Source organism: Thermodesulfobacterium geofontis OPF15 (assembly GCF_000215975.1).
Taxonomy (GTDB): Bacteria; Desulfobacterota; Thermodesulfobacteria; order Thermodesulfobacteriales; family Thermodesulfobacteriaceae; genus Thermodesulfobacterium; species Thermodesulfobacterium geofontis.
On record NC_015682.1, the window covers coordinates 515,373 to 742,661 of the forward strand.

Here is a 227,289-nt window from a genome sequence, read left to right on the forward strand (position 1 = left end):
CTTAACCATCATGAAGTAAAAAAACCTCTTACTTTATCTCCTAAGGGAATTTCCTTTTTTCTCCAAAGTGGAGTAATACCAACACCTTACACTATTTATGAAGAAGTCTTTAATCTTAGTATAGGAGATTATGTTGTCATTTATTCCCAAAATGGAAGGTTTGAGCTTGAATTTTTTCATGAATTTCCATATCCCAGCTTTAAAAGGATAAAAGGAAAAAAAGCTGACCTTGAGTTTATTCTTTTTTTACTTGTAGAATCCATTTTTAAAAAAATTGATCCAGTTAAAGAAATTTTTCTTTTTCAAAGTGTAGGCAAAGATAGTAATACTATTTTATTAGCCCTTGCTGAAGCTGGACTAAAAAATCAGACTACTGCATTAACTTTAGCTCTTCCAGGTTCAAAGAAAGATGAAAGCGAGCTTGCAAGTGAAATTGCTAAAAAACTTGGATTTAAACATGTAAAACTATATTTGCCAGAAAGAATCACTTCTATAGAAATTGATATACTTGAAAAATATTTTTCTTCTATACCTTTTCCTTGTGCTGATGGAAATCTTTTAGCCTATCCTATGTATCAGTTACAAATAAATTTTTCGGGAAGTAACCTTCTTGATGGAAGCGGAAATGACTATTATTTTGGTCATGTTCCAAGACCAATAGAATATAAAAGGCAAAAAATTTATCCAAAATTTAAATTTTTAAGACCTTTAGGTGAGGCCCTACCATCAGGGAATACAATCCACAAGTTAGCCCGATCTCGTTGTGAAATGGTAGGTTTCATTGGAATTACTTTAGTAGATCTTTTGAAATTCTATCCTCAAGCAGAACCAGTTTATCCCTATTGGTTCTCTGAGGATGAAAAGAGAAAAAATTGGGACTATTTTGACTTGAAAGCTGATGTCTGGGTAACTCATGCGGAATTTGGAAATGTTATAAGGAAAGTAAGCAATTTTACTGACACTTTTGGAGTAAATTTAGTTTTGCCTTGGGCTGATGAGGTATTAGCAGAGTATATAGGGTCTCTTGATGAAGCTGAAGTTTTAGACAGAAAAAATTTTAAGAATAAACTTCCTTTGAGAAAGCTTCTTCTTGAAAGATTAGAGATTGATAGCGATAAAATTGGCAAATTTTCTTATGGTTTCCCGATCCTTTCTTTTTTTGAAATGATGAAAGATAAAGTAAAGGAAGAAGTTTTAAATTGTAAGCTTTGGGAAAGAAAAGGGATAGAAAGATTCTGGAAAGTTTTAGAGGAAAGAGCTAAAAAAGATAAGATTTGGCAAAAGATATATGGAAGGCTTTATTTCTTATCAGCTTTTATTAATCATAGTAAATATTTAAGCTCAAAAGAATTTTGAAAATATTTCAATTGTTCTCTTTTCAAAGACCTCAGGCGAGAAGGCGGTAAGAAAACGTTTTTTAGCATTTTTTCCAAAAAGCTCAAGCTCATCCTTTGGCAAATGATAAATTTTTTTCAAAGCTTCAGCTATAGCCTTAACATCACCCTTTGGCACAAGATAACCAATCGGCTCTTTTGTTGCAAAAATGTCAGGCACTCCTTCGGCATCAGTTGCAATTATTGGGAGCCCTACAGCAAGTCCTTCAAGAACTGCAAGAGGCATCCCTTCTTTAATAGAAGTATGAACTAATACATCAAAAGCCCGAAGATAAAGAGGGACCATTTCTTGCTTTACTTTTCCAACAAAAATTATTTTTTCCTCTAAGGATAGCTCTTTAACCAAAGCTTCACAATCTTTTCTTACAGGACCATCTCCTACAAATACAACCATTGCCATAGGTGTTTCTTTATGTATCGAATGAAAAGCCTTTATAAGATCAATTTGTCTTTTTTCAGGACGGAATTTTGCTACCATTCCAAAAATAAAGGCTTGCTCTGGAAGATTAAGCATTTTTCTTGCTTCATCTTTGTTTAGATTTTCAGGAAAGGTGCTCAAATCAAAGGAAGTATATAATAGCTCAACTTCTTCAGGCTTAACAAGATGTGTAGCTAATAATTCATCCTTTAAAGCCAAACTATTTACTAAAATACAATCTATTTTATTTTTAAAAAATCTAAAAAATAGCCTTCTTCCTGGATGTTTTAAAGTTCCACTTACCACAATGTGATAGATAATTTTTAGCTCAGGGTAAAACAGTTTTGTCAATATGGAATAACGTAAGAATCTCCAACGATGAGTAAGAACAGCTTTTATTTTTTCTTTTTTAACAAAATTTATAAAATATTTTAGAAACTTAAAAGAAAATTTACGTAAAACTTCATTTCTTTTAAAGGGCAAGGGATGAAAACGAGCTAAATCTTGTAAAGTATGAGCATCTTTGAGGTATTCTTCAAAAATTAAAGCATAGGGAGTAAAATCATGTTTTTTTAAAATTTTAAATTGTAGATAATGTCTTCTATTGCCAATTCCATCAAGAAGAAAGGCTATTTTTTTCATTTAAACCCCAGATTAGTCCACTTGTTATCCAGAAAGGAGTAAATCCCGTTCCTTCATCTGTTCCGAAAAAGAAAGAAATTATTAAAAAAGCAAATAAATAACCTAAAAGAAAGCCATGGATTGACTTTTTAGGGTTAAAATGCCACAATTTGTATATCTTAAAGATATTATAAAAACAAAGCAGAAGGAAAGTTATCAAAGTATGGAGTCCGGCTTGGAGCCAAATATTAAGGAAAAGGTTATGAGGGTTCCCATGTCTCAAGGCAAGTTCATTAGTTTGAGGAAGAGATAGCTTTTGTGTCTTCCAACCAATCCCAGTCCCAGAAAAAGGATTTTTAGAGGCTTTTTTAAAGTATATTTGCCACATATAAATTCGTTCTCCCAAAGAGCCAGCTTCTGCATATCTACCTTGAAACAAAAGGTGGATTTTATCACTACGGATGAGTATATTTCTTCCTTCCGGTATTGTAAGAAGTATTCCAATAATTAAACTTAACCCCAAACCTATAGATAACCCTATAATTTTTATAACTCGATGTTTAGATAACACACCTAAAATTAAAGTAGAAAGAATTATAGATAAAAGAGATGCCCTTCTTCCAAGAAGTATTTGCATAAAAAGAGCTAATAAACTTGTGAATAGAAAAAAACATTTAAACTTATTTTTATTTTCATCGAAATACAAACTTAAAAATAAAAAAAAGATAAATACAAAGGCTGAAGGAGTATTAACAATTCCTTTCAGTAAACTTATATCATTGGCGATGAACACTGTACTCGGGCATTGGTTATTTGTTAAGCAAAGCTTAATTCCAGAATATAAGTGATGCAAACTTACAACTAAACAAGTCAGGGCTGGTGGAAGATAAAAGAGAGGAGATTTATAAAATTCGGGTTCTTCCTTTAACTTTAAGGCTAAAAAGAGGGCTAAAGTTATGTGAAATAAATAGTTTTTTAAAAAATCTTCAAAGGTTCTTATTATATTAGGAGGCATAAAAGCAAAGGGAAGAAGAAAGAAAAGAAAAATTGTATTCAGGATAAGAATCCCTTTAGGTAAATTTAAAAGGGCTTTTGGTGCACGCACTAAGTTTATTAAAAAAAGAAGAGTTACTAAACTAAAACCAATCCAAAGAAAAGCTTTAGAATGGGCAAAGAAAATGGTAATCCAGATAGCTAACCAGCTAATAAAGAAAAGCTTATTCATAGAATATCAAAATTATTCTAAAATAAACCTTTGTCAACAGTTTAAAGTTATAAAAATTCCGGTTAAAATCTCAAAATAAGCTTTAATAATAAAATAACAGAAAAATGAACCAGATAGTTATAATTAGACCAAAGATTGGGTTTGGAATCGGTGGAGCAGAGGCTCATGCAGGAATGGTTGCAGTAAAACTTTTAGAAAGGGGTTTTAGAGTAGGAGTAGTTGCTCATACTGTATCTTTTCCAGAAGAAATTCTAAAAAAACTTGAAATTTATAAAGTTAGATGGAAGGGCTTTGGTTCTATTCCAAAGCATCTTTTTTTTATTTATCAAGTAAGAAAAATTCTCTCTAAGCTTTATAATTACCGACTTATAAGCTTTTTTCGTTATCCCTATCCTTCTGACCTTTTTATACTTTGCGATCCAATAGTTGCCTTTTTACAGAAACAGAAGACCTCAATTTTTAAGAACTTTAGCCTGCGTTATAAAATACTTTTGAACCTTGAAAAAAAAGCTCTTTCTAATGCCAAAAAAGTAATCTCCCTTTTTTCCTTAGGGAAAAATCTTATTAAAGAGTTTTATCCAGAGGTATATGACAAAACTTTGGTTTGTTATAGAGGGATAGATTTTAAAAAGTTTAATCCATCTTTAAAGACTCTCAAGATGACTTTTAGGAAAGAAAAGGGTTTTTCTGAAAGGGATTTTTTAATTCTTTTTGTAGGTTATGATATAAAAAGGAAAGGACTAAACCTTTTACTTAAAATTTTGCCAGAGCTTCCAGAAAGGGTTAAACTTTTGGTTGTAGGGGTAGAAGGAAGATCAAATCAAAGGGTAGTTTATTTAGGTAAGATAAAAGAAGTAGAAAAATACTATGCTATGGCTGACCTTTTTGTGCTTCCAACTATGTATGACCCAGGAGCCCTTGCAACTTTAGAAGCCTTAGCTACAGGAACCCCTGTTATCACTACCCCTTATGATGGAACAAGCGAGTTTATAAAAGAAGGGATAAACGGGTTTGTAGTAGAAAGAAACGAATCCGAACTTAAATCTGCGATTTTAAAAACTATGGATCTTACTTTTAACCCTTTTAAAATTTATGAGTCTATAAAAAATTTAACCTGGGATAATTATGTGGACTGCCTTATTTCCCAATTGGAAGTTCTCTAAATTTTATTATTTTACCTCAGATGCTGAAAAAATATTGAAAAAACTTGAGACCGAACCTTTTGAAATAAAATGTATTAAAAAGAGCCCATCCCATAAAAATTTCATTTTAAAGTTTTTTTCAGAAAATTCTCCCTCCCTCTTTTTAAAAGCTTTTATACCAAGACCCTTTAAAAAAAATAGAATAAAAAATTATCTTGAGACTTTTAAAACTTTAAAAAATTTAAATGTTTCTTTGCTTGAACCAGTTTTTCTTTTTTGGAAAAACCCTCAAATAGCTTTTTTAAAAAAAGAGCCCTTTTATGGAGGCATTGTTTTTCCTTATATTGAAAAAGGATTTCTAAAAAGAGAAAATCTATTTTTAGATGATAAAAAGGAAAATATAAATTATAAGCTTATAAAAAACTTAATTTTCTTTCTCTTTAAACTTCATGAAAAGGGAATTTTTCTCAAAGATACCAAATTTAATAATTTTTTTTGTGATTCTGAAGAAAATTTTAAGATTTTTGATCTTGATGGGATAAAATTTTACAAAAAACCGCTTTCTAAATTAGAACGTTTAAGAGATCTTTCAACCTTAGCTATGAGCCTTGAATGGGAAAAAATAGCTAATGCAAGAGCTTTGGTTTTTGATATCTATAAAGAACTTTTTCAAGAGCTTAGAGAAAAAGATTTTGAAAAATTTAGCCAATTTGTAGATAAAAAAAGAAAAAAAAGAGAAAAAGCTTTAAGCTTAAGAAGAAACTAAAAAATAACTTTTGGTCCTTATTTTTAAAGGATAAATTTTATAGTTTTTCAGAATTTCTTCAGGAATATTTTTTTCCATAAATAGAATAAAGCTATTTTTTGGAAGATTTGAACAATTTTTAAGGTAATAAATGTGAGGAATTAATTTATACTTGTATTTTAGATAATACAAAAGATGATGTGGAATTGTTTGACAAAGATAAAGTTCTTTTTTATTACCTATAATATTGGCAATTTCAAAAGCTCCATTTCTAAAATGATTTATCTCTTCTTTGTGTAAGGGATAATAAAAACTAACATAAAGTGTTTTTAATAAGAAAACTATACTTAAAAGAAAATAAAAAAGATATTTAGGAGAAGAAGGGGTTTTTAATAAAACAATTAAATTAATTAAGAAAAATAGAAAATAAAATGCATAGAAAATCGTTTCAGGTCTGTATTTAGAAAAAGAAAGATAAATAAAGCAAGCTACCAAAAGAATTAAATTGACAATAGAAATTATTTTTAAAAATAGGGCTTTTAAATTTTCTGGAAGAAGATTTTGCCTTATGTAGTAATATATAGGGAGGGTGCTTAAAAAAATTAGTCCAGATGCTGAGGGTAAAATATAGCGAAGCCTTGCTCCAGGGAATAAAAAATGAAAGATATAAGATAAAAAGAAGAAAAAGAAAGAAAAGATAGCTAAGTTATAAAAAAGAGGGTTAGATTTAATAAAGGATATAAAGTTTTTATTTTTAAAAAAAATTAAGAACAAAAGCCAAGGTGAATACCCCAAAAAGGCAAAAATAGTATAGGCTTTAAAATGCTGTGAGAAACTCATTTCCTGACCTTTAGCTAAGGATAGATATTGGTAAATCCAAGCGACTATAAAAGGCTTAAATCCTATTTTAAGACTTACTAATATTGCCCAGATAGAAAATATTCCTAAATAAGTAAAAATTCCCAATATATGGGGGATACTTAAAAGTTCTTTTAATCTCTTTTTAAAAAGAAAATAAGAAAAAAGTGTTAAATAAAAAAATACAAGAGCTTGAAAAGTTTTAGTTAAGATACTTAGTCCTAAAAATATACCAGAAACTATATATGCAGTTTTTCTTTTATTTTTAACTTCATAAAGATAGAACCAACTATAAACTGCTATGGTTATTAGCATAGTATAAAAGCCGTCAATTTCTGCTCTTATAGCTTTGTCTATAACTTCAGGGGTAGCAAGAAATATTAGACCTGGTATAAGTATTTCTATAAGAGAAGGATTAGGGAAGTTTTTTTCATAATCTGTTAAAAAGTTTTTCCAAATAAAAACTAAAAATAAGGAAGTTAAAATCAAACAAAGAGAAGAAAAAAATCTTGCACTAACCTCTGAATAACTTTTGGTTATAAAAAAGAAACCAGCTAAAGCCCAATTAAAAAGAGGTGGTTTATTAAAATAGGGTTCGTCAAAGAGTTCTGGTATTAAAAATTCTTTATTTTCAAGCATTTGAAGTGCTATAAGAACTCTTCTTCCCTCTTCTCCTTGAAATTCTTTTTCTCCAAGAAAGGGAAGATAAAGAGCAAATCCAAAAAGAAATAAAATTGAGATTATAAGGAGTGTTTTCTTCATTAAATTTTATTTATTTTCTTTATTTATTTTCGAAGTAGTAAATTTAATATTATAGTTAAAAGAATGCTTAAGAGAATGGAGGTTGCTAAAGGAAAATAAAAAGTAAAATTTCCTTTTTTAATGTAGATATCTCCTGGGAGCTTTCCTAAATAGGGTATCTTAGGAATAAAGGTGAGTAGAAGTCCTAAACAAATAATTATAATACCTAAGAGTATTAAAAATTTTCCTAAACCAGAAAGTTCATTCATGGTAAAATAAAATTTATTAAAAAATGTAAAAATTGCAACGCTCAAAAGATGTATTAAAATTTTAAAAGGATGAGCAAAAAGATAGCTTATAGATTTTCGAAGCTTCAAGAATAAATCTCAATGATCATTTCTTTTTTTCCTGGATTTAAAGGAGATTATAACTTTTTTCAATTTGAACCCTTAGATGAAAAATTTTTTAGTTTACTTTCTCAAGCCAGAGCAGTTATTTTCCCTCCTACTATTTCTCCTGAAATTTATTTTTGGGTAAAAAATTTAGGTATACCTGTTTTCCCAGAATATACTTTTAGATTTTTTTATCCAGGTAAAATTGGACAAATTATGCTTTTAAAACTTTTAAATTTACCCCATCCTGAAACCATTGTAATACCAAGACTTTGTGGATTAGAGGAAAATCCTTATAAAAGATTCCCTAAAATAAAATTTCCCTGTGTAATAAAAGGAAACTACGGAGATGAAGGAAAAGAAGTTTTTTTGGTAAATAATGAAGAAGAATTTAGGGAAATTTTACAAATAATTAAAGGTTGGGAAAGAGAAAATAGGTTTGGTTTCCTTATACAGGAATATATCCCTTGTGACTTTGATGCAAGAGCTATTGTTATAGGAAAAAAAATTTTTATATTTTTTAGAAAAGGAGGATTTAAAAAAAATATAGTTCAAGAAGGTAAAATTATACCTTGCCCCAAAAGGGGCTTAAAAGAAAAAGTTTTAGATCTTACTCATAAAATTATAAAAAATACTTATTTTAATCTTGTAGCTATAGATTTTCTTTTTAAAGAAGAAAATCCCTTGGTAAGTGAATTTAACTTTGTTTTTGGAAGAAGGGCAATAGGAGAAAAAAAATATGAATTTTATCTAAAAAAAGCCATAAAAGATTTCTTAAAAAATATAAAGTAAAATGAGAAAATTCCATTTAAAGACACTTGGTTGTAAAGTAAATCAGGTAGAAAGTGCCTATATTATAGAAAAATTAATTGAAGAAGGTTTTAGTTTTTCTCAAGAAGAGGAAGCAGAGATTTTAATTTTAAATAGTTGTATTGTAACTTCAAAAGCAGAGGCAGAAACTCGTAAAATTATAAAAAAATGGTTAAAATTAAAGCCCCAATTTATTATTCTTACAGGATGTTATGCTCAAAAATTTTCAGATAAAATTTTTACTTTTCTTAAAAATAATATTAATACAAAAATTTTGATTTTAGGACAGAAAGAAAAGTTTAGAGTGGTAGAAATTTTAAAGGAACTCTTAGATAAAGAAAGAAAAGATGTTATATCACCTCTTATTTTGGTTGAAGATATTTCTAAAGAAAAAACTTGTGATCCCATAATTATTAAAGATTTTTTTGGTCATTCAAGGGCATTTATAAAGATTCAAGATGGATGTGATAATTTTTGTAGTTATTGTATTGTTCCTTATGTAAGAGGTCAACCAAGAAGTGTTCCCTTAGAATATATTTTAAAACAAACTGAGATTTTTGTAAAAAGAGGATACAGAGAAATAGTATTAACTGGGATTAATCTTAGTAAATGGGGAATAGAGTTTAATCCACCAAAAAATTTAACTTATCTTTTAGTGAAAATGGAGGAGTTTTTAAATTCCTTTAACAAAGAATTTATCTTGAGACTTTCCTCAATAGAAGTAAATGAAGTTGGAAAAGATTTCTTTGATTATGTTAGAAATAGTAAATTTATAGCTCCTCATTTTCATTTTCCTTTACAGAGTGGATCTAATAAAATTTTAAAACTTATGAATAGAAAATATTTAAGAGAAGAATATTTAGAAGTTTTAGAGAGGCTTTATGAGCTTTTTCCTCATGCTACTTTTGGTGCAGATGTAATTATAGGTTTTCCTGGGGAAGATGAAAAAGATTTTAGAGACACCTATGAATTTATTGAGAGATCACCTTTGAATTGGCTTCATATCTTTCCTTTTTCTCTAAGACCAGGAACCTTTGCAGAAAAGTTAAATTCTAAAATACCTCAGCAAGAAATAGAAAATAGGAAAAAGATACTAAAAAACTTAATAGAAGGGAAAAGAGAAAAATTTTTAGAAAAAGAGATTGGTAAAGAAAGAAAAGCAGTTATTGAGTTTTTTGACAAGAATAAAAATATGTGGAAAGCTCTTTCAGAAAATTATATTACTACTTATGTAGATTTAAGTAAATTAAATGGAGGAAAAGAGAATTTGCAAGGAAAAATTGTAAAAATAAAATTTTCTGAAAAAGAAAAAAACTATTTAATAGGAGATTTTTTAAAACCCCTGTAAAAAACAAGTCCATAGTGCAATCCCGAAGTAATAGTTAAAAAAATAACAACCTGTGTAATTATAGAAATATAAAAATCTTTTAAAGGTCTTATAAATAGATGCCAAAAATAGAAAAATAAGAATAAAAGTTGAAATATTGTGCAAGCCTTTCCTAAATAAGTTGGATTAAAGTTTACCTGATCAGAATACCTTAGAAGTAAAAATAAGGCTCCTATTAATATGACTATATCTCTTGTTATGATAATTAAAACAAGGGTTAGAGAGATATTTTTATTTAAATAGAGTAATACAAAGAGCATATTTATGAAAACTTTATCTGCCAAGGGATCAAGAATTTTTCCAAGATCTGTTCTTTGTTTAAAAACTCTTGCAATATTTCCATCTAAGGTGTCGCTTAAAATAGCAGTTCCAATTAAAAAAATTAATATTTTAGTATCTGCTCTTTTTATCCAAAGAAAAGGGAAAATCAATCCTAAGAACAATCTATATAAACTTAAGATATTTGGAATACTAAAAAAATCTTTCTTCTTGATTTGCATAAATTGTAATTATAACTTAAAATTTATTTTTATGATAATTCTTCATATTTGTTGTGGACCCTGCAGTATTTATCCTATTTCTTATTTTAAGGAAAGAGGGATTGAGTTTAAAGGCTATTTTTATAATCCAAACATACATCCTTACAAAGAATTTCGTCAAAGAATAAAAGCTTTAGAAGAAATCCAGAAAATTTTTGATTTTGAAGTTATATGGGATAAAGAATATGGTTTACGAAAATTTATAAAAGAAACTTTTATGCTTTGGGATAAACCTGGTAAAAGATGTGAAAGATGCTATATTATGAGGCTTACTTCAACAGTTAAAAAAGCTCTTGAATTAAAGGCTGAGGCTTTTACTACCACTATGCTTTATAGTATTCATCAGAATCACCAGCTTTTAAAAGAAATTGCAGAAGATTTAAGTTATCGTTATAAGATACCCTTTTTTTATGAAGATTTTAGAATTGGTTATCAAAAAGGGAAAGAGACTGTTAAAAATCTTAATATTTATATACAAGGCTATTGCGGATGTATATTTAGTGAAGAAGAAAGGTATTCTAAAAAAAGGAAAAAAGAATTAATTAAAGAATTAAAAAAATCAGAAACTTAATGATATTTTTTCATTTCATCTATTATAAAAGAAAGAGCAAGGAAGGCTTCTTGTCTATGTTTAGCAAATATTGCAATTGAGGCAACCAATTCTCCTACTTTCAAAAAGCCAGTTGCATGATAAATAATTGTCTCAATAAGATCAAAATTTTTAATTGCCTCCTCTCTAATTTCCTTTAATTTTTCTATTACTAATTCTTTTATATCAAGTCCCTTAGCTGGAACCTTTTTTCCTTCTTTTAGGTCATATTCTCTAACAAATCCATTAAATTCTAAAATACAGCCAAATTTTCCTTTTAATTTTTCACAAAGAATTTCTTTTTCTTTTAGATAGGTTTTATAATCTTTAAAAATCATTTTAAATTTAAAAATCAGCTTTTATAACAAAAGCACCTTTATCTTCAGCACTTTTTTGAATTTCTTCTTTTATTTCTACCGCAACTATGGTAGGGATTACTTCACTTTTTAAAACATAAGCAAGTATTCCTGCTCTTTCTATGGCTCTTTCTATATCATCCTCTTGAAGGCTATAAGAAACTTCAATTGCTAAATATACTTCTTTTTTCACTTTTTTTATTTCACCCTTTATTAATAGATCAAGCTGTAATGCAGAAACTTTTTGATCTTCAGTAATTATTTTTTCTTCTTCAGCAGTTTCAAGGAGGGGGATTATTTCTTCAAAAGGAATTAATTTGCTTTTTCTCAAAATTCTACCAAAATATGCATAATATCGTTCTCTGATTGTTCTTTCAAATTCTTTTCCTTTAAATCTACCGAATTCCCCCTTAAGATAAGCAACATCCTGTTTTAAAACAGCGACATCCTGTTTTAATATAGCAACGTCTTGTTTTAATATTTCTACATCCTTTTCAATTTTATCAACCTTTTTTTCAAGTTTTTCCATTCTAACAAGCATTTCCTCAAATTTTTTAGGTAGCTCTATCAATTCAGTGGTTAAAATAATTTTTCTTAACTCTTCCAGCCATTCAGGATGTTCTCTTAAAGCTCTTATAATATCTGCAAAAGTCAGTACAGGTTGTTTTTCCATTTCTTTTTCTTTATTTAGAGATTGCATAATTTAATTAGTTTTGCTTTTTTAAAATTAAAATTTTTCAATAAAAATAAATATAAAAGATACAAAAAAGAATGCAATAGATAACGAGATAAATATTTCTAAAAATGCTTATTTTTTGATCTTGGGATATGAAAGATATAGGGGATTTGAATTTCTAAAAATGAGCCGGCGGAGGGGCTTGAACCCTCAACCTTGGGATTACAAATCCCACGCTCTGCCTATTGAGCTACGCCGGCAATATATACGCTCCTCGGAGGAGGCGGGATTCGAACCCGCGGCACGGGTTTTTAGCCCGTGCACTCGCTTAGCAGGCGAGCGCCTTCGACCTCTCGGCCACTCCTCCATTTTTTTCTGGTTCCGGGGCGTGGATTCGAACCACGATTCTGGGAGCCAAAGTCCCATGTCCTGCCAGTTAGACGACCCCGGAACTATTTATATCATAAAAAATATAACATTTCTTTCTTTTTTGTAAAGAGCTATTTAAATTACTTATTGGTCAATCTCATCACAGAATAAATCAAGCCTAAAATTTTTAATTTGTCTCTTGACAAAATATATTTTGATTTTTATTTTGAAAATAAATCTCAAATTTAGAGGGAATAAATTATGGTTTTAATATCAGAAATAGTAAAAGATTTTAAAAAATTTATAAGGAAAAAAGGATTAAAATATACCTCTGAAAGAGAGGAAATACTTAAGGAAATTTTAGAATCCAAAAATCATTTTGATGCTGATGAGCTTTATATGAAGTTAAGAAAAAAGGGTAGTAAAGTTTCAAAAGCCTCAGTTTATAGAACCCTTCCTCTCCTTGTTGAAGCAGGTTATATTCAGGAAGTTTATAGACAAGATGCAAGATCTTATTATGAACTTACTTTAGATAAGCTCCCCCATATTCATTTTATATGTGTTAAATGTAAAAATGTAGATGAAATATTAGATAATTATTTAGCTGAACTTATTCAAAAAGAAGCTAAAAATAAAAATTATACACCATTAACCTATCATTTAGAAATATTTGGTATTTGTGCAAATTGCAAAAAAGGGGTATAATTTCAAAATGTTATTAATTGAAGCAAGATGTGGAGATAAAGTAAAGATTAAAGAAATTCTTGGCGATGAGGCGGTGCTAAAAAAAATAGAGGCTATGGGATTAAGAAAAGGGGATATTTTTGAAGTTATTCAGAGATGGGGAAGAAATTTATTAATAAAAAATGGAAACAATAGATTGGTGATAAGTTCAGACATAGCTAAAAATATAGAAGTAGAATTAATAGAAACCTCTCCCCCTCCTTGTGAATTTAAACCCTGTAAAGGAAAAAAATGGAGATGGAGATGGGGTTGGTTTAAATGAAAAGAAAATTTAGTAGAATTCCCATTTCTAATACTGTAGAATTTTTTTGGCAAAATAAAAGCTATGAAGGAGTTTTAAAAGATTTGAGTTATGGAGGATTATATATTGAAAGCAAAATAATTCCCTCTATAGATGAAGAAATACCTATTGTTTTATTTTTAGAAGGGACACACCCTTCAATTAAACTCTTTTTTAAAGGAAAGGTTGTAAGAACAAATAAAGAAGGCTTTGCGGTTAAATATACCTATATTTCTCCTGAGAGTTTTGAACATTTTAAAAATTTTGTAAATTATAATTATCCCTCCTTAGAAATAGCAGAAAAAGAGGTTTATAGATTCTTAGGAGAAGCACATCCTTTATTTAAAGGTTTTATAAATCTTAATATTTTAGCTTTGAAAAATGAAATTTTAAAATTTATTTTAGAAAGAGCTTTTTTATATAGTCCAGATAAACCCTTTATTCTTTCAAGTGGCAAAGAAAGTCCTTATTATCTTGATTGTAGAAAGATTACTCTTTATTCTTTGACTTTTGGTTTGGTAGGTGCACTTTTTTGGCAAAAAATTAAATATTTAGGAGTTGATGGAGTTGCAGGAATGAGTATAGGTGCAGATCCAATTGTATGTTCTATTCTTGCTAAAGCAAACGAAGAAGATATTTCCTTAGAAGGGATTTTTGTGAGAAAGGAACCTAAAAAATATGGAACTCAAAAACAGATTGAAGGAAATATAAGAGGGGGAATGGATATTGTTCTGGTAGAAGATGTGGTAACCACAGGTAGCTCAGTTCTTAAAGCAGCTGAAATACTTGAAAAAGAAAAACTTCACATTATTAAAATTTTTGCTTTGGTTGATAGAGAAGAAGGAGGAAAAGAAAATATAGAAGCTAAGGGATATGAATTTGAAGCTTTTTTCACTCTTAGCGAGATCTTAAAAAGACATCAGGAATTATCAAATAAAAATGCTTAAAAAGGAGAAAAGAGTATGAAAAAAATGGTATGGATTTTAAGTTTTTTTATAATTATTTTAGGAATTTATGCTTGCAAAAAACCTTCTGAAAAAATAGAAGTAAAAAAATTTCTTAACGGAGCTGGAGCAAGCTTTCCATATCCGCTTTATGCAAATTGGGCAAACGAATATTATAAACTTACAGGAATTAAAATTAATTATCAATCCATAGGTTCTGGAGGAGGTATCAGGCAGATTATAGAAAAAACAGTTGATTTTGGAGCAAGTGATATGCCTCTTAAACCAGAAGAAGTAGAAAATAAAAAACTTTTACAATTTCCAACTGTAATAGGTGCTGTGGTACCTGTAGTAAATCTACCTGAATTAAAAAATTTATATCTAATACTTGATGGTGAAACGCTTTGTGAAATATATTTAGGAAAAATTACCAAATGGAATGATTCAAAGATTAAAGCTTTAAATCCCGGGGTAGAGCTTCCAGATAAATCTATAACACCTGTATATAGAGCTGATGCATCAGGAACAACAGCTATTTTTACAAAGTATTTAACAGAGGTATGTAAATCTTGGAAAGATAAAGTAGGGTATGGAACAGCTGTAAACTGGCCTGTTGGTATAGGTGCTAAAGGTAATGAAGGGGTGGCAAATTATGTTAAAAGAACTCCTTATACTATTGGATATGTAGAAATTGTTTATGCTTTTCAAAATAAACTTTCTTACGTAAAACTTAAAAACCTCTCTGGTAATGTAGTTGAACCAAGGGAGGAGAATATTAGAGAAGCAGCTCTTTATGGAAATTTTGATCCTTCTAAACATTTCTATACCTGGCTTACAAACACTCCAGGAAAATCTGCTTGGCCTATTGTAGGAGCAACTTATATTCTTCTTTCACAAGATAAAGAAGAAACTAATAAAGAGGTGGTAAAATTTTTTGATTGGGCATTTAAAGAAGGAGACAAAATTGCTAAAGATTTAACTTATACACCTCTTCCAGAAGAAATAAAAGAAAAAATCCGAAATTATTGGAAAAAATACAAAATATTTTAAAAAATATTCAATTAAATCAAGAATTTTTCAGCTTGAAAAAATATTATAAATTATTAGAATTAAACCAAGATTTTATGGAAACCTATCTTTTTCATCCTTTAGAATTATAGTGATAAAAAGAAATTATTATTTAGAAATAATAATAAAGAACTTTTTAGGTTTCTGGGCTATCTTCTCAGGGTTTCTTTTCCCTTTTACAGTTTTTCTAATTTTATTTCATGAATCCCTTTTAGCTATTAAAACTTTCGGAATAGTTAAATTTTTAACTACCACTACTTGGGACCCTGTTTCTGAAACTTTTGGTGGGCTTACTATGATAACAGGCACTTTAATAAGTACTTTTATAGCTGTTATTATAGCAGCTCCCATAGCTATAGGAATAGCTATTTTTATAACTGAACTTGCCCCTTCATTTCTAAAAGGAATAGTTACAAGTGCTATACAGCTTTTAGCAGCTATTCCAAGTATAATCTATGGAATGTGGGGATTTTTGGTATTAGCAAGTTTTATGAGAACTTATATAGAGCCTACTTTACAAAAATTATTTTCTTCCCTTCCTTTATTAGGGAAACTATTTTCTGGTCCCCCAACCGGCATTGATGTTCTTACAACTTCTTTAGTTTTATCCATAATGATAATTCCTTTTATGGCTTCAGTGGTAAAAGATTCCTTTGATTTGGTTCCTTCCGTGATGAAAGAATCAGCTTATAGCTTAGGAGCCACTAAATGGGAAGTTATTAAAGATGTGGTTATTCCATATACTGCCTCTGGTATTACAGGAGGACTTATTCTTTCAACAGGCAGAGCTTTAGGAGAAACAATGGCAGTAACTTTTTTAGCAGGAAATGTAACCCAAATTCCTACTTCTTTGTTTTCACCATTTACAACTATTACAGTAGCTTTAGCTAATCAGTTTACTGAAGCAGATACTCCTCTTTATCTTTCCGCACTTTTTTATTTATCTTTTATCCTTTTTATTCTTTCTTTTGTAATTCTTAGTTTAGCTAAACTTATGGTACTAAGATTAGAAAAAAAATGGAAATAAAAGTTTTTCAAAGAAAATTAATAAATTATATAATGTTACTAATTTCTTTTTTGGCTGCTCTTTATGGGTTATTTTGGCTTTTTTGGATTTTGGGAACTTTGTTTATAAATGGGTTTAAATATCTTACTTTAGAGCTTTTTTTACAGAACCCCAATCCTCCAGGAATTGAAGGAGGAGGGCTTAAACATGCTTTTGTTGGTCATTTTATTATAACCTTCTTAGCTACTATAATAGGTGTTCCTATAGGAATATGTGCAGGTATTTATTATGCAGAATATGGTAAAAATTCTAAAATTTTTATGGCATTAAAAAATATTACTGATATAATGGTGAGCACTCCTTCTATTATTATGGGTGCAGTAATGTATGCTTTAATGGTAATTCCTTTTAAGCATTTTAACGCTCTTTCTGGAATTTTTGCCTTAGCACTTCTCATGATTCCTGTAATTGCTGTTACAACTTATGAAATGTTAAACTTAATTCCTGATACCTTAAGAGAGGCTGCTTATGCACTTGGAGCTTATAAATGGCAAATTATTAAAGATGTTACTATGAGATCTGCCAAAGTGGGTATTTTAACAGGTGTCCTTTTAGGAGTGGCAAGAATTTCTGGGGAGACAGCTCCTCTTCTTTTTACAGCATTTAATAATGCCTATCTTTCATTTAACCTTTTTAAACCTATGGCAACCTTAACAGTGACTATTTTTAATTATATAATGGGGCCTTATGATTATTGGCATAAACAAGCTTGGGCTGCAGCATTATTTTTAACCCTTTTTGTATTAGTGCTTTCATTACTTGCAAAAGCTCTCATTCATTTTGGAACATTGGTACCTTTTAGATGGAAAACTAAAAGATAGATTTTAAAAAATGGAAAAAAATGTTGAAATAGAGGTTAAAAATTTAAATTTTTATTATGGGGAAACATTAGTTCTTAAAAATATCAACCTTACTATTTATAAAAATAAAGTTACAGCTTTAATAGGACCATCTGGTTGTGGTAAAACCACTTTTTTAAGGTGCTTAAATAGAATGCATGATTTATATATAGGGAATAGATATGAAGGAGAAATAATTTTTGAAGGGAAAAATATTTTAGATAAAAATGTGGATTTAATTACTCTTAGATCTAAGATAGGAATGGTATTTCAGAAGCCTACTCCCTTTCCTATGAGTATATTTGATAATGTAGCTTATGGATTAAGACTTAAAGGTATTAAAGGTTCTGAATTAAAAGAAAGGGTTGAGAAAGCTCTTATAGATGCTGCTTTATGGGATGAGGTAAAAGATAAACTTAGAGAGAGTGCTTTTTCTCTTTCCGGAGGACAGCAACAAAGGCTTTGTATTGCAAGAGCTATTGCGGTAGAACCTAAAGTTTTATTATTTGATGAACCAACCTCTGCCCTTGATCCAATATCTACATCTAAAATAGAAGATTTAATTGTGAAGCTAAAATCTAAAATAACTATAGTAATAGTTACTCACAATATGCAACAAGCAGCAAGGATTTCTGACTACACGGCTTTTATGTATTTGGGAGAGCTAATAGAAGTGGGACCAACTGAAAAAATTTTTACTACTCCAGAAAAAAAACTTACAGAAGATTATATTACAGGAAGATTTGGTTAAAGAGAACATTTATGTTTGTTCCAGAAGGATTTTTATTTTCGGGAATATCTTGTGGTATAAAAAAAGAAGATAAACTTGATTTAGGATTAATTTATTCTCCTGAAGAACTTACTGCTTGGGGTGTATTTACTACTAATACAGTAAAAGCTATTCCTGTTTTATTAGGAAAACGGCTTATTAGAGAAAAAAAGATTCATGGAATTCTGGCTAATAGCGGTGTTGCAAATGCCTGCACAGGGGAAGAAGGTTTTAAAAGAGCTTTAACAATTCTTAAAGAAGTGGCTAAATACTTAAAAATTCCCTATAAAAGTTTACTTCCAGCCTCAACCGGAGTAATAGGAGAACAATTACCTTTAGAAAAGATTTTACCAAATATTCCTACTCTTATTTCTAATCTTTCAGTACAAAATTACATTCAATTTGCTAAAGCTATCATGACTACTGATACTTTTCCTAAAATAGTATCAAAAAAAACCGAGGATGGAATAGTTATATTTGGGGTAGCCAAAGGTGCTGGGATGATAGCTCCTAATATGGCAACTATGCTTGCTTTCATTTTAACAGATGCTGAAGTATCTAAGGATTATTTAAAAAAAAGTCTTCCTAAAATGGTAGAACAAAGTTTTAACAGAATTACAGTTGATGGAGATACCAGTACTAATGACACAGTTTATATGTTATGTAGTAATTTAAAAAAAATTAAAAACTGGGAAAAGTTTGAAAGCCTTTGTTTAGAAGTTGCTAAGGAACTTGCTTACCTTATAATAAAAGATGGAGAAGGGACAAGTAAAGTTATCAAAATCTTAATAAAAGGAGCTAAAACTAAAAATGAAGCAAAAATTCTTGCAACATCTGTTGCTAATTCTCCATTAGTAAAAACTGCTTTTTACGGAGGAGATCCTAATTGGGGGAGAATATTTTCAGCTCTTGGTAAAAGTGGAATAAAATTCAATCCTCAGGAAATAGAGATTTATTTAAATGGGATTCCTTGGGTTGCTAATTTTAAAAGCATAAATAATGAAGCTAAAATTAAGGAAGAAATGAGAAAACCTGAAATAGAACTTTGTATAAGACTTAAACAAGGGAAAATGAGCTACGAAATGTTAACTACAGATTTAACTGAGGAATATATCAGAATAAATGCACATTATAGAACATGAAGATACTTCTTACAAATGATGACGGAATCTATTCAGAAGGTCTCTGTGCATTATACGAAACTTTAGTTCTTGATCACGAAGTTTATATAGTTGCTCCTGAAAGTGAAAGGAGTGCAGTTGGTCATGCTATAACTATAGAACAACCTTTAAGGGTTAGAAAAGTTAAAAGGGGGAAATATTTTTGGGGATATGCAATAAATGGTACTCCTGCTGATTGCGTAAAACTTGCTCTTTATGAACTTATAGGACCAGTAGATTTGGTTATTTCTGGTATTAATAAAGGAGCAAATGTAGGAATTAATCTTTTATATTCAGGAACTGTTTCAGCAGCAACAGAAGCTAAAATACTTGGATATTCTTCTATTGCTGTTTCTATAGATGCTTATGAAGATGTAGACTATTGTTTTGCAGCAAATTTTATAAGCACCTTTATAAATTATGCTTTTGATTTGCCACTTGATTTACCTTTTTGTTTAAATATTAATATTCCTCATATAAATCCTTATAAAATTAAAGGAATTAAATTTGTTAGACAATCAATTGCTAAATTAAAAGAAATTTTTGATAAGAGACTTGATCTTCATGATAAAATTTATTATTGGCAAGGAGCAGAAGAATATACAGAAAAAGATCCAGATACAGATGTAATAGCATTAAAAGAAGGCTATATTACTATCACACCTATTAAATTTGACCTAACAAATTATTCTTCTCTAAATAAGCTTAAACAAATAGATGATAAAATTTTAAAAAATCTTGTTGTATAAATTTTATTTCTATAAATTTTCACGTTTGAAAATTTCGTTTTTTGTTTTATAATAAATATTAAAGAAAATATAATGGAGGTGATTGTAAATGAGAAAAAGAGGTAGAATAGTAACTATTGAAGATGTAAAATTCGTATACGAAAACTATGCTAATATGAGTGCTACTGAAATTGCAGAAAAATTAGGAATAAGTAAATTTCAAGTAAATAAAATTGTAAATGAATTAAGAAAAAGAGGGGTTGAAATTCCTAAAAAGATTGGGAAAAAAATTAATGTATATGATAAATTTGTAGAGGAACTTAAAAAAGCTGGAAAGATTTAATGTAAAATTTCGTCAATTAATTTACAATCTTTTTCAATTTGAATTTTTAAATTTTCTATAGAAGGGAATTTTTTTTCATCTCTTATACGTTTTATTATTTCAATTTTTAATGTTTTTCCATAAATATTTCTATTAAAATTGAAAATGTGTACTTCAATAGAAATTTCCTTTTCTCCAAAGGTGGGTCTTTTACCTATATTTAAAGCACCTTTTAATTTTTCTCCATTTAAAAGTACCCAAACTGCATATACTCCTGAGGGAGGAAGAAGTTTTAAAGGAGAAACTTCTAAATTTGCAGTAGGATAACCTATTTCTTTTCCTCTACCTTTACCTTTGATTACTTTTCCCATAATTAAATAGGGTCTTCCTAAAAGTTCATTAGCAGATTCAATATTTCCTTTTTCTATAAGATTTCTAATTGCAGAGCTCGAAATTATGACGCCATTTAGCATTACAGGGGGGATAGCTTTTACTATAAAATTATATTTTTTGGCTACTTTATTTAAATAATCTACATCACCTTTCCTAAATTTTCCAAATCTAAAATTAAATCCTACAATTATTCCTTTGGCTTTTATTTTGTCAACTATATATTCCTGAACAAACAAGTCATGAGAAAGTTCTGAAAGAGTTTTAGTGAAAGGGATTAGAACTAAGTTTTCTATCTCTAAAAGAGAAAGTAAGTAAAGCTTTTCTTCTAAGGTAGTTAAAAGCTTTAAATTTGATTCCGGAAAAAGAACCGTACGTGGATGAGGATCAAAAGAAACTACAACAGGCTTAACGTTTAAAAGGTTAGCCAATTTTTTGGTTTCTTCAAAGAGAGCTTTGTGTGCTAAATGAATTCCATCAAAACTTCCTATGGTAATTACTGTTTCAAAAGGAAGTGGGAAATCCTTAGGGGTATAAATTTTCAATCTTTCCCTCCAAAAGATTGAGAAAACTATCAAATAGATAAATTGAATCGTGTGGCCCAGGAGCATTTTCTGGATGGTATTGTACAGACATAGCTTTTAAATCTGGTACAAATATTCCCTCAAGAGTTTGATCATTTAAATTTATATGAGTTATTAAAGCAGATTTAGGGAGTTCCTCTTTTTTTACACAAAATCCGTGGTTTTGTGAGGTAATTTCTACCCTTTTATTGAAAAGATTTAACACAGGATGATTTATTCCTCTATGACCAAATTTAAGCTTATAAGTTGTTGCTCCAAGAGCTTGTCCCAAAATTTGGTGTCCTAAACATATTCCAAAAATAGGTTTCTTACCGAGAAGTTCTTTTATATTTCTCACTATAGTTTTTAAAGGTGCAGGATCACCCGGTCCGTTTGAAATAAAAATTCCATCAGGGTTATGAGAAAGTATTTCTTTAGGTTCAGTGTAGGCAGGAAATACAAGACATTCACAATCTCTTTCAGTAAAAAGCCTAAGTTGGTTGTATTTTAAACCGCAATCAATAACAGCTATTTTATATTTAGCTTCACCTTTAAAAGTTTTATAATTTTCTTTTCCTCTTTTTCCAAAATAATAAGGCTCTTTACAAGTTACATACTGCACAAGATCCCTACCCACATAATCAGGACTTTCTTTAACTTTTTCTAAGAATTTTTTAGGATCAAGAGTTTCAGTTGTTATACCACCTTTCATAGCTCCATAAAGTCTTATATGGCGTGTTAAAGCTCTTGTATCAATTCCTTCAATTCCAAGAATATTATTTTCTGAGAGCCAATCTCCTAACGATTTTTCAGCCCTCCAATTGCTATAAAAAGGCTGATATTCTCTTACAATAAAACCTGCTACTTGAATCCTTTCACTTTCCATATCCTCTTGATTTACTCCGTAATTTCCAATAAGTGGATAAGTCATAGTAACAATTTGTCCATAATAGGAGGGATCGGTAAGTATTTCTTGATATCCTGTCATTCCGGTATTAAAGACAATCTCTCCAAAAGACTCGCCTCTTATAGTGAAAGAATATCCCCAAAAATGGGTTCCATCTTCTAACATAACGAGTGCTTTATATTTTTTCATGGCTTTAATTATCTTTTAATTTTTGTTTTGATTCCCAAAGTAGATATTCTCTAATAAAATCATCAATTTCTCCATCTAAGATTTCTTCAACTTTATAAGATTCGTATTGAGTTCTGTGATCTTTAACTACTTTATAAGGATGTAAAGTATAAGTTCTAATCTGATTTCCCCAGCTTATTTCTTTTTTTTCTCCTATTAAACTTTCTTTTTTACTTTCAAGTTTTTGCTTTTCCAATTGATAAAGCCTTGATCTTAAAATTTTTAAAGCAGTCATTTTATTTAAATATTGGCTTCTTTCATTTTGACAGGTTACAGTGATTCCTGTAGGTATATGGGTAATTCTTACTGCAGTTTCAGTCTTATTAACATGTTGTCCACCATGTCCACTTGCCCTCATAGTTTCAATTTTTAAATCTTCAGGTCTTATTTCCACCTCAATATCTTCTTCAATTTGAGGAATCACAGTAACTGAGGCAAAGGAGGTATGTCTTTTAGAATTTGCATTAAAGGGTGATATTCTTATAAGTCTATGAATTCCCTTTTCACCCTTTAAATATCCATAAGCTTTTTCTCCCTCAATTAATAAAACTGCATTTTTTATTCCTGCTTCTTCTCCAGGTAATATATCAACAATTTTTACTTTATATCCTTTTTTTTCAGCCCACTTTACATACATTCTAAGAAGGATAGAAGCCCAATCTTGTGCATCTGTTCCTCCAGTTCCTGCATGAATGCTTAAAATTGCGGAAGAAGAATCATATTCTCCTGAAAGTAAAAGTTTAGTTTCCTCAGTTTTAAAAGTTTTTTCAAAGGAGGTTAGTTCCTCTAAAAGAGTATTTAATATATCAAAACTTTTTTCTTCTTTATAAAGAGAATACCATTCGAGAATTTCCTTAAATTTTCTCTCAAGATTTTCAAGGATAGATATTTTCTCGAAAATTTGAGCTCTCTCTTGAAGAAGTTTTTTTATTTTTTGAGAATCCCAATCTTTGTTATTTTGGAGTTCTTCTTCGATTTTGATTAATTTTGTCTCTAATTTTTGGGGTTCAAAGACACCCCCTTAAATCTTCCAATTTATCCTCAAAATTTTTGATCAATTTTTCTAAATCTACATTTTTATAAATTTGAGCCAAATTATGCATAGCAAATAAAATATAAACCAATTTTTAAGAAAATAAAGTCTTTTATAAAAGTTTTAAGATCTCTTTAAGCTGAGAAATATGCAGATTAACAATTTTTTTTCCATCAAACATAAAATAACTAAAATCTTTTTGAATAAGAAGATTTATTGTTTTTTCAATTTCTTGAGGATTTATTTTAAATTCTTCAGGGAAGGGGAAAAGATTATTTAAACTCCAAAGGCTTAAAAATTTTACTGCTAAATCAGGGGAGCTAACAAGACATTTATATACATGAAAATGTGCATTTTTTTCTAAAAGATCATCTTTATATTTTTGAGCAAGCCTTCCTATCCCCCATATAACTCCTCTTTGAGCAGGGGGAAACTCTAAGTAATTATCTGCTTTATGTTTCCCTGTATCTTCTGTTTCCCAAATATAGGAAATAAAAATAGAGAGATATTCATTTTTTAAAATTTCATGATTATATAATGCTTCAGCAAAACCTTCAGGAACACCCCAAGCCATACTTCCTGATTCTTCATTAAGCATCCAAATTAGCCTACGGATTATTATCCTTGCCCTCTCAAGATCTTTATTTGCTATTTGAGAAACTATATATCCAAATCCTATTATAGCTTTCCAACGAATTTCTTCTTTCGGATGTAAAAAAGCTCCTATAAGGAAACTCACAATTTTAGTAGGAGGAAATTTATTAAGAGAATTCAATAAATTTTTAAGATCCTCTTTTTCAAGAATATCCCAAACTTCTCTTTTTAAATAGATAGACACTTCTTTAGGAAGAACTTTTAATTTTTTGGGCAATAATTTTCCCAAGTTCTTCGCACTGCTTTAGGGTATCTTTGTCAGGTGCAAATTTTACTTTTATTCCTTCATGAACAATTTCAGCCTTTATTTCATTTAAGATATCATTTAATAGCTTAACTGATTCTCCACTCCATCCATAGGAACCAAAAGCAGCTCCAATTTTGTTTCTTGGTCTAAGTCCTTTCATATAATGGACAAAGCTTGCTACAGTGGGCATAAGCCCATTATTTAATGTAGGAGAGCCTAAAACTAATCCTTTAGCAAGCATTACTTCAGTCATTACATCAGTTATATCTGAAACAGAAAGTTTAAAAAGTCTTGCTTCTACACCTTCTTTTATTATACCATCCATGATTGCATAGGCCATTTTTTCTGTACTTTTCCACATAGTATCATAGATAATTACCGCTCTTTTTTCTGCAATATAATTGCTCCAATTTTCATAAAGCTGAATAATCTCATTTATATGTTTCCTCCATACAACTCCATGATCTGGGCATATTAATTCTATTTCAAGCCCCAGCTCTTTTATTGTTTTTAAAAGATTTTGAACACGTGGAGAATAAGGGAGTACAATATTGGCATAATATTTGGCAGATTCCTCTATCAAAGTGCAATAGTCAACTTCATCGTCAAATCTATTAGAAGTTGCATAATGAGCTCCAAAGGCATCTTGAGAGACCAAAATTTTTTCTTCAGGGATATAGCTTATCATACTGTCTGGCCAATGAATCATAGGAGTTTCTATGAATCTTATGGTTTTTTCTCCAATTTTAATTTCTTTTCCAGTAGAAACTTCTTCAAAGGGAAAATCATTTTTATGTAAATATTTTTTTAGTCCATCTTTCCCCCTTTGGGTTATAAAAATCTTTTCAGGTTTTATAATTTCTACTATTTTTAAGAATCCCCCAGCATGATCTGGTTCTATATGATTTACAATTAAATAATCAATCTTTTTTGGGTTAATAATACTTTTAATTCTTGATAATAATTCTTCTTCAAATCCATGTTTTACAGTGTCAAAAAGGGTAATTTTTTTATCTATTAATAAATAGGAATTGTAAGTAGTTCCTTTAAAGGTAGAATATCCGTGAAAATTTCTTACATTCCAATCAATAGCACCAACCCAATAAAAGCCTTCTTTGATCTTTACTGCCTCCATAGAACTCCTCCTTTTAAAAGTCTATTTTTTTCCCATCCCAGCATGTCCATACATATCTTCGAGAATAATAAGACCTTTTTCTTTAGCTAACTCTAAAGTACCCATCTTTTGTACACAAGCCTTGCAAACTCCAGTTAAAAGTCCTTTTTCTAAAGGCTTTAAAAAAAACACATTGGATATTCTTTTCTTTTAATCTTCAAGGACAAAATCGTTTTTTGCTGCTCCACAAATAGGGCAAGTCCAATTGTTAGGTAATTTTTCAAAGGGTGTTCCTGGAGGAATCTCTTGATTAGGATCTCCTACTTCAGGATCATATACATATCCACAAACACTACATTTGTATTTTTTCATAAAAAATCTCCTGACTAAAATTTTTATTTCAAGACAGGTTCAAAATCTTCTTTTGGTGCTCCACAAGATGGGCAAACCCAATCATCTGGTAAGCTTTCAAAGGGTGTTCCTGGAGGGATGTTATTTTCGGGATCCCCCTCATTAGGATCATAAATATAACCACATACTGTACATCTATACTTAATCATAGCTACCTCCTTTTAGGGGATTCTATAAGATTTTAAAAAATATCAAGAATTAATCTTCAGGGTAATATACATTCTTAGGATTCCCACATCTTGGGCATCTCCAGCTATCAGGAAGTTTTTCAAAAGGTGTTCCAGGAGGAATTCCACCTTTAGGATCTCCTACTTCAGGATCATATACATTTCCACATACACTACATTTGTATTTTTTCATCTTTCAAACCTCCTATTTTATAAAAACTATTTAGATGGTTCACAAACTTTAGAAGATTCCCATAATCCATGTAAATTACAATATTCCTTTGCAAGAACTCTATTTGCTTCTACTTGAAAAGTAGCTTCTGGAGCATCTCCAGGTTTTAGAAATTTAATATAAACTTTATCCTCATCTGCATGAAGTTCTATCCATTCAATATAATGTTCCTCTGTCATAGGATGAGGTGTACTTCCTACTTTTACTTTGTATGTGTTACCTACCTTTTCAATTACAGGGACATGCTTCTCAACTGCTGCATCAATAGATCCAGCTACCATAAGCTGCATAGGCTCTCCACAACAAACTAATTGTCCTATGCCACTATGCATAACTAAAACAATATTTCCACATACATTACATTTATAAATCCCCAATTTTTCAGCCATCTTAAACCTCCTAATTAAAATTTTTTTTAAATTTAAACTAATACAAAATTAAAATTTGTCAATATAAGTTTGTGAATTATAATTTTTGGTAGATATCTTTGAGTTCCTTTAAAAGTACTTCTATTAATTTTTTAAGATCCCCTTCCAAAGAAACTTTATGAATTGAAGCTTTTAAAGATTCTTTTTTTAAGATTTTTCTTATTCCTTCAAGAGAATAACCCTCATCAAGAAGTTCTTTTACTTTTAAAAGAAGATTAACTTGATTTCTTTTATAAAACTTTCTATTGGCAATACGATAAGGTTTTAATTGAGGAATTTTCTTTTCCCAATAAAGAAGAATATGTGGTTTAACTTTTAAGAGTTTTGTAACTTCGCTAAAACTTATATAGAGACCTTCTTCTTCCTTATTGTTTTTCATTACGTAAATCGATTTTAAATTGGGGAGCTACACGAAATACTATTTTTTTAAAAGGTTTTATTTCTACTTCTTTTTTATTTTTTAAGTTTCTTCCTTTTCTTTTTTTAGTTTCATAAGGGATAAAATTCCCAAATCTTACAATTTTAGTTTCTTCACCCAATTCTAAAGTTTTTTTAATCTCTTCTAAAAGTTCATCAATTAGGGTTTTTAAAACTCTTTTTGAAAGGCCTACTTTTTGGTGTAATTTATTTATTATTATTTTTTTATTGATAGTTGCCATTTATCTTGGTTTAGCAGAAAATTTTTCAAATATAATTTTAGCTATTTTGTCTTGAATTTGATTAACTTCCTCATCTTTTAGAGTTCTATCTTCAGCTCTATACCAGAATCTTATGGTTATACTTTTTTCTCCCTCCGGAATAGGAGGACCCTCATAAATTTTAATACAATTAACCCCCTCTAAATAAGGAATTGATAAAGTTTTCACAAAATCTAAAATATCTCCAACTTTTATTTCTCTTTTAAGAACACAAGTTATATCTCTAAAAGTAGAAGGATATTTAGGTGGTTTTTTCACTATTACTTTCTTTTCTATGCTTTCAATTTTTTCAAATAAAATTTCTAAATTAATTTCAGAGATAAATAAAGGAGGTTTTAGATCGAAATCTTTTAGTATCAGATTTTTTACTTCTCCAGCAAATCCAATCTTTTCGTTATTTAAATAAAGATCAAAGGAGGCTCCCTTTTTAAGAAAGGGTTCTGAAGAATGGGGTTTAAAATCTATATTTATTCTTAAAATTTCAAAAATAGATTCTAAATACCCTTTTAGATCATAAATATCGAATTTTCTTAAATTTTCATACCAGACTTCTTTATTTGCGTTCCCCATAAGCAAAATTCCAAGATAAAGAGGTTCCTCTGCTAATTCTCTTTCAGTTGGGAAAAAGACCTTTCCAATTTCAAATATTTTTAAAGAATTTACTTCTCTAAAAAAATTAAAACATGCAGTTTCAATAAGCCCAGGAACTAAAGAAGTTCTCATAACTGATTGAGAAGAAGATAAAGGATTAGCAAGTTCTATAAATTTTAATCTCTTATCCTCTTTTTCAAGATTTAGTTTTTCTAAAGATTTTGGATCTATAAAGCTATAAGTAATAACCTCAGAAAATCCAAAAGATCTTAAGATATTTTTAAGGTTTTTTTCAAATTCTAATTTTTGAGAAGGACTTTTACAATAAAGAATACTTTTAGGAAAGGTGGAAGGAATTTTTTCATAACCATAAATTCTTGCAATTTCCTCTATAAGATCTTCAGGTATTTTTAAATCTTGACGATAGGAAGGGGGAATTACTTGGAATCCATAATCAGTTTTTTGCACATCACCTACTTTACTTAAAATTTTTTCTATTTCTGAAGAATCAATTTGAAAACCCAAATATTTGATAATTTTTTGATTAGAAAGTGATATTCTTGGAGGAATAAATGGTTTGGGATATATATCAACTATTTCAGAATAAATTTCAGGATCAGCCCACTTTAAAATAAGTTCACTTGCTCTAAGTAATCCCAAAATAACTCCTTCTGGATCTATGTTTCTTTCAAATCTATAAGAACTTTCAGTAATTAATTTATGTTTTTGAGAGGATAATCTTATTCTTTTTGGATTAAACCAAGCAGACTCTAAAAATATATTTTCTGTATTTTCAGAAATTCCAGAATTTTCTCCCCCCATAATTCCTGCAAAAGCTAAGGGTTTTTTAATATCGGCAATTACCAGGTCTTTCTCTTTAAGTTCTCTTTCAATTCCATCTAACATAAAAAGTTTCTCTCCAGAATAGGCGCTCCTTATAAGAATGGTTTTATCTTCTATTTTATCCCAGTCAAAGGCATGAAGAGGTTGTCCCAATTCCAAAAGTACATAATTTGTAATATCTACTATATTATTAATAGGTCTAAGGCCACAAAGCCAAAGCCTTTTTTGGATATAAAAGGGACTTTCCTTTATTTTTACTTTCCCTACAAATCTACCTGCATATCTAAAACATCCATCATTATCTAAAATCTCGATTTTACCTTTAAATTTTTCTCCCCTTTTTAAATTTTCATCTAAATTTGGAAATTTTAATTCCCAGGAAGTTAGTAAATTTAATTCACGAGCAACACCAAATATTGAAAGAAGATCTCCTCTATTGGGAGTTATAGCAAGGTCAAGAACGACTTCAGAGATCCCTAAAATTTTATATATAGATTCACCAAGAGGAGAATTTTCAGGAAGAATAAGAAGTTTTTCTTTTTCTTCCCCAATACCAGCTTCATATGGAGACAAAAACATTCCATAGGATTTGTAATTTTTAATGGATTTTATTTCTACTTTTTCAAAACCAAAGGTGAAACTTTCAGGTTTAGCTAATCCAACTATTAAATTAGGTTTTACCTGATCTTTAGCAGTAGTTAAAATTATGAAAAAATCTTTCCCATCTGTTACTTTACAAACAACTAAATCCTTAAGATCTTCTGGTTCATAAACTTCTAAAATTTTTACTGCTATTAGTTCTCCCAAATTTTTATAAGGATTTTCTATATTTTCTACTTCCACTCCTCCCATAGTAAGAATTTCTGCAATTTCTTCAGGACTTCCTTTTAATTCAATGAATTCTGAAAGCCAGCTTATAGGAACTTTCATTGAGATTTCCTGATTTACTTAAAACTTTGTAAAAAAAATAAATGGTTTTCAAAAAACATTCTTATATCATCTATTCCATATTTTATCATAGCAATTCTTTCTATACCTAATCCAAAAGCAAAACCTTGCCAAAGTTCTGTATCATAATTGACTGCCTTAAAAACTTCTGGATGAACCATTCCAGCTCCAAGTATTTCTAACCATCCAGCCTCTCCACATACTTTACATCCTTTTCCCTTACAGATTACACATTCAATATCCATTTCCAAACTGGGCTCGGTAAAGGGGAAATAACTTGGTCTAAATCTTACCTTGGTTTTTTCTCCAAAAATTTCTCTTGCAAAATAAGTTAAAATGCCTTTAAGATCAGAAAAACTAACATCTTTATCCACCATTAATCCTTCTATTTGATGAAACATGGGAGAATGTCTAATATCTGCATCACAGCGATATACTTTTCCAGGAGCGACTATTCTTAAAGGAGGTTTTCTTTCAAGCATAGCTCTAATTTGCATAGGAGAAGTGTGTGTTCTTAGTAAGGCTCCATTTTTAAGATAAAAGGTTGCTTGCATATCTCTTGCAGGATGCCACTCTGGAATATTTAAAGCAGTAAAATTATAATATTCTGTTTCTATCTCAGGTCCTGTTACTATTTCAAAACCAAGTCTTGAAAATATTTCACAAAGTTCATCAATTACTTGTGTAAGAGGATGAAGAGTTCCTATGAAAGGAGATCTTCCAGGTAAGGTGAGATCTAAACCAAGGTCTTTATCTTCCTCTCTAAATAAAATTTCTCTTTCTTTTTCTTTTAATTTTTCTTCTAATAGATCTTTTAACTCATTAAGTTCTTTTCCTAAATATTTTTTTTCTTCTAAAGGAAGTTCCTTTAAAAGTTTAAGGAAAGAGGTAATTTTACCTTTTTTGCCTAAATATTTAATTCGAAAGTTTTCTAATTGAGAAAAATCTTCTATTTTTTCAAAGTTTTCCCAAATTTCCTTTTTAAGTTTTTCAATCTCGGAAGAATTCATTTTAGAAATTAATAAAAGTTATTGCCATTGAGCTTTAGCAATTTCTACCAATTTAGAAAATATTTCTGGCTCATTTATAGCTAAATTGGCTAAAACTTTTCTATCAAGCTCTATACCTGCCTTTTTTAGTCCTCCCATAAATTTACTATAATTTAATCCATTTAATCTTGCTGCTGCATTAATTCTAATTTGCCAAAGTCTTCTAAAATCTCTCTTTTTCTGTCTTCTGTCTCTATAAGCGTATACTAAAGCTCTTTCAACTGTTTCTTTAGCTCTTCTAAAAACATTTTTTCTTTGTCCCCAATATCCTTTAGCTAATTTTATTAATTTTTTATGTCTTCTTCTTGTTTTAAAACCACCTTTTGCTCTTGGCATAAAAAACCCCCTTTAAAGAATAAGGATCTCTAAAACTTATAGGGAATACATCTTTTTATATGAGAGTAATATCCAGAAAAGAGTTCTTTTTCTTGTTTAAGGTGTCTTTTTCTTTTTTTACTTTTCTTTCTCAATAAATGACTTCTTCCAGATTTTCTATGCATTATTTTTCCTGTAGCTGTAACCTTAAACCTTTTTGCTGCAGATCGATTAGTTTTCATTTTTTGTTTACCCACTTTCTCCTTCTCCTCCTAAATTTTTATAGTTCCTTAACTTTACACCAAATTTTATTTGTTTCAACACCTCTTCAGAAATTTTAAAACTCTCCTTTTCTGAGGGGAAAACTCTATTTTTACAATCATTTATAAAATTTTTTAAAGCCTTTTTAAAGTTTTCATATCCTTCAAAATAGGTTTTAACAAACTTGGGACGTATTTTAGGATAAAGTCCAACTACATCATGGAAAACAAGTATTTGTCCATCTGTATAAGGACCTGCACCGATTCCTATAGTTGGAACATTTACCTTTTGAGTTATTAATTTAGCAAGTTCTGCTGGAACACATTCAATAATTATAGCAAAGACTCCCACTTCTTCTAATATTTCTGCATCTCTTAATAGTTTTTGTGCACTTTCTATGGTTTTCCCCTGAACCTTTAATCCTCCAAGCTCCATGCTTCTTTGAGGAGTAAGTCCGATATGTCCTAAAACAGGAATTCCAGCTCTAACAATTGCTGAAACAATTTCAGCAACCTCTTCTCCTCCTTCAACTTTTACTCCATGACATCTTCCTTCCTTTACAAATCTTCCAGCATTTAAAATGGCTTTCTCCTTAGATATTTGATAGGATAAAAAGGGCATATCTCCTATGCGAAGAATGTTTGGTGCCCCTTTACTTACTGCTTTACAAAAAAGAAGCATTTCTTCCATACCTATTGAATAGGTATCCTCTTCACCAAGAATTACCATAGATGCTGAATCTCCTATCAAAACAAAATCGAATCCAGATTCTTCAGCAAGTTTTGCAGAAACATAATCATATGCAGTAATAGCAACAATAGGTTCTTTTCCTTTTTTTTCTATTAAACTATATGGACTTAACTTGAAAAGAGACACTCTATTCCCTCTTTATAAGGAAGATTAAATTTTTCTTTAAGATAAAGATATCCCTTCTGAGTAAGTATTCTACCTCTTTTTGTGCGGGCAATTAATCCCATTCTTATTAAAGCTGGTTCATAAATAGTTTCAAATTCTTCTGGGGTAATATCTGCTGAAAGTGCAAGAGCCGTAACTCCTACGGGTCCACCTTTAAATTCTTTATAAAGGGTTAAAAGACATCTTCTATCTTCGGGAGTTAGTCCCCATTCATCAATATCAAGAAGTTTTAAAAAATCTTCAAAAACTTGAGAAGATACCTTTAATAATTTTTGGTCTTTAGTTTTAGAATTTAGTAAAACAAATTCTCTTAATCTTCTTACCAGATTTAAAGCTTGTCTTGGTATACCTTTTGAAGCTTTTGCAAGTTTGAAAGCCAAATCTTTTTCTATTTCAAGTCCCCAGGACTTACTCACTTTTACAATAATATCTCTTAATTCTTCATCTTTATAATAATTTAATTTAAAAATTAGCTGAAATCTGTCTCTAAGGGGAGCTAAACAAAGATTGGGTTTATTTGTAGCTCCAATTAAAGTAAATTTTGGAAGATTAAGTCTTATAGTTTTTCCAGCATTACCTTTGCCTATTACTATATCTAAAGCAAAATCTTCCATTGCGGTATAAAGAATTTCTTGGCAGGGTTTTGGCATTCTATGAATTTCATCAATAAAAAGGATGTTCCCCTCTTTTAAATTGGTAAGAACTGCAGCTAAGGTTCCGGTTTTATCAAGAACAGGACCTGAGGTAATCTTTAAATCTCGTTTTAATTCATAAGCTATAATTCTTGCTAAGGTTGTTTTCCCAAGTCCTGGAGCACCAATAAAAAAAGTATGAGGGAAGATATCATTTCTTTTTTTTACTGAAGAAATATAAACTGAAAGCTCATCTTTTATTCTTTTTTGTCCTATAAATTCATCAAGACTATGAGGGCGAAAATAAATCATTAAAAAATATTATATAAGAATTCCAAGAATATACAAGAAAATTAAAAAGCTACAGCTCTTTTTTAAGCTCTTTTAAATAAATTTCTTTTGCTTTTTCAAGTAAAGAAAGTAATTTTGTAAAAAGTTCATCTCTCTCAGCTATTAAAGTTCTAACCCTTTCTTTATCTCTACTATTATGGGCAATTATAATATCTCTACAGAGCAAGTGAAATCTTCTGTGGATTTCTTCAAATTCGGAAAAAACAGCCACACCTCTAAATTTTTCTCCCTCACCTTCGTAAAGCCATTTTCCTATACTGCAGGCTTTGTAATTCCCAAGAAGTTCAGGATCTAAGGTATCAAGCCCCATTAAATGACCATTAACTCTAATTATTAATCTTTCATGGTCTGATTTAAAGAGATCAAAAAGAGCTTCTTTTAATTTTTCTGTTTTTACTAAGGATGCAGTGTGTCTTAAATCTGATGAAACACTTACTAAACTATAAATAGTTTTTGTTAGTTCTTCAATTAAATGTGTGACTTCAGCAGTTAATTTAGCTGTTTCTTCTACAGTTTTACTTATTTCTTCACTTGCTATAGATTGCTCTTCTGTTGCTGTAGCAACTTGAGCTATAGCATCTTTTACTTTTTGAGAAGATTCTACAATATTATCAAGAGCATCCTTTACTTTGGTTAAAGAAGAAACTCCTTTTTCAACCTCCTTAGCAGTAATTTCCATAGTTTCAAAGGCTTTATTAGATTCTGTCTGAATAGCTTTTACTTTCTCTGCAATTTCATCAGTTGCTTTAGCTGTTCTTTCTGCAAGTTTTCTTATTTCTTCAGCAACAACTGCAAAACCTCTCCCATGTTCTCCAGCACGTGCTGCCTCAATTGTAGCATTAAGGGCAAGTAAATTTGTTTGATCAGCAATATCTTTAATAAGTTGAACTATATAACCTATTTCTTCTGCGCTTTTATTAAGTTCTTCAATTACATTTTTTAAAGCCGTAGTTTCTTCATTTGCTTTTATAATAATATTTGTTGCTTCTTCAGAAATACCCTTTCCTTCTAAGGCAGCATTTATATTTTGAACTGCAAGGTCTGAAACTTGTGAAGCATTTTTTGCAATATCAGCAATGGTTGCACTCATCTCTTCAACAGCAGAAGCAACTTGTGATGCTTGAGTACTCTGAATTTTTGAATTTTCTAAAGTTTTATTAAGAATTTTGAAACTTTCATCAATTGAATCAGCTAATTTTTGAGAATAAATTAGGGATTTTTCGTTAAGAGAAATAAAAGCTTGTAAAAGTTTATGCATACTTCTTGCAAGTCTTCCCACAATATCAACTCTATCTTGAAATTCAATTTTTATAGTAAGATCACCCTCTGCCATTTTTTCAAGAAGACGTCCCAATTTATCAAGAGGTTTATGAGTCACTATATATGCAATGTAAAGGATTACAGGAGTAGCAATTATCCCCAGAAGTCCTAAAATTGTAAATAATAATTGTATTTTTTTTGAAGCCATAAAAACATTTTTAAAAGGTAATTCTATAACCACTCCCCCAAGAAGATCTCCCTCTTTCACATTGTGACAAGAAAGACACATTTTTTCAGCTTTTAAAAGATAAAGGGTTTTTAAGGAACCATTAGTTTTATAAATTTTTCCTTCTTCTTTGCTCAAAATAATTTTATCAATAAAGGTTTTTTCTTCTTGAGAAGGATAAAATTCAGGGCTTTCACTACCAAATTGATTATCTACTTTTTCAGTTCTAAATATTTTTACATTTTTTAAAGCTTTTAAATAGTAATTTCTGAGCTCTCTATAATTAGGATTTGCCATATCTTTTAATAAGGAAGCTTTAATAGAGGAATAATAATTTGGAAAAGTTTCGGTTTTAGCCTGATAAAGAGTAATCCAATGTAAAAAAAATCCTGTAACAATAACTGTCATTATTACACCTAAAGCAGTAACTACAGTTAAGGGTATAATTAATTTCCAACGAATTCTTATTTTTTTATCTAAATTACTAAAGAATCCCATAAGGATTTCCTCCTTTTAAAAACTTTAATATTAAAAATCGGCAAATTTTAAATTAATTTAAAAAATTATCTTTAAAATTTAAAATAAGTCAAGGATTGATTTTTATTTTTTCTTAAGCAAAAAAAGAAGCCAATCTTTCATATTTTGTATGTTTTTATTTAGATACCATCTTCCCATTTCAAATACTCCATAATCTGCTCCCCCCATAGCAGAGGCAAACCTTACAGAATTTGCATAAAATAACCATTGCTCAACCCACATTTTTTCTATAGCTTCATCAAAAATACAAGAAGCATTTGCTACCCCTTTTTTCCAAGCTTCAAGTAAAATTTTTGTAGCTTCGAGAGTTTGTTCATTAGTTGTTTTTATGGTGTTATGGAACTTTACAAAGTGGGCTTCTACCCAAGAGCTTGTATGACAAGTCATACAGATGCTTTTCATTTTATTTTCCCTTTTTTCCATCTCCTTTTCATCTATAAGAAATTCCTTTACAAATTCACCTGTTAATTCAGTGGGGAGAGGAAGTCCAGCTTTATTTTTAATTTTTGTTGTATCAGAATCTTTTGGATGGGGATGGGCATATATTAGTCCGAATATTCTCCAGGAAAGTCTATCATTCATTTGATGAGTTCTTTCTACAATTACATTATTATTGCTATCAACCAATAAACTTACATGGCAGACTGCACAGGTAGGAGCTTTAAAATCTTCTCCCACTTTCCAAGGAGTATTGTTAAAGTTCATTTCGGCACCTTTAGAGGAGTATATATTTCCGTGTTTGCTCACCATATAAACTTTATAAGCAGGAACATCAGGTCCTTTATGGCACTGAGAACAGGTATAAGGTTTTCGAGCAATTTCCATAGAAAAGGAATGTCTTGGGTGACAAGATGTGCATGCTCCCTTTGAATCATCAGGGTTTATTCTCCCCACTCCATTATTTGCCCATCCCAAAAGAATAGGAAATTTCATTTCTCCCATTTGTGTATTTCTTATTTCCTCACCTTTTACTTCCACCTTTGTTCCATGGCATGCTAAACAGGCATCATTTTCAGAAAGAATATTTGGATTAGGCTCTAAGGAAGATTTAACAAGTTTATAATACAAAGGATTATCCTTTAAATTGGTGTAAGCTTTTGACATAAGGTTTTTATCATATTCCTCAACTTCTTTAGAATGACAAACTGCGCAATCCTTAGGAGAGACTACAATATGGACTTTAAATCCATTGTGATCAAAAGTATCTTTATGAGATTCAGGATTTAAGGTATGACATTCGGCACATCCAATTACTATGTCTCTATTTTTAAAAGAAGGAGAGGAATTTACTTTACGAGAAAGGGAATCTTTACTTAAAGCTTCTTTTAAGGTAATTTTAGAATGGACTCCTACCTTCCAGTCTTTAACTATACCAGGGGTTACCATTTCATGACAGGAAATACAAATTTGAGACTCTGAACTTATAGAAGACTGGGCAAAAGAGATGTTATAAAATAAAAAAAGAAAACCCAAAATTTTTATAATAACATACATAGAGCACCTCCTAAATAAATTTATCTTCATCTATTAATGCATCTTTAATCGACTTATAATAGGTTAATCCTCTATAAAAAACTTTTGATTTTATGGGAAATTCAACTTTTTCTGTAAATTTGTCCAAGGTTTTAAAAAACTTATATATTCTTTTTAAATCTTTTAAAGTGATATTTTTATGGTAAATTGCCTCCCAATCAGCCTCCTCAAAACTTTTATAAAATTTTAACATATTTATTTATTAAACCCTTTATTTTTGAGTTCTTTTAACTTTTTAAGATAAAAAAGATCTACTTTATCTTTTTCTCTAAAAAGAGAAGCATTCTCTTTCATTTTTATTAAAAGGTCAATAGAGGCAACAGGTACTCTTAAATTTTCTTCAAGATTAATCCACTCAATTGCGTTTTCAACGGTTTCCCAATTTATAGCTTCTCCAAATTTTGTAATTAGATCCACATAAAATCCTTGAGGTGTACCATATCTAATAACTGAATAAGTATAAAAATCAGAGGGTTTTAATTTTTCTAATTCTTGATCTTTGAAAATTTTTTTTAAACTTTCTATTATTTTTTTTAAGTTCTCAGATTCTGGTTTAATAAAAAGATCTACATCTAAGGTCCTTCTAACAATACCATATAAATTAAGGGCAATTCCTCCAACTATACAATAACTAACTTTTTTGTTGTTAAATTCTTCAAAAATTTGTTTTAATATTTCCCAAAAATTTGAAATTTCATCCATATTAATTATTTAAGGATAACTTATTTTGGAAATTATTTCAATGGAAATTAAGGAGAAAGGGAAAGTTTGAAAGTTTAAAATTGGGCCGTGGAGGACTCGAACCTCCAACCTATGGATTAAGAGTCCATTGCTCTACCACTTGAGCTAACGGCCCGTTGTTATACTTAAAATAAAAATTAATATATTCTTAAGATTTGTCAAGAAGTTAAGAGGCATTTCTTAGGTATTGAAGTAATGAGAATTTGTTTTAAATTTAAAAGGGGGTAGGGTTTAAGAGGTGGTTGCTCTGGAAGATCTTTGAAAAGAGATCTTCCAGGGAGGAAAGTCCGGGCTCCGCAGGGGAGGACGCCGGGTAACACCCGGAGGGAGTAATCCCTGGAAAGGGCCACAGAAAAGAGACCGCCAGCGGCTAAGAGAGGTTTTTATCTCTCTTAGTGCGGGCAAGGGTGAAAAGGTGGGGTAAGAGCCCACCGCACAGGATGGTAACATCCTGTGGCACGGCAACCCCCGTCCGGAGCAAGGCCAAACAGAGCCTAAGGGTGCCCCGCCCAAAAGGCTCAGGTAGGCCGCTTGAGGAGAAGGGTAACCTTCTCCCTAGAGAAATAACCACCGCCTGGGAGAGTATCCCAGGTAACAGAACCCGGCTTACTTAAACCCTACCCCCTCTTCTTTTAAAAATGTTTAAACATATAGAATTTGTCAAAAGCATATACGATCTCAAAGATCTTCCTCCTCCTAAATTTCCAGAAATTGCTTTTCTTGGAAGATCCAATGTAGGCAAATCATCTCTTATAAACGCAATTCTTAATAGAAAAAATGTAGCCCGCGTTTCTTCAACCCCTGGATTTACTAAAGCTATCAACTTTTTTAGAATAGATTATCAATTTTATCTGGTTGATCTTCCTGGCTATGGCTTTGCTAAAGCACCTGCAGAATTACAAAAAAAATGGAAATATTTAGTTGAAGGATATCTTACAGCTCCAAGAGATTTTCGTTTGCTTATTTTAATTTTTGATATAAGAAGGACTCCTGATAAACTTGATATTAACTTAGTTGAATTTGTAAAATATATTAAAAAACCCTTCTGTATTGTGTTAAATAAAATTGATATACTTTCTAAAAATGAAATTGATAAACAAGTTAAAAATTATAAAGAAGCTTTAAGATTAAATCCCGATTTTCCAATGTTTTTAGTATCTTGTAAAGAAAAAGAAAATATAGAACCTTTAAGAAAATTCATTTTATCAAAAATAAAATCCCATTAAATTTTTATACTCATCCCATCATAACAGGCTCTTATTTTTAAACCCAACTCATTACTAAGTTCTTGGGCTACTTTATAAGGATTAGCTTTAAGCATAGTCATACCAAAATGAGTAAGAATTACCTCTTCAGGTCTCACATTACTTAATATTTTTTTTACATCAGAAACGCTTAAATGTAAAACCCCTTCTTTTGGAGTATACCTTACAGTATAAATTACAAGAATATTTGCAGAAGCAAATTCCTCTTCTAATTTTTCAAAATAGGCTGTATCAGTTATGAAACCAACAATTTTTCCCTCTGGAAGATAAAAAAGTAATCCATAATTTTCTGCTGTATGTTTAAGAAGACAGGTGGTTTTAAATTTAAAAGGAGAGTTTTCATAAAAAGTATTAGGTTTTAAAATTTCTATCTTTTTAAGATAAGGCTGGAGATAAGAAAGTAAAAGTCCTTCTTTTAAAGCACTTTCTGTTAAAAATAGAGTTCCTCTTTTTTTAAACCCCCCTTCAGTAATAGCATCAACTATAATATTTAAATCTGCTGAGTGATCTAAATGTTGATGAGAAACTACAATGGTTTCAATTTTTTCAATAGGGATTTTCTTTTTAGCAAGATAAACTAAGGTTCCTGGGCCAGGGTCAAGAAGTAGATAAGAATTATTAACATTTATAATAGTTCCAGCAGAGGCTCTTAATTGTTTGGCAACTACATAACGGGCACCAGCTGTTCCTAAAAATATAATTTTACTCACAAAATTAATCTTATTGAATTTTTAATAAATTTTCAAGTTTATATTACGATAAAAATAATTTTTATAGGATATCTTGACAAAAAATTTTATTGTATTATATTTATTTCAAAATAAAAATTTTTATAGGAGGTGCATTATGGAAGAGGTAAAAGAAATAATTAGTATGCCAAGAATTGGAGATCAGGCACCAGCCTTTGAAGCAATGACTACAATGGGTCCTATTAAATTTCCTGATGATTTTAAAGGTCAATGGGTGGTGTTCTTTTCTCATCCAGCAGATTTTACCCCTGTTTGTTCTACTGAGTTTTTAGCTTTTGCTCAAATGAATAATGAGTTTGCTAAAAGAAATGTCCAACTTTTAGGTTTAAGTATAGATAGTGTTTTTTCCCATATTGCTTGGGTAATGAATCTTAAAGAAAAAACCGGAATTGAAATCCCATTTCCTATTGTAGCAGATGTTGATGGAAGAGTAGCTAAACTTTATGGTATGCTACATCCAGGAGAAAGTTCAACTGCTACTGTAAGAGCGGTTTTTATTGTAGACCCTAATGGAAAGATAAGGGCGATTATTTATTATCCTCTTTCTGCAGGAAGAAATATGAGGGAGATCTTAAGATTAATAGATGCTTTACAAACAGCAGATAAACATGGTGTAGCAACTCCTGCTAATTGGGTACCTGAACCTCAAGTTTGGGAGTTTACTGAAGAAAATACTAAGGTGATAGTGCCACCTCCTACTACTTATGAAGAAGCTGTAAATAGATTCCAGCAGGGATATGAATGCATTGATTGGTATTTCTGTAAGAAAAAACTGAGCTAAAAAGGAGAAAAAAGATGTCTGCTGGATGTGTAAGCCCTGATGGAAAACTTAGTGAAAGAGCGATTGAGCTTCTTAGACTCTTAAATGAGAAAGGAAAGCTTTCTGCTTCTAAAATAGCAGAACTTACTAAAAGACCTCTTTTTCAGGTGAGAAGCTCTTTAAGAGAGCTCACTGAAGCTGGGTTTATCGCTTACGAAGGAGAGGAATACAGGCTTACAGAAAAAGGACTTTCTGCTCTTTCTTCAACCTAAAACATTTATAAAATTTAGGAGGGTGGCAGAACAATTTTTGCCACCCTTTTTTCTTTTAAAAATCAATTTCTTTATTTTAAAGAATTTGTAAGTGTCCTTATCTTTTGAAGTCTTTTCTGATATAATAAGGACAAGATTTAATAAAAAATTAAAAATCTTAATAAAAAATCTAATGAAATTTGATTTTATTGGTTGTGGCTCATTAAATTGGGATATGTTTTTTGAAGTAGAAGATCTTTCTGAAATTCAATTTGAAGATTTGAAGATTCTTCCAGGAAGGGAAGCCGTTTTAGAAAGAAGTCAATTTTTAAAATTTTTAAAATTTTTAGAAAAAGAAGGTATATTTCTTTTTGAATGCGGAGGAGGATCAGGAGCAAATACAATTTATGCCTTATCTTTATGGGGATTTAATAACGCCTTTTTAGGAGCAACTGGAAAGGATGAATTTGGTAAAAAAATAATTGAAGAATTAGAGAATGTGAATTTAAATACAGATTTTATTATAAAAAAGGGGGAGACAAGTTTAGCCATTATTTTACTTGATAAAAGAAAAGATAGATTTATAGCTGTTAGTCCAGGAAATAACGAAGAATTTCTTCAGGAAATAAGAATTAATTTATCTCAATTTGAGAGCATTTTTCATTTTTCCTCTTTTGCCAGTAGAAGCGGTCAAGAATTTCAGAGAAGAATTTTATCCCATTTAAAATTAAAGATTTCTTTTGATCCAGGAGAAGTTTATGCTAATTTAGGTAAAGAATTTTTATTTTTTTGGTTAAAAAATACAGAGATTTTATTTATCACTGATTATGAATTAGAGAAAATAGGTTTATCTCTTGAAGAATTATTAAGATTAGGAATTAATAAGATATTTTTAAAAAAAGGGAAGGAGGGCGCAGAATTTTATTCTAAGGAGAAAAATTTAAAAATTTCAGCTTATAAAGTAGAAAAAATAGTTGATAATACAGGAGCAGGAGATTATTTTAATGCTGGAGTTTTAGCTGGTATTAAACTTGGTTTTTCAGAAGAGGATATGTTAAAATTGGGTATTTATTCAGCAGGTATTAGTCTTAGAGATTTTGGGAGAAAGGGTTGTTTAACTAAAAGGGAGTTTCAAAAATATGTGGATTTGTTAAAATAGTTTTCAAAATGAAACTTAAAGAGAAGATCCCTAAAAATATTGATAAACTTTTAAAAGACCTTTCTCAAGGTTCTCTTTTTGGAGAAATTTATCTTGAGTCTACTGAAATTTTCAAATTGGTTTTAGAACCAGATAGAATAGATGAAATTAATTGGGGGAAAGAAGAGGGTATAGCTTTTAGAAAAATAGACGAAAAATTTAAAATTAATTTTGCCTATGCTTCTAATTTAGAAAATATAGCAGTTTTAGAAGATCTGGTAAAAACTGGTTTAAAAGAGGAATCTTTAAGACATGAGAAGGAAAAACTTTTCATTTCTGAATCTCGCAAACTTAAAAATTATGAACTATATCTTAGAGAAAGATTAGAGTTTTTAGAGGAATTAAAGAAAAAAGTTAAAAAGGTAGGAAATATTAAGCATTATAAAATTGGATTAAGTGAAATAAAAAAAGAGATCCTTATTTTAAACTCTGAAGGAAAATTTATAGAAGATGAAAGATTTTATTCTAAACTTGTTGCTATAGTTATTGCTGAAAAAGATGGGGTTTTAGAGAGAGGATATGAGGTTTTTGGAGGAGCTCTTCCTTTTGAAAAAATTAAGGAATTACCAGAAGTATTAGAGATACCTGAAAAAGCATCTGATCTTGCTTTAATTATGCTTTCTGCTAAAAAAGCTCCTGCAGGGGTTATGCCTGTTGTTCTTTCAGGAACAGCTGGTGGGACTATGATTCATGAGGCAGTAGGACACGGGCTTGAAGCAGATCATGCTGAGGAGGGATTATCTATTTATTCAGGTAAATTAGGAGAAAAAGTTGCAAGCGAACTTATTACCGTTATTGATGACGCAACTTTACCTTTTCTTTACGGATTTTATAAATTTGATGATGAGGGAACACCTGCACAAAAAGTAGTTTTGATTGAAAAAGGGATTTTGAAGAATTTTCTTTATGATAAATACTTTTCTCTAAAATACGGGAAAAAATCTAATGGTCACGGAAGAAGGCAAGATTATAGACATGTTCCTATACCAAGAATGGCAAATACTTATATAGAAAAAGGCTCCCATAGACCTGAAGAAATAATAAAAAGTATAGAAAAGGGGCTTTTAGTAAGAAAGATGGGAGGAGGAGAAGTAAATCCATTAACAGGAGATTTTGTTTTTGAAGTTAGAGAAGGTTATTATATAGAAAAAGGAGAAATTGCTTATCCTGTCAAAGGAGCAACTTTGGTGGGAAATGGTCCTAAGGTATTAGAAATAATTGATATGGTGGGAGATGATTTGAAATTTATTCCTGGAACCTGTGGCAAAGATGGGCAGGGAGTTCCTGTAGCAGATGGTCAACCTACACTTAGAATTCCTGAACTTATCGTAGGCGGAATCATCGATTAAGGAGGAAAAGGATGTGTGGAGTTTTTGGAATATACGGAGTTGAAGAAGCAGCCAATTACACTTATTTTGGGCTATATGCTCTTCAACATAGAGGACAAGAAAGTGCAGGTATTGTGGTTTATGATGGAAAAAAGGTAAAAGAATGGAAAGGGTTAGGTTTAGTGAGTGAAGTTTTTAATGAAGAAATATTAAAAAATCTATCAGGCTATATATCCATAGGACATGTAAGATATTCAACCACCGGTTCTACTATTCTTCAAAATGTTCAGCCCTTTTGTGTTAATTTTGCTAAAAAAACTTTAGCTATTGCACATAATGGAAATCTTGTTAATGCCTATCAAATTAGATGTGAACTTGAAGAAGATGGGCATATTTTTCAAACTACCATGGATAGTGAAGTAATTGTACATCTTATAGTTAAAAATCTAAAAAAAGGACTTGTTAATGCTATTATAGAAACAATGAAAAGAATTAGAGGGGCTTACTCTATTTTACTTCTTTATGAAGATACTCTTGTTGCTTTTAGAGATCCTTGGGGTTTTAGACCTTTATCTTTTGGTATGTTTAATGGAGGATATGTTATTGCTTCTGAAACTTGTGCTTTCGATTTGATAGGAGTTCAATATTTAAGAGATATAGAGCCAGGAGAGATACTTATTATAGATAAAGAGGGACCAAAATCTTATAAAGCCTTTAAAAAAGAAAAATTCAATTTAAGTCATTGTGTTTTTGAATTTATATATTTTGCAAGACCGGACAGTTATATATTTAATAAAAATGTATATTTAATAAGAAAAAATCTTGGAAAAAATCTTTATAAAGAATGCCCTCTTCAGGCAGATTTTGTAATGCCTTTTCCAGATTCGGGTAATTATGCAGCTATAGGTTATTCTCAAGCAAGTGGGTTACCAATAGAATTTGCTATGATAAGGAATCATTATATAGGAAGGACCTTTATTCAACCTTCAGAAAAAATTAGAAATATTTCTGTAAAAATGAAATTAAATCCTGTCAAAGATATTTTAAGGGGGAAAGAGGTAATTGTAATTGATGATTCCTTAGTTAGAGGGACTACTTCTCGTAATAGACTTAAAAGTATAAAAGAAGCAGGAGCAAAAAAAATTCATTTTTTACTCTCCTGTCCACCTCTTAGATTCCCATGCTTTTTTGGTATTGATTTCCCATCTTCTGCAGAATTAATTGCACATAAGCATTCTGTAGAAGAAATTAGAAAATTTTTAGATATTGATACTCTTTATTATTTAAGTATTGAAGGACTTTTATCAGCAGTTGAAGAACTAAGGGACAAGGTATGTTTAGCTTGTTTTACAGGAGAATATCCTATAGAAGTAGATTTTAGTTTTAGAAAAGATATTGCTGAAATTTAGTATTATGAAAGCTTATCAAAATCTACAAGAATTTATAGAAATTTTAGAAAAGGAAAAGGAACTTTTAAGAATAAACATTGAAGTTTCTCCTGAACTTGAAATTACAGAAATTACAGATAGAGTTTGCAAATTAAATGGTCCTGCCCTTTTTTTTGAGAAAGTAAAGAACTATAAAATTCCTGTAGTAACTAATCTTTTTGGAAGTTTTAAAAGAGTTTGTCTTGCTTTTGGAGTAAAGGAAATTGAAGAACTTGCTTCGACCTTAATTGATTTTATAGAAATAAAAAGAATGGAAGGGTTTTTTGAAAAATTAAAAATTATTCCTAAGCTTTGGCAAGCTAAAAATTTTTTTCCAAAGTTAGTTGATAAGGCACCTTGTCAAGAAATAGTTTGGATAAAAGATGAAGTTGATTTATTTAAACTTCCAATTTTAAAATGCTGGCCAAAAGATGGAGGTCGCTTTATTACACTTCCTTGTGTTATTACTAAGGATCCAGAAACAGGTATACGAAATGTGGGAATGTATAGAATGCAAGTTTTTAGTAAAAATGAAACCGGTATGCATTGGCAAATTCATAAAGTAGGAGCAAAACATTATCAGAAAGCAGAAAAGCTTGGGCAAAAATTACCTGTTGTAGTTGCTATAGGACCAGATCCTGCAGTAATTTATTCTGCAACCGCTCCTCTTCCTGAAGATATAGATGAACTCCTTTTGGCAGGTTTTTTAAGAGGAAAACCTGTTGAGCTTGTTAAATGTTTAACAATCCCTTTAGAAGTTCCTGCAGAATCTCAAATTGTTTTGGAAGGTTATGTGGAACCCTATAAGAGAAAATTGGAAGGTCCTTTTGGAGATCATACAGGATATTATACTCCTCCAGATTATTATCCAGTTTTTAGGATAACTTGTATCACCATGAGAAAGGATGCTATATATCCTGCAACTATTGTAGGTAAGCCTCCTATGGAAGATTGTTACCTTGGTAAAGTGACTGAAAGGCTATTTTTACCTTTTATTAAAAAGATTTTGCCAGAAATTATAGATATTAATCTTCCTTGGGAGGGAGTTTTTCATAATTTAGCTTTTGTTTCCATAGATAAACGATATCCAGGGCATGCTTTTAAAGTAGCTTCAGCTCTTTGGGGACTTGGACAAATGATGTTTACTAAAATAATAGTTGTTTTTGATAAAGAGGTTAATGTACAGGATTTAAGAGAAGCCCTATTTTATATGGCTGGAAATGTAGATCCAGAAAGGGATATAATGATAGTAAGGGGTCCTGTTGATGCTCTTGATCATGCAAGTTCTCAACCTTATTTTGGTTCTAAAATATGTATTGATGCTACAAAAAAATGGAAAGAAGAAGGATATACTCGAGAATGGCCAGAAGAAATAGTTATGACAAAAGAAATTAAAGAAAAGATCGATAAAATTTGGAGAAAACTTGGAATTGAAGAATTTTTAAAAAAGAGGTAAGGGTCTATGAAAATAGCTATAATGAGTGATAGCCATGATTCTATTCCTAATTTACAAAAAGCTGTTGAGATCTCTATAAAAGAAAAATGTGAAAAAATTTTTCATTGTGGAGATTTAATTTCACCTTTTATGGTTCCTATTCTTGGGAAGTTTAATAAAGAAATACATTTAATTTTAGGAAATAACCCAGGAGATATTTTTCTTTTAATGCAAAAAATTTTAGAATATCCTAATATAAAACTTCACGGAGAGAATGCATTTTTAGAAATAGAAGATTATAAAATTGCTATGGTTCATTATCCTAAGATAGCTTATGCTTTAGCAAAAACTGAGGAATATGATTTTATTTTTTGTGGGCATACTCATAAATATGAAATAAAGGAAATAGGTAAAACTTTAGTTATAAATCCTGGAGAAATTTTAGGAAAAGAAGGAACACCAAGCTTTGTTATTCTTGATTTAAAAACAAGAAAATATGAAAAAATAACTCTTTAAGGAGAAAGAGAGCTATGCGTTGGAGTAAATTTTTTATTCCTACTTTAAGAGAGGACCCTTCTGAAGCTGAAGTAATAAGTCATAAACTTTTATTGAGAGCAGGCATGATAAGAAAACTTGCTTCTGGTATTTATAACTTTTTACCTTTAGGATTTAGAGCTTTGAAAAAGATAGAGAATATTGTGAGATGTGAAATGAATAAAGCTGGAGCTTTGGAAATTCTTATGCCTCTTGTTCAACCAGCAGAACTTTGGAAGGAAACCGGGCGTTGGGATGCCTATGGAAAAGAACTCTTGAGATTTAAAGATAGAAAGGAACACGATTTTTGTTTAGGACCAACTCATGAAGAAGTAGTAACTGAAATAGTAAGAAGGGATGTAAAATCTTATAAAGAGCTTCCCCTTATTCTTTATCAAATAGCAGTAAAATTTAGAGATGAAATTCGTCCGAGATTTGGTATTATGAGAGCAAGAGAATTTATAATGAAAGATGCCTATTCATTTGATGCAGACTGGGATGGATTAGAAAGGAGTTACCAATTAATGTATGAAACTTATGAAAAGATTTTTACTAATTGTGGTTTAAAGTTTAAGGCAGTTGAAGCTCATACAGGGGCTATAGGAGGAGATGTTTCTCATGAATTTATGGTACTTGCTGAAACAGGAGAAGACATTATAGCCTTTTGTGAAAAATGTGGATATGCTTCCAATATAGAACTTACTCCTGCTATTTCTGGAGAAAAATATCCTTTAGAACCTGAAAAACCATTAGAAAAAGTTTATACTCCAGGAGTTAGAACTGCTCAAGAAGTGGCGGATTTTTTAGGCCTTCCTGTTTCTAAAATAACTAAAACTCTAATTTATATTGTTGAAGAAAAAAACGCTGTTGCAGTGTGTTTAAGAGGAGATCATGAAGTAAATGAGGTAAAACTTGAAAAATTATTTTCTGGGAAACCTTTTAGAATGGCGAATGAAGAAGAGGTTAGAAAAATTGTAGGAGCAAGCCCTGGATTTATTGGACCTAAAGATTTGAAAATAAAGGTAATTGCTGATAAAGCCTTAGAAGGATACCCTAATTTTGTAATAGGAGCAAATGAAGATGAATACCATTACTTAAATGCAAACTTAGGATCAACTTTCAAACCTGATATAATAGCAGATATAAGGAAAGCTACCTTAGGAGACCTCTGTCCAAAATGTAAAGAACCTTTAAGCTTTACAAGAGGTATAGAAGTAGGACATATTTTTAAATTGGGAACAAAATATAGTGAACCTATGAAAGCTATGTTTTTAGATAAAGACGGAAAAATGAAGCCTTTTATAATGGGATGTTATGGTATTGGTGTAAGTAGAATACTTGCTGCAACTATTGAACAAAACCATGATGAAGATGGTATAATTTTCCCTTGGCAGATTGCACCTTTCCAAATCGCTATAGTATATTTAAAAGAAGATTTTAAAGAAAATGCAGAAAAAATTTATAAAAATTTGTCTCAAAATTGGGATGTAATTTTGGATGATAGAGAAGAAAGGCCAGGAGTTAAATTTAAAGATATGGATCTTATAGGAATTCCTCTTCAAATTATTTTAGGAAAAAACTACGAAAAGAATAAAGAACTTGAGGTTAAAATAAGAAAAACAGGAGAAAGAAAATATATTAAAATTGAAGAATTAGAAAATTTTGTAAGAAACTTTGAAAATGAAAAAAATTAAAATTTCAGAACTTACAAAAAGAATAAATGGTATCTTAATAGGAGAAGATTTTGAGGTAGAGGGAATTAATGCCATTCCTTTAGCTGAGGAAAGAGATTTAATTTTTGTAGATTCTCTAAAAAGGGTAGATGAAGCCCAAAAGTCAAAAGCTAAGGCAGTATTGTGTCCTGAAGGATTTGCTAAGTATTTTCCTCAAAAAACAGTTATAGAAGTAAAAAATGTGAGAGTTGCTTTTGCAAAGCTTACTGAAATTTTTAAAAGAGAAATAGAACCTAAATGGGGTATAAGTAGTTATGCTTTTATAGAAGAGGAAGTAAAAATAGAGGAACCATGTGCAATATATCCCTTAGTATATATTCAAAAAGGAGCAAAAATAGAAAAAAATGTAGTAATTTATCCTGGAGTTTTTATAGGAGCTTTCTCAGAAATCGGAGAAAATACAATCATTTATCCTAATGTAGTAATCTATCCTTATACTAAAATCGGTAAAAATTGTATAATTCATGCAGGAGTAGTAATAGGTGCAGATGGTTTTGGTTTTGCTCAAGAAGAAATGGAAGAAGGATATAAAAACATAAAAATTTATCATTTTGGAGGGGTTGAGATAGAGGATGATGTGGAAATAGGTGCTAATACAACCATTGATAAAGCAGTTTTTGGGAAAACAATTATAGGAAGGGGAACAAAAATTGATAATTTAGTGCAAGTTGGACATAATGTTAGGGTAGGGAAAGAAAATATTCTTGTTTCTCATACAGCAATTGGAGGTAGTGCAGTTTTGGAAGATTATGTAATGCTTGGAGGGCAAGTTGGAGTAGCGCCTTATAGTAAGATTAGGAAAGGTGCAAAAGTAGCAGGTAAATCAGGTGTAACAGGAGAAATTCCTCCTGGAGAAGAAGTAGCAGGAATTCCTGCAATAAAAGCAGATATTTGGAAAAAAGCAGTAATCATTTTTGCAAAACTTCCTGAAATTTATAAAGAATTAAAAAAATTTATAAAACCCCAATCTTAAATAAAATCTCTTACCGCAGTAGCAACTGCTATTGCTCCTTGGGTATTTACTATTCTTATATAATCTGGATCAAAATTATCAGAAAATTTAATAAGTTTTTTCAAGTCAATTATTTGGGTATTAATTTTTAAAAACTCACTAAAGATTTCACTTATATTGGGGATGTTTGCACCTCCGCCGACCAAGAATATATTTTCAATGGTTAGGTTAAATTTTCCTGTTACAAATTTGATAGTAGTTTCTAATTCTTCAAGAACTTCTTTAATATAATTTTTATAAATTTTTTTAACCTCAGGGTAATTGTTTCTTTCTGGATTTACTATTAAAGCTTCTGCAGTATCCATATCTACTTTTAAGTTTTTAATTATGTCTTTTCTTAGATTTTTAATTCCTAAATTAAAAAGTTCCCTACTATATACAGGGGCTTCTTTCCCACAAAAAAGCAATCCAATTTTACTATCTCCCCAGTCTACAATAACTTTAGCTTTTTCTCCGTAAATTGTTTCTATGAGATTATGTAAGTTTATAAAGCTTGCATCAATATTATTAGCTTGGTATTCCAAAGCTTTTATAAGGTTTTCATATTGGTTAACTATTTCTTTTTTAGCTACAAGATAAAAAATTTGATAAAAATCTTTTTGGGGAATTATATAGTAGCTATAATAAACATCTTCAATCTTATAAGGAATTTCATCACTTATTTTATTTTTTATTTCTTCTTCACTCGGAATATGTGGACTTTTGAAAGAATCAAAAATTACAAGGTCATAAGGAAGTGAAAGATTAACTATTTTGGTGTTATTTTTAAAAACATCTAAAATATTTTTAATGTTGGAAAGTAAATATTGGAAATCGTTAATAATTCCATTTATAATAACATTTTTATAAGTTCTTCCCCGAATAAAATTAGTTAAAATAAGTTCATTTTTAATAATTTTAACCTCAGCTATTTTAATTGAATAACTTCCTAAATCAAAGGCTAATATTCCCTTTTTTTCTGATCCACTTATATCTATAATACTTTTAAATTTAGAAAAAAGTTTGTTTATCATATGGTTTCCTCTTTATTTTAAATACTTTTAATTTTTGCAAAATTTATGTTAGATTTATCTATTACATTTTCAAAAGAGGAGCTAATAGTTTTTTTATAAAAACTTTCCAAATTTTTTAGAAATTCAGCCTCCATATCTAAAAGCCATTTTTTTAAATCATTTTTAGCAAGTTTTAGATAAGAATTAATTTGTTTTTTCCAGATATTTTTAAGCCTTCTATTTTTGTCTTTCAATTTTTTAATTATATATATAGGTCCAACTAAGGAAGAAATTGCTGGAATAGCTTTTAAGGGTACTGTTTCAGGTATAGCCATAGTTGCAATAATTCCTCCAGCACTCACAGCAATCCCTGGTGCTGCAGTAATAGTTTTATCCAATAAGCCTTCATCTTCTTTTATTTTAACGGGTTGAGGTTTGAAACTTCCATTTTCTGAAAAAGCCTTAGTTCTAATTTTGTCTCTAAGATTTTCTTTAAAAAATTCATATTGCTGATCAAGATGCATACTTTTAATTTTTTCTAATACCTCCTTCATAAGATAATTTAAAAGGGTATCAAGCAAGATTTCAGCTTTTTCTTTTAAAAGTTTACGAGGATAATACTTTGCAAATTCTTTTAAAAAATAGATATCAAGATCTCTGTCTAAAATAAAAAATACTTCGCTTTTAATAAGTTCAATTTCTTTAGAAATATCTTCTTCTAATTTCTTTTCTATTTGTTTAAGAGTTTTAGGTTCTATCATCATGATAACCTTTTTATGAATTCTTCTATTATTTTTACCTCTTTTTCAATTAAGGCAATCTTTTTTTCAAGCATAAGAATTTCATAATCAATTCTCTCAATTGTTTTTAATTCATTTTTAAGATTTTCCAAATAGGTCCTTTTTTCTTCTAATAATTTACCTATACTTTTTTTATAAAAATCAAAGGCTCTGTAAAATTGATCTCTTAGCTTTTCAATTACATCAACAAAGGATTCTATAAGGTTATTCTTTAAAGTTTTAAAAAATGCTTCTTCATCTATGAACTCTCTTATTCCTACTACCACCTTTTTTGTTCTACTTGATTTTAACCATTTCCAGGGTTTTAAAAAATTCCAATTTTCTACAATACTTTCTACAACTTCTTTTGTAATTTCTTCTCTCTTAGCTACTGCTTTTCTACAGCTTTCTTCTATAGCAGAAAAATCAATTTTTGGGATTTGGATGTTATATTCTTCTCTAAATTGTTCACCTATTTGTTCAAGTTTTTCTTTAAAAAATTTGCTTATATTTTTAATATTTTCTTGAACAATTATATTAAGATCATTTTCTGCATCCCTATAATATTTTCTTAATTCTTCTATATTAGTTGATTTTATAAACTTATCGTAATAATTTAATTTTAGCTGATCAAGAGAATTTTCTATAGGAGAATGGACTCCTATAAAAATGGTTGCTGCTTCTTCTAAAACAAAATAACAATATGTTTCAAGTTTTTTAAGACCTTTCTGTCTTTTTTCAATTTCAGCTAAAAATTCTTCTCTATCCCTTTTTTGACTTTCTAATAAACGAATAGTTTCTTGATGAATATTAATTTGTTCTTTATATCCTTCTCTAAGTAATTCTAAAATATTTATTAATTCTGAAAAAGGAGCAGAAAGTAAAAAATTTTCAAGAACTGGTATCAAATTTTCAAATCCTGAATATTTAATAAATGCCTCTTTATTATCTAAACCTTCTTCCTCAGCAAGATCCTTAAAATAAACAATCCACTTTCTTTTTTGCCTTTGTTCTTTTTTTATTTCTTCAAGAGTTTTTCCTTTTTCTAAATCTTCATAGATTAGTTTTAATATACTGTCAACTGCAAAAATTCTATCAGGAGAAATGAGAGAACTATAAATACGTTTAGCCTCTTCTAAAAGTCTATCTTTTTCTTCAAAAAATACTGCAGAGTGAGTTAATATTAAGAATAAGTTTTCTTTACTTTTATTGGTTATTACCGAGGAGATAAATCTTTTAAAAGATTCTGATTCTATAGGTTTAATGGGATGAATAAACAAAATAGCATTAGCTCTATCTAAGAAAGAAAAGGAAATATCATGAACTCCTCCTACAGCATTAACCCCAGGCATATCAACTAACCTTATTTCATCAAATTCCCAAGGGAAGGGATAACCTAATTCTATTTTTATAGGGATATTATCTCGAGATCTTGAGAAGGCATAATTTTCCAATTTATATTTTAATTCTTTAAGATTTTCCATTCCTGATTTTTCTTCCAAATACTTTATAAACTCATTATCTATTATGTTTAGTTCGCCATTTTCAAGAATATAAAGATCAATTAAATTAACAGGAATATCTCTATATTCTTCAGGAATAGCTGCTATTTCTTTTAATTTTTCTTTTAAAACCTCTTTTGGGCTATCTTCAAGAATTTCTATCTTTCCAGAAGCATAAGTTACTTTTAAATAAGGTCTTTTAGAATAAAAAATTTCAATTAATGCATTAGTAGCTTGTAAAACATCAGTAGGAAGGATTTCTTCTTTTATTAAACTGTTAATGAAGGTAGATTTTCCTGCTTTTACTTCACCTGCAACAGCTATAAGAAATTGATTATTTTTAAGATTTTCTATTCTGTTTTCTAAACTTTTTATATCAATTCCGTCATTTAATTCACCTCTTAGATTTTTGTAATTTTCGAAAAGCTCAAAAATTTGTTGTTTATAAATTTTATAATCACTAAGTTTAAAATTAGATTTCTTAATATTTTGTTCCAAAAACATTTTAAATTTTTATTTAGAATAGTATTCTAAATATTTATCTCTTAAATCTTCTAAGTATAATTTCAATCTCCTACTTATAGTTTTTAGCTGTTGAAATAGTTTTTCTACTTTTAAAGAATCTTCCATATTATAAGCAATTATTAATTCCTTTCCTATATTATGAAGGGTTTTGTAAGTTTCTTCAAACTCTCTAAAATCAAAATCTTTAACCAATTGTTTAAATTTTTCACCTTCTTCACTATAGTACCATTTACCAATGGGAAAAGCTTGATAATCACCCCATCTTTCTGGATCAAGCCTATCAATTCCTTTAATATGAGCCTGCAAGCGGAGTATATAACGATCAACATCCTTTTCGAAAAGATCAAAGAGGATTTCTTCCATTTTTCTTGTTTTAACAGTAGTTGCTATAGTTTTCATATAAGAAGAAATAAGTAAAGTTTCATAAGTGCTTTCGCTTATTTTATCCATTAATTGGCTAATTTCTGAAGATACTTGGTTTATTTCTTCAAAAGCTTTGTTAATTGTTTCAGAGGTTTTTACTCCCTTCTCAATATTTGTAGCTATATCTAAGGCTAAATTATTTATTTTATCACCTAAATTAAAAGTTACAATCAAAATTTCTTTTAATTGAGGATCATTAGTAATTTCTTGTCCTTTTTCAACCTTGCTTTTTATCTCTTTAGCAATATTATTAATATTACTTGTAAGTCTTGAAATTTCACCTATAGTTAATCCAAAATCATCTACTACAATAGAGGTCTGTGCCACTTTCAAATTTTGAAATTTTATTTTTTCATTTACACTATCTACTAATTTAAATATTTCGTCAACTTGTTCAACTAATTTAGTAGAATAATCAAGAGTTTTAGAAGAAAAGTTTCTCATATATTCTAAAACTTTGTCCATGCTTTTTGCAATTTTTCCTACAAGGTCTTCCCTATCTTTTATTTTTTCTTCAACAGATAAAGTTAAATCTCCTTCTGCCATTTTATTTAACATATCCGTTATTTTTTCTAAAGGTTTGTGAGCTATATACATATAAGTGAAGTATACTAAAACAGAAGCAGTAATAATTCCTCCTAAGCCTAAAAAGATATAAAGAAGAATAATAAGTTTAAGTTCTTTTATTATATAATCTATAGGTAAAGTAATACTAACAGCCCCTATAACTTCATTTTCAGAGACATTATAATGGCATCTTAAACATTCAGCTTGTGCTTTTACTGGGTAAATTCCTTTTAATTTTTCTTTTTCCAAATCAACAAAAATCTTTTCCACACCTTCTGAAAGAACCTTTGCTTCCTCTTTGTCCATGGCATAATACTCAGGGCTTTCTTTTCCAAAGAGTTCATCTATTTTTGGAGTTCTTATTATTCTTATATCTTTTTGCTTTTTTAAGAATTCTTCTCTTATAATTTTATAATTACCAATTGGATTTCCTTCCATTTTTTCAATTAGAGCTCCATGTTTTATTAGGGTATCGTTAATAAGGTTAAATTGATTTTTCAGAATTATATTTTTAGCATGATTAATTCCTACATAATAGGCCATAAAAGAAGTAACTACAATGGTTAGAACAATTAAAATAATAAAGCATATAACAATTATAGGAACTATTTTTTGATGAAGTTCTAAGGTTTTGTTTAATTTTCTAAACCAGCTTCTTAATCCCATTTTTTAAAAACCCTCCTTTCTATTTTTTAATTTTAGTCTCTAAAAAGGGACCATATTTTTTATCCATAGTAAGTATATGATTTAACCACCAATTTTTTAAAAATTTAAGAATCTCCAAAAAATTAATTTCTTCTTGTGGATTTTGTAAAAATTTTTTAATCTCTTCTTTAAATTTCTTATGCTCCTCTTTATGTATATGTGCTTCTGGATATTCATATTTTTCCATTAGTTCTTCTTCTAAAGCAAAATGCTTTTCAAAGTAGTTTATTAAAGAATCGAAAGCTTCTTTTAAAGCTTTTTTGTCAACATTTAGTCTTATAGCATCATAAATAGCATTAAACATATTAATAAGTTTTTTATGTTGTATATCACATTCAGGTATTCCTGTAGCAAAACTTTCGTCCCATTTAAAAAAACTCATTAGCACTCACCTATACAAAAATATTATTCATAACATTATAATTATGTCAAGAGAATTCCTTTTAATTCTATTCGGAAAAATGTAAGTTTTAATAAAATTTTAAAATTTATATTGGATTGACAATTTTTTAAGATGGTATAATTTTTAAAAAAGTTTTTAAATTGCCCCCATCGTCTAGTGGACTAGGATACTGGCCTCTCACGCCAGAGACACGGGTTCGAATCCCGTTGGGGGCGCTACTTAGCTATTAAATTAAATGTATCGTCTTTTAAAGAAAGATAAAATTTTAATTATATTTCTGTTAACTTTTATATACTTTAATTTATATGGAAAAGATTTTATTAAACTTTCTCCCCCTTGTTATAAAGGTAATGTAACATTAGAAGAAACTTTAAAAGAAAGAAGATCAGTTAGAGAATTTTCTTCTTATCCACTTAATTTACAGGAAATTTCTCAGCTTTTATGAGCTATGCAAGGTATTACTAATTCTTCTTTATATTATTCCAATAGGGAAAAAGAAATAAATATAATTGCAGGAGGTAGCTTATGAAAAGAAAATTTATTTTCACGATTTTTATTAGCTTTTTTGTTAGCGTTATTTTAGGATATTCTCAAGAAAGAATTAAGATTGCCAACGAAGAATGGATACTTTTAAACATTGGTCCAAAAGAGGAAAAGCTTTTTTATTCTCCAAGTAGTATTAAAAAGCTTACAAAAGATAAAATAAGAGTAAATATTTTATATTATCCTTCTTCAGAAATAGTTAATAGATGTAAGAATTACTGGATACAGTGGTTTTTAAGTGGCGAATATAGAGAAGTTTTATGGGAAGGGCTTCCAGAAGAAGATAACAAAAAATGTGAAACCTTAAAATACGGTATTTATGAATATGAGATAGATTGTGCAAAAAGAAAATATAGAGATAAAAATTGGACATGGTATAATAAAGAAAATGAAATATTATATTCTCGCGGGTCTGTAGGGGTATCTTTTCTTTCAATTCCTGAAGATTTAATCAAGGATAAAATTTTTGAAGGAGTTTGTAAAGATTAAAATGTAAAGATTAAAAGACATTTTGATAGATAATTCTTAGATGGAAGTTGATTTTCTCCTTATTAATCCTTGGATTTACGATTTTTCTGCCTATGATTTTTGGCTTAGACCTTATGGACTACTTCTTTTAGGTGGTAAGCTTAGAAAACTTGGTTATTCCATATATTACTTAGATCTTCTTGACCCCTTTTATCCAGAACTTCCTAAGAAACCAAAAAGAAAAGATTTTGGAACTGGGCACTTTTATAAAGAAGCTATCCCTAAACCTGTTTATTTTAATGATGTTCCACGAAAATTTTATAGATATGGATTACCTTTTCCTTTATTTAAAAATTTATTTAAAAAAATAATTAGTTCCTTAAGGTTTAAAGCAGTCCTTTTAACCTGTACTATGACTTATTGGTATCCTGGATTATTTGTGATACTTGATTATATAACCCGAAATTATCCTGAGATACCTATTTATATAGGAGGGATCTATGTAAAACTTTGTTTTGAGCACTTAAAATATGAAATAGAAAAATTTTATAAGGATTTTCCTATTTATATTTTTAAGGGTTCCGCTGAGGAATTTTTAGAAACTATAAAGAAAAGCTTCCCACCTTCTAAGGAACCCTATTTAAATGATTACCCTATATTTGATATGCAAACTTCTATTCCTTATGTAATAATTCTAACAAGCTATGGATGTCCTTTTAATTGTCCCTATTGTGCGTCAAAAAAACTTTATCCTCAATTTAAACAAAAAAACCCAGAGGAGGTATTTGAAGAAATACTTTTTTGGCATAAAAATTATGGGGTTGTTGATTTTGCCTTTTATGATGATGCTCTTTTGTTAAATTTTGATTCTCATTTAGCTCTAATTTTAGAAAAAATTCTTTTTTACGGGTTAAGTTTACGTTTTCATACTCCAAATGCTATCCATGCAAGATTCATTAATGAGGATGTAGCAAAGTTACTTAAAAAAGCAGGATTTAAAACTATAAGAATAGGACTTGAGAGGACAGAAAATAGATTTGACAATAAAGTTAGTATTGAAGAATTTTTGCAAGCCATTTCTTATTTAAAATCTGCAGGTTTTAAAGAAAGAGAACTTGGAGCATATATTCTTTATGGAATACCAGGTGAAAATTTTGAAGAGGTAAAAAACTCTCTTTTATTTTTAGAAAAATATAGAGTCTCTCCCCATTTAGCTGAATTTTCTCCTATACCTGGAACACCCTTTTTTGAAATAGCTAAGCAATATTCTCGTTATCCACTTGAAGAAGACCCTATTTTTCATAATAATACTATATTTCCTGCCTTAAAAAGACCAAATTGGGAAGAAATAGAAAAACTTAAAGCTTTAGCAAGAAAAATTCGTCAATCAATTTGTAACTAATTTTAGCCAAAGAAAACTCCATTCATTTTCTTTTTGATGTTTTATAAGAGAATATCCCATATTTTGGTAAATATTTATTATATTCACTGCATCTGTATTTAAAAAACCACTGAGAAATACATGAGAACCTGTTTGAGAACAGCTTTTAATAATTGGGGCTAAATTTTTAATTTCTCTATAACCAATATTGGCAAGAATTAAATGAAATTTTTCTTGAGGAATCTCTTTTTGAATAATAATCTTGTCTTCAACTTTATTTAAAATTGCATTTTCCTTAGATGCCTCTATAGCAAGCTCATCTATATCTATAGCAAAAATAGTAGAATTCTTGAAAAGTTTTGCGCAGGCAATACTTAAAATACCAGTTCCACATCCAATATCAATTATTTTGAGGTTTGAATCCTTTATTCTTTCTTTAAAAATTTCTATGTTTTCGAGCATCATTTTAGTTGTGGGGTGATGTCCTGTACCAAAAGCTTGGCCTGCTTCAATTATAACTACCATTTCATAAGGATTGGGTTCATATTTTTCCCAAGGAGGAATAATTACTAAAGACTTTCCTATTTTAAGAGGTTTAAAATGGGCTTTCCAAATTTCTTCCCAATTTTCTTCTTTTAATAGTTTGTACTCTACATTAATCTCTGAATTTTTTTCTAAAAATTCCTCAAGAAGAGCTAATTCAGGACTTTTTTCATTTAGATAAAGGATAAAATAAACTCTAAATTTCTTTTCAATAGTTTCCCAGCCTTTTTGAATATGTTCATATAGAAAGTCTTCTACCTTTTCTTTTTTAGTATAAGGGACCTTTAAAATTACTTGATAAATCTTGCTTTTCATATTTAGGTGCTTTTCTTTTTAGGATACTAAAATATAATTTGTTTTTAAATTTTTGAAATGTTTAACAAAAAACTATTTTATATAGGATTTATTTATTTTTTCTCTGGGCTTCCTTTTGGTTTTTTTTATACTTTTATTCCTGTATTCTTTAGAAGTGAAGGAATAGATTTAAAAACTATAGGACTTTTTTCTATAGCAGGATTACCTTGGAGTTTAAGACTTCTTTTTGCTCCCTTCATAGATAGATATTTTTACAAAAGTTTTTGGATGGGACTTTCTCTTATAGGAATTTCTATAAGCATTTTTGCACTTTCTTTTTTTACTCCTGCTACAGTGGGCTTTTTTATATTTTTATTTTTTCTTACTTTCTTTTCCACACTTTTTGATACAGCTTCTGACGGATTTGTTGTAGAATGGATTCCTTCAGAGATTCTGGGCAAAGCTAACGGAATTCGTATTTCAGCCTATAGAATATCTCTCATAATTTTTGGAGGAGGAATTGTAGCCATAAGTCATTATTTGGGATTCAAAATTATTTTTTACATATTAAGTTTAATAACCTTTTTAAGTGGTATTTTTTTAATCTTTAATTCCTTTTTAAAAGTCTCTTCTAAAAAAGTCTCAATATCTTTTACTTCTCAGTTTATAGAACCTTTAAAAGAAATATTAAAAAGAGATAGGGTCTTTTTGCTTCTTTTTTTTGTCCTCACCTATAAAATAGGGGATGCTTTGCTTGGTGCTATGGTTTATCCATTTTGGGTAGACAGAGGTTTTAACAGACTTGAAATTGGGCTTATTTCCGGAACTTTGGGAAGTGTTTTTACTATTTTAGGGTCTCTTTTAGGTGGTTACTTAACAAGTCTTTGGTCTATTAAAAATTCTCTCCTTATTTTAGGCTTTTTCCAGTCCTTTTCTAATCTTGGGTATACTATCGCTTCTTTACCTTATTTACCAAAGGAAACTGTTTATTTTGCTTCTTTTTTCGAAAGCTTTAGTGGGGGGCTTGGAACTGCTGCTTTTCTTACGTTTCTTACTAATCTTTGTAAAAGAGAATTTTCTTCCACCCAATATGCAGTTTTTTCAACTTTATTTAATTTATCCCTTACTTTTTCAAGAACTTTCTCAGGATATGGAGTAAGTTATTTAGGATATACCTATTTTTTTCTTATAACTTTTTTTATCTCTTTACCACCACTTTTTCTTATTTTCTGGATAATAAAAGATAATTAAAATCATTTTACCAGCTCTAAAATTTTCTTAAACTCAGGGGTTCCTGCTCTTTTTAAGATTTGAAAAACAAGGGTTTCTGTGGTAGTTAAAATTCCACCAGCAGATTTGATTAAATCAAGTCCCGTTTCCCAATCAAGCTTTCTTCTACTACAGACTGCATCTTTTGGAACAAAAACTATATAATCTCTTTTAATTAAATCTGCAGCAGTTTGCCATACACATACATGGGTTTCTATTCCAGTTAAAATTACTTTTTTTCTGTCTTTATATTCATTAAGTTTTTTTTCAAAAACTGGTTCTAAAAGGGAATTAAAAGTAATTTTTTCAATAGGCTCGTATGAAGGAAGTGCCTTTTTAATCACTTCTACAGTTTGTCCTAATCCTTTGGGATACTGTTCTGTAAGAATAATAGGAATATTGAAAATTTTAGCTGTTTCAATCAAAATCAAATTATTTTTAATTACCCCCTTTACCACATCTTCATCCATTGCCTTTATAAGCTTTTCTTGAATATCAGTTATTATAATTAAAGTTTCTTCAGCATTAATTAAAAATTTTTCAAGCATTTTTAATCTCCTGCAAAGGTTTCTTCTTTTAATTTAGGGGAAAATTTTTTTAAGGCTTTTTTTACCAAGGTATCTAATGTATCAGTTTCTTCAAAAACTTCATATAAAACCTTTTCTACCTCTTTGCTTTGAAAACCCAAACTCATGAGACAGCTTTTTGCTTCCTCAAGAATAATTTCTTTTTCCGGAGGAATTATTATACCCTTTTGAGAGGGTTTTAAAAAAAGCCCTTTTAATTCTAAATAAAGTTTTTCTGCTCTTTTAGGACCAATTCCGGGAACTTTTGAAAGTTCACTTATTTTTTTATTAAGAATTATATCTCTTAAAATTTCGGGAGAAAATACAGAAAGAAGATTTAAAGCTAATTTAGGCCCCATTTTAGAAAGGGTGGTTAATTTTATAAATAATTCTCTTTCCTCTTTAGTAATAAATCCATATATCTCTATATATTCATTCTTCCTTAATATAGGTACTACAAAAAAGAGGGCTTCTCTTTCTAAAAAGTTCTCTTTAACAAGGCTTACAAGATTTAAAGGGATAAAAATTTCCCAAAAAATAAACTGATTACTTTGTAAGACCAGTTTATTAGGTGGATTTATTTCTTTAACAATACCTTTAAGTTGATAAAGCATTTTGGCTATTTATCTCCAGGGCTAAAATTAAAGCAATTGCTAAGGCATCAATTTTATGAGGATCTGGATTTAAATCAAATTGGTACTTTATTAAGCCTTCTTTAAAAAAGAGATTTAAAATATGAAAAATTTCTTCTTTTTCAGCTTTTCCATATTGGGTTAAAAATTTTTTAATTTCTAAGGGATTAAGGAATTTTACAGGAATATTATAAAGTCCTGCTATAAGTAAAGCAATTGCTTGAGCTTGAGAAAGTCTACTTCCTGCTTTAGAATAGGTTTTAGTAAAAGTTTCTTCTATTCCTATTATATCTGGTTTAGAATCTTTTATAAAATCTTTTAAATTATTGAAAAGATAAGCGAGCTTTTCTGTTACATTTTTACATTTTTTGGTATTTAAGGTTTGCCAATCTTTTAGTTCATAATAATCATTTTTGATTTCAAGAAGTGCATAGGCTAAATTATTAATACCAGGATCTATTCCTAAAATTTTCATTTATTTAAGGCTTCCATAATTCTTTCAGGAATATCAAAATTAGCATAAACTTGCTGAACATCATCTAAATCATCAAGGGCTTCCATAAGCTTAAGAAGGTTATTTGCTGTAGCTTCATCTTCAACAGGAACTATGGTTTTTGGAACCATAGTAACTTTAGCAGAAATTATCTCAATTCCAGCATCTTCTAAAGCTTTTTTAATTTCTTCAAATTGAGAGGGATCTGTAATAACTTCTATTTCACTTTCATATTCTTTTGTATCTTCAGCTCCTTTTTCTATAGCAATTTCTAATACTTTTTCTTCTTCTTTTTTTGGAACAACTATAAGTCCTTTTTGTTCAAATAAATAGGATACTGCTCCTGGTTCAGCAAGGTTTCCTCCGTATTTATTAAAAAGGTGTCTTAATTCAGAAACGGTCCGTTTTCTATTATCAGTTATAGCACTAATAAGTATTGCTACTCCCCCTGGTCCATATCCTTCAAAAAATGCTTCTTCATATTGGGTTCCTTCTTCTAAACCGAGGGCTTTTTTGATAGCCCTTTCTATATTTTCCTTAGGCATATTAGCAGCTCTTGCTGCTTGAATAGCAGCTCTTAGACGAGGATTAAGTTCGGGGTCTCCGCTTCCACCAGTTTTTACTGCTACAATAATTTCTCTTATTAGTTTAGTAAAAAGTTGTCCTCTTTTAGCATCTTGAGCTGCTTTTTTTCTTTTAATTTGTGCCCAATGAGAATGTCCTGCCATGAGACTACTCCTTAGCTAAGGTATTTAGGGCTTTTAAATTAAGTATAACAAGTCTTGTAAAAAATTCAAACTTTATTAGAATATTATTTAAAAATAAAGCCGAGGTGGCGGAACTGGAAGACGCGGCGGACTCAAAATCCGCTGGAGGTTAACTCCGTGCGGGTTCGACTCCCGCCCTCGGCATTTTTTAAATCTTAATTACAAATTTTTTAGTTTTTTTATTCCAATAGATAAAAAGAAACCATATAAAAAGAATACTCATGATAAATATGAAACTTCCTAAATAGGTTAAATATTCTGGTAAATAAACCCTTTCTCCAAGATAACCCTTTTCCCAAATATTTATTTTATCTAAGTAACATCTTAATCCCCAATTACTTAAACCAAAAAAGATAATTACTACAAGTAATTTAATCTGTCCTTCCCCAAGTTTCCATAAACTACTTAAAGCACAGCTATCAGCTAAGATCATTCCTAAACCAAATAGAATGCCTCCAATAAAAGAACCCAATACAAAAGTAGGAAGAATATAAAAATAGGGATCTTGAATTTTTAATAATTTAAAAGAAAAAATTCCCGCAGTAGTTAAAAATAAACTTAAAATAAAGCTAATACTTATCAAAGTTTCTCCAGAAATAAAAGGTTCTCGAAGAGCCTTTGCCATACATAATTTACTTCTTTGAATAACAACCCCTGCTATAGTAGAAAATAAAAGAACTTTCCCTAAAATTAAATTTCTTTCGTTTTCCTTTAAAAATAGAGAGAATATTTTCCCAAAGATAATAAATAGGGCAACCATTCCTATAATAGGTCCTAATTTTTTAATATGAATATTAATTCCCCCTTTTGAAGGAAATTTTTCTGTTTCCCAGATTAGATATTTTAAACCTAACAGAGTCCCTGTAATTAATCCCGCAAACATAGTAAGTCCACTTGCTGAAAGATTAGCAGTAGCTATATAAAATCCTCCTATATTATCTCCAAGTGCAAAAGAAGAGCCAATTCCCATTAGAATTCCTGCTAAAAGAGCTTTAAAAATTTCAAACTTTGGAGGTATTTTAATTCCAAATTCCTGAGAAAAGCAAGAAGAAATAAAGGCACCTCCTAAGATTCCCCAAACAATAAAGCCGGAGTAAGAAGTCCAATTTCCAAAATTTCTTAATCCTTCAGAAATTTCTAAAGGGATTCCATAAAATTGTAAAAGAAGTGCAAAAAAACCGAGAAAAATCCCTCCTATGATAGGATTCCACTTTGATAAAAAATTCATCTTCCCCTCCTATTTTTTAATTGTTCGGGCTTAATAAAATTGAAAATTTTTTAAAACTTGGTATATTGCTGAAAAATCTTTATCTTTTAATCCCATCTTAACTCCAAGTTTGTAAATTTCTTTTACTAAAGCTCCTTCTAAAGATATACCTGAAAACTTTTGATAAAGCTCACTTGCATAATTAAGGTCTTTTATTAAATTTTCTAAAGAAAAATGAGGGGTAAAATTTTCTCTTAAAAGCGCCTCTTTTTTAACTTTTAAAACATAAGAATTTCCTGCTCCGTTTTCTAAAACCTCTAAAAGCTCCTCTTTAGAAAATCCTATTTTTTCTCCCAAAACCAAAGCAGAAGCTAAAGCTTCCATAAAAAGAGCTAATAAAAAGTTGTTAATTAACTTAGCTTGGGTAGCTTTTCCAGGAGTTTGAAAATAAATTAGCTTTTGAGCTAAAATTTCTAAAAGGGGCTTTACTTTTTCAAAAGGCTCTTTTTCTCCACTTACAAGTATGGTAAGTTGTCCTTTTTCTGCAGGAATAATACTTCCTAAAACAGGACATTCTAAATAAAACCCACCCCAGTCTTTAACAAACTGATGAAACTCTAAAACCTTAGAAAACTGATTAGTAGAGGTATCAATTATAATTCTATTTTTAAGAAAGGAACTCCCCTTTTTTAAAACCTCTTCTACAGCCTGACTGTCTTTAATACATAGAAAAATTATCTTTTCATTTTTAAAAAGTTCTTCTAAAGTCTCTACATAAGGTAATCCTAAGGTTTTTGCCTTTTCTATGGAACGGTTCCAGAGATTAACTTTTATCCCTTGAGAAGAAAGTCTTTTTACCATAGCGCTTCCTAAAAGACCAAGTCCTACAAATCCTACTTTCATTTATGATGCCTCCTATTATTTTTAAGTTAAAGTTAATATTATATTATAAGCAAATCGAAGGTTCAACACAAAATTAAGCCTTTTTATTCTTTATGCCATTTAGGTAAGCAGAAGAAAAAACTATTAATTAAAGCTCTCAGAAGAACTTATGAAACTGAAATTAATTAAATCAAAACTAAACAGGAAATTTGGCTATGCAAACTTTATACCCCAAATAGGACACTATTATTATTTTCTTCTATCTATGAAATAACTACTTCCTTCTATAGATTTAGCTACCTTTTTTACTTCTGCTGCTCTTGCCGAAATTTCTCCTATGTGCTTGAATTTGCCTTTCCAGATAGGTACAATAGCTATAGAAATTGAGGGAAGAGGGATTCGAGAAACCTCCCCAGTTCTGTTAACAGAAATAAAATAACCTCTTTCCAGATCCTTTCTATCTAAAAAAGAAGGGACAAGTAAGTTAAAACGTTTTATAATTTCCTTAGAAACTGTTTCAGCTTTTTCTAAAGGTACAATAAATACAAAGTCATCTCCTCCTATGTGACCAACAAAATAATCTTCTTTAGAAAGTTCGGAAAGGGTATTAACAATTATTCTTGCTAAATTTTTAATCATTTCATCTCCCTGGAAAAAACCATAAATATCATTATAAGTTTTGAAGTTATCTAAATCTACATATGCTATTGCATAAGGTTTTGGACTTTCCATAAGTCTTTCTATCGTCTTTGTAATAGAGAGATTTCCAGGAAGACCAGTTAAAGGATTATTATCTGAAATCCTGTTAAGTTTTTCAAAGGCATATTCAATTCTAAGATAAGTCTCCCTTACATCATTATTACTTAAAATAATAAAATCATCTGTCCAGGAAGCAAGGGAAAGTAGAAGTTCAAATTCCATTTTATCAAGAATTAAAATTAGAGGAATATTTATTAAATTAAAATTTTTTCTTATTTCTATAATTTCTTTTAATCCCTCTTTATTTTTAGGGTAATAGTATAAAACTAAAGATGGAGGATTAAAAAAAAAGGCATTTAAGAATTTTTTAAAATCATAAAAAGATTTTAAGGAGTATTTGTCTTTTAAATAGGCTTTAAGTGAATTTTTCCAATCTCTTAGAAATTTATTTTTTTTTAAAAAAGCGTATATAGTTTTTTTTTGAGAAGCCATACCTAAGTATTCAATTCCATTTCTCTTTTTAGTTCTTCGGTAAAAAATTTTAATTCATAAAGTCTTGGTTCTAATTTAAAAAAGATATCTTTTATTTCAAAGAGATTTAGTTTTAAAGTTTTTAAAGCCTTTTCTTGCAAAGGTGGTACTTTTCTATATAAAGAACTACCATATCCTCTTACATGTATTAAAATATCTGAGAGATGAACTACAGCTGCCTCTTTTTTAAATTCCTTTGCTTTTTCAAATTCATGATGAGCATCTACTGCTTCAACGAGTCTATCAGGTAAATTCCAGGTTTTCATAATAAAGCTTCCCATCTCTGCATGATCAATTCCGAGAATTTCTTTTTCAGCTTGGAGAGGGTCTTTACCATTTTTTGTTAGTTCTAATATTTTTTCATATTCTTCTTTAAAACTTACTTTTTGTATAATTCTCCCCAAATCATGAAGAAGCCCGGCTGTAGCAACTTCTTGTGGTTCTTTTAATCCCACTTTTTCTGCTAAAATTCTTGAACAAGCAGCAACTCCAATGGAGTGTTCCCAAAGTCCTACGTCTTCTTTATAAATAATCTCAAAAATAGAAGAAGTTAGGATTAAAACTTTAACTACATTTATTCCAAGAAGCATAAGGGCATTCTGGACTGTACTTACCTTTTTAGGGAAACCATAAAAAGCAGAGTTTGCTAATCTTAAAATTTTAGAGGTAATAACTTGATCCTTTTCTATTAAGTTTGCAATTTGGTGAATAGAAGTTTTTTCATCTTCAATCATTAAATTAAGTCTTTGAACAATAGGAGGAAGGGTAGGAAGCCCTTCTAATTTTTTAAGTTTTTTCTTAACAGATTTTCTTTTTTCTAAGGGATCTAAATTCATTTAATTTTCAGTTTGAGTACTTTCGGTACTCTCTAATTTTTTGTCCTTCTCTTCTAAAAATTCTCTAAAAATTCTCTTTATCTCAAGAAGATTTTCATCAGTTATCCCCTCAAATCTTTCTTCTAATTCTTTTAACTCTTCTTCTAAGGTTTTTTCCCAGGGTAGTTTAACAGGATTACCCTCTACGGTGATAAAACTTACTCCAAATTCTTCAAATTTTCTAATATGTTCTTCTGTTAATTCTACTCCCTTTCCACAAAGAACCCTTCCATTTGCGTCAATTACCTCTTCATAGGTTTTCATACCAGGTCTTATATAGGATAAGGGTAATCTTTGCATATTTAGTCCTCTAAATGACTTTATTTAAACTATACTCTATAATTCCTTCGGCTCCAAGTTCTAAAAGTTTAGGAACAAGTTCTCTTACCTCTTTTTCTGAAATAACAATTTCTAAAGCATACCATTTTTTTTGATAAAGAGGTGAGATAGTAGGAGAGGTTATACTTGGCAAGATTTGAATTATTTTTTCCAAACTTTCTTCAGGCACATTCATTTTTAATCCTACCTTTTTATGAGCATTAAGAGCTCCTTTTAGAAGGGTTGCAATTTGTAATATTTTTTTTCTTTTCCATTCATTTTGCCAAGCTTTTTCATTAGCAATAAGTTGTGGATAAGTAATTAATAGTTCGTGAATTATTTTTAAACCGTGAGCTTTTATAGTAGTTCCTGTTTCAGTAATTTCAACAATTGCATCTGCTAATCCTTGAATTACTTTTGCTTCAGTTGCTCCCCAGGAATAGCTTACTTCTACAGGAATTCCTTTTTCTTCAAAAAACTTTTTAGTAAAATTAACAAGTTCGGTGCTTATTTTTTTATTTCTAAGATCTTCAAGCTTTTCAATCTTAGAATCTTCTTTCACTGCTAAAACCCATTTAGCAGGTTTTTTACTTGATTTAGAATAGATTAAGTCCTCAACTATTACTACTTTAGAACCATTTTCTAAAATCCAGTCTTTTCCAGTTATTCCTGCATCAAGAATTCCAGCTTCTACATATTTACTCATTTCTTGAGGTCTACAGATAACCATTTCTAGCTCAGGATCATCAACTTCAGGAAAATAGTTTCTATGATGAACATCTATTGTCCAACCAGCCTTTTCAAAAAGTTCAATAGTTGCTTTTTCTAAGCTTCCTTTGGGAATTCCAAATTTAAGCTTTTCCATATACCTCCTCCGGATGATATAATTTTTTTTCAACTATTTTTAGTTTACCATTTTCAAGTTTTCTATAAAAACAACTCATATAACCTTCATGACAAACAGGTCCTTTTGGTTCTACTTTAAAAAGTAGAGTATCTTCATCACAATCAACATAGATCTCTTTTAAAACTAAATAATGACCTGAAGTTTCACCTTTTAACCATAGTTTATCCCTTGTTCTACTATAGAAATGAACAAGTCCAGTTTCTAAAGTCTTTTCCCAAGCTAATTTATTAAGGAAACCAAGCATTAATATTTTACCTGTTTGATAATCTTGTATTATGGCGGGAACGAGTCCATTTCCTTTTTCAAAATTTGGGCTATAAGTCATCTTAAAGCCTCCAAAAACTCTCTTAATTTTTTTTCTGGGTCAAGACTTTTTACTAAAGAAGTGCCTATTAAAACTCCTTTAAATCCCATCTCTTTTATTTTTTTTATTTCTTCAGTTTTATTATAACCACTTTCTGCAATTACTGGTATATGTTTAGGAATAAGAGGAAAAATTTTTAAACTTTGTTCTATATTTACTTTAAGGGTTGAAAGATTTCTATTATTTATTCCTATGATTTCAGCTCCAGCTTTAAGAGCTTTTTCTAAATCTTCTTCATCATGGATTTCTACAAGGCTTGAAAGATTTAATTTTTTTGTGTATTTAATCAGTTCTGAAAGCTCATCTTCCTTAAGAATTGAGCTTATTAACAATACTATATCAGCTCCAAAAGCTTTTGCCTCTTCAATTTGTATAGGATCAAATATAAAATCTTTTCTTAAAAGAGGAAGTTTAGTTTCGGTCCGGATACTAGCTAAATATTCTAAGGAACCTTTAAAAAATTTCTCTTCAGTAATTACAGAGATAGCCTTTGCCCCTCCTTTTTCATAAGCCTTTGCTAATATTAAAGGATTGAAGTCTTCTCTAAAAGAATTATTTAAGGGACTAGCTCTTTTAATTTCTGCTATTATAACAAAATTTTCTTTTAAAAGATAATTCTTAAAGTTAATAGGAGTTCTATTCCAAAAGGGTTTAAAATAAAGCCCCATTTGTTTTCTTTTTAAGACTTCATAATATTTCTCAATAAGGATTTGATTTAAAATTTGGTTAATTTTTATATTTTCCATAATATCTAAATTTTAAACTGTAGAAAAATTTTTAAAAGATGTTAATATTTTTCTAAATTTTAAAAAATTTGTTTAATAAATTTGTTTAATCTTTCCTTGGATGGAGGGAGTATTATGAAGAGAACTTATCAGCCCAGTAGAATTAAAATGAAAAGAAGGCACGGATTTAGAGCAAGAATGAAAACTCGTTCCGGAAGAAGAATTTTAAGAAATAGAAGAAGAAAAGGGCGTTGGCGTCTTACTGTTTAATCCTGGTTTAAGTTTCTGTGAAGAAAGAAGGACTATCTTCTAAAGAAAGGCTTAGAAAAGATGAGGAATTTCAGGCAGTTTTTAGAGAAGGTAAAAAGGTTTGGATAGATGCAATTTTATTAATTATATATAAGCCTAATGATTTTAATTATAGGAGACTTGGAATAATAGTTTCTAAAAAGATTAAAAAAGCCACCCAGAGAAACAGAGTAAAAAGATTGATTAGAGAATTTTTTAGAAGAAATAAAGATTTGTTTCCAGAAAATTGTGATATAATAATAATTCCGCACCCTAATTTATTAAATTTTAAATATAGAGATTTTGTGGGAGTTGTAAAAGAAAAACTTCTTTCTTTGAGAAAGATTGAGACCTCTTCCCATGATAAAAAGATTGATAATTAAGTTTATCTTAGTTTATCAAAGAATCATTTCTCCTATCCTTTCCACTTATTTTGGTATTAATTGTAGATTTTATCCTTCTTGTAGTGAATATACAAAATCCGCTATTGAAAGATTCGGTTTGTTAAAAGGGAGTTATTTAGGATTGAAGAGGTTTTTAAGGTGTCATCCCTTTTCTACAGGTGGATATGATCCTCTTAATCCGGAATCTTCAAAAAAGGAGGAAATTATTTAATGGAAAAAAGGGCGCTTTTAGCTATTGTTATTTCTTTTGCTATAATTTTTATTTTTAATTATCTTTATATGAAATTTGTACCCTCTCCTCAAGTTCCAAAAATCTCTCAAAATCAGACTACTAATAATACCATTACTAATAATACTCAAGTCAAAAAGGAAAAAGAAGAAACTTTATCCTTAATTCCTCAAGTTTTTTCAGAAAATCTAAAAATCTATACTCTAAATTCTCCTAAATATGAAGTCTCAATTACCTCTTTAGGAGCAAGGTTTAATAAATTTCAATTAAAAGAATATCCAAAAGAAAAAAACAAAAAGGAGCTTGTTAATCTTATTTCCTCACCTTCTGGAAATCTTCCTTTAGAAATTTATTTTGCTTCTGCTCCTGAGGTAGCTGTAATAAACTATAGGGGACCTGAAAATCTTAGTTATTCTCTTGAAAATTCAACCTCCCAAACTCTCAATTTTTTAAGCTATTATAAAAATATAATTTTAGAAAAAACTTTTACCTTTAAAAGAGATTCCTATTTTATTGATCTTTCTTTTAAAATTTTAAATAAAGGAAATGAAACTATTAGAGATAGAATTCTTGTGAGAGGTGTTTTTTCTCCCTTTGCAGATGGTAAAGCCTATGTTTTTAAAGGTCCTTTTTATTATACAGATCACTTAAATGAAGTAAAAGTAAAAAAGGATTTAGAAGAATATACAGGGAATCTCAAATATTTGGGATATGAAGATACCTATTTTATGGTAGCCCTTATTCCTAAAGATACAGGGAATGGAAATTTTACAGTTACTTTTAGGAACATAGATAAAAATGCACAAGAATTTATTCTCTGGCTTCCTCCTTTTGAGTTAAAACCTAATGAAGAAATAAATTATAGCTTTAAGCTTTATATGGGACCTAAAAAAATAGAAGAAATGGAAAAGGAATATCCACTCTTAGGTAAAGCTCTTTATTTTGGGATTTTTGATTTTATAGCTAAACCATTACTTTATATTTTAAAACTGAGCCATAAATGGACTGGTAACTTTGGTTGGGATATTATTTTTGTTACCATTTTATTAAGAATTATTTTCTTTCCTCTTAACCATATAAGTTATAAAAGTATGAAAAGATTGCAAGAAATTCAGCCAATTATTCAGAAACTGAGAGAAAAATATAAAGATGATCCCCAAACTTTAAATAAAGAGCTTATGAATGTTTATAAAACCTATAAAATAAATCCCTTTTCAGGTTGCCTTCCTATTCTAATTCAAATACCCATATTTATAGCTTTCTATAAAGTATTGCTTATGGCAATTGAATTGAGGCATGCACCTTTTATGTTGTGGATTGATGATCTCAGTGCACCTGAAAGACTCTATTTAGGAAATCTTCATATACCCTATTTGGGAGGAATACCTTTACTTACCCTTTTAATGGGGGCATCCATGTTTGTTCAACAAAAGCTTTCCCCCGCAACTACAGATCCTTTACAAAATAAGATAATGCTTTTTATGCCCCTATTTTTTATAGTACTCTTTATAAATTTCCCTTCTGGATTAGTTTTATATTGGTTTGTAAATAATATTTTGTCAATTATACAGCAGATTTTTACACTTAAACTTCTTAAAAAATAATTTTAGGATGGGGGGAGATTATGGAAAAAGAACTGGAAGGAAAGAGCTTAGATCAATTAATTGAAGTTGCTTGCCAAGAATTAGGCTGTATTCCTGAGGATCTCGAATTGGAAATTCTTGAATTTTCTTCCTCTTCAGGTCTTTTAGGTATCCCAGGAAAGAAAATAAGGATTAAAGCAAGAATTAAAACAGATAAAGTCCTTTCAGAAAGAGCAAATCGTGCCCTTATGTTTCTTAAGGAATTACTTAATTATGCAGACTTTAAAATAGATGTAAAAGCTAATATCTTAAAGGATAAAATGCAAGTAGAAATTCTTTTGTCAGGAGAGGATATTAAGTATTTAATTCAAAATGGTGCGGAACCTTTAACAGCACTTGAGTTTTTAACTAATAAAGTAGTAGCAAGGGCTTTAGGAGTGGGTCCAAAAATTGTTCTTAAATTGGAGGGTATTGATATTGAAAAAGAAAAAAAACTTGTAAATGCAGTAAGAAGAGCTATTGAAAAAATTAAAACTAATAAAGAACCTCAAATTATAAAAATAAGTTCTCAAAGAGAACAAAGAATTGTAGTGAATATTGTCAAGCAGGAAGAAAATATAGATTACAAAATAGAGGGGGAAGGGAAACAAAAGAAGGTTATATTAAATTGGAAAGAATAGTTGAGGCCTAAACTTTATACAGAAGATACTATCGCTGCTATTGCTACACCTCCTGGTAAGGGTGCTATTGGTGTAATTAAAATAAGTGGAGATCTATCTCTTTCTATTTTAAAAAAAATCTTTCGTCCTTTCAGACCAAGAAGTGAATTCGAGTCACATAAGCTTTATTATGGATTCATTGTTGATCCGAGGGATGAAAAAGTTATAGATGAAGTCCTTGTAGTATATATGAAAAAGCCAAAAACTTATACTCGTGAAGATGTAGTAGAAATATACGCTCATAGTGGATATTACATACTTAGAAAAATTTTAGAGCTAGTACTTATGGCAGGAGCAAGACCTGCTGAACCCGGGGAATTTACTCTTAGAGCTTATTTGAACGGAAGAATAGATCTTTCTCAAGCAGAAGCTATTCAAGAACTTGTTTCAGCAAAAACTGAAACAGCTCTAAATTTAGCTCTTAATACTCTTTTGGGAAAGCTTTCCAATAAAATAAATGCCCTAAAAAATGACCTTTTAGAAATACTTGTTTTGGTTGAAAGTGCTATAGATTTTCCTGAAGAGGATATTGAAATAATGGAGCCAGAAAAACTTTCTCAAAAAATAAAAGAAAAAATTTTACCTGTTATTGAAGAACTTATTAAAAACTATGAAGAAGGGAAGATTTATAAAGAGGGAATTAGTTTAGTAATAGCTGGGAAGCCAAATGTTGGAAAATCATCCCTTATGAATGCCCTTTTAAAAGAAGAAAGAGCTATTGTAACTCCTATTCCAGGTACTACCAGAGATTTTTTAGAAGAAGAAGCAACTATTGAGGGACTTCCTGTAAAACTTATAGATACAGCAGGACTTAGAGAAACGGAAGACATAGTAGAAAAAATAGGAGTTGAAAGAGCAAAGAAAAAATTTAAAGAGGCAGATCTTATATTATTTTTAGTTGATGTAAGTGAACACCCCTCTTCCGAAGATTATAAAATATATCAAGAAGTAAAAAACTTTTCTCATTTAGTAATTTTAAATAAAATAGATATTCAGCCTAATCATATAAAGGAATGGAAAGAGGTATTACTAAAATGGGGAATTGATGAAGTTTTAGAAATTTCAGTAAAGGAAAATATAAATCTTGATAAACTTTGCAAGAAAATTTTTGAAAAAATAACTTCTGAAAAGGGGGCTCATGTTCCAGAGGTTGTTCCCAATCTTAGACAAAAAATAGCACTTGAAAATGCAAAAGAATATCTTTTAAATGCTTTAAGAGAACTTGAAAAGAAAGATCCTTTACCTGAACTCATTGCTATCGAAATAAGATCAGCGATTTCAAGTCTTTCTGAAATAATAGGAGAAGTAACTACAGAAGATCTTTTAACTCAAATTTTCTCAACTTTTTGTATCGGAAAATAAAAATGCGAGTTGCTATAGATACAGGAGGCACCTTTACTGATCTTATTTATTTAGAAAGGGGCTTTTTAAAATCTAAAAAAGTTTTTTCCACTCCTAAGGATCCCTCTCAAGCCATATTAGAAGCCCTTAAACAGATTAACAAAGAGAACCTTGAGGCTCTTGTTCATGGAAGCACAGTAGGAACAAATGCATTTTTAGAAAGAAAGGGAGCTAAGACAGCTTTTATTACTACTTATGGTTTTGAAGATCTTCTTTTTATTGGACGTCAGGCAAGACCAAAATTATATGATTTTTTTGTTGAAAAACCAAGACCCTTTATCTTTAAAGAAAATTGTTATGGTCTTAAGGAAAGAATTGATGCTAAGGGGGAAATTATAAAAAACCTTAAAAATTCGGAGATTAAAAAAGTTTTAAAAAAACTTAAAGAAAATCAAATAGAATCTGTTGCTGTTTGTTTTATTAATAGCTATCTTAATCCTTCTCATGAATTGAAATTGAAAGAAGAATTATCTTTACTTGGGGTTCCTATAAGTATATCCTATGAAATACTCCCAGAATTCAGAGAATTTGAAAGAGCTTCAACTACAGCTATTAATGCCTATCTTTTGCCTGTAATAGGAAAATATTTAAAAAATCTCCAAAAAAGACTTCCTCAAGTAAAACTTTATATTCAGCAATCAAACGGTGGATGGATGACAGTAAATGAAGCTGAAAAATTAGCTGCTTATACTATTCTTTCTGGTCCTGCAGGGGGTGTAAATGGTGCATTTATTCTTGCAAAAACTTTTGGCAAATCAAAAGTTATTACCTTTGATATGGGAGGAACTTCAACAGATGTAGCTTTAATTAACGAAAGAATTCCTTTTACTAAAGAATATAATTTAGATGGATTTCCTTTGAGTATCCCTATAATAGATATTCACACTGTAGGAGCAGGTGGTGGTTCTATTGCTTATATGGATGTAGAAGGGGTTTTAAAAGTTGGTCCAGAAAGTGCTGGGTCTGATCCAGGTCCAGCTTGTTATGGAAAGAGTCTAATACCTACAGTTACAGATGCTAATCTTGTCTTAGGAAGGCTTTTGCCAGATACCTTTTTAGGAGGAAGATTTAAATTACAAAAAGAAAGAGCCTTAAAAGCTATATCCTCTCTTTCTCAAAAATTGGGACTTACTATAGAAGAGACTGCTCTTGGTATAATTAAAGTAGCTAACATTATTATGAGTAAGGCTTTAAGGAGGGTTTCTGTAGAAAGGGGGTATGATCCTCAGGAATTTACATTAATTTGCTATGGAGGAGCAGGCGGACTTCATGCTTGTGCCCTTTCTAAGGAACTTAAAATAAAAGAAATTATAATACCTAAATTTGCCAGCACCTTTTCAGCCTTTGGGCTTTTATTTTCGCCACCTCTAAAAGATTTTTCTCAAACCATCTGGATTAATGCAAAAGAAAGAAAAAAACTTTTAAAAGAAATTGAAAGACTTAAAAATTTAGCTTATTCCTATATGAAATCTCTTGGTTTTGAACCTGACACGCTTTATTATGAGATTTTTCTTGATATGCGTTATAAAGGGCAGGGTTTTGAATTGACCATTCCTTATTCAGAAGATTATATAGATGACTTCGAGAGGGAGCACGAAAAACAATTTGGATACAAAGCAAGCCAGTTTCCTATAGGAATAGTAACTTTAAGAATTAGAGTTAAAGGTAATTTTATTGAAGATAATTGGAAGGTAGAAAAAGGGGAAGAAATATATCCTCTTTTTCAAACTAAAGTTTTTACAGATAAAGGATGGATTGAAGTTCCTATAATAAATTGGAATTCTTTGAAAATAGGTGAAACCTTTAAAGGTCCTGCCCTTATAGTGGAAGATTTTACTACTCTTTGGGTAGAAGAAAATTTTCAAGTAAAAGTGGAAGATAATTACACCTTAAGAATAGTTAGAGTGTAGTTATGAAGGCTATCGAATTAGAAATTTTTAATCATCTACTTTCAGCAATTGCTGAAGAAATGGGAATAGTTTTAAGAAAATCATCCTTTTCGCCAAATATAAGAGAAAGATGTGATTTTTCTTGTGCCATATTTGATGAAAAAGGAGAACTCGTTTCCCAAGCCTCACATATTCCTGTTCATCTTGGTGCTATGCCAGAAACAATGAAAAGTATTTTACCTTTATTTAACTGGAACTCAGGAGATATAGTAATTACAAATGATCCCTTTTGTGGAGGTACTCATCTTCCAGATATTACTCTTATTAAACCTATATTTCACAAAAATAAATTAACCTTTTTTCTTATAGTAAGGGCTCATCATGCAGATATAGGGGGAAAATATGCAGGTTCCATGGCAGTTACTACTCATATTGAAGAAGAGGGAATTTTAATAAAACCTACTTATTTAATAAGAGAGGGAAAGTTTGAAAAAGAATTTTGGGAAAATTTTATAACTAAACTTCGTAATCCTCGCGAAAGAGAAGGGGACTTGAAAGCTCAAATTGCCTCTCTTTTAAGAGGAGAAATGCGTTTAAATGAAATGGTTAAAAAATATGGACTTTTAAAATTAAAAGAAGTTATAGAAGAGCTTAAAAATTATTCTCAAAGGGCTATGGAAAGGCTTATTGAAAAAGCTCCTTCAGGAGAATATACCTTTATAGATTATCTTGATGATGACGGTTTTGAAAATAGGGATATTCCTATAAAAGTTAAAATAATCTTTAAAGGAAAAAAAGCATTAGTAGATTTTAGTGAAAGTGCTTCTCAGGTAAAAGGATGTGTTAATGCACCAAAAGCAGTAACTTACTCAGCAGTTTATTATGTCTTTCTTTCTTTATTAAATACCATTGGAGAATACCCTATAAATCACGGATGTTTCAAGCCAATAGAAATTATTACAAAACCAGCAACTATTGTTTCAGCAACTTATCCTTCTGCTGTAGCAGGTGGAAATGTAGAGACTTCTCAAAGGATAGTAGATGTTCTTTTAGGTGCTCTTTCTAAAGCTTTTCCAGAACTAATTCCTGCTGCTTCTTGTGGAACAATGAATAATATAGCTATGGGAAATGAAAAAATTGCCTATTATGAAACTATTGGAGGAGGCATGGGAGCAAGACCGGGAAAGGATGGTTTAAGTGGAGTTCATACTCATATGACTAATACACTTAATACACCTGTTGAGGCTTTAGAACATGATTATCCTTTAAGGATAGAACGTTATGCAATAAGAAAAAATTCAGGAGGAAGAGGTAAATATAAAGGAGGAGATGGACTTATAAGAGAATATTTCTTTTTAGCTCCATTTACTGTAACCATTCTTTCTGAAAGGAGAAAACATAATCCTTACGGTCTTTTTGGAGGTAGAAAAGGCAAAAAAGGAAGGAATATACTTTTAAAAGGGGGAAAAGAAAGGATCAATCTTCCAGGAAAAGTTAACCTTTTTGTAAAAAGGGGAGATAAAATAATTATTGAAACTCCAGGAGGTGGAGGTTGGGGGAAGGAGGAATAGTTTTAAGTATAGCTGGATTTGATCCTACTGGTGGGGCGGGTGTTCTTCTTGATACCAAAATTTTTAGTCTTTTTGGATTAAAAGGAGCAGGAATTTCAACTACTTTAACTTTACAAAACACCTCTGAATTTCAAGGTTGGGAAGGAGTAAATCCAGAATATTTAAAAAGATCTTTAGAACTTATTTTCTCTGATCTACCTATAAAAGGAATAAAAATAGGAATGATAGGAACTTCTGAAAATGCAGAAATAATAGGAGAATTCTTAAAAAGGGAAAGAAATAAAATATCTTGGGTAGTTTTAGATCCTGTTTTAAAAGCAACTTTAAATTATGATCTATTTTCTTCTTCTGATTTTATAAAAATTTTAAAATCTAAAATTTTTCCTTTTGTAGATATTGTTACTCCAAATATTTATGAAGCAGAAGTTTTGGCGGAAAAAAGCATAAAGAAAAAAACTCATCTTTCTGAAATAGCTGAGAGATTAATTAATTTGGGAGTAAAAGCAGTTATTATTAAAGGATGGCAAAGTTCTTCTTTTATTTGGGATTTCTTTTTTGATAAAAATAAAAAAGTTTTTTTAAAGAAAAAGAAATTATCTGGGAATTTTCACGGGACAGGGTGTGCCTTTTCTTCAGCTTTACTTTCTTATTTAATGTATGGATTTGATCCTGAAACCGCTTTTAAAAAAGCTAAAAATTGGTTATATTTAAAGCTTAAAAAAGCAGAAAAAGAGAAAATAGGGGGAAAATTATGGCTATTTCTTTAGAGGAAGTTTATAAAATTGCTCATCTTTGTAGACTTGAGTTTAATGAGGAAGAGGCAAAAGTTATGGCTGAAGAACTCTCAAGAATTTTAGATTACTTTAAAAAACTTCAAACCTTGGATACAGAAAAAGTAAATCCAACCTTTCATACTTTAAGAATAAAAACTCCTTTTAGAGAGGATGAAATTAAAGAATTTCCTTATATAGAAGATATTTTAAAAAATGCACCTCAGCTTTTTGAAAGAATGATAGTTGTTCCTAAGGTAGTGAAAGCACCATAAAAATTAGGAGAAAAAGATGGCAACCATCGATCTTAAAGATTTAACTATTCTTTCTGCTTTAAAGCTTCTTAAAGAAAAAAAAATAAGTAGCAAAGAGCTTGTGGAAGAAAATTTAAAACAAATAAAGAAAATAGACCCTTTGGTAAAGGCTTATCTTTATGTAGATGAAGAAGGGGCGTTAAAGGAAGCTTCTAAAGCAGACGAACTTATTCAAAAAGGAGAAGAAAAAAAACTTCTTGGGATACCTATTTCTATAAAAGATAATATCTGCATTAAAGGGCTTCCTACTACTTGTGCATCTAAAATCTTACAAAATTTTATTTCTCCCTATGATGCAACAGTTATTGAAAAACTTAAAGCTGAAGGAGCAATATTTATAGGAAAAACAAATTTAGATGAATTTGCCATGGGTTCATCAACTGAGAATTCTGCTTTTTTCCCTACCCATAATCCTTGGGATTTAGAAAGAGTTCCTGGTGGTTCATCTGGTGGTTCAGCTGCAGCAGTTGCAAGTAGAATGGGACTTGGGTCTCTTGGATCAGATACAGGTGGATCTATAAGACAACCTGCAGCATTTTGTGGAGTTGTAGGAATGAAACCTACCTATGGATTAGTATCTCGTTTTGGATTAGTAGCTTTTGCTTCTTCCCTTGATCAAATAGGTCCTTTTGGTTTAACAGTAGAAGATACAGCTTATTTATTACAAATTATAGCAGGATATGATCCAAAAGATTCTACCTCAGCTCCTATTGATGTTCCTGATTTTTTGAAGTCTATTAAAGAAAATGAAAAAACTTCTTATAAAATAGGTCTTCCTAAGGAATATTTTGAAGGTGAGATAGATGCAGAAATGACCAAAATAATTTTAGAAATCATAGAAAGACTTAAAAGTAAACACCATATAAAAGAAATAAATCTTCCTCATACAGAATATGCAGTTGCCACTTACTACATTATTGCTCCTTCTGAAGCCTTTTCAAATTTAGCTCGTTATGATGGAGTAAAATATGGATTTAGGGCTGAAGCAAAAAGTTTAATTGAAATGTATAAAAAAAGTAGAGCTCTTGGTTTTGGTAAGGAGGTTAAAAGAAGGATAATGCTTGGTGCTTATTCTCTTTCTGCAGGTTATTATGATGCTTTTTATTTAAAAGCTTCTAAAGTTAGAACCTTAATTTTACAGGATTTCTTGGAAGCTTTTAAGGAAGTAGATTTGATTTTAGCTCCTGTAACTCCTACTCCACCTTTTAAAATAGGAGAAAAAATTTCTGATCCTTTACAGATGTATCTTTCAGATATCTTTACTATCCCTGTTAATTTAGCAGGACTACCCGGAATAAGTGTTCCGGTAGGTCTTACTTCTAATAATCTTCCTGTTGCTATACAAGTAATTGGACCCCATTTTAAGGATGAACATGTCTTAAGTCTTGCTTATCAAATAGAAAAGGAAGTTAATATGAAATTTATTCCACCAATTTTAAAAAATTAAAATGAAAAAGAAAGCCTTAGGTAAAGGACTTTCTGAACTTATTCCAGAAATTGAGGAAAGTCCTATAAAATACATCCCTATAGATAATATTCTTTATTCTCCTTTTCAACCAAGGATACAATTTAAAGAAGATGAAGATTTTGAAGAGCTTGTAAAATCAATAAAAGAAAGAGGTATTTTACAGCCCATTCTTGTTAGAAAAAAGGGTGAAGATCTTTACGAATGTGTAGCTGGAGAAAGAAGGCTTAAAGCTGCAAAAAAGGCAGGTTTAAAAGAAGTCCCTGCAGTCATTAAAAATTTTACTGATGAAGAAGTTCTTTTAATTGCACTTATTGAAAATTTACAGAGAAAGAATCTTAATCCTTTAGAAGAAGCACTGGGATATAAAAATCTTATAGAAAAATTTGGATATACTCAAGAAGAAATAGCAGAAAAAGTAGGTAAAGATAGGGCAACAGTTGCCAATCTTTTAAGGCTTCTGAAGCTTCCGTCTATTATTCAAGAGGATCTTTTAGAAGAAAGACTTACAGTAGGCCATGCAAAAGCTCTTTTGGCTCTTGATGAAGAGGAAAAACAAATTTATGTGAGAAATCTTATACTTAAAAAGGGACTTTCTGTAAGAGAAACAGAAAAGCTTGTAGGAAGATTACAAAAAGGAGAAATTTCTCAAAAGAAAAAAGAGCTTGATCCAGATTTAGTGTCTCTTTCAGAGGAACTAAGTAAAATTGTAGGAATCCCTGTTCAAGTAGTAACGAAAAAGAAAAAGACTTATTTTATTTTTGAATTTAATGAACTTGAAAAAGCCGAAAATTTTATAGAAAAGCTGAAAAAAGTTTTTACCGTTTAAAATTCTACTTGTTTTTAGATTTTTAGTTCTTATTTTTTAAAAAAAGTCCAAATTTAATTAATCAAATTTTCCTACAATAAAAATTTTACAAAAAATAATAAGGAGGAGTTTATGCGTATAGCTCAAGTTGCTCCACTTTATGAAAGTGTTCCTCCTAAACTTTATGGAGGAACTGAGAGAGTAGTTTCTTATTTAACAGAAGAACTTGTTAATATGGGATATGAAGTTATTCTTTTTGCTAGTGGAGATTCCCAAACTAAAGCTCGCTTAGTTCCTATTTGTCCACGTGCTCTAAGGCTTGATAAAAATTGTAGAGATTCTTTAATTTGGCATCTTTATATGTTAGAAGAAGTTTTTAAGAATGCTAAACTTTTTGATATAATTCATTTTCATATTGAATACTTACATTTACCTTTAGCTGCTCGATATAATATTTCTTTTATTACTACCCTTCATGGCAGACTTGATCTTCCAGAATATGTTCCTTTTTTTAAAAAATTTAGAGATTTACCTTTTATTTCTATTTCTTATTCACAAAGAAAAGGACTTCCCTGGTTAAATTGGCAAGCAAATGTTTATCATGGTCTTCCAAAGGACCTATATAAATTTTATCCTGAAAAAGGTAAATATTTAGCTTTCCTTGGAAGAATTTCACCTGAAAAAAGACCTGATAGAGCTATTGAAATTGCAGAAAAATTTGGTATGGAATTAAAAATTGCAGCCAAAGTTGATAAAGCTGATGAGGTCTATTTTAAGGAAGTAATTAAACCTATGCTTAAAAATCCTTGGGTAGAATTTATTGGAGAAATTGGAGAAAAAGAAAAAAATGAATTTTTAGGTAATGCTTATGCTTTGGTATTTCCTATAGATTGGCCAGAACCTTTTGGATTAGTTATGATAGAATCTCTTGCTTGTGGAACTCCAGTTGTTGCTTGGAATTGTGGATCTGTACCAGAAATTATAAAAGATGGCAAAACAGGTTTCATTGTAGATAGCATAGATTCAGCAATTTATGCCCTTGATAAGGTAGCTTATCTTAATAGATATGATTGTAGAAGGGAATTTGAAGAAAGATTTACAGCAAGAAGAATGGCTGAAGAATATCTCCATATTTACCAAAAAATTGCTAAAAAAGAAATTTTACTTAAAGCTGTATAATTCCTAAATGAAAGAAAATTCTTTTATAGAAAGTTTTATAGAAAGCTATACCTTAAAACATGAAGAAAGTTTTGCAATTTTTGATCATTACGGAAATATAGATATTAGTAAAAATAATGAGGAAGGGGTCTATTATGAGGGTACTCGATTTCTCTCTTACTGGAAATTCTATCTCTTTGATAAAAATCCAATTCTTTTAAGTTCGGCAGTTAAAGAGGATAATTCCCTTTTAACGGTAGATTTAACAAATCCAGATATCATAAAAAATGGGGAAATTATAATTCCTAAAGGTAATATTCACATTTTAAGATCTAAGTTTTTATATGAAAATTGTTGCTATGAAAAAATTCATCTTAAAAATTTTTTTCTTCTCCCTGTAGAATTGGAATTAAATTTTTATTTCAATAATGATTTTGCAGATATATTTGAAGTTAGAGGTTATAAAAGAAAAAGAAAAGGAAAGTTTTTTCCTGTAGAAGTAAAAAAAGATAAAATAAAGTTTATTTATGAAGGACTTGATAATATTATAAGAGAAACAATCGTTTCCTTTAATCCTCCTCCTGAAAATATATTTTCTACTAAAGCGACTTATAAAGTTAAATTAAATCCAAAAGAGAGTTTTACTTTTTATTTAACTGTTAAATGTTTAATAGAAAAACAAAATTTAACAAAATGTTCTTATAAAAAGGCGTTTTATTATATAAAAAGACGTGTAAAGGATTGGGAAAATAAAAGTTGTAAGATTTATACATCTAACGAACAATTTAATCAATGGCTTAAAAGATCGTGGGCTGATATAGTAATGCTTACTACTTCTACAGAATATGGGGTTTATCCTTATGCAGGTATTCCATGGTTTAATACTGTTTTCGGAAGAGATGGTATTATTACAGCTTTAGAGTGTTTATGGATAAATCCTTCTATTGCTAAAGGAACTCTGGCATTTTTAGCTCATCATCAAGCTAAGGAGTTTAATCCTGAACAAGATGCAGAACCAGGTAAAATTATTCATGAAATAAGAAAAGGAGAAATGGCAAGAACTGGGGAAATTCCTTATTCTAAGTATTATGGAAGCGTTGATGCAACCCCTCTTTTTGTGATCTTAGCCAGTAAATATTTTGAAAGGACAGGGGATATAGATTTTATCAAAAGTATTTGGAAAAATATAGTATTAGCAATTTCTTGGATAGATAATTACGGAGATGTGGATGGAGATGGATTTGTAGAATATTTTCCTTCTAAAAAGGGGTTAACTAATAAAGGATGGAAAGACTCTGAAGATAGTATTTTTTATGAGGATGGTACATTAGTTAAGCCACCTGTAGCTTTGGTTGAAGTTCAAGGATATGTTTATAAAGCAAAAAGAGAAGCTTCTAAATTAGCAAGGATCCTTGGAGAAAAAGAGTTAGCTTCAAAATGGGAAAAATCTGCAGAAAAAATAAAAGAGCTAATTGAAGAAAAATTTTGGTGTGATGAAATGAATTGTTATGTTTTGGCTTTAGATGGAGATAAAAAACAATGTAAAGTAAGAGCAAGTAATGCAGGGCATTTACTTTTTACTAAGGCTATCACTCCTTCCAAAGCTCGTATACTTGCTTCTTTGTTTTTTGAAAAACACTTCTTTTCTGGATGGGGGATAAGAACTTTATCTTCCTTAGAGGTTCGTTATAATCCTTTATCTTATCATAATGGTTCCGTTTGGCCCCATGATAATGCACTTATTGCTTTTGGTCTTTCTTTATATGGATTTAAGGAAGAGGCTATGAAAATATTGAAAGCTCTTTTTGAAGCCAGCACTTTTTTTAGACTTCACAGAATTCCAGAACTCTTTTGTGGATTTGAAAGAAGACCTAATGAAGGACCAACTTATTATCCAGTTGCTTGTCATCCACAAGCTTGGTCTGCTGGAGCTGTATTTTTAATTCTTCAAGGATGTCTTGGGCTTTCTTTTGAGAAAAATGAAATAATTTTTAAACACCCCATGCTTCCACAATTTCTCGAAGAATTATGGATAAAAGATCTTGCGGTAAAAAATGGTAAAGTAGATCTTTATCTTAAAAGATACGGAAATGATGTAGTTGTAAATATAATTAAAAAAGAAGGAGAAGTGAAAATTTTTGTTGAAAAATAAAAATTAAGCCCTTACATAACAATAACCTTCATTTTGCCATTCAACAAGTGATACAATTCCTGCTGGAACGGTTTTTCCATTTTGTGGAATTTTTTCAAAAGGAATATTAAAAGCTTTTAAAGCATTTTCACAAAAGTAAACTTCACCTCCTAAACTTATTAATTCTTGATAAAGAGGTAAAAATTTTTCAAATTCATTTAACACAGTAATACCTTCAAAATTAATTAAAATTCTTACGGAATAATTATGCTTATCTTTTATTGCTAGAATAAAATTTTTAGCCATTTTTAAGCCAGCTTCAAATCTTTTGGAATCTGGAATATGTATAAGAAGTTTTAGATTCATAAAAATAGTTTGCATTATTTTAGTAATTAAATCCAAATTATAAAATTTAATTATAAATTTTCAAACTCCCTTTTGAGAGTTCGAGATAAAAGGCGATTTAAGGATGTTTTTGGGTTTTCATTTTCATATAATACTCGATAAACTTCTTCACAGATGGGAAGTTCAATTTCAAATTTTTTAGCAAGTTCTCTAACTACTTTTGCTGTTTTAACTCCTTCTGCAACCTGTCTTAAATCTGTTAAAATTTTTTCAAGTTTTTCTCCCTTTCCAAGTTTATAACCTACTTGATAATTTCTTGAAAGTGCTCCTGTACAAGTTAAAACAAGATCACCAACTCCTGCAAGACCATAAAAGGTATAAAGTTTTCCTCCAAGTTTAGATCCTAAGCGAACTATTTCTATAAGTCCTCTGGCAATAAGACTTGCTCTGGCATTAAGTCCCAGCTCTAGTCCATCACTAATTCCTGAGGCAATAGCTATAACATTTTTTAAAGCACCTGCTATTTCTACTCCTAAAGGATCATCACTTCTGTAGACTCTAAAATAGGGCATAGCTAAAAGTTCTTGCATTTTTTTTGTTTCTTCCTCCTTTTCTCCTGCTAGTACAACAGCAGTAGGTAACTTCAAAGCTACTTCTTTAGCAAAAGAAGGACCTCCTAAAACAAAAATTTTACAATCCTTAGGCAAGGTTTCTTTTAAGATATTAAAAGGTGTTTTTTTTGTTTCCCAATCTATACCTTTTATACCAGAGATATGATAAGTGATTTTATTTACATAGGTTTTTAAATTTTCCAAATTTTCTTTTAAAGCAAAAGAGGGAATAGTCCAAAGAATTATTTGAGAATCTTTAAAGGCTTTTTTGGGTTCCAATTCAGCTTTTACTTTTTCAGATAGTTTAATTCCAGGCAGATAAAATGGGTTTTCTTTTTCTTTATTTATAGCTTCATAAACTGCTTCTCTTCTTACTAAAAGTGAGACTTCGAATTTTTTTTCTCCTAAGATTTTAGCAAGAGCTGTTCCCCAACTTCCCCCACCTACTATAGTAATTTTCATTTCAAATAACCCCTCTAATTTATCTCACTTCGTAAGTGCGAAAGGTTGTTTAGGGTATTAAGTATTTTTGCATATTTTTAGGTACCCACCATTTTTCTATATTATATCCAATTCCTATAGGGGAGACCTTAATTCCTTTAAATCTTTTATGAATAGCTTCTAAACTCATAGGAATGTATAAAAAAGTGTATGGTTGATCTTCTGCTAAAATTTCTTGTATTTGATAATAAATTTTTTTCCTTTTTTCTCTATCTAAGGTATATCTTCCCTCTTCTAAAAGTTTATCAAGTTTGGGATTGCAATAATTTATAAAATTTAGTCCCGGAGGTTTTGTTTTGGAGCAATGAAAAATATCATAAAGATCAGGATCAGGACCAGTTGCCCATCCTAAAATTACTGCAGAAAATCTTCTTGTGTCTATAAACTGGTGAATAAGAGTGGTCCATTCCATCACTCTTATATTTACCTTGATTCCTATCTGAGAGAGTTGTCTTTGAATAATTTGAGCTGCAAGGAGTCTTGAAAGATTTCCTTGATTTATAAGAATAGTAAATTCAAAAGGATTACCTTCTTTTTCTAAAATTCCATCTTTTCCTTTAGTAAAACCAGCTGATTTTAATAATTCAAGGGCTTTTTGTGGATTGTGAGGACAAGAATTTTCAATATTTTTATTATAAAACCAGGTATCAGGTTTATAAGGTCCGTATGCAGGTATTCCCTGACCTAAAAGAGCACCTTTTACAATTTCCTCTCTGTTTATTGCATAACAAAGCGCTTTTCTTACTCTTTTATCTTTAAAAAACGGGTGATTTAGATTATAACCAATATAAGTAAAAGAAAAGGAAGAATATTTATAAATGTTAAATTGGCTTTTTAATTCACTTTCTCTTTGGAGTTTTAAATACTGTAAGGGAGTAAGGGAAATCCAATCAATACCACCTGATTTTAATTCCATAAAGAGTGTTGAGGGATCAGGAATTATTCTATAAATCAAATAATTTAAATAGGGTCTTCCTTCGTAATAAAGAGGATTATATTTTAAAAGTATTTCCTGTTGTGTTTTCCATCTTTCTAATTTAAAAGGACCATTACCAATAGGATTTCTTCCAAAAACATTCTTTAAATAATCTAAACTCTTTCCCTCAAGGATATGCTTAGGTAAAACAACTAAATTCCCCCAAGAAGGTAAAGCTAAAGCAAAGGGTCTTTTATAAGTTACTTTAAAAGTATAGGGATCAATAATTTTAAAATCTTGAACTTCTAAAAAATCACTTGCATAAGGAGAGGGAATTTTAGATGAGGTAATAAGTTTAAAGCCAAAATAAACATCCTCTGCAGTTACCTCAACTCCATCTGCCCATTTAACCCCCCTTTTTAAATAAAAAGTTATGGTTTTTTGATCAGGAGATATTTCAAATTTTTCAGCAAGGTCTCCTATTATTCTAAGATCTGGTGTATATTTTACTACACCTAAAAAAATGCGTCCTGCTACTTCATGACTCATTACATCAGTTGCTATCATTGGAATAAGAATACTTGCATCAGCTATAGAGCCTATAATTAAAGCATCTCCATAATCGGGAACGTCTTTCGATAAATTGGATGTATTTTCAATGGCAAAAGAAGAGAAAAGAAAAAAAGTAGACAAGATAATTATAAAAAAAACTTTAAATTTCATTGGAGTTTCTTTTCTATTTAAATTTTTTTGAAAAAACAGCCAATCCTCTTGCAAAAACAAGGAAAAATATACCTAATGACCATAAGAAAATATCAATACCAGAAAATTTTCCTTCAAAAAGAAAAATCATAAATTCTCTTATAAGAAAAGCTATTATAGCTTCGATAAGGATTTCCATATGCACTTGATGGTGTTCAAAATATTCTACAAAGGCTCTTATAAGTTCCAAAATAACTATAAGAGATAGAATATTTATTACTAGCTCTTTAATTCCTAATCTTATAGTTCTTTCAGTAATGATATATCCTAATTCTGAAATAGTTCTAATAATTATTACTGCAGTTACAAATAATAGGATTATAACAACAAGATTATAAGAAATTCTTATAATATTAGAATAAATTTTTAAGAACAAGTTCTGCCAATCAATCATTTTTTTCTCCTAAGGGAATTGTTTTTAAAGGTGTATATTTGGGACCAGATGGGAAAAGATCGCTTTTAAAGATTATGAGCTCTTTTACCAAAAAGGACTTTCCTTTTAATTTTTCTGAAGCCTTTTTAATTTCTTCAAAAAATTTTTTCAGAGCTACAGGATCTGTTTTTTCTTTAACTCGAAGTAAAGTTACATGAGGATGGAATTCCTCTCTTTCTTCTTTTAATTTTAAAGGTTTAAAAGCTTTTTTCAATAAATTATCAAGCTTAAAAAGATTATTAGAAGCTGAATTTATCCCAATCCATATTACTCTGGGTGTGCCTTTTAAAGGAAAATAGGAAGCGAGATCAAGTTCAAGTTCGAAGGGTTCTAATTTTTTGCAGACATCTTTACACTTTTCATAAATCTTTTCTACTAAATTTTCTGAGATATTTCCAAAAAAACGAAGAGTAAGATGTAAATTTTCTTCTTCCACCCATTTTAATTTTAAACCTTCACAATTGAGAACTTTGCTCAAATTAAAAAGTTCTTTCTTTAATTCCTGTGGCAAATCTATAGCTAAAAAAACTCTCACCATAAAGAAGATACCTCCTCAAAATATCAAGGGATGTATAACTTGCCAAAAGCTGGATCTGGTTTCTATCTCCTGATAGGCTAAATCTAAAAGCCTTTATTTTGTTTTTATAAGAAAAGCCTATATAAACTGTGCCTACAGGATTTTCAGGTGTTCCTCCAGTTGGGCCAGCAAAACCTGTTATACTTAAAGCATAATCTACTTTTGTTTTTTTTCTTACTCCTTCTGCCATTTCCATAGCAACTTCATAACTTACTACATCAAATTTTTCTATGGTTTCCTTTTTAACTCCCAAGAGTTCTATTTTGCTTTCAGGACTATAAGTAACAAATCCTCTATCAAAATAAAGAGAACTTCCAGAAACCGAAGTAATTATTGAAGCAAGCATACCCCCTGTACAAGATTCAGCAGTAGCAAGTTTTTCCTCTCGGGTTTTTAAAAGTTCTCCAATTACTTGAGGTAAACTTTTATCCTTTTCGCTTACCAAATAAGGTAAAAAGGTTTCTTTTAATTTATTTATAAAAACTTCTAAATCTTTTTCTTCCTTTCCTTGCAAAATTAATTTAAGTTCCGGGAATATTGGATAATAGCCTATTTTGATAGGAGAAAGAATATCTTCTGGGAGGCTACTTATAACCTGATTAAGATCGGTTTCATTAAGATCAAAAAATCTAAGGGTTTTGATAATTCTTTTAGTTCTTTCAGGAAATAATTCTAAAAGTTTTGGTATAACTTCTGTTTGAAGAAGATTTTCAAACTGATAGGGAACACCTGGTAGGAAAAAAAGGGATTTATTTTTTATTTTTAAAAGATATCCTGCAGAAGAAAAATTTTTTGATAAAGGAATTGCACCTTCTGGAATTAAAGCCATCTTTTTTGCTATTTCTTGGGATTTCCTATATTCCTTAGCTGAATAAATAGCAGAAAGAAAGTCTTTATTTTCTTTTAATTCTAAATTAAAAGCCTTTGCTACAGCTAAATTAGTTAAATCGTCATCTGTAGGTCCAAGGCCACCACAGATTATCAGAAACTCATATTTTTCAATAAGATTTTTTAGATATTCAGAAATGATTTCAATTTTATCTGGCAAAGTAACAATTTCGCCAATTTCAAATCCATAGGAAGTTAATATTCTTCCTGCAAAAACACTATTAGTATTCTCAATAGCACCGCAGATAAGCTCATCTCCAATAAAAATCAAAGCCCCAATCATTCTAAAATAAATCTTATATTAGACTTAGATATTTGGCAATATATATAAGAAGGGTTACCAAAAAATTGGTTAAAATTCCTGCTATTATATCGTCAATCATGATTCCCCATCCATAAGGTAGAGTTTCAAATTTCTTTAAGGGATAGGGTTTTTTAATATCTACAATTCTAAAAATAATAAAAGCAAGCATAAACTCGATTAAGGTATTTTTACCTAATACACCTATCCACATTCCTGCAATCTCGTCTATTACTACAAAATCAGGATCTTTAGCTTTTAAAGATTTAGAAACCCAATCAGAACTTATTATTCCAATAATAATAATTCCTAAAATTAGAGATAACTGATAAATTAAAGAAAGATTTTTTAAAAACCAAAAAATGATTAAACCTTCTAAGGAACCAAAAGTTCCTGGACAAGGAGGTAAAAATCCTATTAGAGCTCCTGAAGAAATAAAGACCCAGAAAAAATTTTTATCAAATTGGTTAAAAGGGAGGATTTTGTAATTCTTTTTCAAATTCATTATAATTTTCCAAATCTATAAGATTTCTCAATTTCCATAAATAAAGTTTTATTTTTAATTTTTTTTCTTCAGATTTTGTATTTCTGAGAGCTTCTTCTGCTATTTCTTCCATTTTTTTATATCTTTTTAAAGCTGAACTTCTTAAACTATCTTTATAAGCCTTAACCTTTTCTAAGAGTTCCTTTGCCATGGAATTAACTTTTTTCAATTCCTTTTCTGCAGTTTTATAGTATTTGCCTTGATAGAGTTCTTTTGCCTTTTCCCAAGCATTTAAAACTTTTTCATATTCATCTTTGAAAAGTTCATTAGCTTTATAAATTTTGAGTTCATTTATTAGGTTTTCTGTTTCATTATAGAGTTCCTTTGGAGCTGGATAAAGAGTGATGTATCTTTTAATATAGGGGATATTGCTTAATAGAACTTTTATTTTTTCAATTGTTCTTTCCTTGAATTCATAAGAATAAGATTTTAAGGGAGAACAGGAATTTAAAAAAATTAAAATCAAAAAAAGAGAAACCAATTTTTTAAATTTGTTAATTCTCATAAAGTTTCTTTGATTAAATTTTCCAAAGCAGATTTTATATTTTCAAATTTAAAATTAAAGCCAGCGGATAAAAGGTTTTTAGGGTAAGCTTTAATGCTTGAGGTTATAGCATTTGCAACCTCTCCAAAGAAAAGTTTCATCACAAAGATAGGAACTCTAAAGAAAGTGGGTCTTTTTAGTATATTTCCCAAAGTTTTAGTAAATTCTTTATTAGTTACAGGATTTGGAGAAACAAAATTGTATATTCCTTCTTTTTCGTTTTTGATAAGAAATAAAATAGCAGACACAAGATCATCTATATGTATCCAAGAAAACCACTGGTTACCTTTTCCAAGAGTTCCTCCAAGTCCCCATTTAAATATAGGTAAAATTTTAGAAAGCATTCCTCCTTTCCCAAGGACAATACCAAATCTGGTAATAATTACCTTTCCCCTTTTTTCTTTAGCCTTTAAAGCACTTTTTTCCCATTCTATACAGACTTTTGCCAAAAAATCATCTCCAGGTGAGCTATCCTCTGTAACTAAAGTTTCACCCTTATCTCCATAATATCCAATAGCTCCTGCATTAATAAGGAAAGCCCCATTTTTTAAAGAAGAAACTATATTTTCTGTAGATTTTACCCTACTTTCTAAAATTAGTTTTTTATAATTTTCGTTCCATCTGGAAAATATATTTTGTCCAGCAAGATTAATTACTATATCAGCGGTATTTAATTGAGTTTGCCAATCTCCTTCTTTTGTTGGATCTCCAAAAACAACTTTACAAGGAGAAGGAATTTTTTTAGCTTTTTCTTTATTTCTTGCTAATACATAAATTTCAAAATCTTCTTTTAAAAGCTTAGAAATAAGATGACTCCCTATAAAACCTGTTCCACCTATAACAAAAATCTTTTTCATAATAGGTCTTTTTTTAAATTATTTCTTTTTCACCACTTGCCATTTGAGAAAGAAGAGATAAACTTTCAAGAGAACCTATTCCAATTATTATATCTCCAGCCTCTATTATAGTACTTGCAGAGGGATTAAATTCTATTTTTCCATCAGCTCTTTTAATACCAACTACTATAGCTTTTAATTTTTCACCAATTTTTGCATCTTTTAAGGTTTTCCCTACTAATTTAGAATCTCTTGAAACAAAAATTTCTTCAATTTGGATATCTTTAAATTCTGAACCTGTAGCAAACTCTAAAAAATCTACTACATTTGGTCTAAGAACAGATTGAGCGATTCTTAACCCCCCTATATGATAAGGACATATAGCTTTATTTGCACCAGCCATTTTTAATTTAATTCTTGCTTCTTCATCTGTGGCGCGGGCAACTATAAATATTTCTGGATTTAAAAATCTTGCACTTACAACTACATAAAGATTTTCTGCATCTGAGGGTAAAAGAGAAATTATCCCCTTTGCTCTTTTAATCCCTGCTGATTTAAGAATTTCATCTTTGGTGGCATCACCTATGATATAAAGAAGATCCTCTTCATCTTTTAAATTTTCCTCAAATTTTTCAATTACTACAAAATCTACGTTATTAGCTTTAAATTCTTTGCAAAGTATTTTTCCCATTCTTCCATATCCACATACAATGTAATGGTTGTTTAAAGCGGAAATTTCTTTTTTCATTTTCTTTTTTTTAAACACCTCCCTTATTTCACCTTCTATCAATATTTTTGCACCAGTAGTCATAGCATAGGCAAAAACACCAAAGCCACTAAAAATAAGTATTATAGTAAAAAATTTTCCAACATCACTTAGTTCTTTTACCTCTTTAAAACCTACAGTAGCTACAGTAATTATGGTCATATAAAGGGCATTCAAAAAATTAAGCCCCTCAATTACCATATATCCAACTGTTCCAAAGGTTATTACTCCTAAAATTAAGCTTGAAATAATTATGAGCTTTTTTTTGATTTCAAGCTCATCCATGATTTTAATAATATTAGATTTTTAATAAAAAATCAAGAAAAAAATAGCTTATTTCGTGTATTTAATTAGAGATTTATTATGGCTATTGTAGGTTCAAAGCATTTGTTTATAACTGCTGAACTTACACCACCAAGAACAAGGTCTTTAATTGCTGAACGCCCCTTTCTTCCCATGATTACAAGATTATAATTACCTTCCTTTATTTCTCTAACAATCTCCTCTTTTGGGAAACCAATAGAAATTTTTGTTTCGATTAAATCCTGAGGGACTTCCTCTTCTAAAAATTTCATTTTAGCTTTATTAAGAATTTCTTTGGCTTCCTCTTCGGGATTTATTCCTTCTTTTACTCTTTCAAGATAAAGGGAAAGATTAATAACTCTTAAAATGGTTATTTTATCTATGTTTTTAACAAACTTTGCTATACATACTGCATGCTCCACTGCTTTCATTGAATATTCTGAACCATCTACAGGAACTAAAATTTTAGAGGCAGGATTTTTTTCAGGAATCTTTTCTCCTACAATATAAATATTGTGATTTATTAATCCATGCAAAACTTTATTTGATACACTTCCAAGGAAAAACCCTTTTAGCTCTGAAACCCCTCTTCTTCCAAGCATTACTGTTTGAAAATTTTCTTTTTCCACAATTTCAATTATTTTACTTCCTGGGTCTCCTTCTTCAATTCTTTTTTCTATTAAGCCGGTAAATCCAGAATTTTTTAATATTTTTTCATAATCTAATAAAGAGGGCATTATATCTTCTTTAATGTGTTTTTCTTTTATTCTTTTAAAAATTTCTGTTTCTTTTATAAGCTCTGTCCTTAAATCAATATTTTTCATGTGTTCACTTAAATATCCACCTGCCATTACATGGAGAAGGGTAACCTTTGAAGTTTTAATATCTTTAAGTAAGGCTCCAGCAAATTTAACTGCTCTTAAGGAGTTTTGGCTTCCATCAACGGGTAATAAAACTTTATCAAAAGGGCATTTAATCATTTTTTTTCCTCCGTTATTTTAATAAAAAATCAAGAGCCATATATTACAAATTATAATAGTAATTAACATATAGATAAAAGCATACTTTATAAATCCCAAAAAGCTTATTTTATATCCTAAGGACTCTGCAATTCCTATAGTTACTACATTAGCAGAAGCACCGATCATGGTTCCATTTCCTCCCAAACAGGCTCCTAAAGCAAGTGCCCACCAAAGAACATTACTTTCAGCACCAGGAATTACCTTGGTAAGATAGGCAACTATTGGTAACATTGTAGCTGTAAAGGGGATATTATCTACAAAGGCACTCATTATAGCTGAAACCCATAAGATTAAACATACCGCAATAGTTAAATTTCCAGCTGAAAGCTTATAAACCCAATCTGCAATAACTGCAAGTAAACCCACTTCTTCCAAAGCACCAACGAGCATAAAAAGAAAAATAAAGAATAAAAGGGTTGTCCATTCTATGTCTTTTTCTATTAATTCAAGTAAATTTACTTTTTTGGTTAAAATTGAGTAGGTAAAAAGAAGTCCTGCTCCAAACAAGGCAGGAATACTTACTTCCATATGCCAGATTCCATGCGTTACGAAAAAGGCAATAACAATTACCATAACAAAAAGCCCGTATGTAAGAAGGCTTCTATCTTTTATTTTATATTCCTCTTTTAAATAGTTAATAAAGGAATCTATATCCTCAACTTTTCCTTTCTCGTATTCCTTTGCATAAAAAAACTTATTGTACACAACTAAAACTATCATGCAGATAATGATAACAGGGGTTAGGGCATAGACAAACTGCATAAAGGTAAGACCTGCATATGAGCCAATCATTATGTTTGGCGGATCACCGATAAGGGTTGCAGTTCCACCAGCATTTGATGCCATAATACCAGGAATAAGTAAACTTAAGGGATTTATCTTTAAAGCTATAGCAATTTCTATTAAAACAGGTGTATAAAGAAGCATAATGGTTACATTATCAAGGAATGCAGAGGTAAAGGCTATAAAGAGGCAAGAAATGATTACAAGAGCCATAACGTTTCCCTTTGCAATTTTATAAGACATATAGGCACACCACTGAAAAATTCCTGTATGTTTAAGTATTCCAACTATTATCATCATTCCTAAGAGAAGAAAGATTACGTTCATATCAATGGCTTCAATTGCTCTTTCAAAGGAAATGATATGAAACTCAGGGTTAAAGTTCCCAAGAGTATAGGTTAAAATGAGCATTGTTGCAGCACCTATCATGGCTGCAACTGTTCTATGAAGAATTTCAAAAGATATAAGGGTATAGGTGATAAGAAAAACTAAGGTGGCAATCCAGAAAGCAGATCCAAATTTTCTTTCAATCATTATGTCTTTTTTTAAATAAAATTGATTTTCTTTAACCGCAAAATCCTCTTTTTTTAGGTCAACAAGGGTTTTTTTATAGGAGTTTTTTACGATTTCAAGTTGAATTTTAGTATTTTCAATTACACCTTTGGGAAGGTGAAATTCAATCTGAAAGGTTCCATGAGAAGAGGTAAGCACTTTATCAACCTCTTTATGCTCTACTATCAATTTATGAGGTTTCCTATCAATGAGTATTCTTAATTCTGCTTCTTTTACAGGTTCTTTATGAGGATCAAGGATTCTTCCTGAAATATAAAATATATCCAAATCTTTTTGAGGTTTTTCTGCAAAGGCAAGGATATTTAAAATAGGTATATTTGAAAGAAAAGCCAAAAAAAATAAAATTATAAATAGCCTTTTCATTAGTCCTCCGTAAGTAGAAATTTCTCAATATTTATCTAATTTTAAATTTTTATAAGTTTTTTGAAAGGTTCCATTTAGCGTATAAAATAAATAAATAATGAGAAAGCCTTTAATATCCGTTATTATTCCTACTTATAATAGAGCATATATTTTGCCTAAAGCTATAGAAAGTGTTTTAAATCAAACCTTTAAAGATTTAGAAATTATAGTAGTTGATGATGGTTCAACAGATTCTACACCTTATTTAATCACTAAATATCCGGTTAAGTATGTAAGAAAGCCTAATCAAGGAGTAGCAAAAGCAAGAAATACAGGAATATTAAAATCTAAAGGAGATTTTATTGCTTTTCTGGATAGCGATGATGTTTTTGTTGAAACTAAGCTGGAAAAACAAATTAAATTTTTAGAAAAATATCCAGAATATAAAATTGTTCAAACAGAAGAAATTTGGTATAAAGGAGAAAGGAAAATAAATCCCAAAAAAATTCATCAAAAAGCAGAGGGATGGTTTTTTGATAGAGCTATAAAACTTTGTGTAGTTTCTATTTCTACTGTTTTAATTAAAAAAGAAATATTTAATGAGATAGGTCTTTTTGATGAAAATTTCCCAGTTTGTGAAGATTATGAATTCTGGTTAAGAGTAGCTTTAAAAATGCCAGTTGGGCTTATTAAAGAATATTTAGTTATAAAAAGCGGAGGTAGACCTGATCAATTATCAGCTAAAAAGGGGCTTGATTATTATAGAACTCTTGCGCTTATTAAGCTCTTTAAGAACTATCAAAAGGATTTAAAATTAGAACAAAAGATAATGCTTTATGCTGAAGCAAAAAGGAAGTTTGAAATCTTTTATAAAGGTGCATTAAAACACGGAAATTTAGAAAAAGCTTATACTCTTAAAAGGATTTTTGAAGAAACCTTCGGTGATTCTATAATAAGTCCATATAAATATTTAAGAGAATGATGAAAGATATAAATAACTCTATTCAAGAGTGGATTTCCAAAATTTTAAGACCTCTTGAATTTGTTTCCAAAAATAATTTTGCAAATTTACCTAAAACTAAGGGTCTTGAAAAAGCTTTAATAAATCTCATAAATAATGCTCCTTCTGATATAAATCATATTAAAGAAAAACTTTTAGAATTTTCTTTAGGTTTAGAGGAAAGTTCTTTAGAAGAAAAAAAAGAAAGAATAGCTAAAATGCTTAAACTACTTAAATCTTTAAATTTTTCTCAAGAAAAAAAAGAGGTAGCTAATTCTGAAGTATCTGAAAAACCAGATTTTTTTACTTGGGGAATCTCAAGAAAAGAAATATCTCTTGAAACCTATTTAAGGTATAAAGAAATTCTTAAACAGCCTGTTCAATTTTTAAAAGGAATAGGTCCAAGCATTGCTAAAAAACTTGCCAAAAAAGGTATTCATACTTTAGAAGATCTTCTTTATTTTCTTCCAAAAGATTATGAAGACAGAAGAAAAGTTATTCCTATAGGAGATCTTAGAGAAGGACAAAGAGCTGTAGTTTTTGGAGAAATTCTTAAAAGTGGAACATCTCAACTTTATAAAAGAAAAATATTTTATGCTCAAATTACTGATGGGACAGGCTTTTTAACCCTAAAATGGTTTAATTTTAATGAAAGGGTTTGGAGAAAACTTTTAGCACCTGGAAAAAATATTTTTGCTATTGGAGAAGTTTCTCGTTTTGGAAAGGAATTGGAAATAATACATCCAGAGCTTATAGAAGAGGGTGATGAGGATAAGTTATCTGTAGAAATAGGACATATTGTACCTGTTTATTCTTCTATAGAAGGAGTATCAGAAAAATATTTTAGAAAGATCATAAAAAGTGCTATAGAAGAATATGGAGATTATTTAGAAAGTTCTATTCCTTTAGAAATATTGAAAAGAAGGGGTTTTGTACCTTTAAATGTAGCCATTAAAAATTTACATTTTCCAGAGCCAAAAGAAGATATACTTTTATTAAAAAGAGGAGAAAGTATTTACCACAAAAGTCTTTCCTTTGATGAGTTTTTCTTTTTAGAATTAGCTTTAGGTCTAAGAAAGGGAAGAATAAAAAAAGAAAGAGGTATAAAATTTAACACAGAAAGTAAGTTAGTTGAAGAGTTTATAAAAAAATTACCCTTTGAATTAACTGATGCTCAAAAAAGAGTAATAGAAGAAATAAAAAATGATATGGCAAAAGAAGTTCCTATGAATAGACTTTTACAAGGAGATGTTGGGTGTGGTAAAACTGTAGTTGCCTTTATTTCTGCTTTAATTGCTATAGATAATGGTTATCAAGTAGCTTTTATGACACCAACTGAAATTTTAGCAGAACAACATTATTACAATTTTCGTCAATATGCTCAATTAATGGGAATTTCAACAGCTTTACTTACAGGAGGAATTCCACCTACCAAAAAAAGAGAAATTTATCACGGTCTTTCTACAGGTTATATAAATTTTGTAATAGGAACTCATGCTCTTTTTCAAGAAAAAGTAGAAATTAAAAAACTGGGACTTGTTATTATTGATGAACAGCATCGTTTCGGAGTTTTACAAAGGGCTGCTCTTAGAGAAAAGGCAAAAGGATTAATTCCAGATACTTTAATTATGACAGCAACTCCTATTCCAAGGACTCTTGCCCTTACCATATATGGAGATCTTGATTTATCTATTATTGATGAAATGCCCAAAGGAAGAAAACCAATTATTACTGAACTTTATCATGAATATAACAAAAACAGAGCTTATCAAAAGGCTAAAGAAATTCTAAAAGAGGGGCATCAAGCTTATGTGATACTTCCTCTTATTGAAGAGTCTGAAAAAGTGGATTTAAAGGCAGTGACTACTTATGGAGAATTTCTTCAAAAAGAAATTTTTAAAGACTTTAAAGTAGGAATATTACATGGAAAAATGAGTTCATACGAAAAGGAAAAAATAATGCATGACTTTAAAAGAAAAGAAATTGATGTTCTTGTGTCTACTACAGTTGTTGAAGTAGGAGTAGATGTTCCTAATGCAACAGTTATGATTATTGAACATGCAGAAAGATTTGGGCTTTCTCAGCTTCATCAATTAAGAGGAAGGGTGGGAAGAAGTGATGTACAGTCTTACTGTTTTTTAATAGCCTACAAAATTTCTACGGATAGTCCTGCCTATCAAAGACTTCAAATTTTATGCGAAACTAATGATGGATTTAGAATTGCAGAAGAAGATTTAAAATTAAGAGGACCTGGAGAATTTCTTGGAACAAAACAATCGGGCTATTTAGAATTTAGAGGAGCTGATATAGTAAAAGATTATCCAATACTTCTTCAAGCAAGAGAAGAAGCATTTAAACTTATAGAAAAAGATCCGGAACTTAAAAATTATCTTATTTTAAAAGAAGAACTTATGAGAAGATGGGAAGAAAGACTAAAACTTTCTGAAATAGCCTAAATTGCAGGAGGTAATGAAATGGATGAAAACTTTAGGGTCGGAATTATTGGTGGAAAAGGGAAAATGGGAAATTTTTTTAAAAATTTTTTTGAAAAAAAAGGTTATCCTGTAGAGGTTTCAGATGTTAATACAACACTTACAAATATTGAGCTTGTCAAAAGAAATAAAATTATTTTAATATCAGTTCCCATAGAAATTTTTCCTGAGGTAGTAAAGGAGATCTCCTCATTTGTTAGAGAAACCCATTGGGTAATTGATATTTGTTCTCTTAAAAATGAACCTGTTAAAGTAATGAAAAAATTTTTAAAAAAAGGAGAAATTTTAGCTACCCACCCCCTTTTTGGTCCTTATGAAGAGGACCTAAAAGGAAAAACTATAGCCTTTTATCCTGTAAGAGGAAAAGAGATTGTTAAATGGTTTAAAAATTTAATGAGTAGCGAGGGATTAAATTTAGTTAAGATTTCTCCTAAAAAGCATGATGAAATTATGGCTCTTGTTCAGGTTATAAATCATTTCTGGCTTATACTTCTTGCTAAAACAATTAAAGATTCTGGGTTTAATTTGAAAGATTTAATATACCTTTCAACACCCAGTTTTTTAAGACAACTTCATATTTTAAAACGTCTTGCTAAGCAAGATCCTCAGCTTTATGCCAAAATTCAACTCGAAAATCCTTTAGGGAAAAAATTTAGAAATCTTTTATGTAGAAATTGTAAAGATTTAGCAAAAGCTTTTAATTCAGAGAAGGCTGAAGAGGAGTTTAAAAAACATTTTATCTTAGCAAAAAAGGTTGCTGAAGAATTAGAGATACTTCTTGATAAAATCTTTCCTGAGAAAATATAAAAGAAGAATTCCAGAAATTATCATTATTAAGCATAAAAATTGCCCCATAGTCATCCAACCTAAAAATAAATTAAAACTTTGAGCAGGCTCCCTTAAAAATTCAAAAAGAAATCTTAAAGTTCCGTAAAGAATTAAAAATATAGCTAATTTTGTTCCATAAGGCCATTCTTTTTTTCTTAAATTCCACATAAATAAGAATAAGAAAAGCCCAGTAACTAAGCATTCATAAAGTTGGACAGGGTGTCTTGGAATAGGTCCTCCCTCAGGAAAAATCATAGCCCAAGGAAGATTACTTGGTTTACCGTATAATTCCCCATTTATAAAATTTCCTATTCTCCCAAAAAAAAGTCCAATAGGTGCTGTAACTACTATCAAATCAGCCCACCATAAAAAGGATTGTCCATTTTTTTTGATGTAAATATAGCCTGCTAAAACACTTCCTATTAATCCTCCGTGAAAGGACATTCCACCTTTCCAGATAGCAATTATTTCTAAAGGATTTTTAAAAAAATAATCGGGATAATAAAAAAAACAAAAACCCAGTCTGGCGCCAATTACAAGGCCTAAAAAGCTATAAAAAAGAAGATTTTCCAAAAAAGGATAAAGCTCTTTTAAATTCTTTTCTTTTAATTGATATCTACACAAAAAAAGGCAACAAAAAAAACTTATTACATACATTAGTCCATACCATCTTACTGCTAAAGGACCTACTTTGAAAATTACAGGATCAATTTGAGGATAGGTAAGCATTACATAAATCCTTTAAAATACATTCCTCACATTTAGGTTTTCTACCAAGACATATTTTTCTTCCGTGAGCTTGAATAAGATAGGGAAAAGCAAACCAATCCTTTTTAGGAACGATTTCCATAAGCTCTTTTTCCATTTTTTCAGGCTGTTTTGAGCTTACTATTCCAAGACGTTGAGAAATTTTTCTTACATGAGTATCAACGGGTATACCTTCTACTATTCCATAGGCATTAGCAAGAACAATATTGGCTGTTTTTCTTGCTACACCAGGAAGTTCAAGTAGTTCTTCCATAGTTTTTGGAACTTCTCCATTATATTTTTCTACAAGGATTTTGCAACACTCTTTTATATATTTAGCCTTTTGTCTATAAAAACCTGTACTTTTTATATCTTCTGCAAGTTCGTCAAGATCAGCTTCTGCAAAATCCTTAGCGGTTTTATATTTTTTAAAAAGATCTTTTGTAACTTCGTTTACTCTTTCATCTGTACATTGAGCAGAAAGTATAGTGGCTACAAGAAGCTGAAGAGGATTTTTAAAATTTAAAGCAATTTTTGCATCTGGATAAGTCTTTTTAAGTCTCTTTATGATTTCTCTAACTCTTTTTTTAAGTTCTGAGAGTTTTTCTTTTTTCTCTTCTTTTTCCTTTTTTGCCATGATTTTTAAATCAATTTTAGAAATTTATTAAATACTTGTCAAGAAAGAGGCACAAATAATTTATTAAATTCTTCTTTTAAAGCTTTTTTAAATTCTATTTGAGAAGGAAGGGAAGGAAAGATTTCAAATGCTTTAGAAGATTTATAAGCTTTTTCTACTATATTTTTGGCTCTTTCTACCAATTCAGAACATTTAGTTGTTTCAATTTTTTCTACAATACTAAAAAATTTTATTAATCTAAAAAATTTATTTTTTTTCTTTTCAAATTCTTCTATAGGTTTTTTTTCTTCTACTATTTCCTCCAAATCAAGGATTAATTTTTTCATTTTATCAAGAAGAGGTATTTGAATTTGTTTCCTTAATTGTTCCTCAAGAAGTAGAAATTCTTGTGCCAATATAAAATAACTTTCCTCTGAAAAGTCTCTATTGAGTATATTTTCTCTAAACCATAAGGCAAATTCTTTTCTTAAAAGATCTACAAGATACATAAAATCAAATTCTTGATGTTGTAAAAGAAATTCTAAATCCTTTATATTTAGAGTGTCTCCTATAAAAGGGATTTCTTTTTTACTGTAAATATGTAAAAGAGCCCAGAGAAAATGCTGAGGTTTAAAACCTACTTCTTTATCCTCTATAAAAAATGCACCTTCTTCATCTTTATATCTTTTAAATACTTCATTTATCCATTCAAGGGTATAAAATTTCATTTTAAAAATTAGGCAATTCCTTTTGTAATAAAGCTTTTATATCTTCTACCTTAACTTTTTCTTTAAAACTACCTTGAGAGAGTTCAGGTTTCCCTCCACCCTTTAATCCTACAAATTCTTCCAATTTTTGAAAGATTTTATGAGCTGGGTATTTATTTGCCAAATCTTTAGTTACCATACAAACTGCAAGGGGAAGTTCTTTTTCTCCGATAAGGAAAATTATTCCTGAACCAAGTTTATTTTTAAAATAATCCCCTATTTCCCTTAGTTCTGCCATATTTTCAGTTTCAAAAGAGGCAACAAGGACTTTAACTCCATTTATTTCCTCAACTTCTTTCAGCTTTTCTTCAAGACTTTTTTTAATATCTACACTTTTAAGTTTTTTAATTTCTTTTTTAAGCCCATCTATTTCATTAAAAAGAGCAGATATTTTCTTTTCCAAATCTGTAGGTGTGGTTTTTAAAAGTTTTGCAGTATTTTCAATTTTTTCTTCTAAGTTTTTAACCCATTCATAAGCTTTAAGTCCAGCCAAAGCAGAAATTCTTCTTATTCCTCCTGCAACACTGCTTTCTGAGATTATTTTAAAAAATCCTATATCTCCTGTTCTCTTAACATGGGTTCCTCCACAAAGTTCCATAGAAATTTCATTTATTTTAACTACTCTTACAATTTCTCCATATTTTTCCTCAAAAATTGCTATTGCTCCCATTTTTTCTGCTTCTTCCTTTTTTATCCAAAATATTTCAACAGGATGATTTTCTAAAATCCATCTATTCACTAATTCCTCTACAAGATTGAGTTCTTTTTGGGTTAGTGCTTGAAAATGGGTAAAATCAAAGCGAAGCCTTTCTTCTTCAACAAGTGAACCAGCTTGTCTTACATGAGGACCTAAAACCTTTCTTAAAGCTGCATGAAGAAGATGAGTTGCAGTATGATGTCTTTGAATGTGAAATCTTCTTTCTTGATCTACTTTCATCAAAATTTCTTCATCCTTTTCAATTACACCTTTAGTAATTTTAACTTTATGATAAATAATTTCATGAAATTTTCCCGTTTCTAAAACTTTTCCTTCTCCTTTAGAACCTATAATTATTCCGGTATCATAAACCTGTCCACCACCTTCAGGATAAAAAGGGGTTAAATTAGTAATCAAATAGTAAAAATCGTTTTCTCTTTTAATTTCTATGACTTTTGCTTTAGTTTCTAAGGTTTCATAACCTACAAATAAAGTTTGTAAATCTTCTCTAATTAAATCTTTAATAAATTGAGGTGCTCTTTCTAAAGCACCTTTCCAAGATTTTCTACTTTCTTCTCTTGCTTTTTCTTTTAATTTTTCAAAGGTAGTTAAATCTAAAGAAAATCCAAGAGGTAACACTTGATCTCTTACAAGATCATAAGGGAAGCCATAGGTATCATAAAGTTTAAATAAAACTTCACCAGGAATAATTTTTTTATTTTCCTTTTGGAGTCTATCTATCTCTTTTTCGAGTATCTCAAGTCCAAGATTTAAAGTTTCTAAGAATTTTTCTTCTTCTATTTTAAGAATCTTTTTAGTTATGTTTTCATTTTTTAAAAGTTCTGGATAAATATCTCCAAATTCTTGAATAACTGGGTCAACAAGTTTATAAAGAAAAGGCTCTGTTAAACCAAGAATTTTACCAAATCTTTCTGCTCTTCTTATGATTCTTCTTAATACATATCCTCTTCCTTCATTAGAAGGCATAATTCCTTCTGAAAGTATAAAAACACTTGCTCTTATATGATCAGCTATTACTCTAAAAGCTACCTCAGTATCTTTATTTTTTTTAAAGGATCTTCCTGAAAGTTCCTCAATTTTTGAAATAATTCCTGCAAAAAGATCTGTCTCATAATTAGAAGGAACTCCTTGAATAACTGCTGTAATTCTTTCAAGTCCCATTCCTGTATCTATACAACCCTTAGGCAAAGGTTTAAGATTTCCTTTTTCGTCTTTTTCATATTGCATAAAAACAAGATTCCAAACTTCTAAAAATCTATCACAATCGCATCCAGGAGCACAATCAGGTTTTTTACATCCGAATTCCTCTCCCTGATCATAGACTATTTCTGAACAGGGTCCACAAGGACCAGTATCTCCCATTGCCCAAAAATTGTCTTTTTCTCCTAATTTTATAATTCTTTCCTCAGAAAATCCAGCGATCTTTTTCCAAAGAAAAACTGCTTCATCATCCTTTTCATATACAGTTACATAAAGTCTATCCTTAGGAAGATTTAAAACTTTTGTAATAAATTCCCAAGCATAAACTATAGCTTCTTCTTTAAAGTAATCTCCAAAGGAAAAATTACCAAGCATTTCAAAAAAAGTGTGATGTCTTGCAGTATATCCTACATTTTCCAAATCATTATGTTTTCCACCTGCACGAACGCATTTTTGGCAAGAAACAGCTCTTTTATAAGGTCTTACTTCTTCTCCTAAGAAGACTCTTTTAAATTGAACCATCCCTGCATTAGTAAAAAGAAGGGTTGGATCATCATGAGGAATAAGAGATGAGCTTGGAACTAATTCGTGACCCAATTTGACAAAATAATCAAGAAATAGATTTCTGATAGTTCTCCCTTTCATAACCCTTCCCAAATTATTTTTTCAAATTAATTCAAATTAATAAAATTATCACCATTTATTAATTTTTCTACCTTTTTGGGCAATTTCTATCTTATTGCTTTATTTCAAATATATAGTAAATTTTGCAATTAAAGTTTAAGTTTTTTCTCAAAAATACAAATCAGGGGGGAGGAAAATGCTTGCAAGAAATTTTCTTTTTACTTCAGAATCTGTTGTAGAGGGACATCCTGATAAAGTGGCTGATCAAATCTCAGATGCTATATTAGATGCAATTTTAGAAAAGGATCCATATGCAAGAGTAGCTTGTGAAACCTTGGTTAATACTGGGATGATTCTTATTGCAGGGGAGATTACAACTGAAGCTCGTGTTGATTATGCCACTATTGCAAGAGGTGTGGTAAAAGAGATAGGGTATAATCACTCAGATCTTGGATTTGATTATCAAACCTGTGCAGTTCTTATTAGTATAGATAGACAGAGCCCTGATATTGCTATGGGAATAGATAGAGATGGGGAAATAGGAGCAGGGGATCAAGGACTTATGTTTGGATACGCCTGTGATGAAACTCCAGATTATATGCCTATGCCTATTTGGTATGCTCATAAATTGGCCATGAGACTTGCAGAAGTAAGAAAAAAAGGAATTTTACCCTTTTTAAGACCTGATGGAAAAACTCAAGTTACTGTAAGATATGAAGATAGGAGACCTGTAGATATTCACACTATAGTTATTGCTGCTCAGCATGATCCAACCGTTACTCAAAAAGAACTAAGAGAGGCTATAATTGAAGAAGTAGTTAAAAAAGTGATTGCTCCTGAACATCTAAGACCTGATACAAAGATACTTGTAAATACTACAGGAAGATTTGTTATAGGTGGTCCTCTTGCTGATTGTGGAATGACAGGAAGGAAAATAATAGTTGATACTTATGGAGGAAGGGGACACCATGGAGGAGGAGCTTTTTCTGGTAAAGATCCAACAAAAGTTGATAGAACCCCTTCTTATTATGCAAGATATGTAGCTAAAAACCTTGTTGCTGCAGGAGTTGCAAGAGAACTTGAGGTACAAGTAGCTTATGCTATAGGAATACCAGATCCCTTGGCTATAAATGTGAATACTTACGGAACAGAAACTATTCCGGTTGAAAAGATATTAGATATCATAAACAAACTTTTCTGTTTTAGACCTAAACATATGATTGAATATTTAAATCTTAGAAGACCCATTTATAGAAAGACAGCTTGCTATGGGCATTTTGGGAGAAATGAACCTGAATTTACTTGGGAAAAACTTGATATGGTTGAGAAAATAAAGGAACTTGCTCACTTTGATAAATAGGGGGTTAAGAATGGATTTTCATGTAAAAGATCTTTCTTTAGCAGATGAAGGGCTTAAACTTATAGAATGGGCTGAAATGGATATGCCTGTTTTAAGACAAATAAGATCCCGTTTTAATCAAGAAAAGCCTTTAAAAGGGATAAGAATTGGAGGGTGTTTACATATTACTACAGAAACGGCAAATCTTGCAAGAACATTAAAAGAAGGAGGAGCTGAGGTTTATCTTTGTGCATCAAATCCACTTTCTACAAAAGATGAAGTAGCTGCAGCTTTGGTGAAATACTTTGAAATTCCTGTTTTTGCTATAAGAGGTGAAGATAAAGAAACTTACTATTCCCATATAAAGGCAGTTATAGATAAAGAACCTCATATAACCATAGATGATGGAGCAGATTTAGTAACTACCCTTCATAGAGAGAGACCTGAAAAGCTTGATAAAGTTTGGGGAGGGACTGAAGAAACTACAACAGGAGTTATAAGACTTAAAGCTATGGCAAGAGATGGTGCATTGAAATATCCTATTATCGCAGTAAATGATGCTTTAACTAAACACCTTTTTGATAACCGCTATGGTACAGGGCAATCAACTATTGATGGTATTTTAAGGACTACTAATAGGCTTCTTGCAGGTTCTTATTTTGTGATTGCTGGTTTTGGATGGTGTGGAAAGGGTCTTGCTATGAGAGCAAGAGGAATGGGAGCAAAGGTAATTATTACAGAAGTTGACCCCTTAAAAGCATTAGAAGCTGTAATGGAAGGTTATTTAGTAATGCCTATGGATGAAGCTGCTGAAATTGGAGATTTTTTCTGTACAGTAACAGGAAATAAATCAGTTATTAGAAAAGAACATTTTCTAAAAATGAAAGATGGAGCAATAATTGCTAATTCAGGACATTTTGATGTGGAAATAGACCTTGAAGATTTAAAAAGTATATCAACAAAGGTAAGACAAATAAGAAAAGAAGTTGAAGAATATACCCTTATAAATGGAAAAAGAATTTATCTTCTTTCTCAAGGAAGGCTTGTTAATTTAGCAGGAGCAGAAGGACATCCTTCTGGAGTTATGGATATGAGCTTTGCTAATCAAGCTCTTTGTATTGAGTATATTGTTAAAAATAAAGATAAACTTGAAAAAAAAGTTTACCCAGTTCCTGAAGAAATTGACAAAGAAGTAGCAAGGCTTAAATTAATAGCTATGGGGGTAAAAATAGACACTCTAACTCCTGAACAAAAAAAATACTTAAGTTCTTGGGAAGAAGGAACATAAAAATGTTTACAGGGCTGGTAGAGGGAATTGGGAAAATAATTTCTTTACAGCCTTACAGAGGAGGACTTCTTGCTGAAATTTCTGCTTCTTTTTCTTTAAAAGATACAGATGTAGGTGATAGCATAGCTGTTGATGGAATATGCTTAACTATTACAGAAATAAAAGGTTCCACCTTTAAAGCTCACATTTCTCCTGAAACCTTAAATAAAACCACTCTTCGCTACAAAAATTCAGGAGACTTTGTTAATTTAGAAAGAGCCCTTAAATTTGGGGATCGTTTGGGTGGGCACTTAGTTTCTGGACATGTTGATGGAATAGGGAAAATTGTCTCTATAACTCCTATAGAAGATTTTTGGAAACTTGTTGTAGAAATACCTTCTGAATTTACCCCCTATCTTGTTAAAAAAGGCTCCATTGCTATAGACGGAGTTAGCTTAACTATTAATGATTTTAAAAATAATCTTTTAGAATTTATGTTAGTTCCACACACACTTAAAGTTACTACCTTATGTTTAAAAAAACCTGGAGATTTAGTAAATATAGAAATAGATATGATAGCTAAAATGGTCTATAAATGGCTTTCTCCTTATCTGGAAAGTCTTGAGTCTTCCAAAAGGGCTCTTACCTTAGAGTTTCTTAAAGAACATGGCTTTCTATAAAGTTTACTCTCATTTATTTTCTCTTCTCGAAGAAGGAATTAAAAATGAAGTTTTCCCAGGTGCTATAGCTGGAATTTCTATTTCTGGTTCAAGGTATATAGTAGGAAGAGGTTATAAATCTTTATTTCCTTTTTTAGAGCCTCTTGAAGATGAGGATCTTTTTGATCTTGCTTCACTAACTAAACCTCTTGCTCTTGCCTACACTTTCATTTATTTATTATCTAAAAACCCCAAAATTGAGCTTTTTAAACCTATAGGTGAATATATAGAACTCAACTCATCCTTAGCAAGAATTCCTATTTTTAGATTTTTAAATCATACTTCAGGACTTCCTCCTTGGTATCCTCTTTACAAAGAGGTTAAAGAGCCAAAAGAGAATAATTTAGAAATATATATCCAAAAAATTAATGATTTACCCCTTGAATATAAACCTGGTGAAAAATGTGTTTACTCAGATCTTGGCTATTACCTTTTAACTTATCTACTTGAAAAGGTTTATGAAAAGTCTTTTTCTAACCTTTTTGAAGAAGCAAAAAATATTATTCCTTTTAGTAAGAAAGCTTTTTTAGATTTTAACCCTTTAGAAAAAGGATTTTCTCAGGAAAAAATTGTTCCTACCTCAGTTTGTCCTATAAATAAAAAGATTTTGAGAGGTGTTGTAGAAGATGAAAATACAAGAGCTCTTAAAGGAGTTTCTGGAGTTGCAGGACTTTTTGGGAATATTTACGAAGTTTTAGATATTTTAGAAACCATACTTAGAGCATATAAAGGTGAAGTTAAAGAACTTTCTTATGACTTAGTTAAAGAATTTTTAGACTTTAGAGAAAAAGATTTTTCTTTTTCTCTTGGGTTTATGTTACAAAGTTATAATGGTTATTCAGCAACTGGGGGGGTTTTTTCTGATAAAACAGTAGGTCATCTTGGATTCACAGGATGTTCATTTTTTATAGATTTAGAAAAAGATTTTATCGTAGTTTTACTTACTAATAGAGTTTATTTTGGAAGGACTAACCAAAAGATAAAAGATTTTAGAGTAAAATTTCACACTTTACTAAGTTCCTTAGCTCTTAAGTAGGCTTTATAAATTCCAGAAATTATTATTCCAGGAAGTCCTTTTTCATAAAATTCTTGCATAGCAGTAATTGTTGTTCCTGCTGGTGAAGTAACCATGCTTTTTATTTCATAGGGATTTTTTCCTGTTTCAAGCATAAGTTTTGCTGTTCCAAAAACTGTTTGCAAAACAAGTTTTTCTGCTATGTATCTTGGTAGACCAGTTCTTACTCCTCCATCAATAAGGGCTTCTATAAAAAGGGCTACATAAGCAGGTCCGCTTCCAGAAAGAGAGGTAATTGCATCCATGAGATTTTCTTCTACTAATATAGTTTCTCCAATAGCTGAGAAAATAGTTTCTGCTATTTTCAAATCTTCATCAGTTGCAAAAGATCCTTTAGAAATACCACTTATAGCTTGATGAACTAAAGCACATGTATTAGGCATAATTCTTATTACTTTTGTTTGGGGAGGAAGTATCTTTTCATAAAAATTTATAGGGATACCTGCAGCTATTGTGAGAATCAAATGTTTTTCGGTATTTATATATGGAGCTATCTCTTCTAAAACTTTTTTCATAACTTGAGGTTTAACTGCTAAAAGAATAAGCTCATTTTTTTTAACTACTTCTACATTTGATTTGGTAGTATTGATTTTGTAAGATTTTTCCAAGTATTTTCTTCTTTCTTCAACAGGTTCAGAAACAAGGATATTTTCAGAATTAAATAAATTCTTTTTAAGAAAGCCTTTTATAAGAGCTTCAGCCATTTGTCCTCCACCAATAATCCCTATTTTTTTAATTTCATTCATAGCAGTCCTCCTCCTTTTTATAAAATTTTTAATACGATTTTAGTAATTAAAAAAGAAAGAGAAAAGGTAAGAAAAAGGGAAATTCCCCAATTTAAAATTATTTTTTTAATAAGCTCAAGTTTAACTGTTTTTAAACCTTTTGTCATTCCTACCCCAGTTATAGCTCCTATCATACAATAGGTAGTAGAAATAGGCATACCTAAGAGGGTAAAAGAAAAAAGAGTAATTCCTGCACTTATTTGGGCTACAAAACCTGAAAAGGGATCAAGAGGTGCAATTCCTTTACCTACTGTTTCAATAACTCTATGGCTTAAAAGATAAGCTCCTAAAAATACTAAAAAAGAGGAAATAAAAAAGATTAGAAAAAAGTTTATGTAGATGTTAGAATAAATAAGAGGTCCAAGAACTGTTGCTACTTCATTAGCTCCGGTATTGTAAGAAATAAGAGAGGCACTAATAAGTAAAAATATCTTTAAAAACCTTTCTATTTTAAAAAAAGCTAATTTTAAAAAGAATTTTTCAACAATTTTATAGAGAAAAAAGGATACAAAGAGAGCAGTGATAGGGGAGGTAATCCAGGACAAAAAAATTTTAATTAAAGAAATGAAATTAATAGTAGAATTTTCTGCCAAGGCATTTCCAACAAGACTTCCTATAATAATTTGATGAGTAGAAAGAGGAAGTTTTTTCCAGTTAGAAAGAATTATTAATATGGCAGAAATAAGAAAAGAAAAGCCCAATGTTTTGGAAGGGGTTTCTACTAAATTTTTGCCAACTGTTTCCATTACACGATCTCCATTTAGCCAAATTCCAAAAAATACAAGGATTCCAAAAAGAAAAATTGCTCTTTTTAGCTTTATAACACCTGCACCTATAGAAATACTTAAAGCATTACTTGCATCATTTGAACCTATAGCAAAGGCAATGAGAAAACTAGCTAAAAGAGCAAGTTCTCTCATGATAGAATTTATTTGAGACTAATGTCAAGAATATAAAGATAATCACTTGCATCTTCAATTACATCACTAATTTTGACCAAAGCTTCTATAAAGTCAGAAATATTTTTTCCTTCCCAAAAATTAGTAATTTCTTTTTGACGAATTTTATTTGTTAAATCAAGTTTTAATTCATCAACCTTTTTTTCATAGATTCTAATAGCTAAGTTTTTCTCTCTTAAATTATCTTTTTTTAAAAGAGATTCAAAGGATTTATATAAAATTTCAGCCATCTCAATATTAATATTAGCAATTTTTACTACATCATCTTTGATATCTTTATAAAAATCTTTATTAATATATCTAAACTCAAAAGCACAGGTTTTTAAAAAATCAAAGGCTTTTTCTGTTATTTCAATAAATGTACAGAGGTTAGGTCTTATATAAGGTAAGAAAGCCCCTTCATAAATAGTGGAGATAATTTCTCTTCTTACAAAATCAGCCTCTCTTTCCAAATTTTCTATACAGTAACTTCTTTCTAAATCTTCAGTAAGTAAAAGGGTTTTCAAACATTCTTGAGTAGAAATAAAGATTCTTAGATAATTCTGTATATTCTCAAGGGTTTTTTTCTCTAATTTCTCTCCGCCAAATATTTTTTCTAACATAAAAAACTCCATTTTAAGTTTTAGCCCTTTCTATAAGGATATGATACATTATGTCAAAAAATGACACAACTCCTATAATTTTATTTCCTTCTTTAACAAATACTCTTGCAATATTATTTTTTTCCATAAGTCCATAAATATCTTCTATAGAGGCATCCTTAGAAACTGCAATAACAGGTTTCGAAGCTATTTCCCCTATTCTTATTTTATGAGGGTCTAATTTTTTAGTAAGTACTTTAAAAATTATATTTCTTACTGTAACTACTCCATATTCATCTTTTTCATCTTTTGGTAAAACAAGAAGTGACCTTATTCTTCTATCGATCATTTTTTCTATAGCAGAATAAACTGAATCATCAGAAGAAATAGTTTCCAGTTTAGTATTCATAATTTCAGAAATCTTTTTTGACATCTCTCTCCTCCTAAAAATAAAGTTTGGTTTTAAAAATTATTATTATATATAATTTTCGGATAAATTAAAAGTTGTAAAAATGTAATTTTAGAATATTTTAAAAACACTTATGGAGATACATAAGCTTTTTGAAAAAGTTAAAGAATTGGTAAAATCTGCTGGTAGTGTACTAAAAGAGATGTATGATTCTACTTATGAAATTTATCATAAAGGTAAAATTGATCTTGTAACTACTGCAGATATTAAATCTGAGGAGGTTCTTAAAAAAGGTTTAAAAGAGCTTACTCCGGATATTCCAGTAATTGGAGAAGAAAGTTTTTCAGAAAAAGAAAAATTTAAAAGTTCTTATTGTTGGATGGTTGATCCTTTAGATGGAACTACTAATTTTGCTCATAATCTTCCTTGGTTTGCTATTTCTGTTGCCCTTTTAAAGGAAAAAGAGCCCATTTTAGGTATAATTTATAATCCCATAATAGATGAATTTTTTTATGCTATAAAAGGAGAAGGTGCTTATCTTAATGAAAAACCTATTAAAGTTTCTACGAAAGAAAAACTCATTGATTCCCTTCTTTGTACAGGTTTTCCTGTTTCTAAAATTTTAGATTCTCCAGATCTTTTTATACCTCTTTTTGAAGAATTTATGAAAAGATGTCAAGGGGTGAGAAGATTTGGTTCTGCTGCTCTTGATCTTGCTTATGTTGCTTGTGGAAGATATGAAGGTTTTTGGGAACCTTATTTAAAACCATGGGATACTTCAGCAGGGGTTTTATTAGTTAAAGAAGCCGGAGGAGAAGTTACTGATTACTTTGGCAATCCCTACCACCCTTTTTTAAACACTATAGTTGCCTCTAACGGAAAAATTCATCAACAAATGATAGAACTTACTTCTAAATATCATCCTGAATATTATAAACCTCGTAAAAATCCTCTTCCTACAGTAGACATAATTATAGAAGTGGAAGATAAAATAGTGTTAATTTATAGAAAAAATTATCCTTTTGGTTGGGCTATTCCTGGCGGATTTGTGGATTATGGAGAAACTTTAGAATCCGCAGCTATTAGAGAAGCTAAAGAAGAAACCAATTTAGATATAGAACTTCTCTATCTTTTAGGATGTTATTCAGATCCTAAAAGGGATCCGAGATTTCACACTATAACTACTGTGTTTGTAGCTAAAGGTAAAGGAGAACTCAAAGCTAAAGATGATGCAAAGTTAGCAAAACTTTTTAAAATAGAAGAAATACCATGGGACGATTTAGCTTTCGATCACGCTAAAATCTTAAAAGATTATCTTAAAAGAAAAAAATATGGAATATAATACTTTGCTCAATTTATTTGAAAGGGAATTCAGAGAGAAGCTTAAAATTATAATAAGTAAAGTAGATGAAAAAACAAAGGTTCTTTTGGAAGAATTTTTTAAAAATATAGAGTTAGAGATAAAGTTTGTAGAAGATCTTGAAGAGGTAGTAGAAATAATTTTGCAAGATCCCCTTTATCAAATAGTAATTTTTTCTCTTTCTGAAAAAAATAAAGATTTTTCAGCCTTTATAGAAAAGCTCAAGGACATAAGGGCTTATGTTAAAATATTTATTATTATAGATTATTCTGAAGAAAAAGATTTAGGAAATTATTTTGAAGAAGGAGCAGATGAAGTAATATTAAAACCTTTTACTTTAAATGAATTTAAAGCAAGATTTTTTAAATTGTTAAAAGAGCATTACTTAGATATAAAACTTCAGAAATTTATAGTGGAAGATCCTCTTACCCAAGTTTATAACAGAAGATATTTTGATGAGGCAATAAAAGAGGAAATTTATAAGGCTTTAAGACAAGGATATCCTTTGAGCTTAATTATGATAGATCTTGATAATTTTAAATGGTATAATGATACTTTTGGTCATCAAGAAGGAGATAAACTTTTAAAAAGCTTTGGAGAAGTTTTATGGAAAAATGTAAGAAACAAAATAGATAAAGTCTGCAGATATGGAGGAGATGAATTTGTAATTATTTTGCCTTATACTTTTTGGAAAAATGCGGTTTTAATAGCAGAAAGAATTTGCAAAGCCTGGGAAGAAAAAAAGGTTAGGTCCGTTACTTTATCTATAGGAATAGCTCAATTAATCGAAAGGGGAAGTTTAGAAGAATCAATTTCAGATCTAATAAATAGAGCAGACAAAGCAATGTATTCTGCTAAAAAATTTGAAAAAAATGTTTGGGTAGTTGATAAGGAAACTTCTAAGCTATTTTTAAACGAAGAATTTCAAGGTGAGGGTTAACCTTTTCAATTTTTACCATAATTTCATCCCCAGGATTTAAAATTCCTTTAAATCCCATAACTTCCCCTATTACATTATAATCAACTAAATATACCTTTGCTTTCTTATTTTGCACTTCTAAAACTAAACCCCTTAAGGGCTTGTCTTGCATATAGATTTTAAGATATTTTAGAAGAAAATACTTTATCCTTTTATTTTGAATTTGGGTAGCTCTTTGCAGATTTTCACTTAATTCTGGAAGTAATTTAATAATAACCTCTTCTGGTAAAGGTGATTTTTTAAGCAAAAAGGTTTTAAGTTGATACTGTATTAAAAGATCTAAAAATCTTCTTATAGGAGAGGTCAATGTAGTATAGTATTCTAAACCAAGCCCAAAATGATAGGCTGGTGAGAGACGTAATTCTGATTTTGCTAAATATTTTAATTGCAGAAGTTTTAAGTAAAGATTTTCTTCTCTATTTTCTATTATTTCTAAAGGTTTTGGTTGAGAACGATAAATAGCAGGGATTTGATTTTGATATAAAAATTCTGCAGCTAAAGTATTTACTAATATCATTGCTTCAGCAATTAGATGTCTTGAAGGAGTCATTTCTACCTTTTTTACAACAATTTTACCATCTGGTCTTACTCTAACTTGAACCTCAGGTAAAAAGACTGCATAAAATTCCTTTTCTTCTCTTTTTTTCTTAAAATGCATAAAAATTTCATAAATTTTTTGCCAAAAAGGATCTTTTGTTAAGAGTTCATCTACCTTTTCATAGGTGAGTCTTTCTTTCACTTCTATAAGAGATAAAAAGGGTTCAAAGGAAAGAATATTGTAAGATTTATCTAAGGATATTTTAAAGGTTAGACTGCCTTTAAGTTCTCCCTTTTTCAGACTAAATTTTTCATGAGAAAGAGAAAAAGGTAACATAGGATAAATTCCATCAGGAAGATAGAGAGTACAGGCTCTTTCCAATGCCCCTTCCCATAAAGCCGAACCTGGTTTTAAAAAGTCGGCTACTTCTGCAATATGAACATAGAGAATATATTTATCTTCTTTTTCTTCAAAGCTTAAAGCATCATCAAAATCCTGTGTTTCTTCTGCATCAACAGTAACTGTATAAAGATGGGTAAGGTCTTCTCTTTCTTCTTTTGAGATCTCGGTTTTAACTATTAATTCAGCTTCTTTTAATTCTTTTTCTGAAAAGGAAGTTGGATAATGGGTTTTTAAAATTTCTAAATTTTCATCTTCATTAAAAATTTTAGCTTCTACAAGAAGGTTAAAAACTTTGTAAGGTTCAGTTATATTTAAGCGTTTTAAAACTTCATAAGCTAATCTTCCAGAGGGAGTCTGGGTTTCCCAAAGCACATACTCCTTTAAAGCAGATATCCAAAAATCTATAATTTCTTGCGGGAAGGATTCTATATTTTTTAACTGAAGAGCTTTTATAAATTCTTCTCCCTCACTTAATTTTTTCAGTTTTTCCAATTCTTTTTTTCTTTGAAGAATTAATCTTTCTACTTCTTCCTTAGAAATTATTTGTAATAGGTTTGGTCCTTTTAATCTGAAATAAGTTCTATCTTCCAGAGCCTTTCTAACAAATCCTGCTATTTCATCTTCTGTAGGTATTCTTCCCAGAAGTAATTCTGCTGCATCTTTAATATGAATATCTTCTACTTCCTCTACTAAAATTTCCCAAATTTCTTCCAAATTAAATCTATTTTTTATTTCTTCTCTTTTTTCATTTTTTTCTTTTACAAGGGCTATAATTTGATTTAAGTCATTTAAAGGAGTAGGTTTTTCTTCAAAACAAACAAGAGACGAGAAATTTATAAGTTCTTCTTTCCCTGAGGGCAAAACAAGATGAAGTCTTTTTTCTTTAATATCCTTTATATAAGTGGTAATTATTTTTTCTTTATAAAAAATTTCTGCGAATCTTTTTTTAAGATACTCAAGGTTCATCAGCAATTTTTAGAGCATCTTTAAGATCTAAAGATCCTTCATAAAGAGCTCTACCTATAATTGCTCCAAAAAGACCCTTTTTTTCTAAATTTTTAAGATTTTTAATATCTTCTATAGTTGAAATTCCGCCTGCTATTATAAGGGGATGTGTTGAGACATCAAGAGCTTTTTCTAATCTTTCAAGTTCTAATCCTTGTTGTGTACCATCTCTTTCTATAAGAGTAAGAATAATAGCAAAAAGTTTAAGATCATTAAGTTTTTTAAAGAATTCTAAATAATCAATTTCAGATACTTCAAGCCAGCCTGAAATAGCAACTTTATTACCTTTCACATCTATACTAACTATTATCTGGTAAGGATATTTTTCTGTAATTTCTTTTAGCCAATCAAAAGATAAGATAGCCTTTGTTCCAAGAATTACTTGAGAAATCCCATTTTTTAAATAAAAATAAATAGTGTCCTCATCTCTTATACCTCCTCCTACTTGAACAGGAACATGTAAAATTTTTGCTATTTCTACTATTAAATCTTTATGAATAGGTTTCCCTTCTTTTGCTCCGTCAAGATCAACAATATGAATTCTTTTAGCCCCTTGCTTTTCAAAAAAGAGGGCATATTTTTTAGGATCTCCTCCATAAACCTTAACTTGATCATATTTTCCTTGGAACAATCTTACTACTTTATAGTTTTTTAAATCTATAGCAGGAATAATAAGCACTTTTAACTATTTTAAAGGAAAAGTTTTAAATATTTTTATTAAACCTCTTTCAGCAAGTTCTTCAGCAGAAAGCCATTTAAGTTTACCGTATAATTTTATATTTAAAATATTTTCACTTAACGGTTTTTGAGTTTCATAGAATTCTTCCATCCATAAAATTTTTCCTGTTTCTCCATCATAGAGAACAAGAGCAAAAGCTACACTTGCTGGTTCTACTATAGAAAAAGAACTCCCTTTTCTTTCTATAAATCTATAAATTCTACCATATAAAACTCCTTGGGTATTAGTTTTTTTGCAGAGTTCTTTAATAATTTCTGCCGGATTTTTAGTTTCTTCCAGTATTTGAGAAATAATATTTTCAAATTCATTTTCAGAAAGAAAAATAAAATTATAATGGGATGAATAATTAGATAAAAATTTTTTTAATAATCTATTTAAAGTTTCTTTCGCGGAAGGTTCTACATAGCCAGAAATTACCTCTTTTACAGGACAATAGAAAAAACTCTCACTATTTTCTGAACAGATTTCAAAAGGTAAAACAAGAATAGAATTTATATTTTTTGCAGTTTCATAAGGTAAATAAGTTGTTTTAGTTTTGCTACAACTATTCAAGCTTAAAAATAGGATAATAATTATAACAAAATATAATTTTTTAAAATCTTTCATATCTTAACCTCAGGCTCAAAGGATTTAAGTTAATATTATAGCATTTAATTTAGAATAGGAAATTTTTAAAATCTAAAAATTTGAAAAATTGGAATTTTTTTTTAAAATTATGATTAATTTTAAAAATTTAAGTTAAATCTCTGAAGGTTGACCATGCTTGATTTTATTTTTAAACCTAATTCTATTGCAGTTATTGGTGCTTCTGAAGATGAAAAGAAAATAGGACATGTAGTTTTTAGAAATTTAGTTAAGCAAGGATTTGAGGGAAAAGTTTATCCTGTAAATCCGAAAAGAGAAGAAATTCTTGGAATAAAATGTTACCCCTCAGTAAAAGATCTTCCTGAGAAAATAGACTTAGCTATAATAGTAATTCCTGCAAAAGGGGTTCCTTCAGTTATAAAGGACTGTGCATCCGCTGGAGTTAAAGGTTTAATTGTTATTACAGCTGGTTTTAGAGAGATTGGAGGAGAAGGTATAAAGCTTGAACAAGAAATTGTAGAGCTTGTAAAAAAATATGGAATTAGAATGGTAGGACCCAATTGCTTAGGAGTAATAAATACAATTAATAAAATGAATGCCACTTTTGCTTCAGAGTTACCTCCTTGTGGTAGAGTTTCATTTTTTTCTCAATCTGGTGCTTTGGGAGTTGCCTTAATTGATTGGGCTATAGAAAATAATTTTGGTTTTGGTAAATTTGTGAGTCTTGGTAACAAAGCAGATCTTAATGAAACAGATTTTTTAGAATATTTTGGAGAAGATCCAGAAACAGATATTATCCTTGGGTATATTGAAGATATCAAAGATGGGAAAAGGTTTTTAGAAGTTGCTAAAAAAGTTTCTAAAATTAAACCGGTAATAATTATTAAAGCAGGAACAACTGAGGCAGGAGCAAAGGCAGCTTCATCTCACACTGGTGCTTTTGCTGGATTTGACAGAGCTTTTTCTGAAGCATTTAAAAAAGCAGGTATTATAAGAGTGAATTCTATCAAGGAATTATTTGAAACAGCAGAAATATTTAAATTAAATAAAATTCCCAAAGGAGATAGATTGCTTGTAATAACAAATGCAGGAGGACCAGGAATAATTGCTGCAGATACAGCTGATAAACTTGGAATAAAGCTTGATCCTATGAGCGAAGAATCAATTGAAGCTATAATAGATAAACTTCCTCCCACTGCTTCTTTATATAATCCTATAGATATAATAGGAGATGCTACCTCAGAAAGATATAAAGTAGTTCTTGAACAAGCAATAAAAGATAGATACGTTGACGGGATATGTGTTATCCTCACCCCTCAAGCTGTAACTGATGTAGAAAATGTAGCTACAGAAATTGTAAGGATAAGTCAAAATACAGAAAAACCAGTATTTGCTTGTTTTATAGGTGGTAAAAAAGTTAGCTCTGCAATAAAAATTTTAAAATCTCAACAAATCCCTTGCTATTCTGATCCATCAGTAGCTATTTCATCTTATAAGAAGTTAATTGATTTTAGTATAATTAAAAATAAAAAAGAACCAGAAATTCCCAAAATTGAAATATCATTAGAAAATAAAGAAAAGGTAAGGCTCATTTTAGAAATCCTTGAAAATGCAGGTGTAAGCTCAGTAGGAGAAGAAAATGCTACAGAAATTTTATCCCTTTATGGATTTAATTTTCCAAAAAAAGCTTTAGCTAAAACTCCTGAGGAAGCAGTAGAAATTGCAGAAAAAATAGGGTATCCTGTAGTTTTGAAAGTCTCTTCTCCAAATATTTTACATAAAACAGATGTGGGAGGTGTTAAATTAAATCTTAAAAATGCAGAAGAAGTTTATAACGCATTTGTAGATATTACTATCAATGTAAAAAGATTTATGCCTAATGCTTATATAAAAGGGGTGATGGTTTACGAAATGATAACAGGTGGGAAAGAAGTTATTTTGGGAGTTAGTTATGATACCACCTTTGGGCATATGCTTATGTTTGGATTAGGAGGTATATATGTAGAAGTTTTAAAAGATGTTTCTTTTAGAATAGCACCTCTTACAAAGGAAGAAGCTTATGAAATGGTAGAGGAAATAAAGGGAGCTAAAATATTGGAAGGTGTAAGAGGAGAACCACCTTATGATAAAGAAAATATAGTTGATAAAATTTTAAGACTTTCCCAATTGGTTACAGATTTTCCCATAATAAAAGAAATTGATATCAATCCTTATGTGGTAAAGCATCAAGGAGGGGTTGCACTTGATGCAAGAATGATAATAGGAAAACTATAAAAATTGCAGGAGGAAAATAAAATGTTGCCTGTATTTTTAGTTTCTAATAAACCATTTACAGGGAAAAATTTAATAGCTTTGGGATTAGCTTTAAATTTAAAAGAAAGGGGCTATAAAGTTTCCTATATGAAGCTAATAGGTAAATTTCCTTATAGAAAGGATAATCAAATTATAGATGAAGAGGCTTACTTTATTCATTCTATGTTAGAATCTCAAGACCCTGCAGAATATTGTTCTCCTTTTGTATGGACCTATCAAGTTCAATATAAACTTTTTGAAGGAGAAGATTTAAAAATAGAAGAAAAAATTTTTGAAATAATTAATAATCAAAAAGATAAGGATATACTTTTTATAATTAGTGGAGATACCTTTTTTGAAGGTTATAGTTTGGGAATTGATTCTTTAAGCATCATAAAAAAATTAAAAACAAAAACTCTTGTAATTCAAACTTGGGAAGGAGAAACCTCAATTGACGATATTTTAGGAATAAAAGATTTAGCTTCTGATAACTTTTTAGGAGCGGTTTTAAATAAAGTTCCTCCAGAGCAATATTTTTATTTAAAAGAAACTGTGGTGCCCTTTCTTATAAATAAAGGAGTAAAGGTTTTTGGAGTGTTTAAAAAAGACAAATTCTTAGAATCTGTTACAGTGAGAAGATTATTAGAAATTGTAAACGGTGGGATTGTATGTGGAGAGGATAAATTGGATGAATTTGTAGAAAATTATCTTGTAGGAGCAATGGATCCTGGGCAGGCTTTACCATATTTTTTAAGAGTCCACAATAAAGCTGTGATTACAGGGGTTCACAGAACAGATATTCAGATCTTAGCTATGGAAACATCAACTAAATGTCTTATTTTGACTGGTGGTTTACATGCAGATGAAAATATAGTAAATATAGCTAAAAGTAAAGGAATACCTATAATTGTTACCTCTTTAGATACCTTCTCTGCAGTGGATAGGATTCAAAATATAATGGGAAAGGCTATACTTAAAGAAAAAGACAAAGCTCTAAAATTTAAAGAAATTTTGGCTAAGGAATTTGATATAGAAGGTTTTTTAAAAGAATTAAACCTTTAAAAATTAAAAATGGTAAAGATTATTTCTGCCAAATGGATTTTATTTTCTTCAGAAGAAAGACCTCTTAAAAATGGGTGTATCGTTATAGAAAAGGATAGAATAATTGACTTAGGTTTAAAAGAAGAAATTATTTCTAAATATGAAAATTCTGAAGTAATAGATTTAGGAAATAAAATTTTATTTCCAGGCTTAGTTAATGCTCATACCCATGCTCCTATGAGTATTTTTAGAGGAATTGCAGAAGATTTACCTCTTATGGTTTGGCTTAAAAACTACATTTTTCCTATTGAAGCAAAGCTTAAAGAAGAATGGGTTTACTGGGGAACAAAATTGTCCATTATTGAAATGATAAAGTCAGGAATTACAATGTTTTGTGATATGTACCTTTTTGAAAAGGAGGTTATAAGAGCAGTAGAAGAATCAGGTTTAAAAGCTTTAGTTGGAGAAGGAATTTTTGATTTTCCATCTCCCAGTTATGGGCCTTTAGAAAAGGGTTTTGAACTTACAAAAGAGCTTCTTAAAAATTTTAAAAATCATCCCCGAATTAAAATAGCTGTTTCTCCTCACACTTTATACACTTGCTCTCCAGAGACAGTTAAAAAATGTATTAAGCTTTCTGAAAAATATGATGCAAAAATGCATATACATTTATGTGAGACGAAAGAAGAAATTGAGGAAGTTAAAAGAAAGTATGGTAAAAAACCTGTAGAAATACTTAAGGAGCTTGGTGGAATCAATGAAAATTTAATAGCTGTGCACTGTGTAAAACTTGATGAAAAGGAAATTGAATTAATGGCAAATCATAAAGCTTCTATAGTTCACTGTCCTGAAAGCAATTTAAAACTTGGTTCAGGTATTGCACCTCTTACTGAAATGTTAAAGACAGGAATTAAAGTAGGATTGGGAACAGATGGTCCTGCAAGTAACAATGATCTTGATATGTTTTCTGAGATGAGAACGGCTTGTTTAATACAAAAAGGGTTAAAAGAAGATCCAACAGTAATTAAAGCAGAAGATGTTTTTAAAATGGCAACCTTTTGGGGGGCTGAAATTTTAGGATTCTCTGATACAGGAAAACTTTTACCAGGATATAAAGCAGATCTTGCTGTTTTGGATTTATCTCATTATTCACTACAACCAGATTACAATCCCCTTGCTCTTTTAGTTTATAGTGCTAAAAGTGGATTCATTTCAGATCTTATGATAGATGGCAATTGGATAATGAGAAATTATAAAATAATTTCTATAAATGAAGAAGAGGTTATAGAAAAGGTAAAAGTTATCAAAAAAGAAATTCTTTTACTCCTCTCTCAAAATAACTATCTCTTTTAAATGTGAAAAATTTCTCTTGATATTGAATACGTCAAAATAATTGAATAATTTAGTTTTGAATTTTAAAAAATTAGCAAAGGGGATAAGAAAAAATAATAAAAAATTTAAATGTGAAAAATTTTCTTAAGTTTGAACCTAATTAAAATTAAATCTAAATAAGGAGGTAGAAAAGATGGCAGGAGGAAAAGCTAAAGAAATTGAAAAAGAAATTGAAAAGGAGGCACGAATTAGTGAAGCTGAAGTTGCAGTTCATTGGGGAGAAGAAGAATATATCGAACCTCCAGAGGAAATTAAAAGACAAGCTTACGTAACAGATCCAACTTTTAGAGAAAAATTTAAAGAAGAGAATTTTCCAGAATGTTTTCATATCTATGCTGATCTTTTAGATTGGGATAGATATTGGCATACGACTCTTGATACCTCTAATCCACCTTTTTGGAAATGGTTTGTAGGAGGGAAACTTAATGCCTGTTATAATTGTGTAGATCGCCACTTGAAAAAATATGGGAATAAAGCTGCAATAATATGGGTTCCTGAACCTGAAGATGAACCAAAAAGAGTATTGACTTACTATGACTTATACTATCAAGTAAATGTGGTTGCTTCTGTATTACAATCTTTAGGGCTCAAAGCCGGTGATACAGTTACATTATATATGCCAATGGTTCCTGAATTACCAATTACTATGCTTGCTTGTGCGCGTTTAGGAATAATTCACTCTCAAGTTTTTTCAGGATTTAGCGGGCCTGCTTGTGCTGAAAGAATTATTGATGCAGAAAGTAAAGTATTAATTACTATAGATGGATATTGGAGAAATGGTAAATGGATTGATCATAAAAAAAATGCTGATATAGCTGTTAATGTTGCTGCAGAAAGAGGACATAAAGTTGAAAAAGTTCTTATATGGCAAAGATATCGAGACAGATATAATTCTGAATCAAAACCTATTGAAGGAAGAGACTTTTTAATGAAAGACCTTTTAAAAGAACATAGAGGTAAAAAAGTACCTTATGTTCCTATGCCAGCAGAAGCACCACTTTTTATAATGTATACTTCTGGTTCTACAGGTAAACCTAAAGGATGTGTCCATTCTATAGGAGGATATTTAGCTTATGTAGCTGGTACTTGTAAATATATACATGATATTCATCCTGAAGATATTCATTGGTGTATGGCTGATATTGGATGGATAACAGGTCATAGTTATATAGTTTATGGTCCTTTAGCTTTAGGAGCAACTGTATTAATATATGAGGGTGTTCCTACCTATCCTGATCCTGATAGACCTTGGAGAATTGCTGAAAGATATGGAGTTACAATTTTACATACAGCTCCTACTGCTATTCGTTTACTTAAAAAATTAGGTAGTGATCCTTCAAAGTACGACTATAAATTTAGAATTTTAGTTACAGTTGGAGAACCTATAGAACCTGAAGTTTGGAGATGGTATTATACAGCTGTAGGTAAAAAACAAGCAGTAGTTCTTGATACTTGGTGGCAAACAGAAACTGGAGGCTGGTTATGTGCCCATTTACCAGGTGTAGAGCCAATGAAACTAGGAAGTACAGGTCCTGGTGCGTTAGGAATTTATCCTGTAATTTATGATGAAAACGGTAATGAAATACCTCCAGGTTCAGGTAAAGCAGGATACATTTGCATAAAAAATCCCTGGCCTGGAAGAATGCTTACTATATGGAAAAATCCAGAAAGAATGATAAAGGGTTATTATGAAAAATTCTGTAAAAATAAAGAAAGTAAAGACTGGCGTGACTGGCCTTATATAGCAGGTGATGCAGCTACATGTGATAAAAGAGGATATTTTAGAATTCTTGGAAGAATGGATGATATAATTAATGTGGCAGGGCACAGACTTGGTACAAAAGAAATTGAATCAGCAGCTCTTACTGTAGAAGGAGTTGCAGAAGCAGCAGTAGTTCCAAAAATAGATGAACTTAAAGGACATGTTCCTGATCTTTACATATCTCTTAAAGATGGTTATGAGCCTTCTCCTGAAATAGCAGAAAAAGTTAAAATGGCAGTTAGAAATATAATTGGTCCTATTGCAACTCCTGCCCATGTATACATAGTTCCTGATATGCCAAAAACTCGTTCAGGTAAAATTATGCGTAGAGTACTTGCTTGTATATCAAATGGAAGAAAAGACTTTGGAGACCTTACAACACTTATAGATCCAAGTATAGTTGAAAAAATTTGGGAGATAGTACACGGTGAAGGATTAACATTTTAAAATCATCAAAAATTAAATCTCAAAGCCCCCTTTAATGGGGGCTTTTTTTATTTAGATAGTAATTTATAATTAAATCTGTGAAAGATTTTGAATTATGGATTCCTACTAAAGTTATCTTTGGCAAAAAAGCTCTAAAGCAGATTCCTAAAGAACTTTCCAGTTTTGGCAAAAAGGCTCTATGGGTTTATGGGAGAAGTTCTATAAAAATAACAGGGCTTTATAAAAAAATAAAAGAAATTTTAATTCAAGAAAATATAGAATTCATAGAACTTGGTGGAGTCAAATCTAATCCCTTTTTATCTAAAGTCTTAGAAGGGATAGAAATAGCTAAAAAACAAAAAGTAGATTTTATTTTAGCTGTAGGTGGAGGAAGTGTAATTGACACAGCAAAGGCTATTGCTTGTGGATATTATTATGAAGGAAATGTATGGGATTTTTTTGAGAAGAAAGCATATCCTGAAAAAGCTTTACCTATAATTGTAGTTTTAACTATTGCAGGAACAGGCTCGGAACTCAATGAAGTAAGTGTGATTACTCATGATATAAAAAAAGTAAAACACTCCTTAAGAAGTCCTTTACTATTTCCTAAAGTATCCTTTTTAGATCCTACATTAACCTTTACAGTATCTCCAGAGCATACAGCTTATGGAGCAGTTGATGCCTTTTCTCATGTTTTTGAATTTTTTGTGAATAGAGAATACAAAAAAGATTCCTTGGTAGAAGATCTAATGATTGTAATTATGAAAAATATTATAAAATGGTCTAAAATTGCGCTTAAAGAACCTGATAATTATGAAGCAAGGGCAAATTTAATGTGGGCAAGCTCTTTAGCACTATGTGGATTAATAAAGGCAGGTATCGGAAGTTATAGGTTTCCTATACATGCTATAGAACATACTCTAAGCGGAGGTTATGATATACCTCATGGGTTAGGACTTGCTATTTTAATGCGAGCTTGGATGAAAATACATAGAAAAGATGAGATAATTAGAAAATTCTTTACTAAAGTATTTGATTTACCTATTCCAGAGAAAGGAATAGAATTTTTTGAGAATTGGCTAAGAGAGCTTAGAATCCCAATGAGTTTAAAAGAAATTGGGATACCAAAAGAAGATATTGATACTTTAGTTGATAAAGCTTTTGAAATTTTTTTACTTTATGGTGCAGAAAAAGAATATCCTAAGGAAAAAATAAGAGAAATATTAGAAACAGCTTTCTTTTAAAATTATAAATGGAGGTTTGAAATGATTTGGAAAATAGGATTTTTTGAAATAGAAAAAGATTGGGAAAAGAACCTTTATCTTAAAAAATTTAAAGAAACTTTAAAAGAAAAAATTGAAGATACAGAAATTTATTTTTATGAAGAAACTTTAAATGAAAATAATGTTAAAAGGTTTAGGGATTTAAATATAATAATAATTCATGCTGAATCAAAAATTAATTCAACAGTAGTAGAAAATTTGGTAGATACAAAACTTTTAATTACCCGGACCACCGGAACAGATCATATAGATGTTTTAAGTTGTGAGAAAAAAGGAATTTTAGTAGCTAATTGCCCAGTTTATGCTTCTACCACGGTAGCAGAACATACAGTTGCTTTAATGTTTGCTTTAGCAAGGAAATTAAAAATTGCTATAGATAAGAATAAAAAGTTAGATTTTTCAAGAGATGAACTAATGGGTATAGATCTTTTTGGCAAAACCGTAGGAATTATTGGAACAGGAAGAATAGGGAGTGAAATCGCAAGAATTGTTTATGGAATTGGTATGAAAATTTTAGCTACAGATGTTTCTCCTAATAATGAACTTGTGGAGAAATATAAAGTTAAATATGTAGATTTAGAAACTTTACTAAAAGAGTCTGACATTATTATAGTTATGGTTCCATATTATTCTCAGACTCATCATCTTATTAATAGAGAAAACATCAAACTTGTTAAGGAGGATGCTATTTTTATTAATACTGCCCGTGGACCTATAGTTGATATTGAAGCTTTAATATGGGCTTTAAAAAATAACAAACTTCAAGGCGGAATAGCGATGGATGTCTTTGAAGGTGAAAGGGTTCTTATGGAGTTTCAAAATAATTTAATTAATGGAGCATTTACTGCAGAGGAATATGAAAGGGCTCTAAAAACTTTAAGTTTATTAAATTATTCTAATATAATTTTTACTCCTCACATTGCTTATTATACTAAAGAGGCTATGGAAAGAGTGATAGATTGGGTTGTTGAAAATATTTCAAGATTTTTAGTATGTCAAGTATTACCCTTTCAATATAAATTTTATTTTTGAACCTTCCATTCAGTGATTAAAAAATTATCTATAGTGAAATAATTTACTATTTTAAGTCTTAGAACTTTTTTAAGACTTTTGAAACCTTCTCCTCCGATTAAAGTAGGAACATTTTCTCCGCCTACCAAAACAGGGAGATGAATTATCCTTATTTCATCAATAAAGCCCTTTCTTGCTAATTCCCAATTTATTGAAGAACCACCTTCTACCATAAATTTTCTAATGCCTCTTTCATAAAGCATAGGAAGAAGTAAATCAAAATCAACTAAATCTTCTCCTGCTAAAATTACTTCAGCTCCAAGTGCTTTTATTTTTTCAATTCTTTCTTGAGGAGCCCTTTTTGTAGTAACAATAATAGTAGGAGCATCCTTTGAAAATATATTTGCATTTAAAGGAACATTAGCAGTGGAACAGGGAATTACTCTTATAGGATTTTTTCCTTCTACATATCTTACAGTAAGACTTGGGTCATCAGTTCTTACTGTTTCACAACCAACCATTATTGCATCTACTTGAGCTCTTATACTATGAAGATATTTATAAACTTCTTCTGTCATAAGACTCATTAATTCTTTACTTGATGCTCCTCTATAAAGAGTAAGTTTTCCATCAATAGTTACTTCAGAAACTATAATAATATAAGGTCTATTCATCAGAAATCTCCCCAAAATTTTTATAAAGATAAACTAATCTATGTAAAAGAGAAAATAGAGTAAGAAGAGTTATTATTTTTATTCCATAACTTAAACCTATAGGTGCATTTAATTTTTCTAAAATAGTAAAGATAATAAGAAAAATATGAGTTTCAGGTCTTCCAAAAAATCCCACATTTTCTAAGGGATCTTTTATTTTTCCTTTTATTTTTACTTCATATCCTATTTCAGCGTAAACTACTGGTTTTATAAAAGAATGAAGCATAGTTGCAGTGATTGCTAAAATTGACCAAAAGGGATCAGCATAAAAGTATCCTACAACTCCAAGAACTAAACCATCTACCCATTTATCAGCAATCCAATCAAAAACTGCTCCAAATTTAGTAGGTTTACCAGAAAGTCTTGCTACAATTCCATCAGATAAATCAAAAATTCCTGAGGTTGCTAAAAGGGACATAGCAACAATTAAATTTCCATTATAATAAGCTAAAGCCGAAGCAGTTCCTATTAAAAGAGATAAAAAGGTAATTAAATTAGCAGGAAAATGAAGTTTATATAAGAGGGTTCCAACAGGAGCATATATTTTTTCGAAATATTCTTTTTTCCCTGTTAAATTCATAATAAGAAAGTTTATAAAAATATACTAATTTATTCTACAAGTAAAAAAAGAAAAGTCAAGAAAAATTAGAGATAAGTTCTCAGTTAAGAATATTTTAAACTTCTACTCCTCTTTCTCTTAGCTCTTGTAACTTTCTTTCTCTACAGGTTTTACATCTAAATTCTGGTTGAGGGTCGCTTAATTTGTCATAATTTTTTGTTTTTACCAGTCTATATCCCTCGCATATTTCACCACAGTCAGCACATACGACATTTTCTTTAATTTGCCAAAGTGGATAAAATGCTGGTATTTTAAAATGGGATTTAAATATAGCTTTATCTACAAACCAAAAAACATTGGCAAGAATAAACTGATTAAGTAAAAAGGCTGGGATAGTATGGATTCTTAAGTAATCACTTAATAAAAACTGTAACAAAGCTCCAGCAATGCCTGAAAGAAAAATCCAACGACCAAAAACATATACAAGCCAAGTTTTCATATTTTTAACCCCCTTTACTTTAATATAATATAATATAATAAAAATTATACCAAGAAAAAGAGAAACTGATAAGCATACACTTGACGAAAAGAAAAAATTATGAAATAATTTACAATTAAGTAAGTACTTACAAACAATGGCAGATAGAACTAAAGAAAAAATTTTAAATACTGCTTTAAAACTTTTTTCTCAAAAAGGTTATTTAGGTGCAACAACTAAAGAGATTGCTAAGTCCGCTGGAATAGCAGAAGTAACTTTATTTAGATATTTCCCTTCAAAATCTGCTTTGTTTGAGGAAGTAATTAATACCTATTCTTTTTTGCCCACTTTAAGAGAGACTCTTGAAAAAGTTAAAAATGAGCCCTGTGAAAAGGCACTTAAGATTATTGCTAAAGAATTTTTAAAAGTATTAGAAACTAAAAAGGATCTTATAAAGATAATGCATTCCGAGATGCATAGATATCCAGAAGAGATTAAAAAAATACATGAAAATATAATAGAAAAAACTATAACAGTACTTTCTGATTATTTTAAAAATTTACAAGAGAATAAGATTTTACGTGAAATTAATACTGTTTTTGCAGCAAGAGCATTTTTAGGGATGTTTTTTTCTTATTTTTATGGAAAAGAAATAAGGGAATGCTTAAATCTCAAAAAGGAGGATCCAGAAGAGGTAATAAATGCCTATATTGACCTATTTTTAAAAGGCATATTAAAGATAGCAAAGGAATAAGATAAAGATATTGATAATGTGATTAGCTGTGTTATATTAATGAACGGGTTAAATTATAATTTTTGCCCGGGTGGCGGAATTAGGTAGACGCTGTGGACTTAAAATCCACTGGAGGTAAAACCTCCGTGCCGGTTCGAGTCCGGCCCCGGGCATTCTTAATTTAAAATCAAATTAAAAATTATCTTTCATCTTTTCAAATTTTATCTTTTTAAAAAATTTTAATTCTTACCCTCTTTACTCCAATTATAAATATGTGTTAAAATTAAAAACTTCAAAAAATTCATTTTTTAAAGGGTGTAAAGTATGGAAAAAGTTCTTATGCTTGGGGCAGAGGCTATAGCAAGAGGAGCAATAGAGGCAGGAATCTCTTATGCTACCTCTTATCCAGGTACACCAGCAACTCAAATTTTAGAATATATAGCCCTAAATACTGATATTCCCTGTGAATGGTCTATAAATGAAAAAGTAGCTCTTGAAGTAGCTTATGGAGTTAGCTTGACAGGAAGAAGAGTTTTATGTTCTATGAAACACGTAGGGCTTAATGTAGCTGCAGATCCTTTTATAACTTTAAGTTATCTTGGAATAAGAGGGGGATTAGTAATTGCAGTAGGAGATGACCCTGGATCTTATTCATCTCAGAATGAACAAGATTCTCGATTTTATGCTTATTTTGCTAAAATTCCCTGTCTTGAGCCTTTTGATGGAGAAACAGCTAAATCTTATACAAAATTAGCCTTTGATATTTCAGAAGAGCTTGGATTACCTGTAATGATAAGAAGTCAAACCAGGCTTCTTCATTGCTATAGTCCTGTAACTTTAGAAAATATTAAATCTCAAAAAAGTATAAATTTATTTAAAGATCCTCAGCATTTGATTGCTATTCCTGCTCATGTAATTCCTCTTCATAAAGAATTAAATGCAAAACAATCAAAAATATTAAAAATTCTTGAAAAATATAAATTTAATGAAATAATCCCTGGAAATGAAAAAATAGGAATTATTGCTTGTGGACTCACCTTTACCTATGCTTTAGAGTTGAAAAAAAATATTCCTATTTTAAAAATTACTGCTTATCCTGTAGAAGAGGGACTTCTTAAAGAATTTTTGAGTAAAGTTGATGAAGTAATTGTTTTAGAGGAAGGATATCCCTTTTTAGAAAAAATAATCAGGTGTTTTCATCCTAAAGTAAAAGGGAAACTTTCAGGGGATCTTCCTTCAGAAGGGGAGCTTGGGATAGATCCTATTTTAGAACTTTTTGGGAAAAAAAGAAAAGATCCTATTGCTTCTATCCCGAAAAGACCTCCATTTTTATGTCCTGGGTGTCCCCATAGAGAATTTTATAAAGCACTTTTAGAAGCAAGACCTAATTTTGTCACAGGGGATATCGGATGTTATACCCTTGGTTGTTTACCTCCTCTTTCAGCACTTGATACTTGTCTTTGTATGGGAGCCAGTATAAGTAAAGCTGTAGGTATTGCAAAGCAAGGAATAAAAAGGGTAGCTGCTGTAATTGGTGATTCAACTTTTTGGCACTCAGGAATTCCAGCTTTAATTAATGCAGTTTATAATAAAGCTAATATTCTCGTTTGTATCCTTGATAATTCTGTAGTAGCAATGACAGGACACCAACCTACTCCCCATCTGGGTTTAACAGCAAAAAGTGAAAAGACTAAAAAATTAGATTTAGTTGAAATTTGTAAAGCCTGTGGAGTTGATTCTGTATGTGAAATAGATCCTTTTAAAAAAGAAGAGATGATTTCTGCTTTAAAAAGAGGTCTTGATACACCAGGAGTTCATGTAGTAATTTCAAAGAGACCTTGTATATTTGTAGCTAAAAAATTTAAAGAGGTTTAATTTTATAAAGATTCTACAGTTTTGCTATCTAAAAGTTTTACGCCTTTTTTTTGGAGAAGATCTATGGTTTTATCAAGATTGTTTGTTCTTAAAACTACTAAAGCTTCTTCTCCCTTTTTTTCAACAAAAGCATACACATATTCCACATTAATATCACCTTCATAAAGTATTTTTAAAACCTCAGCAAGTCCTCCAGGTTTATCTTTAACTCCTACTGCGAGAACATTAGTTATTTTAGTTGTAAAGCCTGCATCCTCCAGAGCTTTTTTAGCTTTTTCAGGATCATTTACAATCATTCGCAAGATACCAAATTCAGAGGTATCTGCAATGGAGAGAGCTCTAATATTTACATCTGCTTTTGCTAATGTATCTAAAGCCTCGTAAAGTCTTCCCTTTTTATTTTCTAAAAACACAGAAATTTGTTTAATTTTCATAATTTTGCATCCTCCTTTTTAAGTTAATCCTCTTTTATCAATAACTCTTTTTGCTTTTCCTTCGCTTCTTGGCAAACTTTTAGGTTCTACTAAAGTTACTTTTACTCTTATTCCTACTGTTTCTTCAATTCTTTTTTCAAGTTTTCTTCTTAACTCTTCAATTTTTCTCACCTCATCTGAAAAAATTTCTTTAGACATCTCTACTTGGACTTCTATTTCATCAAGATATTGCGGTCTGGTTAGAATAATTTGATAATGTGGTTCTACTCCTTGCACCTCAAGTATAGCTTTTTCAATTTGATAAGGAAATAACATTACTCCTCTTACTTTAATCATATCATCAGTTCTTCCTCTTATTCTTTCAATTCTTATTGAGGTTCTTCCGCAAGAACAGATTCCGGGAATAAAAGCAGTAATATCTCTTGTTCTAAATCTTAACATAGGAACTCCTTTTTTAGTTAGGGTAGTGAGAACAAGTTCTCCTCTTTTTCCTTCAGGTAATATTTCTCCAGTTTCTGGATCAATTATTTCAGGATAAAAATGATCTTCCCATATATGAAGTCCTTCTTGAGCTGGACATTCATGAGCAACTCCAGGGCCAATTATTTCTGTTAGACCGTATACATTATAGGCTTTAATACCGAACCTTTTTTCTATCTCTTTTCTCATTTGTTCAGTCCACATCTCTGCACCAAAACTTCCAACTCTAAGTTTTAAACTTTGTGGATCTATTCCTAATTCATCTTTAGCATATTCGGCTAAATATAAAGCATAGGAAGGTGTACAAGCAAGAACAGTTGTTCCAAAATCACGCATAAGTTCAATTTGTCTACGTGTATTTCCAGCAGATGTAGGAACAATAGTCGCACCAATAGCTAAAGCTCCATAATGGAAACCAAGTCCACCAGTAAATAATCCATATCCATAAGCAATTTGGATTATATCTTTTTTAGTAACTCCTATCATTGTAAGAGATCTTGCCATAACTTCTTTCCATACTTCTATGTCTTCTTTAGTGTATCCTATAACTACAGGTTTACCAGTTGTTCCACTTGAAGAATGTATTTCAACTATTTCAGATAAAGGCACTGCGAACATTCCAAAAGGATAAACCTCTCTCAAATCAGCTTTACTTGTAAAAGGAATATACTTTATATCTTCCAAAGTTCTTATATCTTCTGGTTTAAGACCTGCTTCTTTAAATTTTTTTTGATAATAAGGTATATGTTCATAGGCATACTTAACCACCTCTTTTATTCTTTTAAGTTGAAGTTCTCTTAGTTTTTCTCTGGGTAATGTTTCTATTTCTTTATTCCAAAACATTTATAATCCCCCTGCTGCCTTTTTAAAATTCATTTTTAATAAAATCAGATGATTTTAAAAATTTTACCTTTTCATCTTTTAATTTTTCCCATGTTTTTTCTAAATCCTCTACTTCAAAGACAAAATAAGCTTTCTTTCTTGTTTCAGCTACATAAACTAAAGCATTTTCTACATTTATATTTTTAGAACTTATTAATTTTAATATCTCATAAAGTCCTCCTGGTCTATCTTCCAGTTCAATTCCTATAGCAGGGATTTTTGCTACTGTAAATCCTGCTTCTTTAAATTTTTTATAAGCTTTTTCTGGCATATCTACAAGAAATTTTATTACACCAAAATCTTTTACACTTACTATAGAAAACCCAAGGATATTAATGTTTTCTTTTGCTAAAACTTCTGTTATTTTTTCAAGTTTGCCGGGTTTATTTTCAGCAAAAATACTTATGATATCCACATAATGATCCATAAATAAATCCTCCTTTTAAAGGATTCTTTTGTCAATAACTCTTTTTGCTTTTCCTTCACTTATGGGAAGGGTGCCAGGTTCTACAAGTTCTACTTTAGGACGTACCTGGATAGCTTGTCTTAATTTTTCTGTTATATCCTCTTTTAATTTGAGAAGTCTTTCAATTCTTCCGTCAAAAAAGTCCCTATCTATTTCAACTTTAATAATCATTTCATCATAACCTTCTAATATTATTTGATAATTTTGCGCAACTCCCTTAATACCCATAAGAACACTTTCAATTTGTTGAGGAAAAATATTTACACCTCTTACAATAAACATATCGTCAGCTCTACCTAAAGGACGTTCAATACGTACATGGGTTCTACCACAAGGGCAAGGTTCTGAAATAAGCCTTGTTAAATCTCTTGTACGATATCTAATAATTGGCATAGCAGTTCTATCAAGAGTAGTAAGAACTAATTCTCCTATTTCTCCTTCTTTAACAGGTTCACCAGTTTCTGGATCAACTATTTCTACATAAAAGGCATCTTCCCAAATATGAAGCCCCCTTTTTACAGGGCATTCAAAACCAACTCCAGGTCCGCCCATTTCTGAAAGACCATAGCAATTAAAAACGTCAATTTTTAACATCTCTTCAATTTTCTTACGAGTTTCTTCACTATAAGGTTCAGCTCCAAGATAAGCCCTTTTTAATTTTATATCTTTTCCTGGTTTTAGTCCCTTTTCTTGAATTATGGTAGCTATATAAAGCGCATAGCTAGGGGTCATATGAATACAAGTTGTTCCAAAAGTTTTCATAAGTTCTATTTGCCTTTCTGTATTTCCAGGTCCAGCTGGTATAACAAGCATTCCGAGAAGTTCAGCTCCATAATGCATTACCAGAGCACCAGTAAAAAGTCCATAAGTCATAGAATTTTGTAATATATCTTGAGAGCTTGCTCCACTCATAAAAAGAGCTCTTGCTATCAGTTTTGCTTGAGACCATATGTCTTTTTTACTAAAAAAGATAGCTTTAGGTTTGCCAGTTGTTCCACTTGAGGTATGTAAACGGATTATTTTTTCTAAGGGTTCTGCAAGTAAACCAAAAGGATAATCTACAAAAAGGTCTTCTTTGGTAGTAAACGGAAAATTTTTAAAATCTTCAAGACTTTTTAGATTTTCAGGTTTTACACCTACTTCTTTAAACTTATTTCTATAATAAGGTACTCGATTATAAACCTTTTTAACAATTCTTTTTAATTTTTTAAGCTGTAAATTTTTTAGTTCTTCATGTGATAATAATTCAATTTCTGGATTGTAATATCTTTTTTGCAAAATTTCTTCCCTCCTCAAAGGCTTTAAGATTAAGATCAACGAATTTTTGGGGAACAAAATTAGTTAATACCTCTTTCCAAGTTTCAACCGAAAAGGGTAAAAATAGAGATAATACTCCAAGAAGTATAGTATTTTCGATCTTAGTACTCCCCAGATTTTTAGCTAAATCTTCAGCTTTTATTTCCAATATTTTATATCCCTTCATTCTTAATAGTTCTGAAACATTTTTAGGGTAAAAAGAAGGGTCAAGGGAAGGTGGAGGAATTTGTTTAAGATTTAATATAATCAATCCTTCATCTTTTAAAAAATGGGAATATCTTAAAGCCTCTATTTCTTCAAGGGCAAGCATAATGTGAGCCTCTCCTGTCGGGATAGAGGGAGAAAAAACCTTTTTTCCAAAACGTACCTGCCCGATTACAGACCCCCCTCTTTGAGCCATTCCGTGTATCTCACTCTCTTTAACATCAAAACCACTTTTAAAAGCACACCAAGCTATTATTCTACTTGCAAGAACAATTCCTTGTCCACCTGTTCCTACAAGTATTAAATTGGTAACTTGGTTCTCCATAATTTTAAAAGTTTTTAAAAATAATTGAACAAATTTATATAGCATAATAATTTGTTACGTCAATATAATTTTATAATCAAAAAATTTTTTAAAATTCTTGCAAATAAATGGGATTTTCTTATAATCTCTTTTCATTGATGTAAAAAATTTAACATAAAGTTGTAGGAGGTGAATTATGGATTTTTTCTTGGCCATGCTTCCTATATTACTTAGTATCATAGGAATGATATTTTTTTATCGTTCAGGAGCTTTTGTTTCTGTAGTTGGTTGGATACTTGCATTAATTTTAGCAGTTTATTATTTTCATACTCCTTGGGAAGTAGCGTTAGGAGCAAGTTTAATAGGTATAATTAAAGCTCTTGGGATAACTCTTGCAATTACTTTTACTATGTTTTTAATCTTTCTTATGAAAGAAACAGGAGCTTTAGGTAAAATTATTGAATACATTAAGGGGATTGCCAAAGATAAAGAGGAACAAACTTTATTTTTAGGAATGGGATTTGGTTCTCTTTCCACCTCTCTTGGCATGGTTACTCCTGCTATGTTCCCTCCTATTTTCAGAATGCTTGGTTTTTCTTCTATTTCTGCTATTGCTATAAGTATTCTTTGTTATGATCCTCTCACCTCTTTTGCTTTATTTTCTATTCCTATTACTGTACCTGCTGAGGTTGCTTTTAAGGTATTCCATATCCAGCCTGCAGGAATTGAAAATCTTCAAGAATTTATTTGGGACTTTACTTTTAAAATTACAACCTTTTTGCCCCCTCTCTCGATTTCTTTTGCATTTATAATGTTATGGGTTGTCGGTGGGAAAGAAGCAATTGTTAAACACTGGAAACCTGCTCTTGGTTCAGGACTTGTTTTATCATTATCAGCTTTAACTATGGCTTGGTTAAGGATTTTACCTGTAGAGGTAATTGGTATTTTTTCTGGATTTCTTACTATGCTTTTTGTTAATGTATATTATCGCAGTAAAAATAACTATATCAATAAAGTAAAAATTAACAAAGAAATTTTTAAAGCTTTCCTTCCCTTTTTTCTGTTAATTCTTTTTTCCACAGTGGTAAATATTCCAAGTGTTAAAAATTTTCTTTCAAACATTTTAGGTTCCTACGAGATTATAAGAGTTTTTGCAGATAAAAAAGAAGACTTAAATATCATGGCAAATGTTTGGTTTTGGATTTTAGTAGTATCAATCATTTCAATCTTTATCTTAAAACCTTCCTTAGATACTATGAAAAGGGTTTTAAAAATTTGGAGTACCCGTATAGGGGGTCCTTTTATAGCTCATTCTCTGTTTTTTGCTGTAGCTTTTATAATGGCTTGGTCAGGAATGGAGGTAATAGATGGAAAACTTGTCCCAGGTCCTTATTTTAAAGAATATAACATGAACATTATAATAGCCTTTACTTTGGCTAATCTTTTTGGGCAAGCCTATCCTCTTGTAGTTCCTTTTATTGGTTTAATAGGGGCTTTTGTTGGAGGAAGTGAGACCGCATCAAATGTTCTTTTTGCTAAAATTCAGTGGGAAACAACCCTTTTTACCTTAGGAGCACCTGCATTTATGTGGATTTTTGCGGCCCATGCTGTTGGTGGAGGTATTGCCTCAGCTATTACTCCATCAAAAATTACTAACGCAGCTGCAACTATAGGAGTGAGCGGAAAAGAAGAAGGTAAATTTATAAAAATTGTTTTAATACCTATTTTAATAATTACTTTTATAACCGGGTTTATTTTGATGCTTTATTTAAAAATTTTTGGTTAAATTTTAAAGTTTGAAAAATTTTATTGAGTTTTAAAGGATTTATGTTAAAATAATTTAAAATATTTTTCTAAAGGTTTCTTAAAATGCCTATATATGAATTTAAATGTCAAGATTGTGGAGCTGAATTTGAGGTATTTTTAAAAAATAAAGAGGAACTTTCTGAAGTTAAATGTAAATCTTGTGAAAGTAAAAATATTAAGAGACTTATGAGTGTAGTTAATTCTATAATAAGTGATTCTGGAAGTTCTTCAGACAAGCCAAGGGTTTCAGAAACTTACTCATGTCCAACTGGAACCTGTACTCATTTAGAACTTCCAGGATATGAGAAGTAAATTTTTAAGTTTCTTTACTTATTTCTTCAAGAGCTTTTTCTACAATTTCAGCAAGTTCTCTTGCTCCTAATCCTTTATAAATTTTTAAAGCTATTTCATAGGCTTCTTTAGCAGTTTTATAATCATTTTTATGACGGTATACATCCCCAATTCCTACCATTGTTCTTGCAGCTCTATGAGCGTCTCTATATTTTTCAGCAATTTCCAAATTTCTATATAAATAGGGAAGCATTTTTTCATAATCTCTTTTTTCTCTATAAATTTTGATTATTTTTTCTGCTATGATAGCAGTACTTATTTCATCTTCAAAATTTTCACAAATATCTAAACAAGCTTTGTAGGATTTTAAAGCCTTTTCTAAATTTCCCCTCATACTATAAAGATCACCTAAAAAATCTAAAATATTAGCCATTTCTTTATAAGCATTATTTTCTTGAAATATTTCTAAAGCGGATTCTAAAAGAGAGATAGTATCAAGAATACGTCCATTTTTCCAGTTTTGATAAGCTTTTGCACAAATTTCATAGGCAGATTTTAGACTTTCTGGAATACTTGCAAAATTAAAAAAAAATTCTTTTTCAAGGATTGTTTTGTCCATTTTAGCCTTCCTTTTTAATGTTTTCTATCAAATCTTTTAAAAAAACCCTTTCAAAAGAAAAGGTTTCATAATTAAAAAATTCAAAATCTTTTTCTAAATCAAGGGTGTTTAAATAAGAAAGAATTTCTTTAGAATTTAGTTTTTCAAAGATCTTAAGGATAAGTCCTTGTATTTCAGGTGGGCTACCTTCAAGGTAATTTAAAAGTTTTAAGTAACTATGCTGTTTTAATACTTGTGGATTTTTTTCTGCAACTCTATAAAGTGCGTAAAGTACATAAGGACGATATTCAGGATAATTCATAAAAGCTAAAAGATTTTTTATAAAAATAGAAAATCTATCCTCAGTATTTCTTATTATTTCACCTACTGCTTCTAAAGCTCCCCATGCAGAGGCTGCTGAATCTGCAGAGGCGTATATTAATCTTTTTAAAAGGTCAAGCACCTTTTCTGGATAAATGTTAACAAGAACTTTGGCTACTTCTCCAAGAGCTACAACAACTTTTTTTCTAAAGGTAATTTCAGGGTGGTAAAGCAATTTTTGTAAAATATTTAAATTAAGAGGTTCAGCAACATGATAAGCTATGAGTAAAGAGATTTTCCCATTTTCTATCAAATCTTTCATTTCATTTTTATTTAATTTTCTTTTTTCAACTTTTGGTATTTCTTTTTCTTGATTAGATCTTTCCAATAATTTTTTTAACTTAAGCTCTTTTGCGGATCTTATTTCATCAACAAGTTTTAAAAAGCAAAGCACTCCTCTTCTTTTTTCTGAAGGAGGCATTATTGAATGGGAGGGTAAATCGTAATTTTCAATCCAGATTTCTTTATAATCCTCATTATATTCTAAATTCCAAGCTAAATCCCAATCTCCAGCACAGGCAATAAGAAGTGCCTCAACAAAGGCAGTTCCTCGATTAAATCCAGTTACATCACAAACATATACACTTCCACATTCACAAATTCCTGCTTCCAAATCAGAAAAGCCTACGGATAAATAGGTAGGTTTAGCAATTACTCTTCCACAAAAGGGACAAGTAGGTGGACTATAAAGTTTCATTTATCATCCTTTCAAGTTCAGGATTTACAGGATATCCCATTTCTTTAGCTAAGTTTAAATTTTTTAGGGCAGATTCTTTATCTTTTAAATAATAATAAGCTACAGCAAGATTGTTATAAATAACTGCATTTTCAGGTGCAAAGGTCTTAGCTTTTTCTAAAGCTGATATAGCTTCTTTAAATAAACCCTTTTCAATTAAAATAGTTGAAAGATTTATCCAAGATTCTGCAAAAGTTTCATTTATCTCGAGAGCTTTTCTATAACATTTTTCAGCTTCATCAAGATTTCCAAGCTCAAATTCAATTAATCCAAGATTATTCCATGCTTCAACTGAGTTAGGATAATATTTAAGTGTAAAAGTGAAAGCTTTTTTTGCCTCTTCAAGTTCACCTTCTTGGGCTAATAAAATACCTAAATTTATCATTGCCTCAAAATGGAAAGGATCTAATTTAAGTACCCTTTTAAAAGCTTCTTTTGCTTCTTGAAATTTTCCCAAATTGAAGTAAGCTATAGCCAATTTATGTTGTGCAAAAACTGAATGAGGGTTTTCCATGGCTTCTTTTTCTAAAGCTTTTAAAGCTTCTTCTGTAATCATATTTAACCTCCTTGAAGTATTTAAAAGATAACATCAAAAATGAAGATCTCAAGGTATAAAAAGAAAAAATTGATAATACCTTTATTTTTAGGGATATTGGTATTAACTTTAGCAGTTTCTTGGATAGGTAATTCTTTATTTAATAAAAAAACCATAAAATCATCAAAAGAGCCTATAATCGTAGAGATTGAAAAAGGAGATAATATATTTAAAGTTGCAAAAAAATTAAAAGAAAAAGGACTTATTAAAAGTGAATTGTTTTTTATTTTAAAGGCTTTTAAAACAGGCACTTATAATAAAATTAAAGCAGGAGAATATGCCTTCTACCCTTCTCAAAGTGTGGAAGAAGTTCTTACTTTTTTTAAAGAAGGAAAGATTTATCTTCATAAAATTACAATTCCTGAAGGATCAACAATATGGCAAATAGCAGATATTTTGGAAAAAAATAAAATCTGTAAAAAAGAGGAATTTTTATCTCTTGCAGAAAATCCGTCAGTAGCTGAAAGTTTTAAGCTTCCTGGTCCTACCTTAGAAGGTTATCTCTATCCAGATACATATTTTTTTCATAAAGATACCCCTCCTCAAGTTGTTATTCGAACTATGATTGAAAATTTTTGGAAACACTGGGGAAAATTTAAAGAGATTGCAGAAAAACAAAAAAAATCTTTAAAAAAAGTGATAATTTTAGCTTCTATAGTTGAAAAAGAAGCCTATTATCCTGAAGAAAAACCAATCATTGCTGCTGTATATTTAAATAGACTTAAAAAAGGGATGCCTCTTCAAGCTGATCCTACAATAAATTATGCTTTAAAAGATTTTAGAAAACTTACTTATAAGGATTATTATTCAGTAAAAAGTCCGTACAATACTTATTTAAAAGATGGACTCCCTCCTACCCCTATATGCAATCCAGGTGAGGAAAGTATAAAAGCGGTGTTATTTCCTGCTAAAGTACCTTATCTTTATTTTGTAGCTAAAGGAGATGGGAGCCACTATTTTTCAAAAACCTATAAGGAACATTTAGAAGCTATTAAAAAAATTAGGAATAATAAAGAATCTACTGATAACTCAAATTCTACTTTAATTTCTGAAAGGAAAGATATAGAGAAAGAAAATCTTTAAGTTCAAGTTCTTCAACCCTTTTTTCTCCAGAAATACCCACTTCTTTTAAATAAATTTCATTTATTTTATGTTTTAACATTTTTCTTTTTTGAGCAAATATTTTAGTTAAAAAATTTTTGTACTCTTTAAGATCGTATATATCTATAAGATTTTTTCGTGTTAATTTTATAAAAGCAGAAACAACCTTTGGTGGCGGAATAAAAAATCTTGCTGGAATACTCATAAGATATTCTACTTCATAAAAGGTTTTTACAAAAATAGAAAGCCACGATTTTTCATTTATTAATCTTTCAGCTACTTCTTTCTGAACCATATAAAAAGCATAAGGAATAAGATCTTTGTGTATAACCGTATTTTCTATAATTAGACTAGCTACATTATAAGGTAGATTTCCTATTAATTTTAGATTATTTTCCTTTAAAGAGAAAAAATCAAATTTTGTAGCATCAGCATTAATAAAAACTACCCTTTCATCCCTTATGATTTTTTTGAGATATTCTATCATTTCGGGATCAATTTCTATAAGATATAGTTTTTTAAGATTGGTTTTTAGTAAATATTTAGTTAAATTCCCTGTTCCAGGTCCGATTTCTACTACTACTTCTTCAGGTTTTATTTCAGCAAACTCTACTATTTTTTGTAAAATTCCTGATCCAATAAGTAAATGTTGAGCAAATCTTTTTTTAAGCACAAAACTTATTTTACTCCAAAATAAAAAGCGGTGTATTAAAATTAATTATCATGTTAAAAGAATATCCAGAAGAAGTTTTATTTTCTATAAAAAAGCCTTCAAGATATTTAGGAAAGGAGCCCTTTTTTCCTTATAAAGATTGGGAAAAAACTAAATTAAAAATTTGTCTTGGTTATCCTGATCTTTATGAAGTAGGAAGATCTCATCTTGGAATAAACATACTTGCAGGGATTATTAATGAGATACCTGAGTATTTATGTGATCTTGTATATGCAGTTTCTCCAGATATGGAAGCTGAACTAAAAAAAAGAAAGATACCCCTTCTTAGTTATAATTATAGAAAACCTTTAAAAGAATTTGATGTGATCGGATTAAGTTATGCTTATGAACTTTTAATAACAGGAATATTTCAAATTCTTGAACTTTCTTATATACCCTTTAAAGCAGAAGAAAGAAAAGTTTCAGATCCAGTTGTTTTAGGTGGCGGTCCCTGTTGCGGAAATCCAGAACCTATAGCTTCTTTGTTTGATGCTATAGTAATAGGAGATGGAGAAGAGGTTGTTCTTGAGATTTTAAAAGTAATAGAAAATTGGAAAAAAGAAAAACTTGATAGAGAAACTTTATGGGAAAATTTAAAAAATATTGAAGGTGTCTATGTTCCCATTTTTAAAAATTCTGTAAAAAGAAGAATTTATCTTTTTAAAAACTCTATTCCCTTTTTATATTCTATTCCAGTTATTCCTCTTTCTCATGATAGAGTTTCTCTTGAAATTTCGAGAGGTTGTACAAGGGCTTGTCGATTTTGTTCTGCTGGATTTTATTATCGCCCGGTAAGAGAGAAAACTTCCGAAGAAATTGTTTCTTTTGCTAAAAAAGCTTTTGAGCTAACAGGCTATAGAGAAGCATCTTTAATGAGCCTTTCTGCAGGTGATTATTCTTCACTTGAGAAACTGATCGATCTTTTGGAAAGAGAATTTTATGCTTATTCTCAGAGAGAATACGTATTTTCTCTTCCCTCTCTTAGAGTAGGAAGTTTAAATCCTAAGATACTTAATTTTTTGAAAAAGGGTAGAACCTCAACCATAACCTTGGCTATTGAAGCTGCTTCAGAGAGATTAAGAAGAGTAATTAATAAAAAAATTGAAATAGAAGAATTGTATAAAGATTTAGAACTTGCTTTTAAATTTGGTTTTAAAAAGATAAAGCTTTATTTCATGATAGGGCTTCCTACTGAAGAAGAAAAAGATTTAGAAGAAATAGTAAAATTTTATAAGAATTTGAAAAGGACTTTTAAAGGGCTTGAGATTACTATTTCAACTTCAATTTTTGTTCCTAAACCTCATACACCCTTTCAGTGGGAAAGGCAAATAACTATAGAAGAAGCTTTGGAAAAGATAAAATATCTTAAAAGTGAATTAAAGAAAAATTTTAAATCTCATCAACCTGAACAAAGTTTTCTTGAAGGTATCATAGCAAGAGGGGATAGGAGACTTTATTTTTATCTTGAAGAGGTTTTTAAAAGAGGTGCCCGTTTAGATTCTTGGAAAGAGTATTTTAATTTTTCTTTGTGGGAAACTACAGCTTATGAGCTTTGTTTAGAGCTTAAAGATTATCTAAGAGAAAGGGATTTAAAGGAAGAACTTCCTTGGGAACATATTGATTTGGGTATAAAAAAAGAATTTCTTTTAAAGGAGAAAGAAAAAGCTTATCAAGAAATTTATACAGAAGATTGCAGATGGGGTTCTTGTAGTAATTGCGGAGTTTGTAAGGGGGAGATTAAAAATTATCTAAGTGAAAAAGAGGAGGGAGAAAAAAAATTAGTAACTATTTCCAATATTATTAAAAATCCTGATGAAACCTTTTGGTATGAAATTTATTATGATAAAATAGGGGTTTCCAAATTTCTTTCTCAGCTTGAGATATTAAGGTTAATAGAGCTTGTATTAAGAAGAAAAAAAATACCTCTTTCTTATACTCAAGGATTTAATCCAAAACCTAAGTTTGTATGTGGGCCTGCACTTCCCGTTGGTATTGAAGCAAAAAATGAATTCTTAGGATTGGGATTAAGAGAAAAGGTCTCTGAAGAATCCCTAAAAGGAATAGAAATTTATGAAGGACTTATTCTTAAGGAAGTTAAATTTAGAGGCAAAGAAAAACCCTCTCCTCCTATAAGAAAAACTTATTATTTACTATATCCTCTTAAAGAAATTTCTTTTGAACTCAAATCTACAAAAAATTTAGAACTTAAATTTTTAGGCTCCTTTTATACTGCAATACCCTATAAAAATGAAATTTCTTTTTTAAAGCTTCTTAAAGAAGAGTTTAATATAGACGAGCCTTTCAAATATTTTCGCATAATCAAATCCTATATTTAATTTTTATTTTTAACCCAATTTTAAATAAATTTGTGAAAAAAATCTCTTTGTATTTAAATCCTTAAAATATTGTAGTATTCAAAATAAATGATCACTGAAGAAAACCTTTGATAAAAATTATAATTGATATTAATGTGAAAAAAATCACTAAATATTTAAAAATTTGGTTCAGTGGAAAAAATGACAGAAATTAACTAAAGGAGGTGTCCTATGAAGCAAGAAGAAGCAAAATTTAGAGATGTTTTACCTGTTGCCATAGTTTCTTGGACAGGAGCATTATTAGAATGGCTTGATTTTTATACTTATGCTATTCTTGCTAAGGTTTTAGCAAATATTTACTTCCCCAGTCATGACCCAATAGCGAGTTTACTTGCTGCGTTTGCTGCTCTTGCTATTGGTTTTTTATTTAGACCTCTTGGAGCTCTTATGTTTGGGAAAATTGGAGATCAGTTTGGGCGTAAAGTAAGTTTCTTAACTGCTATTACTATGATGATGATTGGAACACTTGGGATTGCAATTCTTCCAGGATATGCTACTTTGGGGGTTATTGCTTCTATTGGAATATTTATTTTAAGAATTATTCAAGGGTTAGCTCTTGGAGGAGGTTATGGTGCTGCTATTACTTATCTTGGAGAATTTACTCCTGATCATTTAAGAGGATTAATTACAGGGTTTCTTTTTACAACACCTGCTTTTGGTATGGCTATAGCTGGTAATTTAGCTTCAATCCTTCAGAATTATTTTGGTCTTGAAGCTTTTCAAGCTTATGGATGGAGATGGTGTTTTGTCATAGCAGGTCTTGTAGTTTTTATTGTTGCTCTTATTATTCAAATTCTTTATAAAGAGACCCCAGTTTTTACTGCTTTGAAGCAGATAAGAAGAGTTACCAGTGCACCGATTAAAGAACTTTTTACCAATAAATACTATTTATGGTTATTTCTATTAGCTTGGATTGGAGTAATTGGAGCACATGGACCAATATGGTATACAAATCAACTTTATATTAAATACTACATGGAAAAATTTGGAATTACCCCGGGAGATTCAGGAAAAATTCTTGCCTATGCTACCTATGTTGTTCTTTGGACTTATCTATTTTTTGGTTGGATTTCCGATAAAATTGGAAGAAGACCTATTCTGCTTTTTGGAATTTATGGTAATGCTCTTCTTTTTCCTATAACTTTCTATCTTATAAAAAATTATGTGAATCCTCCTGATTATACCATGCTTTTCATCTTAACAGCAGCTGGGACCTTTATGAATGGTATAGGTTATAGCGGAGCTATGTCAGCTATGTTACTTGAGTTATTCCCTGCAAAAATTAGAACTACAGCAATTGGTTTTACATATAACATGGGGTATGGAGTTTTTGGAGGTTTAACACCATTTATGATTACTCTTCTTTATAAGTTTACTAATAACCTATATTTATCAATAATTATTTGGTCAACTATTGTTCCTATGATAATGGGATTACTTTATCTTTTTAAAGGATGGGAAACAAAGGGAGTCAGAATTTGGGAGGAACTTTCAGCAGAAAAATTTGCTCACAAAGCACTTATATTGCCAAGCAATATAAGTATTGGAGAAGCTATGAAAGAAATGCAAAAAGAAGGTCATCGTATTGCGATAGTTACTGAAAATGGGAAATATCTTGGAATTGTTGAAGAAAGATCTCTTCTTAAATCTTTAATTGCTGGTTATACTATAAAAAGTCCTCTTAAAGAAGTAGTTATTGATGTAGATGCTGTAATAGATTCAGCAAGAATTATAGATGCTATTGTATTAATTCAACAAACAGGAGTAAAAGGTGTAGCAGTAGTAGATAAAAATGGAAATATTTTAGGATATATTGATCCACGTTTTGTTTTTAATGAAGTAGCTATTATTAGTGCAGGGATTAAAAAACCCTTTACTGAGCGCATTAAAGTTAAAGAGTTTATGAATCCGCCAATTACAGTAAAGGATAATACTTTGGTTATTGAAGTAACTAAAATTATGAGTGAAAAAGACATTGGATTCTTACCTGTTATAAGTTCTGATACAGGTAAACTTGTTGGGGTTATTTCAGAGAAGGATCTTATGAGCATTCTTTGTTGTGATATTACTAATAAAGATAAACCTGTAAAAGAATTTATGATTAAAGATGTGATTACTATTTCGCCTGATAGTACTCTAAAAGAAGCATTAGAAAAATTTATTGATCATAAAATAAGACATCTTCCTGTAGTTAAAGATGATAGAGTTGTAGGTGTAGTGTCAGTTAAGGATGTTTTAAAACTCATCTAAGTTTTAATCTCTGTAAAGGGGCTTTAAGGCCCCTTTACTTTTGTTTTTAGCTTTAGATTATTGCTAATTTTCAAAGTTTTGGTATGTTTAGGGAAAATTTTTATAAAATCAAAATATGCCTGAATGTTTACCTTTCTGTGCCTGGAGATATAATCCTGAGAAAGTAAAAATAGAAGAGGTTGTAGCTCCACCTTATGATATTGTCTCAGAAAAAGAAATAGAAGAGTTTAAGAAAAAAAGTCCTTATAATATATTCCATTTAGAACTTCCGGAAGATTATAATAAAGCAAAAGAATTACTTGAAAACTGGAAAAGATCTAAAGTTCTTATTAGAGATGAGTTCCCTACTATCTATTTTTACGAACTTGAGTTTATATACCAAGAAAAAACTTTTATAAGAAAAGGCTTTATTCTTTTAGTAAAGCTTAGCCCATTTGAGGAGGGGAAAATTCTTCCTCATGAAAAAACTTATCCCAAGGTAACTACTGATAGGTTTGAATTGCTTAAAGCTACCCAATTTCAGTTTAGTCAAATTTTTGCCCTTTATGAAGACCCTCAGCTTAAAACTATCAAAAACGTAAATACGAAACATAAAGAACTTCTTTATGAAATAAAACAAAAAAATGAAACACATAGATTATATAAAATTTTTGATAAGGAATTTATAAAAGAGCTTTTAAAATTTTTAAAAAATAGAAATTTTTATATTGCTGATGGGCATCATCGTTATGAAACAGCCTTAAAATTTAGAGAATATATGGAAAATATTTATGGAAGAGACCCTTATAAAGATTATAATTACACAACTATTTATATCTGCCCTATAGAAGATGAAAATTTGCTTATGTTCCCCACCCATAGAGTCTATTATTTTGAAAATTCAGAAGAGGTGATAAAAAAGTTTTTTCAGTTTGCTAAAATAAAAAAAAGCTTAGAAATAGATAAAAATTATAATTTTAATCATTTTTTTGAAAAAGCTTCTTGTGAATGGGCTATCCTTTTTGGAAAAGAGATAAAGGTTTTTACTTTAAAAGAAGAAATCTTTGAAGCTATAAAAAAAGAAGACTCTCTTTTTTCTGAAATACCCCTTTATAACTTTTTGCAAATTCTTGAAAAAATCCTTAATATAAAAGAAGAGGACTTAAAAGAAAAGGGAAAAGTAAAATTTATTTCTCAAAAAGATGAGTTGATAGAAGAAGTTAAGAAAGGAGCTTTGGGAGTAGTATTTCCTTTTATTTCACCTGTCATTTTAAAAAAGGTTGCTCAGGCAAAAAAATTAATGCCCCATAAATGTACCTATTTTTATCCAAAAATTTTAACAGGGTTAATATTAAATGAAGTAAGCGGTAAAAGCTTAAAATATAATGAAAATTTCTATGAGTAACGGAAGCATTGAATACTTTACAAAATTAAAAGGACTTTATGAAAGTTTTTTTAGGGAAAAGCTAAAAGAAGACAAATTTATTGGGGAAAAACTTTCTAAACTTTTAAAGGCTATTAATAATTCAAAAAGAGTTTTTACAGAAACCGGTTCTTTTGATTTTTGTGCTAAATGTGCGAAATCTGGAGAAAAATGTTGTCAAGCTGGTTTAGAATGGAAGCTTCATAAAGAGGAATTTTTTATAAATCTTTTGTTAGCCGAAAAAATAGGGATTTCTATAGAGTTTAATTTAGAAAGACCGGAAGATTGTTTATTTTTAGGAGAAAAAGGATGCAGTCTAATTTTTACTCCGCTTTTTTGTAGAAACTTTTTTTGTGATAAACTTTCTAAATTTTTAGGGCATGAAAGACTGGTGAAAATTCAGCAAACCATGGAAGATGAAGCAATATTTGGTTTTGAACTTTCAAATTACATAAATAGAAAATATTTAATACCTTATTTTAATTTGATGAGGTAAAAAAAATGGGATATTATCTTGTTACAGGAGTAGCTGGATTTATAGGATGGAGGGTAGGAGAGTTTTTATTAAAAGAGGGTAAGGCGGTTTTAGGAGTTGATAACCTTAATGATGCCTATGATGTTACTCTTAAATATTGGAGACTAAATGAACTTAAAAAATCTGAAAATTTTAAATTTTATCAAATTGATATAACCAATTTTCAAGCATTGAAGACTATTTTTGAAACTTATTCTATTTCAGCTGTTATTCATTTAGCAGCAAGAGCAGGGGTAAGGGCAAGTCTTGAAAATCCATGGGTTTATGTTGATTCTAATATTACAGGAACATTAAATCTTCTTGAACTTATGAAAGATTTTGGAGTAAAAAAACTGGTACTTGCTTCAACTTCTTCAATTTATGCAGGGCAATCCCCACCTTTTCACGAAGATCTAAAAGTAGATACCCCACTTTCTCCTTATGCAGCTACCAAAAAAGGAGCTGAACTTCTTTCTTACACTTATCATCATCTTTATGGACTGGATATTTCAGTAGTTAGATATTTTACAGTTTATGGACCAGCAGGAAGACCAGATATGAGTATTTTTAGGTTTATTAAATGGATTTATGAAGAAAAGCCAATTAAAATTTTTGGAGATGGAACCCAGGCAAGAGATTTTACCTATATAGATGATATTGCAAGAGGAACTATTGCCTCTTTAAAACCTCTGGGATATGAAATTATTAACTTGGGAGGAGGAAAAAATCCTATTTCTATAAACCAAATAATTGAAATTTTAGAAAGACTTATAGGTAAAAAAGCAAAAAGAGAGTATTTAAATTTTCACAAAGCTGATGTGAAAGTTACTTGGGCAGATATTAGTAAAGCTAAAAAACTTCTAAATTGGGAACCAGAAATTAGCATAGAAGAAGGTCTTAAAAGAACTGTAAATTGGAGCAAAGAAAATATAGAGCTTATTAAAAGTATAAAGGTTTAAAATGAAAAAGTTAGAAAGTCTTTGTTATTTTGCTAATTATCTTTCCAAAATGGGGTTAATTGTTGGTTCGGAGGGTAATATTTCTATAAGAGATAAAGAAGGATTTTGGATTACTCCCTCTGGTAAAATAAAGGAAAATCTTAAACCAAAAGAAATTGCCTTTGTAAATTGGGAGGGGGAATTTTTAAAAGGTATTCCTTCTTCTGAATGGGGTATGCATTTAGAAATTTATCGTAAAAATTCATCTGCTCATGCTATTGTACATTCTCATCCAACATACCTTTTAGTGCTTAATCTTTTAGGATTTACATTCAAAAACTTTTCTCTTTTTGAAGCACAATATTTTTTTAAAGAAAAAATTAAAATAATACCACCTCTTCCTCCGGGTTCTTTTGAATTGTGGGATAAGGTTTCAGAAGAAAGTATTAATTCTAAGGTGCTTATTCTTAGTAATCATGGTCTTGTAGTATGGGAGAAGGATTTAGAAACAGCTGTTAATCTTAGTATAATTTTTGAAAAGCTTTGTAAAATAGAGTATTTTAAAAAACTTGTAGAGGAGGTTTAGGGGATGAGAATAAAGTCTAAAGAATATTTTAAAAGGGCATTAAAAAGTATTCCTGGAGGGGTTAATAGTCCGGTTAGAGCTTGTAAGGCTGTTAAAGCTGATCCTATTTTTTTTGAAAGAGGAGAGGGAGCCTATTTAATAGATGTAGATGGTAATAGATATATTGATTATGTATGTTCTTGGGGTCCTCTGATATTAGGACATGCTCATCCTGAGGTTATAGGTAGCATATATTTTGCTTCCAAAAAAGGTACAAGCTTTGGTGCTCCTACTTGGCAAGAAGTTGAGTTAGCAGAACTTATTAAAAATTCTATTCCCTCAATTGAAAAAATTCGTCTTGTAAATTCAGGCACAGAAGCTACTATGAGTGCTATAAGACTTGCAAGAGCTTATACAGGAAGAAAAAAAATTATTAAATTTGAAGGTTGCTATCATGGGCATGTAGATTCTTTATTAGTTAAAGCTGGTTCAGGGCTTGCAACTTTTGGAATTCCTGCAACCCCAGGAGTTCCTGAAGAGCTAACTTCTCATACCCTAAATTTACCATTTAATGATTTTTCAGCAGTAGAAAAGGCTTTTTTAGAGTATGGAAAAGAAATTGCAGCAGTAATAGTAGAACCTATTCCAGGAAATATGGGGGTAGTATTACCTGAGAATGGATTTCTTGAGTTTTTAAGAGAGATTACTCAAAAATACAAAGCTCTTCTTATTTTTGATGAAGTAATTACAGGTTTTAGAATAGGACCTTCAGGAGCACAAGGAAAATATGGAATAAATCCAGATCTTACTTGTTTAGGTAAAATAATTGGAGGTGGGCTTCCAGTGGGAGCTTATGGAGGTAAAGAAGAGATAATGAATCTTGTTTCACCAGAAGGACCTGTATATCAAGCTGGAACTTTATCTGGAAATCCTATTGCTGTTGCTGCTGGAATTGCAACCCTTAAAGAACTTCTAAAACCTGGAACTTATGAAAGACTTGAATATATCTCTGAAAAATTAGAAAAAGGAATAAGGGAGGTATTAAAAGAGTTAAAGCTTCCCTATCAAATTAATAGAGCAGGTTCAATGCTTACCTTGTTTTTTACAAAAAAAGAAGTAAAGGATTTTCAGAGTGCTTTAACTTCAGATACAGAAAAATTTGCTATTTTTTGGCAAAAAATGCTTGAAGAAGGTATTTATCTTCCTCCTTCTCAGTTTGAAGCTTGGTTTGTTTCTCTTTCCCATGGAGAAAAAGAAATAGAAAAAACTATTTCTGCAATATATAAAGTTTTAAAAGAGATGCACTAAAATTCTTCTGGTTTTTTAATCCAGGGCATCATTGCTCTTAATCTTTTTCCCACTTCTTCAATGAGGTGTTCTCTTTCTTTTTTTCTCAAAGCATTCAAAACTGGTCTTCCTGCTTGATTTTCTAAAATCCATTCTCTTGCAAATTCTCCACTTTGAATTTCTTTGAGAATTTTTTTCATTTCAGCTCTTACCTGTTCATTAATAATTCTTGGTCCCCTTGTAAGATCACCATATTCAGCAGTATCACTTATAGAGTATCTCATAAAAGAAAGTCCACCTTCGTATATGAGATCTACTATCAATTTCAATTCATGTAAACATTCAAAATAAGCTACTTCTGGCTGATAACCAGCTTCTACCAATGTTTCAAATCCAGCTTTTATAAGTGCAGAAACTCCTCCACAAAGAACTACCTGTTCTCCAAAAAGATCTGTTTCTGTTTCTTCTTTAAAAGTAGTTTCAATTACTCCTGCACGGGTTCCCCCAATTCCTTTAGCATAGGCAAGTGCTTTAGCAAAGGCATTGCCAGTTGCATCTTGATGTATGGCTAATAAACAAGGTACTCCAGCACCTTTTTCAAATTCTCTTCTTACAAGATGTCCTGGGCCTTTTGGAGCAACCATAGCTACATCAACATCCTTAGGAGGAATAATCTGGTTATAATGAATGTTAAATCCATGAGCAAAAAGAAGCATTTTACCAGGTTTTAAAACTGGTTCAATTTCTTCTTTATAAACTTGAGGTTGAGTTTGATCAGGTAAAAGTATCATTATTAAATCTCCTTTTTCACAGGCTTCACTAACAGATAAAGGTTCAAAACCGTGCGCTTTAGCTTTTTCATAACTTTTTCCGCCTTTTCTTACCCCCACTATTACATTTAATCCAGAATCTCTTAAATTTAAAGCATGGGCATGTCCTTGGCTTCCATATCCCAAAACTGCAATTACCTTGTCTTTTAAAATGGAAAGATCAGCATCTTCATCTTTATAAATTTTCATTTTACCCTCCTCAAAGGGAATTTTTGATTTGTTTCATTATAGCTTTATTTTAATTATCTTTCAAGTGAAAATTGTTTGAGATTTTAACTTTAATTATTTGAGAAAAAAATAAAAAGTTAAAGGATTTAAACCCTCCACAATATCTAAAAATTTTTTAAAAAATTTAAAATTGATTATTTTTTAACTTTTTTAATACTTTCTGCTACAAGTTTACCCTCTTTTTCTACATATTTTACTTCGACCGTATCTCCCTTATTAATTCCTTTTAATTGCTTTTCAGTTGCACTAATTTTGATTTCCTTTTTTTCTTTTTCACATTTTATAGTTAAAGTTTTATCAGCTGTATCAACAGCTACTACCTCACCAGTAACACTTTTAATTTCTTCTTTTTTTACCTCTTTTTTAACTACCTTTTCCTTAGCTGGAGGCTGTTGAGCTCCTTTTTCTGCAGGAGTTTGAGCAAAAATAGGTGAGGTTGTTAAAACAACTCCTAAAGCTGTTAAGGTTACTAAAAGCTTTTTCATATTACCACCCCCCTTATTAATTAGTTTTTTAATTTTAAAAATCAAATTTTATGCCAGATTAAAAAGTAGATTTTTTAAGATATGATTTATTAATGATTTTCTCATTTGGGAAAATTTTCCCATTTGGGTAAATTTTTTAGAAGTCCATATTTTTTTAATCTATACCAAAAGGTTTTATAACTCATATTTAAAATCTTGGCAGCTCTTGCAATAACAAAATTAGATTTAATTAATGCCTTTTTAAGTAATTCTTTTTCTAACTCTTTATAATCTATTCCTTCTTCAGGTATTTCAATTTCAAATATACTTTTAGGATTAGAAAGTTTTAATTCATCTGCAATATCTTTGAATTTGATTTTATCGCCTTCGCAAATAATAATTGCCTTTTCAATAACTGATTCTAATTCTCTTATATTTCCAGGCCAATGATAATTAAGTAAAGCTTGCATTGCTTTTTCTTCAATGCCTTTAATTTCTTTTCCGAATTCTTTTGAATACTTTTCTATAAAATATTTTACAAGTTCAGGTATATCTTCTTTTCTTTCTCTAAGAGGAGGTATTTCTATAGTTACAACCTTTAATCTATAATATAGATCTTCTCTAAATTTCTTTTTTTGAACCTCTTCAAGAAGATTTTTATTTGTAGCTGCGATTATTCTTACATCTACTTTTATAGTTTCTTTGCCACCAATTCTTCTTATTTCTTTTTCTTGAAGTACTCTAAGTAATTTTGATTGGGTAATTAATGGAAGTTCAGCAACTTCGTCAAGAAAAAGGGTTCCTTTATTTGCTGCTTCTATAAGACCTATTTTTCTTGTATTTGCTCCAGTGAAAGCTCCAGGTTCATATCCAAAAAGTTCAGATTCTATAAGGGTTTCGGGAATAGCTGCACAATTTATTGCAATAAAGGGATTGTCCTTTCTTGGAGAATTATGATGAATCGCCCTTGCTATAAGCTCCTTCCCAGTTCCACTTTCTCCACATATAAGCACTGTTGCATTAGTTGGAGCAACCTTCTTTACTATTTCAATAACTTGAAGCATTTTTTTTGATTTCCCAACTACACCATCTATTTTAAATTTCTCATAAAGTTCACTTTTAAGACGATAAACCTCTTTTACAAGATTAATTTTTTCTTCTGCTCTTTTAATAGTTAAAAGAAGGACCTCTTTATTAATCGGTTTCGTTAAGTAATCAAAAGCTCCTTTCTTTATCGCTTCAACTGCTGAAGGAATACTTCCAAAGGCAGTAATTATTATTACAGCAGGTTTAAAGGGTTCTTCTGGAAGGTCATTTAAAATATCCATTCCATCTTCATTTTGTAATTTTAAATCAGTGAGAATAATCTCTGGATGATATTGAGAAATTATTTTTCTTGCCTCTTCTAAAGAACTTGCAGAAAAGACATTATAACCTGCTTCTTTAAGTATTGTTGATAAAAGTTCTTTCTGTAAATGCTCGTCTTCTATTACTAAAATAGAAGTCATAATTGAAGTGGTAGATAAATTTTAACTTCACTACCTTGTCCTAATTTACTTAAAAATTCTATTTTTCCTTTGTGTTCTTCAATTATTTTTTTTGCTAAAGGTAGTCCAATTCCAAGTCCTCCCTTTTTAGTAGAGAAAAAGGGTTCAAAAATTTTTTCTTTAATTTCCTCAGGCACCCCCTCCCCTGTGTCTTTGATTTTAATTAATAAATTATTATTTTCTAACTGAGTTTCAATAAATAAATTTTTTACTAAAGAATTTTCCATTGCTTGTAAAGCATTTGTAATTATATTTAAAAGACAACTTTTTATTAAGTCTGTATCCAAATTTAGAACCAAATTATTATCAATATTGTAATTGGTAATAATACTTACACCTTTTTGTTGAGCTGATATCTCAATTAACGAGATTACATCATTTATTATTTCTAAAATATTAACCGGTTTTTTGTTTAGTTTTAAAGGTTTTGTATATTCTAAATATTCTGTAATTAAATTATTAATTCTATATATTTCCTGTTTCATATTTTGTAAAAGGTTTAAATAATCTTTGTTTAGATTTTCGTTTTTTAATTTATCTAATAAATAGTCTATACTTAAATTTATAAAATTAAGAGGATTTCTTATTTCATGAGCAATTGTCTTACTAAGTTGTCCAAAAGTTATGAGATGTTCAGCTTCCCTTAATCTTTCTTGGAACATTTTATTTTCTCTAAGTTTCTGGATCATAAAGTTAAAACTTTCTGCTATTTTTCCTATTTCATCTTTTCTATTAATATTTACTTCGCAATCCAAATCTCCTTTAGCAATCCTTATAGCTATCTCACTTAAGGTTTCTATGGGCTTAGTATATTTTATAGAAATAACGTAAATAAAGATAATACCTAATAAAAAGATAATAAAGGTTACAACCATCCTTTTTAGAGCATTAGTTTTTAAAATTTCTGAAAAATTTTCCTTGTTTATTTTTAAATAAATATACCCATATTGAATATTTTGAGCAGTTATGGGAACTATTACACTATAAGCATCTTCTTCTTCAGATACTGGTTCTCCAAGTTCTGCTTTAATAATTAATTCTTTCTTTTTATGAGTTATCTTTTCTCCTATCTTTTGGGGATTAGTGCTTGCAATAATTTGCTGAGTATTACTTATTATAGAAATTTCTTTTACTCCCTTTGTTTTCAGGGTATTTAGATAATTTATTAGTTTATATGGATTATTTCCTGTAACTTCTGCAACTCCAATTTGGATTGCCTTAGTAAGTTCTGCAGTATTACGTTCAATTTCTTTTATAAGTCTTTTTTCAGTTTGTGTATAGAAGATATAAAGAGTTAACATTAAAATAAAATTGAGGGATAAAAGAAGAAGAATTAAACTCCATTTTAAAGAAAATTTTTCTATAAGTTTTAAAAACATAAAAATCCCCTCATTTATAAATTTTAATTACAAATGGGAATATGAAAAGTGTTTCTCTGCGAGAGAACTTGCTACCGTGAAAATTAGTGTTAATATTTGAACTCATTATGAAAAAGCTGATAAAATATAAAGACTGGATTTTGGCTATTTTTATTTTAAGCATATTTTTCTTCTATTCAGACAAAAAAATAGTTTTGATTTTAAAAGAAACAATGTTTTATTATAAGGAATTTGAAGTTTTTAAGGAAATCTTTAGCAAAATAGTTGAAACTTTTCATAAAATTTTTTTATTTTTACTTATTGTGTTTAGTTTATATCTTTATTTTTTTAAAAATAAAAAATTAGGTAAAAGTTTGATTTTGAGTATGATAATTGCGGGTATCTTTTCTCAAATAAAATTTTTGATTGGTAGAGCAAGACCAAAAATTACATATGATGCTTTATCGTTTGTTGGTCCCAATTTAACATATAATTATGCCTCATTTCCTTCGGGGCATGTGTTTTTTCTTTTTTTTATAAGTAAAATTCTTTCTTCAGAGTATCCTAAAGGGAAAGGCTTTTTTTATGGATTAGCAATTTTAGTTGCCCTTCAAAGAGTATTAGTATTTGCTCATTTTCCTTCAGATGTAATAGGAGGAGCCTTTTTAGGATATAAATTAGGGGAATTCTTACATAAAAAACTTTTTAAAGCTTAAATTTCCGAAAAATATAGGTTCTGACTATTTCTTCAGCCTCTAAATAATTTTTTATAAAAAATAAAGATTTATAAAGAATTTTACAATCCTCAAAGGAAAGTTTATTTACCATATTTATAGCTGAGATTTCTCTTGTAGCATGAGGAAATGGGTCCTCTGGTGTAGGAATAATTTCTTCTTTGGGAATGATTTTAATATAAATAAGAGACCTTGCTGCTAAAAGATCTTCTATCTGGGGATTTTCCTTTCTTTTTAAAATATATCTTAAAGTAAGAAGCTCTCCCGGAGGAAAAATCCAAGGTTTATTAAACTTAGGTTTTAAAAAATCTTCTAATAAAAATTTGTGGGAAATTTTCCAGGTTCCCTTTAAATAAATGTGCAATAATTTTTTGAAATAAATATGAATAGTCCCAGATTCTATATAGATTTTTCCTTTTGGAGGTAAAATCTTTAATATAGCTTTAGCCCTTAGATAATCTCTTAAGCGAAATCTCTCTGCATCAGCTTTAGAAAAATCCTTTACTGTAGAAATAATCTTTGAGAAATCATCACCTACGGAAGCTTCGTAAAACTCAATAAGTTTTCCCACAGCTTTATTTTCTCTTAGATAAACTTCTTTAATTTCCGGATCTTCTAATAGATTTTCAAGATTCCCTTCTTTTTCTCCTACATTTTGTAATTTGCTTACTATTTCCAAATAAGGTTCTACCTGTAAAATAACTTTACCTTGGTTATAAAGACTTTTCATTAAAAGTAGAGTCTCTTTTACAAATTCAGGAAACCAAAAATCTGAACTCTTTAAATATTCTTCTAAAGAAACCTTATTCTCTAAAAAATCATAAAATAAAGGATTTTTTGGTTCTTCAAGAATAATAAAATCGTGTTCCTGCATAAGTTTTTGAGCAAAAGGAAGAGTTTCTATACGATGAGGAGAAAAGGCAATAGTAAGAAGGTTTTCACAAGAATTAATTTTTTTCATTTTTGTAAGGATATTCTAAGTAAAGAGTAACAGGCCCATCATTTATTAAATGAACTTCCATATAAGCTCCAAAAACCCCCTCTTTTACTGAAATCCCTTTATTTTTTATTTTTTCATAAAGGATTTTTAATAACTTTTCTGCTTTTTCAGGTTCACTTGCAAGGTGAAAGGTGGGGCGAGTGCCTTTTTTAAGCAACCCACATACAGTGAAATTGGAAACTAAAAGGATTTCACCCTTAATGTCTTTTACACTTAAATTAAATTTTCCATTTTCATCTGGAAAAATTCTTAAATTAACTATTTTTTTAGCTATCCAGTCAAGTACTTTTTCGTCATCTTCTTTTTCTACACATATGAGTACCAAAAGTCCATATCCTATTTCAGAAATTATTTTAGATTCTACTAATATAGAAGCTTTCTTAACCCTTTGAATAACAGCTTTCATTTATAATTTTCTTTAATATATTTTGCTCCTAATTCAAAAGCCTTTAAATTTGGTTCAAAAAATTGTGCTTTAGTATTTTTTAAAATTTCCTTTAAGGCTGATATAAATGTATTTTTGCTAAATATTTTAGTAATTTCGTAAAAAGCTCCTACAGCACAAAGATTTGCTAAAAGTGGTGTATTAAGACTTTCGGCAAGTGAAGTTACCGGTACAAAATAAAAATCATAAATTTTTTTTAAATTTTCTAAATCCTTAATTTCTTCTGGTTTTACCAAATCAGAATTAATGATTGCTTTTCCTCCTTTTTTAAGCTTGGGTATAAATTTTAAAAAAGAAGGATAATTCATAATAATTAAAAAGGAGGGTGAATATACAAGAGGAGAGGCGATTTCATTTTTAGAAATAATTACTGTACAATTACAAGTTCCTCCTCTCATTTCTGGTCCGTAAACAGGGAGATAAGTTACTTCATAACCTTCTCTCATAGCAGCAAGGGCAATAAGATTTCCTGCAAAAAGAACTCCCTGTCCTCCGAATCCAGAAATTATAAGATCTATTCTCAAGACTCCTCTCCTTTTAGAAATTTTTCTACTTCATCTTTAAAGGTTCCAAGAGGGAAATATTTAGCAAGTTTATCAACTTCTTTATTAGCAGTTACAGGATCCATTTTCCAATTTACAGGGCATGAAGAAAGGATTTCTATATATCCAAAACCAAGACCATAAATCTGTGCAAGGAAAGCTTTTTTAAAAGCTTTTTTAGTCTCCAAAACCCTCTTAGGGGTGTTTACAGCAAATCTTCCAGAAAAGGCAACCCCTTCTAAGTTTGCAAAAATTTCGGCTAATTTAGGAGGATATCCATAAAGATTTGGATCTCTTCCTTCTGGTGTAGTGGTAGTTTTTTGTCCAGGCAGTGTGGTAGGAGAAAGTTGTCCTCCTGTCATACCATAAACTGTGTTATTTATCATTATAGCAGTAATTTTTTCTCCTCTTAAAGCTGAATGAAAACTTTCATTAAATCCAATAGCTGCAAAATCTCCGTCTCCTTGATAAGTAAATACTATAAGTTCTGGTTTCGCCCTTTTTATTCCTGTTGCAACTGCACATGCTCTTCCATGAGGAGCCTCTAAAATATCCACATCTATATAAAAATATAAAAAACAAGCACATCCTATAGAAGCAATACCTACACTCTTTTCCTGTATATTTAATTCATCTATAACTTCACATAATAGTCTATGCGCTATACTATGGTGACAGCCAGGGCAATAATGAAAAAGGTTCTTTTTTAAACTTTTTGGGAACTTGAAGGCTTTATACATTTTTTAATCCTCTTTTCTAATTCTTCAGGAAAAGGTATAACACTTGGTGGAAAGAAAAGTGAAATTACTTCAGCTTTCCCATCCACTGATAGTTTTACATCCTCTACCATTTGTCCACAGTTAAGTTCAGCTACAATAAATTTTTTGGGTTTTTTTTCATTTTTTAAGAGAGCTTTAATAGCCTTTGAAGGAAAAGGAAAAAGGGTAATAGGTCTAAAAAAACCTACAGGATATCCCTTCTTTTTTAAATTAATACAAGTTTCTTTTGCTATTCTTGCCATAGAACCAAAAGCCACTACTATTACTTGGTCTTCTTCTTCAATTTTTGCTTCATAGAGCACATCTTTTTCCATTTTTTTATATTTTTTCATTAAATTTAAATTTCTCTCTTTTAACTCTTGTGAGCTTAAAAAGAGACTCCTTATAATTCTACTTGGTCTATTTTTAGCTCCAGTTAATGCCCAGGTTTCATTTGGATACTTTTTTATTTTTAATTTTTTTAAAACTACTGGTTCTTTCATTTGTCCTAAAACAGCATCAGAAAGGATCATTACAGGATTTCTATATTTTTCTGCCAATTCAAAGGCTTTAGCAGTTAATTCATAAGCTTCTTGAGCATTATAAGGTGCTAAAACTAAAAAATGAAAATCTCCATGTCCTGAGCCTTTTACTGCTTGAAAATAATCTCCTTGTGAGGCTTCTATACCACCAAGACCTGGTCCCCCTCTCATCACATTGACAATTACTGCAGGCAGTTCTTGAGCAGCTATATAAGAAAAAGTTTCGCACATAAGAGATATACCAGGGCTTGAGGAGCTTGTCATTGCTCTTGTTCCAGTAGCACAGGCACCAAGTAGCATATTTATAGCAGCAATTTCACTTTCTGCCTGCAAAAAAACACCTCCTCTTTTAGGAAGCTCTCTTGCCATAATTTCAGGGATTTCATTTTGGGGTGTTATAGGATATCCAAAATAACATTTACAATCTGCTTCTAAAGCACCAAGAGCTATAGCTTCAACTCCTTTGGCTAAGATTTTTTTAACTTTCATTCTTGCCCCTCTTCTACAAAAACCACATCAGGACACATAAGATAACATATTCCACACATATTACATCTTTCAGGATATTTAGCATAGACTACTCTATAACCTTGAAAATTTCTTTTAGAAGAAAAATCTAAGACTTTTTTAGGACAGAAATGTATACAAAGACCGCAAGATTTGCAACGCTCCTCAAGAATCTTTATTTTAAAAATTTCCTCCCCCTTTAAAAATTCTTAAGAAAATTTTCTAAGGTTTCAAAATTTTCTACATTATAACATTTAAAATCTTTTCCTTCTAAAATTTGAGAGATGAGACCAGAAAGTACTTTTTTAGGACCTACTTCTACAAAAATTTTAACTCCCTTATTATACATATATTCTACACAATCAATCCAGCGCACAGGAGAAGTGATTTGCTTTTTCATTAATTCTTTAATAGTTTCTCCTGATCTTTCTTCTTTACCAGTTATATTACTTACAAAAGGAATTTGCGGATCGTTCCAATTAAGAGAATTTAGTATTTTACTAAAAGCAACTTCAGCTTCTTTCATCAAAGGGCTATGAAATCCAGCACTTACTTTTAATTTTATTACTTTTTTTGCTCCTAAATTTTTAGCTTTTTCTGCTATTTCATCCACAGCAGGGACTTTTCCACTTATTACAAATTGCTTTGGTGAGTTATAATTAGAAATAACTACTGTATCTTCTTTAGATTCTACCAATTTTTCAAGTTTATTTAGAGGGAAATCTATAATAGCGTACATAGCTGAAGAACTTTTTTTTCCTTCCAAATCCATTAATTTTCCTCGTTCTTTAACAGCCAATAAAACATCTTCTAAAGAAAGAACTTTAGATGCATAAAGGGCGCTATATTCTCCTAAGCTATGTCCTGCAACAAAAGAAACAGGTATATCTTTTTTCTCTAATTCAAGCTTTAAAACTTCATAACAGGCAATATTAGTTATAGTAAGTGAAACCTGAAGATTTACCGTTTGAGTTAATTCTTCAAAGGGTCCTTCAAAACAAAGACGTTTTAAAGGGAGGTTTGTTATTTCTTCCCCTTTATCAAAGAGATTTTTAATAAATTCAAATTTATCAAAAAATTCCTTCCCCATTCCTATATATTGTGAACCTTGACCAGGAAAAACTAAAGCAATCATTCTTCCTCTTCTTCAACTACTTTTTCTTCTGGCAATTCTTCTACCATTTCCAAAAATTTAATTTCATAATCTTCGGGAGGAAGAAGCTCTTCAAGTTCAGATGGGTTAAGAAGTTCTGCATCAATAAGCCACCCTTCTGTATAAGGGTCTTCATTTAAAATGTCTATATCATCTAAAACCTTTTCATTTACTGCTACAATTTTCCCAGAAACAGGCATAATTAGATCAAAAACCTCTTCTACAGTCTCAATACTTCCAAAAATTTCGTCTTTTTCAAAGATTTCTTCCTCTTCAGGTAAATCTATGTCTATTATTTCTGAATTTTTTAATTTAAAATAATCTGTAAGCCCGATTCTTACTATCTTTTTCTTTTTTTTCTTTATCCAAAGATGACTTTCTGAATAAAGCCTATCTTCTGGTATTTTAAACATCTAAACCTCCTCCGTAAAAAACATTTTAATGTTTTATAAACAGTTTTTTAAAAATGACAAGATTTAAGGAGAAAATTTCTTAAGAATTTTTTCTTTTAATTTTTGATTTAAATTATAGGCCCAAGCTAATACTATAGCTACAGCCTTATAAAGTTCTGGTGGGATTGGCTTGTTTATTTCTAATTTATAAAGTTCTTTTACTAATTTAGAATCCTTTTTTATAGGGATATTATGATTTTTGGCAATTTTTAAAATTAGCTCAGCCAGATATCCTTCTCCTTTTGCAACGACCTTAGGAGCTTCTTTTTCAGGATTATACTTTAATGCAACTGCAAGTTTTTCTTCTTTTTCCATCTTTATTTTAGTTTACATTTTTATATGAGTGTGCTATAATCTTATTTAATTTAAGCTGTAATAATAATTTTCGGCAAAATTTGAAAGTTGTAAAGGAGGTGTTTATGAAGCTTACTTTGTCTGTTATAAAGGCAGATATAGGAGGTTTCGTAGGACATTCTTCGGTTCATAAAGATGTAATTGAAAAAGTAAAGGAAGTAGCTGAAGATGGTAAGGACAAAGGGATTATTAGAGATGTATCTATTCTTGTTTGTGGAGATGATATTGCCTTAGTAATGACTCATACAAAGGGAGTAGATTCCTCAGAGGTGCATGAACTTGCTTGGAATGCTTTTAAAGAGGGAACAGAGGTTGCTAAAAAGCTAAAAATGTATGGAGCAGGGCAGGATCTTTTAGCAGATGCTTTTTCTGGTAACATTAAAGGTATGGGTCCAGGGGTTGCGGAAATGGAATTTGTTGAGAGAAAAAGTGAACCAGTAGTTATATTTTTTGCTGATAAAACAGCTCCAAGTGCTTGGAATTTACCTTTATATGAAATATTTGCTGATCCTATGAATACAGCTGGGCTTGTAATAGATCCCTCTATGCATGATGGGTTTATTTTTGATGTTATGGATGTGTATACAGGAATGGGTATTATGCTTAAGGCACCTGAAGAACTTTACGATCTATTAGTTTTTATTGGAGCAACAAGTAGATATGTAGTAAGAGCAGTATATAGAAAATCAGATGGAGAGATTGCAGCTTCTGCTTCAACCCAAAGACTTTCTCTTATGGCAGGAAGATATGTAGGAAAAGACGATCCAGTGCTTATAGTAAGAGCTCAGGCAGGTTTCCCAGCAGTGGGAGAGATTTTAGAACCCTTTGCTCGTCCTTGGTTGGTTGAGGGATGGATGAGAGGTTCTCACACAGGTCCTCTTATGCCTGTTTCTTTCAAAAACGCAAAACCTACCCGTTTTGATGGTCCACCTCGTGTTATTGCTGCTGGTTATCAAATAACTGATGGATATCTTATTGGGCCTTCTGATTTATTTGATGATCCTGCTTTTGATGAAGCTCGGCGACAATGTAATGTTATGGCTGATATACTTAGAAGACAAGGAATTTTTGAACCTCATAGATTACCTCCTGAAGAAATGGAATATACTACACTTCCTAAGGTATTAGAAAAATTAAAAGATAGATTTAAACTTGTAGAAGCTAAAAAATAATGGAACCCTATGTTTTTGATCCTAAGGAATACAGTTTAGAAGACGAAATTAAATTTCATTGTTATAAAGGAATTGTTTGTTTTAATAAATGTTGCTATGATGTTAAACTTGTTCTTTCTCCTTATGAATTTTTAAGATTAAGAAAAGCCCTTTCTCTTGGAGTAGAAGAATTTATTGAAACTTATGGAGAATTTTATCTTGGAGAAGTAACTCAACTTCCTGTTATTTCTATAAACATGGATCCAATTTCTTTCGCTTGCCCTTTTTTAGATGAAAAAGAGGGATGTAAAATTTATAAAGATAGACCAGCTTCTTGTCGGCTCTACCCACTTGCCAGATATTTAGTAAAAAATGAAAAGGGAGAAAAAGAAGAAGTATTTAAAATAATAAGAGAAACTCACTGTAAAGGGCACTATGAAGATCGACCTATTAAAATAAAAGATTATCTTAAGGAACAAGAATTAGAACCTTATTTATATTTTAACGATCTTTGGGGAGAAATAGTAATAAAAAGACAAAAATTTGCTGATACTCCTTTAACCGGAGATATGCTTGATATGATATTTTTGATAGCCTATAATCTTCCAGAATTTAGAAAAAGTATAAAAGAAGAGGAAATTAAAGGATTCCCAAAGGAGTTTGCAGACTTACCTGATGAAGAACTTTTGGAAAAGGGCTTAATTTTTATAAGAGACAAAATATTAACTGAAGAAAATCTTAATTGGTAAAATTAAATTATGAAAATAGGTAAAGATCTGCAAGGAGAAATTAATATTATTCCCCTTGTAGATATAGTTCTTGTTATTCTTATTATTTTTATGATTACTGCTCCTCTTTTAACTTCAGGTATTGAGGTGGAACTTCCCAAAACCAAAGATACACCAATTACTCAAAAAGAGGAACAGCCTTTAAAAATCACTATTACTAAGGAAGGGAAAATAAAACTCTACGGAGAAGAAATAACCTTAAATAGTTTAGTCCTTTGGATTGCTGAAGCAAAAAGGAATAACTTGATAAAAGAGATTCAAATTGAAGCAGATAAAAATTGTCCCTATGGAATTGTAGCTAAGGTTCTTTCTGAACTTAAAAAAGCTGGTATTGAAGAATTGGGGTTACTAACCCAACCTGAAAGTTAAATTTATGTTTACTAAATATGATGTCTTTTCTTACTTTTTATCCATTCTGATTAATATTTTCTTTTTGTTATTATTTTTTTCAGCTCTTAATCTTAAAATGTCTAAGGAAGAAAAAATAAAAATAAAAGTTTTCTCATCTGTGGAAAGTCTTGGAGAATTTGAAAGTTTTCCAAAAAAAGAGGAAATGCAAAAAGAAAAAATTGCAACTCCAATTGCAACTCCTTATAAAGCAATTCCTCATAAGGAAATCTCTAAGGAAAATAAAATTTTTGAAGAAAAGATTTTAAAGGAAAGATTAGCAAGTATTAAAGGTAGGATATCTAAGAGAAATTCTGAATCAGATTATAATCTTTCTGAAAAGGAAATTAAAGAACTTGAAGAAAAAATGATAGCCTTTCAAAAAAGGGGAACTTTTCAAAATACCCCTCCTGGTACTTCCTCGGTTGGCACTCCTTCTGGTAGCAAAACTTTAGGGCTTGAATATCTTCTTTTAGTAAAAAGGAAATTACAAAATAACTTTGAAGTGCCCATTTATTTAAGAGGTCAAAGGGATTTAAGTGCGATAGTAGAAATGGAAATATCTTCAGAAGGGAAAATACTGCATTACCAATTTATAAAAAAATCTGAAAATCCAGATTTTAATAAAGCAATAGAAAGGTGTTTAAAAATTTCATCTCCTTTACCTGTAAACGAAAATGTTAAAATAATAGTTGAATTTAAAGGAGAAGGTATAGGAAAAATAAAAAAATAGGAGTTTAAAAATGATTAAATTAGCAGAAAGAGTAAAAAATCTTAAACCTTCTGCTACACTTGCAGTTGATGCTAAGGCAAAAGCACTTAAAGAAGCAGGAATTGAAGTAATTAATCTTTCTGCAGGAGAGCCAGATTTTGATACTCCTGAGTATATAAAATCTGCTGCTAAAAAAGCTCTTGATGATGGGATGACTAAATATGTAGCAACTCCTGGACTTTTAAGTTTAAGAAAGGCTATTTGTGAGAGACTTAAAATAGATTATGGATTTAACTATACTCCTGAAGAAGTTCTTGTAACTACAGGGGCAAAACAAGCCATATTTAATTTTTTATTAGCAGTAGTGAATAAAGGAGATGAAGTTTTAATTCTTTCTCCTTATTGGGTTTCCTATCCTGCTATGGTGGAAATTGCTGAAGGGATTCCTAAAATAATATCTTCCTCAATAGAAAAAAATTTTGAACCAGATATTTCAGAAATAGAAAAAAATATCACTTCAAAAACTGTAGGGATTATAATAAATAGTCCTTCTAATCCAACTGGGCTAATTTATTCAGAAGAATTTTTGAGAGGAATTGCAGAACTTGCTAAAAAATATGATCTTTGGATTTTAAGTGATGACATTTATGATAAATTGAGATTTGATTTTAAACCTCCCCAAAATATCCTTTCTATTGCTCCTGAGCTAAGAGACAGAGTTTTTATGGTAAATGGAGTATCTAAAACTTATGCTATGACTGGTTGGAGGATAGGTTGGTTAATAGGTCCTAAAGAGATAATTAAAGTTTGTTCAAATATTCAAGGGCAAAGCACTTCCCATGCTACAAGTTTTGCTCAAAAAGCAGCAGAAATTGCTCTCACTTCTCCTCAAGATGAAGTAGAAAGAATGTGCAAAATTTTTGCTCAAAGAGCTCAACTTTTATCTCAAATTTTAAGAGAAATACCTGGAATTGAATTTATACCTCCTCAAGGGGCTTTTTATTTATTTGCCAAGGTATCAGCTTATTATAACAAAAAAACTCCAGAAGGTAAAGAAATAAAAGATTCTATCAGTTTTTCAGAGTATCTACTTGATTCAGCTAAGGTTGCAGTAGTTCCTGGTTCTGCCTTTGGAGATGATGAATTTGTCAGAATCTCTTTTGCAAATTCAGAAGAAAATCTCAAAAAAGCAATTTCTGAAATTAAAAAAGCTTTAGAAAAACTTAATTAAATTTTTAATTTGGGCAAACCAATCTTTTTTCTTCCTTAACAAGCTTTCCATATTCGTAATATTGAACTGTAACCCATTCGCAATTTCCTTGAGATTTTACAGGTTTAGCATAAACTTTTTGAATTCTATCTTCACTTTCGTAAGTAACTGGTTTTTTTGTGGTAGCTGCTTCTTTGGCTGCTTTATCCATAATATAGCCAGCTGTTCCGCCGATTAAGGTTCCTACAGCAGCTCCTACTACTACTCCTCTCCAGCGATTATTTTTATCTATAAGAGCACCAAGAGCAGCTCCAGCAACTGCACCAATTGCTGCTCCTTCTTTAGTCTTTTCTCCTGTTTCAGGCATACAACCTGTGAATATAGTAAAAGAAAAAATAACTATTACTAAAAGCCCAATTAATCTTTTCCAGAGTAACTTTCCCATCTTTATCCCTCCTTTAATTCTTTATAATTTATTATCCCTCTTTTTCTTCCAAAATCAAGTATTAATTTAGTTAAAGCAAGGCTTTAAAATTAATTAACTTAGATTAAATTAGTGAGGATGGGATTTATTCTTCAAATTCTTAGTCAAATACTTTTCTTTTTTGAGAAAAGTGGCTATTTAGGGGTGTTTTTTTTAATGGCTTTGGAATCAACCTTGGTTCCCATTCCAAGTGAGATAATAATTCCCCCTGCAGCATATTTAGCCTACAAAGGCAGTTTATCACTTACAGGGGTTATTTTATCTGGGGTTTTAGGTAGTTTAGCAGGTTCTCTATTTAACTATTTTATCGCTTTAAAAATAGGTCGCCCTGTAATTGTTTATTTTATAAAAAAATATGGAAAATTTTTCTTGATTACAGAAAAAGCTTTTTATAAGGTAGAAAATTTTTGGGACAATCACGGGCACATAAGCACTTTTGTAGGAAGGCTTTTACCCGGGTTTAGGCATGTAATTTCTATTCCTGCTGGTTTTGCTAAAATGAATTTATATCTTTTTTCCTTTTTTACTACCCTTGGAGCAGGAATTTGGTGTTGCTTTTTAGCCTTTTGTGGCTACTTTTTTGGCAAAAATGAAATGCTATTAAAAGAATATCTACATAAGGGCTCTTTTGGATTGATAATTTTCTGTGTTATTCTAATAGCCTTTTATATAAAATTTAAACTTAAAAAATGAACTATTTTTCTTGATAAACATTAACTATTTTTGAATCTCGAGGGGGAACAAAGGCAAACAGGCTGTTTTCTAAATTAAGATTATATTCCAAATTTTTAAATACTATTTTTATTTTCTCCCCTACAGTATTTATAAAATAGAATTCTTTTACCTCTCCTGTATCAAGATTTACAGTTAGGACTATCTTTTCTATATGAGGGTCTTTTTTAAGGGGAAGAAAAGAGATTCTCCAGGTATTTTTGCTTAAAATTTCATAACTTTCAAGCTTCAAATCTTTTTTAATACTTCCTCTTCCATTCATAAATCCAAGTGCAAGCTGAGAGGAGATCATCTTTCCTGACGGATAAATTAAAACCTCTTTTTCCTTTGGATAATAAACAAAAACTTTGACCCCATCTGAGATAATTAAAAACCTTTCAGGTTTTTCGTATTCCCAGCGAAATTTTCCTGGCTTTTTAATTAATAATTTACCAGTTCTTATTTCTTTGCTTCCATCTAAGAAAATGGTTTCTTGTATAAAATTTGTTTTTAAGGTCTTTATATTTTCGTAAAAAAACTGAATTTTTTCTAAAACCTCATTTACGTCTTGAGCTTTTAAAGAATTAAAATTGCTTACGAGGGCCAATAACAGGACGAGGACGAACACCATCACTCGGACCAACAATTCCCTCCTCCTCCATTTTTTCTACTAATCTTGCAGCTCTATTATAACCTATTTTTAATTTTCTTTGAAGCATAGAGACAGAAATTTTACCATATTTATAAGCAATTCTTAAAGCCTCTTCATAAAGTTCATCTTCAAAACTTTCACTTTTTTCTAAAATTTTATCCTCTTCTTCATAACTTTTAAAATCTGCCAAATATTCTGGTTCACCAAAGGCTTTCAAATATTCTACAATATTTTTTATTTCTTTTTCTGAAATAAAGGGTGCGTGGATTCTTTCTAAATGGGAAGAACCTGGTGGCATAAAGAGCATATCTCCTGCTCCAAGAAGTCTTTCAGCACCATGTGTATCAAGTATAGTTCTTGAATCAACTTTAGAAGTAACTTGAAAGGAAATACGTGCTGGGAAATTAACTTTTATAGTTCCAGTAATTACATCAACTGATGGTCTTTGAGTAGCCACTAAAAGGTGTATTCCTGCTGCTCTTGCCATTTGAGCAAGCCTTGTAAGAAGTGTTTCTACCTCTTTTAAAGAAATAAGCATAAGATCTGCTAATTCATCAATAATTAACACAATATAGGGCAATTTTTCTTCAAAATTTTCATTATAAGACTCAAGATTTCTTGCCCCCACTTCTTCAAAAATAGCATATCTTCTTTCCATCTCATTAACCAACCATCTTAAAGCTTTAGTTGCGGTTTTAGGATCCAAAACTACAGGATGAAGTAAATAGGGAATTCCCTCATATACTGAAAGTTCAATTCTTTTTGGATCTATCATTAGAAATTTAACTTCCTGAGGGGTGCTTTTATAAATAAGACTTAAAATTACGCTATGAAGAAAGATGCTTTTCCCTGAGCCAGTGCTTCCTGCTATCAAAAGATGAGGAAGCCTTCTTAAATCAGTTATAACAGGGTTTCCTGAAATATCCTTCCCAAGGGCAATAGTTAAGGGGGAGTCAGAATTTTTAAAAGCTTGGCTTTGAAGAATTTCTTTTAGATAAACCAGCTCTCTTTTAGGATTTGAAATCTCAATTCCCACTACATCTTTTCCAGGGATAGGTGCTATAATTCTTACGCTCTTTGCTGAAAGTCCTAAAGCAAGATCATCTGCTAAACTGAGAATTCTACTCAGTTTTATTCCAGGAGCAGGTTTAAATTCAAAAACTGTAATTACTGGGCCAGGATTAATTCCCACAATTTCGCCTTCAACCCCAAATTCTTTTAACTTTGATACTAAAATAAGTGCCCTTTCTTTAAGTTCTTCAGGTCTTACATGATGAGAAAATTTAGGAATATCATTTAAAAGCTCTAAGGGAGGAGGGATGATTTTTTTTGTTTCCCTTGCTTTTAAAACCTTTTCAGGTTCTAAAGATTTAGTAGGTTCTAAGGGCTGACTAACTTTTTCTATTTCTGAGTCTTTTTTAAATTTTGAAATTTTTTTCATTTTATCAGATAAATTTTTGGGAATCCCGAAGCCAAGAAATAAGATTAAGATAAGAAAGAATCCAAGTAATAAAAAGAATCCAGGTAAACCTAAATAATAAATTATTAAAGAGGAAAACTCGCCTATTAAGCCTCCATTAAGAGGATATTTTCCTAAAAGATAGGTAGTTTTTAAACCGGTATTTTGAAATAAAAAAGAGGAAATTAAAGAAAGTAAGACAAGAGTAAGTAAAAAAATGCTAACTATTCTTTTTAAAGAAATTTCTATAAAATATGCTAAAAGGCTAAATAAAAGAAATGGGGGGATAAGGAGAGCGAAAAAGCCAAATAAAAAAAAGGCTAATGATGCTAAGTAGGCACCTAAGAGACCTCCCAGATTTTTAACTTCTTCAGCTCCAGAAACACCTATTCCAGGATCATAGGGATTATAAGAATAAATTGAGATGGTAACAAATAGGATTCCCAAAAATAAGCTTATATAAATTAGTCCCTTTTTAAAAAACATACTTTAGCAATTAATTTTAGTATAAATTAGCCTAAATATCAACTAATCTGCAAAGCAACCTTAAATTGTTATTTTTTAAAAATTTTCTTAAAATTTTAAAAAATTTAAAAAAAAATTTAAAAAAAAATTTAAAAAATTTAAACGTATTTAGCATTTAAATTCCAAAAATAGCTAAAAATTTTTATTGACAATTTTTATGATTTTATAATAATGATACTATATTTAGATTAAGGGAGAAAAACTTGACAGAATTTTCAAAGATTAGCTCAATTCTTAAGAATTCGCTTTTTTTGTCAAAGTCGTTATTTAAGACCTTTGGTTTAGTTTTAATTTTAGTAATTAGTTTAGTAATTAATGCTTATTCACAGGAGGGGGGTAAGGGAGCTGGAGGTAGTGTTCAAGGAAGAAAAACAATCCTTGATTTTAAGCAAGAGCTAAAGCTAACAGAAGATCAGGTGAAGTCCATAAAGAAGATAATAGATGAGTTTGAGACGAAGAACAGACCTTTATTGGAAAAACTTATAGCCCTTGATAAGGAGCTTAAGGAATTGCTTGAGAAAGAAGGGGATTTGGGTGAGATAAAGAAGAGGATAAAGGAGATTTATAGCTTAAGGGCTGAGATGGTTATTAATGAAATAGAGGCAGGAAGAAAGATTGATAAAATTTTAAATAAAGAGCAGAAGGAGAAATGGAAGCAAATAAGAAGTAGTGGTATTAAAAGGCAAGGAGGGTAAGAATGAATTGGAAAAGGTTATTATGGGTATTGGTGTTTCTTATTCTTTTAGTTAGCGGGGTTTATGCCACGGAAAAAATAGGGGTTTCAATTCCACCAAGTGAATCTACCTATACTCAAAATAATCCAATTAACAACGCTACTGATACTTCAGGCGGACCGACTTATGGAATTTATGTTGAGAATGCAACAGACCCATTGGCTCTAACGGTTAATGCAACAGTAAATTCTAATGCAGCAAATTCAGATGGATCAAGTTATGCCTATGGTGTTTATACAGATAGTCGACTCTTTAGCAATCTAGTTATAACAGAAAATGGAAATATTAATGCAAATGCAACTGGAGCAACTAGGGCAGGTGCTTATGGAGTATGTTATTTAGGGGTTGATAATGGCGCTCTTAATAACGCTGGAACAATAAGTGCCACAGCGAAGGTAGGGGATGCAGAGGGAGATTACTCTTGGGTTATGGCATCTGCTGAAGGGATATTTGAAGCATATGTTTATGACGCCTCATTGAGTTTTACCAATACTGGCAACATAAATGCGGTAGCAGAGACAGGAAATGCAGTAGGGAATTATACTTATGCTGTGGCAGGTGCTCGTGGAGTATATTTTTGGGTTTATGATTATGGCACTTTTAACATTAATAACGCTGGGACGATAAGTGCCACAGCGAAGGTAGGGAATGCTACAGGAGAAGGGTATTATGATGGATGTTTTTGTTATGGGGTTAGTGCATATGCTAATGGGATAGGTGTATCTGTTTATGACGCCTCATTGAGTTTTACCAATACTGGCAACATAAATGCGGTAGCAGAGACAGGAAATGCAGTAGGGAATTATACTTATGCTGTGGCAGGTGCTCGTGGAGTATATTTAGGGGATGTTTATGGCACTCTTAACATTGAGAACAGTGGAACGATAAATACTACAGCGAAGGTAGGGAATGCTATAGGAGAGGGGTCTTATGTTCGTGCTGCTGATGCTGTAGGTGTTTTTGCAGAGGCAGATGAAGGAGCAGTAGACTTCTTTATAAATAAAGGTGAGATAAAAGTTAATGTGCAGGCAGGAAGCGCAATAGGTAATAATTCTCAGGTTGAGGCAGATTATATAAGTGGAGTTGTGATTCTGGGTCCAGTAAATAACTTTCTTAATACTGGAAACATTTTAGTTTCAGTTAATGTTGGAAATGCCTCAGGAACTGGAAGCTCGGTAACTACAGTTTATTTTGGTCCTGGGTGGAATGCAGGAGTATATGGAGTCTATATTGGGGATAATGTTGATGTAATTAACTTTACCAATTTGGGTAATATAGGTGTAGCAGTTAAGGCAGGAAGTGCAATTGGTGATAATTCTGAAGTAATTTCTGGTTGGGCTCTTGGTGTAGATATTGGAGGGGATGATCCTAGTAAAGTTGTTAATTCCTTTGTAAACAATGGAACTATAAGTGTTTCAGTCTCTGCTGGAGATGCTAAAGGAACTAACTCAACAGTATGGGCTTTTGCAGGTGCTCCGGTTTGGGTTGATTATAGCACTGTTAACAGTTTCAAAAATACCGGAACAATAATTTCTACAGGACAAGCAGGAAGCGCCTTAGGTAATGGTTCTACAGTTTACATGACTGATTTTGGCAATGGATTTTTGGGTAAAGTAGGGAATTTCACTAATGAAGGCAAAATTATCACTAAGATTTCAGCTGGAGATGCAGTTGGAACTGAATCTTATTTGATAATAGATGAAGATGTATATGCTTCTGCCTATGGTATATTTTTTGCTGATGTGGTAAATAATTTTCTAAACAAAGGACAAATTTATGTTGAAGCTTCAGCTGGGAATGCTTTAGGAGCAAATTCTACAGTATATGTTGGAAGTGTATATGGCGTTTCATTTGAAGGAGGAGTTGGGAACTTTACAAATGAAGGAACTATTTATGTTGGAGCCTCTGCGGGAAGTGCATCGGGAGATAATTCTACGGTAAAAATAGAAGGGGTTTTAGGTGTGTTTGCTTATGATGTAAGCTCTGGGTCTCTTGTAAACAAGGGACTTATTCAGACTTCAGTTAAGGGCGGTTCGGGGTCAGAAATTTCTAAAGTAGTCGGATTAGTTTTAGAGGGAGCTTCCCATACAACATTTTCAAATGAGGGGACAATATATGTGAATGTTGATGCTCCAAAAGCGAAGTCGGTGCAAGACATAGCTGGTATTGTGATAAGTGGATCTTCGAATGTGACGATTTCTAATCCAGGCACGATAGCGGTTAGCGTGATAGCCCCAAGCAGTGCTATAAACAATATAAGGACTTTATACATAGAAAATTCAAAAGTAACACTCAAAGATAAATTTGCGCTTATGTTTGGGGCACCTGGCACTGGTCCAGCTACTGCACCAATATATGTGGATGCTAACTCCACGCTTGATCTAAATAAAGCAACCTTGGTTGTTAGGATTTGGAACAATGATGCCTCTTCAATTGTCGCGAACACACCATATGCATTGATAGAATATAACGGCACGGTGAATGGCAAGTGGGGAGGATTAGAGAGGGGTTATGCCAATCCGGTAATCGATGTCAACTGGTATAACGCGTCCACTGATAAGGATGCGAAGATCATCTTTAAGTATAATGCTTTGAACGTTCCAGAGCAAGCTATGTCACCTGTGAGCAGTATAATGGCGGGTTCTTTCATAAATTCTTTCATTTCAGGATTGTTCTTAGAGTATTTACCCATAACTTCGCCTATATATTTGGCAAAAGCGGTTAGCGATATGCCGCTTGGGTATGGATTGGGTGGGGCGACATATCGTGGCGGTATGTGGTTTATACCTGTTTATACCAAGGTTAAGGCAAGCGACCTTGGGTTTGATGCCGACGCCTATGGATTTAACCTTGGGTTCGGCGGTTTCTTGACAAGGGACCTTTCCCTTGGTCTCTATGCAACCTATGCAAGGACAGATATTGATTACAGCATAACTGGAGCAAAGAGTGGGGATGTAGACCTTTTTGCTGTAGGTATGACTGGAAGATGGACCTTTATGAAGGATGCATACTTGAGGTTTAATGTTAACGGGTTTAAGACAAACAACGACTATGAGGGTAGGACAGGGCTAAACTATGAGATGAAGGAGAAGGCGAGCTATCATGTTAAGGGAATGGAAGGAGAGGTGATGGTAGGGAAGGTATACAGGGGCAGAATAGCGTTAATACCTGAGGTAGGGTTTAAGTATAACTATTATAACCCTGATAGTTTTTGGACGAAGGCTTACAGTGCAACAGGAAGAGTTACGGCATGGGATAGGTATTATGACCCAGATTCAAAGCATGTGTGGAAGGTGGTAGCAGGGGTGAATGTAGTTGGGGATACGAAGTGGGGAGGCAATCCTGTGAGGCTCTATCTTATGGGTAAGGTAGAGCAGGCATTGAGCAAGAATGAGGTAGAGGTTATTAATTACATGAGGAGTGACCCAACGAGGTATAAGCTCACAAAGAGCATAAACAAGACGACATTTATTGGGCAGGTGGGAGCAGATGTAAGCTTGACGAAGAACCTTGGGCTTGAGATTTCAGGAAGAGGGGACTTTAACGGAGATTACTCAGGCTATACAGGAAAAGTAATGTTAAGATATAGCTGGTAAGATTTTTTTAGTTTATGTTTTTTTAGAGCCCGCCTTGTGCGGGCTTTTTTTATTATTAGCCACTTAAATTAGCCTAAATATCAACCTAAGAGATATTTAAGAAGTTTAATCTTGACATCTTTTGAAAATTTGTTATGTTATCTTAAATAAGAAAGGCGCGTAGCTCAGTGGAAGAGCGCTTGCTTGACATGCAAGAGGTCGGCGGTTCGATCCCGCCCGCGCCTACCATAATCTTTTCTTGAGGAGTTATAGGTTAAATTTTGAAAATTAAAATCAAAGGTCTGGGAGAATTTCAACTTACTCCTGGCATACCCTTAAAATCTCTTATTCCAGAAATCAAAAAAATAAGCTCTAATTTACCTGTAGGTTTTAAGTATAATCAAGAATACATAGATTGGCATTTTTCTTTTAATGAAAAGGATTTAGAAAACTTAGAACTTGAGCCTATTTTCCCCTCAGATGAAGAAGCACTCATATTTTTACGCCATACAGCTTCCCATGCGCTTGCTCAAGCAGTAAAAGAACTTTTTCCTGGAGCAAAACTTGGTATAGGTCCACCCACAGAAGATGGCTTTTATTATGATATCTATTATGAAAAACCCTTTAATGAAGAGGATTTACAAAAGATAGAAGAAAGAATAAAAGAAATAATTAAAAAAGATCTTCCCTTAGAGAGAAAAGAAATTCCAAAAGAAGAAGCAAAAGAGCTTTTTAAAAATTTAAAAGAAGATTTTAAGCTTGAATTAATTGAAGAACTGCCTGATAGTAAGGTTTCTATCTATTCTCAAGAAAATTTTATAGATCTCTGTAAAGGTCCTCATCTTCTTTCAACAGGAGAAATAAAAGCAGTTAAACTTCTTTCTGTAGCTGGAGCTTACTGGAGAGGAAATGAAAAAAATCCCATGCTTTGGAGAATTTACGGAACTGCTTTCTTCTCAGAAGAAGAATTAAAAGCCTACTTAGATAGGCTTGAAGAGATTAAGAAAAGAGACCATAGAAGACTGGGTAAAGAGCTTGAACTCTTTACTATTGAAGAAGATATAGGTCCTGGGCTTGTAATCTGGCTTCCTAAGGGAGCTATTATAAGAAATATTATAGAAAATTTCTGGAAAGAGGTTCATTTAAAAAGGGGTTATCAATTAGTTTATACTCCCCATATTGCCTTAAGAGATTTATGGAAGGTTTCAGGGCACTTAGATTTTTATATAGAAAATATGTTTCCTCCAATGGAACTTGAAAATAGAGCCTATCAATTAAAACCTATGAACTGTCCCTTTCATATTTATGTATATAATCAAAAAAGAAGAAGTTATAGGGAATTTCCCATAAGATATTGTGAGCTTGGAACTGTTTATCGTTTTGAGAGAAGCGGAGTTTTACACGGGCTTTTAAGGGTTAGAGGATTTACTCAGGATGATGCCCATATTTTTTGTAGAGAAGATCAATTAGAAGAAGAACTTATTCAGGTTTTAGATTTGGTAATATATTTTCTTAAAGTTTTTGGTTTTTCCGAGTATAAAATTTTCCTTTCTACAAGACCTGAGAAATTTGTAGGATCTCCAGAAATATGGGATAAAGCTGAGTCTGCACTTAAGTCTGCACTTGAAAATAAAGGTCTTGAATATGAGATAGACCCTGGAGAAGGGGTTTTTTATGGTCCAAAAATTGATCTAAAAATTAAAGATGTTTTAGGAAGGTTTTGGCAATGCTCAACCATTCAAGTAGATTTTAATATTCCAGAAAGATTTGACATTGTTTATATAGGAGAGGATAATAAATTTTATAGACCCATTATGATTCATAGGGCTTTACTTGGGTCTTTAGAAAGATTTTTGGGGGTTCTTATTGAAAATTATGCAGGTGCCTTTCCTTTTTGGATATCACCAGTTCAGATTAAAATTTTAACTATTACTGATAGAACTATTAGCTATGGAGAAAAAATTGTAGATATTTTAAGAAAAGAAGGTTTTAGGGTAGAGACTGATTTTAGAAATGAAAAATTAAACTATAAAATAAGAATAGCCCAGCAAGAAAAAGTTCCTTATATGATTATTCTCGGAGACAAAGAAGAAAAAGACGAGGTTATTAGTGTGAGAACAAGAAAGGGAGAAGTGATTAATAATATAAAATTAGAAGAATTCATAAACAAAATAAAACTTGAAAATCAGCCAGAATATCTATTAAATGAATCATCGTAGGCTCAAGTTACAATCTAATTTCTTTATAAATCTAATTTTTAAAAAATTAAAAACATTTTGAGGAGGAAAGGGGGGATGCAGAAGGATTTAAAGAAAAAGTATAGAGTTAATGAACAAATTAAAGCAAAAGAGGTGAGGTTGATTGATCCTAATGGAAAACAGATAGGGATTGTTCCTCTTTCTGAAGCATTAAGATATGCAGAAGACTATGGGCTTGATCTTGTTGAGATTGCGCCAACTGCTAATCCTCCGGTATGTAAAATTATGGATTTTGGAGAATTTTTATATCAAGAAGCAAAAAAGGCAAAGGAAGCTAAGAAAAAGCAAAAACAAATAGAGATAAAAGAAATAAAACTGAGTCCAAAAACAGACAAACATGATCTCGAGGTGAAAATAAGACATATTCTTAGATTTCTTGAAGATGAAAACAAAGTTAGAATAAGAATTGTTTTTAAGGGAAGAGAAATTGCTCATCCTGAGATGGCAGATAGAGTTTTACAAGCTATCCTTGAAGCAGTTAAAGATAAAGCTCAGATTGAAAGCCCACCAAAAATAGAAGGAAAACAGATGATAACAGTTATTGCTCCTATATTGAAAAAATAAATTTTTAAGGGTTCCATTCACAGAACTGTTTTAAAATTTGTAATCCCGGTTTTCCGCTTTTTTCAGGATGAAATTGGACTGCTACTAAATTTTTATAAGCTATAGCAGAAGAAAAATTAACCCCATAAAAGGTTATTCCACAGATAACCTCTTTATCTTCAGGGATTACAAAATAACTATGTACAAAATAATACTCATAATCAGGATCAAGTCCTTTAAATACAGGATGTTCTTTAACCCAGTTTACTTTATTCCATCCCATATGAGGAACTTTAAGTACTTCTTCTTTCCAAAGAAGAGGTTGTGGAAATTTTACTACTTTTCCTTTCAAAAGTCCTAAGGTTTTAGTCCCTCCATCTTCTTCGCTAAATTCAAAAATGATTTGTGTGCCTAAGCATATACCTAAAATAGGAACCCCTTTAAAAAAGGATTCTTTTAAAAATTCATCTAAGTAAAATTTTTTAAGACTTTCCATAGCACTTTTTGCAGCACCAACCCCTGGGAAAATTATTCTTTCTGCTTTTTTAAGCTCTTTGATATCAGAAGAAATAAAGCATTTATAACCTAAATAAGCTAAAGCTCTTGCTACACTGGTTAAATTTCCTGCTAAATAATCAATTATTCCTATCATAAAAGACTCCTCAAAAGTTCTTCTAACTTTTTTAATTTTTCTTTCTGAAAATTGGGTTTCTGAGTTTTAAAAATTTTAATCCAATTTTCAATTTTTTCTAAGCCAAGCTTAAAATCATCTTCTAAACCTTCTTTTTCTGCAAAATTTTTAAGTCTTCCTAAATTAACTATAGCTCTTTTAATACCTCTATAAAAAGGCTTTTCAATATTTTCTGGTGTAAGGTCTCTTTTAATAATTTCTAAATATCTTTCAATGACAGCTCTTTTTAAAACTAATAATTCTTCTTCATTAAGAATTAATCCTAAACCTTTTGGAGGAGGTTCAGTTAGATAAAAATAGCTATTCCAGAAAAAAACCTCTGGAATTTCTCCACCTTCGTATTTGATAATTTCAGCTTCACGTAAAACTTCATCCTTTACAGACATCTATTTTATTCAGAAAGTTTTTTAAGTTCTTCAAGGGGTGGAAGATCTTCTAAGGATTTAAGCCCAAAATATTCTAAAAAGAATTTTGTAGTGCCATAAAGAGCAGGTCTTCCCGGAAGTTTTTTCTTTCCTACTATTTCTATAAAATCGTTTTCCAAAAGAATTTTTAAGGAACTGCTTACATCTACACCGCCTCTTTTTGCTGAAATCTCAGCCCTGGTTATAGGTTGGAAATAAGCTATTATAGCAAGAGTTTCAAGGAGGGCTTTAGTCCATCTAAATTTTTTGGGTTTAAGTAGCTTTTTTATATAATCAGCTACCTCTGGAATTGTTTCTATTCTATATCCATCTGCTACTTCAACTAATCTTACACCCCTTTCTAAATAATCCTTTTTTAACTCTTCCAAAATTTTCTTAACTTCAGAAATTGGAAGATTATCACAAATCTCAGAGATTTCTTTTGGTTTTAAGGATTTTCCTGCACAGAATAAAAGGGCTTCTATAACTTTTTTGTAAAACTTAAAATCTTTCATTTATTCAACTATAAAAAATTTTTTTCCTTCATGTAGTTTTTCTTTTACTTTATCTTGGGAGATAAAAATTTTTAAAATATCTTCAAGCACCTCTTTTTCAATTTTTAAGGCTGAGGAAAGTTCTTCTAAAGTAGAAGGGCGCCTTTTAAGATAGTTAAAAATTATTTCTTTAATTTTTTCTTTTTCTAAATCTTTAAAGGTTTCTACAGCTTTTTCAAGCCTTTCTTTATCTACTATAATTTCTACCCTTTCTCCCAGAAATTCTGCAATTTTTTTCAATTTTTCAAAAGAAAGAGGCTTTGCTTTCTCAAAAGCAGGGGGTCTTACAACAGTATTTAATTGAACTTTATGAGGATTTATGTAATCTATAGCTGATTTTAAATCTTTTAAATCCTTTTCTGAATCATTTATTCCTTCAACAAAAAGTATCTCAAGCCACATTTCTCCTTTCATTTCCTCTCTCAATTTTTTTAAGTTCTCAATAATAGTTTTTAATTCTATTTTAGGATGGGGACGATTAATTTTTTTAAAAGTTTCAGGATTTCCTGCATCAAGTGAGGGCAAAACTATATCTACCTCTGCAAGAGCTGATCTTATAGAAGGTATATCTAAAAGAGTAGCATTGGTTAAAACAGCTACAGGTTTTTTAATAATTTTTTTAGCTAATCTTAAAGCTTTTTCAAAATGAATATTTAAGGAAGGTTCCCCACTTCCTGTAAAAGTAAGAACATCAAAAGTATCCTCTATTTCCTTAGCCTGAAGTATAGATCTTTCTATTAAATCCCAAGGATAATATTCTTTTCTCTCTAAGGTCAAATTTGTTGTTTTTCCTACTTCACAATAAATACAATTCATGGTACAGACTTTCTTAGGAACCAATTCAATTCCTAAGGATCTACCAAGTCTTCTTGATTTTACTGGACCAAAAATTAAGGTTTCTTTTTCAATCAATTTTTAAATACCCCTCTTAAGTTTTTAAAACAAAAATAGTATAATATAAAAATTAGCTTAGAAAATGTATTTACTAATTACTCCAAACAGACTTACTCTTTTAAGAATTTTTCTTTTACCCTTCCCGTGTTTACTCCTTCTTTCAGAGTCTTATTCAGCTAAAATAGGAGCTTTGGTAGCTGGTTTTTTGCTTGGGATTACTGATTATTTAGATGGTATTTTAGCAAGAAAATATAAAAAGGTTACTTCAATTGGAGCCATCCTTGATCCCATTGCAGATAAAATTTTTGTTTCTTCAGTTTATTTAGTTTTAGTTTATTTAAATTATTTTAGTTTTTTACCTGTATTTTTAATTATATTAAGAGAAATTCTTGTTTCCTTTTTAAGGAGCTGGTTTCCAGATAAAATAAAGGTTTCAAAAATTGCAAAATTAAAAACACTCTTCCAAATGAGTTTTGCAGGTTTTGCTGTTCTCTTATACATTCATTTTCCTTCTTTTAAATCTCTCATCAATCTTTTCTTATGGATAATAGCCATTTTTTCTTATATAAGTGCTATACCTTATTTTCATAGAGTTTGGTATAAGATAAAAGAATTTAGAAAAAATTTAAAAAATTTTTTTATATCTTTTCTTTCTTTAATTTACCCTTTGGGATTGCTTCTAAGCTTTCCCTTAGCTAAAAACCTTTTCTGGATTAATATAATTTCTCTTTCTTTCTTTTTCTTTAAAAGGGGATTAGTCAAAAGTTCTCCCAAATGGGCTTATGAAAAAATCTGGCTTTCTTTTTTTATTGCTCTTTTATTAATATTAGAATATATATATTTTAAAAGCCTATTTTTTTCTTTGTGGTTAATTTTAATAATAAGTTTTTTAAGGGACGGTTTTAAGAGTTTAAAATTTATGTGGAGGATTTTAAAGCTTCAATAGCTTTTGCATAATCTTTTTCTCCAAAAATAGCAGAGCCTGCAACAAGAATTTTTGCCCCAGCTTTTATTACTTCAGGAGCTGTTTCTGCATTAATTCCTCCATCAACCTCTATTAAAGTATTAAGTCCTCTCTTTTCTATTAACTCTTTAAGTTCTTTAATTTTAGAAAGACAATTTTTAATAAATTTTTGCCCACCAAAACCGGGATTAACAGTCATTATTAAAACATAATCAAGGTCTTCAAGAACATATTTTATTATTTCAAGAGGAGTATGAGGATTTAAAGCAACTCCAGCCTTTTTGTCAAGCTCTTTTATTTTCCATATGGCTCTATGTAGATGCTTAGTTGCTTCGGCATGTATAGAAATCCAGTCTGCTCCAGAATCTGCAAAATCTTTTATATACCTTTCCGGAGATTCAATCATGAGATGGACATCAAATATAAGATTTGAATGAGGACGAATAGATGAGATTACAAGAGGTCCAAAGGTAAGGTTAGGAACAAAAAGTCCGTCCATCACATCTAAGTGTAAAAGATCTGCACCTGCTTTTTCTACAGCTTTCACTTCTTGGGCTAATTTTGAAAAATCAGCAGAAAGAAGAGAAGGAGCGATAAGAATTTTTTTATTTAGATTGGGTGTCATCTTTTTTAAAAGGAAAGGGTATAATTTTTTTATCAGTATCTATTTTGGTAGATTTTAAAGACAAGGCAGAACTTTCTAAAGGGGCATTGCTAAAAATATGAGGTAAAAATGCTTGGTAATATTTTAAAAGATTTTCGGGTATCTGAAGAGTATACCAAATTATTTGAGTTCTTTGGATGGTAAAATAAGGTAAACCAAGTAATATAGGAACCAACCCCTTTTCTTCAATACTCACTAAAGCTGGCCACTCAACCTCAAAAAATTCTCTTTTTTCAAGCACAAATTTTAAGGTTTCATAGACAGGATTGAAACATACAAGTCCAAGATATAAACCTGTTTGAGTTTGAAAAAGGACTGGTTTTTTTGCTACAGGACTTTCATTCATACTTTTATTTTATTATTTTTTTTCTTTTTCTCAAGTGAAAGCTTAATTTTATATCTTTCTTGACAAAGAAAAGGCTTAAAGTATTATAAAGGGCTATAAAAAGAAAAGAGGGAAAATATGCATTACTTTGGCTACAAAAATGGAGAGCTTTACTGTGAAGAAGTTCCTGTTAAGAAAATTATAGAGGAAGTAGGAACTCCAGTTTATATTTACTCAGCTAAAACTATAAGAAGACATTATAAAGTTTTTGAAGAATCTTTTTCAGAGGTAGAGCATTTAATTTGTTATTCTGTCAAGGCTAATTCAAATATAGCTATAATTTCTCTTTTAAGGCAACTTGGAAGTGGAGCAGATGTTGTTTCTGCAGGGGAATTAAAAAGAGCCTTGAAGGCAGGAGTTCCACCTAAAAAAATCGTTTTTTCTGGAGTAGGGAAAACACCAGAAGAAATAGAATTTGCTCTTTCAGTTGATATTTTAATGTTTAATGTGGAAAGTTTAGAAGAACTTGAAGTTTTGGGAGAAATTGCAAAAAAACTTAATAAAAAAGCTCCTTTTGCTTTAAGAATAAATCCTGATGTGGATCCCCAAACTCATCCTTATATTTCTACAGGGCTTAAAAAAAGCAAATTTGGGATACCTGAAGAATTTGCAATTTCTGCTTATAAAAAAGCAAAGAAGAATCCATATCTTCAACCAGTAGGAATTGATGCTCACATCGGTTCTCAAATAACCTCTCTGGCTCCTTTTGTAGAGGCACTAAATAGATTAAAAAAAATCTGGGAAGCTCTGATAGATCTTGGTTTTGAGCTTAAATATTTAGATATTGGAGGTGGTTTAGGAATAATTTATGATGATGAAGAACCACCCTTACCTCAAGAATATGCAGACGCTATTATAAAAGAAGGAAAAGATTTAAAAGCTACTATAATTTTAGAACCTGGGAGAGTGATAGTTGGTAATGCAGGGATTTTGGTTACCAAGGTGCTTTATACTAAGGAGAACACACTAAAAAAATTTGTTATAGTTGATGCAGGAATGAACGATTTAATAAGACCAGCTTTTTATCAAGCCTATCATAAAATTGTTCCTGTTGAGGAGAAAAATTCAGAATATGAAGTAGTTGATGTGGTTGGTCCTATTTGTGAAAATAGTGACTTTTTTGCTAAAGATAGGAAACTTCCTAAGCTTCAAAGAGGAGATTTTCTTGCTATAATGAGTGCTGGAGCTTATGGATTTGTTATGAGTTCAAACTATAATTCAAGACCCCGCGTTCCTGAAGTTTTAGTAGATGGTGATACCTATTATATAATAAGAAGAAGAGAAACTATAGAAGATCTTTTGGCTCTTGAATCCATTCCTGCAAGATATCTTTAATTCATGGTTCTTATTCCCAAGGAATTTGATATAGAAACCTATAATTATAAACTCCCAGAAGATCTTATTGCTTATTATCCTCCCAAAGAGCGCACCGAATCGAAACTTTTAGTAATTGATAGAAAAAAAGAAGAATTTTATTTTCACGAAAAATTTTCAGAAATAGAAAATTACTTAAAAGAAGGAGACCTTTTGATTTTAAATAATACAAAAGTTTTTCCTGCAAGGATTAAAGGAAAAAAAGCAACAGGTGGAGAAGTAGAATTACTTTTGTTTCAAAAACCAGAGGGTTTTATCTTTACAACCTCAGCTTTGATAAAGGGAAAAAGAATTAAAAAAGGGCAAGAATTTAAAGTAAATGATGCTATAAAAATTAAAGTATTGGAAAAATATGAAGGAGGTAAATTTTTAGTAGAGCTTAAAAGTAAAGAATATAAGCTTGAAGAGCTTATTTATAAATATGGGAAAGCACCTTTGCCACCATACATAAAAAGGGAGCCAGAAGATATAGATTTAGAAAGATATCAAACTGTATATGCTGAAAAAGAGGGCTCTATTGCAGCACCAACTGCTGGATTCCATTTTGATGAAATTTTACTTACTAAGTTAAAGGAAAAAGGTGTTATTATAAAATATATTACTCTTCATATAGGTTATGGAACATTTGCTCCTATTAAGGTAAAAGATATAAGAAAACATAAAATAGAGCCTGAATATGTTGAAGTAGATGAAGAGGTTATTTCTGAAATAAAGTTAGCTCAAGCCGAAAAAAGAAGAATTATTGCAGTAGGAACAACAGTAGTGAGAACCCTTGAGTTTATTGCAAGAAAAGGATTTATTCCTTATAAAGGTTTTTGTGATCTTTATATTTATCCAGGGTTTAATTTTCAAGTAGTTTCAGCGATGATTACCAATTTTCATCTCCCTAAATCTTCTCTTCTTCTTTTAGTTTGTGCTTTTGCTGGAAGATCCTTAATTTTTAAAGCCTATGAAGAAGCTATTAAAAGAAAATATCGATTTTATTCTTATGGAGACGCAACTTTTATAATATAAAAAATAAAATGACTTACAAATCTCCTCTTTATTTCGTAATTTTACTTGGTCTTGTTAGTCTTTTTTCTGATATGACCTATGAAGGAGCAAGAAGTATTACTGGTCCTTATCTTTTTTACTTAGGTGCAGGGGCTGCAGTAGTTGGATTTGCTTCAGGTTTTGGAGAATTTATAGGTTATGGTCTAAGACTTTTTTCTGGCTGGCTTGCAGATAAAACTAAGAAGTATTGGGGTTTGATGTTTATAGGATATGCTTTAAATCTTCTTTCAGTTCCTGCGCTTGCTTTGGTTAACTCATGGGGACTTGCTGTGCTATTAATTATTTTAGAAAGAACTGGAAAAGCTTTAAGAACTCCTGCAAGGGATACGCTTCTTTCCTATGCTACTTTTAAAATGGGAAGAGGATTAGGTTTTGGAATACATGAGGCTATGGACCAAATAGGTGCTTTTGTAGGTCCTCTAATCGTTGCTTTAGTTTTTTATCTAAAAATGGGATATAAACCTGCTTTTTTAGTTTTATTAATTCCTGCTCTTATAGCCCTTTCACTTCTTACTTTTGCCAGAATAATTTATCCAGCTCCTCAAAAGTTTGAAAAAGGTTTCTTAGAGTTAGAAACTAAAGGGTTTTCTAAATCCTTTTGGTGGTATCTTTTAGGAATGTGCCTTGTAGGAGCAGGTTTTGTAGATTTCCCTCTTATAGGATATCATTTAGAAAAGACTTCTATTCTTTCCAAAGATTGGATTCCAATTCTTTATGCCTTAGCTATGGGAGTTGATGCTTTCTCAGCAATTTTCTTAGGTCTTCTTTTTGACAGAATAGGGCTTAAAGCGGTAATTCTTGCTATTATTCTTTCCTTGGGTGCTATTCCACTAACTTTTTTAGGAGGAATTATTTTAATTTTCTTAGGGATGATTTTGTGGGGTATAGGGCTTGGAGCTCAAGAGTCTATTATGAGAGCTGTTATTGCTCAGCTTGTGCCTATAGAAAAAAGAGGCGTTGGCTACGGTATTTTTAATACTTTTTTTGGACTTTTTTGGTTTGTAGGAAGCTTTCTCTTAGGTTTTCTTTATGATTTTTCTATCTTAGCTTTAGTTGCTTTTTCAGTCACTTTTCAAGCTTTATCTATCCCCTTCATCCTAAAAGTAGCTAAAACAGCTTAAATATAAAACTCTCTTGACAAGATAAAGAAATAATATTACTTTAAATTTTTTAGAAAATAATAAAATTTTCAGGAGGAGGTTAAAAATGGCAGTTTGGAAATGTAATTCCTGTGGAGCAACAAAAGAAAGTAGATGTAAACCCAAAAAATGTCCTCAGTGTGGAGCTGAAGGAAGTATGGTTAAAGAGGAAGCTAAAGAAGATACACCTAAGAAAGGTGCTAAAAGAAAGAAGAGTTAAAAATATTTATGCTTGTTGGTACTTGGAATATAAACTCAATCAAAATAAGAAAAGAACAAGTTGAAAAATTACTCTCAGAAAGATCTATTGATATTTTAGCCCTTCAAGAAACAAAGGTAAAAACAGAAGAATTTCCTACTTTTATTTTTAAAAAATTAGGATATGAAGTTTATCATCAGGGAGGAAAAGGAAGAAATGGAGTAGCAATACTTTCTAAATTTAAGGCTGAAGAAATTATAATAGGATTTAAGGGATTAAAAGAAGAAGATCAATTTCCAGATGTTAAAGAAAGAATAATTGGGGTGAAATTTTCATCTCCAAATATAAAAGAATATTGGGTATTTTCTGTTTATATACCTAATGGAAGCCCTGTTAATTCCGATTACTACTTTTATAAGCTTCAATTTTTGTGGAAATTTAGAGAATTTTTAGAAGCAAATTTTTCTGTAGATCATCCTCTTATTATTATGGGAGATTTTAATGTAGCACCAGAAGAAATAGATGTATATGACCCAGAGATATTAAGAGAAAGTATCTGTTTTACAGAGAGAGAAAGAAAAGCTTTCAAAGCACTTCTTGGATTCGGATTAGTAGATGCTTTAAGATTGAAATATCCGGAAAAAAGCGGGATTTTTACCTGGTGGGATTATCAATTTTCAGCTTTTAATAAAAATCAAGGAATGAGACTTGATCATATTTTAATCACATCAGTTTTAATTGATAAATTAGAAAATGTATGGGTAGAAAAAATTCCAAGGAGTTGGAAAAAGCCTTCTGACCACGCCCCAGTTTTAGCTGAGTTTAAGATATAAAATCATAGAGTTTCCCAATTTAAGCAATTTGGACAAACCCAAGTAACTCCTGTTCTGGTAAAAAGTTTTTGATGTTCTATAAAACATCTTTGACATATCGTAAATTCACAATGAGTGCATATATAACAGAGTGGACTTTCCTCTCCACAAAAATCACAAATACCAGGAGCAAGCTTTTTCTTTTTTCTTTTTTCCTTTTCCATCCTAAGTGCATCTAAGATTAAATTTTTGAACCAGCTTTTATTTTCAAATAACTATCAATTTTTACTGTTTTTCTTTCTTTAAATTCTTGCTGTTTTCCTAAATTCCAGTTTTGAATAGGTCTAAAATATCCAACTACTCTTGAATAAATTTCACAGGGAATAGCCTTAATTTTTTTAGTTTCCTCTTTTATTTTTTCCATTTTTTAACCCTCCTCCATTTTTAAGAAATTTTTTTATAGGCTTTTTCTGGCAATTTAGTTAATAAAGAGAGCGGAACTTCTATCTCAATTCCAAACTTTTCTATTTCTTCATCCTTATGAGGATAAGGACAAAATTCGTGTTTTCCAGGAAGATATCCATGGATAGGGCATACAGAAAAGGTAGGTGTGATTGAGAAATAGGGTAGTCTAAAATTTTCAACTATAGTTCTTACCAAATCTTTCACAATTTTTCTATCTGCTATTTCCTCTCCCACAAAAAGATGAACTACTGTGCCACCTGTGAAAAGAATCTGCAAATCGTCTTGATGGGTAAGAATTTCAAATATATCATCCGTATAATTTACAGGTAAATGACAAGAATTAGTATAATAGGGAGCAGAATCAGTGCCAGCTGTTTTTATTCTGGGAAACTTCTTCTTATCTATTTTAGCAAGTCTGAAGCTTGCTCCCTCAGCTGGCGTCGCTTCAAGGTTATAAAGATTTCCTGTTTCTTGTTGAAAATCTGCAAGTTTATCTCTCATAAATTTTAATACCTTTATAGCAAACTGTTTTGCACTCTCATCATAGATTGGTTTACCTAAAAAGTTAAGACACATTTCATTCATTCCAACAACTCCAATAGTAGAAAAATGGTTTGCCCAGTATTGTCCTCTTGCTTGTTTAACACTTTCTAAATAAAATTTTGAGTAAGGATAGAGCCCCTTCTCAGTAAAATCTTCTATTACTTTTCTTTTAATTTCTAAAGAAATTTTAGCTAAATTCATTAAAGATTCCAATCTTTCAAAGAATTCTTCCTCACAAGTAGAAAGATAACCAATCCTTGGAAGATTAATGGTAACCACACCTATTGAACCTGTAAGGGGTGCTGCTCCGAACAATCCACCACCTCTTTTTCTTAATTCTCTTTGATCCAGACGAAGCCTACAACAATTGAATGAAATTTGTCCTAAAGAATGAACAAAAAGATGATTTCTTTCAAGTTCAATGTCATAAAATTCTTTTAATTCTTCATACTTTCGAATTTTTATTTCTTCTACTCTCACTAAATAGATATCACTATTTTTAATCTTTAAGCTTTCCTCAGTATGGGCATTATATTTTTCTTTCACTTCTGCTTTTGAATGTTGTAGATAAATTCCTTGGCTTTTCTCTTCTACTTTATAAGTCACTGGTTTTCCAATAAGAGAAAAAAGCAAAACTAAATCTCGAGACAATTCTAAATCGTTCAAATGAATTTCTTTCCTTCTTTCGTAGCCATCACCTCTGAAATAGAACTCAAGAAAACTTTCAATGACACTTTTCGGACTATTAAATAAAATTTGAGGCAATCTTCCATATTTCCTGAAACCTGCTCTGTAAAGCTTTCTTGCTATTTCGGCATTATACACATAGAGGTAGTAAGTATTATATCGTGGATCCTGCTTCTTATAAGTAGGGAGATTAAACACTTTTCTAATCAAACATTTAATCTCTTCTAAATTTTTCTGGTCTCCAGTTTTGAAAGTAAATTGCATCCCTCTTGGTTCGCCAAAATGAGTAGATCCTTTTCTACTTTCGAATAAATAATTCCCGTCTACTACAAAATAGCCTAAGATTTTAGCTAAATCCTCATCCAACACAAGATCCTCAATTTTTTGATACTCCTTGGAGAAAATACTTTCATCTGCTCGTTTAAGGGTTAAAAGATAGTCTCCTTTTTGAAGATCTTTTGCAAATTTCATTTTGATTCCTTCTGGTGTATAAACTGGAACAGGATGCTTAAAAGAAAAGAGAGAAAATTTTCCATCTTCTGTAATAACTTCCACAGCTTTGTCATCTTTAATTTTTAAAAATCTTTTTACTGGAACCCATTCTAATTTTAAAGTTTGGGGATTTAAAGATAAAACTTCCAAATTTCCTTCTTTTTTGCATTCTGCCCATCCCTCTTCATCAAATTCACCGTTTTTGTAATTTTCAGCCACTTCTTTAATTGAAAGTCTTTTTATTTTCTTTGAATTTCTAATTAAAATTTCTTCGTTTGCTTCCAAACACATACTCCTTGCATCTTCTGGATCCATATCTGAATTGACAAAATTTGCAAAATAAGGTATTCCGTACTTTCTTGTCATCTCCCAGAGAGGCTCATACTCCGGATTATCCCAATCAAAATCTTTCGTTATGTTATAAGTAGGTATGGGGAAGGTAAAAATTCTTCCCTTAGCATCTCCTTCCATCATCAGTTCGCAAAAAGCTCTATTTATCATAGACATCTCTTTATGAAATTCTTCATATACTTCATCCTTAGGTTTCCCTCCTAAGATTACATTAGTATTTGCAAAAAGTTTTGAAGGCTTTAAATCAAAAGTAAGATTGGTAAAAGGCACTTGAAATCCTGTTCTTGTTGGCACATTCATATTGAACAAAAACTCTTGCATACATTGTTTTACATCCTCATAACTCAACTTGTCATATCTTACAAATGGAGCTAAAAGTGTGTCAAAGTTAGAAAAAGCTTGTGCACCTGCGCAATTTCCACACCACAAAGCTTTTCCATTTCTTCTTACATAAAGAGTATGGTTTGGCACTTCTAAACAAAAAACCTTTCCTGAATATTTTATTTTTTTGATGCCTGGGTTTGAAGAAACTTTAGTAAATTTATCTTTCCATATAGGAAGAAAATGGTTTCTATAATCAAAATTCTGAGCAGAAACAAATTTAAATGAATTTTCACCTTTTTCTTTAACAAGCATTCGATGCCCTGGAGTAACCAAAAGATCAACCTCATCTCCTTTAAAATGATAAAGCTCACCGTCAAAATCATACTCGTAAAACCTATAAGGTTCTTGAAGCTCAATTTCATTAGTCTCTGGATTTAAAGTAAAAACCTTCTCACCTGGTTTTACTTCATAAAAATATTTCCAACCATTTTCAGTAAGAACTTGGGTGTCTTCGCTATAACATTCACCTTGTAATGTATACATAAAATTTACTATTTGACCTAATGCTGCCCTAAAATGTTTAGGGGGTTTGCTTTCTACCTTTCCAGAAACCCCACCAAAACCTTTTAGTAACAAATCATAAAGATCCCATCCACAGCAGTAAGCTCCAAGAATTCCAAGATCATGTATATGAAAATCTCCTTCTTTATGAGCCCTTGCAACCTCTTCTGGATAAAGTTTTTCTAACCAATAACGAGCAATAATAGAAGAAGACACATGAAAGTTTAGTCCTTGAAGACTGAATCCCATGTTAGAATTTTCTTTTACTCTCCAATCTTCTTCACCCAAATATTCTTCAATTAAATTTGTTCCATCAACTAAAGCCTTTCCAATTTCTCTTGCTTGACGCCTTTTTTCACGATAAAGGATATAGGCTTTAGCAACTTCATGAAAACCCATTTCCATTAAAGTTTTTTCAACTACATCTTGAATGGTTTCTACATGAGGAATGTCTCCCTTCTTAAAATATTGCCTATAAAGATAAAGAGCCACAGCATCAGCAACTCTTTCAGCATCAGCTTTAGTGCCTATATTGGTAGCCTTCATAGCTTTATAAATAGCATTGATAATTCTAAACCTTGAAAAGGGAACCACCTTACCACTTCTTTTTCTAACTAATGGCTCCATATTACCTCCATTTTAATACAATATTTTGTGGTACTTTTAAATTTTTGCTACAAAATATTGTATCAGATTTTTAAAATATGTCAAAAATTAATTTTGGCAAATAATCGGATTAATTATAATTTTTTAAAATTTTATTTTAAGTTATTTTTGAGCTATTTATAATTTTTTGTTTTTTTATTAAATTTTACTTAGAGCTATAAAGATTTTTAATTTGGCAGATTTTTAAAAATACTTGTAAAAAATAAAAAAATGGTTTAACTTTTCAAAAGCTATGTTTGAAAGTTTAAGTGATAGATTAGAGTCAGTTTTTAAAAAATTTAGAGAAAAAGGGAAACTTGATTCTGATGATATAAAAAAAGGATTAAGAGAGGTTCGTTTAGCTTTATTAGAAGCAGATGTAAATTATAAAGTAGTTAAAGATTTTATAAGCCGTGTTGAAAATAGAGCTCTTTCTTCTGAGGTAATTGAAAGCTTAACTCCTTTTCAGCAAATAATAAAAATAGTCTATGAAGAGCTTGTAAAAACTTTAGGAGGAGAAGCAAAAGGATTAGATCTTGGAGGTGCCAAACCAGCTAAAATCCTTTTAGCTGGACTTCAAGGTTCTGGTAAAACTACAACTGCAGCTAAACTTGCAAAATTTTTAAAAAAGAAGGGTCATCATCCTTTACTCGTTTCTGCCGATATTTATCGTCCTGCAGCAATTGAGCAATTGAAAATTCTTGCTCAAAAAGTTGAAGTCCCCTTTTATGAACCAAAGTCTAACGAAAAACCTTTAGAGATAGTTAAAAATGCTATAGAAATGGCTAAAGAAAATGGAAGAGACATTGTTATTATTGATACTGCAGGAAGACTTCATATTGATGAAGATTTAATGCAAGAGCTTATAGAACTGAAAAAGACTTTTAATCCTTCAGAAGTTTTACTTGTTGCTGATGCAATGATGGGACAAGATTCGGTAAATGTAGCTAAAATCTTTAATGAAAGGGTAGGGTTAACAGGTATAATTCTTACCAAAATAGAAGGAGATGCCAGAGGAGGTGCAGCTCTTTCTATAAAAGAGGTTACAGGATGTCCTATCAAATTCTTAGGAACTGGAGAAAAACTTGATGCCTTTGAGGTATTTTATCCAGAAAGACTTGCAGGAAGAATCCTTGGAATGGGAGATATACTTACTCTTATAGAAAAAGCTCAAGAAGCCTTTGATTTAAAGAAGGCTAAAGAATTAGAAAGAAAAATAAAAAAATTAGAGTTTGATCTGGAAGATTTGAGGGAACAACTTCGACAAATGAGAAAGCTTGGTTCAGTGAAAGATTTACTTGAGTTTTTACCTGGTATAGGGAGAAAATTAAATGAGATAGAATTTGATGAAAAAGAGCTTATAAAAATGGAAGCTATTATAAATTCTATGACTAAAGAAGAAAGAAAAAATCCGAGAATTATAAATGCAAGTAGAAAAAGAAGAATAGCTAAAGGAAGTGGTACTACAGTACAAGATGTGAATAAACTTTTGAGAAGTTATGAAGAAATGTTAAAATTGCTTAAGCAAATGAGAGCTCCTGGTAGATTTCAAAGCATGATAAGAAGACTTATAGGAATGTAATTTAAGATTGCCAAAAATAAAAGAGATGTTAAAATAGAAAAACTTCTAAAATTATATTTAAGGAGGGGAAGATAAGTGCCTGTAAGAATTAGATTAATGAGATTTGGCAGAAAGAAAAGACCCTTTTACAGAGTTGTTGCTGCAGATTCCCGTGCACCAAGAGATGGTAAATTTTTAGATATTTTAGGTTACTATGATCCTTTAAAAGAACCTTTTGAATTTAAAGTAGATGAAGAGAAAGTAAAAAAATGGCTTGAAAGAGGGGCTGAGCCTACAGAAACAGTAAGAGCCCTTTTAAAAAGGATAGGGATAAAAGTGGATAAGGAAGCCTAAACAAGAGAGCTGAAAAGGGGGTCAGGAATGAGTAAACTTAAAGACTTAGTGGAGCATATTGCTAAGGTACTGGTGGATAATCCAGATGCTGTACAAATTAATGAAATAGAAGGAGAGCAGACTTCTGTAATTGAACTAAAGGTAGCAAAAGAAGATCTTGGAAAGATCATTGGAAAAGAAGGAAGAACAGCAAAGGCAATTAGAACTATTCTTGGAGCTGCTTCAAGTAAGCTTCGTAAAAGGGTAGTGTTAGAAATTATTGAATAGTGCTAATACCTGTTGCTAAAGTATTAACTACTCACGGATTAAAAGGAGAGTTAAAAATCTCTCCTTTACTTTCTCATTCAGAAATTTTCTTCAAAATAAAAAAATTTTATCTTCATAAAAATAAAGAAAGCCCTTTAGAAATAGAGAAAATAAGGAAAGGACCAGGTTATAATATCTATCTTGTTAAATTTAAAAATGTAGATTTTGAAGAAGCTCAAACATTAATAAAAAAAATACTCTATATTGATCCTGAAGAACTTCCGGCTTTAGAAGATGACGAATTTTATTATTATCAAATTATTGATTTTGAAGTAAAAGATATTAATAATTTTTCTTGGGGGAAAGTTAAAGAGATAATGCCTATGGGAGAATATGAACTTATCTTAGTTAAAAATGAAAAGGGGGAAGAATTTTATATTCCTTTGGTAAAAGAATATGTAGAAGAGGTGGATTTTAATTCTAAAATTATTCGAGTAAAAGATATAAAAGATCTGGTTGAGAGTCAAAAGATTTAACATTTGCATCTTATGCAATGCAAATAGATGTAATAACGATCTTTCCTGAATATTTTGAATCACCTTTAAAAATTGGTCTTCTTGGTAAGGCTTTAAAAAAAGGGATTATAAAAATAAATCTATATAACCTTCGGGACTTTACCGAAGATAAACATAAGGTAGTTGATGACGCACCATTTGGCGGTGGAGAGGGGATGGTTTTTAAACCTGAGCCTCTTTATAAAGCAATTTCTCATATTAAAAATTTAGACCCCTCAGCTTGGATAATATATCTTTCTCCACAAGGAGAAGTTTTAAACCAAAAAATAGCTGAAAGGCTTTCTAAAAAGGAACATCTTGTTCTTATATGTGGAAGATATGAGGGAATTGATGAAAGGATAAGGGCTAATTTTATTGATGAAGAGATTTCTATAGGTGATTATGTAGTTTTTGGAGGAGAAGTAGCAAGTTTGGTTCTCATAGAAACTTTAGCAAGACTTATTCCTGGAGTTGTTGGCAAAAAAGATTCAGTTGAAAAAGAATCTTTTTCAACTGGGCTTTTAAAATATCCCTGTTATACTCGCCCAAGAAATTTTATGGGATATGAAGTTCCAGAAATTCTTTTAAGTGGAAATCATGCTGAAATAGAAAAATATAGAAGAAAGCTCTCCTTAGAGATAACCCTTAAAAGAAAACCCTATTTATTTAAATCAGTAGAACTTACAGAGGAAGATAGAAAATTTTTAGCAGAACTATTAAAATCTCAACGCCTTTATATTTTTTTAGTTCATTATCCAGTTTTTAATAAAAAGGGAGAAAAAATAGCTTCAGCTATAACTAATCTTGACCTTCACGACTTATCAAGACTTGCAAGGACTTACGGGGTAAAAGGTGTTTTTATTATTCAGCCCTTAGAAGATCAAAGAAAATTGGCAGAAGAATTAATTGAATATTGGTTAAATAAAAAGGGAGCTCAATATAATCCTTTAAGAAAATCAGCTATAGAGCTTATAAAATTATTTGAAACTTTAGATTCAGCTATTTCAGAAGTAGAAAAAATAGAAGGTGAAAAACCGGTACTTTTAGGGACAGATGCCTCTCCTAAAAGAAAGTATATAAGCTGTGAAGAGGTAAGAAAGATTTTATGGGAAAAACCTGTGGTGTTGGTTTTAGGAACAGCTTGGGGTCTTTGTGATGAGGTGCTTGATAGATGTGATTACTTTTTAGAGCCTATTTGGGGAAGACTTGATCCTTATAATCACCTTTCGGTTCGCTCTGCAGCCTCTATTTTTATAGACAGAATTCTTGGTATTTACAGTTTTTATAAAAAATAAAATTATCGCACTTACGAAGTGCGAAAGGAGGGTTTATGTCTTATAAGATAGAGATTAAAATAACAGGGATGAGTTGTGAGCATTGTGTAAAAAGAGTAAAAGAAGCTTTATCAAAAATTGAAGGGGTAAAGGAGGTATCTGTAGATTTATATTCAGCAAAGGGATACATAATTAGTGAAAAAGAAATACCCCTTAGTCTTATAAAGGAGGTTTTGGAAAGGGAAGGATATGGAATTAAAGAATAGTTAAGGAGCTTATATGGAAAATAAAGAATATAAAAGATCTTTTATAGTAACAGGGTTAACCTGTATAAATTGTGTTCGAAGAGTAGAAAAAGCTTTAAAAAGTATTGAGGGGGTTAAGTTTGCTTCGGTAAATTTAGCTACCTCAACTGGATTTATAATTTCAGAAAGAGAAATTACTTTTAAGGAGATTGAAGAAGCTGTTAAGTCTGCAGGTTATGGAGTTTCAGAAGAGAAATTAGAGGATATAGAAAAAAAGCGGTATTCACAAAATAAAAAGAACTTAATCATTGCTTGGTTTTTTACGGGTCCTTTAATCATTTTAATGAGTTTACATATGTTTTCTCATCATAAAATTCCTTACTTTTCCTTTTTAGAGGCTTTTTTAGGTGGTGCAGTTATTTTTTATGCAGGGAAAAGTACTTTAAGAAGTGCTTACATAGCTCTTAGTCATAAACATTCCAATATGGATGTTCTTGTGTCTATAGGAGCTTTTGTATCTTGGCTAACTTCAATTTTAGAGATCCTAAGATTTCCTATAATGTCTTTTGGTGCTTTAGGTGCCATGATAATGGCATTTCATGTTACAGGAAGGTTTATTGAAACCTACATTCGGGATAGAGCTGCTAAAGAATTAAAGGATCTTCTAAAATTACAAGCCAAAGAAGTAAGGATTTTAGAGGGGGAAAGTGAAATATATGTTCCTATTAAGGCAGTTAAAAAGGATTCTATAGCGGTAGTTAAACCTGGAGAAAAAATTCCTATTGATGGAATTATAATTGAGGGTAAATCTCTTATAGATGAATCCACAATTACTGGAGAACCTATTCCTGTTTTAAAGAAAAAAGGAGATGAAGTTATAGGTGGGGCTTTTAATTTATCAGGACCTTTAAAGATAAAAATTACTCAGGTAGGAGAAGATACTTATCTTTCAAAAATGATCAAATTAATTTTGGAAGCTCAGGGGACAAAAGTTCCTATCCAAGCTTTTGCAGATAAAATTACTAATATATTTGTGCCTTTAGTGATAATTTTATCTATTTTGTCTGCAACCTTTTGGTATTTTAATTTTTATAAACTTTATCCTTATTTAGAAAAAATTAAAAATTTTTTACCATGGATAATCTTAACTCATAATTCCTTATCCTTTTCTGTTTTTGTTTTTATTTCTACTTTAATTATTGCGTGTCCTTGTGCACTTGGATTAGCAACCCCTATGGCACTTATAAAAGCTACTGGATTGGCAGGAAAAAAGGGACTTTTGATAAAAAATGCAGAGGCTATTCAAACCTCAAAGGAACTTAAAGTAATTCTTACTGACAAAACAGGAACATTAACAGAAGGAAATCCAAAGGTAGTTGAGCACAATTTAAGTGAAGAACTTCTTAAAATAGTTGCAAGCATTGAGAAAAATTCTCATCATCCTTTAGCTAATGCAATAAGTAAACTCACAGAAAATTATTTAGAAATAGAAAAAATAGAAGAAATTGCAGGAGAGGGGATAAAGGGGGTTTACAAAGGTAAAGAATATTTCATTGGGAAACCCAAAGATGATAAAATTTATGAATCCCTTTTAAAAGATGGAAAGATAATTATAGAAGTAAGAGAAAATAATAAGATTTTAGGTTATTTAGCTATAGAAGACCCTATAAGAGAAGATTCTTATAAAGCTATTCAAAAATTAAAATTTCTGGGAATAAAAATAGTTATGGTAACAGGAGACAATTATGAAACTGCAAATTTTGTTGCCAAAAAACTTGGTATAGAGGAAGTCTTTGCTCGCATAAAACCTGATGAAAAGCTTAATATAGTTAGAAAATATCAAGGTTTAGAGAATAAAGTAGCTTTCATAGGTGATGGAATAAATGATGCGCCAGCTTTAAAAGGAGCAGATATAGGGATAGCTATAGGTTCAGGAACAGATCTTGCTATAGAAAGTGCAGATATAATAATTATTAAAGGAGGGATTTCAAAAGTGGTTGATATGGTTATTCTTTCTCAAAAAACCTTCTCTATAATAAAACAAAATTTATTTTGGGCATTTTTTTATAATTTAATAGCTATACCCATTGCTATGATGGGATTTTTAAACCCGCTCATAGCTGAGATAGCTATGATTTTTAGTTCTATAAATGTTACTTTAAATTCTTTAAGAATAAAGGTTCTTTAAGAATAAAAATGGCATGTTATAGTTTAAAAAGTGCGAACTTAAAATTATTGAAATAGCAGGAGGGAAAAATGAGGAAAATTAAAAAAGTTCTTATTGCTAATAGAGGGGTTCCAGCCGTAAGAATTATGAATACTTGTAGAGATAAAAGAATAAAAACAGTTGCTATTTATAGCACACCTGATAGACTTTCCTACCATGTATTTTTAGCAGATGAAGCAGTTCATATTGGAGAGGGTCCTCCTCAGGAATCTTATCTAAATATGGAAAAAATTATTAAAGCAGCTTTAGAAAGAGGTTGTGATGCTATTCATCCAGGATGGGGTTTTTTAGCAGAAAATCCAGATTTTGCAGAAATGGTTGAGTCAGCTGGTCTTATTTGGGTGGGACCTCCTGCAGAGGTAATTCGTTTAATGGGAGATAAAATAAGAGCAAAAAAAATTGCTCAAAGAGCTAATATTCCAACAATTCCAGCATTATTGAAAGTAAATACAGTAGAAGATATTCTTAAATGGATGGAGGAAGAAGAAATTGAATTTCCTATAATGATTAAAGCAGCCGCAGGTGGTGGTGGGAAAGGAATGGTAAGGGTTGATAGAAAAGAGGCACTTCCTTTATCTCTTGAAAAGGCTAAATCTGAAGCCAAAAAAGCTTTCGGAGACGATACCGTTTTTGTAGAAAAATATATTCAAGGAGGAAGACATATTGAAGTTCAAATATGTGGAGATAAATATGGAAAAATAGTTCATCTTTACGAAAGAGAATGTACTATTCAGAGAAGGAATCAAAAAATCTTAGAAGAGGCTCCCTCTCCAAGCATTAATGATGATTTAAGACAAGAAATATGCTTTACTGCTATAAGGTTTATGAGAGAAATTGGCTATTCCTCTGTCGGAACAGTAGAATTTTTGTTTGATCCTAAAACTAAAAAATTTTACTTTTTAGAGGTTAACACAAGACTTCAAGTAGAACATGGAATAACAGAACTTGCAACAGGACTTGATATAGTAGGTCTTATGTTTGATATTGCAGAGGGTAAAAGACTTCCTTTTTCTCAGGAAGATATCGTTCCTAACAGACATGCTATTGAAGTAAGAATTAATGCAGAAGACCCCAAAAATTTTAATCCTTCCTTTGGAACTATTACCAGACTTGAAATTCCACAAGGACCAGGCATAAGAGTATCTTCTGGAGTTTATGAGGGAGCAGAAGTTCCACCTTATTATGATTCTCTTATAATGCTTGTCATGTCCGCAGGAGCAGATAGAAACGAAGCAATAAGAGTTATGGATAGAGCATTAAGTAGAGGATTGAGAGTGGAAGGAATTAAAACTACAGCTCCTTTGCTTTTGAGTATTATTAGACATCCAGAATTTATTAAAGGAAATTTTTCAACTAGATTTATTGAAGAACATTATGAAGAGTTGCTTTCTATGTTTAAAGAAAAAACTCCTGATGATGAAGTATTAAAAATAGCTCAATATATAGCTGAAATATCAGCTCTCGGACCCCAGAGTTGGATGTAAGAAAAGAAGGAGGTGGGGCATGAGTTATATATTTGTAAAACCAGGAATGAGCCCAAAGGAAATAGTTAAAAAAGTAAGGGAACTTCCAGGAGTATGTTTTGTTTCTGTAGGTATGAGAGATGCAGGGCAATCGGATTATAAAAATCGTTTAAGAATGTATGATCTTAAAACTTTAGCTCCTTATTATAATGAAATGGGGCTTTTTGCAGCAGAATGTCATGGTGGAGCAAGATGGCATGTTGGAATAATGAATAGGAGAGAGAGTCCCTTTGAAGAAATAGAAATTTTGAGAAAGCTTATGCCTAATGTTTTACTTCAAACACTTATTCGTGAAACTAATATGTGGGGATATCGTCCTTATCCTAAAAATATAATTGAATATGTAGTTGAAAGGGTAGATATTGATGTGTGGAGATGTTTTTCTTTTCTCAATGATGTCAGAAATATGAGAACAGTTGCAGAAGTGGTTATGAAAAGGGGTAAACTTTTTGAACCAGCAATTTCTTATACTGTTGCTCCATGGTTTGATACTAAATATTATATGAAAGTGGTAGATGAAATTGTTGCTCTTTGCGGAGGTACAGATGAAATAATCTTATGTATTAAAGATATGGCAGGTGTTGGTACAGTTACTTCTATAACAGAATTGATAGATGCTATAAAACAAAAGTATCCAGATTTAGTGATTAATTATCATAGACACATTACAGATGGACTTGCAATGCCAGTTTTACTTGCAGCAGCTAAAGCAGGAGCAAAAATCCTTGATGTAGAGGAAGATACCTTAGTAAGATTTTATGGTCATCCGCCAATTTTAGGAGTAGAAGCTTTGTTAAGAGAGCACGGAATTCCGGTCAATTTAAATAGAAAAATAGCAGAAAAGGCTGTAGAAAAAGTAAGGGAGTGGATAAGAGATTATGAATGGGCAGAATCACCTTTTAAAGGATTTGATCACATGGTAACTAAACATAAAATGCCTGGAGGGGCTTTCCCAAGTTCATTTGAACAAGCTGAAAAAGGAGGATTTTTACATTATATGCCTTATATTTTAAGAGTAATGTCTCTCTATAATCAAATTGTAAAATATTTTGATGTAACTCCAGGTTCACAAATTACTTGGGTAACCTGTTGTGGTATAGTAAATAGATACGCTAAGGAAGCTGGAGAAGAAGGGGTAAAACATGTAATAAGACTTCTTGAGAAATTTGTAGAGGAAAAAAACCAAGATTTTTCTGCTATGGAACCAGAAGAACAAGAAGAGTTATTGCAATTATTTAGAAATGCTCCTGGTGATTTTAAAAATTTAATTCTTGGACACTATGGTAGACTTCCTGTAGGCTGGCCTGATGAATGGGTTTATAAAAGCACCTTCGGAGATGAATGGCAAGAAAAAATTAAAGAAAGAAAAGAAACATCGCCCTTAGAGGCAATTCCAGACGAAAATTTAGATATTTTAAGAAAACAACTTGAAACTGAGCTTGGAAGACCAGCTACAGAGGAAGAATTTATCCTTTATTTAATGCATCCCAAAGATGCTATTGATTTTATTAAATTTAGAGAAAAATATGGAGATGCACCGTTAGTTTTACCTACTAAGGTTTGGAGAGAAGGACTCAAAAAACCAGGAGATAAAGTAGAATTTGAATATGAAGGAAAACCTTACTGCATTGAACTTGTTTCTATAGGTGCAGAAAACGATGGGGTTATTCATGTAGTTTTAAAGGTAAATAATAAAACAAGAGTTTTTGAGGTGAAAACACCAAAAGCCAAAAAAGAAGAAATTAGAAAAGCAGTTAAACCAAATGAAATAGGAGCTCCTATTAGTGGAACTGTATGGAGAATAGGGAATCCAAAAAGAGGAGCTCTTAAGCCAGGAGATATTGTGCATAAAGGTGAAGAAATTGCAAATTTAGAATCTATGAAAATGGAAAATCCCATCATTGCACCCTTTGATGCTCAAATAGTAGAAATCTGTGTTAAGCTCAATCAGAGGGTAGAAGAAGGACAACTTCTTTTTGTATTACAACCTATTGAGACTGCAAAAATTGAAGAGCCTGAAGTTAGAATAGAAAACCTGCCCCATTAAAAATTTACAAAAGGAGGTATAAAGAGTGAAAATTTTTAAATTACTTACGGTTGTTATTCTATTTGTGATAATGTTTTTTTATAATGCCTTAGCAGAAGAATATGTTACAGAGGTAAAAGAAAGAACCTTAATTCTTCCTCATTGTAATAAGCTAATAGGAATTATAGCTGCTAAAAGTTTTAAATGTAAAGCTGCAGCTTGCCAAGGAGGAAAAATTGTTTTCGGGAGAGATTTTGTAATTGAAACAACTCCTCAAGCTTTGGGAGATGGTCTTGCTGATATGTTAGTTACTGCTCTTGCAAATACAGGGTGTTTTAAAGTAGTTGAGAGAGAGGTTTTAGAGGAAGTAAAACAAGAACTTGAACTAATGGGAGTTACTCCCAAACAAACTTTAAAGGCTGCAGATTTTATTATAACAGGCGCAGTAACTGCTTTGGAGTTAAATGCTTCAGGAGCAAGTGGTGGAGGATTAATTATTCCTCTTCCTTGGAAATTTGGAGGAGGGTTAAAACTTGGAAAAGCAAAAGCTCATATAGCTCTTGATATGAGAATAGTTAGAGTTAAAGATGCTGAGATACTTTCTGCTAAAACAGTAGAGGGGAAGTCAGAAAGATGGAAATTCGGAGTTGCAGCAGGGGGTCTTTTTGGAAGTACAGTAGGTGGTGGTTGGTTTGAAGCAGTTAAAAATACACCCTTAGAAGAGGCAACTAGAGACCTTATAGCTCAAGCAGTAACCTTAATTGTAAATGAATTAAAATCACAAGCTCCTAATGTAATTATTGAACAAAGAGAAATAAAAGGTGAATAGGAATATTTAAATTTTTAGAAACTTGACAAATTAAAAATTTGTCATAAAGTTAAGGTGCTTTATTAAAAATGGGAGGGAAAGTTATGTCCTCAATTTTTACTACCCAAACCCCTTGGGTAAAAAAAGAGGAAATTAAAAGAGAATGGTATATAGTTGATGCCAAAGATAAAATATTAGGAAGACTTGCTTCAAAATTAGCTTATATATTGCAAGGAAAACACCGCCCAGATTATACTCCTCATGTAGACCAAGCTGACTTTATAGTAGTAATTAATGCTGAGAAAATAAAACTTACAGGAAAAAAGCTTGATCAAAAAGTTTATTGGCGCCATTCTGGATATATGGGAGGTCTTAAATTGGAAACTGCTCGTAAACTTTTAGAAAGGAAACCAGAGCAGTTAATTTATTTAGCAGTAAAAAGAATGCTTCCAAGAAATAGGATGAGAAAAAAGCTTTTAAAAAAGCTTAAAATATATGCAGGAGAAAGTCATCCCCATACAGCCCAAAATCCTAAACCTTTAGAAATTTAGGAGGTGGGAAATAAAATGGAAAGAATTTATGCTACTGGGAAAAGGAAAACAGCAGTGGCAAGAGTTTGGATATTCCCTGGAAATGGAGAGGTAATTGTAAATGATAAACCATATAAAGAATATTTTTATGATCATATTGTAGCTGAAGATATTATTTTAGCTCCCTTCAGAATTTGTAATCTTCTTGGGAAATTTAATGTAAAATGCACAGTTGAAGGTGGAGGAAAATCAGCCCAGGCTGAAGCTATAAGACATGGGATAGCCAGAGCTTTAGTTTCTTATATGCCAGATTTAAAACCTATCCTCAAAAAAGCTGGATTTCTTACTCGTGATCCTCGAGAAAAAGAGAGAAAGAAATACGGACTTAGAGGAGCAAGAAGAGGACAACAATACTCTAAACGTTAAATTTTTGTGGTCAAAGTAGCTATCATAGGAGCAACTGGATATACAGGTTTAGAATTAATTAGACTTGCTGAAAACCATCCTTATCTTAATATTTCACTAATTACTTCAAGAGACAAAGCTGGCAAAAGTTTAAAAGAAGTTTTTAACTGGAGTGGGAAGTACGCTAATTTAATATTTAAAGAGCCAGTTATTGAAAAAATTACAAATGAAGTAGAATTAGCATTTTTATGTGTTCCCTCTGGAGAAGCACAGCAATTTGCTTATGCTTTTCTTAAAAAAGGAATAAAAGTTATAGACTTTTCAGCAGACTTTAGATTTAAAAATGTTCAAGTCTATGAAACTACTTATAATCTAAAACATGCTTATCCTGAGCTTTGTGAAGAAGCAGTATATGGATTAACTGAAATTTTTAGAGAAGAAATAAAAAAGGCTGACCTTGTTGCTAACCCGGGATGCTATCCAACCTCAGTTTTGTTACCTTTAATTCCTTTGATAAAAAATGAGCTTATAGAAAAAGAGCCTATCATTATTGATTCTAAAAGTGGAACCTCAGGAGCAGGAAGAAAATCAGAAAATTATTATAGTTTTTGTGAAGTTAATGAGGATTTTAAAGCTTATAAAATTGCTGCCCATAGACACACTCCAGAAATAGAAGAGAAACTCAGTTTATTTGCCGGTAAAAAAATTAAAAGTGTATTTACTCCCCATCTTTTACCTCTAAATAGAGGCATTTTTTCTACTATTTATGTAAAATTTAAAACTAAAATAGAAGAGATTCATAAGTTTTTAAAAGAATTTTACAAAGAAAGCCCCTTTATTGAGGTAGTTCCTTTAGGAGAGATTCCAAGAATTGCAGAAGTAAAAGGTACCAATCTTTGTAAAATAGGTATTTTTGAGGATAAAAAAAGAGAATGGGGGATAATTGTTTCAGTGATAGATAATCTTATAAAAGGAGCAAGTGGACAGGCAATTCAAAATTTTAATCTTATGTTTGGATTTCCTGAAGATACAGGTCTTCCTAAAACACCTTTATTTGTGTAAAAAGCTTTTAAAATAAAAACTATGTCTGAAATTAATATTAGAAATATTCGGATATTTATAGCTTATGACGGAACAAATTACTTAGGTTGGCAAGTTCAGCCAAAAGGGCCTACTATCCAAGGAATAATCCAGGAAGCCCTTTCCAAAATTTTAGGACACAAAGTAAAACTTAAATCTGCAGGGCGAACAGATACAGGGGTACATGCACTTTATCAAGTAGCACATTTTTTAACTACCTCAGATAGACCCCTTGAAATTATTTTTAGAGCTGTTAATGCTATGTTGCCTAAGGATATAGTGGTTTGGAAGTTGGAAGAAGTGGATCTTAAGTTTCATTCACAAAGAGAAGCACTTAAAAAAACTTATGTTTATTATATTTACAATTATCCTATAAGAAATCCTTTAGTAAGACTTTATTCTTGGTGGGTCCCTGAGAAACTCAATTTATCTGCAATGAAAGCTTGTTTACCTTTAATAATAGGGGAAAAAGATTTTGCAAGTTTTAGAAAATCAGGAACTGATATAAAAACTACAGTCAGAACTATATATGATGCCAAATTTAAAAGGGTTCCTGGAAAAAAACATATGATAGCTTTTGAAATAATTGGTAGAGGATTTATGAGATATATGGTAAGAAATTTAGTTGGTGCTTTGGTTGAGGTAGGTAAAGGAAATCTTACGATAGAAGATTTTCAAAAAATTTTAGAAGCAAAGGATAGAAGCCTTGCTCCACCTCCTGCTCCGCCTCAAGGACTAATTTTAAAAAAAATAGAATATCCAAAAATTAAGATTATAGATAGTTATCCCAAATTTAAGGTAGATTTATAAATAAAGGCTTTATTTTTTAGAAAAAAAATTTATACTTTTTTAAATTTAAATAAATTGTAGGAGAGCTTAAATGGATTTAGTAAGCAGAAAAAGAAGCACTTTGGAGACAGAAATTAATATAAAATTAGACTTAAGTGGGAAAAATTTAGAAAAAAGCATTATAGATACAGGAATAGGGTTTTTAGATCATATGCTTGAGCTTTTTTCTTTTCATTCTGGTATTAAACTTCAAATAAAAGCAAAGGGTGATTTGAAAATAGATTTGCATCATACTGTTGAAGATATAGGAATTACTTTAGGAGAAGCTTTAGATGAAGCCCTTTCTGATAGAAAAGGGATTGCTCGCTATGGAGAAGCAACTATCCCAATGGAAGAAGCTTTAAGTCAAGTAGTAATAGATCTTGCCAAAAGACCTTATTTTTATTATGAAGTTAATTTTCCTACTGAGAAAATAGGAAATTTTGATACAGAACTTCTTGAGGAATTTTTAAGGGCTTTAGCTATCAATGGAAAATTTACCTTACATGTAAGAAATTTTTATGGAAAAAATACTCATCACATTGCAGAAAGTATTTTTAAGGCTTTAGCCTATGCACTTAAAAAAGCCATTAAACCTATAGAAGTAGATATACTTTCTACAAAAGGCACTCTTTAATAAGATTTAAATTATTTCTATATTTCTTTCTTTAAGAAAAACCTTCCAGCTTTCAGGTAAAAATTTAGAGGAAAATTTTAGATTATATTTGATTAAAGGATAAACTAAGGCTTTATTTAAAACTTTTTGAGTAGAAGGAGAAGGTATAACTAAAATCATATAAAAAATAGTTATAAAAAGCATACCCTTTATAAATCCTAAGATAGCACCTAAAATGTAATCTGCAGCAGTTAAATTTAATTTTCCTAAAATACTAAGAATAATAAATCCTAATATTACAAAACTAAAGTAAATTAATAAAAAGGCTACAATAAAGCTTAATACAGGTAACACTTTTGGATGGGAAGTGGTGAGAGCTCCTACATAAGGACTAATTTTTAGGGAAAGCCATCCAGAATAAAAAAAAGCGACTATCATTCCTATAAAAGAAAAGATAACTCTTACAAAGCCAGATAAAAACCCTCTTATAACAAAATAAGCTAAAAATCCTAAGGCAAAATAATCAAACCATATCATGTTATTCTACATACCAAAAAGTTTCTGTTCTTGTATCTTTTAAAATTATACCTAAATTTTTTAATTCGTCTCTAATTTTATCAGCTAAAATAAAATTTTTTTCTTTTCTTGCAGATTCTCTTTTTTTCACAAGGTCTTCTATTTCCTTTAAGTCCTTTTTAATAATTTTAAGTTTTCTTTTTCTTTCTGTATTCCAAAATTCATCAGGTTCTCTTTCTCCAATTCCTAATATTTTTCCAGAAAGATCTCTTATCTTTTTTTCTATTTTTTCTAATAGGAGAACCTCTTCTGTGGTTAAATTAGGAGTTTTGGTTATAAAATTATAAATTTCATTTTCAAAACTAAATAAATGTCCCAAAGCTAAGGCGGTATTAAAATCATCAAGAAGTGCAGAAATAAAATTGTTTTCAAAATCCTTTAATCCTTTTTCTAATTTTCTTGCTTTTTCAGAAAGAAGTCCTTCTTTTAAAGGTTGAGCTTTTTTAAGCCAATATAAAGTTTCATAGAAGCGATAAATTGCTTTTTCCATGTTTTTTATATTTTCTTCTCTATAATCTAAGGGACTTCTATAATGAGTTGAAAGAAGAAAAGCTTTTATTACTTCTGGATGAAAAGTTTTTAAAAGATATTCCATAGTTACATAATTTCCGAGGCTTTTAGACATTTTTTCGCCTTTAACAGTAATAAGACCGTGATGAATAAAGTATCTTGCAAATTGTTTTTCAGTTGCTCCTTCACTTTGTGCGATTTCATTTTCATGATGAGGAAAGATGAGATCAAGTCCACCTCCATGAATGTCTATGGTTTCTCCTAAATATTTAAGAGCCATTGCTGAACATTCTATATGCCAGCCAGGACGACCTTTCCCCCAAGGGCTTTCCCAAAAGGGTTCTCCAGGTTTTGCTGATTTCCATAAAGCAAAGTCCAAAGGATTTTTTTTCTTTTCAGAAACTTCAATTCTTACCCCTGCAATTAATTCCTCAATTTTTCTTCCAGAAAGTTTTCCATAAGAAGGGAATTTAGTTACCTCAAAATATACATCTCCATTACTTTGATAAGCAAGCCCTTTTTCAATAAGTTTTTCTATTAAACTTATAATCTCTGGTATATGTTCTGAGGCTCTGGGCTCGTAAGTAGGTTTTAAAAGTCCTAAAGCTTGGGTAACCTTTTCATATTCCTCTATATACTTTTGAGTTAATTCTTTCCAAGGTATACCTTCTTTATTTGAACGATTTATGATTTTGTCATCAATATCAGTTATATTTCTTACATATATTACTTCATATCCAAGATACTTAAGCAATCTATAAAATACGTCAAATATTACAGCTGATCTCGCATGCCCAAGATGAGAAGAATCATAAGCAGTAATTCCACAAACATACATAGTAACCTTAGGAGGATTTAAAGGAATAAAATCTTCTATTTTTTTAGTTAGGGAATTATAAATTCTTAAGGTTTTAAAATTCTCCATTTCTAATCAAAAAGTTTTTCAAAAAGTTCGTAAGCAGAAGATTTTAACTTGCTTTTCCATTCAAAAACAGGTACTCTCTTTAACTCATATTCTAAAAGAGTAGCATCTTGAGGAAGAAAGCCTAAAAATTTTATTTCTTTTTTTTCTATTATTTCTTTAACATGTTTTTCAAGTTCATCTTTTTGGTCTTCTGGGCATAAGTTTACTACTAACCATATATTTTCTGCTTTAATTTTTAAATTTTTAGTTAAATCTACAATTCTTCCAGCTGTAAAGATACCTCTTATACTTGCATCTGAAACTATTATAAGATGTTCCATTTCTGTAAGATTAAGCCTTGAAATATGTTCCATTCCAGCTTCATTATCTATTACTATATAAGAATAGGCACGCATAAGTTTTTCTAAAGCAGTTGAAAGAAAACTATGCACAGGACAATAACATCCCGAAGTTTCTGGATAACCTATCACTAAAAGATCAAAATATTTATTTTCTACAAGAATTTGATGAATTTTCATTTCTGTATAATCATAACGAGACATAAAATCTGGCACTTCACTCTTTAACAGGCTTTCTCTTACTTCACTAAGAGTAGTTTCTACCTCTATACCTAAAAGCTCATTAAGATTGAAATTAGGATCTGCATCTACAGCAAGTATTGGAACCTTATTTTTATGAATTAAGAAATCAATTAAAATTGCAGATAAAGTAGTTTTTCCAGTACCTCCCTTACCTACAAAAGAAAATCTAATAGGCATAAGGATTTAGTTTCCCTTTTTGTCAAGAAAAAGTTTATAAGTATAAGAATCTATTAAAGCTTGACAGCTTGCTTCAAGAATATCTGTAGATACACCTACTGTTCCCCATTTTTTGTCTTTACTTCTGGAGATAATAAGAACCCTTACTTTAGAAGCAGTTCCTGGAAGACCAGGTAAAACTCTTACTTTATAATCTTCTAATTCCATTTCTTTTATTTGAGGATAAAATCTTTCTAAAGCTTTTCTCAAAGCATTATCAAGGGCATTAACAGGTCCGTTTCCTAAAGCAGCAGTATGTTCAACTTCTCCTACTCCTGGAGGAACTCTTACTAAAACTGTTGCCTCTGCTTTTGGAAAGTGTTGATCTATTTTTAAATCAAAAACTTTATAGCTTAAAAGTTCAAAATATTGTTTTGGTTCTCCCATCAATCTATAAATGAGAAGTTCTAAGGATGCCTCAGCAGCTTCAAATTCATATCCTTCAGCCTCTAAGTTTTTGATCTCTTCAACTATTTTGTTTAAAAGAGGACTGTCCATTTTAAGATCAATCCCAAATTCTCTTGCTTTATAAATGATATTGCTTTTCCCTGAAAGTTCTGAAACTAAAACTCTTCTTACATTGCCTACTGCTAAAGGATCTATATGTTCGTAAGTTCTTGGTGATTTAAGAACTGCAGATACATGGACTCCACCTTTATGAGCAAAAGCTGATCTTCCTACAAAAGGAAGACGTGAAGGATGAGGAAGATTTGCTATCTCAAAAACATATTTAGAAACCTCAGTTAATTTATGTAAATTTTCTGCACAACTACAATGATATCCCATTTTTAAAACAAGATTCGGAATAATAGAACAAAGATTCGCATTTCCACATCTTTCACCAATACCATTTATGGTTCCCTGAACCTGGACAGCACCTAATCTAACAGCTTCTAAACTATTTACTACTGCACATTCTGAATCATTATGAGCATGGATTCCAAAATTAAAACCCCTTCCTAATCTCCTCTTAACTTCTTTTATAATTTCTACCATCTCAAAAGGAAGAGTTCCTCCATTAGTGTCACAAAGGATAATACAGTCTGCACCAGCAGATTTTGCTCTTTTTATGGTTTCTATAGCATAATCTGGATCTTCTTTAAATCCATCAAAAAAGTGTTCTGCATCATAAAAAACCTTTTTAACATTTGCTTTTAAAAACCTTATTGAATTTGAAATAATTTCTAAATTGGTTTCTAAATCAACTTTTAGAGCATCTTTTACATGAACAGTCCAAGATTTCCCAAAGATAGTAACTACAGGTGTTTTAGCAAGTAGAAGTTGTTTTAAATTTTCGTCTGTTTCTGGATTTTTTTTAGGATGATGGGTGCTTCCAAAAGCAACAATTTTTGCATGCTTTAAATTATAATTTCTAATTTCTTTAAAAAATTGTAAATCCTTTGGGTTTGAACCAGGCCACCCCCCTTCAATATAATCTATCTTAAATTCATCTAATTTTAAAGCAATTCTTATTTTATCTTCTAAGGAAAAATTAACTTCTTCTGCTTGTGCTCCATCTCTTAAAGTAGTATCGTAAATTTCTACTTTTCTTTTAGCCATTATCCGATTTTTTCCTCCTTAACAAAAAGTTCCTCTCCTAAATTAAAAGCTTCATGTAAAGCTCTTACAGCTAATTCAGTATATTTTTCATCTATTACACAAGAAATTTTTATCTCAGAAGTAGAGATCATCATAATATTTATACCATGTTTTGCAAGGGTTTCAAACATCTTAGTTGCAACTCCATAATGAGTTCTCATTCCTGCACCAACTATAGAAACTTTTGCTATTTTATCATCTCCTTCAACCCTTTCAGCATTTAGTTCCTTAGCAACCTTTTCAATAATTTCCAAAGCTTGCTTATAATCTGTTCTTGGAACAGTAAAAGTAATATCAGCTTTTCCATCTGGATGAGAAGTTTGTATAATCATATCTACGATAATTCCTTTTTCTGCAATAGGTCTAAAAATTTTAGCAGCAACTCCAGGTCTATCTGGGACCCCATAAATACTTATTCGTGCCTCATTTCTACTATAAGTAATTCCTGAAACAACTACTTTTTCCATTTCTTCATCCTCCTCAATTATTAAAGTCCCTTCTGCATCAGTAAAACTTGATCTTACAACAAGTGGCACCTTGTAAATCATAGCAAGTTCGACAGATCTCATTTCTAAAACTTTAGCACCACTACTTGCCATTTCTAACATTTCTTCATAAGAAATTTTCTTTAATTTTTTAGCATTACTTACAATTCTGGGATCAGCAGTAAAAACACCTTCTACATCTGTATAAATTTCGCAAAGATCAGCTCCTAAAGCTGCAGCAAGTGCAACTGCAGTAGTATCAGAACCCCCTCTACCTAAGGTAGTAATATCACCTGTTTCTGTAACTCCCTGAAATCCTGCAACAATTACAATATATCCCTTTGAAAGGTAGTCTTTTATTTTTTCTGTTTTTATCTCTTTAATTTTAGCTTTTGTATAAAGTTCAGTAGTATAGATAGGAACTTGATAACCTAATAAAGCGACAGCAGGATAACCGAAGCTATGAAGCATTATGGAAAGGAGAGCAGAACTTACCTGTTCACCAGTAGAAATGAGAAGATCGAGCTCTCTTAAAGGTGGATTTTCCATTATTTGTTTAGCTAAATTTATAAGTCTATCAGTTTCTCCAGCCATTGCAGAAACAACTACCACCAGATCATGTCCTTGTTTTTTATAGTTAATAATTCTTTCAGCTACAGCTCTTATCCTTTCTAAATTAGCAACTGAAGTCCCACCATATTTTTGTACTATTAACATAGTCTACCTCTTTTTACCCCAAATAGGATCTTCTCCAAATCTATTTAACCACCAATCTTTTGGATCCAAATCAATTTCTTTAGCTTCTAAATCAATTAAATAATTATCGCAATATTCCATAAGAATTTCATAGGCATAATTAAGCTTCTTTATTAATTCTTCACTTCCTCCATGATCAGGATGATACTCTTTTGCTAATTTTCTGTAATTTTCAATAATTTCCTTTCTGGTAGTTTTTTTGGGAAGTTTTAAAATTTTTCTTGCTTCTTCAATTTCTTCCCATTTACTTTTAGTAAACATCCTTAAAATTTTATAATAGTTTTTTTAAAAAAACAAGAAAAGGAGAAGAAAAATTGTAATTACATTTTAAAATGTCAATTGGTAAACTGTTTTTTCCACTACTACTGTATTAATTAAACTTGACCAATTTTAATAATAATATAAATAAAAAAAATTTTAAAACAGAAAGGTAATTGGATGAAAGTTTTGCAATATAGGGTTTTACTTAGAAAGGAACCAGAAGAAATAAAAATTTAGTAAATTAAGGGCAAAAACAGGGATAATACCATAATGGATACCAATAAGGACACCACCAAAAATAATGTGGATAGGTTTCTATTTGAACTCTAAATTCTTCTTTCCAAAGGTGAAAGGCTTTTCCTTCAAGAACTGGGAATTTATAAGATTTTTCTCCAATTTTTCCATCTCTTAATTCTTTAAAAACTCCAGCAACGGTAATTAGTTTCCCGGGAGTATAAATAGCACAGTCTAAAAATTTGGGAGTTTCAACTAAAAATCTACCCTCAGATGAAGTATCAGCTTGTGGTTTCCCTTCTAAATCTAAAGGAAATTGAACTATTTCTAAGAGAGTAAAGTCTTCTTTATTAAAACAGCTTACAATTCTTCCACCCCATAAGATTTGAGAGCCTTTATAATTTTCAGGAGAACTTAAAACCTGAGATAGGTTAATCTCTTTTTTAACTGGGATTTCGCTAAATTCTTTTGGTAAAGTAGCACATCCCTGAAGAATAAGAACCAAACTAACTAATAAAAGTAAACTCCTAAACATATAAAAATAATACTACCCTCAAAATTTTTTTCAAATATTAAAAACAATTCAAAAATGAGAGTTCCTGAATTTTAAAATATAAAGTGATATATAAATCATTTTTTTGTTATAAAATTTAATAATTTTGAAAATTTCCTGAAATTAATAATATCATATTGACAATAATAAAATTTCAGTTATAAAAATTTTTATAAAATATTATGAAGGAGGTGATTATGGGAAAAAAGTTTTTGATAAAATCCATAATTTTAGGATTAATAACAAATTTTTTACTTCCTATTCCAGTTATAGGGGAGGAGGTAAAGGAGGAAAAGGTTAAGAAGGCTGAGGAGCTTCCTGAGGTTGTGGTTACTGGTGAAAAAATTATTACTCCTACCAAAGAAACTGCAGAAACTGTCTTTACAGGAACAGGAATTACTAAAAAGGGAATTGAACTTTCAGGAGAGAAGGGAAGTAGCAACGTATGGTCTGTCTTAAATTTTTTACCTGGGGTACTTTTTGAAAGCCCTGATCCAACAGGTATATCTTCTACCCAAAGGACTATTATCATAAGAGGGGTAAGCGGGTCTTTGGGTACTATGTCTGTTGAGGGGGTTCCTGTTTATGGAGGGAACCCTATTGGTCCAAGGGAGTATATTTTTGATTTAGACAACCTTGAGACGATCAATGTTTATAAAGGGGTTAGTCCTGTTGACCTTGGGACAGGCGCTGGGACAAGAGGTGGAACGGTTGAGCTAAAACCTAAATGGGCAAAAGATAAGTTAGGGTTTGAGTTTAAACAAAGCTTAGGTATGAATGATTATACTAAGACCTATGCAAGGATAGATTCAGGGAAAATAACCCCTTTAGGAACAAAATTTTCTCTTTCCTATTCTTATACTGAAGCAGACAAATGGAGAGGAAAAGGAGAAATAGGTCCGAGAAATAATGTAAACTTTACTTTTGTTCAGCCAATAGGAGATAGAATTAACATAAAGTTTTGGGCAAATTATAACGATATTAAGCATCACAAATATGCTTCCCTTTCTTATCAAGATGCTAAAAGGGATAGATGGTTAGACTATAATGAAGACTTTACAGGTGATCCCCAAAAAGACTGGTATTATTACAAGTACCAGAAAATCGGATGGACAAACTATGACTATTATGGTTTTATAGATGTAAAGTTGTTAGATAGCCTTATGCTTCAATTGAAACCCTATTACAGAGATGAAGAGAAAGATGATTGGAGTGGAAACTCAAGGATACCAGGTCCTGGAGGGCAAAGACCAGGATTAACCTGGAGTGGATGGGAGGTTAAAAGAAAGGGAATCTTAACTCAGCTTATTTTTGATTTTAAGTTGGTTAAAGGTATTTTAGGTTATAATTATGAACGTCAAGAATGGGATGATAGACCTTCAAAAAACTATTGGTTAAACCCTGACGGTAGTTTGACTTTTATTGGATGGGGTAGGTTTACAAAAAGCATCTCAGATGGCTTTTCTTCAAGTCCTTATTTTAAGCTCTCAGGAAATATTGGTAAATTAAATTGGCAGGGAGGAATAGCATATATAAAGAAAAAAGATGGTAAAAGCGAAGGGTACATTACTCAATATAACGGAACAACCCCTTACTTAGTAAGAGAACCGAAACTTGATTATGGTGGGAGAAGTTATTCTGCCTGGGTTCCTTCCTTTGGTCTTTCTTATGCTTTTAACGATAAGATAGAAGTCTATACAAGCTTTGGCAAAACCTTTCAAACACCTTATATGTATATGCCGATAGTAAATCTTTATTACCGTCTCTATAATAAGTTTAAAAAGATGGGTATAACCTTAGATGACCTTTTTAACGATTACAAATGCGAAGAAACCTATAATTGGGATTTGGGATTAAGATTTAGAACAGAAAAATTTGAGCTATATCCTACTATTTTTTATTCGAAGCATAAGAATTTAAATACCCCATTTACCCCGGGATGGAAAGACCCAGATGATCCGACAAAACCTTTAATCGACCCTCAAACTGGAAGACCTGTAAGTTTTAATACTTTCATCGGTAAGGCAAAAGGTTATGGGTTTGAGCTTGCTTCAACCTTTTATTTAACGGATAAAATTGCCTTTTTCTTTAACCCATCTTATGTGAAGATGAAATATGATGGAGATATTGTGAGCGGTGGGACGGTTTATCCTGTTGATGGAAAACAGGTAATAGGTGTGCCCGAACGGATGTTAACCACTGGGCTCATAGCAAGGTATAAAGGCTTTGAAATAACCCCCAGATTTAGGTATGTAGGTAGTTACTATGGAGATTTTGCACGCACTGAAAAGGTTGCAGGATACGAAGTTTTTGATTTCTTAGTTTCTTACAACAAAGAGGAGATAAAGAGCCTTAGACTTAAAAACGTAAGATTAAGTCTTGAGATTGATAATCTTTTTGATAGAAGATATATTTTTGGTACCTCAAATAGTTATTATCCAGGGGTGCCCTTTACTGTATTTGGCTCAATATCTTTTAGTTTTTAAATAGGAGGTGGATCATGAAAAAATTCAGAAAAATTTTACTTTTAAGTCTTTGTTTTTTGGTTTTCAGTTTTTCTATAGCCCAGGCAGAGGGTAAACTTTATCTGGTTAGCACTGGTGTGGGAGACCTTGATAATCTAACTTTAAGAGCTTATGAGGTTATCAAAAAAGCTGATATCGTTTTTTGCAGTAAGTGGACTTGTGAGAGGGTAAAGGATTTGATCAAAGGAAAAGAAGTTTATGACGCAGGGTTTGGAATTTTTCATCTCTTTTATCGAAAAGACAAAGAAACCCCTTCGTCTGAGATAAAAGCTCATGAGTTTAACATAGAAGAAAAAAAGAAAGAGCTTGAAAAGATAACCAAGATAATAAGAGAGGCGGTAAAACAAGGTAAAATTGTAGCTGTACTTGAAGACGGAGACCCAACCATTTATGGTCCTCACATCTGGTATATGGAGGCTTTTAAAGATCTTAATCCAGAAATTATACCTGGTGTAAGCTGTTTTAACGCCGCAAACGCAGCCATAAAAAGAAGTATTACCGGAGGAAGGGCAAAAAGTGTAACCCTTGCTTCTGGTTTTTCTGAGCTTGAAAGCCTTGCTAAAACAGGAACTAACCTTGTTATTTTTACCATGAGAATAAAAGATATCACAAAAGTTTTAAAAAAGATTGAAAAATATTATTCACCTAAGACCAAAGTAATTTTTATGCTTTATGCAGGCTATAAAGATAAGGAAAGAGTTATAACGGGAACCTTTGAAGACATTTACGAAAAAATTAAAAATATCCAACTACCTTTTGAATACTTAGTTTATGTGGGGGACTTTGGTGAAATCTAATGAGTTAGCAGAGCTGAAAAATAATTCTATTTCTGAAAAAGAGAGCTTTAGGTTAATAAGGGAGATCGGGCTTTTCCCTGCTGTTATGCTTGTTGTAGGAAACACTATAGGAACAGGAATCTTTACCACTTCTGGGTTTGTCATAAAGGAGCTTAAAGACCCAGGGGCTCTTCTTTTGGTATGGATTTTGGGAGGTTTGATTGCTCTTTTTGGAGCTATTAGTTATGCTGAACTTGGGAAGATGTTTCCTCGGGCAGGGGGAGAGTATACTTTTTTAAGAGAAAGCTTTGGTGAAGTTTTTGGATTTCTTGCTGGATGGATTTCGCTTATCGTTGGTTTTTCAGCCCCTATCGCAGCAACTGCTATTGCTTTCTCAAAATACTTTTTAGAACTTTTCCATTTGCAAACCTTTGAGGTAACTTCTAAACTTTTAGCTATTTTAGTAATTTTATTTCTTTCCTTTGTTCATACGCAAAAAATTAAGATTGGTGCTAATTTTCAAGCAGGGATTACTCTCTTTAAAATCTTTTTTCTTTTTGCTTTTATCTTTTTGGGGTTTTTATGCATTAAAGAAAATTTAAACACCCTTGGGATGAAAAGTTTAATTCCTAAAAAAGAAACTATTTTAAGTTTAAACTTTCCTGTTTCCCTTATTTATGTGATGTATGCTTATAGTGGGTGGAATGCTGCAACTTATGTAGGAGAAGAAATTAAGAATCCTCAGAGAAACATCCCTTTAGCCCTTTTGTTAGGAGTTTTGTTAGTGGTGGTTTTGTATGTTGGGATAAATATTCTTTATGTTAGAGCCCTTTCTGTTGAAGAGATGTCTGGGGTTGTAGAGATAGGAGCTAAGACTGCAGAAAAGATTTTTGGAGGAAAGCTATCTTTTCTTTTTACTGCGGGAATTACTTTGGGGCTTCTTTCGGTTTTAAGTGCTATGATAATTGCTGGACCAAGAGTATATTACGCCATGGCAAGGGATGGGGTATTTTTTAAAGTATTCTCAAGGGTTCATCCAGAAAAGAAAACGCCGATTTTTTCAATCCTTCTTCAGGCAATGATTGCCATTTTTATGGTTTTAACCTCAACCTTTGAAGCCCTTCTTCTTTATATAGGTTTTACTTTGTCTTTGTGCGCAAGTTTAACGGTTTTAGGTTTTATGAAGCTTAAAAAGAAGTTTATTTTTCCAGCCTTTGCTTTTATTTTAGCTAATCTTTGGATGATGATTTTTGCCATCTTAACTAAACCTTTAACCCTTTTGGCAGGTTTTTTAACTATTTTAGCAGGTTTTGTTTTATATCAGTTTAAGTTTAATCAAAAATTAAAAATTTAAGGAGGTTAGCTATGAAAAGGGCAGGATTAATTTTATTTTTAGTTTTAATTATGTTTTTATTTGCAACCCCGGGTTTTTCTCATATACTTTGGATAGAAGAGACTAACGGTAAGTTTAAAGTTTTTTGGGGACATATCGGTAAACCAGAGTTTTATGACCCAAAAAATATAAAAGAGATTAAAGGTTTTGATAAAAAGGGGAAATCTATAAAGCTTAAAAAAGAAGTAGTTGATAACCAACTTATTCTTTTAGCTGAGAAAAAGCCATCTTTAATTCTTGCTTCCATGGAAGGTGTTTATTTGGTTACTACTCCAGAAGGTAAAAAAAGGATGGATAAGACCGAAGCTCAGAAGCAAGGATTACAAGTAATAGAAAGTTTTTATGCCCTTCAATCCACCAAGGCTATTTTTGAAGATTCAGTGCTCTTAAAGAAACCTTTAGGGCTAACGCTTGATCCGATCTTTGTGGAAACTCCATATAAAGGAAAGGATGAGGTGGCGGTTAAGGTTTTATATGAAGGAAAGCCAGCTGAAGGCGTAATCATTTTTAATCCGTATCATAAAGAGTTAGCTAAAACAGATACCAAAGGAATGGCAAGGATAAAGGTTGAAGACCTTAAGATGAAAGAAGGATATTATGCCTTGGTGTGTTTTTATAAAGTTAAGATTTCAGACCCAAAAGCTGAGTATTTATGGCTTATAACCTCTTTAACCTGGCAGAGATAGATTTTTGTTGAGGAGATAAAAATTGAAAAAAGGTCTCTTTTTATTGTTTTTAATAGGGCTATGTTTTTCGAAGACACTTTTTGCTCATGAGGTTAATTATCAGGTAAAGGGGGCTCAGGGGGTTTGTGTTAGTTTCTTTTTTGCAGGTGGAGAGCCAATGGATTATGCAGAAATAGAAGTTTATGCACCCGGGGAAAAGATACCTTTTCAGAAGGCAAGAACTGACAGAAACGGAATTTTTTGCTTTATGCCTGATAAAAAGGGTGTTTGGAAAGTTATAGCTAAGGGAGAAACAGAGCATGGACTACATGGAGCAGAGGTTGAGGTGAAGGTTAAAGAAGATTTAAGCATTGAGGGGTTTAAAAAGCCTCTCGTTGCTACTTATACCAAGGTTTTTATCGCCTTTGGGATTGTTGGATGGCTTATCGGATTAGCAGGTATTTATTTATTTTTGAAAGAAAAGAAGAAATAACTGATATTACCTTTAATAACACACAAAATAAGTAGGTTCTTGGTTTTTCTTATTACTGATGGGAAAGCAAATGTTTCTTTAACTGGAAAGCCTGTTTTTGAAGAACTTCAGAGTCTTTGTAATCTTTTAAGTGGTATTTCTTCTGCCGATTTTGTAGTTATAGATACAGAAAAGAAAAATAAGTTTATAAGGATGGATATTGCTTTTAAGATTGCAGAATGGCTTAATGCAAGGTATTATTTAATTGAAGATTTAAAAGCAGATAGTCTTTTAGCTATTGCAAGGGCTTATAAGAATATATAAATTATGGGAGGGTGAGAATATGCCATTTCCAAGAACTTGGAGTGAAGAATTAATAGCTGAATGGTTACAATTAAGAGGTTATTTAGTAGAAATTGGAATTCCTATAAGTTCTCCTAAGGCAGGAGGTAGAAATGAGGCTGATGTAGTTGATGCAAAATTTAGAGATGGTATTTTAGAAATCATTCATGTAGAAGTTGGTACTCTACCTGGAGGAGCTGAGCAAAGTAAAGAAACTTTTCGAAAGAAATTTTCGGAGGAGGTTCGAGATAGTATAGTTAATTATTTTGCACAAAGACTTGAGATTAAAACTTTTGAGAATGTTAATTATAAAGGTATATGTGTACTTGTATATGCTTCCAGACCTACTTTAGAGGCTCTTTTAAATTTTGTTAAAGAAACTAAAAAAGAGGTCGAAATTAAGGAATTATCCGAATTTATAAAAGATGAAATTATTCCAACTATTCAAAATTGGAAAAAACATCCTCCACATAGTCCCAAAACGCGAGGAAAAGAGATCACTTTACCAGAAAGCCATTGGTTATTGCAATTGATAGATTATTTAGACAGGAAGCAGTTACTAAAATAAAAAGCCATGATAAAAGTTGAAGGGCTTGTTAAACATTATGGGAAGATAAAGGCGGTTGATGGGATAAGTTTTGAGATAAAACAAGGCGAAATATTTGGACTCCTTGGTCCAAATGGAGCAGGGAAAACAACTACAGTAAAGATTTTGACTACTTTAACCAAACCTGATGCTGGAAAATGTTTTATCAACGGTTTTGATGTTATAAAAGAGCCTTATGAAATTAAAAAATTTATCGGGGTTGTTCCACAGGAAAACAACTTAGATAGAGACTTAACGGTTTACGAAAATCTTTTTATTTATGGAAAACTTCATAAAGTAAAGGATTTAAAGGTCAAGATCAAAAACTTATTAGAGATGATGGGACTTTGGGAAAGGAAAGATACATTGGTTTCTAAGCTTTCAGGTGGTATGCAAAGAAGACTTCTTCTTGCAAGGGCTTTACTTTCAGACCCGAAGGTTTTATTTTTAGATGAGCCTTCTATAGGTCTTGACCCTCAGATAAGAAGACACCTTTGGGAAATAATAAAAAAGGCAAAAGCAGAAGGAAAAACAATTTTTCTCACTACTCACTATATAGAAGAAGCAGAATCACTTTGTGATAGAGTTGGGATTTTATCTAAGGGAAAGCTTATTGCCTTTGGTGCCCCTTCTGAACTTAAAAAATCTGTCGGGAATTTTACAGTAGAATATTATATGGACAAAGAAGGAAGTATAAAGCTTTGGATGTTTAAAACCAAAGAAGAAGCCTATGAATTTGCTAAGAAAAATGATCTTCCTTTAGTTATAAGGGAGACTAACTTAGAGGATGTGTTTATTAAGCTTACAGGAGAAAGAATAGAATAATGGACTGGTATCCTGTATTATTAAGAGAACTTATAATTTTTAAAAGAAGGCTTTTAAAATTTGGATATCTTTTGTCTGCAATGATGCTTCCTATAATTTATTTTGTGGTTTTTGGACTTGGTCTTGGAAGGATGGTTCAGATAGGAGGTAAAAGCTATCTTAGTTTTCTTATTCCAGGACTTGTTGCAATGACTTCAATGACAAACTCTTATACCTGGATTGCAAATTCTTTAAATCTCAATCGCCTTTATTTTAAAACCTTTCAAGTGCTTTATTTAGCTCCTATTTCTTATAGTGCTATAATTATCGGAGAAGTACTTGCAGGGATGATAAAAGGGCTTTTTGCTGCAAGTTTAATTATTGCAGTTGGATTTTTAACCTGTCCTAATTTTGGTTTAACCTTACCTTTTATAGTAGCTCTTTTTCTAAACTGTTTTTTGTTTGCAAGCCTTGGTTTTGTAGTAGGCATGTTAAGTAAAGGGCATGAAGAAACTGCAACCTATTCTAATTTTTTTATTTTACCGATGGGATTTTTCTGCGGAACCTTTTTTCCCATAGAGCGTATTCCTGATTTTTTAAAACCTATAGTTTATCTTTTCCCACTTACTTATACCAATATTCTTATAAGAAAAGAAGTTTTTGATAATATTGCTTTAATCTCTATTTTAGTGCTTATTTTTTATAGTTTTATTTTATTTGGCTTAGGTCTTAGAACTCTCAAAAATTATAGTGAGTAAGCCTTTAATTATTTAAAATAATCGCTTTCTTTAAATACTTCTGCAGTAAAAAGGTAAATTTTAGCTTCAGGGCTTTTATAACAATCTGGAGGTAGCCCAGCCTTTAAACAAACATGTTCTAAAAAGGTTTTTTTATCCCAACCATATTCTACTGGGACCTGAGGAAGTAAAACCCCTCTGTGTGCTCCCTTTACTAAGTAAATACCATGTTTACCAACTTCTACTTCCTTAAGGGTTCCCTTTTTTAAAGGTGAAAGTACAGAAATTTCTATTTCTATTAGAGGAAGTTCTTTAGCTTCCAGGGGAGCAAACCTTGGGTCCTTAAAAGCAGCCTCTATTGCCATTTTTTGTATAGTTTCGTAAAGAGGATAGAGAGGTTCAAGAATTCCTATACAACCTCTAAGATGCTTTTCCTTTAATAGAGTAACAAAAGCTCCCCTTTTTTCCCATAAATTCTTGAATTTTTTAGGAGGAACCTCAATTTCATAATCTCCAGAAAAATATCTTTCTAAAGTTTTTCTTGCCAGTTTTAAAGAATATTTTTTTTCTTCTTCACTAAGCATTATTTAAATTTTTGTAAAATGTAACTTTCTGGTAATACATTAGTAATCATTTCGCCATCCGGGAATATGAAAGTAGGGGTTCCTCTTACTTTTAGCTCATTAAGAAGAAAACTAATATTCTGATTTATCTTTTCTTTACCTTTTTCACAAAGGTTTGAGTTTTTATAACCTTCCATTAATTCTTTAAATCCTTTATTATCGCATATTAGAGATATGGCTTTAGACTTAGCATCTGGATGAAGAGCTTCTATGGGTAAAAGAATTACTTTAACAGTAAGTTTCCCCTCTTTTACTAATTTATTTAAAATATCCTCTGCCTTTTTACAATGAGGACAATCTGGATCAGTAATGAAATATACTACGTTTTTAGAATTTCCATAAGTAAAATCTACCATTTTATCAAGTTTTGAAAGTTGCTCTTTTGAAAGAACTTTTTTATTTAGGTCCTGAAGTTTTTCTTGAGTCAGATTTCTAAGAGTTTTTATCTCAAGGATGCTTCCAGTAATAATATATTTTCCAGTAAGATTTGTATAAAAAAGACCTTTTTCTTCATTAGGAAGTTTAACCACCACCTCACATAAACCCTCTACAGGAGAAGGTTTTACTGTTTCAACTTTTATACCAGGTTGAATAGCATCAAGACTTTTTTGAACTGAATCTCTTTTAGGACAATTTTGAGAGGAACTACTAACTTTTTGACAGGAAATTAAAAAAGAAAAACCCAAACAAAAAATCATTAAACTTTTTAAAATCCAGAAATAATTTTTCATATAAAGACCCCCTTTTTAATAGATTATATTTCTTTTAATAAGAAATGTTCAAGAGGATATCTTCCTGCCCTTTTGCTTTTATCATCAGAATAACCAAGAGCAACTACTGCACATAGCTCATATCTATCTTTTTCTAAATCCAAAATTTCTTTTACTTTATCTTCATTTTTTAAAATTTCTCCTAACCAACAACTACCAAGTCCAAGAGCATAAGCTGAAAGAAGCATATTTTCGATACAAGCTCCAGCTGATTGATGATCTTTTATTTGATGATACATATCTCTTTTATCAAGAAAAACAGCTATTAAAACAGGAGCTTGTTTAATGATATAAGCAGAAGTGGTTAATTCAGCAAGTTTTTCTTTTATTTCTTTAGACCAAATAACAACAAATCTCCAAGGTTGATTATTGTGTCCAGAAGGTGCCCATATTCCAGCTTCAAGAATTTTATAAATTTTCTCCTTTTCAGGGATTTTATCAAGATATCTTCTTATACTTCTTCTTCCAAAAATAGCTTTAAAAACTGCTTCTTGAAAAGCTTCTTCTTTCATAATATTCCTTATAGGAGGTTTCTTTTAAATTGGATATTTCTTTCAATACCTCTTTTCTAATATCCTCCAACAAAATTTTATCATCTTTATAAGTTAATAAAGCTTTTTCTCCTTTTAAAACCTTTATCATTTTAGTAATTAGAAGACCTATATTAATAGCATCCATTAAAGCTTTATCATCCCAGATAGCTTTTTTTCCGTTGTGAGAATAGGCAATTCCCCAGGGAGGAATTATCGCTCCCATAGAGGTTAAGGTAGTGATTAAATATCCGCAGGTTGAGATAGTTCCTGCATCAGCTCCTACTGCTATAGCTCCTACCACTTTTCCTTCCATATAACTTGGTTCTCCATAGCTTACCATATTTTCAAGACATGTCATCCTATCAATTAAATTTTTTAAAAGCCCAGACGGAGCAAACCAATAAACAGGAGTTGAAAAAATTAACCCTTCAGCTTGATTTATCTTTTCTAAAATGAATTTCCCAAAATCGTCAAAAATGCAGGGGAATTTACAGACAGGCTCTTCATTATTAATACATCCTATACAAGGTTTAATTTCTCCATCATATACGCTGACAATTTCAGTTTTAGCACCCTCCTTTTCTGCAGCCTTTAAAGCTGAAAGAAGAAGTTGTGCTGATCCTCCATCTTTATGAGGTGAGCCTAAAATTCCTAAGACCTTCATTATTTTAAAACCTCCCTCCAAAATTTTGGAAGTCCAAAAGAAGCTTTATGAACTTCGTGAGTATAGTAATAAGTATTGGGTATTTCTTTCCACTTTGGTATTTCTGGATTTGCGTAAGGAGATCTCATTAAATAGGCATTATCTCCTCCAAAAGAAGGGATGTTTGCTCTATAACAATAAATCTCTTTTTCAGGATAAACTTTTTTAAAAATTTTATAGGTTTCAATTAAAATATTTTTCATAGTAAAAGGAGTTCCACATTGCTGAACGACAATTCCTTTAGGACAAATTTTATAAACCATTTGATGAAAATCTATTCCAAAAAGTGCATGAGATAATTCTTGGGTGATTCCTTTTTCACTTATATCTGGATCTGTAGAGTCTATTATTACCAAATCAAAAATCTTTCCTTCATCTTTATATTTTTTAACCATTTCATAAGCATCTGCTACAATAAGCTTTAGTCTTGGATCTTTTGGATTTTCTGGAAGAAGTTCTGGAAAATATTTTTCTACTATTTTTGGAATATGGGGGTCTATATCTACAATAATGACTTCTTCAATTTCTGGATATTTAAGAAGCTCTCGAGCAGCTCCATAATCTCCTCCACCACAAATAAGAACTTTTTTAATTGAATTTTCAGGAGAGCCCTGCACAGGGATATGAACTAAAGCCTCATGATAAATAAATTCGTCTCTTGAAGTAAATTGGAGATTATTATTTATAAAAAGCATTCTTCCCCAAAATTTATTTTCTAAAACGTATATATTCTGTAAATCTGATTTCCCATAAATAATTCTTCCTATATAACCGAATACATAATCTACATTAACAAATTCAGCAAAAAAAACTCTTACTCCTTTGTCCTCAGTAAAAAGGGCATCAGCCATTATTTCTTTAACCATAAAGAACTCCTGTTTGGGAAATTTCTTTGAAGACTAAAAAAATTTTAATCATTTTGAAATAGTTTGTCAATAAAATAAGTTAAAGACCAGTACTTTTAAGTTTTTCTATCAAATTTTTTTGTTCTGAAGTTAATTTATCAGGAATTTTTGGTTGTAAAACTACATATAAATCTCCTTGCGAACCTCCTTCTAAAGGCAATCCCAACCCCTTAAGTCTTAATTTAGCTCCTGGCTTGATTAAAGGAGGAACCTTTGCTCTTACCTTTTTTCCATCAGGAGTTGTTACCTCTATCTCATCACCTAATAAAAAACTTGTAAGAGGGATTTCTTTTTCAATAATAATATTACCATCCTCCACCCTATAACCAGAATCAGGAACTATTCTTACTCTGAAAAGATATTCCTTAGTTTTTCTACCTTCTTTTCTTTTAATCCTTAAGATTTGTCCATCCTTTACACCCTTAGGGATTTTTATTTTTATAGTTTCAAAGGTTCCAGGTAGAATAACTTCCTTTTCTCCTCTTTTTAAAATGTCTTCTATAGTTAAAGGTAAATCCATTTGAATTGTTTCATACACTTCTCCAAATGGTGAAAATTCCTCCTCTCCAAAATAGGTTCCAAAAAGGTTGCTAAATAAATCTCCTAAATCAAAAATAAAAGTTTTTCCTCCCCTTCTATTTCTTTTAAAAAACCCCCCTAAATCTATTCCTAAATCTCTAAAAACGCTTTCAAAATCAAATCCTTTAAAGATATCCTCAGTAGTATATCTTCTTTCAAACTCTGCAGAACCATACATATCATATAATCTTCTTTTTTCAGGGTCAGAAAGAACTGCATAAGCTTCGTTTATTTCTTTAAATTTCTCCTCAGCTTCTTTATTACCACGATTTCTGTCAGGATGATATTTCATTGCAAGGCGTCTATAAGCTTTTTTTATTTCCTCTTGAGTTGCATTTCTAGGAACTCCAAGAATTTCATAATAATCCTTAGGCATAAATTAAACACCTCCTAATGGAAGGCTTTTAATTAAAAAATAAATTTATATAAGAAAAAATCAAGAAAAAATTAGTCTGTAGGAGGAAGTCTCCTTTTAGAAGTGGGGAAAGGTAAAATATTTTCTAAAGCTTTTAATGTTTCTTCTGAAACCCTTATTTGTTTAAAAACTTCGATTTTTGCTTCTTTTATGGCGGTTTTCCAAAATTCATCTCTTTCAAAATCTCTGCTTTCATAATCATACTCGTAATATACTTCTTTAATTCCTGCCCCTGCAAGTAGTTTTAAACATACATAACAGGGAGCTAAGGTACAATAAATGCTTGCTCCCTCTACAGAAATTCCAAATCTGGCTGCCTGAGCTATAGCATTTGCTTCTGCATGAGTTGATCTACAGAAATTATACTTATCTATATCAGGAACACCTTTTTCTCTTCTAAAGCAGTAATTGGATCCTTTGTCTGTGCAATGCCAAGCACCAGGCATTGGACCATTATAACCAGTTGCTAAAATTCTTTTATCTTTTACAATCACAGCTCCTGTAGGACGAGAATTACAACCTGAACGTAAAGCTACAATTTTTGCAATAAGCATGAAATATTCATGCCAATTAGGTCTATAGATCCTATCATCCATTTTTATTTTTTGTAAAAGGGAAATTTTTTGCAAATTTCTCTTATCTTTTCTCTTATTTTTTTTCTCAAATCCTCTTTGTCTGGATTTTTTAAAACTTCGCACATATAATGAGCTACTTCTTCGACTTCGGTTTCTTTCAAACCTCTTGTAGTTATAGCAGGTGTTCCTATTCTTATACCACTTGTTATTCTTGGAGGACGGGTATCAAAGGGGATAGAATTTTTATTTACTGTAATTCCTGCTTCCTCTAAAATTTTTTCTGCCTCGGCTCCAGTAAGACCTTTTATGGAAACATCTACTAAAACAAGATGGGTATCAGTTCCTCCAGAAATAACTCTAAAACCTTCGTTTTTAAAAACCTCAGCAATTACCTTAGCATTTTTGACTACCTGTTGTTGATAAGATCTAAATTCAGGCTGTAAAGCTTCTTTAAAACAGACAGCTTTTGCAGCTATAATATTCATGTGAGGACCACCTTGAATTCCAGGAAATACAGTTTTATCAATTATTTTAGCATATTTTTCTTTACAAAGAATAAAACCTCCTCTTGGGCCTCTCAAAGTTTTATGAGTAGTTGAGGTTACAAAATCTGCATAAGGAACAGGAGAAGGATGAATACCTGCAGCAATAAGTCCTGCAATATGAGCCATATCAACCATTAAATAAGCTCCCACTTCTTGAGCTATTTTAAAAAAGGCCTCAAAATCTATAATCCTTGGATAAGCACTTGCACCAGCTATTATGAGTTTTGGTTTATGCTCTAAAGCAATAGCTCTAACTTCCTCATAATCAATCATTTCAGTTTCTTTAGAAACTCCATAATGAACAATTTTGTAAAATTTGCCAGAAAAATTAACCCCTGCTCCATGTGAAAGATGTCCTCCATGTGAAAGATTCATAGAAAGTATAGTATCCCCTGGATTTAAAATAGCAAAATAAACCGCCATATTTGCTTGGGTTCCTGAATGAGGTTGTACATTAGCATGTTCAGCTCCAAAAAGTAGTTTTGCCCGTTCAATAGCAAGCTTTTCAACTTCATCAACATTTTCACACCCTCCATAATAGCGAGAAAAGGGATAACCCTCTGCATATTTATTCATTAAGCAAGAACCCTCAGCTTCCATTATAGCCATATCTGCTAAATTTTCAGAAGCTATCATTTCTAATTGATATTCCTGTCTATCTATTTCTTTTTGAATTAAATTCCATATTTCAGGATCAACTTCTTTCAGAAAAGACATTAGCTCCTCCTATTTTTAAAATTAATTTCATTTTATCAAAAGATTAAAAAATTTCTTCAACTTTAAAAACTCCTTCCTTTTGAGCCTTATTAAAGCGTTTCAAATTTTTCCATATTATATAACTAAATAGAGATAAAACCAAAGAAAAACCTGGAATAAGAATTGACCAAAAATGAGATATTTTCAAAAAAAAGATGAAAACGGGTGAACTTATGAAGATGCATAGAAATAATATAAAAAGATATTTAAAAATTTTTTCAAATTTAAAAGGATTTCTTAATACAAAAGGTATGGTCAATAACTCCCTAATAACTTCAAAGGTTCTTTTAAGACCATAATGAGTTTTTCCATATAATCGTGGTCTATCAATAACAGGTATCTCGAAAACCTCTTCATTTTTTACTCCAAAAACAGCAGGTATAAATCGATGAAAACCATGGGGAATTTGGAATTTTTTAGGTATAGGAGAAAGATAAGCTTTTAAGGAACAACCATTATCCCTTACTTTAAGACCTGTAACTACACTTATAAGCCAATTTGCAACCCGAGAAGGTAAAATCCTTGTTAAAAAGGGTTCTTTTCTTTTTACTCTATAACCTGTAACTACCCTATAACCTTCCTCTAATTTTTCAATAAGATCTTTTATATATTTGGGGTCATTTTGTCCATCTCCATCCATAGTTACAATAATATCACCTGTTGCATAATAAAAACCAGCGGTAAGACCTGCTGCTTGCCCTCGTTGCTTATCCATATTAAGAATTCTTAAATGGGAATCTAAATTTTTTAAATTTTTAAGAACATCTAAGGTATTATCACTACTTCCATCATTTATAAATATAATTTCGTAATTATAACCTTTATTTTGATGCAAATCTTCTAAAACCTTTTTAGTTTCTTCGTATACTATAGGAATATTTTTTTCTTCGTTGTGAACAGGAATAACTAAGGATATTTTCCTCATTTTGAGAAATTATAACTCAATTTTTAATTTATTTAAACCTTTTGATTAAAAATTTTATTTTGTCCGATAAAATCTTTTAAATTCAGCAAAAATGTGATAAGATAGAAGCATTTAAAAGGCTTATTAAATCTAAATATGAAATGGTTTTGTCCTTTTTGTTGGCAAAAAGTAGAAGAAGATACTCAAGTTTGCCCAAACTGTAGGAAAGATTTGACTAAATTTAGCACTTTAGATTTTGATGAAAAGCTCATTCTTGGGCTTAATAGTCCTATAACACAAAATAGAATGTTTGTAATAGAAGTCCTTGGAAAAAGAAAATGTGAAAAAGCAGTTCCCAAACTTTGTAGGATGCTTTTAGAAGAGAGGGATATTTTTGAACTTTTGGAAATTGCTAAAGCTCTTTTTAAAATAGGGACATCAGAAGCCTTAGATTGTCTCAAAAAAGCAAAAATAAAATTAAAGAAAAATTCTACGTTCCAAAAATATTTAGAAAAAGTTTTAAATTTAGAATCTTAAGGTTGCTTTAAGTCTTAGCGGATTTAAAAGAAGGTCAAGTCCATCAAGAATAGATTTTACTAAAATATCGGCAGAACATAGAGCTTCTACTGAACAACCTTCCTCAAGAAGCACTGCAACTCCAATCTTTGCTACTTTAAGCATTTTTCTATCATTATTTCCATTTCCAAAGGCTATTACTTTATCTGCTCCAAGATTTTTAACAAACTTTTCCTTTTGTAGGTCTTGATCTTTTCCTTGTAAAATGTGAATTTCACAATTTATTCCAGAGAGTGCTTCTTTTGCCTTTCCAAAGGTATCTGCAGTTAGCACATGGATTTTTAAAAATTCTGAGATTTTGTTTAGTCTTTCTTTTACACCTGGGATAAGTTTTCCATCAACAGATAAGGTTCCGGTGAAATCAGTTACCAAATGTTCAAGCCTTACCAATCCAAAACCAGGTATTTCAAGTTCAAACATAAGTCCCGCTAAAATTTTTAACAGCTTGGTTAATAAACTTATGAGCCTCTTCCAGCTACTTAAACCTTTCTTATATCAGCCTATACCCTAAGATCATGAAGAACAAGTGCAACCCTCCCAATTACTGCATATTTTATTTTTATAGCTAAAGTTAAAATTTTAAAATATAATTTAATCTTAATATAATAAAACATTATCCAAATACACCAAGTATTTTAGGCATTTTATCTCTTATTATCCCTTTGACCAAATTCAAAAAAATGGTATAATATTAAAACTTCTAAAAGTAAATGATTTAGACAAAAGCCCTTGACAATATAGTAAAAAGTATTATATAGAGTTTTGCCAAAAATTTTTAGAAAATTTAAAGAGGGGAAGTATGCCGACTATTAACCAGTTAGTAAGATTGGGAAGAGGTAAGAAAATTAGAAAATCAAGAGCTCCTGCTTTGCAGGGGTGCCCTCAAAAAAGAGGGGTTTGTGTAAGAGTTTATACAGTAACACCAAAAAAACCTAACTCTGCTTTGAGAAAAGTTGCTAGAGTAAGACTTACTAATGGAATAGAAATTACTGCTTATATTCCTGGTATTGGACATAATTTGCAGGAACATTCAGTAGTATTAGTAAGAGGTGGGCGTGTAAGAGATTTACCTGGAGTAAGATATAAAATTATAAGAGGAGCTTTGGATGCAGCAGGGGTACAGAATAGAAGAAAATCTCGTTCTAAATATGGAACACCAAAACCTAAATAAAGTTTAAAAGGGGAGAGTATTTATGCCGCGAAAAGGACCAGTACCAAAAAGAGAAATTCCTCCAGATCCTAAATTTAGAAGTGTTTTGGTAGCTAAATTCATAAATAATCTTATGAAAGATGGTAAAAAAAATATAGCTCGTAAAATTTTTTATGAAGCCTTAGAAAAATTAAGAGAAAAATCAGGAGGTGAAGATCCGCTAAAAATTTTTGAAAAGGCTGTGGAAAATGTTAAACCTTTACTTGAAACTCGTACCCGTAGAGTTGGTGGAGCAAATTATCAAGTGCCTGTGGAGGTAAGACCTGAGAGACAGATTTCACTTGCTATAAAATGGATTATTAATGCTGCAAGAAGTCGTCATGAAAAAACTATGGTTGAGAGATTAGCTAATGAATTGTGGGATGCCTATAATGAAAAGGGAGCTGCTATAAAGAA

239 protein-coding genes, 8 tRNA genes, 1 other RNA gene and 2 pseudogenes (2 of these 250 running past the window's edge) are annotated in these 227,289 nt (G+C 30.7%); 120 read left to right on the plus strand and 130 right to left on the minus strand.

The annotated features are described in order from the left end of the window. Positions 1-1,356, plus strand: partial view of an asparagine synthase-related protein gene (locus TOPB45_RS02650; RefSeq protein WP_013909311.1) — the 3' portion only. The gene continues 138 nt to the left of window position 1, outside the view; 1,356 of the gene's 1,494 nt are visible here — the last part of the coding sequence; its start codon lies beyond the left edge, outside the window; its stop codon occupies positions 1,354-1,356. On the opposite strand, the gene TOPB45_RS02655 is transcribed toward TOPB45_RS02650, so the two are convergent. Beyond that, positions 1,342-2,454 carry a glycosyltransferase family 4 protein gene (locus TOPB45_RS02655; protein WP_013909312.1) on the minus strand — a complete coding sequence of 371 codons (1,113 nt, stop codon included), beginning with the start codon at positions 2,452-2,454 and terminating at the stop codon, positions 1,342-1,344. The genes TOPB45_RS02650 and TOPB45_RS02655 overlap by 15 nt on opposite strands. Continuing rightward, complete coding sequence (locus tag TOPB45_RS02660) at positions 2,429-3,658, minus strand: O-antigen ligase family protein (protein WP_013909313.1); 1,230 nt, start codon at positions 3,656-3,658, stop codon at positions 2,429-2,431. The genes TOPB45_RS02655 and TOPB45_RS02660 overlap by 26 nt, the downstream gene beginning before the upstream one ends. 104 nt (positions 3,659-3,762) lie before the next feature. Here TOPB45_RS02660 and TOPB45_RS02665 point away from each other — a divergent pair, with 104 nt between their 5' ends. Next, a complete protein-coding gene (locus TOPB45_RS02665; RefSeq protein WP_013909314.1) occupies positions 3,763-4,821 on the plus strand; it encodes a glycosyltransferase family 4 protein in 1,059 nt (352 codons plus the stop codon). Beyond that, positions 4,784-5,566 carry a hypothetical protein gene (locus TOPB45_RS02670; protein WP_013909315.1) on the plus strand — a complete coding sequence of 261 codons (783 nt, stop codon included), beginning with the start codon at positions 4,784-4,786 and terminating at the stop codon, positions 5,564-5,566. Before TOPB45_RS02665 ends, TOPB45_RS02670 begins: the two co-directional genes overlap by 38 nt. Here the strand turns inward: TOPB45_RS02670 and TOPB45_RS02675 are convergent. Together TOPB45_RS02675 and TOPB45_RS02680 are read right to left on the minus strand one after the other, a co-directional pair. Continuing rightward, positions 5,552-7,165, minus strand: coding sequence for an ArnT family glycosyltransferase (locus TOPB45_RS02675; protein ID WP_013909316.1), 1,614 nt, complete (start codon positions 7,163-7,165; stop codon positions 5,552-5,554). The genes TOPB45_RS02670 and TOPB45_RS02675 overlap by 15 nt on opposite strands. 23 nt (positions 7,166-7,188) lie before the next feature. Beyond that, positions 7,189-7,521, minus strand: a complete 333-nt coding sequence (locus TOPB45_RS02680; protein WP_013909317.1) for a DUF2905 domain-containing protein — start codon at positions 7,519-7,521, stop codon at positions 7,189-7,191. Between the two features lie 12 nt (positions 7,522-7,533). Between TOPB45_RS02680 and TOPB45_RS02685 the strand changes: the two genes are divergently transcribed. Beyond that, positions 7,534-8,328 carry an ATP-grasp domain-containing protein gene (locus TOPB45_RS02685; RefSeq protein ID WP_013909318.1) on the plus strand — a complete coding sequence of 265 codons (795 nt, stop codon included), beginning with the start codon at positions 7,534-7,536 and terminating at the stop codon, positions 8,326-8,328. Between the two features lies 1 nt (position 8,329). Beyond that, positions 8,330-9,694: a tRNA (N(6)-L-threonylcarbamoyladenosine(37)-C(2))-methylthiotransferase MtaB gene (gene mtaB / locus TOPB45_RS02690; protein WP_013909319.1), complete on the plus strand. Its 1,365-nt coding sequence runs from the start codon at positions 8,330-8,332 to the stop codon at positions 9,692-9,694. Here mtaB and TOPB45_RS02695 read toward each other — a convergent pair. Beyond that, positions 9,661-10,233 (minus strand): CDP-alcohol phosphatidyltransferase family protein, encoded by a 573-nt coding sequence (locus TOPB45_RS02695; RefSeq protein ID WP_013909320.1) that lies wholly within the window; start codon positions 10,231-10,233, stop codon positions 9,661-9,663. The two genes, mtaB and TOPB45_RS02695, sit on opposite strands and share 34 nt — an antisense overlap. Positions 10,234-10,264: 31 nt before the next feature. On the opposite strand from TOPB45_RS02695, the gene TOPB45_RS02700 reads away from it, so the two are divergent. Next, positions 10,265-10,843, plus strand: a complete 579-nt coding sequence (locus TOPB45_RS02700) for an epoxyqueuosine reductase QueH (RefSeq protein ID WP_013909321.1) — start codon at positions 10,265-10,267, stop codon at positions 10,841-10,843. Here TOPB45_RS02700 and TOPB45_RS02705 read toward each other — a convergent pair. The 5 genes from TOPB45_RS02705 to TOPB45_RS02725 all read right to left on the minus strand — a co-directional run bounded on the left by TOPB45_RS02705 (position 10,840) and on the right by TOPB45_RS02725 (position 12,344). Next, entirely contained in the window at positions 10,840-11,199 is a 360-nt protein-coding gene (locus TOPB45_RS02705) for a molybdenum cofactor biosynthesis protein MoaE (protein ID WP_013909322.1), read from the minus strand. The genes TOPB45_RS02700 and TOPB45_RS02705 overlap by 4 nt on opposite strands. Positions 11,200-11,206: 7 nt before the next feature. Then, positions 11,207-11,890, minus strand: a complete 684-nt coding sequence (locus TOPB45_RS02710) for a hypothetical protein (protein ID WP_201763802.1) — start codon at positions 11,888-11,890, stop codon at positions 11,207-11,209. A gap of 190 nt (positions 11,891-12,080) precedes the next feature. Further along, positions 12,081-12,153: transfer RNA gene (locus TOPB45_RS02715), tRNA-Thr, on the minus strand. Positions 12,154-12,168: 15 nt separating this feature from the next. Next, positions 12,169-12,260, minus strand: a tRNA-Ser gene (locus TOPB45_RS02720). Between the two features lie 9 nt (positions 12,261-12,269). Further along, positions 12,270-12,344 (minus strand) — tRNA-Gln (locus tag TOPB45_RS02725). 179 nt (positions 12,345-12,523) lie between these two features. Between TOPB45_RS02725 and TOPB45_RS02730 the strand changes: the two genes are divergently transcribed. From TOPB45_RS02730 to TOPB45_RS02775, 10 genes are all read left to right on the plus strand, one after another. Next, positions 12,524-12,967 carry a Fur family transcriptional regulator gene (locus TOPB45_RS02730; RefSeq protein ID WP_013909324.1) on the plus strand — a complete coding sequence of 148 codons (444 nt, stop codon included), beginning with the start codon at positions 12,524-12,526 and terminating at the stop codon, positions 12,965-12,967. A 7-nt stretch (positions 12,968-12,974) separates the two neighbouring features. Continuing rightward, positions 12,975-13,268: a FeoA family protein gene (locus TOPB45_RS02735; RefSeq protein ID WP_013909325.1), complete on the plus strand. Its 294-nt coding sequence runs from the start codon at positions 12,975-12,977 to the stop codon at positions 13,266-13,268. Beyond that, the gene (gene pyrE, locus TOPB45_RS08530) at positions 13,265-14,233 is read left to right on the plus strand and encodes an orotate phosphoribosyltransferase (protein ID WP_013909326.1); all 969 of its coding nucleotides are present in this window, start codon (positions 13,265-13,267) and stop codon (positions 14,231-14,233) included. Before TOPB45_RS02735 ends, pyrE begins: the two co-directional genes overlap by 4 nt. A 15-nt stretch (positions 14,234-14,248) precedes the next feature. After that, positions 14,249-15,280 (plus strand): phosphate ABC transporter substrate-binding protein PstS, encoded by a 1,032-nt coding sequence (pstS, locus tag TOPB45_RS02745; protein WP_013909327.1) that lies wholly within the window; start codon positions 14,249-14,251, stop codon positions 15,278-15,280. A gap of 109 nt (positions 15,281-15,389) precedes the next feature. Beyond that, on the plus strand, positions 15,390-16,325 hold the full coding sequence (gene pstC, locus TOPB45_RS02750; protein ID WP_013909328.1) for a phosphate ABC transporter permease subunit PstC: 936 nt from the start codon (positions 15,390-15,392) through the stop codon (positions 16,323-16,325). Then, positions 16,316-17,185 (plus strand): phosphate ABC transporter permease PstA, encoded by an 870-nt coding sequence (gene pstA, locus TOPB45_RS02755; RefSeq protein WP_013909329.1) that lies wholly within the window; start codon positions 16,316-16,318, stop codon positions 17,183-17,185. Before pstC ends, pstA begins: the two co-directional genes overlap by 10 nt. Before the next feature lie 10 nt (positions 17,186-17,195). Further along, positions 17,196-17,954, plus strand: coding sequence for a phosphate ABC transporter ATP-binding protein PstB (gene pstB, locus TOPB45_RS02760; protein WP_013909330.1), 759 nt, complete (start codon positions 17,196-17,198; stop codon positions 17,952-17,954). 11 nt (positions 17,955-17,965) lie between these two features. Next, entirely contained in the window at positions 17,966-19,114 is a 1,149-nt protein-coding gene (gene argJ, locus TOPB45_RS02765; protein WP_013909331.1) for a bifunctional glutamate N-acetyltransferase/amino-acid acetyltransferase ArgJ, read from the plus strand. Further along, the gene (gene surE, locus TOPB45_RS02770) at positions 19,111-19,881 is read left to right on the plus strand and encodes a 5'/3'-nucleotidase SurE (protein ID WP_013909332.1); all 771 of its coding nucleotides are present in this window, start codon (positions 19,111-19,113) and stop codon (positions 19,879-19,881) included. The genes argJ and surE overlap by 4 nt, the downstream gene beginning before the upstream one ends. 88 nt (positions 19,882-19,969) lie before the next feature. Further along, a complete protein-coding gene (locus tag TOPB45_RS02775) occupies positions 19,970-20,203 on the plus strand; it encodes a winged helix-turn-helix transcriptional regulator (RefSeq protein ID WP_013909333.1) in 234 nt (77 codons plus the stop codon). On the opposite strand, the gene TOPB45_RS02780 is transcribed toward TOPB45_RS02775, so the two are convergent. From TOPB45_RS02780 to TOPB45_RS02890, 23 genes are all read right to left on the minus strand, one after another. Next, positions 20,200-21,117 (minus strand): bifunctional riboflavin kinase/FAD synthetase, encoded by a 918-nt coding sequence (locus tag TOPB45_RS02780; RefSeq protein ID WP_013909334.1) that lies wholly within the window; start codon positions 21,115-21,117, stop codon positions 20,200-20,202. The genes TOPB45_RS02775 and TOPB45_RS02780 overlap by 4 nt on opposite strands. After that, complete coding sequence (gene carA / locus TOPB45_RS02785) at positions 21,098-22,231, minus strand: glutamine-hydrolyzing carbamoyl-phosphate synthase small subunit (RefSeq protein ID WP_013909335.1); 1,134 nt, start codon at positions 22,229-22,231, stop codon at positions 21,098-21,100. Before carA ends, TOPB45_RS02780 begins: the two co-directional genes overlap by 20 nt. A gap of 4 nt (positions 22,232-22,235) precedes the next feature. Continuing rightward, positions 22,236-23,373 (minus strand): peptide chain release factor 2 gene (gene prfB, locus TOPB45_RS02790; protein WP_013909336.1). Its coding sequence is split into 2 segments (ribosomal slippage): positions 22,236-23,279 and positions 23,281-23,373, totalling 1,137 coding nucleotides; the frame shifts between segments, so codons are not numbered across the junction. Positions 23,374-23,415: 42 nt separating this feature from the next. After that, positions 23,416-24,186: a DVU0298 family protein gene (locus TOPB45_RS08535; RefSeq protein ID WP_049774812.1), complete on the minus strand. Its 771-nt coding sequence runs from the start codon at positions 24,184-24,186 to the stop codon at positions 23,416-23,418. Continuing rightward, complete coding sequence (locus TOPB45_RS02800; RefSeq protein WP_013909338.1) at positions 24,146-25,339, minus strand: FprA family A-type flavoprotein; 1,194 nt, start codon at positions 25,337-25,339, stop codon at positions 24,146-24,148. The genes TOPB45_RS08535 and TOPB45_RS02800 overlap by 41 nt, the downstream gene beginning before the upstream one ends. A 21-nt stretch (positions 25,340-25,360) precedes the next feature. Further along, positions 25,361-25,510, minus strand: a complete 150-nt coding sequence (locus TOPB45_RS08930) for a hypothetical protein (RefSeq protein ID WP_013909339.1) — start codon at positions 25,508-25,510, stop codon at positions 25,361-25,363. An 18-nt stretch (positions 25,511-25,528) separates the two neighbouring features. Beyond that, on the minus strand, positions 25,529-25,690 hold the full coding sequence (gene rd / locus TOPB45_RS02810; protein ID WP_013909340.1) for a rubredoxin: 162 nt from the start codon (positions 25,688-25,690) through the stop codon (positions 25,529-25,531). A 23-nt stretch (positions 25,691-25,713) separates the two neighbouring features. Next, complete coding sequence (rd, locus tag TOPB45_RS02815; protein WP_013909341.1) at positions 25,714-25,878, minus strand: rubredoxin; 165 nt, start codon at positions 25,876-25,878, stop codon at positions 25,714-25,716. 49 nt (positions 25,879-25,927) lie between these two features. Then, positions 25,928-26,089, minus strand: a complete 162-nt coding sequence (locus TOPB45_RS02820; protein WP_013909342.1) for a rubredoxin — start codon at positions 26,087-26,089, stop codon at positions 25,928-25,930. Between the two features lie 26 nt (positions 26,090-26,115). Further along, entirely contained in the window at positions 26,116-26,517 is a 402-nt protein-coding gene (locus tag TOPB45_RS02825) for a desulfoferrodoxin (protein WP_013909343.1), read from the minus strand. A gap of 76 nt (positions 26,518-26,593) precedes the next feature. Next, positions 26,594-26,935 carry a MerR family transcriptional regulator gene (locus TOPB45_RS02830; RefSeq protein WP_013909344.1) on the minus strand — a complete coding sequence of 114 codons (342 nt, stop codon included), beginning with the start codon at positions 26,933-26,935 and terminating at the stop codon, positions 26,594-26,596. After that, a complete protein-coding gene (locus tag TOPB45_RS02835) occupies positions 26,922-27,215 on the minus strand; it encodes an HU family DNA-binding protein (RefSeq protein WP_013909345.1) in 294 nt (97 codons plus the stop codon). Before TOPB45_RS02835 ends, TOPB45_RS02830 begins: the two co-directional genes overlap by 14 nt. Beyond that, entirely contained in the window at positions 27,216-29,618 is a 2,403-nt protein-coding gene (gene pheT / locus TOPB45_RS02840; protein ID WP_013909346.1) for a phenylalanine--tRNA ligase subunit beta, read from the minus strand. Between the two features lie 14 nt (positions 29,619-29,632). Continuing rightward, the gene (pheS, locus tag TOPB45_RS02845; RefSeq protein ID WP_013909347.1) at positions 29,633-30,646 is read right to left on the minus strand and encodes a phenylalanine--tRNA ligase subunit alpha; all 1,014 of its coding nucleotides are present in this window, start codon (positions 30,644-30,646) and stop codon (positions 29,633-29,635) included. 18 nt (positions 30,647-30,664) lie between these two features. Further along, positions 30,665-31,021, minus strand: a complete 357-nt coding sequence (rplT, locus tag TOPB45_RS02850; protein ID WP_013909348.1) for a 50S ribosomal protein L20 — start codon at positions 31,019-31,021, stop codon at positions 30,665-30,667. A 29-nt stretch (positions 31,022-31,050) separates the two neighbouring features. Then, a complete protein-coding gene (rpmI, locus tag TOPB45_RS02855) occupies positions 31,051-31,242 on the minus strand; it encodes a 50S ribosomal protein L35 (protein ID WP_041430324.1) in 192 nt (63 codons plus the stop codon). 7 nt (positions 31,243-31,249) lie between these two features. Then, a complete protein-coding gene (gene panB, locus TOPB45_RS02860) occupies positions 31,250-32,137 on the minus strand; it encodes a 3-methyl-2-oxobutanoate hydroxymethyltransferase (protein ID WP_013909350.1) in 888 nt (295 codons plus the stop codon). Next, entirely contained in the window at positions 32,119-33,120 is a 1,002-nt protein-coding gene (gene ruvB, locus TOPB45_RS02865; RefSeq protein ID WP_013909351.1) for a Holliday junction branch migration DNA helicase RuvB, read from the minus strand. The genes panB and ruvB overlap by 19 nt, the downstream gene beginning before the upstream one ends. 49 nt (positions 33,121-33,169) lie before the next feature. Next, entirely contained in the window at positions 33,170-35,143 is a 1,974-nt protein-coding gene (locus TOPB45_RS02870) for a methyl-accepting chemotaxis protein (protein WP_013909352.1), read from the minus strand. Positions 35,144-35,245: 102 nt separating this feature from the next. After that, positions 35,246-36,676 carry a multiheme c-type cytochrome gene (locus tag TOPB45_RS02875; RefSeq protein WP_013909353.1) on the minus strand — a complete coding sequence of 477 codons (1,431 nt, stop codon included), beginning with the start codon at positions 36,674-36,676 and terminating at the stop codon, positions 35,246-35,248. Positions 36,677-36,686: 10 nt separating this feature from the next. Continuing rightward, positions 36,687-36,908 carry a hypothetical protein gene (locus tag TOPB45_RS02880; RefSeq protein ID WP_013909354.1) on the minus strand — a complete coding sequence of 74 codons (222 nt, stop codon included), beginning with the start codon at positions 36,906-36,908 and terminating at the stop codon, positions 36,687-36,689. 2 nt (positions 36,909-36,910) lie between these two features. Continuing rightward, on the minus strand, positions 36,911-37,417 hold the full coding sequence (locus TOPB45_RS02885; RefSeq protein WP_013909355.1) for a hypothetical protein: 507 nt from the start codon (positions 37,415-37,417) through the stop codon (positions 36,911-36,913). 81 nt (positions 37,418-37,498) lie between these two features. After that, positions 37,499-37,571: transfer RNA gene (locus TOPB45_RS02890), tRNA-Lys, on the minus strand. A gap of 111 nt (positions 37,572-37,682) precedes the next feature. On the opposite strand from TOPB45_RS02890, the gene rnpB reads away from it, so the two are divergent. Further along, positions 37,683-38,079, plus strand: an RNA gene (gene rnpB, locus TOPB45_RS08710) — RNase P RNA component class A. Between the two features lie 15 nt (positions 38,080-38,094). Beyond that, complete coding sequence (yihA, locus tag TOPB45_RS02895; protein ID WP_013909356.1) at positions 38,095-38,682, plus strand: ribosome biogenesis GTP-binding protein YihA/YsxC; 588 nt, start codon at positions 38,095-38,097, stop codon at positions 38,680-38,682. Here the strand turns inward: yihA and TOPB45_RS02900 are convergent. Continuing rightward, the gene (locus tag TOPB45_RS02900; RefSeq protein ID WP_013909357.1) at positions 38,679-39,431 is read right to left on the minus strand and encodes an MBL fold metallo-hydrolase; all 753 of its coding nucleotides are present in this window, start codon (positions 39,429-39,431) and stop codon (positions 38,679-38,681) included. The two genes, yihA and TOPB45_RS02900, sit on opposite strands and share 4 nt — an antisense overlap. Positions 39,432-39,567: 136 nt before the next feature. Between TOPB45_RS02900 and TOPB45_RS02905 the strand changes: the two genes are divergently transcribed. The 9 genes from TOPB45_RS02905 (at position 39,568) to lpxD (ending at position 49,109) form a co-directional block, all read left to right on the plus strand. Further along, positions 39,568-40,251, plus strand: coding sequence for a peroxiredoxin (locus tag TOPB45_RS02905; RefSeq protein ID WP_013909358.1), 684 nt, complete (start codon positions 39,568-39,570; stop codon positions 40,249-40,251). Between the two features lie 14 nt (positions 40,252-40,265). Then, positions 40,266-40,502, plus strand: coding sequence for an HVO_A0114 family putative DNA-binding protein (locus TOPB45_RS02910; protein ID WP_013909359.1), 237 nt, complete (start codon positions 40,266-40,268; stop codon positions 40,500-40,502). Between the two features lie 91 nt (positions 40,503-40,593). Beyond that, positions 40,594-41,640: a carbohydrate kinase family protein gene (locus TOPB45_RS02915; RefSeq protein WP_041430325.1), complete on the plus strand. Its 1,047-nt coding sequence runs from the start codon at positions 40,594-40,596 to the stop codon at positions 41,638-41,640. Positions 41,641-41,648: 8 nt separating this feature from the next. Then, a complete protein-coding gene (locus TOPB45_RS02920; RefSeq protein WP_013909361.1) occupies positions 41,649-43,028 on the plus strand; it encodes a TldD/PmbA family protein in 1,380 nt (459 codons plus the stop codon). Between the two features lie 11 nt (positions 43,029-43,039). Next, positions 43,040-44,416, plus strand: a complete 1,377-nt coding sequence (purF, locus tag TOPB45_RS02925) for an amidophosphoribosyltransferase (RefSeq protein ID WP_013909362.1) — start codon at positions 43,040-43,042, stop codon at positions 44,414-44,416. A gap of 4 nt (positions 44,417-44,420) precedes the next feature. Then, on the plus strand, positions 44,421-45,890 hold the full coding sequence (locus TOPB45_RS02930; RefSeq protein WP_013909363.1) for a menaquinone biosynthesis decarboxylase: 1,470 nt from the start codon (positions 44,421-44,423) through the stop codon (positions 45,888-45,890). Positions 45,891-45,896: 6 nt separating this feature from the next. Continuing rightward, positions 45,897-46,385 carry a metallophosphoesterase gene (locus TOPB45_RS02935; protein WP_013909364.1) on the plus strand — a complete coding sequence of 163 codons (489 nt, stop codon included), beginning with the start codon at positions 45,897-45,899 and terminating at the stop codon, positions 46,383-46,385. 14 nt (positions 46,386-46,399) lie between these two features. Continuing rightward, on the plus strand, positions 46,400-48,097 hold the full coding sequence (locus TOPB45_RS02940) for a proline--tRNA ligase (protein WP_013909365.1): 1,698 nt from the start codon (positions 46,400-46,402) through the stop codon (positions 48,095-48,097). Continuing rightward, on the plus strand, positions 48,084-49,109 hold the full coding sequence (lpxD, locus tag TOPB45_RS02945; protein WP_013909366.1) for a UDP-3-O-(3-hydroxymyristoyl)glucosamine N-acyltransferase: 1,026 nt from the start codon (positions 48,084-48,086) through the stop codon (positions 49,107-49,109). The genes TOPB45_RS02940 and lpxD overlap by 14 nt, the downstream gene beginning before the upstream one ends. On the opposite strand, the gene pilM is transcribed toward lpxD, so the two are convergent. The 5 genes from pilM to TOPB45_RS02970 are packed head-to-tail and all read right to left on the minus strand — an operon-like array spanning position 49,106 to position 55,023. Then, positions 49,106-50,161: a pilus assembly protein PilM gene (gene pilM, locus TOPB45_RS02950; RefSeq protein ID WP_013909367.1), complete on the minus strand. Its 1,056-nt coding sequence runs from the start codon at positions 50,159-50,161 to the stop codon at positions 49,106-49,108. The genes lpxD and pilM overlap by 4 nt on opposite strands. 17 nt (positions 50,162-50,178) lie before the next feature. Next, complete coding sequence (locus tag TOPB45_RS02955; RefSeq protein WP_013909368.1) at positions 50,179-50,901, minus strand: hypothetical protein; 723 nt, start codon at positions 50,899-50,901, stop codon at positions 50,179-50,181. Continuing rightward, a complete protein-coding gene (locus tag TOPB45_RS02960) occupies positions 50,901-52,925 on the minus strand; it encodes a dynamin family protein (protein ID WP_013909369.1) in 2,025 nt (674 codons plus the stop codon). The genes TOPB45_RS02955 and TOPB45_RS02960 overlap by 1 nt, the downstream gene beginning before the upstream one ends. Before the next feature lie 9 nt (positions 52,926-52,934). Continuing rightward, positions 52,935-54,602 carry a CZB domain-containing protein gene (locus TOPB45_RS02965; RefSeq protein ID WP_013909370.1) on the minus strand — a complete coding sequence of 556 codons (1,668 nt, stop codon included), beginning with the start codon at positions 54,600-54,602 and terminating at the stop codon, positions 52,935-52,937. Between the two features lie 19 nt (positions 54,603-54,621). Beyond that, entirely contained in the window at positions 54,622-55,023 is a 402-nt protein-coding gene (locus tag TOPB45_RS02970) for a bacteriohemerythrin (protein WP_013909371.1), read from the minus strand. 163 nt (positions 55,024-55,186) lie between these two features. Between TOPB45_RS02970 and TOPB45_RS02975 the strand changes: the two genes are divergently transcribed. From TOPB45_RS02975 to TOPB45_RS02990, 4 genes are all read left to right on the plus strand, one after another. Further along, a tRNA-Glu gene (locus TOPB45_RS02975) sits at positions 55,187-55,259 on the plus strand. 20 nt (positions 55,260-55,279) lie between these two features. After that, positions 55,280-55,489: a hypothetical protein gene (locus TOPB45_RS02980; RefSeq protein ID WP_013909372.1), complete on the plus strand. Its 210-nt coding sequence runs from the start codon at positions 55,280-55,282 to the stop codon at positions 55,487-55,489. A gap of 80 nt (positions 55,490-55,569) precedes the next feature. Next, positions 55,570-56,076, plus strand: coding sequence for a hypothetical protein (locus TOPB45_RS02985; RefSeq protein ID WP_013909373.1), 507 nt, complete (start codon positions 55,570-55,572; stop codon positions 56,074-56,076). A gap of 40 nt (positions 56,077-56,116) precedes the next feature. Then, positions 56,117-57,457, plus strand: coding sequence for a B12-binding domain-containing radical SAM protein (locus TOPB45_RS02990; RefSeq protein ID WP_013909374.1), 1,341 nt, complete (start codon positions 56,117-56,119; stop codon positions 57,455-57,457). On the opposite strand, the gene TOPB45_RS02995 is transcribed toward TOPB45_RS02990, so the two are convergent. Then, complete coding sequence (locus TOPB45_RS02995; protein ID WP_013909375.1) at positions 57,443-58,294, minus strand: 50S ribosomal protein L11 methyltransferase; 852 nt, start codon at positions 58,292-58,294, stop codon at positions 57,443-57,445. The two genes, TOPB45_RS02990 and TOPB45_RS02995, sit on opposite strands and share 15 nt — an antisense overlap. A 57-nt stretch (positions 58,295-58,351) precedes the next feature. Between TOPB45_RS02995 and TOPB45_RS03000 the strand changes: the two genes are divergently transcribed. After that, complete coding sequence (locus TOPB45_RS03000) at positions 58,352-59,524, plus strand: MFS transporter (protein ID WP_013909376.1); 1,173 nt, start codon at positions 58,352-58,354, stop codon at positions 59,522-59,524. 2 nt (positions 59,525-59,526) lie between these two features. Here the strand turns inward: TOPB45_RS03000 and TOPB45_RS03005 are convergent, their stop codons facing one another. The 4 genes from TOPB45_RS03005 to TOPB45_RS03020 are packed head-to-tail and all read right to left on the minus strand — an operon-like array spanning position 59,527 to position 61,961. Further along, complete coding sequence (locus tag TOPB45_RS03005; protein WP_013909377.1) at positions 59,527-60,090, minus strand: isochorismatase family protein; 564 nt, start codon at positions 60,088-60,090, stop codon at positions 59,527-59,529. Between the two features lie 2 nt (positions 60,091-60,092). Continuing rightward, entirely contained in the window at positions 60,093-60,722 is a 630-nt protein-coding gene (gene ruvA / locus TOPB45_RS03010; RefSeq protein WP_013909378.1) for a Holliday junction branch migration protein RuvA, read from the minus strand. Further along, positions 60,706-61,215 carry a crossover junction endodeoxyribonuclease RuvC gene (locus TOPB45_RS03015; protein ID WP_013909379.1) on the minus strand — a complete coding sequence of 170 codons (510 nt, stop codon included), beginning with the start codon at positions 61,213-61,215 and terminating at the stop codon, positions 60,706-60,708. The genes ruvA and TOPB45_RS03015 overlap by 17 nt, the downstream gene beginning before the upstream one ends. Beyond that, positions 61,212-61,961 carry a YebC/PmpR family DNA-binding transcriptional regulator gene (locus TOPB45_RS03020; RefSeq protein WP_013909380.1) on the minus strand — a complete coding sequence of 250 codons (750 nt, stop codon included), beginning with the start codon at positions 61,959-61,961 and terminating at the stop codon, positions 61,212-61,214. Before TOPB45_RS03020 ends, TOPB45_RS03015 begins: the two co-directional genes overlap by 4 nt. Positions 61,962-62,059: 98 nt before the next feature. Here TOPB45_RS03020 and TOPB45_RS03025 point away from each other — a divergent pair. Continuing rightward, a tRNA-Leu gene (locus tag TOPB45_RS03025) sits at positions 62,060-62,144 on the plus strand. A gap of 4 nt (positions 62,145-62,148) precedes the next feature. Here the strand turns inward: TOPB45_RS03025 and TOPB45_RS03030 are convergent. The 8 genes from TOPB45_RS03030 to trpC all read right to left on the minus strand — a co-directional run bounded on the left by TOPB45_RS03030 (position 62,149) and on the right by trpC (position 68,529). Further along, a complete protein-coding gene (locus tag TOPB45_RS03030) occupies positions 62,149-63,228 on the minus strand; it encodes a YeeE/YedE thiosulfate transporter family protein (RefSeq protein ID WP_013909381.1) in 1,080 nt (359 codons plus the stop codon). A gap of 30 nt (positions 63,229-63,258) precedes the next feature. Continuing rightward, on the minus strand, positions 63,259-64,110 hold the full coding sequence (locus tag TOPB45_RS03035; RefSeq protein ID WP_013909382.1) for an NAD(P)-dependent oxidoreductase: 852 nt from the start codon (positions 64,108-64,110) through the stop codon (positions 63,259-63,261). Positions 64,111-64,338: 228 nt separating this feature from the next. Next, positions 64,339-65,280, minus strand: a complete 942-nt coding sequence (locus TOPB45_RS03040; protein ID WP_013909383.1) for a GGDEF domain-containing protein — start codon at positions 65,278-65,280, stop codon at positions 64,339-64,341. A gap of 2 nt (positions 65,281-65,282) precedes the next feature. Further along, positions 65,283-66,155, minus strand: coding sequence for an HDOD domain-containing protein (locus tag TOPB45_RS03045; RefSeq protein WP_013909384.1), 873 nt, complete (start codon positions 66,153-66,155; stop codon positions 65,283-65,285). Beyond that, positions 66,156-66,494 carry a hypothetical protein gene (locus TOPB45_RS03050; RefSeq protein WP_013909385.1) on the minus strand — a complete coding sequence of 113 codons (339 nt, stop codon included), beginning with the start codon at positions 66,492-66,494 and terminating at the stop codon, positions 66,156-66,158. 10 nt (positions 66,495-66,504) lie between these two features. Continuing rightward, positions 66,505-67,377, minus strand: coding sequence for an ATP phosphoribosyltransferase (hisG, locus tag TOPB45_RS03055; RefSeq protein ID WP_013909386.1), 873 nt, complete (start codon positions 67,375-67,377; stop codon positions 66,505-66,507). Continuing rightward, the gene (hisI, locus tag TOPB45_RS03060; RefSeq protein ID WP_013909387.1) at positions 67,364-67,744 is read right to left on the minus strand and encodes a phosphoribosyl-AMP cyclohydrolase; all 381 of its coding nucleotides are present in this window, start codon (positions 67,742-67,744) and stop codon (positions 67,364-67,366) included. Before hisI ends, hisG begins: the two co-directional genes overlap by 14 nt. Next, positions 67,741-68,529 carry an indole-3-glycerol phosphate synthase TrpC gene (gene trpC, locus TOPB45_RS03065; RefSeq protein WP_013909388.1) on the minus strand — a complete coding sequence of 263 codons (789 nt, stop codon included), beginning with the start codon at positions 68,527-68,529 and terminating at the stop codon, positions 67,741-67,743. Before trpC ends, hisI begins: the two co-directional genes overlap by 4 nt. A 114-nt stretch (positions 68,530-68,643) precedes the next feature. Here trpC and rpmH point away from each other — a divergent pair, with 114 nt between their 5' ends. From rpmH to TOPB45_RS03135, 14 genes are all read left to right on the plus strand, one after another. Beyond that, positions 68,644-68,778, plus strand: coding sequence for a 50S ribosomal protein L34 (gene rpmH, locus TOPB45_RS03070; protein WP_013909389.1), 135 nt, complete (start codon positions 68,644-68,646; stop codon positions 68,776-68,778). A gap of 17 nt (positions 68,779-68,795) precedes the next feature. Next, entirely contained in the window at positions 68,796-69,179 is a 384-nt protein-coding gene (gene rnpA / locus TOPB45_RS03075; protein WP_013909390.1) for a ribonuclease P protein component, read from the plus strand. Next, the gene (yidD, locus tag TOPB45_RS03080; protein WP_041430531.1) at positions 69,160-69,411 is read left to right on the plus strand and encodes a membrane protein insertion efficiency factor YidD; all 252 of its coding nucleotides are present in this window, start codon (positions 69,160-69,162) and stop codon (positions 69,409-69,411) included. Before rnpA ends, yidD begins: the two co-directional genes overlap by 20 nt. Next, positions 69,411-71,033 carry a membrane protein insertase YidC gene (gene yidC, locus TOPB45_RS03085; RefSeq protein WP_013909392.1) on the plus strand — a complete coding sequence of 541 codons (1,623 nt, stop codon included), beginning with the start codon at positions 69,411-69,413 and terminating at the stop codon, positions 71,031-71,033. Before yidD ends, yidC begins: the two co-directional genes overlap by 1 nt. Before the next feature lie 20 nt (positions 71,034-71,053). Further along, positions 71,054-71,692: a Jag family protein gene (locus TOPB45_RS03090; RefSeq protein WP_013909393.1), complete on the plus strand. Its 639-nt coding sequence runs from the start codon at positions 71,054-71,056 to the stop codon at positions 71,690-71,692. Next, positions 71,693-73,093, plus strand: a complete 1,401-nt coding sequence (gene mnmE, locus TOPB45_RS03095) for a tRNA uridine-5-carboxymethylaminomethyl(34) synthesis GTPase MnmE (RefSeq protein WP_013909394.1) — start codon at positions 71,693-71,695, stop codon at positions 73,091-73,093. Between the two features lie 2 nt (positions 73,094-73,095). Beyond that, positions 73,096-75,042 carry a hydantoinase/oxoprolinase family protein gene (locus TOPB45_RS03100; RefSeq protein ID WP_013909395.1) on the plus strand — a complete coding sequence of 649 codons (1,947 nt, stop codon included), beginning with the start codon at positions 73,096-73,098 and terminating at the stop codon, positions 75,040-75,042. 2 nt (positions 75,043-75,044) lie between these two features. Continuing rightward, positions 75,045-76,592, plus strand: coding sequence for a hydantoinase B/oxoprolinase family protein (locus TOPB45_RS03105; RefSeq protein WP_013909396.1), 1,548 nt, complete (start codon positions 75,045-75,047; stop codon positions 76,590-76,592). Continuing rightward, positions 76,574-77,359: a hydroxymethylpyrimidine/phosphomethylpyrimidine kinase gene (locus TOPB45_RS03110; RefSeq protein ID WP_013909397.1), complete on the plus strand. Its 786-nt coding sequence runs from the start codon at positions 76,574-76,576 to the stop codon at positions 77,357-77,359. Before TOPB45_RS03105 ends, TOPB45_RS03110 begins: the two co-directional genes overlap by 19 nt. Continuing rightward, positions 77,344-77,637 carry an Asp-tRNA(Asn)/Glu-tRNA(Gln) amidotransferase subunit GatC gene (gene gatC / locus TOPB45_RS03115; protein ID WP_013909398.1) on the plus strand — a complete coding sequence of 98 codons (294 nt, stop codon included), beginning with the start codon at positions 77,344-77,346 and terminating at the stop codon, positions 77,635-77,637. Before TOPB45_RS03110 ends, gatC begins: the two co-directional genes overlap by 16 nt. A gap of 16 nt (positions 77,638-77,653) precedes the next feature. Continuing rightward, entirely contained in the window at positions 77,654-79,123 is a 1,470-nt protein-coding gene (gatA, locus tag TOPB45_RS03120) for an Asp-tRNA(Asn)/Glu-tRNA(Gln) amidotransferase subunit GatA (protein WP_013909399.1), read from the plus strand. Position 79,124: 1 nt separating this feature from the next. Next, a complete protein-coding gene (locus TOPB45_RS03125) occupies positions 79,125-79,970 on the plus strand; it encodes a ParB/RepB/Spo0J family partition protein (RefSeq protein ID WP_013909400.1) in 846 nt (281 codons plus the stop codon). A 111-nt stretch (positions 79,971-80,081) separates the two neighbouring features. Then, a complete protein-coding gene (locus tag TOPB45_RS03130) occupies positions 80,082-81,128 on the plus strand; it encodes a glycosyltransferase family 4 protein (RefSeq protein ID WP_013909401.1) in 1,047 nt (348 codons plus the stop codon). Positions 81,129-81,135: 7 nt separating this feature from the next. Next, a complete protein-coding gene (locus TOPB45_RS03135) occupies positions 81,136-83,259 on the plus strand; it encodes an amylo-alpha-1,6-glucosidase (RefSeq protein WP_013909402.1) in 2,124 nt (707 codons plus the stop codon). A gap of 3 nt (positions 83,260-83,262) precedes the next feature. Here TOPB45_RS03135 and TOPB45_RS03140 read toward each other — a convergent pair whose 3' ends face one another. From TOPB45_RS03140 to TOPB45_RS03195, 12 genes are all read right to left on the minus strand, one after another. After that, positions 83,263-83,619 (minus strand): DsrE family protein, encoded by a 357-nt coding sequence (locus TOPB45_RS03140; protein ID WP_013909403.1) that lies wholly within the window; start codon positions 83,617-83,619, stop codon positions 83,263-83,265. 35 nt (positions 83,620-83,654) lie between these two features. Next, positions 83,655-84,656 carry an NAD(P)H-dependent glycerol-3-phosphate dehydrogenase gene (locus tag TOPB45_RS03145; protein WP_013909404.1) on the minus strand — a complete coding sequence of 334 codons (1,002 nt, stop codon included), beginning with the start codon at positions 84,654-84,656 and terminating at the stop codon, positions 83,655-83,657. A gap of 49 nt (positions 84,657-84,705) precedes the next feature. Beyond that, entirely contained in the window at positions 84,706-86,334 is a 1,629-nt protein-coding gene (locus TOPB45_RS03150; RefSeq protein ID WP_013909405.1) for a peptide-binding protein, read from the minus strand. A gap of 13 nt (positions 86,335-86,347) precedes the next feature. Further along, positions 86,348-86,767 carry a phosphate-starvation-inducible PsiE family protein gene (locus TOPB45_RS03155; RefSeq protein ID WP_013909406.1) on the minus strand — a complete coding sequence of 140 codons (420 nt, stop codon included), beginning with the start codon at positions 86,765-86,767 and terminating at the stop codon, positions 86,348-86,350. Beyond that, the gene (gene thpR, locus TOPB45_RS03160) at positions 86,760-87,344 is read right to left on the minus strand and encodes an RNA 2',3'-cyclic phosphodiesterase (RefSeq protein ID WP_013909407.1); all 585 of its coding nucleotides are present in this window, start codon (positions 87,342-87,344) and stop codon (positions 86,760-86,762) included. Before thpR ends, TOPB45_RS03155 begins: the two co-directional genes overlap by 8 nt. Further along, positions 87,286-88,554: a nicotinamide-nucleotide amidohydrolase family protein gene (locus TOPB45_RS03165; RefSeq protein WP_013909408.1), complete on the minus strand. Its 1,269-nt coding sequence runs from the start codon at positions 88,552-88,554 to the stop codon at positions 87,286-87,288. The genes thpR and TOPB45_RS03165 overlap by 59 nt, the downstream gene beginning before the upstream one ends. 13 nt (positions 88,555-88,567) lie before the next feature. Beyond that, complete coding sequence (locus tag TOPB45_RS03170) at positions 88,568-89,077, minus strand: phosphatidylglycerophosphatase A family protein (RefSeq protein WP_013909409.1); 510 nt, start codon at positions 89,075-89,077, stop codon at positions 88,568-88,570. Then, positions 89,040-89,621, minus strand: coding sequence for a BAR domain-containing protein (locus TOPB45_RS03175; RefSeq protein WP_013909410.1), 582 nt, complete (start codon positions 89,619-89,621; stop codon positions 89,040-89,042). Before TOPB45_RS03175 ends, TOPB45_RS03170 begins: the two co-directional genes overlap by 38 nt. Further along, the gene (locus TOPB45_RS03180; RefSeq protein ID WP_013909411.1) at positions 89,618-90,517 is read right to left on the minus strand and encodes a TIGR01777 family oxidoreductase; all 900 of its coding nucleotides are present in this window, start codon (positions 90,515-90,517) and stop codon (positions 89,618-89,620) included. The genes TOPB45_RS03175 and TOPB45_RS03180 overlap by 4 nt, the downstream gene beginning before the upstream one ends. Positions 90,518-90,530: 13 nt before the next feature. Continuing rightward, on the minus strand, positions 90,531-91,547 hold the full coding sequence (locus TOPB45_RS03185) for a potassium channel family protein (protein WP_013909412.1): 1,017 nt from the start codon (positions 91,545-91,547) through the stop codon (positions 90,531-90,533). Between the two features lie 65 nt (positions 91,548-91,612). Next, complete coding sequence (locus TOPB45_RS03190) at positions 91,613-92,545, minus strand: universal stress protein (protein WP_013909413.1); 933 nt, start codon at positions 92,543-92,545, stop codon at positions 91,613-91,615. Positions 92,546-92,563: 18 nt separating this feature from the next. After that, a complete protein-coding gene (locus tag TOPB45_RS03195) occupies positions 92,564-94,306 on the minus strand; it encodes an ArsB/NhaD family transporter (RefSeq protein ID WP_013909414.1) in 1,743 nt (580 codons plus the stop codon). Between the two features lie 97 nt (positions 94,307-94,403). Between TOPB45_RS03195 and TOPB45_RS03200 the strand changes: the two genes are divergently transcribed. Genes TOPB45_RS03200 through TOPB45_RS03210 form a run of 3 tightly spaced genes read left to right on the plus strand, consistent with a single transcriptional unit; the run spans position 94,404 to position 98,584 of the window. Then, entirely contained in the window at positions 94,404-95,267 is an 864-nt protein-coding gene (locus TOPB45_RS03200) for a glycosyltransferase family 2 protein (protein ID WP_013909415.1), read from the plus strand. After that, entirely contained in the window at positions 95,264-97,741 is a 2,478-nt protein-coding gene (gene recG / locus TOPB45_RS03205; RefSeq protein WP_236608022.1) for an ATP-dependent DNA helicase RecG, read from the plus strand. The genes TOPB45_RS03200 and recG overlap by 4 nt, the downstream gene beginning before the upstream one ends. A gap of 18 nt (positions 97,742-97,759) precedes the next feature. After that, on the plus strand, positions 97,760-98,584 hold the full coding sequence (locus TOPB45_RS03210; protein WP_013909417.1) for a prephenate dehydrogenase/arogenate dehydrogenase family protein: 825 nt from the start codon (positions 97,760-97,762) through the stop codon (positions 98,582-98,584). Here the strand turns inward: TOPB45_RS03210 and lgt are convergent. From lgt to alaS, 4 genes are read right to left on the minus strand one after another with little or no spacing between them, the layout of a single operon-like run. Then, the gene (gene lgt / locus TOPB45_RS03215; protein ID WP_013909418.1) at positions 98,543-99,334 is read right to left on the minus strand and encodes a prolipoprotein diacylglyceryl transferase; all 792 of its coding nucleotides are present in this window, start codon (positions 99,332-99,334) and stop codon (positions 98,543-98,545) included. The two genes, TOPB45_RS03210 and lgt, sit on opposite strands and share 42 nt — an antisense overlap. Next, a complete protein-coding gene (gene nth, locus TOPB45_RS03220) occupies positions 99,312-99,989 on the minus strand; it encodes an endonuclease III (RefSeq protein ID WP_013909419.1) in 678 nt (225 codons plus the stop codon). Before nth ends, lgt begins: the two co-directional genes overlap by 23 nt. A 38-nt stretch (positions 99,990-100,027) precedes the next feature. Then, complete coding sequence (locus TOPB45_RS03225) at positions 100,028-100,696, minus strand: hypothetical protein (RefSeq protein ID WP_013909420.1); 669 nt, start codon at positions 100,694-100,696, stop codon at positions 100,028-100,030. A gap of 1 nt (position 100,697) precedes the next feature. Continuing rightward, positions 100,698-103,298, minus strand: coding sequence for an alanine--tRNA ligase (alaS, locus tag TOPB45_RS03230; RefSeq protein ID WP_013909421.1), 2,601 nt, complete (start codon positions 103,296-103,298; stop codon positions 100,698-100,700). Positions 103,299-103,473: 175 nt separating this feature from the next. On the opposite strand from alaS, the gene metK reads away from it, so the two are divergent. The 4 genes from metK to TOPB45_RS03250 are packed head-to-tail and all read left to right on the plus strand — an operon-like array spanning position 103,474 to position 107,638. Continuing rightward, complete coding sequence (gene metK, locus TOPB45_RS03235) at positions 103,474-104,637, plus strand: methionine adenosyltransferase (protein ID WP_013909422.1); 1,164 nt, start codon at positions 103,474-103,476, stop codon at positions 104,635-104,637. Between the two features lie 10 nt (positions 104,638-104,647). Continuing rightward, positions 104,648-105,904 carry an adenosylhomocysteinase gene (gene ahcY, locus TOPB45_RS03240; protein WP_013909423.1) on the plus strand — a complete coding sequence of 419 codons (1,257 nt, stop codon included), beginning with the start codon at positions 104,648-104,650 and terminating at the stop codon, positions 105,902-105,904. A gap of 2 nt (positions 105,905-105,906) precedes the next feature. Then, entirely contained in the window at positions 105,907-106,563 is a 657-nt protein-coding gene (locus TOPB45_RS03245; protein WP_013909424.1) for a riboflavin synthase, read from the plus strand. After that, the gene (locus TOPB45_RS03250; protein ID WP_013909425.1) at positions 106,550-107,638 is read left to right on the plus strand and encodes a serine hydrolase domain-containing protein; all 1,089 of its coding nucleotides are present in this window, start codon (positions 106,550-106,552) and stop codon (positions 107,636-107,638) included. The genes TOPB45_RS03245 and TOPB45_RS03250 overlap by 14 nt, the downstream gene beginning before the upstream one ends. On the opposite strand, the gene proC is transcribed toward TOPB45_RS03250, so the two are convergent. From proC to TOPB45_RS03270, 4 genes are read right to left on the minus strand one after another with little or no spacing between them, the layout of a single operon-like run. Beyond that, entirely contained in the window at positions 107,605-108,423 is an 819-nt protein-coding gene (gene proC / locus TOPB45_RS03255) for a pyrroline-5-carboxylate reductase (protein ID WP_013909426.1), read from the minus strand. The genes TOPB45_RS03250 and proC overlap by 34 nt on opposite strands. A gap of 17 nt (positions 108,424-108,440) precedes the next feature. Further along, complete coding sequence (locus tag TOPB45_RS03260) at positions 108,441-109,382, minus strand: inorganic phosphate transporter (protein WP_013909427.1); 942 nt, start codon at positions 109,380-109,382, stop codon at positions 108,441-108,443. 8 nt (positions 109,383-109,390) lie between these two features. Continuing rightward, complete coding sequence (locus TOPB45_RS03265) at positions 109,391-110,023, minus strand: TIGR00153 family protein (protein WP_013909428.1); 633 nt, start codon at positions 110,021-110,023, stop codon at positions 109,391-109,393. Between the two features lie 13 nt (positions 110,024-110,036). Beyond that, positions 110,037-110,435 carry a CBS domain-containing protein gene (locus TOPB45_RS03270; RefSeq protein WP_013909429.1) on the minus strand — a complete coding sequence of 133 codons (399 nt, stop codon included), beginning with the start codon at positions 110,433-110,435 and terminating at the stop codon, positions 110,037-110,039. Positions 110,436-110,544: 109 nt separating this feature from the next. Here TOPB45_RS03270 and TOPB45_RS03275 point away from each other — a divergent pair, with 109 nt between their 5' ends. Both TOPB45_RS03275 and TOPB45_RS03285 read left to right on the plus strand, forming a co-directional pair. Then, a complete protein-coding gene (locus TOPB45_RS03275) occupies positions 110,545-111,753 on the plus strand; it encodes an inositol monophosphatase family protein (protein WP_013909430.1) in 1,209 nt (402 codons plus the stop codon). Next, positions 111,743-112,711, plus strand: coding sequence for a GGDEF domain-containing response regulator (locus TOPB45_RS03285; RefSeq protein ID WP_013909431.1), 969 nt, complete (start codon positions 111,743-111,745; stop codon positions 112,709-112,711). The genes TOPB45_RS03275 and TOPB45_RS03285 overlap by 11 nt, the downstream gene beginning before the upstream one ends. On the opposite strand, the gene TOPB45_RS03290 is transcribed toward TOPB45_RS03285, so the two are convergent. From TOPB45_RS03290 to TOPB45_RS03300, 3 genes are read right to left on the minus strand one after another with little or no spacing between them, the layout of a single operon-like run. Further along, positions 112,671-114,656 carry a ribonuclease catalytic domain-containing protein gene (locus TOPB45_RS03290; protein WP_013909432.1) on the minus strand — a complete coding sequence of 662 codons (1,986 nt, stop codon included), beginning with the start codon at positions 114,654-114,656 and terminating at the stop codon, positions 112,671-112,673. The genes TOPB45_RS03285 and TOPB45_RS03290 overlap by 41 nt on opposite strands. Continuing rightward, on the minus strand, positions 114,646-115,374 hold the full coding sequence (gene hisA / locus TOPB45_RS03295) for a 1-(5-phosphoribosyl)-5-[(5-phosphoribosylamino)methylideneamino]imidazole-4-carboxamide isomerase (RefSeq protein ID WP_013909433.1): 729 nt from the start codon (positions 115,372-115,374) through the stop codon (positions 114,646-114,648). The genes TOPB45_RS03290 and hisA overlap by 11 nt, the downstream gene beginning before the upstream one ends. A gap of 6 nt (positions 115,375-115,380) precedes the next feature. Continuing rightward, positions 115,381-116,040 (minus strand): hypothetical protein, encoded by a 660-nt coding sequence (locus tag TOPB45_RS03300; RefSeq protein ID WP_013909434.1) that lies wholly within the window; start codon positions 116,038-116,040, stop codon positions 115,381-115,383. A gap of 153 nt (positions 116,041-116,193) precedes the next feature. Here TOPB45_RS03300 and acs (TOPB45_RS03305) point away from each other — a divergent pair, with 153 nt between their 5' ends. From acs (TOPB45_RS03305) to TOPB45_RS03330, 6 genes are all read left to right on the plus strand, one after another. After that, positions 116,194-118,293: an acetate--CoA ligase alpha subunit gene (acs, locus tag TOPB45_RS03305; RefSeq protein WP_013909435.1), complete on the plus strand. Its 2,100-nt coding sequence runs from the start codon at positions 116,194-116,196 to the stop codon at positions 118,291-118,293. Between the two features lie 21 nt (positions 118,294-118,314). Continuing rightward, the gene (locus tag TOPB45_RS03310) at positions 118,315-119,373 is read left to right on the plus strand and encodes a DRTGG domain-containing protein (RefSeq protein WP_013909436.1); all 1,059 of its coding nucleotides are present in this window, start codon (positions 118,315-118,317) and stop codon (positions 119,371-119,373) included. Between the two features lie 9 nt (positions 119,374-119,382). Further along, a complete protein-coding gene (locus TOPB45_RS03315) occupies positions 119,383-120,705 on the plus strand; it encodes an amidohydrolase (protein WP_013909437.1) in 1,323 nt (440 codons plus the stop codon). A gap of 172 nt (positions 120,706-120,877) precedes the next feature. Then, on the plus strand, positions 120,878-122,953 hold the full coding sequence (gene acs / locus TOPB45_RS03320; RefSeq protein WP_013909438.1) for an acetate--CoA ligase: 2,076 nt from the start codon (positions 120,878-120,880) through the stop codon (positions 122,951-122,953). Between the two features lie 77 nt (positions 122,954-123,030). Beyond that, a complete protein-coding gene (locus TOPB45_RS03325) occupies positions 123,031-124,176 on the plus strand; it encodes an iron-containing alcohol dehydrogenase (protein ID WP_013909439.1) in 1,146 nt (381 codons plus the stop codon). 21 nt (positions 124,177-124,197) lie between these two features. After that, positions 124,198-125,247 carry an NAD(P)-dependent oxidoreductase gene (locus tag TOPB45_RS03330; protein WP_013909440.1) on the plus strand — a complete coding sequence of 350 codons (1,050 nt, stop codon included), beginning with the start codon at positions 124,198-124,200 and terminating at the stop codon, positions 125,245-125,247. On the opposite strand, the gene TOPB45_RS03335 is transcribed toward TOPB45_RS03330, so the two are convergent. The 3 genes from TOPB45_RS03335 to TOPB45_RS03345 all read right to left on the minus strand — a co-directional run bounded on the left by TOPB45_RS03335 (position 125,238) and on the right by TOPB45_RS03345 (position 126,997). Continuing rightward, positions 125,238-125,900, minus strand: a complete 663-nt coding sequence (locus tag TOPB45_RS03335) for a 2,5-diamino-6-(ribosylamino)-4(3H)-pyrimidinone 5'-phosphate reductase (protein WP_013909441.1) — start codon at positions 125,898-125,900, stop codon at positions 125,238-125,240. The genes TOPB45_RS03330 and TOPB45_RS03335 overlap by 10 nt on opposite strands. Next, on the minus strand, positions 125,893-126,519 hold the full coding sequence (locus tag TOPB45_RS03340) for a CDP-alcohol phosphatidyltransferase family protein (protein ID WP_013909442.1): 627 nt from the start codon (positions 126,517-126,519) through the stop codon (positions 125,893-125,895). Before TOPB45_RS03340 ends, TOPB45_RS03335 begins: the two co-directional genes overlap by 8 nt. 94 nt (positions 126,520-126,613) lie before the next feature. Then, entirely contained in the window at positions 126,614-126,997 is a 384-nt protein-coding gene (locus TOPB45_RS03345; protein WP_013909443.1) for a hypothetical protein, read from the minus strand. Between the two features lie 136 nt (positions 126,998-127,133). Here TOPB45_RS03345 and TOPB45_RS03350 point away from each other — a divergent pair, with 136 nt between their 5' ends. The 3 genes from TOPB45_RS03350 (at position 127,134) to TOPB45_RS03360 (ending at position 129,584) form a co-directional block, all read left to right on the plus strand. Beyond that, positions 127,134-127,730, plus strand: coding sequence for a TetR/AcrR family transcriptional regulator (locus TOPB45_RS03350; RefSeq protein WP_013909444.1), 597 nt, complete (start codon positions 127,134-127,136; stop codon positions 127,728-127,730). 64 nt (positions 127,731-127,794) lie between these two features. Beyond that, a tRNA-Leu gene (locus TOPB45_RS03355) sits at positions 127,795-127,882 on the plus strand. A gap of 151 nt (positions 127,883-128,033) precedes the next feature. Next, positions 128,034-129,584 carry a thiamine pyrophosphate-dependent enzyme gene (locus TOPB45_RS03360; protein ID WP_013909445.1) on the plus strand — a complete coding sequence of 517 codons (1,551 nt, stop codon included), beginning with the start codon at positions 128,034-128,036 and terminating at the stop codon, positions 129,582-129,584. Between the two features lie 2 nt (positions 129,585-129,586). Here the strand turns inward: TOPB45_RS03360 and TOPB45_RS03365 are convergent, their stop codons facing one another. From TOPB45_RS03365 to TOPB45_RS03385, 5 genes are read right to left on the minus strand one after another with little or no spacing between them, the layout of a single operon-like run. After that, positions 129,587-130,018: an ACT domain-containing protein gene (locus tag TOPB45_RS03365; RefSeq protein WP_013909446.1), complete on the minus strand. Its 432-nt coding sequence runs from the start codon at positions 130,016-130,018 to the stop codon at positions 129,587-129,589. Positions 130,019-130,036: 18 nt separating this feature from the next. Next, positions 130,037-131,341, minus strand: coding sequence for a phenylacetate--CoA ligase family protein (locus TOPB45_RS03370; protein ID WP_013909447.1), 1,305 nt, complete (start codon positions 131,339-131,341; stop codon positions 130,037-130,039). A gap of 22 nt (positions 131,342-131,363) precedes the next feature. Next, positions 131,364-131,807 (minus strand): ACT domain-containing protein, encoded by a 444-nt coding sequence (locus TOPB45_RS03375; RefSeq protein WP_013909448.1) that lies wholly within the window; start codon positions 131,805-131,807, stop codon positions 131,364-131,366. A 15-nt stretch (positions 131,808-131,822) separates the two neighbouring features. Beyond that, the gene (locus TOPB45_RS03380; RefSeq protein ID WP_013909449.1) at positions 131,823-133,124 is read right to left on the minus strand and encodes a phenylacetate--CoA ligase family protein; all 1,302 of its coding nucleotides are present in this window, start codon (positions 133,122-133,124) and stop codon (positions 131,823-131,825) included. Then, positions 133,093-133,692 (minus strand): indolepyruvate oxidoreductase subunit beta, encoded by a 600-nt coding sequence (locus tag TOPB45_RS03385; RefSeq protein ID WP_041430544.1) that lies wholly within the window; start codon positions 133,690-133,692, stop codon positions 133,093-133,095. Before TOPB45_RS03385 ends, TOPB45_RS03380 begins: the two co-directional genes overlap by 32 nt. Before the next feature lie 175 nt (positions 133,693-133,867). Here TOPB45_RS03385 and TOPB45_RS03390 point away from each other — a divergent pair, with 175 nt between their 5' ends. Continuing rightward, complete coding sequence (locus TOPB45_RS03390; protein WP_013909451.1) at positions 133,868-135,457, plus strand: L-lactate permease; 1,590 nt, start codon at positions 133,868-133,870, stop codon at positions 135,455-135,457. An 83-nt stretch (positions 135,458-135,540) separates the two neighbouring features. Next, positions 135,541-135,789: an FmdB family zinc ribbon protein gene (locus TOPB45_RS03395; protein ID WP_013909452.1), complete on the plus strand. Its 249-nt coding sequence runs from the start codon at positions 135,541-135,543 to the stop codon at positions 135,787-135,789. A 4-nt stretch (positions 135,790-135,793) separates the two neighbouring features. Here TOPB45_RS03395 and TOPB45_RS03400 read toward each other — a convergent pair whose 3' ends face one another. Genes TOPB45_RS03400 through TOPB45_RS03410 form a run of 3 tightly spaced genes read right to left on the minus strand, consistent with a single transcriptional unit; the run spans position 135,794 to position 138,039 of the window. After that, the gene (locus TOPB45_RS03400) at positions 135,794-136,387 is read right to left on the minus strand and encodes a tetratricopeptide repeat protein (RefSeq protein WP_013909453.1); all 594 of its coding nucleotides are present in this window, start codon (positions 136,385-136,387) and stop codon (positions 135,794-135,796) included. Between the two features lies 1 nt (position 136,388). Then, positions 136,389-137,444: a DVU0298 family protein gene (locus TOPB45_RS03405; protein WP_013909454.1), complete on the minus strand. Its 1,056-nt coding sequence runs from the start codon at positions 137,442-137,444 to the stop codon at positions 136,389-136,391. Beyond that, positions 137,431-138,039, minus strand: coding sequence for a tetratricopeptide repeat protein (locus tag TOPB45_RS03410; RefSeq protein WP_013909455.1), 609 nt, complete (start codon positions 138,037-138,039; stop codon positions 137,431-137,433). Before TOPB45_RS03410 ends, TOPB45_RS03405 begins: the two co-directional genes overlap by 14 nt. A 39-nt stretch (positions 138,040-138,078) precedes the next feature. Between TOPB45_RS03410 and mltG the strand changes: the two genes are divergently transcribed. Next, positions 138,079-139,161 (plus strand): endolytic transglycosylase MltG, encoded by a 1,083-nt coding sequence (mltG, locus tag TOPB45_RS03415; RefSeq protein WP_013909456.1) that lies wholly within the window; start codon positions 138,079-138,081, stop codon positions 139,159-139,161. Here the strand turns inward: mltG and rsmA are convergent. Then, positions 139,115-139,852, minus strand: a complete 738-nt coding sequence (gene rsmA / locus TOPB45_RS03420) for a 16S rRNA (adenine(1518)-N(6)/adenine(1519)-N(6))-dimethyltransferase RsmA (RefSeq protein WP_013909457.1) — start codon at positions 139,850-139,852, stop codon at positions 139,115-139,117. The two genes, mltG and rsmA, sit on opposite strands and share 47 nt — an antisense overlap. Before the next feature lie 50 nt (positions 139,853-139,902). Here rsmA and TOPB45_RS03425 point away from each other — a divergent pair, with 50 nt between their 5' ends. From TOPB45_RS03425 to hemL, 7 genes are all read left to right on the plus strand, one after another. Next, a complete protein-coding gene (locus TOPB45_RS03425) occupies positions 139,903-142,227 on the plus strand; it encodes a TIGR03936 family radical SAM-associated protein (protein WP_013909458.1) in 2,325 nt (774 codons plus the stop codon). A 210-nt stretch (positions 142,228-142,437) separates the two neighbouring features. Then, entirely contained in the window at positions 142,438-144,516 is a 2,079-nt protein-coding gene (locus TOPB45_RS03430; RefSeq protein WP_013909459.1) for an MFS transporter, read from the plus strand. Between the two features lie 115 nt (positions 144,517-144,631). Then, the gene (locus TOPB45_RS03435) at positions 144,632-145,900 is read left to right on the plus strand and encodes a DUF1015 family protein (protein WP_013909460.1); all 1,269 of its coding nucleotides are present in this window, start codon (positions 144,632-144,634) and stop codon (positions 145,898-145,900) included. After that, positions 145,881-146,414, plus strand: coding sequence for a hypothetical protein (locus tag TOPB45_RS03440; RefSeq protein WP_013909461.1), 534 nt, complete (start codon positions 145,881-145,883; stop codon positions 146,412-146,414). Before TOPB45_RS03435 ends, TOPB45_RS03440 begins: the two co-directional genes overlap by 20 nt. Positions 146,415-146,419: 5 nt before the next feature. After that, positions 146,420-147,391: a GDP-mannose 4,6-dehydratase gene (locus tag TOPB45_RS03445; RefSeq protein ID WP_013909462.1), complete on the plus strand. Its 972-nt coding sequence runs from the start codon at positions 146,420-146,422 to the stop codon at positions 147,389-147,391. A gap of 1 nt (position 147,392) precedes the next feature. After that, entirely contained in the window at positions 147,393-147,956 is a 564-nt protein-coding gene (locus tag TOPB45_RS03450; RefSeq protein WP_013909463.1) for a class II aldolase/adducin family protein, read from the plus strand. A 3-nt stretch (positions 147,957-147,959) separates the two neighbouring features. Further along, positions 147,960-149,243 carry a glutamate-1-semialdehyde 2,1-aminomutase gene (gene hemL, locus TOPB45_RS03455; RefSeq protein ID WP_013909464.1) on the plus strand — a complete coding sequence of 428 codons (1,284 nt, stop codon included), beginning with the start codon at positions 147,960-147,962 and terminating at the stop codon, positions 149,241-149,243. On the opposite strand, the gene ilvC is transcribed toward hemL, so the two are convergent. The 4 genes from ilvC to TOPB45_RS03475 all read right to left on the minus strand — a co-directional run bounded on the left by ilvC (position 149,240) and on the right by TOPB45_RS03475 (position 153,670). After that, entirely contained in the window at positions 149,240-150,241 is a 1,002-nt protein-coding gene (gene ilvC, locus TOPB45_RS03460) for a ketol-acid reductoisomerase (RefSeq protein ID WP_013909465.1), read from the minus strand. The genes hemL and ilvC overlap by 4 nt on opposite strands. Positions 150,242-150,414: 173 nt before the next feature. Then, entirely contained in the window at positions 150,415-150,765 is a 351-nt protein-coding gene (locus TOPB45_RS03465) for a hypothetical protein (protein WP_013909466.1), read from the minus strand. 101 nt (positions 150,766-150,866) lie between these two features. Further along, positions 150,867-152,252, minus strand: coding sequence for a sigma-54-dependent transcriptional regulator (locus tag TOPB45_RS03470; RefSeq protein WP_013909467.1), 1,386 nt, complete (start codon positions 152,250-152,252; stop codon positions 150,867-150,869). Then, complete coding sequence (locus tag TOPB45_RS03475) at positions 152,249-153,670, minus strand: sensor histidine kinase (RefSeq protein WP_013909468.1); 1,422 nt, start codon at positions 153,668-153,670, stop codon at positions 152,249-152,251. Before TOPB45_RS03475 ends, TOPB45_RS03470 begins: the two co-directional genes overlap by 4 nt. Before the next feature lie 107 nt (positions 153,671-153,777). Here TOPB45_RS03475 and TOPB45_RS08540 point away from each other — a divergent pair, with 107 nt between their 5' ends. After that, a complete protein-coding gene (locus TOPB45_RS08540; protein WP_013909469.1) occupies positions 153,778-154,365 on the plus strand; it encodes a phosphatase PAP2 family protein in 588 nt (195 codons plus the stop codon). On the opposite strand, the gene TOPB45_RS03485 is transcribed toward TOPB45_RS08540, so the two are convergent. The 9 genes from TOPB45_RS03485 to TOPB45_RS03520 form a co-directional block, all read right to left on the minus strand. Continuing rightward, positions 154,355-155,344 (minus strand): hypothetical protein, encoded by a 990-nt coding sequence (locus tag TOPB45_RS03485; RefSeq protein ID WP_013909470.1) that lies wholly within the window; start codon positions 155,342-155,344, stop codon positions 154,355-154,357. The two genes, TOPB45_RS08540 and TOPB45_RS03485, sit on opposite strands and share 11 nt — an antisense overlap. After that, a complete protein-coding gene (gene dtd, locus TOPB45_RS03490; RefSeq protein WP_013909471.1) occupies positions 155,331-155,789 on the minus strand; it encodes a D-aminoacyl-tRNA deacylase in 459 nt (152 codons plus the stop codon). Before dtd ends, TOPB45_RS03485 begins: the two co-directional genes overlap by 14 nt. After that, a complete protein-coding gene (locus TOPB45_RS03495; RefSeq protein ID WP_013909472.1) occupies positions 155,786-156,352 on the minus strand; it encodes a 2-oxoacid:acceptor oxidoreductase family protein in 567 nt (188 codons plus the stop codon). Before TOPB45_RS03495 ends, dtd begins: the two co-directional genes overlap by 4 nt. Continuing rightward, positions 156,349-157,110 (minus strand): thiamine pyrophosphate-dependent enzyme, encoded by a 762-nt coding sequence (locus TOPB45_RS03500; RefSeq protein WP_013909473.1) that lies wholly within the window; start codon positions 157,108-157,110, stop codon positions 156,349-156,351. The genes TOPB45_RS03495 and TOPB45_RS03500 overlap by 4 nt, the downstream gene beginning before the upstream one ends. After that, entirely contained in the window at positions 157,077-158,159 is a 1,083-nt protein-coding gene (vorB, locus tag TOPB45_RS03505) for a 3-methyl-2-oxobutanoate dehydrogenase subunit VorB (RefSeq protein ID WP_013909474.1), read from the minus strand. Before vorB ends, TOPB45_RS03500 begins: the two co-directional genes overlap by 34 nt. Beyond that, a complete protein-coding gene (locus TOPB45_RS09230) occupies positions 158,156-158,365 on the minus strand; it encodes a 4Fe-4S dicluster domain-containing protein (RefSeq protein ID WP_013909475.1) in 210 nt (69 codons plus the stop codon). The genes vorB and TOPB45_RS09230 overlap by 4 nt, the downstream gene beginning before the upstream one ends. Positions 158,366-158,376: 11 nt before the next feature. Further along, positions 158,377-159,312, minus strand: coding sequence for an ACP S-malonyltransferase (fabD, locus tag TOPB45_RS03510; protein ID WP_013909476.1), 936 nt, complete (start codon positions 159,310-159,312; stop codon positions 158,377-158,379). Next, positions 159,309-159,743, minus strand: coding sequence for a glycine cleavage system protein H (locus TOPB45_RS03515; protein WP_013909477.1), 435 nt, complete (start codon positions 159,741-159,743; stop codon positions 159,309-159,311). The genes fabD and TOPB45_RS03515 overlap by 4 nt, the downstream gene beginning before the upstream one ends. A 63-nt stretch (positions 159,744-159,806) precedes the next feature. Further along, complete coding sequence (locus TOPB45_RS03520; protein ID WP_013909478.1) at positions 159,807-160,097, minus strand: EscU/YscU/HrcU family type III secretion system export apparatus switch protein; 291 nt, start codon at positions 160,095-160,097, stop codon at positions 159,807-159,809. Positions 160,098-160,201: 104 nt separating this feature from the next. On the opposite strand from TOPB45_RS03520, the gene fbp reads away from it, so the two are divergent. The 5 genes from fbp to TOPB45_RS03545 are packed head-to-tail and all read left to right on the plus strand — an operon-like array spanning position 160,202 to position 164,405. Beyond that, complete coding sequence (gene fbp, locus TOPB45_RS03525; RefSeq protein WP_013909479.1) at positions 160,202-161,308, plus strand: fructose-1,6-bisphosphate aldolase/phosphatase; 1,107 nt, start codon at positions 160,202-160,204, stop codon at positions 161,306-161,308. Continuing rightward, a complete protein-coding gene (locus tag TOPB45_RS03530) occupies positions 161,308-162,036 on the plus strand; it encodes a YkgJ family cysteine cluster protein (protein ID WP_013909480.1) in 729 nt (242 codons plus the stop codon). The genes fbp and TOPB45_RS03530 overlap by 1 nt, the downstream gene beginning before the upstream one ends. 9 nt (positions 162,037-162,045) lie before the next feature. Then, positions 162,046-162,444: an ExbD/TolR family protein gene (locus TOPB45_RS03535; protein WP_013909481.1), complete on the plus strand. Its 399-nt coding sequence runs from the start codon at positions 162,046-162,048 to the stop codon at positions 162,442-162,444. Between the two features lie 4 nt (positions 162,445-162,448). Next, positions 162,449-163,195 carry a TonB C-terminal domain-containing protein gene (locus TOPB45_RS03540; RefSeq protein ID WP_041430327.1) on the plus strand — a complete coding sequence of 249 codons (747 nt, stop codon included), beginning with the start codon at positions 162,449-162,451 and terminating at the stop codon, positions 163,193-163,195. A gap of 10 nt (positions 163,196-163,205) precedes the next feature. Beyond that, positions 163,206-164,405, plus strand: coding sequence for a pyridoxal phosphate-dependent aminotransferase (locus TOPB45_RS03545; RefSeq protein ID WP_013909483.1), 1,200 nt, complete (start codon positions 163,206-163,208; stop codon positions 164,403-164,405). A 4-nt stretch (positions 164,406-164,409) separates the two neighbouring features. Here TOPB45_RS03545 and TOPB45_RS03550 read toward each other — a convergent pair whose 3' ends face one another. Then, a complete protein-coding gene (locus TOPB45_RS03550) occupies positions 164,410-164,829 on the minus strand; it encodes a YMGG-like glycine zipper-containing protein (RefSeq protein ID WP_013909484.1) in 420 nt (139 codons plus the stop codon). Between the two features lie 195 nt (positions 164,830-165,024). On the opposite strand from TOPB45_RS03550, the gene TOPB45_RS03555 reads away from it, so the two are divergent. After that, the gene (locus tag TOPB45_RS03555; protein ID WP_236608023.1) at positions 165,025-165,561 is read left to right on the plus strand and encodes a DedA family protein; all 537 of its coding nucleotides are present in this window, start codon (positions 165,025-165,027) and stop codon (positions 165,559-165,561) included. A 1-nt stretch (position 165,562) separates the two neighbouring features. On the opposite strand, the gene TOPB45_RS03560 is transcribed toward TOPB45_RS03555, so the two are convergent. Continuing rightward, a complete protein-coding gene (locus TOPB45_RS03560; protein ID WP_041430328.1) occupies positions 165,563-166,186 on the minus strand; it encodes a LolA family protein in 624 nt (207 codons plus the stop codon). Beyond that, positions 166,164-168,176 carry an FtsK/SpoIIIE family DNA translocase gene (locus TOPB45_RS03565; protein ID WP_013909487.1) on the minus strand — a complete coding sequence of 671 codons (2,013 nt, stop codon included), beginning with the start codon at positions 168,174-168,176 and terminating at the stop codon, positions 166,164-166,166. The genes TOPB45_RS03560 and TOPB45_RS03565 overlap by 23 nt, the downstream gene beginning before the upstream one ends. Before the next feature lie 242 nt (positions 168,177-168,418). On the opposite strand from TOPB45_RS03565, the gene TOPB45_RS03570 reads away from it, so the two are divergent. The 5 genes from TOPB45_RS03570 to infC all read left to right on the plus strand — a co-directional run bounded on the left by TOPB45_RS03570 (position 168,419) and on the right by infC (position 175,346). Beyond that, positions 168,419-168,910: a Spy/CpxP family protein refolding chaperone gene (locus tag TOPB45_RS03570; RefSeq protein ID WP_013909488.1), complete on the plus strand. Its 492-nt coding sequence runs from the start codon at positions 168,419-168,421 to the stop codon at positions 168,908-168,910. A 2-nt stretch (positions 168,911-168,912) separates the two neighbouring features. Then, complete coding sequence (locus TOPB45_RS03575; protein WP_013909489.1) at positions 168,913-172,545, plus strand: autotransporter domain-containing protein; 3,633 nt, start codon at positions 168,913-168,915, stop codon at positions 172,543-172,545. Positions 172,546-172,698: 153 nt separating this feature from the next. Next, positions 172,699-172,773 (plus strand) — tRNA-Val (locus tag TOPB45_RS03580). Between the two features lie 32 nt (positions 172,774-172,805). After that, positions 172,806-174,743: a threonine--tRNA ligase gene (thrS, locus tag TOPB45_RS03585; protein ID WP_013909490.1), complete on the plus strand. Its 1,938-nt coding sequence runs from the start codon at positions 172,806-172,808 to the stop codon at positions 174,741-174,743. Positions 174,744-174,818: 75 nt separating this feature from the next. Continuing rightward, a complete protein-coding gene (infC, locus tag TOPB45_RS03590) occupies positions 174,819-175,346 on the plus strand; it encodes a translation initiation factor IF-3 (protein WP_013909491.1) in 528 nt (175 codons plus the stop codon). Positions 175,347-175,350: 4 nt separating this feature from the next. On the opposite strand, the gene hisH is transcribed toward infC, so the two are convergent. Genes hisH through TOPB45_RS03610 form a run of 4 tightly spaced genes read right to left on the minus strand, consistent with a single transcriptional unit; the run spans position 175,351 to position 177,886 of the window. Further along, entirely contained in the window at positions 175,351-175,977 is a 627-nt protein-coding gene (gene hisH, locus TOPB45_RS03595; protein ID WP_013909492.1) for an imidazole glycerol phosphate synthase subunit HisH, read from the minus strand. Continuing rightward, positions 175,974-176,402 (minus strand): hypothetical protein, encoded by a 429-nt coding sequence (locus TOPB45_RS03600; RefSeq protein ID WP_013909493.1) that lies wholly within the window; start codon positions 176,400-176,402, stop codon positions 175,974-175,976. Before TOPB45_RS03600 ends, hisH begins: the two co-directional genes overlap by 4 nt. A 5-nt stretch (positions 176,403-176,407) precedes the next feature. After that, complete coding sequence (gene scpB, locus TOPB45_RS03605; RefSeq protein ID WP_013909494.1) at positions 176,408-176,935, minus strand: SMC-Scp complex subunit ScpB; 528 nt, start codon at positions 176,933-176,935, stop codon at positions 176,408-176,410. After that, the gene (locus TOPB45_RS03610) at positions 176,936-177,886 is read right to left on the minus strand and encodes a radical SAM protein (protein ID WP_013909495.1); all 951 of its coding nucleotides are present in this window, start codon (positions 177,884-177,886) and stop codon (positions 176,936-176,938) included. It abuts the gene before it with no gap. 64 nt (positions 177,887-177,950) lie between these two features. Here TOPB45_RS03610 and pgsA point away from each other — a divergent pair, with 64 nt between their 5' ends. Beyond that, positions 177,951-178,814, plus strand: coding sequence for a CDP-diacylglycerol--glycerol-3-phosphate 3-phosphatidyltransferase (pgsA, locus tag TOPB45_RS08545; RefSeq protein ID WP_013909496.1), 864 nt, complete (start codon positions 177,951-177,953; stop codon positions 178,812-178,814). Here pgsA and rpe read toward each other — a convergent pair. Both rpe and TOPB45_RS03625 read right to left on the minus strand, forming a co-directional pair. Next, complete coding sequence (rpe, locus tag TOPB45_RS03620) at positions 178,786-179,457, minus strand: ribulose-phosphate 3-epimerase (protein WP_013909497.1); 672 nt, start codon at positions 179,455-179,457, stop codon at positions 178,786-178,788. The two genes, pgsA and rpe, sit on opposite strands and share 29 nt — an antisense overlap. After that, positions 179,438-179,842, minus strand: a complete 405-nt coding sequence (locus TOPB45_RS03625) for a hypothetical protein (protein ID WP_013909498.1) — start codon at positions 179,840-179,842, stop codon at positions 179,438-179,440. The genes rpe and TOPB45_RS03625 overlap by 20 nt, the downstream gene beginning before the upstream one ends. A gap of 117 nt (positions 179,843-179,959) precedes the next feature. Here TOPB45_RS03625 and lysA point away from each other — a divergent pair, with 117 nt between their 5' ends. From lysA to xth, 5 genes are all read left to right on the plus strand, one after another. Beyond that, the gene (gene lysA / locus TOPB45_RS03630) at positions 179,960-181,216 is read left to right on the plus strand and encodes a diaminopimelate decarboxylase (RefSeq protein ID WP_013909499.1); all 1,257 of its coding nucleotides are present in this window, start codon (positions 179,960-179,962) and stop codon (positions 181,214-181,216) included. Between the two features lie 3 nt (positions 181,217-181,219). Then, positions 181,220-182,269, plus strand: a complete 1,050-nt coding sequence (gene queA / locus TOPB45_RS03635) for a tRNA preQ1(34) S-adenosylmethionine ribosyltransferase-isomerase QueA (protein WP_013909500.1) — start codon at positions 181,220-181,222, stop codon at positions 182,267-182,269. A gap of 8 nt (positions 182,270-182,277) precedes the next feature. After that, the gene (locus TOPB45_RS03640; RefSeq protein WP_013909501.1) at positions 182,278-183,429 is read left to right on the plus strand and encodes an MFS transporter; all 1,152 of its coding nucleotides are present in this window, start codon (positions 182,278-182,280) and stop codon (positions 183,427-183,429) included. 85 nt (positions 183,430-183,514) lie between these two features. Next, on the plus strand, positions 183,515-183,667 hold the full coding sequence (locus TOPB45_RS08955) for an RCKP-type rubredoxin-like domain-containing protein (RefSeq protein ID WP_013909502.1): 153 nt from the start codon (positions 183,515-183,517) through the stop codon (positions 183,665-183,667). Between the two features lie 8 nt (positions 183,668-183,675). Then, positions 183,676-184,479 (plus strand): exodeoxyribonuclease III, encoded by an 804-nt coding sequence (gene xth, locus TOPB45_RS03645; protein ID WP_013909503.1) that lies wholly within the window; start codon positions 183,676-183,678, stop codon positions 184,477-184,479. Positions 184,480-184,481: 2 nt separating this feature from the next. Here the strand turns inward: xth and TOPB45_RS03650 are convergent, their stop codons facing one another. The 4 genes and pseudogenes from TOPB45_RS03650 to TOPB45_RS09280 form a co-directional block, all read right to left on the minus strand. Then, positions 184,482-184,682, minus strand: coding sequence for a hypothetical protein (locus tag TOPB45_RS03650; protein ID WP_013909504.1), 201 nt, complete (start codon positions 184,680-184,682; stop codon positions 184,482-184,484). 17 nt (positions 184,683-184,699) lie between these two features. Continuing rightward, complete coding sequence (gene nrdD / locus TOPB45_RS03655; protein ID WP_013909505.1) at positions 184,700-184,882, minus strand: anaerobic ribonucleoside-triphosphate reductase; 183 nt, start codon at positions 184,880-184,882, stop codon at positions 184,700-184,702. 20 nt (positions 184,883-184,902) lie between these two features. Further along, positions 184,903-188,259: pseudogene (gene nrdD, locus TOPB45_RS09090) on the minus strand (anaerobic ribonucleoside-triphosphate reductase); the annotation flags it as partial. 27 nt (positions 188,260-188,286) lie between these two features. Continuing rightward, positions 188,287-188,508, minus strand: a pseudogene (locus tag TOPB45_RS09280) (ATP cone domain-containing protein); the annotation flags it as partial. Positions 188,509-188,779: 271 nt separating this feature from the next. Here TOPB45_RS09280 and ffh point away from each other — a divergent pair. The 15 genes from ffh to hisB all read left to right on the plus strand — a co-directional run bounded on the left by ffh (position 188,780) and on the right by hisB (position 202,824). Then, the gene (ffh, locus tag TOPB45_RS03665) at positions 188,780-190,108 is read left to right on the plus strand and encodes a signal recognition particle protein (RefSeq protein ID WP_013909507.1); all 1,329 of its coding nucleotides are present in this window, start codon (positions 188,780-188,782) and stop codon (positions 190,106-190,108) included. Positions 190,109-190,183: 75 nt separating this feature from the next. After that, on the plus strand, positions 190,184-190,441 hold the full coding sequence (rpsP, locus tag TOPB45_RS03670; RefSeq protein ID WP_013909508.1) for a 30S ribosomal protein S16: 258 nt from the start codon (positions 190,184-190,186) through the stop codon (positions 190,439-190,441). 27 nt (positions 190,442-190,468) lie between these two features. Then, a complete protein-coding gene (locus TOPB45_RS03675; RefSeq protein WP_013909509.1) occupies positions 190,469-190,708 on the plus strand; it encodes a KH domain-containing protein in 240 nt (79 codons plus the stop codon). Beyond that, positions 190,708-191,223, plus strand: coding sequence for a ribosome maturation factor RimM (rimM, locus tag TOPB45_RS03680; protein ID WP_013909510.1), 516 nt, complete (start codon positions 190,708-190,710; stop codon positions 191,221-191,223). The genes TOPB45_RS03675 and rimM overlap by 1 nt, the downstream gene beginning before the upstream one ends. Before the next feature lie 17 nt (positions 191,224-191,240). Continuing rightward, a complete protein-coding gene (trmD, locus tag TOPB45_RS03685) occupies positions 191,241-192,536 on the plus strand; it encodes a tRNA (guanosine(37)-N1)-methyltransferase TrmD (protein ID WP_013909511.1) in 1,296 nt (431 codons plus the stop codon). Positions 192,537-192,571: 35 nt separating this feature from the next. Further along, positions 192,572-192,781 (plus strand): heavy-metal-associated domain-containing protein, encoded by a 210-nt coding sequence (locus TOPB45_RS03690; RefSeq protein WP_013909512.1) that lies wholly within the window; start codon positions 192,572-192,574, stop codon positions 192,779-192,781. Positions 192,782-192,794: 13 nt separating this feature from the next. Next, on the plus strand, positions 192,795-194,948 hold the full coding sequence (locus tag TOPB45_RS03695) for a heavy metal translocating P-type ATPase (RefSeq protein WP_013909513.1): 2,154 nt from the start codon (positions 192,795-192,797) through the stop codon (positions 194,946-194,948). A 68-nt stretch (positions 194,949-195,016) separates the two neighbouring features. Next, on the plus strand, positions 195,017-196,471 hold the full coding sequence (locus TOPB45_RS03700) for an acetyl-CoA carboxylase biotin carboxylase subunit (RefSeq protein WP_013909514.1): 1,455 nt from the start codon (positions 195,017-195,019) through the stop codon (positions 196,469-196,471). Positions 196,472-196,490: 19 nt separating this feature from the next. Next, positions 196,491-198,557, plus strand: coding sequence for a biotin/lipoyl-containing protein (locus TOPB45_RS03705; protein ID WP_013909515.1), 2,067 nt, complete (start codon positions 196,491-196,493; stop codon positions 198,555-198,557). Between the two features lie 25 nt (positions 198,558-198,582). Beyond that, the gene (locus TOPB45_RS08550; RefSeq protein ID WP_013909516.1) at positions 198,583-199,365 is read left to right on the plus strand and encodes a CsgG/HfaB family protein; all 783 of its coding nucleotides are present in this window, start codon (positions 198,583-198,585) and stop codon (positions 199,363-199,365) included. Positions 199,366-199,448: 83 nt separating this feature from the next. Next, on the plus strand, positions 199,449-199,895 hold the full coding sequence (gene rplM / locus TOPB45_RS03715) for a 50S ribosomal protein L13 (protein ID WP_013909517.1): 447 nt from the start codon (positions 199,449-199,451) through the stop codon (positions 199,893-199,895). 15 nt (positions 199,896-199,910) lie between these two features. Further along, complete coding sequence (rpsI, locus tag TOPB45_RS03720; protein ID WP_013909518.1) at positions 199,911-200,300, plus strand: 30S ribosomal protein S9; 390 nt, start codon at positions 199,911-199,913, stop codon at positions 200,298-200,300. A 6-nt stretch (positions 200,301-200,306) separates the two neighbouring features. Beyond that, a complete protein-coding gene (gene argC / locus TOPB45_RS03725; protein ID WP_013909519.1) occupies positions 200,307-201,341 on the plus strand; it encodes an N-acetyl-gamma-glutamyl-phosphate reductase in 1,035 nt (344 codons plus the stop codon). Positions 201,342-201,362: 21 nt separating this feature from the next. Continuing rightward, positions 201,363-202,169 (plus strand): tRNA pseudouridine(38-40) synthase TruA, encoded by an 807-nt coding sequence (gene truA, locus TOPB45_RS03730; protein WP_013909520.1) that lies wholly within the window; start codon positions 201,363-201,365, stop codon positions 202,167-202,169. Between the two features lie 70 nt (positions 202,170-202,239). Continuing rightward, entirely contained in the window at positions 202,240-202,824 is a 585-nt protein-coding gene (hisB, locus tag TOPB45_RS03735; RefSeq protein ID WP_013909521.1) for an imidazoleglycerol-phosphate dehydratase HisB, read from the plus strand. A gap of 6 nt (positions 202,825-202,830) precedes the next feature. On the opposite strand, the gene TOPB45_RS03740 is transcribed toward hisB, so the two are convergent. From TOPB45_RS03740 to TOPB45_RS03770, 7 genes are all read right to left on the minus strand, one after another. Further along, positions 202,831-203,340, minus strand: coding sequence for a CvpA family protein (locus TOPB45_RS03740; protein WP_013909522.1), 510 nt, complete (start codon positions 203,338-203,340; stop codon positions 202,831-202,833). A 1-nt stretch (position 203,341) separates the two neighbouring features. Continuing rightward, positions 203,342-204,814 carry a cysteine--tRNA ligase gene (gene cysS / locus TOPB45_RS03745; protein WP_013909523.1) on the minus strand — a complete coding sequence of 491 codons (1,473 nt, stop codon included), beginning with the start codon at positions 204,812-204,814 and terminating at the stop codon, positions 203,342-203,344. A gap of 2 nt (positions 204,815-204,816) precedes the next feature. Continuing rightward, complete coding sequence (locus tag TOPB45_RS03750) at positions 204,817-205,572, minus strand: ATP-binding protein (RefSeq protein ID WP_013909524.1); 756 nt, start codon at positions 205,570-205,572, stop codon at positions 204,817-204,819. 6 nt (positions 205,573-205,578) lie between these two features. Further along, positions 205,579-207,171: a citramalate synthase gene (gene cimA / locus TOPB45_RS03755; protein ID WP_013909525.1), complete on the minus strand. Its 1,593-nt coding sequence runs from the start codon at positions 207,169-207,171 to the stop codon at positions 205,579-205,581. Beyond that, entirely contained in the window at positions 207,171-208,412 is a 1,242-nt protein-coding gene (locus TOPB45_RS03760; protein WP_013909526.1) for an aspartate kinase, read from the minus strand. The genes cimA and TOPB45_RS03760 overlap by 1 nt, the downstream gene beginning before the upstream one ends. Positions 208,413-208,415: 3 nt before the next feature. Further along, positions 208,416-208,712: a J domain-containing protein gene (locus TOPB45_RS03765; RefSeq protein WP_013909527.1), complete on the minus strand. Its 297-nt coding sequence runs from the start codon at positions 208,710-208,712 to the stop codon at positions 208,416-208,418. Between the two features lie 241 nt (positions 208,713-208,953). Continuing rightward, positions 208,954-209,481, minus strand: coding sequence for a Slp family lipoprotein (locus TOPB45_RS03770; protein WP_013909528.1), 528 nt, complete (start codon positions 209,479-209,481; stop codon positions 208,954-208,956). Positions 209,482-209,696: 215 nt separating this feature from the next. Between TOPB45_RS03770 and TOPB45_RS03775 the strand changes: the two genes are divergently transcribed. The 9 genes from TOPB45_RS03775 (at position 209,697) to TOPB45_RS03815 (ending at position 217,820) form a co-directional block, all read left to right on the plus strand. Then, entirely contained in the window at positions 209,697-211,985 is a 2,289-nt protein-coding gene (locus TOPB45_RS03775; protein ID WP_013909529.1) for a TonB-dependent receptor, read from the plus strand. Between the two features lie 14 nt (positions 211,986-211,999). Then, positions 212,000-212,821, plus strand: a complete 822-nt coding sequence (locus TOPB45_RS03780; protein WP_013909530.1) for an SAM-dependent methyltransferase — start codon at positions 212,000-212,002, stop codon at positions 212,819-212,821. Next, positions 212,811-214,154, plus strand: coding sequence for an amino acid permease (locus TOPB45_RS03785; RefSeq protein ID WP_049774813.1), 1,344 nt, complete (start codon positions 212,811-212,813; stop codon positions 214,152-214,154). Before TOPB45_RS03780 ends, TOPB45_RS03785 begins: the two co-directional genes overlap by 11 nt. Before the next feature lie 11 nt (positions 214,155-214,165). Continuing rightward, positions 214,166-214,879 (plus strand): DUF4198 domain-containing protein, encoded by a 714-nt coding sequence (locus TOPB45_RS03790; protein ID WP_013909532.1) that lies wholly within the window; start codon positions 214,166-214,168, stop codon positions 214,877-214,879. 157 nt (positions 214,880-215,036) lie between these two features. Beyond that, positions 215,037-215,351: a hypothetical protein gene (locus TOPB45_RS03795; protein ID WP_144011483.1), complete on the plus strand. Its 315-nt coding sequence runs from the start codon at positions 215,037-215,039 to the stop codon at positions 215,349-215,351. A gap of 39 nt (positions 215,352-215,390) precedes the next feature. Further along, complete coding sequence (locus TOPB45_RS03800; protein WP_041430330.1) at positions 215,391-215,654, plus strand: vWA domain-containing protein; 264 nt, start codon at positions 215,391-215,393, stop codon at positions 215,652-215,654. Positions 215,655-215,673: 19 nt separating this feature from the next. After that, positions 215,674-216,240, plus strand: coding sequence for a hypothetical protein (locus TOPB45_RS03805; RefSeq protein ID WP_013909534.1), 567 nt, complete (start codon positions 215,674-215,676; stop codon positions 216,238-216,240). Positions 216,241-216,246: 6 nt separating this feature from the next. After that, entirely contained in the window at positions 216,247-217,083 is an 837-nt protein-coding gene (locus tag TOPB45_RS03810) for an ABC transporter ATP-binding protein (RefSeq protein ID WP_013909535.1), read from the plus strand. Beyond that, positions 217,083-217,820 carry an ABC transporter permease gene (locus TOPB45_RS03815; protein WP_013909536.1) on the plus strand — a complete coding sequence of 246 codons (738 nt, stop codon included), beginning with the start codon at positions 217,083-217,085 and terminating at the stop codon, positions 217,818-217,820. Before TOPB45_RS03810 ends, TOPB45_RS03815 begins: the two co-directional genes overlap by 1 nt. Positions 217,821-217,828: 8 nt before the next feature. Here the strand turns inward: TOPB45_RS03815 and amrA are convergent, their stop codons facing one another. The 9 genes from amrA to TOPB45_RS03860 all read right to left on the minus strand — a co-directional run bounded on the left by amrA (position 217,829) and on the right by TOPB45_RS03860 (position 225,128). After that, positions 217,829-218,383: an AmmeMemoRadiSam system protein A gene (gene amrA / locus TOPB45_RS03820; RefSeq protein ID WP_013909537.1), complete on the minus strand. Its 555-nt coding sequence runs from the start codon at positions 218,381-218,383 to the stop codon at positions 217,829-217,831. Next, positions 218,383-219,153 carry a DsbC family protein gene (locus TOPB45_RS03825; RefSeq protein ID WP_013909538.1) on the minus strand — a complete coding sequence of 257 codons (771 nt, stop codon included), beginning with the start codon at positions 219,151-219,153 and terminating at the stop codon, positions 218,383-218,385. The genes amrA and TOPB45_RS03825 overlap by 1 nt, the downstream gene beginning before the upstream one ends. A gap of 23 nt (positions 219,154-219,176) precedes the next feature. After that, a complete protein-coding gene (locus TOPB45_RS03830; protein ID WP_013909539.1) occupies positions 219,177-219,704 on the minus strand; it encodes a nitroreductase family protein in 528 nt (175 codons plus the stop codon). Continuing rightward, positions 219,670-220,389, minus strand: a complete 720-nt coding sequence (locus TOPB45_RS03835; RefSeq protein ID WP_013909540.1) for a flavodoxin family protein — start codon at positions 220,387-220,389, stop codon at positions 219,670-219,672. The genes TOPB45_RS03830 and TOPB45_RS03835 overlap by 35 nt, the downstream gene beginning before the upstream one ends. Next, positions 220,389-221,294 (minus strand): spermine/spermidine synthase domain-containing protein, encoded by a 906-nt coding sequence (locus tag TOPB45_RS03840; protein ID WP_013909541.1) that lies wholly within the window; start codon positions 221,292-221,294, stop codon positions 220,389-220,391. Before TOPB45_RS03840 ends, TOPB45_RS03835 begins: the two co-directional genes overlap by 1 nt. 79 nt (positions 221,295-221,373) lie before the next feature. Next, the gene (locus tag TOPB45_RS09195) at positions 221,374-222,288 is read right to left on the minus strand and encodes a DnaJ domain-containing protein (RefSeq protein WP_013909542.1); all 915 of its coding nucleotides are present in this window, start codon (positions 222,286-222,288) and stop codon (positions 221,374-221,376) included. Positions 222,289-222,359: 71 nt separating this feature from the next. After that, entirely contained in the window at positions 222,360-222,923 is a 564-nt protein-coding gene (locus TOPB45_RS03850) for a deoxycytidylate deaminase (protein ID WP_013909543.1), read from the minus strand. 2 nt (positions 222,924-222,925) lie between these two features. Then, positions 222,926-224,164: a serine hydroxymethyltransferase gene (locus TOPB45_RS03855; protein ID WP_013909544.1), complete on the minus strand. Its 1,239-nt coding sequence runs from the start codon at positions 224,162-224,164 to the stop codon at positions 222,926-222,928. A 43-nt stretch (positions 224,165-224,207) separates the two neighbouring features. Then, positions 224,208-225,128 (minus strand): glycosyltransferase family 2 protein, encoded by a 921-nt coding sequence (locus TOPB45_RS03860; protein ID WP_013909545.1) that lies wholly within the window; start codon positions 225,126-225,128, stop codon positions 224,208-224,210. Positions 225,129-225,263: 135 nt separating this feature from the next. Here TOPB45_RS03860 and TOPB45_RS08995 point away from each other — a divergent pair, with 135 nt between their 5' ends. After that, positions 225,264-225,644, plus strand: a complete 381-nt coding sequence (locus TOPB45_RS08995) for a HEAT repeat domain-containing protein (protein WP_013909546.1) — start codon at positions 225,264-225,266, stop codon at positions 225,642-225,644. Here TOPB45_RS08995 and TOPB45_RS03870 read toward each other — a convergent pair. Then, positions 225,633-226,103 (minus strand): HAD family hydrolase, encoded by a 471-nt coding sequence (locus tag TOPB45_RS03870; protein ID WP_013909547.1) that lies wholly within the window; start codon positions 226,101-226,103, stop codon positions 225,633-225,635. The two genes, TOPB45_RS08995 and TOPB45_RS03870, sit on opposite strands and share 12 nt — an antisense overlap. 379 nt (positions 226,104-226,482) lie before the next feature. Between TOPB45_RS03870 and rpsL the strand changes: the two genes are divergently transcribed. Continuing rightward, positions 226,483-226,854, plus strand: coding sequence for a 30S ribosomal protein S12 (rpsL, locus tag TOPB45_RS03875; RefSeq protein WP_013909549.1), 372 nt, complete (start codon positions 226,483-226,485; stop codon positions 226,852-226,854). Positions 226,855-226,876: 22 nt separating this feature from the next. After that, on the plus strand, positions 226,877-227,289 hold the 5' portion of the coding sequence (gene rpsG, locus TOPB45_RS03880; RefSeq protein ID WP_013909550.1) for a 30S ribosomal protein S7. It continues 61 nt past the right edge of the window; only the first 413 of its 474 coding nucleotides appear in the window; it begins with the start codon at positions 226,877-226,879; the stop codon falls past the right edge of the window.

Coding starts and splice junctions, on each gene's coding strand:
- TOPB45_RS02655 (WP_013909312.1), bottom strand. CDS start 2,454: ATGAAAAAAATAGCCTTTCTTCTTGATGGAATTGGCAATAGAAGACAT.
- TOPB45_RS02660 (WP_013909313.1), bottom strand. CDS start 3,658: ATGAATAAGCTTTTCTTTATTAGCTGGTTAGCTATCTGGATTACCATT.
- TOPB45_RS02665 (WP_013909314.1), top strand. CDS start 3,763: ATGAACCAGATAGTTATAATTAGACCAAAGATTGGGTTTGGAATCGGT.
- TOPB45_RS02670 (WP_013909315.1), top strand. CDS start 4,784: ATGTGGACTGCCTTATTTCCCAATTGGAAGTTCTCTAAATTTTATTAT.
- TOPB45_RS02675 (WP_013909316.1), bottom strand. CDS start 7,165: ATGAAGAAAACACTCCTTATAATCTCAATTTTATTTCTTTTTGGATTT.
- TOPB45_RS02685 (WP_013909318.1), top strand. CDS start 7,534: ATGATCATTTCTTTTTTTCCTGGATTTAAAGGAGATTATAACTTTTTT.
- mtaB (WP_013909319.1), top strand. CDS start 8,330: ATGAGAAAATTCCATTTAAAGACACTTGGTTGTAAAGTAAATCAGGTA.
- TOPB45_RS02695 (WP_013909320.1), bottom strand. CDS start 10,233: ATGCAAATCAAGAAGAAAGATTTTTTTAGTATTCCAAATATCTTAAGT.
- TOPB45_RS02700 (WP_013909321.1), top strand. CDS start 10,265: ATGATAATTCTTCATATTTGTTGTGGACCCTGCAGTATTTATCCTATT.
- TOPB45_RS02705 (WP_013909322.1), bottom strand. CDS start 11,199: ATGATTTTTAAAGATTATAAAACCTATCTAAAAGAAAAAGAAATTCTT.
- TOPB45_RS02710 (WP_201763802.1), bottom strand. CDS start 11,890: ATGGAAAAACAACCTGTACTGACTTTTGCAGATATTATAAGAGCTTTA.
- TOPB45_RS02730 (WP_013909324.1), top strand. CDS start 12,524: ATGGTTTTAATATCAGAAATAGTAAAAGATTTTAAAAAATTTATAAGG.
- TOPB45_RS02735 (WP_013909325.1), top strand. CDS start 12,975: ATGTTATTAATTGAAGCAAGATGTGGAGATAAAGTAAAGATTAAAGAA.
- pyrE (WP_013909326.1), top strand. CDS start 13,265: ATGAAAAGAAAATTTAGTAGAATTCCCATTTCTAATACTGTAGAATTT.
- pstS (WP_013909327.1), top strand. CDS start 14,249: ATGAAAAAAATGGTATGGATTTTAAGTTTTTTTATAATTATTTTAGGA.
- pstA (WP_013909329.1), top strand. CDS start 16,316: ATGGAAATAAAAGTTTTTCAAAGAAAATTAATAAATTATATAATGTTA.
- pstB (WP_013909330.1), top strand. CDS start 17,196: ATGGAAAAAAATGTTGAAATAGAGGTTAAAAATTTAAATTTTTATTAT.
- argJ (WP_013909331.1), top strand. CDS start 17,966: ATGTTTGTTCCAGAAGGATTTTTATTTTCGGGAATATCTTGTGGTATA.
- surE (WP_013909332.1), top strand. CDS start 19,111: ATGAAGATACTTCTTACAAATGATGACGGAATCTATTCAGAAGGTCTC.
- TOPB45_RS02775 (WP_013909333.1), top strand. CDS start 19,970: ATGAGAAAAAGAGGTAGAATAGTAACTATTGAAGATGTAAAATTCGTA.
- carA (WP_013909335.1), bottom strand. CDS start 22,231: ATGAAAAAATATAAAGCACTCGTTATGTTAGAAGATGGAACCCATTTT.
- TOPB45_RS02800 (WP_013909338.1), bottom strand. CDS start 25,339: ATGGAGGCAGTAAAGATCAAAGAAGGCTTTTATTGGGTTGGTGCTATT.
- rd (WP_013909340.1), bottom strand. CDS start 25,690: ATGAAAAAATACAAATGTAGTGTTTGTGGATATGTATATGATCCTGAA.
- rd (WP_013909341.1), bottom strand. CDS start 25,878: ATGATTAAGTATAGATGTACAGTATGTGGTTATATTTATGATCCTAAT.
- TOPB45_RS02820 (WP_013909342.1), bottom strand. CDS start 26,089: ATGAAAAAATACAAATGTAGTGTATGTGGAAATGTATATGATCCTGAA.
- TOPB45_RS02825 (WP_013909343.1), bottom strand. CDS start 26,517: ATGGCTGAAAAATTGGGGATTTATAAATGTAATGTATGTGGAAATATT.
- TOPB45_RS02830 (WP_013909344.1), bottom strand. CDS start 26,935: ATGAAAAACAATAAGGAAGAAGAAGGTCTCTATATAAGTTTTAGCGAA.
- TOPB45_RS02835 (WP_013909345.1), bottom strand. CDS start 27,215: ATGGCAACTATCAATAAAAAAATAATAATAAATAAATTACACCAAAAA.
- pheT (WP_013909346.1), bottom strand. CDS start 29,618: ATGAAAGTTCCTATAAGCTGGCTTTCAGAATTCATTGAATTAAAAGGA.
- pheS (WP_013909347.1), bottom strand. CDS start 30,646: ATGAATTCTTCCGAGATTGAAAAACTTAAAAAGGAAATTTGGGAAAAC.
- rplT (WP_013909348.1), bottom strand. CDS start 31,021: ATGCCAAGAGCAAAAGGTGGTTTTAAAACAAGAAGAAGACATAAAAAA.
- rpmI (WP_041430324.1), bottom strand. CDS start 31,242: ATGAAAACTAATCGATCTGCAGCAAAAAGGTTTAAGGTTACAGCTACA.
- ruvB (WP_013909351.1), bottom strand. CDS start 33,120: ATGATTTATTTTCGCCCTCATAGTCTTGATGAATTTATAGGACAAAAA.
- TOPB45_RS02870 (WP_013909352.1), bottom strand. CDS start 35,143: ATGGGATTCTTTAGTAATTTAGATAAAAAAATAAGAATTCGTTGGAAA.
- TOPB45_RS02875 (WP_013909353.1), bottom strand. CDS start 36,676: ATGTATGTTATTATAAAAATTTTGGGTTTTCTTTTTTTATTTTATAAC.
- TOPB45_RS02880 (WP_013909354.1), bottom strand. CDS start 36,908: ATGTTAAAATTTTATAAAAGTTTTGAGGAGGCTGATTGGGAGGCAATT.
- TOPB45_RS02885 (WP_013909355.1), bottom strand. CDS start 37,417: ATGGATGAAATTTCAAATTTTTGGGAAATATTAAAACAAATTTTTGAA.
- yihA (WP_013909356.1), top strand. CDS start 38,095: ATGTTTAAACATATAGAATTTGTCAAAAGCATATACGATCTCAAAGAT.
- TOPB45_RS02905 (WP_013909358.1), top strand. CDS start 39,568: ATGGAAGAGGTAAAAGAAATAATTAGTATGCCAAGAATTGGAGATCAG.
- TOPB45_RS02910 (WP_013909359.1), top strand. CDS start 40,266: ATGTCTGCTGGATGTGTAAGCCCTGATGGAAAACTTAGTGAAAGAGCG.
- TOPB45_RS02920 (WP_013909361.1), top strand. CDS start 41,649: ATGAAACTTAAAGAGAAGATCCCTAAAAATATTGATAAACTTTTAAAA.
- purF (WP_013909362.1), top strand. CDS start 43,040: ATGTGTGGAGTTTTTGGAATATACGGAGTTGAAGAAGCAGCCAATTAC.
- TOPB45_RS02930 (WP_013909363.1), top strand. CDS start 44,421: ATGAAAGCTTATCAAAATCTACAAGAATTTATAGAAATTTTAGAAAAG.
- TOPB45_RS02935 (WP_013909364.1), top strand. CDS start 45,897: ATGAAAATAGCTATAATGAGTGATAGCCATGATTCTATTCCTAATTTA.
- TOPB45_RS02940 (WP_013909365.1), top strand. CDS start 46,400: ATGCGTTGGAGTAAATTTTTTATTCCTACTTTAAGAGAGGACCCTTCT.
- lpxD (WP_013909366.1), top strand. CDS start 48,084: ATGAAAAAAATTAAAATTTCAGAACTTACAAAAAGAATAAATGGTATC.
- pilM (WP_013909367.1), bottom strand. CDS start 50,161: ATGATAAACAAACTTTTTTCTAAATTTAAAAGTATTATAGATATAAGT.
- TOPB45_RS02955 (WP_013909368.1), bottom strand. CDS start 50,901: ATGATAGAACCTAAAACTCTTAAACAAATAGAAAAGAAATTAGAAGAA.
- TOPB45_RS02960 (WP_013909369.1), bottom strand. CDS start 52,925: ATGTTTTTGGAACAAAATATTAAGAAATCTAATTTTAAACTTAGTGAT.
- TOPB45_RS02965 (WP_013909370.1), bottom strand. CDS start 54,602: ATGGGATTAAGAAGCTGGTTTAGAAAATTAAACAAAACCTTAGAACTT.
- TOPB45_RS02970 (WP_013909371.1), bottom strand. CDS start 55,023: ATGAGTTTTTTTAAATGGGACGAAAGTTTTGCTACAGGAATACCTGAA.
- TOPB45_RS02980 (WP_013909372.1), top strand. CDS start 55,280: ATGTATCGTCTTTTAAAGAAAGATAAAATTTTAATTATATTTCTGTTA.
- TOPB45_RS02985 (WP_013909373.1), top strand. CDS start 55,570: ATGAAAAGAAAATTTATTTTCACGATTTTTATTAGCTTTTTTGTTAGC.
- TOPB45_RS02990 (WP_013909374.1), top strand. CDS start 56,117: ATGGAAGTTGATTTTCTCCTTATTAATCCTTGGATTTACGATTTTTCT.
- TOPB45_RS02995 (WP_013909375.1), bottom strand. CDS start 58,294: ATGAAAAGCAAGATTTATCAAGTAATTTTAAAGGTCCCTTATACTAAA.
- TOPB45_RS03000 (WP_013909376.1), top strand. CDS start 58,352: ATGTTTAACAAAAAACTATTTTATATAGGATTTATTTATTTTTTCTCT.
- TOPB45_RS03005 (WP_013909377.1), bottom strand. CDS start 60,090: ATGCTTGAAAAATTTTTAATTAATGCTGAAGAAACTTTAATTATAATA.
- ruvA (WP_013909378.1), bottom strand. CDS start 60,722: ATGCTTTATCAACTTAAAGGTATTGTTAAAGAAATAAATCCACCTAAT.
- TOPB45_RS03015 (WP_013909379.1), bottom strand. CDS start 61,215: ATGAAAATTTTAGGAATAGATCCTGGTATTAATAATTTAGCCTATGCA.
- TOPB45_RS03020 (WP_013909380.1), bottom strand. CDS start 61,961: ATGGCAGGACATTCTCATTGGGCACAAATTAAAAGAAAAAAAGCAGCT.
- TOPB45_RS03030 (WP_013909381.1), bottom strand. CDS start 63,228: ATGAATTTTTTATCAAAGTGGAATCCTATCATAGGAGGGATTTTTCTC.
- TOPB45_RS03035 (WP_013909382.1), bottom strand. CDS start 64,110: ATGAAAGTAGGATTTGTAGGACTTGGTCTTTTAGGAAGCGCTATGGTA.
- TOPB45_RS03040 (WP_013909383.1), bottom strand. CDS start 65,280: ATGGCTTCTCAAAAAAAAACTATATACGCTTTTTTAAAAAAAAATAAA.
- TOPB45_RS03045 (WP_013909384.1), bottom strand. CDS start 66,155: ATGAATTTAGATCCCTTAGAAAAAAGAAAATCTGTTAAGAAAAAACTT.
- TOPB45_RS03050 (WP_013909385.1), bottom strand. CDS start 66,494: ATGCAAAGATTACCCTTATCCTATATAAGACCTGGTATGAAAACCTAT.
- hisG (WP_013909386.1), bottom strand. CDS start 67,377: ATGGAAAAGCTTAAATTTGGAATTCCCAAAGGAAGCTTAGAAAAAGCA.
- hisI (WP_013909387.1), bottom strand. CDS start 67,744: ATGACTTATAGCCCAAATTTTGAAAAAGGAAATGGACTCGTTCCCGCC.
- trpC (WP_013909388.1), bottom strand. CDS start 68,529: ATGGAAAATATAAAAATTAACCAAATTTTAAATCAAATCCTTATTGAG.
- rpmH (WP_013909389.1), top strand. CDS start 68,644: ATGAAGAGAACTTATCAGCCCAGTAGAATTAAAATGAAAAGAAGGCAC.
- yidC (WP_013909392.1), top strand. CDS start 69,411: ATGGAAAAAAGGGCGCTTTTAGCTATTGTTATTTCTTTTGCTATAATT.
- TOPB45_RS03090 (WP_013909393.1), top strand. CDS start 71,054: ATGGAAAAAGAACTGGAAGGAAAGAGCTTAGATCAATTAATTGAAGTT.
- TOPB45_RS03100 (WP_013909395.1), top strand. CDS start 73,096: ATGCGAGTTGCTATAGATACAGGAGGCACCTTTACTGATCTTATTTAT.
- TOPB45_RS03105 (WP_013909396.1), top strand. CDS start 75,045: ATGAAGGCTATCGAATTAGAAATTTTTAATCATCTACTTTCAGCAATT.
- gatC (WP_013909398.1), top strand. CDS start 77,344: ATGGCTATTTCTTTAGAGGAAGTTTATAAAATTGCTCATCTTTGTAGA.
- gatA (WP_013909399.1), top strand. CDS start 77,654: ATGGCAACCATCGATCTTAAAGATTTAACTATTCTTTCTGCTTTAAAG.
- TOPB45_RS03125 (WP_013909400.1), top strand. CDS start 79,125: ATGAAAAAGAAAGCCTTAGGTAAAGGACTTTCTGAACTTATTCCAGAA.
- TOPB45_RS03130 (WP_013909401.1), top strand. CDS start 80,082: ATGCGTATAGCTCAAGTTGCTCCACTTTATGAAAGTGTTCCTCCTAAA.
- TOPB45_RS03135 (WP_013909402.1), top strand. CDS start 81,136: ATGAAAGAAAATTCTTTTATAGAAAGTTTTATAGAAAGCTATACCTTA.
- TOPB45_RS03140 (WP_013909403.1), bottom strand. CDS start 83,619: ATGCAAACTATTTTTATGAATCTAAAACTTCTTATACATATTCCAGAT.
- TOPB45_RS03145 (WP_013909404.1), bottom strand. CDS start 84,656: ATGAAAATTACTATAGTAGGTGGGGGAAGTTGGGGAACAGCTCTTGCT.
- TOPB45_RS03150 (WP_013909405.1), bottom strand. CDS start 86,334: ATGAAATTTAAAGTTTTTTTTATAATTATCTTGTCTACTTTTTTTCTT.
- TOPB45_RS03155 (WP_013909406.1), bottom strand. CDS start 86,767: ATGATTGATTGGCAGAACTTGTTCTTAAAAATTTATTCTAATATTATA.
- thpR (WP_013909407.1), bottom strand. CDS start 87,344: ATGGTGAGAGTTTTTTTAGCTATAGATTTGCCACAGGAATTAAAGAAA.
- TOPB45_RS03165 (WP_013909408.1), bottom strand. CDS start 88,554: ATGATTGGGGCTTTGATTTTTATTGGAGATGAGCTTATCTGCGGTGCT.
- TOPB45_RS03170 (WP_013909409.1), bottom strand. CDS start 89,077: ATGAATTTGAAAAAGAATTACAAAATCCTCCCTTTTAACCAATTTGAT.
- TOPB45_RS03175 (WP_013909410.1), bottom strand. CDS start 89,621: ATGAGAATTAACAAATTTAAAAAATTGGTTTCTCTTTTTTTGATTTTA.
- TOPB45_RS03180 (WP_013909411.1), bottom strand. CDS start 90,517: ATGAAAAAGATTTTTGTTATAGGTGGAACAGGTTTTATAGGGAGTCAT.
- TOPB45_RS03185 (WP_013909412.1), bottom strand. CDS start 91,547: ATGGATGAGCTTGAAATCAAAAAAAAGCTCATAATTATTTCAAGCTTA.
- TOPB45_RS03190 (WP_013909413.1), bottom strand. CDS start 92,545: ATGATTAAATGCCCTTTTGATAAAGTTTTATTACCCGTTGATGGAAGC.
- TOPB45_RS03195 (WP_013909414.1), bottom strand. CDS start 94,306: ATGAAAAGGCTATTTATAATTTTATTTTTTTTGGCTTTTCTTTCAAAT.
- TOPB45_RS03200 (WP_013909415.1), top strand. CDS start 94,404: ATGAGAAAGCCTTTAATATCCGTTATTATTCCTACTTATAATAGAGCA.
- recG (WP_236608022.1), top strand. CDS start 95,264: ATGATGAAAGATATAAATAACTCTATTCAAGAGTGGATTTCCAAAATT.
- TOPB45_RS03210 (WP_013909417.1), top strand. CDS start 97,760: ATGGATGAAAACTTTAGGGTCGGAATTATTGGTGGAAAAGGGAAAATG.
- lgt (WP_013909418.1), bottom strand. CDS start 99,334: ATGCTTACCTATCCTCAAATTGATCCTGTAATTTTCAAAGTAGGTCCT.
- nth (WP_013909419.1), bottom strand. CDS start 99,989: ATGGCAAAAAAGGAAAAAGAAGAGAAAAAAGAAAAACTCTCAGAACTT.
- TOPB45_RS03225 (WP_013909420.1), bottom strand. CDS start 100,696: ATGAAATTTTATACCCTTGAATGGATAAATGAAGTATTTAAAAGATAT.
- alaS (WP_013909421.1), bottom strand. CDS start 103,298: ATGAAAGGGAGAACTATCAGAAATCTATTTCTTGATTATTTTGTCAAA.
- metK (WP_013909422.1), top strand. CDS start 103,474: ATGCTTGCAAGAAATTTTCTTTTTACTTCAGAATCTGTTGTAGAGGGA.
- ahcY (WP_013909423.1), top strand. CDS start 104,648: ATGGATTTTCATGTAAAAGATCTTTCTTTAGCAGATGAAGGGCTTAAA.
- TOPB45_RS03245 (WP_013909424.1), top strand. CDS start 105,907: ATGTTTACAGGGCTGGTAGAGGGAATTGGGAAAATAATTTCTTTACAG.
- TOPB45_RS03250 (WP_013909425.1), top strand. CDS start 106,550: ATGGCTTTCTATAAAGTTTACTCTCATTTATTTTCTCTTCTCGAAGAA.
- proC (WP_013909426.1), bottom strand. CDS start 108,423: ATGAATGAAATTAAAAAAATAGGGATTATTGGTGGAGGACAAATGGCT.
- TOPB45_RS03260 (WP_013909427.1), bottom strand. CDS start 109,382: ATGAGAGAACTTGCTCTTTTAGCTAGTTTTCTCATTGCCTTTGCTATA.
- TOPB45_RS03265 (WP_013909428.1), bottom strand. CDS start 110,023: ATGTTAGAAAAAATATTTGGCGGAGAGAAATTAGAGAAAAAAACCCTT.
- TOPB45_RS03270 (WP_013909429.1), bottom strand. CDS start 110,435: ATGTCAAAAAAGATTTCTGAAATTATGAATACTAAACTGGAAACTATT.
- TOPB45_RS03275 (WP_013909430.1), top strand. CDS start 110,545: ATGGAGATACATAAGCTTTTTGAAAAAGTTAAAGAATTGGTAAAATCT.
- TOPB45_RS03285 (WP_013909431.1), top strand. CDS start 111,743: ATGGAATATAATACTTTGCTCAATTTATTTGAAAGGGAATTCAGAGAG.
- TOPB45_RS03290 (WP_013909432.1), bottom strand. CDS start 114,656: ATGAACCTTGAGTATCTTAAAAAAAGATTCGCAGAAATTTTTTATAAA.
- TOPB45_RS03300 (WP_013909434.1), bottom strand. CDS start 116,040: ATGAAAGATTTTAAAAAATTATATTTTGTTATAATTATTATCCTATTT.
- acs (WP_013909435.1), top strand. CDS start 116,194: ATGCTTGATTTTATTTTTAAACCTAATTCTATTGCAGTTATTGGTGCT.
- TOPB45_RS03310 (WP_013909436.1), top strand. CDS start 118,315: ATGTTGCCTGTATTTTTAGTTTCTAATAAACCATTTACAGGGAAAAAT.
- TOPB45_RS03315 (WP_013909437.1), top strand. CDS start 119,383: ATGGTAAAGATTATTTCTGCCAAATGGATTTTATTTTCTTCAGAAGAA.
- acs (WP_013909438.1), top strand. CDS start 120,878: ATGGCAGGAGGAAAAGCTAAAGAAATTGAAAAAGAAATTGAAAAGGAG.
- TOPB45_RS03330 (WP_013909440.1), top strand. CDS start 124,198: ATGATTTGGAAAATAGGATTTTTTGAAATAGAAAAAGATTGGGAAAAG.
- TOPB45_RS03335 (WP_013909441.1), bottom strand. CDS start 125,900: ATGAATAGACCTTATATTATTATAGTTTCTGAAGTAACTATTGATGGA.
- TOPB45_RS03340 (WP_013909442.1), bottom strand. CDS start 126,519: ATGAATTTAACAGGGAAAAAAGAATATTTCGAAAAAATATATGCTCCT.
- TOPB45_RS03345 (WP_013909443.1), bottom strand. CDS start 126,997: ATGAAAACTTGGCTTGTATATGTTTTTGGTCGTTGGATTTTTCTTTCA.
- TOPB45_RS03350 (WP_013909444.1), top strand. CDS start 127,134: ATGGCAGATAGAACTAAAGAAAAAATTTTAAATACTGCTTTAAAACTT.
- TOPB45_RS03360 (WP_013909445.1), top strand. CDS start 128,034: ATGGAAAAAGTTCTTATGCTTGGGGCAGAGGCTATAGCAAGAGGAGCA.
- TOPB45_RS03365 (WP_013909446.1), bottom strand. CDS start 130,018: ATGAAAATTAAACAAATTTCTGTGTTTTTAGAAAATAAAAAGGGAAGA.
- TOPB45_RS03370 (WP_013909447.1), bottom strand. CDS start 131,341: ATGTTTTGGAATAAAGAAATAGAAACATTACCCAGAGAAAAACTAAGA.
- TOPB45_RS03375 (WP_013909448.1), bottom strand. CDS start 131,807: ATGGATCATTATGTGGATATCATAAGTATTTTTGCTGAAAATAAACCC.
- TOPB45_RS03385 (WP_041430544.1), bottom strand. CDS start 133,692: ATGGAGAACCAAGTTACCAATTTAATACTTGTAGGAACAGGTGGACAA.
- TOPB45_RS03390 (WP_013909451.1), top strand. CDS start 133,868: ATGGATTTTTTCTTGGCCATGCTTCCTATATTACTTAGTATCATAGGA.
- TOPB45_RS03395 (WP_013909452.1), top strand. CDS start 135,541: ATGCCTATATATGAATTTAAATGTCAAGATTGTGGAGCTGAATTTGAG.
- TOPB45_RS03400 (WP_013909453.1), bottom strand. CDS start 136,387: ATGGACAAAACAATCCTTGAAAAAGAATTTTTTTTTAATTTTGCAAGT.
- TOPB45_RS03405 (WP_013909454.1), bottom strand. CDS start 137,444: ATGAAACTTTATAGTCCACCTACTTGTCCCTTTTGTGGAAGAGTAATT.
- TOPB45_RS03410 (WP_013909455.1), bottom strand. CDS start 138,039: ATGATTACAGAAGAAGCTTTAAAAGCTTTAGAAAAAGAAGCCATGGAA.
- mltG (WP_013909456.1), top strand. CDS start 138,079: ATGAAGATCTCAAGGTATAAAAAGAAAAAATTGATAATACCTTTATTT.
- TOPB45_RS03425 (WP_013909458.1), top strand. CDS start 139,903: ATGTTAAAAGAATATCCAGAAGAAGTTTTATTTTCTATAAAAAAGCCT.
- TOPB45_RS03430 (WP_013909459.1), top strand. CDS start 142,438: ATGAAGCAAGAAGAAGCAAAATTTAGAGATGTTTTACCTGTTGCCATA.
- TOPB45_RS03435 (WP_013909460.1), top strand. CDS start 144,632: ATGCCTGAATGTTTACCTTTCTGTGCCTGGAGATATAATCCTGAGAAA.
- TOPB45_RS03440 (WP_013909461.1), top strand. CDS start 145,881: ATGAAAATTTCTATGAGTAACGGAAGCATTGAATACTTTACAAAATTA.
- TOPB45_RS03445 (WP_013909462.1), top strand. CDS start 146,420: ATGGGATATTATCTTGTTACAGGAGTAGCTGGATTTATAGGATGGAGG.
- TOPB45_RS03450 (WP_013909463.1), top strand. CDS start 147,393: ATGAAAAAGTTAGAAAGTCTTTGTTATTTTGCTAATTATCTTTCCAAA.
- hemL (WP_013909464.1), top strand. CDS start 147,960: ATGAGAATAAAGTCTAAAGAATATTTTAAAAGGGCATTAAAAAGTATT.
- ilvC (WP_013909465.1), bottom strand. CDS start 150,241: ATGAAAATTTATAAAGATGAAGATGCTGATCTTTCCATTTTAAAAGAC.
- TOPB45_RS03465 (WP_013909466.1), bottom strand. CDS start 150,765: ATGAAAAAGCTTTTAGTAACCTTAACAGCTTTAGGAGTTGTTTTAACA.
- TOPB45_RS03470 (WP_013909467.1), bottom strand. CDS start 152,252: ATGACTTCTATTTTAGTAATAGAAGACGAGCATTTACAGAAAGAACTT.
- TOPB45_RS03475 (WP_013909468.1), bottom strand. CDS start 153,670: ATGTTTTTAAAACTTATAGAAAAATTTTCTTTAAAATGGAGTTTAATT.
- TOPB45_RS08540 (WP_013909469.1), top strand. CDS start 153,778: ATGAAAAAGCTGATAAAATATAAAGACTGGATTTTGGCTATTTTTATT.
- TOPB45_RS03485 (WP_013909470.1), bottom strand. CDS start 155,344: ATGAAAAAAATTAATTCTTGTGAAAACCTTCTTACTATTGCCTTTTCT.
- dtd (WP_013909471.1), bottom strand. CDS start 155,789: ATGAAAGCTGTTATTCAAAGGGTTAAGAAAGCTTCTATATTAGTAGAA.
- TOPB45_RS03500 (WP_013909473.1), bottom strand. CDS start 157,110: ATGTATAAAGCCTTCAAGTTCCCAAAAAGTTTAAAAAAGAACCTTTTT.
- vorB (WP_013909474.1), bottom strand. CDS start 158,159: ATGAAAGTTAAAAAAATCTTAGCCAAAGGAGTTGAAGCTATAGCTCTT.
- fabD (WP_013909476.1), bottom strand. CDS start 159,312: ATGATTGCTTTAGTTTTTCCTGGTCAAGGTTCACAATATATAGGAATG.
- TOPB45_RS03515 (WP_013909477.1), bottom strand. CDS start 159,743: ATGTTTAAAATACCAGAAGATAGGCTTTATTCAGAAAGTCATCTTTGG.
- TOPB45_RS03520 (WP_013909478.1), bottom strand. CDS start 160,097: ATGGAAAAAGAAGAAAAACTTGCAGTTGCATTAAAGTATAATCCTGAA.
- fbp (WP_013909479.1), top strand. CDS start 160,202: ATGAAGCTTACTTTGTCTGTTATAAAGGCAGATATAGGAGGTTTCGTA.
- TOPB45_RS03530 (WP_013909480.1), top strand. CDS start 161,308: ATGGAACCCTATGTTTTTGATCCTAAGGAATACAGTTTAGAAGACGAA.
- TOPB45_RS03535 (WP_013909481.1), top strand. CDS start 162,046: ATGAAAATAGGTAAAGATCTGCAAGGAGAAATTAATATTATTCCCCTT.
- TOPB45_RS03540 (WP_041430327.1), top strand. CDS start 162,449: ATGTTTACTAAATATGATGTCTTTTCTTACTTTTTATCCATTCTGATT.
- TOPB45_RS03545 (WP_013909483.1), top strand. CDS start 163,206: ATGATTAAATTAGCAGAAAGAGTAAAAAATCTTAAACCTTCTGCTACA.
- TOPB45_RS03550 (WP_013909484.1), bottom strand. CDS start 164,829: ATGGGAAAGTTACTCTGGAAAAGATTAATTGGGCTTTTAGTAATAGTT.
- TOPB45_RS03555 (WP_236608023.1), top strand. CDS start 165,025: ATGGCTTTGGAATCAACCTTGGTTCCCATTCCAAGTGAGATAATAATT.
- TOPB45_RS03565 (WP_013909487.1), bottom strand. CDS start 168,176: ATGTTTTTTAAAAAGGGACTAATTTATATAAGCTTATTTTTGGGAATC.
- TOPB45_RS03575 (WP_013909489.1), top strand. CDS start 168,913: ATGAATTGGAAAAGGTTATTATGGGTATTGGTGTTTCTTATTCTTTTA.
- infC (WP_013909491.1), top strand. CDS start 174,819: ATGCAGAAGGATTTAAAGAAAAAGTATAGAGTTAATGAACAAATTAAA.
- hisH (WP_013909492.1), bottom strand. CDS start 175,977: ATGATAGGAATAATTGATTATTTAGCAGGAAATTTAACCAGTGTAGCA.
- TOPB45_RS03600 (WP_013909493.1), bottom strand. CDS start 176,402: ATGTCTGTAAAGGATGAAGTTTTACGTGAAGCTGAAATTATCAAATAC.
- scpB (WP_013909494.1), bottom strand. CDS start 176,935: ATGAAAGATTTTAAGTTTTACAAAAAAGTTATAGAAGCCCTTTTATTC.
- pgsA (WP_013909496.1), top strand. CDS start 177,951: ATGTATTTACTAATTACTCCAAACAGACTTACTCTTTTAAGAATTTTT.
- rpe (WP_013909497.1), bottom strand. CDS start 179,457: ATGACACCCAATCTAAATAAAAAAATTCTTATCGCTCCTTCTCTTCTT.
- TOPB45_RS03625 (WP_013909498.1), bottom strand. CDS start 179,842: ATGAATGAAAGTCCTGTAGCAAAAAAACCAGTCCTTTTTCAAACTCAA.
- lysA (WP_013909499.1), top strand. CDS start 179,960: ATGCATTACTTTGGCTACAAAAATGGAGAGCTTTACTGTGAAGAAGTT.
- queA (WP_013909500.1), top strand. CDS start 181,220: ATGGTTCTTATTCCCAAGGAATTTGATATAGAAACCTATAATTATAAA.
- TOPB45_RS03640 (WP_013909501.1), top strand. CDS start 182,278: ATGACTTACAAATCTCCTCTTTATTTCGTAATTTTACTTGGTCTTGTT.
- TOPB45_RS08955 (WP_013909502.1), top strand. CDS start 183,515: ATGGCAGTTTGGAAATGTAATTCCTGTGGAGCAACAAAAGAAAGTAGA.
- xth (WP_013909503.1), top strand. CDS start 183,676: ATGCTTGTTGGTACTTGGAATATAAACTCAATCAAAATAAGAAAAGAA.
- TOPB45_RS03650 (WP_013909504.1), bottom strand. CDS start 184,682: ATGGAAAAGGAAAAAAGAAAAAAGAAAAAGCTTGCTCCTGGTATTTGT.
- nrdD (WP_013909505.1), bottom strand. CDS start 184,882: ATGGAAAAAATAAAAGAGGAAACTAAAAAAATTAAGGCTATTCCCTGT.
- ffh (WP_013909507.1), top strand. CDS start 188,780: ATGTTTGAAAGTTTAAGTGATAGATTAGAGTCAGTTTTTAAAAAATTT.
- TOPB45_RS03675 (WP_013909509.1), top strand. CDS start 190,469: ATGAGTAAACTTAAAGACTTAGTGGAGCATATTGCTAAGGTACTGGTG.
- trmD (WP_013909511.1), top strand. CDS start 191,241: ATGCAAATAGATGTAATAACGATCTTTCCTGAATATTTTGAATCACCT.
- TOPB45_RS03690 (WP_013909512.1), top strand. CDS start 192,572: ATGTCTTATAAGATAGAGATTAAAATAACAGGGATGAGTTGTGAGCAT.
- TOPB45_RS03695 (WP_013909513.1), top strand. CDS start 192,795: ATGGAAAATAAAGAATATAAAAGATCTTTTATAGTAACAGGGTTAACC.
- TOPB45_RS03700 (WP_013909514.1), top strand. CDS start 195,017: ATGAGGAAAATTAAAAAAGTTCTTATTGCTAATAGAGGGGTTCCAGCC.
- TOPB45_RS03705 (WP_013909515.1), top strand. CDS start 196,491: ATGAGTTATATATTTGTAAAACCAGGAATGAGCCCAAAGGAAATAGTT.
- rplM (WP_013909517.1), top strand. CDS start 199,449: ATGTCCTCAATTTTTACTACCCAAACCCCTTGGGTAAAAAAAGAGGAA.
- rpsI (WP_013909518.1), top strand. CDS start 199,911: ATGGAAAGAATTTATGCTACTGGGAAAAGGAAAACAGCAGTGGCAAGA.
- truA (WP_013909520.1), top strand. CDS start 201,363: ATGTCTGAAATTAATATTAGAAATATTCGGATATTTATAGCTTATGAC.
- hisB (WP_013909521.1), top strand. CDS start 202,240: ATGGATTTAGTAAGCAGAAAAAGAAGCACTTTGGAGACAGAAATTAAT.
- TOPB45_RS03740 (WP_013909522.1), bottom strand. CDS start 203,340: ATGATATGGTTTGATTATTTTGCCTTAGGATTTTTAGCTTATTTTGTT.
- cysS (WP_013909523.1), bottom strand. CDS start 204,814: ATGGAGAATTTTAAAACCTTAAGAATTTATAATTCCCTAACTAAAAAA.
- TOPB45_RS03750 (WP_013909524.1), bottom strand. CDS start 205,572: ATGCCTATTAGATTTTCTTTTGTAGGTAAGGGAGGTACTGGAAAAACT.
- cimA (WP_013909525.1), bottom strand. CDS start 207,171: ATGGCTAAAAGAAAAGTAGAAATTTACGATACTACTTTAAGAGATGGA.
- TOPB45_RS03760 (WP_013909526.1), bottom strand. CDS start 208,412: ATGTTAATAGTACAAAAATATGGTGGGACTTCAGTTGCTAATTTAGAA.
- TOPB45_RS03765 (WP_013909527.1), bottom strand. CDS start 208,712: ATGTTTACTAAAAGTAAATGGGAAGAAATTGAAGAAGCAAGAAAAATT.
- TOPB45_RS03770 (WP_013909528.1), bottom strand. CDS start 209,481: ATGTTTAGGAGTTTACTTTTATTAGTTAGTTTGGTTCTTATTCTTCAG.
- TOPB45_RS03775 (WP_013909529.1), top strand. CDS start 209,697: ATGGGAAAAAAGTTTTTGATAAAATCCATAATTTTAGGATTAATAACA.
- TOPB45_RS03780 (WP_013909530.1), top strand. CDS start 212,000: ATGAAAAAATTCAGAAAAATTTTACTTTTAAGTCTTTGTTTTTTGGTT.
- TOPB45_RS03790 (WP_013909532.1), top strand. CDS start 214,166: ATGAAAAGGGCAGGATTAATTTTATTTTTAGTTTTAATTATGTTTTTA.
- TOPB45_RS03795 (WP_144011483.1), top strand. CDS start 215,037: ATGGATTATGCAGAAATAGAAGTTTATGCACCCGGGGAAAAGATACCT.
- TOPB45_RS03805 (WP_013909534.1), top strand. CDS start 215,674: ATGCCATTTCCAAGAACTTGGAGTGAAGAATTAATAGCTGAATGGTTA.
- TOPB45_RS03810 (WP_013909535.1), top strand. CDS start 216,247: ATGATAAAAGTTGAAGGGCTTGTTAAACATTATGGGAAGATAAAGGCG.
- TOPB45_RS03815 (WP_013909536.1), top strand. CDS start 217,083: ATGGACTGGTATCCTGTATTATTAAGAGAACTTATAATTTTTAAAAGA.
- amrA (WP_013909537.1), bottom strand. CDS start 218,383: ATGCTTAGTGAAGAAGAAAAAAAATATTCTTTAAAACTGGCAAGAAAA.
- TOPB45_RS03825 (WP_013909538.1), bottom strand. CDS start 219,153: ATGAAAAATTATTTCTGGATTTTAAAAAGTTTAATGATTTTTTGTTTG.
- TOPB45_RS03830 (WP_013909539.1), bottom strand. CDS start 219,704: ATGAAAGAAGAAGCTTTTCAAGAAGCAGTTTTTAAAGCTATTTTTGGA.
- TOPB45_RS03835 (WP_013909540.1), bottom strand. CDS start 220,389: ATGAAGGTCTTAGGAATTTTAGGCTCACCTCATAAAGATGGAGGATCA.
- TOPB45_RS03840 (WP_013909541.1), bottom strand. CDS start 221,294: ATGGTTAAAGAAATAATGGCTGATGCCCTTTTTACTGAGGACAAAGGA.
- TOPB45_RS09195 (WP_013909542.1), bottom strand. CDS start 222,288: ATGCCTAAGGATTATTATGAAATTCTTGGAGTTCCTAGAAATGCAACT.
- TOPB45_RS03850 (WP_013909543.1), bottom strand. CDS start 222,923: ATGGATGATAGGATCTATAGACCTAATTGGCATGAATATTTCATGCTT.
- TOPB45_RS03855 (WP_013909544.1), bottom strand. CDS start 224,164: ATGTCTTTTCTGAAAGAAGTTGATCCTGAAATATGGAATTTAATTCAA.
- TOPB45_RS03860 (WP_013909545.1), bottom strand. CDS start 225,128: ATGAGGAAAATATCCTTAGTTATTCCTGTTCACAACGAAGAAAAAAAT.
- TOPB45_RS08995 (WP_013909546.1), top strand. CDS start 225,264: ATGAAATGGTTTTGTCCTTTTTGTTGGCAAAAAGTAGAAGAAGATACT.
- TOPB45_RS03870 (WP_013909547.1), bottom strand. CDS start 226,103: ATGTTTGAACTTGAAATACCTGGTTTTGGATTGGTAAGGCTTGAACAT.
- rpsL (WP_013909549.1), top strand. CDS start 226,483: ATGCCGACTATTAACCAGTTAGTAAGATTGGGAAGAGGTAAGAAAATT.